This is a genomic window from Amycolatopsis sp. DSM 110486 (assembly GCF_019468465.1).
Classification (GTDB): Bacteria; Actinomycetota; Actinomycetes; order Mycobacteriales; family Pseudonocardiaceae; genus Amycolatopsis.
Window position 1 is genome coordinate 4,059,675 of the sequence record NZ_CP080519.1, and the last position, 223,792, is coordinate 4,283,466.

Here is a 223,792-nt window from a genome sequence, read left to right on the forward strand (position 1 = left end):
AGTGGGCGCCGAGGCGGAACGCGGACGTCTGGACGGTGGTCTACGAAGGCCGAGACCGCGGCACCGGTGAGGTGAAGTGGATCGCGAGCCGGGTCGACCTCATCTTCGGATCGAACTCCGAGCTGCGGGCGCTCTCGGAGGTCTACGCGAGCGAGGACGCCGGCGCGAAGTTCGTGCGGGACTTCGTGTCCGCCTGGGTCAAGGTCATGGAGCTCGACCGGTTCGACCTGCGCTGACCCCGACCGGGGCTCCTCAGCCCCGGTACTTGTGCACCTCGCACACGCAGTACATGAGCCGGCAGGTGAAGCACGCGGGCCGGTCGACGCACGAGATGCAGGGCCCGCAGTGCACCGGCTCGGTGTGCCGTGCGAGATCGCCGGACTCGTAGGAATCCCCGCAGTTGAAGCACGGCAGGCGCTCGATTTCGTTGTCCTGCTGGGGGATCGACGACTGGTTCATCACGTCACCTTTCGCTGTTTGCCCTTGACCGGGGTGCGCGGCTTTCCTGCGCGCGCGAAGGCGCCCGCCCGGTGATCGAGAGGCCTCGATCACCGGACGGGCGGAAGGGGGACTGTCGGGAAGTCACCCCGGGTCTCGCATCAGTGGTGCACTCGTTGTCACAGGGAGAACGTGATCAGCGCGGCACCGTGACCCTGGCCGGACATGCCGGGGACGATGCCTTCGAGCCAGCCACCCCAGCCGACCGGCACCGAGATGTACTGCTTGCCGTCAAGGGACCAGGTCGACGGGCTGCTGTGGTGACCGCTACCGCACTGGAAACTCCAGAGCTTCTCACCGGTCTCGGCGTGCAGCGCCATGAACTCGCCCGCCGGCGTGCCGGCGAACACCAGGTTGCCCGCGGTGCTCAGGGTCGAAGCGGCCATCGGGAATGGGAGCCGGTAGCGCCACTTCTCTTCACCGTGGGAGTCGAACGCGCTGACCGACCCGGCCATGTTGTCGACGTCGACCTCGACGGCGGCACCCCAGTAGGGCATGCCTTCCTTGAACTCGCGACGACGGCGGGTGGCCGTGGCGCCCACGTCGGCGACCGGAACGTAGAACAGGTCGTGCTCCGGGTTGTACGAGGCGTGCGTCCACTCCTTCGCACCGGCGGGGCCGGGGTAGAAGTGGCAGGGCTCGCCTTCCTTGTCCGGGTACTTGCGCGGGGTCACCTTGCCGTCGCGGGTGATGACGCCCCAGTCGATCCGGTCGACGAACGGCGTGACGTGCTGCAGCTCGCCGTTGGTGCGGTCGAGGACGAACATGTACCCGTTCTTGTCGAAGTGGGCCAGCAGCTTCTTGCCGTCCCGCTCGAACAGGGTCATCTCCATTGTGGAGTCGTAGTCCCACAGGTCGTGCGGCGTGAACTGGTAGTGCCACTTGATCTCGCCCGTGTCGACGTCCAGCGCGACCACGCTGTCGGTGTAGAGGTTGTCCCCTTCACGGACCTCGCCGTCGAAGTCGGGAGCCGGGTTACCGGTGCCCGCGTAGTACAGGTTCAGGTCGGGGTCGAACGTTCCGGTGACCCAGTGGTTCGCACCGCCGCGCTGCCAGGCCTCGCCGTCGGCTGGCCAGGTCTCCGAGCCGGGCTCACCCGGCTTCGGCACGGTGTAGGTGCGCCAGCGCCGCTCGCCGGTCTCCAGGTCCCAGCAGTCGATGTGACCGCGGACGCCGTACTCGCCACCGGCGGAACCCGTGATGAGCGTGTCCTTGATGACCAGCGGAGCGATGGAAGCGCTCTCTCCCGCGCGCACGTCGCCGATGGTCTTCTGCCAGACCTTCTGGCCGGTGGTGGCGTCGAGCGCCACCAGCTGGGCGTTCTGGGTCACCATGTAGACCTTGCCGTTGGCCACCGCGCAGCCGCGGTTGACGTTGGCACAGCACAGGGTCACGTCGATCGGGATCGCGTGCTTGTAGCGCCACAGCTGCTCGCCGGTCCTGGCGTCGAGCGCCCAGAGCCAGCCGTCCCAGCCAGTGACGAACATGACGCCGTCGATCATCAGCGGGCTGGCCTCGAAGGCGTAGGTCGACGTCGAGGCGATCATCCCCGTCGCGCTCGCCTGGTGGATCCAGGCGACCTTCAGGTTCTTGACGGTGTCGACGTTGATCTGGTCGAGCAGGCTGTGCCGCTTGCCGTCGTAGTCGCCGTAGTAGGTGAGCCAGTTCTGGGCTTCGTTGCGCGCGTCGAGGATGCGCTCGTAGTTGACGCCGCGCGTCACGTCCGGCGCGCTGTGCGGCAGGTTCGAGAGCTTGTTGTGGTTGAACGCCTTACCGGCGTCGATGTATTCGAGGGTCATGGCGAGTCCTGCCTTTCTACGGCCGGGGCTGGGCGGGTCGGTCGAGCTTGGCTTCCGGCGGAACCTCACCGGACACGACGATGGCGCCCTGCAGCCCGCGACCCTCGTCGTTGCCGGCCGGCGAGCCGTACCAGTAGCAGCCCGGACCGTCCAGCTCGAGCGTCGCGCTGCCCTTCGAGTGGTTCAGCAGACCGATGAACTGCCGGTCGCCGTTGCTGGGCAGCAGGCAGGCGTGGGTGTTCTTGTCGTCGTTGATGATCGTCAGTTCGAGGATGCCGGCGTGCGGCATGATCAGCACCCCCGGCTCCCACGCCATCGCGTCCTCCGGGATCCGGATGGTCCCTTCCATCGTCCCGTCGGGACGCTCGGTCGCCTTGGCGATCGTGCCGGTGCCGAGCACGGCACCGATGGTTGCCTTGTTCTGTCCGCTGAGCTCGGCCAAGAGATCTTCACGATCCTGGGTAGCCGTCATCGGACTTCACCTCCTCGTCAGCAAAAATAAATCTTCTGACAGATTTCGCGGATACACTTCACCTACACGAAAGCGCCGGCTCGTCGGCGGCGAGATCGCGTAATTTCTCAAGTGCCACACCACAATTGGCTCTGCGCGGCGGTTACAGGCGTTGGCCGGTTCCGAATTCCGCTTCGACCCGAGCGCTGATTTCCGAGCCTGTAACGAGTTTGAACTCTACCTCCGCGCAAGGGATTCCGATATGCGTCACCACAGATCGGCCAGACTCCGCCGTTCTCCCGACGAGAGGTACCGTTCGTGCACTGCGCCAACGGTGTTCTGGGGCAAGGAAAACCTTGTCAAGCCCACGAACGGGGTCATCAGATCTCCAGCGCTCGGCGCACCGCGGGGGTGTTCCGCCGGGAAACCGGCACCATCGTTTTCGCCTGGTCGTCCATGACGAGGAACAACTCGCCCTTGTACCGGCGCTCGACTTCCCTGATGCGACTGAGGTTCACCACGTACTGGCGGTGCACGCGCAGGAAACCGGAATCGCCCAACTCGGTCTCGAGCTTGTCGAGGCCCGGCGAGGCGGATCGCAATCGTCCCTGGTCGGTGGACAGCCACACGTCACTGCCGTCCGATTGTGCGAATGAGACCTCGGGGAGCCGCAGCAGGACCATGCGGTTCTCGCGCGTCGCGACCATTCGGTGCGGTTGCGCGCGAAGGGGACTGTCGCCTCCGGCCCGAGGTAGCGGATCGCCTTCGGACACTCCGAACGAGACCAGGGTGCCGACCAGGTGCCCGGACAGGAATACCGGCCGGATGCTGATCGAGGTCGGTTCGCTGGAGAGGCGGGTGAAGATCTGCGTCGAACCGGTCCAGTCACGGTTGCGGGCGGCCTGCTTGGCGGCGTACCGGGTGGCCCGGATGAACTCCGGCAGCTCCGGCTTCCACCGCACCGAAGGATCGGGCGCCGGCGTGGAGCCCGGGATACCGAGGAGCACGCCCGCGGTGTCGTCGGCGAGCACGACCCGGCCCGCGGGATCCACGGCAGCGAGCGCCGCGATCGAGCGTGACCTGGCGTGGTTGAAGGCGGCCATCAGTTCGGCACCGTCGTCCTGGGCGCGCTGGCGCAGGATGCGCTGCGTCATCGTGGCGGCGTTGCCGAGCCAGGCACCCGTCGCCGCGGGGGGCTCGCTGCGCCAGCACGAGATGTTGAGGACCGCGACCGGTTCCCTGGTCACGACGTCGCGGACCGCCACACCCGCGCAGGTCCAGTCGTGGAAAGCCTGGCACCAGTGCTCCGCACCGCGGATCAGCACGGGGGTGTAGGACATCAGCGCGGTACCCATGCCGTTCGTGCCGGTCGCGCCCTCCGCCCAGCAGAACCACGGCGCCAGGTTGGCCTCGGCGGCGACGGTGCGCGTCGCCTGGTCGCCCCACTGGGCCAGGACGCGGCCGGAGGCGTCGGTGATGGTCACGATGCCGCCGATGCTGCTGACCTCACGGGCCAGCGAGGCGGCGCGGAAGCCGAGCTCGGCGATCACGACGTCGTGCTCCAGCGCGTGGTCGACCTCGGCGACGGCTACGGGGGCTTCGGTGAGGTACGGGTCGACCCGGTACTGGTCCCGGCACCGCTGCCAGGAAATCGCTATCTCGGGCCGCACGCCACGCAGGTCGTCCTCGCCTCGCACGAACCGCTCCCACGCTCCGTGCACCGTGGCGTCACCGCAGCTGCGAGAGGTCGGGTCGAGCCGGCGTACCTGTGTCATCTGAGACCGCCTTTGGTCTGGTGCCACCCCGGACGGCACCCCAGCGCCGGGGTGCCGATGACCGCTCGGGTGCATCCCGACGTATCGGGCCGCACCGCGTAGCTTCGCCGCCGTCGCAAGCTAAACTCTCCGCTGATTAGAGGGCAAGCCGACTGTGCTGACTGTGGGCGGAAGACCAACGAACGGTCGCGCGGCGGCGATTATCGGTTGTCATCCGCCCATCAACGGTCACCCGGTATCGGCTTCGATGATCGTCGTTCCGTATTTGGAACAAGATCATTTGTGGTCCACTGCCTGTTGGTGAACGGCGTCTTTTGTTGTGGCTTTCCACAAAAGCCCTCGACGGGGCCGCCGGAAGCAGGGTTTTCCGTTCTGACCAGGGGGAACCACAGGGGCGGCCCCGCTGACTCCGCCAGATGATGTTGTGCCATAAGGTGTTTTCCTGTTGCCGACGCTGCCCGTTTTGGCGGTTGTTCCGCCGGGTTGCGTCGTTGATCCGGCGGCGCCGAGCTGGTCATGTTATGTCTACAGCTATGTGGCTGAACGACGCGAAGCTGTCTTGAAATGCTTGCGGCAGCGAGTTAGTTTGTAACTTCCGTCACTGCCCGGTGGTCCCCTCTGACCCCGGCGTGCCTGGCGACAAGGAGGTCGCGATGACCGGGAGAGTGCCGCCGCTGGCGATCGGGCCGAGCAGGCCGAGCGGACGTGACCAGGTGACGGGTGGCTCCCTGGTGACCACTTCGTCGAGAGAAGTGGCTCGCGCCTGGGAAAGTTTTGCCGGGGGCGAAGACATCGAAACGGGCGTCCGGCCTGAGATCCTCGCGTCCTGGTACCGCTGCCGCGATCGGTACGAGGTGGATCGGAGGTTGGACGTCGCTCCGGGAGCGCTGGGCGACGACTCCCCGCGTATCGACAACGGCGTCATCTTCACCGCGCTCGGCGGCCTCGGTGCGATGGCCGGTCAGGAAGTGGAAGAGGATGGCGCCGTCGTCACCGTCACGGACGGGGACGGGCGAGTCCTGGGGGCCTGGGGTGATCCCTCCGCGCAGCGGCGGGCCGAGCTGCACAACCTCGCTCCGTGGTCGTCGTGGTCGGAGGAGTGCACCGGCACGAACGGGATGGGGACCTCGCTCGAGGTGTCCGGCCCGGTCACGGTGACCGGGCCGGAGCACTGGTGCGAAGCCTTCCACCAATGGGCCTGCGCGGGCATTTCCATCCGTGACGTGGTGACCGGCGCGCCGGTCGCGTCGATCAACATCTCGCGGTGGAACGCTTCGCTGTCCAAGCTCGTGCCGTCGTGGCTGACAACAGCAGTCTCGTGCGTCGAACAGGAGATTTACCGGCGTGCCGTCTACGAGGCGGACAAGGTGATCTCCGAGTTCAACAAGAAGTGTGCCCAGGCCAATGGTCCGTTCATGGCGATGGACCGGGGTGGAAACGTGATCACCGCGAACGAGGCCGCCGTCGCGTTGCTCGGGTTGGCCGGCGAAACCACCATCGTCGCGGGCGCGATCGAGCCGGCGCAACGCTGGATGCCGGATATCTCAGGGCTTCCTGAGGTGGTGCGGTGGGCCAAGGAACGGGCACAGGGCAGTACACAATGGAGCGGCTACGCGTACCTGCCGGTGAGCCCGGGGGAGGAAGCGACTCCGGTGACCATGCGGCCCGTTGTCGACTCGAACCACGTGGTGGGCATGCTGTGCGTGTTCGGCGTGCAAGAGGGCGAGCCGTACGAGAGCACTTCGGAATCGGACGTCGGCCCGCTGCCCCGGCGCGTGATCGGGATGCGCAACGACCGTCTGGTTCTGCTTGCCCCGTCTGAGATCCGCTACGCCGAGGCGGACCGGAACATCGTCTGGCTGGTCACGGAACGGGGGAGGATCCAAGCCGCGACTCGTGGCCTGGAAAACGTCGAGCGCTTACTGACGCCCTACGGGTTCAGCCGGGTGCACCGGCGTTTTCTGGTCAATCTCCGCCGGGTGGCGGAACTGGAGCGGGGGATCAAGGGTGAGCTCTTCCTGATCATGGATTCCCGCTCCCACGAGTTCGTTCCCGTGTCGCGACGCCACGCGCCGGAGCTGCGGCGGTTGCTCGGCGTCTGACCGAAACCGGTCCGCGCCAAGGGAATCACCGCTGGGCGCGGGCGGAGAGGGCCTGTGCCTGGCGGCGCAGGCCCTCCACGGCGTGCGCCGGATCGTCGGCGGCGTAGACGGCCGAGCCGGCGACGAAGCAGTCGACGCCGGCCTCGGCGGCCTGTTCGATCGTGTCGGTGTTGATGCCGCCGTCGATCTCCACGACCAGGTTCAGGTGGCCGGTGTCGACCATCCTGCGCGCCTTGCGGACCTTGTCGAGCACGTCCGCGATGAACTTCTGGCCGCCGAACCCGGGCTCCACGGACATCACCAGCAGGGTGTCGTAGTGCTTGAGCACGTCGACGTACGGTTCCAGGGGTGTGTTCGGCTTGATCGCCAGCCCCGCCTTCGAACCCGCGGCGCGCAAGTCCTTCGCGAGCTTGACCGGATCGTCGGCGGCTTCGACGTGCACGGTCACGTTGTAGGAACCCGCTTCCGCGTAACCGATCGCCCAGTGATCCGGGTTCTCGATCATCAGGTGGCAGTCCAGCGGTAGGTCCGTGGTGGCCAGCAACGACTGCACGACCGGCAGGCCCAGGGTCAGGTTCGGCACGAAGTGCGCGTCCATCACGTCCACGTGCAGCCAGTCCGCTCCGCGGCCTGGTTTTCCTTGCACGGCAGCGACTTCGTCGGCGAGCCGGGCGAAGTCGGCGGAGAGGATGGACGGCGCGATCAAGGGCTGGTTCGACACGCCGTCAAGCGTAAAGCAGCGTGGGTCGATGGGTGGGTATTTGTTGTGCGCATTGGGGGATTGTGTTTTTGCATGTGGTGGAGTGTTGCCGGTTTTCGGGTGGGTGAGGATTGTTGTGGGGGCTATCGGTTGGTTGGTCGGCGGGTTCGCCGTCGGTGGGTTGTGAGGAGATCGTTGTGCGGTTGCAGGTGGCGTTGGATGTGTTGGATCTGCCGGCGGCGTTGACGTTGGCGAATCAGGTGGCTGAGCATGTGGACATTTTGGAGTTGGGGACGCCGTTGGTGAAGTCGGCGGGGATCGCGGCGGTGAGTGCGATCAAGGCGGCTCATCCGGACAAGCTGGTGTTCGTGGATTTGAAGACCGCGGATGCGGGTGAGCTGGAAGCGGCGCTGGCGTTCGAGGCGGGCGCGGACCTGGTGACGGTGATGGGTGCGGCTGATGACGACACTGTGCGCGGTGCGGTGGCGGCGGGTCGTAAGTACGGCAAGCAGGTCGTGGCGGACATGATCACGGTGGTGGAGGGCCGGGTCGCGCGGATCCGGGAGGTCTCGAAGCTGGGTGTGTCCTTTGTGGAGATCCACGCCGGTCTGGACGAGCAGGCCCGCCCCGGTTACACGATCGACACCCTGCTGGAAGACGGCCGCCTCGCGGGTGTGCCGTTCTCGATCGCGGGCGGGATCAAGATCGACACCATCGCCGCGGTCCGCGAAGCCGGCGCCACGGTCGCTGTTGCGGGGGGTGCGATCTACAACGCGGCCGACCCGGGTGCCGCAGCGAAGGAACTCAAAAAGCGCGCCACCGCCTGACCGAACCCACTCGCTGTGTGCCGGGCACCGGCTCGGCACACAGCGAAAAAGACCCGATATCACATTTTCTAATTTGGCCGGAATGTGCCGAGTGAGAATTATCAGGAGTGCGCGTCCATGGCAGCAAACGGATCGATCTCCCGTTCCCGCGCGATCGAATCAGCCGAAGAGCTTGTTCGCTTGACCACCAAGCGACTCCCCGAAGACTGGACCGAGTTGGACCGGCGTGCGGTGGACACCGCCCGCGTGCTGGCGGCGGACGCGGTCGAGCACTGCGGGAGCGGGCACCCCGGCACGGCCATGAGCCTCGCGCCCGTCGCCTACGCGCTGTTCCAGCGGGTCATGCGGCACGACCCCGCCGACGCGCAGTGGCTCGGCCGGGACCGGTTCGTGCTGTCGGCCGGGCATTCGAGCCTCACCCTGTACATCCAGCTGTTCCTCTCCGGCTACGGCCTGGAGCTCGACGACCTGAAGGCCCTGCGCAAGTGGGGTTCGCTGACCCCTGGTCACCCCGAGTACGGGCACACCAAGGGCGTGGAGACCACCACCGGCCCGCTGGGCCAGGGCCTGGCCACCGCGGTCGGGATGGCCATGGCCGCCCGCCGCGAGCGTGGCCTGTTCGACCCGGACGCCGAGCCGGGCAAGAGCCCGTTCGACCACCAGGTCTACGTGATCGCCTCGGACGGCGACATCGAGGAGGGCGTCACCTCGGAGGCTTCGTCGCTGGCCGGCACGCAGCAGCTCGGCAACCTCACGGTGATCTACGACAGCAACGAGATCTCCATCGAGGACGACACCCGCATCGCGCTGTCCGAAGACACCGCCAAGCGCTACGAAGCGTATGGCTGGCACGTCGTCACGGTCTACGGCGGTGAGGACGTGACCGGGATCCTGGCGGCGATCGAGCAGGCCAAGGCCGAGACTGCCCGCCCGACCCTGATCGTGCTGCGCACCGTGATCGGGTACCCGGCCCCGACCAAGATGAACACCGGCAAGGCGCACGGTGCCGCGCTGGGCGCAGACGAGCTCGCCGCGGTCAAGCGCGCCGTGGGCCTGGACCCGAAGCAGAGCTTCCAGGTCGACGACGACGTGCTGCGCCACACCCGTGAGGTGGCCGAGCGCGGGCGGGCCGACCACGAGAAGTGGCAGCTGGAGTTCGACGCCTGGGCGAAGAGCAACCCGCAGCAAAAGGCGCTGCTCGACCGCATCAGCAGGCGCGCGCTGCCGGCCAGGTGGGCCGACGATCTGCCCACCTGGCAGCCCGACGCCAAGGGCGTCGCCACCCGCAAGGCGTCGGCCGCGGTACTGGCCAAGCTCGGCGCGGTGCTGCCGGAACTCTGGGGTGGGTCGGCGGACCTGGCCGAGAGCAACAACACCACGATCAAGGGCGCTGACTCCTTCGGCCCGGTCGAGATCTCCACCAACGCCTGGCAGGCCAACCCCTACGGTCGCACGCTGCACTTCGGTATCCGCGAGCACGCGATGGGTTCGATCCTCAACGGCATCGCGCTGCACGGCGGAACCCGCCCGTACGGCGGTACCTTCCTCATCTTCAGCGACTACATGCGCCCGGCGGTGCGCCTGGCCGCGCTGATGCGGCTGCCCGTCATCTACGTGTGGACGCACGACTCGATCGGCCTCGGCGAGGACGGCCCGACGCACCAGCCCGTCGAGCAGCTGGCGTCCCTGCGCGCCATCCCCGGGATGTCGGTGGTCCGCCCGGCCGACGCGAACGAGACCGCGTACGCCTGGAAGGCCGTGCTGGAGGACACCGCCGGCCCGGCCGGGCTGGCGCTGAGCCGCCAGGACCTGCCGACGCTGGAGGGCACCTCCGCCGAGGGGGTGGCCCGCGGCGGTTACGTCCTCGCCGAGGCTTCCACGGGGCGGCCCGAGGTGCTGCTGGTCGGTACTGGTTCCGAGGTGCAGCTGGCCGTGGCGGCCAGGGAGGTGCTCGAGGCCGAAGGGGTGCCCACCCGCGTCGTGTCGGTGCCGTGCGTGGAGTGGTTCGACCGGCAGGACCGGTCCTACCGGGACAAGGTGCTGCCCCCGTCGGTGCGCGCGCGGGTGGTCGTCGAAGCCGGTATCGCGCAGCCGTGGCACCGGTTCGCCGGCGACGCGGGAGAAATCGTGTCACTGGAGCACTTCGGTGCTTCGGCCGACTTCAAGACCCTGTTCAGCCAGTTCGGCATCACCACCGAGGCCGTGGTCGAAGCGGCCCGGCGGAGCGTGCGCGCCGCGCGGCCGTGAATTCGTTGTCCTACTTGAGTTGTGGAGGAAGATCTCGGTGACGCACTCGATTTCGAAGAAGCTCGACACCGGCCTGTTCGTGGACGCAACGCGAGCTGTCATCGGCGAAGTCGACCGGGTGAGCGCGGGGGTGCAATCCCCGTCCTGGATCCGGGCCGGCGCGTTGTTGCTCAAGGCTCCGGCCGTGTTCACGATCGGCACCGGGCGCAGCGGGCTGGCTCTGCAGATGGCCGCGATGCGGTTCATGCACCTCGGACTCCCCACCCACGTCGTCGGAGAGGTGACCGCGCCGGCGATCGGCGCGCGCGACGTCCTCGTGGCGGCGTCGGGCTCGGGGACCACGGCGCGCGTGGTGCGGGCCGCTCAGACCGCCCGTGACCAGGGCGCGGACGTGATCGCGCTGACCACGGCGGCGGAGTCACCGCTGGCCAAGACCGCGACCGAAGTGCTGATCATCCCGGCCGCGGACAAGCAGGACTTCGACGGTGCCGCCTCCGTGCAGTACGCCGGCAGCTTGTTCGAGCAGTCGGTGCTGCTGACCACCGACGCACTGTTCCACGCGTTGTGGAAGACCAGCGGGAGCCAGGCCCGCGAACTGTGGCGGCTGCACGCGAATCTCGAGTGACCGCAACGCAGGTGCCGCGATCTCACTGTCCTGATGCTACAGACGAGAAGAGGAGTTCGAGATGCAGTATCAGACTGAGGTCGAAGCGCGGACTTGCGTTGACATCCACACTTTGGAGGCGGTGGCGCTGGCCGCCACCTGCCGCGCCGCGGTGGCCAGCTACGCCTGGGTGGGCCGGCACGACCAGAAAGGCGCCGACGCGGCCGCGACCGCAGCGATGCGGGCGGCGCTGGCCGACGCGCCCGGGCGCGGGACCGTCGTCATCGGGGAGGGCGAGAAGGACGACGCCCCCATGTTGTTCAACGGTGAGGTCGTGGGCAACGGTCACGGCCCGGACTTCGACATCGCCGTCGACCCCCTTGAGGGAACGTCGTTCTGCGCGAAGGACCTGCCCGGTGCGCTGGCCACGATCGCGTTCGGCGAACCGGGCACGCTGTGGTCACCCGGGCCCGGGTTCTACATGGACAAGATCGTGGTGCCCGCCGCGGCGAAGGACGTCATCGATCTCGACGATCCCGCCGAGGTGACCTTGGCCAACGTCGCCAAGGCGCTCGGCAAGCAGGTCAGCGAGCTGCGCGTGGTCATCATGGACAAGCCGCGGCACAAGGACCTGATCGCCCGGGTGGTGCGGGCCGGCGCTGCCGTGCAGACCCCGGCGGGCGGCGACGTCGGGGGCAGCCTCGCGGTGCTCCTGCCGACGCTCGATGTCGACCTGCTCATCGGAGTCGGCGGCACGCCCGAGGGAGTGCTGACCGCCGCCGCGGTCCGGGCACTGGGCGGCGGGATGCTGGGCCGCCTGGCCCCGCAACGCGCCGACGAAGCGGACGCCATCCGCGCCGCGGGCATGTCCCTCGACCGCGTTTACGAGTGTGCCGAGCTCGTCACCGGCGACGCGTTTTTCGTCGCCACCGGCGTCAACGGCGGGCCGCTGGTCGGGCGGCCGCGCACCGGTGCCGGGGCGACGATCACCGAATCGCTCCTGATTTCCCGGGGCCAGGTTCGCCACGTAACACACACCACCTTCGACTGACTTCCCGGCTGGTTCGCGCTCAACGCGAACCCCGTTGACCATCGAGATCAAGGAGACACGGTGACGTTGCACCTGGACGACCTCGGCGTTCGCCGCCTCGGCGAGTGCCGTTACGACTCGCCGTTCTCCGAGATGCTCTCCACCAAGCAGACCTCTCCGCACTACGTCGCGGAAGGCGACCGGGTCCTGCTCGAGGACACCGTTTCCATGCTCGCCGAGCACAGCCTCCCGCCCGGCCAGGTGCCGAGTTTCGAAGCCGCCGGTCCTCGGCGGAAGATCTATTTCGACCCTCCGCGCGTGACCGCCGGCATCGTCACCTGCGGGGGGTTGTGTCCCGGGCTCAACAACGTCATCCGCGGTCTCGTGCAAGAACTCGCGGTGCACTACAAAGTCAAGCGGATTCTGGGTTTCCGCAACGGTCTGCAGGGCCTGACGGAACAACACCGCTACGACACCGTCGACCTGACGCCCGATCGCGTCCGCGACATCCACAACGCCGGCGGCACCATCCTGGGCAGCTCGCGCGGCGGCCAGGACGCCGACGAAATGGTCGACAGCCTCGTCCTGCGCGGCGTCGACATCATGTTCGTCATCGGCGGCGACGGGGGGATGCGCGCGGCGACGTTCCTCAGCAAGGCGATCCGGGCGCGTGGTCTGGACATCGCCGTCATCGGGGTGCCGAAGACGATCGACAACGACCTGCCCTTCACCGACCAGTCATTCGGGTTCCAAAGCGCGTTCGCGCGGGCCACCGACTTCATCACCGCGGTCTCCGTCGAAGCCGCGGCCAGCCCGAACGGCGTCGGGATCGTGAAGCTGATGGGCCGGCACTCGGGTTTCATCGCCAGCTATGCCGCGTTGTCCGCCAACGCCGCGGACATCGTCTTGATCCCCGAGATCCCGTTCGCCCTCGAGGGAGCGGACGGCCTGCTGGCCCACGTGGAGCAGCGCGTGAGAGCCAAGGGTTTCGTCGTCATCGTCCTCGCCGAGGGAGCGGGCCAGGACCTCCTCGAAGAACACGGCCTGCCTCAGCTCAACGGCCGCGACGCATCCGGCAACGTCAAACTCGGCAACATCGGGGAACTGCTCAAGGAGCGCATCACAGCACACCTGCTGTCCGTCGGCCTGCCCCCCACGATGCGCTACATCGACCCGAGCTACGCGGTCCGCAGCATCGCCGCCAACGCCTACGACGCCGTCTACTGCCTGCGGCTGGCCCATGCCGCGGTGCACGCCGCCATGGCCGGCCACACCGAAGCCGCCGTCGCCCGCTGGCGGCGCCGCTTCGTCCACGTCCCGCTGTCCCTCATGACCAGCCGCCGCAACCAGGTCGACCCCGACGGTGACCTGTGGATGTCGGTTCTCGAAACCACCTGCCAACCGGCTGAGTTCGGTTCGGCACCGGACCGGGTCCGGGTGCGCTCGGGGTTCTGCTGACGTTCCGGGCAGGTCGAAGTTCGGGAGGCCCTGCCTGGCCTGCCGAACGCGGCGTCGATCCGGCGTGGGCGCGGGCGGCGTTCAGCGCTGAAACCTCACCCCTGTACGGAGCCCGACGCCGACCACGTCGGGGAGTCCACCGCGGAGTATTCCTCGCCTTGGCCGTCGAGGCGGCGCATGCGGCGGGAGGCGCGTTCGGCGAGGACGGTGGGGTCCAGAGGGGGCACGAAGGCGTTGTCCACCACGGTGTATTCGGCGGCGAGGCGGCCGATGGGGGCGATGGCGCCGAAGTCGATGCGGCCGTTGACGTAGAGGTCGTCGCGGACGTAGAAGTTGACGACTTCGCCCCAGACGATGTGGTGGAGGCCGTCGGGGGCGGAGAAGATCTGGTCCACTTTGCACTCGAGGGCGACGGGCGCGTCCTTGATGCGTGGGGGTTTCACGAGAGCCGAGGCGACCTTTTCGACGCCCACCGCGTCGAACTCGTCGACGTCGGGTTCGAACTCGGTGGCGCTGCGGTGCAGGGCGAAGGCTTGGGGCAGCGTGGCCATGTTGGTGACGAACTCGCCCGTGTCGCGGATGTTGACGAAGCTGTCCTTGAGTGTCGCGCCGTCGGATTTCGGTTGGATGGACAGGGAAACCTTGGGCGGTTTGCGGCCGACGCAGGTGAAGAACGACACGGGCGCGAGGTTGCCGACGCCGGACGTCGACTCCGTGCTGATCCACGCGATGGGGCGCGGGATGATGCTGCCGATGAGGAGCTTGTACGCGGACTTCGCGTCCAGGCCTGCGGATTCGATGTTCATTCAGTCCCCCAGCAGTGCGACGGCGCCGTACCAGACGGGGCCCGGGTTGAGGCGCTCTGGGTGCAGGCGCAGGATTTCGTCGTAGAACTCGCGGGCGGTCGGCTTGGTGTCGAGCAGGCGGATGACGTCGAGCAGGTAGGCGCGCGTCTGGTCGATGGTGAGCGGGTCGTCGGGCAGGTCCTTGTTCTTGTGGCCGGCGACGACGGCGCGCGGCTTGAGTTCGGCGATCCGGTCGAGCGCGCGGAGCCATTCCTGCAGGCCGCCGTCGCCGCCTTCGAGGATGTACTGGTGGATTCCGTTGTAGACGGTGTCGCCGGCGACGACGAGGCCGAGGTCCGGCACATGGAGCACGGAGGTGGCGTCGGTGTCGGTGTGGCCGACGTCCACCGCGCGCACGACGTGGCCCTCCAACAGGAAACCGTCTTCGGGGATCGGTTGCGCCAGTACGGGTGACGGCGGGATGCGGCCGGGGAAGTCGAGGTCCCACATCTGAGCGCGGCCGTCGGTGGCCTGCTTGTGCATCACGTCGATGGTGCCGGGCGTCGCGTAGACCTGGGCGCCGGGGAACTGGCCGAGCAGCTCGGCGGTGCCGAACCAGTGGTCACCGTGGCCGTGGGTGGCGAAGATGTGGCGCAGGCGTTTGCCGCTGCGGGCGACCCAGCCGGCGACCTCGCGGATCTGGAAGTCGAGGAACGGCGGGTCCACGAGCACGGCGTCTTCGGCCCCGGTGATGAGCGTCGTGGAGACCGGCGAGGAGATGATCGGCTCGCCCGTCGGAAGGGTTTGGCCGCGCTCGCGTCTGGCGCCGGCGGTGACCAGGAGGTCATAGGACAGGGTGGTCATGGGGTTCGCCCTTTCGACATAACTGTAATGGAATTAGCTCTGTCTTGTCACAGTATGCGGCGGGGCGAGCACGTTGCCGTGGTGGAGTGACGCAGGTCTCGTGCCAACGAGAAGAAATAACCCAATGAGCTACACGTCTGTCCTTGGCGAAGGTCACGGTCCACAAGGGACCGTCAGTGCCGCGTGACCTCTGCCAGCTCGAACTCCATCAGGCCGAGGGAGACGAACGGCAGCTGCGCCAGCTTGGCTTCCGCGTCTTCGCGTGAGGCGGCTTCGACGACGTTCACCACGCCCGGGCCGGGTTGCAGGAAGAAGACTTCCTGGATGAAGCCCTCGGCGCGCAGGCGGTCGAACTCGCGGACCTCTTCGGGCATGTGGGCGGCGGTTTCTTCGGGGCGCAGGATTCGGCCCGTCGCGAGGAAGTACATGGTTTCTCCTGGTCAGTGGCCGGATTTGCGGGCGCGGTGGGTCGCGACGTTGGCGCGGTTGCCGCAGAGCTCGTAGGAGTGCCAGCGGCGCGTGCGGCTGCGGGTGGTGTCGTAGAAGACCTTGGCGCACTCGTGGTTGGCGCAGATCCGAAGGCGTGACCAAGTGCCGGTGGCCACGAGCTCGGCGACGTGCAGCGTGATGCCGCCGACGACCGCGTCGCCGGTGATCTGGTGGGGGACGACCTCGCCGGGGGTCGAGAAGTCCTGGGTGAAGGCGACGCCCGACGTGCGTTCGGTGAACGTCGTCCAGGCCTCGGCCGGGTCTTCGGTGGTCAGGAGCGTCATCAAGTTGCCCCGCAGGCCGCGGACGAGGTCCAGGCGCTGGGGCGGGATGGCGCCGGCGTCCTGGCCGAAGGGGGCCAGCAGGGTGTGGGCGAGGGCTGGGTCGTCGAGTTTGTCGGCGTGGATGGCGTAAGTGCGGGAGTTGAGCAGGTCCACGACCGCGGCCGCGGTCGACGGGACGCTCGCCTCCGAGGCGGCAGTGGTGGTCATGGCGTCAGCGTACGTGAAATGGTCTTTTTTGAAAAGATCTTTACAGCTTCGCCGGAAGGGTGCTAGAACGGTAATCGTCAAAGTTCCGAAGACGATTACGGAACACCTTCACTTCAAGGGGAACTCCCATGAGTCAGCTCATCCTCACCGGCGTCGGCGACGCCAACATCCGCATCGAGCGCAACGCGGACCTGGCACTCGGCGACGGCGACGTGCTGGTGACCCTGGAGGCCGCGCCCGTGAACCCGGCCGACTTCCTGCTCGCCAACGGCTGGTACGGCGTGCAGCCGCAGATCCCGAGTGTGCTCGGTTCGGAGGGTGTCGGCCGCGTCGCGAGCGTCGGCCCGAACGTGGACGCGGCGCTGGCCGGCAAGCGCGTGGTCATCCTGCCGACGTACGAGCAGGGCACCTGGGCCGACCAGGCCGTGGTGCCGGCGCGCAACCTGGTTGTGGTCCCCGACGACGCCGACGCGCGGCAGCTGGCGATGCTCGCCATCAACCCGGCGACGGCGTACCTGCTGCTCAGCCGCTACGTCGACCTCAAGCCGGGCGACTGGATCGGACAGAACCTCGGCAACTCGGCCGTCGGGCAGGCCGCGGTCGCGCTGGCCAAGCGGGCCGGCGTGAAGACGCTCAGCATCGTCCGGCGCGAGGACGCCGCCCAGCAGGTGCGCGACCTCGGCGGTGACCTGGTGCTGGTCGATGGCGAGGACCTCGGCGAGCGCATCGCCGGCGCGTTGGACGGCGCGCAGCTGAAGCTCGTGCTCGACGGTGCGGCCGACGCCACCGCCGGCGCGCTGGCCACGGCGCTCGAGTTCGGCGGCACGGTGGTCGCGTACTCGTCCGCGACGGGCGCGGCGGCCCAGCTGCCGCTCGGCGACCTGATCTACCGCGAGCTGAACCTGCGCGGGTTCTGGCTCATCAACTGGATCCGCACCGCGCCGCGTGAGGAAATTCAGCGCGTTTACGGCGAGCTGGCCGACCTCGTCGCGAAGGGCGTGCTGAGCGCGAAGGTCGAGGCGACGTACCAGCTCGAGGACTACCAGGCCGCGTTCGACCACGCTCGCAAGCCCGGTCGTGCGGGCAAGGTGCTGTTCACGTTCTGAGAGTGGTGCTTCGGATGTCGGGACTTCCTTGACATTCAGGAAGACGACCGGTCATATTTAACCCGGTGCGGGCGCGGCCGACCTCCAGCGGCGGCGCCCGCACCCACCCTTCACGGAGAAGAAATGCCTACCTACCAGGCGTTCCAAGTCACCGGGACGCGCCAGTTCGAGCTGGTCGAGCGCACTCTCGTCGAGCCACTGCCGGGCCAGGTCCGGATCCGCGTCGAAGCGTGCGGCATCTGCCACTCCGACGTCGCGGCCGTCGAGGGGATGCGCGAAGACCCCTCGGCGCCGATCGTGCCGGGCCACGAGGTCGTCGGCGTGATCGACGCGGTCGGGGCCGGGGTCCACGCGTGGCACGTCGATGACCGCGTCGGCGTCGGGTTCCTCGGCGGCCACTGCGGCGAATGCGAGCGGTGCCGCCGCGGCGACTTCATCAACTGCACCGACCAGCCCTACACCGGGACCACAGTGGACGGTGGCTACGCCGAATACGCGTACGTGCGCGCCAGCGGCCTGGTGCGCGTGCCCGAAGGGATGGACGCGATCACCGCCGCGCCACTGCTGTGCGCCGGACTGACCACGCTCACCGCGCTGCGCTTGGCGGATGGGCGCCCGGGTGCTTTGGTTGCGGTGCAAGGGATCGGTGGGCTGGGGCACCTCGCGGTGCAGCAGGCCAAGCACCTCGGCTTCCGCGTCGCCGCCATCGCGCGCGGCACGGACAAGGCCGAGCTCGCGACCGAACTGGGTGCCGACGTCTACCTCGACAGCACAGCCGAAGACCCCGGCACGGCCCTGCAGAAGCTGGGCGGCGCGGAAACGATCGTCGCGACGGCGGTCAGCGGCGCGTCGATGTCTCCGCTGGTCACGGGCCTCGCGCCGCAGGGCCGTCTCATGGTGGTCGGCGCCGCACCCGACCCGATGTCCGTGCAGACCATGGACCTGATCTTCGGCACCCGCACGATTGCCGGCAGCCTCACCGGCAGCGCGATCGACAACGAGGACAACCTCGCCTTCAGCCTCGCGCAGGGCATCCGTCCCTACACGGAGGTCCGCCCGTGGGCCGAGGCGCCGAAGGCGTACGACCACATGATGACGGGCCACGCCCGGTTCCGGGTCGTGCTCGACCACGCTGCTTGACCGCCTGGTCGGGAAACCCCGGGGACGCCTGAGGTTCCCGACCAGTGGTACGGGCCGACGGAGTGACCGCACGGGCATGGCGTCGGCGAGTGCCCGACCGTGCTGCCTCAGCGGCCGGCCGGGGCATTCCGCGGACGCCCGGGATTTTCGGTCGGGGGAGTGACCTGCGTGGGTGTGGTGTCGGGGAGCGCCAGACCGCGTTGCACAGCCCGCCGGCCGGAGAACCATGGGGACGCCTGGGGTTTCCCGGCCAGCGGCGTTCCGAGCCGTTGCGCGAGGCGCATCGGTGGTGGCCGTGACGTTGCCGGGGAGGGCCGTGGGCGAGGTGCCCCGCCTGCGGTGGCGGTGCGCCAGAGGCTTCGCCGCTCGGCAGGCGCGCTCGACCCTCGGCCATCACCGGCCCGCGAGCGCGGTTTCTCCGGCGGACTGCGACGAATCGCCGACTCACACCCCCGTTCGGACGAACTCGTGGCCGGACATGTCTTCCAGGGTCACCGCGGCGACTTCCGACGCGGGCATGCTGGCGGAGCCGTACAGCTCAGCCCCGTCACCCGTGGCCGAGGTCGAGAACTGCCAGCCGCCCGTGAGCTGGCGGGTGCCGTCCTTGCCGAGGACGACCAGGCGGCACTGGGTGCCGTCCGGGAGGCCTTGGACGTGGGCTTCCACGCGGACCCAGCCGCTGGCCGGGGTGACGGCGGCGGAGAGGTGGGTGGGGCCGGCGGAACCGGTGAGCAGCACAGGGTCGGGCCTGGGTGCGACGGCCAGGTCCGGGTCGGGGGCGGCGGCCGGGAGCAGGGGCGGTGCGGTGCCGGTGTGGCCGAGCAGCGCGCCGAGGCCGAGCGCGGCGGCCGCCACGGCCACGGCAGCCGTGGCGGCCAGCGTTCTGCCGCGCCGGCGCGCACCCGACGCTTCGGAGCGCACCTGCCGCAACGTGCGTTGCAGCAGTAGGTCCGCGTCGTCGGGTGGGCCGTCGAGGAGCAGTTCGGGCGGGATCGCCTCGAGGAACTCCTGCATCTCGCGCACTGATTCCACCTCCTTCCGGCAGTGCTCGCAGGTCATCGCGTGGGTGTGGTCGAGGGGGTCGTCGTTCACGCGGCACCCACCGGTTGCCGACCGCCGAACGATTCGCGCAGCAGGCGCAGGGCGCGGTGCGAGCGCGACTTCACGGTGCCTGCCGGAATGCCCAGCTGCGCTGCGGCTTCCGGCACCGTGTGGCCACGCAGGTACACCTGCTCCAGCACCTCGCGGTGTTCGGGCGACAGGCCGTCGAGCGCCTCCCGCACCACGATCGAGTCGACCACCGCCGAGGAGTGGTCACGAGCGACCGGCACGGTCGTCGGCGATTCGGCGACCTCCGTTGGCCGGGCCGCGCGCGCCCGGACCTTGTCGACGACGAGGTTGCGTACGACCGTGAGCAGCCACGCCCGTACGGAACCCTTGCCGTTGACCAGGCTGTCCGGGTTGCGCCACGCACGGACCAGCGCCTCCTGCACAACGTCCTCCGCCGCCGCGCGGTCGCCAAGCAGCCGCGTGGCGTAGGCGAGCATCGCCTTGCCGTGTTCGGCGAACAACGTCCGCACGAGTGCCTCGTCGGCCACCTGCCGGCGGGCTCGCATCCCGGTCATCCGTCACCACCCTCTCGTCCGTTGCTCTGAAAACGGACGCCGGCCTGGGGGTGGTTCACCGATCTCGAAGATTTTCTACCCGTCGTCCGGAGAGCGCACCGGCTTCACGTCGACCACGGGGGTGCCGTCGATCGCTTCGAGGTGCGAAACGAGCACGCGCAACCCGTCGACCTCGACGATCTCCGCGCGGTGCAGCCCGATCGGATTCGGCCGCGCGGGCGAGCGTGTGCTGAACACCCCGGCCATCGCGCGCGTCGGATCGCTGCGCGGGCGCACGGACAGCACCGAGCGGTCGGCCAGGTGCAGCCAGGTGAACACGAGCACCTGCTGACCGGCTCGCAAATCGCGCAAGCCTTCGCCGACAGACGGAGAAAACACCAGCCACGCCGGGGGCGCGCCTTCATCAGGTTGTTTCGGCGCCCCGTCGAGGTCCGTCAACGAGGATTCGACATGGGCGATGGGCTGGAGCTCGAAGTGGGTCATGCCTCGGAAGCTACCGCCGCCATCCGACAACAACCGGCCACGAAGCCGAAATGGACCAAGGTTGTCCACAACGCCCGAACGGCTGTGGACAACCTTGGGGACCCAGCGGTGACAGGGGATGAGCGCGCCACCGCCGGGGGGGCGAAACGGGTTAGACAGCCGCCGGCTCGGCGGGGATTTCCTCGATCTGCTCAGGCGCCGGCCGGGTTTCCTCCACCGGACGACGCCGGGTGCGGTTCAGCAGCAGCCGCGTCACATCGGGCCGCGAGTAGTGCCCGACCGGGTCCGCCGCCGCCTTCGCGATCGGGATCGCCGAAAGATCGATGTCCGCGTACAGGATTCCTTCCTCGTCCTCCGCCAGCGGCTCGGCGAGCGGGCTGCCGTCCGGGCCGAAGATGCGCGCGAACCCGCCGCCGCGCTGGAGCAGCTGTTCCTTCATCGGGGTGTCGCAGAACAGCTCCATCCCGGCGTCACCCACGAGCGCGCACGGAGCGATCACGAAACACTGCCCCTCCACCGCGTACATGCGCGAAGCCGACGTGTTCACCTCCGCCCCGAGCGCGTACGCCGCTCCCTTGTAGACGGAGAAGCTCGGCCACGAAGCCACGTGCACCTGCTCGTCCATGCCGTACATCGCGTACTTCGTGAGCGGCTGCAGGTGCTCCCAGCAGCACAGCGCGCCGACGCGGCCGATGCCGGCGACGTCGTGCACCACCAGGTCGGAGCCGTCGCCCTCGCCGTACACCGTGCGCTCCACGAACGTCGGCTTCAGCTTGCGGCGGGCGCCGACCAGCTCGCCGTCGGCGGAGATCGTCGCCTGCGCCATGTACAGGCTGCCGCCCGACTGCTCGGAAAAGCCCATCACCACGTTGATGCCGTGCTGCTTCGCGCCGTCGAGCAGCCGCTTGAAGCGCGGGCTGTCGAGGCTGATCGAGTTTTCGTGGTAGCGGCCCACGAACTGCATGCCCCACGCCGGCGAGTCGAGCCACAGCCACCACGGGTACCCCGGGACGAACGTCTCCGGGAAGGTGATCAAACCGGCGCCGTTGCGCGAGGCCTCGGCCATGAGTGCGATCGACTTGTCGATGGTCGCGTCGGCGTCCAGCCACACCGGCTCCGCCTGCACGGCCGCTGCCTTGAAAGAGCCCGAGTAGGTGATCACGCGCTGTCCTTCCCTTCGCCTGCCTGTTCGGCCGAAGGTAGGAGCACCCGAACCCAGTGGCTTGCCTCACAGCGCACCGGGGGTTGACGGAGAGCGCACGGCTGGTGTGTCGCGCCCGGATCAGCGCATACTTGCTGCTCAGGTGGTGGTGCGATGAGCATGGTGCTGACAACCGACACGCAGCCGGAGGCCGAACGCGTGGCCTTCTGGCACGAGGTCGTGTGCCGTTCGTTCGTGCCGCTCAACGTCGCCACTCCCGACGCCGAAGCGTTCTCCGGCTCCGTCGCCAATGACCGCCTCGGCCGCGTCCAGCTCTCCACCGTGCACGCCGCCGCGCAGCGCGTCCGCCGGACTCCGCGGCTCGTGGCCGAGGCGGGCGACGAGTTCGTGCTCCTCGGTTTGCAGCGGCTCGGCCCCGGCGTGGTCACGCAGGACGGCCGCCGCGCCGTGATCCGCCCCGGCGACCTGGTGTTCTACGACGCCGCGCGTCCGTACGAGCTGTGGTTCCCCGGCGAGTTCGAGATGAAGGTCTTCATGGTGCCGCGCCGGTTCCTCGGCGTCGGCGACGCGGATCTGCACCGCGTCACGGCCACCACGCTGCGCCCCGACGCCGGCGTGCCCGCGCTCGCCTCGCCGTTCCTGGCGCGGCTCACCGCGGCCGAAGGCGCGGCGGGCGAACGGCTGGCCGCGTCGGCGTTGAACCTGCTCGAATCGCTGGTCCTCGACGGCGCCGAAACGCCCGAGCCGACGCTCCTGCTGCGGATCCGCACCTTCATCGCCGACCACCTCGGCGAGCCCGACCTGTCGCCGGCGACGATCGCGGCCGCGCACCGGATTTCCGTGCGCTACCTGCACAAGCTCTTCTCCGCCGACGGCGTGTCCGTCGTGCGCTGGATCCAGCAGCAGCGGCTGGCGGAATCGCGCCGCGACCTGGGCCGCACCAGCGCGACGGTCGCCGCCATCGCCCACCGCTGGGGCTTCTCGGACGCTGCGCACTTCAGCCGTTCGTTCAAGGCGGCCTACGGGGTTTCACCACGGGAGTGGCGGATCGCTTCCGCTCCCGGCCGGGGCGGCGCAGACTGAGCCGATGGCGCTCGGGCGCTTCGCGGTGCGGGTCGACGGAGTGGTGCAGGGCGTAGGGTTCCGGCCCTTCGTCCACGGGCTCGCGCGGCGGTTCGGGCTCACCGGCTTCGTCGGCAACGACAGCCGCGGGGTGTTTGCCGAGGTTGAAGGCGCTTCCGAGGCACTGAACGCCTTCGTGACGGCGTTGCGGGACGAGGCGCCGCCGTTGGCTGTGGTCGACGACGTGCGGGTGACGTCGGTGCCGGCCACGGGATCAATCGGCTTCGAGATCGTCGCCAGCCCGGCCGGAGGCGAAGCGGCGACGTTGGTGTCCGCGGACAGTGCGACCTGCGCGGAGTGCCTGGCCGAGCTGCGGAATCCGGGGGACCGAAGGTACCGGTACCCGTTCGTCAACTGCACCAACTGCGGGCCGCGGTTCACGATCGTGCGCGGGGTGCCGTACGACCGGCCGCTGACGACGATGGCCGGGTTCGCGTTGTGCGCGGAATGCAAGCAGGAGTACGAAGATCCGGGTGATCGGCGGTTCCACGCGCAGCCCGTGTGCTGCCCGGTTTGCGGGCCACGGCTGGAGTTCTCGGGTGGCGGGGAGCCGATCAGGTCCACTGTGGACGCATTGGCAGCGGGCGCGGTGGTCGCGGTGAAGGGACTCGGCGGTTATCACCTCGCCGTTGACGCGGCGAACGAAACGGCCGTCGCCGCGCTGCGCGGCAGGAAACACCGCGAGGACAAGCCGTTCGCCGTGATGGTCCCCGATCTCGCGGCCGCGCGGGAGATCGCGGAGGTCGACGAGGTCGCCGCGGCAGTGCTGACCGGGCACCGGCGGCCGATCGTGCTGCTCCCACGCGTCGCGAACGGACCGCTCGCGCGCTCGGTGGCGCCCGGCAACCGACGCGTCGGGGTCATGCTGCCGTACACGCCGCTGCACCACCTGCTGCTCGGTGATCTCGGCCGGCCGATCGTGCTGACCAGCGCGAACGTGTCCGACGAACCCATCGTCTACCGCGACGAAGACGCCTTCGCGCGGCTGTCCGGGATCGCCGACGCCTTCCTCACGCACGGCCGGGCCATCCACACCCGAACCGACGACTCCGTGGTGCGGGTGTGGCGCGACCGGGTGCAGCTGCAGCGCCGTTCGCGTGGTTACGTGCCGGAGCCCGTGACGCTGCGCTCAAGGCTCCCCGAGCACATCCTGGGGTGCGGCGCCGAACTGAAGAACACGTTCTGCCTGGCCAAGGACACCCACGCGTTCCTCTCCCACCACATCGGTGACCTTGACAACTACGAGACGTTCAAGGCCTACGAGACCGGCATCGCGCACTTCCGCGAGCTGTTCGACCTCACGCCGACAGTCGTCGCCCACGACCTGCACCCCGAGTACCTGTCGACGAAATACGCCCTGGACCTGGACGACGTCGAGCTCGTCGGCGTGCAGCACCACCACGCCCACATCGCCTCCTGCCTCGCCGACAACGGCGAAGCCGGCCCCGTCCTCGGCGTCGCGTTCGACGGCACCGGCTACGGCACCGACGGCACGCTCTGGGGCGGCGAGTTCCTCAAAGCCGACCTCGCCGGGTTCGACCGTCTGGCGCACCTCGCGCCCATCCGGCTGCCCGGCGGCACCACGGCCATCCGCCAGCCCTGGCGCATGGCCGCCGCCTACCTCGACGCCGCAAACATCCAGGTGACAGCCCTGCGAGCCCGCCACGAAGACCAGTGGGAAGACGTCCTCCACCTCGCCCGCACCGGCCTGGCTTCCCCTCTGACGTCCAGCGCCGGCCGGCTGTTCGACGCCGTCGCCGCCGTGCTCGGCGTCCGCGACGAGATCAACTACGAGGGCCAGGCCGCCGTCGAGCTGGAGCAACTCGCCGATCCGGCAGAACGCACCGCTTACCGCTGCGAGCAGACCCCGGCGGGAGTGTCCGGTGTGGACTTGCTCCGAGCCGTCGTCGAGGACCTCGACCACGGCACCCCACGCCCGGTCGTCGCCGCCCGTTTCCACAACGGCGTCGCCGAAGCCATCACCGAAACCTGCACGCGGCTCAGGGACACGACAGCACTCACGACCGTCGCCCTGTCCGGCGGCGTCTTCCAGAATCTTCTTCTCCTGGAAAGAACCGTGGAATCATTGGAAGACAAGGGTTTCCGGGTCCTCACCCACTCCCGTGTGCCGACCAACGACGGCGGCATCAGCCTCGGCCAGGTCGCTGTCGCAGCCAGCCGTACCACTCGTCCAGGCCGTCACCCCGGGTCGCGCTGATCTCCACCACGCGCGCGTCCGGGTTGACGTGCCGCAGGTCGTGCAGGAACTCCGGCACCGAGAACGACACATACGGCAGCAGGTCGATCTTGTTGAGCAGCACCAGATCCGTCGATGCGAACATGTGCGGGTACTTCAGCGGTTTCCCCGGCCCCTCGGTCACGGACATGATCACCACGCGCGCCGCCTCGCCGAGGTCGAACAACGCGGGGCACACGAGGTTCCCGACGTTCTCCACGAACAGCACCGAACCCCGCGCCGGCGCCAACGTGTCGAGCGCGCGCGAGAGCATCGTCGCGTCGAGGTGACAGCCGGCGCCGGTGTTGATCTGCACGACCGGCGCGCCCGAAGCCTTGATCCGGTCGGCGTCCAGCAGTGTCTCCTGGTCACCTTCGACCACCGCGAGCGGCACTGACGCACCCAAAGCGTGCACGGTCTGTTCCAGCAACGTCGTCTTGCCCGCACCAGGGGAACTCATCAGGTTGACCGCGAAGACCCCCAGCTCGGCAAGCCGTGAGCGGTTGTGCCCGGCCAGGTGGTCGTTCTTGGCCAGCACGTCCTGCTCCAGCAGCACCGTGTGAGAACCCTCCGCGTGCGAATGATCATCGGCGTGGGAATGGACCGCCGCGTCATCCGAACAACCACACGTCGCACACACCTCAAACCACCTCCACGGACTTGATGCGAAGCTGCCGTCCCGCCAGCACCTCGACGTTCGCGCTGCCGCACGCGCACAGCAGGATCGGGTCGTCGATCCCGAACTCCGCCCCGCAGTCCCGGCACGCGGCCCGCCCGGGTGGCTCGTCGATCTCCAACTCCGCGCCCTGCAACGACGTCCCCTCGCACACCACGTCGAAGCAGAACCGCACGCTGTCCGGCACCACGCCGGACAGCCGCCCGATCTCCAGCCGCACACTGCGCACGGCCTGAGACCCCAGCCGCGAGACGATCGCGTCCACGACGCTCTGCGTGATCGACATCTCGTGCACTAGCAGATCCTCGGCAGCGGGTCGCCCACCAGCATGTCCACGATCCGTGTGCCGCCGAACGCGGTGTTCAGCAGCACCAGGCCCGGCGGATCGTCGGCCACGCGGCCGATCACCGCCGCCTCCGCGCCGAGCGGGTGCGAACGCAGCGCGGCCAGCGCGGCGTCGACCTGGGCGCCGTCGACGAACGTCACGATCCGGCCCTCGCACGCCACGTACAGCGGGTCGATGCCCAGCAGCTCCGACGCACCGCGCACCTCGTCGCGCACGGGCACCGCGTTCTCGTCGACGATCACCGCGACCTCGGCGGCCTTGGCGACCTCGTTGAGGATCGTCGCCACGCCGCCGCGGGTCGCGTCGCGCATCGCGCGCACGCCGGGCACCGCCGCGAGCAGCCCCGCCACCAGCCCGTGCACGGGCGCGGTGTCGGACTCGATGTCGGCGTCGATGTCCAGCTCGCCACGGGCCAGCATGATCGTGACGCCGTGGTCCCCGATCGGCCCCGACACCAGCACCGCGTCGCCCGGTCGAACCGAGGAAACCCCCAGCCCCGAACGGATCGAGACGCCGATGCCGGCGGTGTTGATGTACACGCCGTCGCCCTTGCCGCGCTGCACGACCTTCGTGTCCCCGGTGACGATCTGCACGTCGGCCGCGAGCGCCGCCGCCTTCATCGAGTCGACGATCTTCAGCAGGTCCTCGACGGGGAAGCCTTCCTCGAGGATGAACCCGGCCGTGAGGTAGAGCGGCCGCGAGCCGGACACAGCGAGGTCGTTGACCGTGCCGTTCACGGCCAGGTCGCCGATGTCGCCGCCGGGGAAGAACAGCGGCGACACCACGAACGAGTCCGTGGTCAGCGCCAGCTGCGCCCCGCCGATGGCGAGCGCGGCCGCGTCCTCCAGCGGCTCCAGCAGCGGGTTGCGGAACGCGTCGAGGAACACCGCCTCGATCAGCGTGTGCGTCGCCTTGCCGCCCGAGCCGTGGGACAGCGTGATGCGCTCCTCGCGCACCTTCGCGCGCCGCCGCCGGGCGCGTTCGATGCGATCGAGCACCTGCTGCTCGCGTTCCGTGGTGGTCATGCGTGGCTCGCCTCCCGCACGCGCTTGCGGCTGAACCGGCCGAAGTTGTAGTACGCCGCGCACGCGCCTTCGGGCGAGACCATGCAGGTGCCGATCGGCGTCTCCGGTGTGCACGCCGTGCCGAACACCTTGCACTCCCACGGCTTCAGCACGCCCTTGAGCACCTCACCGCACTGGCACGCCTTGGGATCCGCCACTCGTACGCCCGGCACGTCGAAGAGGCGCTCGGCGTCGAACGCCGCGTACTTCTCGCGCACGCGCATCGCCGAGTGCGAGATGAACCCGAGGCCGCGCCACTCGAAGTACGGCCGCAGCTCCATCACCTCGTTGATCACCTTGAGCGCCACGAGGTTGCCGTCCCACGGCACCACGCGTGAGTACTGGTTCTCCACCTCGGCGCGGTCTTCGGACAGCTGCACCATCAACATATAGATCGACTGCAGGATGTCCAGCGGCTCGAACCCGGCCACCACCACGGGCTTGCCGTAGTCGCGCGAGATGAACTCGTACGGCCGGCAGCCGATCACCGTCGAGACGTGGCCCGGGCCGAGGAACCCGTCGAGCCGCAGGTCGGGCGAGTCGAGGATGGCTTTGATGGCCGGCACGATCGTCACGTGGTTGGCGAACACCGAGAAGTTCGGGAGGCCCTCGTCGGCCGCACGCAGCAGCGTCATCGCGGTCGACGGCGTGGTCGTCTCGAACCCGATGGCCATGAAGACCACCTGCAGGTCGGGGTTCTGCCGGGCGATCTTCAGCGAGTCGAGCGGCGAGTACACCATCCTGATGTTGGTGCCCTCGGCGTTGGAGTCGAAGAAGTTCCCGCCCGAGCCCGGCACGCGCATCATGTCGCCGAACGAGGTCATCAGCACCCCGGGCCGGCGCGCGATGCTGATCGCGTCGTCGATGCGGCCCATCGGGATCACGCACACCGGGCAGCCCGGGCCGTGCACGAGCTCGACGCTCTCGGGCAGGTAGTCCTCGAGGCCGTGCTTGTAGATCGTGTGCGTGTGGCCCCCGCACACCTCCATGAACTTGTAGTGCCTGCCGGGCTCGCACAGCGCGGTGATCTTGGCGGACAGCGCCCGCGCCTTGTCCGCGTCGCGGAACTCGTCGACGAACCGCATGAGCGCTCCTAATCGATTCTGGACTCGAGCAGGGCGGCCATCTCGTCCTCGTACGCCTTCCCGATGCTCTCCAGGAACTCCAGCGCCGCGGCGGCCTCCTCCTCATCTATTTTGGACAGTGCGAACCCGACGTGGATGAGGATCCACTCACCGGGCTCGGGTGGGTCGTCGGCGAGCAGGCCGATGTTGATGGCCCGCTTCACCCCGCACACCGAGACTTTCGCGAGGTCCGGACGTTCCTCGCTGATCTCGATGATCTCGCCCGGAATGCCGAGGCACACGGCTATTTCCGGCTCATGTCGACGTAACGCTGCACGTCCGGCTTCACCTGCATGGCGATCCACGCCACCACGCCGACGAGCACGATCAGCAGCAGCAACCGCTTGAGCATGGTCAGACCTCCGTCTTGAGGGTGTCTTCCGGGAGACGCGGGGTGGTGCCCCACGCCAGTTCCTTCACCGCGCGCACGGCCGCGGGCACGGCCGCCGCGACCTCGGCGCTGAGTCCGATCCCGGACTCGACCGACTTCGGCTCGCAGCCCACGATCAGCACCCGCCCCGCGTCGCCGCCGAGCAGCCGCAGCAGGCGGAACACCGCCTCGGGCTGCATGCCGTGGGCGTCGATCACGGGCGCCGCCGCCATCGCGTCGACGTCGGCCTCGATCAGCGACAACGTGCCCGGCTCGACCCCGTGCGGCGTCGCGTCGAGCAGTATCGTGGTGTCGTAGCCACCGAGCAGGTCGTAGGCCAGATGCAGGCCGGAGACGCCGTAGTCGGCGATCTGCACCCACTCCGGCAGCACTTCGTGTTCGAGCTGCTTGAGCACTTCGACGCCGAAGCCGTCGTCGCCGAGGAAGATGTTGCCGATCCCCGCCACCAGCACCTGTGGTCTCATGTCGGCTCCAGCTCGTCAGGGGAGAAGTAGCGGAAGCGGCCGTGGGCGTTCTGCAGGTCGGCGCCCGGGTCGTCGTCGAGCGTCACGGCCACGTGCGTGGTTCCGTCCACATCGGACAGCACCGCGCGCACAGTGGCGACGCGGCCGGTGAGGAACATGTCCTGGGCGTCGGCGCCACGCAGGTTCGGGTGCAGCCGCACGCGCGAGCCCGCGGCCACGCGGACGCCGGCGACCACGACGCCGTCGGTCTCCGGGGAGACGGACGCGTCGGCCCCGGGGTCCCACCAGGGCACGTCGGGGTTCACCGGCAGATCGGTTTCCTCCCCGGTCACCGAACGCAGGTATCGCACCGTCCCGTGCAGCCGGTCGAGCAGCTCCTGCGGCAGGTCGTCCACGCGGTCCAGCAGCGCGGCCGCCCGGGGATCCGTCGCGCGGGCCTGGCGCTTCTCCTCGTCGGTGAGCGCCATCGTGCGCAGCGTCAGGATCTCGTCGATCTCCGTGCCGTCGAAGAGCTCACCTGGGCTTTCGGGCGCGATCGACGGGTCGTCGTAGAGGATGATGGGGGACGCCAGCATCACCCCGCTTCGCGACGACCCGCCGATCAGCACCGGCCACACGCGCTCGTTCACACACGCCTCGACGGCCGGCTTCGCCCATTCGGGCGGGTCGAGCATCGAGAGGAAGTGGCCCGAGTCCACCGCCAGGATCACGTGCGCGGCGAGCAACGCCCTGCGCAGCGCCGATTCGCGGACGCCGTCCGACGGCCACGCACTCGTGTTGCGCAGGTCCAGTCGCAGCCGCGTGCCGCCGAAGGGGCCGTCGAGCGCGTCGAGGCGAGCCGTGAGCGCGCCGGTCAGCGCGCCGGAGCGGCGCACGAGCGTGCAGTGGTTGCCCACGCACTCGCGCGTCTCGGCCGGCGGCACGGAGAACGGCAGCTCCACGGGCTGCGCGAGCAGCTCGGCCACGGGGACCACGAAGTTCAGCTCGTGCTCCACGGCCTCGTCCCACGTCGTGTAGTCCTTGCCGGCCACGGTCACGGAGTCGACGAACCCGTGGCCGTCGTGCACCAGGCGCTCCTGGGCCTGCAGGAACCGCAGCGTCAGGTGCACCGAGGTGTGCTTGCGGGGCTCCAGCAGGCACTCCGTGCGTGAAGTCGCGTACTCGCCGCGCTCCTCCGACGCATACGTTGGCGGCATCAGCACACCCCACTGCCAGCGCACGCGGTTCTTCCGCGCCGACGCGCGGTACGGGTAGAGCAGGTACCCCTCGTACAGCACGGCGTCGCCGACGGCGCGAGCCTGGTCGAACACGCTGGTCACGGGCCATCACCCACGTTCGCCAGCAGGTGCTCCATCGCCGCGTCCCAGGTCGGGATGGCGTGGCGCGACTTGTACCGCAGCAGCGCATCGACGGTCTCGCGGTGCAGCTTCAGCCACGCGACGTTGGGGAAGTACTGGTTCATCAGCTCGTCCCACGCGGCGATCGGCATCCGGCACTCGGCTTCGGTGTGCCACGGCACCGGCTCGACCCAGAACCCCGGGCCACCCTTCGCGAACACCGTGCCGCTGAACAGCAGCACGAGCGGGACCACACCGTCGGCGAGCGCGTGGAAGTACTTGCCGGCGGCCACTTCCAGGTCGTACGTGCAGGGCACCTCGAGCTGGAACTCCGTGGTGCGCGTGAAGCTCGGCACCATCACCGCCACGGTCGCGAACTGGAACGGCCGCAGCGTCTCGCCCCAGCGCGCCGGGTCGCCGAACAGGTTCGTGAGCAGCTCCGACTCCCCGCTGCTGTAGCGGCGCCGCTGCGGTTCGATCCGCAGCTGGACTCGCAGCACCAGCGCGTGGATCGGCTGGGCGGTGAGCTCGGTGATCTTCATGCTGAACGCGAGCGTCGGCGACGCCGCGTACTTCACGGGGCGCACGTCCAGGCAGTCGAAGGTGAGCTCAGCCATCCGCGGCGACCTCTCCGCGGGCGCGAAGGTCGGCGAAGAAGCTGTCGATGGCTTCGTGCGCTTCGTCGCCGCCGTCGAATCCGCGCCAGTGCAGGCGGACCAGGCCGACGAGCTCGTAACACACGTCGATGGGCACGAGGAAGGCCTCGAACCCGACGTCGTGCTTGTTGATCAGCACCGCTTCCACGTCGGGGGCCACGGTGGCGAACTCGGGCTCCTCCCGCAGCAGCTCCGTCCACGTGTCCAACGGCAGCAGCGACTCCGTCGCGCCGGCCGGGCTCGGGTAGAACGCGACCGCGCGGTCCTGCACCGAGTTGTAGAACAGGAACGCCATCCGCACGGGGATCCCGGCTGTCTCCCACAGCGTCGCGCCGGCCGGGAACCGCGCGGCGTGCCGGTAGCGGGTCGGCACCGCGCGGTGGCGCAGGCCGCCGGCACCGGTGTGGGTGAACAGGAGGTAGCAGCCCCGGCACGTGCACATGATGGTGCGGGATTCGAGGTCGATCACGTGCCCGTGGCCGATGCCGATCGGCTCCGTGCACAACTCACACCTTTCACCGCGCGCCGGTCGTTCGGCCGGTGTCAGGAACTTGCGCAGACCGCCCGTCATGCCTGCTCCACGGGGACCGGGCACTCGATCGCTTCGAGCGGCAGCAGCGGACGTCCGCCCGGGCCGGTCTCTTCGGGCACCACCCCGGCCACGACGACGTCGGTGAGCTCCGGCGCAGCCTCGCGCACCACGCGTTCGATCGCCATCTTCGCCGTGACGGTCGAGGACGGGCAGCCGTCGCACGTGCCCTGCAGCTGCAGCCGCAGCACGCCTTCGGCGTCGATGCCGACGATGTCGACGTCTCCGGAGTGCGAACCCAGGTAGGGCCGCACCTCGTCGAGCGCCTCGCTGACGCGGTCCAAAGTGGACTTCGGGTGCAGGTCGTGGAGGACCAGCAGCCCACGTACGTGGTCGTCGCCGGCGAGGCGCTCCAGCAGCACCTCGCCGGCGACGTCCTCTCGCAGGACGGACACGATCGTCGTCAGGCCGGCGCCGTAGAACTCGAGCAGCGTGTGGACGAGGTCCTCGGCCCTGTCCGCCACGGTGCTGCCCGCCTCCGCCGCGAGCTCACCGAGGAGCTGCTCGATGCGTTCGCCGACCTGGCCGATGTCGCGCTCCGTCATGGTTCAGAACACCTCTCCGCCGAATGCGTGGGGGGTGTGGATCCGGTCGAGCGTCTTGCCCTTGCCGGTGTACATGTGCACGCCGCAGGGCAGGCAGGGGTCGAAGCTGCGCACGGCGCGCATGATGTCGATGCCCTTGAAGTTCTCCTGCGTGTTCTCCTCGAAGATCGGCGTGTTCTGCACCGCGTCCTCGTATGGGCCCGGTGTGCCGAAGGAGTCGCGCACGCTGCCGTTCCACGGCGTCGGCGGGTACGGGTGGTAGTTCGCGATCTTGCCGCCCTTGATCACCATGTGGTGCGAAAGGATCCCGCGCACCGCCTCGGTGAACCCGCACGACACGCCTTCCTCGGGCACCTTGAACGGCTCCCACGTCTTCGTGTTGCCGCTGCGGACCTCGCCCAGCGCGCGTTCCGCGAAGTGCAGCGCGAGGCCGGCCGCATACGCCTGGAAGTACGTGCGCGCCCGGTTGCGTTCGAGCGCGTTGCTCCACTTCGGGATCTTCCACTCGAAGCTGACCTCGGGTTTCGTGGCCGTGCGCGGGAGGTTGATCACCACGCTGTGGCCGGTGGACTTCACGTAGTCGGTGTCCACGAGGCCGGCCAGCGCCGTGACCCACAGCCGGGCGATCGGGCCGCCGCCGGTGTCGAGCGCGAGGTGGTCGGTGCCGTCGAACCAGCGCGGCGACATCGTCCACGAGTACTTGTCGTCGAAGTCGCGCTTCTGCGGGCGCGGGATCGTGTGCTGGTTCCACGGGTGGCGCGCGTCCACGGGGTTGCCCAGCGGGTCGTGCGTCACGAACTTGTCCATGCCCTCCCAGTCTTCGTAGAAGGACGAGCCGAGCAGGATCCGGATGCCGAGGTTGATGTCGAGCAGGCTCGTGGTGACCAGCTTGCCGTCGACGACCACGCCGGGCGTGACGAACATCTTGCGGCCCCACGACTCCATGTTCTCGTAGGTGAAGTCGCAGTACTGCGGATCGTTGAGACTGCCCCAGCAGCCGAGCAGGATGCGCCGGCGGCCGACCTCTTCGTAACCGGGGATGGCTTCGTAGAAGAAGTCGAACAGGTCGTCGTGCATCGGCAGGCAGCGCTTCATGAACTCGACGTAGCGCATCAGCCGGGTGAGGTAGTCAGTGAACAGCTGCACCGTCGCGATCGTCCCGACGCCGCCCGGGTACAAAGTGGACGGATGGACGTGGCGGCCTTCCATGAGGCAGAACATCTCGCGCGTGGAACGGCTGACCTGCAGGGCCTCGCGGTAGAACTCGCCCTCCAGCGGGTTGAGCGAGCGCATGATGTCGCCGATGGTCTTGTACCCGTGGTCACGCGCGTGCGGCGCCTCGGTGCGGTTGGCCAGCTCCAGCACGCCGGGGTTGGTCTCAGCCACCATCTTCTCGCAGTAGTCGACCCCGACCAGGTTCTCTTGAAAGATGTTGTGGTCGAACATGTACTCGGCGGCCTCGCCGAGGTTGATGATCCACTCGCCGAGGTGCGGCGGGCGTACGCCGTAGGCCATGTTCTGGTTGTAGACCGAGCACGTGGCGTGGTTGTCGCCGCAGATCCCGCAGATGCGGCTGGTGATGAAGTGCGCGTCGCGCGGGTCCTTGCCTTTCATGAAGATGCTGTAGCCGCGGAAGACCGAAGACGTGCTGTGGCACTCGACGACCTTCTTGGCCGCCCAGTCGATCTTCGTGTAGATCCCGAGGCTGCCGACGATGCGCGTGATCGGGTCCCAGGCCATCTCGACGAGGTCGGTTTTGCCCTTGGTGCTGATGCCCTTGTCGCTTTCCGTTCGCGTCATGTCCCCAGTCCTTTCAGCGCCACGAGGAGCGGTAGCCGGTCTCGAGCTGCTTGCCCTTGTGCCGCCACTTGGGTTCGGCATCGGCCTTGCGTTCGGTGATCTTGCGCAGGCGCCGGATCACCGAGCCGTACGCGCCGCTCGCGAGCGAGGAGATGTGAGCGCCGGGCGGTTCGTCCATGAACGGCATGAACTTGTCCGGGAAGCCGGGCATGGTGCAGCCGATGCAGATGCCGCCGACGTTCGGGCAGCCACCCACACCGTTGATCCAGCCGCGCTTGGGCACGTTGCACTTCACGACCGGGCCCCAGCAGCCGAGCTTCACCAGGCACTTCGGCGAGTCGTACTCCTCGGCGAACTGGCCCTGCTCGTAGTAGCCGGCGCGATCGCACCCCTCGTGGACTGTCGCGCCGAAGAGCCACTGTGGACGGAGGTGGTCGTCGAGCGGGATCATCGGCGCGTGGCCGGCCGCCTGGTAGAGCAGGTAGGTGAGTGTCTCGGAGAAGTTGTCCGGGTGCGTCGGGCAGCCGGGGATGCACACGATCGGCAGGCCGGCTTTCGATTTCCAGTCCCAGCCCAGGTAGTCGGGCACGCCCATCGCGCCGGTGGGGTTGCCCTCCATGGCGTGGATGCCGCCGTACGCGGCGCACGTGCCGGCCGCGACCACAGCGAGGGCCTTGGGCGTCAGGCGGTCGAGCCACTCGCTCGTGGTCATCGGCTGGCCGGTCGCGGGGTTGTTGCCGAAGCCGCACCAGTAGCCCTCAGCCTTGATGGCCTCGTTGGGAATCGATCCTTCCACGACCAGCACGAACGGTTCCAGCTCGCCGCGGTCGGCCTTGTAGAACCACTCGATGAACGTGTCGGCGCCCTTGTCCGGACCGCACTCGAAGTCGATCAGCGGCCAGTGCACCTGGATCTTCGGCAGGCCGGGCAGCGCGCCGAGCACGATCTCCTCGATGCTCGGCTGCGTGGCGGCGGTCAGCGCGACCGAGTCGCCGTCGCAGGACAGTCCGGCGTTGATCCACAGGATGTGGATGGGCTTCTCTTCTTCTTGGGCATGGGTCACGGCTGTTCACCCTCGAGGTCGTCGAGCGCACCGAGGGTGAGTTCCCACAGTGCGTGGTAAAGGGTCGTCTGGGCTTCTTGGATGCGGTGCACGGAAGGCGACGGCACCACGAAGAGGTGGTCGATCGAGTGCAGCTCGGCCATCTTGCCGCCGTCGTACCCGGCGATGCCGACGGTGACGAGGCCGCGGCGCGCGGCCTCGTCGAACGCGGACAGCAGGTTCGCCGAGTTCCCGCTGGTTGACAGCCCCACGGCGATGTCACCGCGGCGGCCGAACGCGGCGACCTGCCGGGAGAACACGACGTCGAACCCGATGTCGTTGGACAGGGCGGTGACCACCGCGATGTCGTTGGTGAGGCCGAACGCGGGCAGTGGCCTCGCATCGCCGTCGGGGCTGTCGGGGCTGAGGAACAGGCTCGCGAGGTCCTGCGCGTCGGTGGAGCTGCCGCCGTTGCCGAAGGCCAGCAACCGGCCACCGCCGGCGAACGCCTGCGCGAGGTCCCGCGCGCACGCGGCGAGGCGCTCGCCGTCGGTCTCGAGAACCTGACGGCGCAGCGCGACGATCTCGCGGGCTTTCTCCACAGTGGACTGTCGGACCTGGGTCAGGACGGCGTCGAGGTCGCTCGTACCCGAGTACAGGAACGGGTACAGCTCCTCGAGTCCACTTGCGCCCACGGAATCCCTTGCCATGGCCGCTCAACTCCCTCGGCTATTCGGGAATCTCCAGACGTGCGATGGCTTCGCCGGCGTGGACGAGGATGCGATCGCCGACACCGGCTTGCACCAGTGCGACGCTCACTTCTTCCCTGCCTTGGCCGGTATCCACGACTGCGAACCCGAGGTCCAGGAGTTCGACGACGGTCACTTCGACTGCGATATCGGAACAGGTGATGCACACCCCGTCGTGACAGGCGGGGGCCGGTGCTCTGTCGGCGTCACGGGCGTTCACGTCGCCACCTCCGGTGCGAGGACACCGGGCTGTTCGAAGAACACGTGCACGAGTTCCCACAGGACGTGGTAGGTCGTGACGTGGATTTCCTTGACCACGCGGGGGTCGTCGGAGCGCGCTCGCAGCACGTGGTCGGCCGTGATGGTGCCCGGGCCGGTCCCGCCCGTGAGCGCGATGGTGAGCATCCCCAGCTCACGGGCGGCTTCGAGGCCGCGCCGGACGTTGGCACAGTCGCCGTCGGACGAGATGCCGAGCGCGATGTCCTGCGGCTCGGCGAGGAACTTGATCTGGTAGGCGAAAATCTCGTTGAGCCCTCGGCGGTTCGCGACGCTGGTGAGGGTCGCGACATCGGCCGTCAGCGAAATTGCCGGCAACGCCCGCTTTCCGACGATCACGGGGTGCACGAACTCCACGGCCACGTGCTGCGCATCGGTGCCCGCGCCCCCGTTGCCGAACACCACGAGCTTCCCGCCGCGGTGGAACCGCTGCGCCATCCCGTGACACGCCTTGGCCACCGCCTCGGCTTGCCCGCCCAGCTCTCCACCCGGCACGACGCGGCGCTCGAAAAGCGCCGCCACCGCACCGGGAGAAGTACTCGGAGAGCCGACCATGGCGGCACTTCCCTACGCTCGGTGGTGGGAGCAGTCCCGTCCCACATTAGAGCTGTGAGTTGGATCACACAATAGATCGCGGTAATGGGCAGTAATTCACCCGAGTGGCGGCTGACGTTGATCTTGGTTCTTTGATTTGTCCACAGCCGCTTGGGGCTGTGGACAACTGCGCCCCTTGGGCGTCGCTTTCCCGGAATTGTCGGTGGGGGCCGATAAAATGGGACGGGGACGGCCCCCTGGGAGGGCCAGGGTTCCGGCAAAGTCTTGTGGCCTGGGTGCAGGGCGGGCACGGCTCTTGGTGATCATGTGATTGTCTAGGTCCCATGATCGTGTGAGAGAGCCGTGCCCGCTGCGTCATCGTGCCTGATCCCTGCTGTGTTTGATCGTCTGACCCCGCTCATCACGGTGGACGCTGCTCCTGGATGGCCGGGTGACCTGCGCAAACACCTGGCCAGGGTGCCGGACCCGCGGCATCGGCGGGGGGTGCGGCATTCAATCGAATCGATTCTGGCGCTGACCGCGGTTGCGGTGGCGGCCGGGGCACGATCGTTCACCGCGATCGGGGAATGGGCCGCCGACGCACCGCAACACGTGCTGGCGCTACTGGGAACACGCTTCGATTCACGCGCGGACCGGTATGTGGCACCGGATGAAGCCACGCTGCGACGAGTGGCCGGCCGCCTCGACGGCGACATCCTCGACGACGTGATCAGTGCCTGGCTGGCCGACCACGATCCCGCCCAGCCCGGCCCCGACACCCTGCCACCGGCGATCGCGGTGGACGGGAAATCCCTGCGCGGCACCTTCGCCCGCACCGGCGGCGCCGGAGTGCACCTGCTCGCCGCCATCACCCACGACAACGCCATCGTGCTCGGGCAACGCCAAGTCCCGGCCGGGGCCAGCGAAATCACCTGGTTCCCCACACTGCTGGACACCATCGGCCTGACCGGGCGGGTCGTCACCGCCGACGCCCTGCACACCACCACCGCCCACGCCCGCTACCTCCACGCCCGCGGCGCCTACTACGTATTCACCGTCAAACAGAACCAGCAGCGCCTCTACACCCTGCTCGACACCCTGCCCTGGCACGACATCCCCACCCACGTCACCGAAGAACGCGGACACGGCCGCAGCGAACGCCGCACCACCCAGCTCGCGCCCCTCGGTGACTTCCTCGACTACCCCGCGATCGATTTCCCCCACGCCACCCACGCGTTCCTCATCGAGCGCTACACCACCCACCACACCAGCGGAAAACACACCGCCCACACCGCCCTGGGCATCACCAACATCACCGCCACCTGGGCCCACCCTGCCCACATCGGAGCCTACGTCCGCAACCACTGGCACATCGAAAACAAACTCCACTGGACCCGCGACGTCACCTACCAAGAAGACGCATCCCGAGCCCGCACCGGCACCGCACCCCGCGTCATGGCCACCCTCCGCAACCTCGCCACCAGCGCACTCCGCCACACAGGCTGGACCAACATCGCCGCAGGACTACGCCACATGACCCGAGACACCACCCGCCCACTCACCCTGCTCGGCATCCACCCCTAAACACCACAACGACTTTGCCGGAACCCTGCCTGGGAGGGCGGGGGCTGTGTGTCTCTGCCCAGGCGACTGCGTGTCTCCGCTCCGCGGCTGAGCGTCTCTTCCCGGCGGCTGTGTGTTTCCGTCCGGCGGCTGTGTGGCTCTGTCCGGCGGCTCAACAAGGCCTCGTGCCCAGCCGGTCCCCGAACCCGTCGTCAAGCGCGGTCATGCTCCCCCTGAGACTCCTCCGCCCGCGACAACCACGTATCCGCCTCCTCCACCGCCCCGCGCGCCTGCAGCATCCGGGCCAAGCTCAACATCCCCTGCACATCCCCGGTCTCTGCCGCCGCGCGGAAGAACCGTTCCGCCTTCGCCAGCTCGTCGCGCGCCTCCGCGAGGTGCCCGAGGTTCGTCAGGGCCGGAATGCTCCCGTGCTCCGCCGCCTTGCGGTACCAGGCCGCGGCTTCGCCCTCGTCGCCGCGGTTGCGGGCCAGGACGCCGAGGTTGGTCATCGCGGCGGCGTCGCCGGCTTCGGCCGCGTCGAGGTACCAGGCTTCGGCCTCGTCGACGTCGCCGCGGCGGTGCAGGAGCAGGCCCAGGCGGACGGTGGCCTCGACGTTGCCGGAGGTCGCGCCCTGGCGGTACCAGGATTCGGCGTCCTGGACCTTGCCGAAGCGTTCGGACTGGCGGCCGAGCAGGCATGTCGCCGAGAGGTCGCCGTCGGCGAGGGCCTCGCGCCACCAGCGCGTGGCCTCGCTGTAGCGGCCGCGTTCGCGCATGACGATGCCGACGTCGATCATCGCGGACGTGTTGCCCGCGCTCGCGGCGCGGCGGCACCAGTCCTCGGCCTCGTCGTAGCGGCCGCGTTCGGCGAGCAGGTGCCCAAGCGCGCCCATCGCCTCGACGTCACCGGTCACGGCGGCCTCGTGGAACCAGTACTCGGCGTCCTCGACGCGGCCGCGCCGTTCGTACGCGCGCCCGAGCCCCAGCATCCCGCGCGGCTCGCCGGCGTGGGCGGCCTCGTGGTACCAGCGTTCGGCCTCGTCGAGCACGCCGCGCTCGGCCAGGAGGTTCGCCAACGCGGTCATCGCGATGCGGTCGCCGCCGGCCGCGGCGCGGCGGAACCACGTCTCGGCCTCCGCTGCCTCGCCCCGTTCTCGCAGCGCCGCTCCGAGGCGTGTCATCGCGACGACGTTGCCGCCTTCCGCGGCCTTGCGCTGCAGGTAGTCGTCGACGCGCGAGTTCCACTTCCGCAGCCGCCCGCTCATCGGCCACGCTCCCTTCCGCCTGTCCTCACCTCGGTAGTCGCTCGGCGCGCCGCGGACGTGACACCGTGGTCCCGGACACGGTTCGCGCGCAGCTGAGAGTGTCGGCGCGGTCACGGGCCTCGCGCCGGGCATACTGCCGCCTCCCGAACCCGTCGAGAGGATCACGCGCGCATGGCCCGGACGTTTCCCACCCAGCGGATTCTGCTGGTCGTCGTGGTTCTCGTGGTGGCTGTCGCCGGGATCTGGTACGCCGGACGGCAAAGCGGCGCCGAGTCCACGGGTGCCGCGCCCGCCGACGTCACGCAGCAGCTGGCGGAGCTGAAAATCGCGCCGCGCGCGTCGATGTCCGGCTACTCCCGTGACAAATTCCCGCACTGGGACAACCAGGGGCACAACTGCAACACGCGCGAGCTCGTGCTCAAGCGCGACGGCAAGGACGTCAAGGCCGGCACCGACTGCAACCCGACGTCCGGCACCTGGTTCAGCGTCTACGACGCCGAGACCTGGACCAAACCCGGCGACGTCGACATCGACCACATGGTGCCCCTCGGCCAGGCCTGGGCCAGCGGCGCGCGCGACTGGCCCCAGGACAAACGCGAACAGTTCGCCAACGACCTCACGCGCCCCCAGCTGTTCGCCGTGACGGACAACCTCAACCAGCAGAAGAGTGACAAGGCACCCGACGAGTGGAAGCCGCCGCTGGTGTCGTTCTGGTGCACCTACGCCACGGACTGGGTGACCGTGAAGCACTTCTACGGCCTCACCATCACGACGGGGGAGAAGGCGGCGCTGCAGGACATGCTGCGCCGCTGCCCGGCGGCGAGCTGATCTCCGCCACGGGACCCCTCCGCGCCGTTGACGAGGTGCGTCGAGCTGGCGCCTGACGACGCCGACGGGCGCAACAGGCTCGCCATGGTCCTCGGCTGACCCGGCCGAGCCGGAGAGGGCGAAGTCCACCTCCCGCACGCTGCGTACCTTGGCTTCCGGACGGATTCGGACCCGTAGCCGACGTCGCGCCGGTCGGAATTGTCAGACCGCTCGGTTACTGTCCCCGGCATGGCGACCTTCCTCCTCATCCACGGCGGTGGTGGCAGCGGCTGGGACTGGCACCTCGTCGTCGACGAGCTGCGGTGGCGCGGCCACGAAGCCGTCGCCCCGGACCTGCCGATCGGGAACCCCGAGGCGAAGCTGGCGGACTTCGCGGCCACGGCCACCGCGGCGGTCGAGGGGAAGCCGGACATCGTCGTGGTCGGGCATTCCTACGGCGGATTCACCGCTCCCTTGGCCGCGGCGAGGCTGGAAAACGCGCGGTTGCTCGTCTTCCTCGCCGGCATGGTTCCTGCGCCCGGGGAGGCGCCGGGGCAGTGGTGGGGCAACGTCGGGTTCGAAGGCCCTGACTCGGGCCTCACCGAGACGGAGACCTACCTCGGCGACGTTCCACCCGAGCTGGCGGCCGAAGCCTTGACCCGCAGCCGCGACCAGCTCAGCGCGGAGTGGGACGACCCGTGGCCCGACGCGCGGCTGCCCGACATCCCCACGCGCGTGCTTCTCTGCCGCGACGACAAGTTCTTCTCGCCCGAGCTGCAGCGGCGCGTCGCGCGTGAGCGGCTCGGCTTCGAGGCCGACGAGATCGACGGGTCCCACGGCGTCGCGTTGAGCCGTCCGGTTGAGCTGGCCGAGCGGCTCGAGCGGTATTTCGCCACGCTCTGACACCAGGCCGCCGCCAAATGGTCCAGACCTATTGACGGGCTGGCCCGGCGATCCCTAACGTCGGTCTCCCGTGCACGGTTCCTCCACCCCGGTCCCCACTGGAGGTTCCGAAAGTGAAACTCAGAGCCCTCAGCGCCGCCGTGCTCGCGCTCGGCGCGCTCGTCACCGTCCCCGTCGCGACGGCCAGCGCCGCGACTTTGCCCGCGTGCCAGCACTTCTACACCGGCCCGATCCCCGACCGACCCGTCTCCGGCGGCCACGGCCCGGGCTCCCTCGTCGGCGCGGTCAACGTGAGCAACCGCCTGCCCGCGCCCACCGGCGTCTCCGGCGGCCTCGGCGGCGACGGCAAGGTCACCTTCACGTTCTCCCGCGTGCCGGGTGCCAAGGCGTACCGCGCGTTCCGCAACGGCCAGGCCCTGCAGTGGATCAGCGACTGGGGCCAGCCGACGCTCCAGGTCACCGACGCGAGCCCCTGCCAGAACGCCAACTACCAGCTCTACGCCATGACCGCCGAGGACAACTCGCCCGGCTCGCTCGGCCAGATCTCCACCGCGTACCGCGTGGGCTCGTCAGGTCAGCTGGCCCCCTACGCCCTCGCCAAGGGCACCACGCTCAACTACCGCGTCACCGCCTACAACGACGTCGCCCAAACCGCCCTCGGCTACCAGGCAGGCCCGGGCTTCTGCGCCGTCGACGCCCGCAACATCCCTTGGGGCACCAGGATTTCCGTCCCTGGCTACGGCCACTGCTACGCGGCCGACATCGGCAGCTGGATCAAGGACGACATCCTCGACGTCTGGCTGCCCGGCAACCAGGCCAACGACTGGGGAGTGCAACGGCTGACGCTCACTGTCGAATAAGGCCGGTCAAGTAGAGCGGTGAAGGGCACCTTCAGGGACAGGTTCCCTCAAGGTGCCCTTCACGGACCTTCAGCCGACTGGCAATACTGAGAAGCGTTGTCGCGCAAGGCTTTTGAAGCGACAATCCCGCCCCACGGCGGATCGTTACCAGGCGCAGCCGAACCCCGTCACCACTTGTCGTGCACCAACGGCCGGATCAGCTCGTCATACGTGGCCCGCACCCCGGCCGCCGCTTCTTCCGGCAGCGGGGCCAGCCCGGCCGCAACCGTGTTCCCCCGCGCCTGCTCCGCGTTGCGCGCACCCGGGATCACCACGGAAACCCCCAGCTGATCCAGAATCCAGCGCAGCGCGAACTGCGCCAGCGTCTGCCCCTCCGGCACCAGCCCGCGCAGGCGCTCCACGGCCTCCAGCCCGACCTCGAACGGCACCCCCGAGAAGGTCTCGCCGACGTCGAACGCCTCACCGTGGCGGTTGAAGTTGCGGTGGTCGTCGGTCCCGAACGTCGTCGCGGCCGTGTAGCGCCCGGACAGCAGACCCGACGCCAGCGGCACCCGCGCGATGATCCCGGCGCCCGTCTCCACCGCCGTCGGCAGCACGCGCTCCAGCGGCTTGAGCCGCAGGCCGTTCAGGATGATCTGAACCGAAGCGACATTCGGCCGCGAAAGCGCCGTCAACGCCTCGTCGCACGTCTCGACGCTGACGCCGTAAGCCTTGATCCGGCCCTCGTCGACCATCCGGTCCAACGCGTCATACACGGCGTCCGACGAGTACACGGCGGTCGGCGGGCAGTGGAGCTGGACGAGATCCAGCGTGTCCATCCCGAGGTTCCGGCGGGACCGGTCGTTCCACTCGCGGAAGTTCTTCTCGACGTAGTTCTCCGGCACCTGCTCGGCGCGGCGGCCCATCTTCGTGGCCACGAACACGCCGTCACCACGCTCCTGGCGGAAGCGGCCGACCAGCGTCTCGCTGCGGCCGTCGCCGTAGACGTCGGCGGTGTCGAAGAACGTGACGCCCTCGTCGGCCGCCGCGTGCAGCACGCCCATGGCCTCGGTTTCGTCGACGGTGCCCCAGTCGGCGCCGAGCTGCCAGCACCCGAGGCCGACGGCGGACACCTCACGCCCCAGCCGGGTGATCTTGCGAGTCTCCATACAAGCGATCCTAAGCGGACCCTGATCAACCGCGGGCACTCACGCGACCGGTCCCACTGCGAACGCTGCCCAGACGTACTTCCCGCCCACGCACGGCTCGTAGCCCCACTCCTGCGACAGCACGTGGACCAGCTGCAGCCCCCGGCTGCGCGCCGCCTCCGGGGAGGGCTCCTTGAGGCGCGGCACCTCCTGGCCGGCGTCGAAGACGCAGACCACCAGCCGTCCCTCCGACAGCCGCAGCTCCAGCCGATCCGGCCGCTCACCGTGCTCGAACGCGTTGGTCACCAGCTCGGACGTCGCCAGCAGAATGTCGTCCCGCCATTCGCAGCCCACCGCCAGCTCATCGAGCTTGGCGCGGACCGCGTGGCGGGCGATCGTGGGCGCGGTGACGTCGTCCGGGAGCGCCAGGCGCACGGTGGCGGGTGTCGTGGTGCCTCGCGTCGGCATCTTCGACGTCGTCATGGCTTCCACACCTCCCGACCTGTCCGTTACTCGCACCGGCTTACTACCCAAGCGGGGGGACCCCGAATCAGGTGCCCTCGGTGATGTCCGTCTCGACCAGTCCCGCGCGCAGTTTCTTCAGCGTCGACGCGAGCAGGCGCGACACCTGCATCTGCGAAACGCCCACGCGGCGGGCGATGTCCGACTGGCTCATCCCCGACCCGAACCGCAGCGCGACGATCTTGCGCTCCCGCTCCGGCAGGCTCTCCAACATGGGCCGCAGCGCCTCGCGCAGCTCCGCCTGGCTGAGGTTCGCGTCGGGCGCGCCGAAGCGCGTGTGCGCGGAGTTCTCCAGCAGGTTGTCCAGCGAAGCGCCGTAGCGGCCCTGGCCGGCGCGCAGGCCTTCGTAGACGTCCTCCATCGGCACGCCGAGGTGCTGCGCGATCTCACTCGGGCGCGGCGCGCGCGAGAGCCGCACGGTGAGCTCCTCGCGCGTGGCGGAGATGGACGCGTTGAGCTCCTTCAGCCGCCGCGGCACCCGCACCGACCAGCTGTTGTCCCGGAAGTGGTGACGCAGTTCACCCGAAATGGTGGGGACGGCGAACGCCAGGAAGTCGGTGCCCTGCGTCGGGTCGTAGCGGTCGACGGCGTGGATCAGGCCGACCGTCGCGATCTGCACCAGGTCGTCCATGGCCTCGTCGCGGTTGCGGAACTTCCGCGCGAGGTTGCGGGCGAGCTCCAGGTGCTCGCGCACCAGTCTGTCCCTGATCTCCTCGCGGCGCGGGGAGCCTTCGGGCAGCTGGGCCAACTCGTCGAACAGCGACGCCACATCGGTCTCGTCGCCTTCGGCGGGGGTGGTCACGGGCGCGCCACCTCACTCTCCCGGACGAGCTGAACCCGGGAGAGGTACCGGCCGTCGGCCGGGGTCACCGTGCGTCGCGCCGACGTGGCCAGCGCCGTGAGCAGCTGCCAGGACAGACCGGTGTCGTCACCGTGGTCCGGGGTGTCGGCGACCACCGACACGGTGACCTCGATGCGCCCCTCGATCCAGGAGAAGACGCAGGTCAGCTTGCCGTCGGCCGCGGACGGCAGGAGCATCGAGCAAGCCTCGTCCACCGCCATCCGCAGGTCTTCCACCGCGTCGAGGTCGAAGTCCTGGCGCATCGCGATGTCCGCGACGATCGTGCGCAGCGTGGGCACCACGTGCGGGATGGCCGCCGTCCGCACCTCGATGAGCTGGGCGTCCTCCCGATCGAGCGGGGCGTTGTCCTCCACGTGCGGTCCTCTCTCCGGCTCACTCGGCCGTGTGCTGTGCTGCCCGGTCTGCTCATGCCCGGGGTGTGAGCAAACCAAACCCGGGTTTGATTCGCGCGACCGGCGGGCATGTAGCGGTCGAAGTGCTGATCCCGGGAAAGGTGGGGACGAGATGGCTGACGTGAGCCGGCTGCCCAACGTGGTCGCCGAGGAGTGGGAGTGGCAGCTGCAAGGTTCCTGCCGTGGCGCGGACAGCAGTCTGTTCTTCCACACCGACAACGAGCGTGGGTCCGCACGCGAGCGTCGTGAGTCGCGCGCGAAGGCGATCTGCCAGACCTGCCCCGTGCTGGCGCAGTGCCGTAAGCACGCTCTGACCGTACAGGAGCCGTACGGCATCTGGGGCGGCCTCGGCGAGATCGAGCGCCGTGAGCTGTTCATGCGTGAACGCCGCGCCGCCAAGCGCGACCCGCTGTCCGCCTGACCCAGCCCCGAACCTGCCCCGCGTGCCCCGCCGGCACGCGGGTCGCTGTGCGCGCGGCCGTTCGTCGGAATGACCATGCCGCCGTCCGGCTCTTGCCCGCCCGTGCCGTTGTCCGGGACAGTGGCGGCCGACGCGGCGGCAGTCACCCACTGGGTTAGGGTTGGACTTTCCAGATGCCTGGAACCGTGAACGGTTGCCGCTTGAGATACAGGCGCGTACCGGCGCAGCAGCAGCAGCGCCTGACGAGGAGAAACTGCATGCCCGCAGCCGACCAGAACGCCACCCCTCCCGGGTTCGGCATCACGCTGGACACCGAGGCCGCCGAGCCGCGGGTGGTGGTCAACGGTGAGCTCGACCTGCTCACCAGCCCGCAGCTGCAGGAAGCCCTTGCCGGGTTGATCGCGGACAAGAGCTCGCAGCGCGTGGTGGCCGACCTGACCGGGGTGACCTTCTTCGACTCCTCGGCGTTGAACGTGGTCCTGCACGCCCAGCGGCAGGCCCGTGAGCAGGACGTCGAGCTCGCGGTGGTCCCCAGCTCGGCTGTGAGCCGCGTCATCGAGCTCACGGGAGTGGCCGAACACCTGAGCGTGTCGGAGGAACCGCCCGCCTGATCCCCGATACGGTCGCGCGGACCTGAATTCCGCTCGCGACCTGGGGGAGATCCACGATGATGGGGCGCACCCACGCCATGACCGGCTGGTGCGCGGGCCTCGCCCTCGCGCCCGCGGTCGGCGCCGGTTCGTTGCACCAGGCGGCGGTCTTCGCCGCCACCACGGCCGGCTTTGCGTTGCTCCCCGACCTCGACCACCCCGGCGCCAGCGCGTCCCGTCTCCTCGGCTGGCTGACGGGCGCGTTGTCGTGGCTCCTGCGCCGCGTTTCGTCTGCCGTGTACGCCCTGACGAAGGGTCCCCGCGACGAGAAGGTGACTGGCAAGCACCGCCACCTGTCGCACACCGTGCTCTTCGCCGCGGGCCTCGGCTTGGCAACGTCGGCGGGCACCGCAGCCGGCGGCCCGTGGGCGGTGTTCGGCGTCGTGGTCTTCGGGCTGTTGCTCGCCGAGGGCGCCTTGGGCGACTGGCTCTTGCCGATCAGCGTCGGCGCCATCCTGTGGTGGTACTTCACCGCGCCGCCCGACCATGCCGCGCAGCTGCAGCAGATCTCGGGCTGGCTCGGGATCGCCGTGGCGGCCGGGTGTTTCGTGCACTGCCTCGGCGACTCGCTGACAGAGTCCGGCTGTCCGTTCCTCTTCCCCCTGCCCATCGCGGGCGAGACCTGGTACGAAATCCGGCCACCGAAGGTTTTCCGGCTGCGGACGGGCAAGAAGGTGGAGACGCGGTTGGTGTTCCCCATTTTCGTCGTTGTGGGAGTGCTTCTGGTGCCCGGCGTGTGGGGCTGGACGACCTCGACGGCCGAACGGCTTTTCAGCCCACCGGCGGCGCAGACTGCGACGCAGTGATCCGCTTCGCCGCCGCGGCGGTGTCGGCGTAGTCGCGGGTGTGGGCGATCTTGCCGTCGCGGATGGTCAGCACCATGACGTACGACGAGACGAACCCTTCGCCACCGAACTCGCCGTGGAGGTCGAACTCCGTGACAAGCACGGCCGGGTCGGTGGTTTCGTGCACGACGACGTTGTCCGCCTTGGTCATCCGGCGCACTGCGCCCGCGGCGCGGAACCGGCGGCGCAGCTCTTCGCGCCCGTGCGTCAGGCGCGGCACTCCGGCCGGCGTGAAGGGCATTTCCAGCACGACGTCCTCGGCGTAGAGGTCGGCGAGGTCGTCCCAGCGGTTCTCCACGGACGCGTCCAGGAATCGCTGGAACACTGTCGCAGCGCCGGTCATGGTGTGCGCCGCCGCGGTGTTGGGGAAGTCGCGGTACGCCAGGATCTCTCCATTGTGGACGGTCACCAGCCCGACCGACGACGGAAACCCATAGCTCTCACCGGTATGCGGATTGCGGCCCTCGACGGTGAGCTCCGCGACGAACCCGTCGGCCAGTTCGCGGATGCCGACCCGCACGGAGTCCAGCCCGAGCGCACGGGCTCGGACGGCGCCGTCGCCGAGCGTCGCCAGGATCGCTTCCCGGCCTTCGACGCGGTGGCCGTGAAAGGGGAGCTCGTACACGGCTTCGGCGGCGAAGACGTCGGCGAGCGGCCCAGGGTCGAGCGTCTGCATGCTGCGGACGAAGAGCTGCGAGATTTCGGACACGGTTCGGCTCATCAGGACTTCTCCGAGGAAGAATAGGGTTGAATCGGAACGGTGCACCCGGTTCCCACGATACGGAGTGAGCGCTCCGGTTGTCAACGAGATCGAGGAGGACGCCCGTGGACAAGCCACTGTTGCGCGCCGACGCGCGCCGCAACCGGGCGCGGGTGCTGGCTGCCGCCGAGGAGGCCTTCGCGGCCGACGGGCTGGCCGTGCCCCTCGACGACATCGCGCGGCTCGCGGGCGTCGGCGCAGGCACTGTTTATCGGCATTTCCCCAGCAAGGAGGCGCTGTTCCAGGCCGTGGTGCTGGAGCGCCTGGAGCAGTTCGCCTTGGAGGCCCGCGAACTCGCCGACGCCGAAGACCCGGGCGCGGCGTTCTACGACTACTTCGCGCGCGTCATCAAGCAGGCCTCCCTCAACCGCGCGATCTGCGAAGCACTGGGCGCCACCACGGGCTCCGCGTACAAGGCGGAGATCGGCACCGAGTTCCGCACGAACCTCGCCGCCCTGCTCGAACGCGCACAGGCGGTGGGAGCGGTTCGCACTGATCTCGATGGGGATGACCTGCGTGCGCTGATCGTCGGGGCTTTGGCGGTGGAGCGGTATTCGCCGGGTAGTCATCATCTGGTTCGTGTTCTGCTTGACGGCCTTCGTGCGGTTGGTTCGGCGGGTTCCTGAGGTTCCGCAGTGGTAAAGTCAGGCCGGATCCGCCGGTGAGGCTCAGTGGCGCAATCGCGACCGGCGGGAGTCCGAGGTCATGACTGAGGAGTCATGGGCATCGAGTGGAACAGCCTCGCGACCATGCCGAGCAGCGCGGGCGATCTCGTTGCCTTTTACAGCTTTTGGCGATTTCGGATCGTGGAGTGACGAGAGTGCGCGCCTTGGTTGCGCCGCGCGGATCAGGAGGCAGGCGCCGGCCGCGGGCCCTTTGGGTCGCAGGGTCTTCCACCGCATTCCTGCTTGGCGGCATTGCGGCAGGTGAACCCGGGCCACGCCCCGGCTGGGGGTTCACCTGGATCCCCGCCCGACCAGGGCGGGCCCGGGCCCTCGCGACTCTGGCCAGGCGAGATCCGCCCGCGGCCTCTCTGGTCAGGCGGAACCGGACCCCGGCCATCGTTTCCTTAGTCACCCAACGCCTGTGGTCGCTGCGCCGCATCCAACCTCGACCCCTGCGCCCTCGACTCTCTGTGACCTTTTCCCCGTAACCCGCCGAGGTTCCCCTCGCGATCGCCCGAGTTATCCACAGTGACCCCGAGTTGTGGACAACTCGGCCCTCTGCGCAGCTTTTCAACGGTCCTGTCAGCACCGGCCGGTAGAATGGAGATGGGACGCCCCCCTTGGGAGGGCGGGGGTTTTGCCTGGTGAGCGCCTCGCAAAAGGCATTTGGCGAGCGTCGAGCGGGGCGCTGCGGCGGCGGTGAAGAGCCGCGGTGCCGGTGCGAGTGCCGTCAGAGCGGCAGGGTCGCGAGGGGCAGCGCCGGTGGCGAGACGAAATCGGCAAAACCCGGTGGTACTGAACAACGTTTGCTCCTGGCCAGGCCAGCCGGGACACCTCTCCGAGCACCTCGAATCTGAGGCTCGATGCCACCTGATCACAAACTTGAGTTAAACCAGCTCAACTTGCACAGTCTGTAACGGCGCATAAGATCAACGCGACTACTCCTCGTACCCGCGCGTCGGCTCGGCGAGGGAGGTGCCGGTTTGTCCAACACGGCTCCGACCTGGGGTTCTGTCGTCGTAACCGGGCTGGCGGGCTTTGCCGTCGGTCTGCTTGTGGCGGCACTCCTCGTGGCCGGGAACTCACCGACCCGTCCGGCCGATTCGTCCGTTCCGTCGTCGCCGCCACCCGCGCAACCGGTCACGGTGACGGTGACGGGCCAGCCGCCACCCCCGGTGACGGTCACGCAGCCGCAGTCGCAGTCGCAGTCGATGTCGGAACCTCCGCCGCCGCCGAGCACGACGACGTCGACGGTCTCCGTAACCCGCGAGCCGCCGGCGCCGGTGACGGGGTCGGGGTCGCCGACGTCGTTGGGGCCGACGTCGGCCATCGCGCCGAACGTCGCGTCGCCGCAGTGGTGGATGCAACCAGCCGGCCGGTACCGCACGTCTGGCTGACGTGCGAAGACACCTAGCCGCCGCCGTTCTCCTGCTCGGCCTCACCGCCTGCAGCCCACCACCGCCGACGTGCCCCGCGGTCGCGGCGCCCGCAGGGTTGGCCATCGACGTGCCGGCAGGGCAGTTCAGCCGAGCCGAAGTGACCGCGTGCTGGGCCACCCAGTGCACCCATCGCCAGGTGGAGCTCCGACAAACAACCACCCCCGGCCCCACCACCTGCACCCCGACCGCCTGCGCAGCATCGGCCGTGCCGACCGGCGGGCGGTACGGGTTCGTCGAGATCCCCGGACTGCCCGCCGCGCCCGTTGACGTCAAGGTCGTGTTCGACGGCGGCGAACCCCGGCGAACGACCGTCCACCCCCAGGCGCCCCGAGCGAGCCAGTGCGGCGAACCGGGAGTCCAAGCCCGCCTGGTCGTGGGGCCCGACGGGACCGTTCGCTAACCCACGTCCCGTCGGCGCCAGCCGAAGAGCCCAGCCATCAGGCACACCACCGCGACCACCAGCAGCCACACGATCGGCGTCGCCGTGAATGCGGCGCCCGGGAGCTTCGGCGGGTGCTGGAACGGCGAAACGTCCAGCACCGCCTGCGGCGCGTTCACCACCGGCCCGAACAGGCTGATCAGCAGCCCCAGCGCGCCCGCGGCCCAGGCAAGCCCGGTGAATCGCGGCAGCAGCCCGAAAAGTAGCGTGCACACCGAAACGATCACCCACGTCGCCGGTACCTGCACCAGCACGGCCGTCAGCATGTCGGCCACGGAACCGCCGACATCGCCGGATCGCAGGCCGTGCGAAATGCCCAGCAGCACCCCGCCGACGAGCACCAGCAGCGCCGTCCCGGCGTAGGCGAACACGAGGTGGCTCGCGGCCAGCCGGAGGCGGCCGACGCGGGTGGCGAGGAGCGGTTCGAAACGCATGCCCGTTTCCTCGGTGCGCATCCGCAGCGTCGCCTGCACGCCGTACAGCGCGCTGAGCATGGCGAACAGGCTCACCATCGTCGCGAGGAACGCGTCGACGATCGCGTCGGAACCGCCGAGGCGCTCGAAGATCTGGCGCGTCTGCTCGGTGTCGCCGACGAGGCCGGAGATGCCGCTCGCGATGGAGCCGAACAGCGCGCCGCCGACGGCGAAGCCGACGACCCAGCCGAGCAGGGGGCCGCGTTGCAGTCGCCACGCCAGCGCGAACGGCGTGCGCAGTGAAGGCGCACCACCCGCGGGCCCCGGACGAGGCGGCACCAAGCCGGTGCCGACGTCGCGTCGCGGCAGGAGGGCGTAGCCGGCGGCGCCGAGCACCAGTGTCGCCGCGACGGGCAGCAGCAGCACCCACCAGCGTTCGCCCGCGAAGGGGCGCACCTGCTGCGACCAGCCGATCGGCGAGAGCCACGAGAGCCAGTGGGCGTCGGACGTCGAGTCGCCCGCGCCGCGCAGCAGGAAGGCGATGCCGATCACGGCGGTGCCGATGCCGTTGGCCGTACGCGAGTACTCGGCGAGCTGCACGGCCACCGCCGCGACGCCCGTGAACACCAGGCCCGCCAGCGCCGTGCCCGCGCCGAAGGCGAGCGCGCCGTCGGCCGGCAACTTCGCGCTGATCATGGTGCCGACCTGGATCACGCCGATCAGCACGCTCGCCGCGCCGGACACGAGGACGGCCGCCGTCAGTGCCGCGTAGCGACCGACCACAGTGGACGCCAGCAGCTCCGCACGGCCCGAGTCCTCCTCGGCGCGAGTGTGGCGCGTGACCGTGAAGACGGCCATCAGCCCGATGAGCAGCGCGAGGAACCCGCCCATGCGCCACGCGATGAAACCGCCCGCCGTCGTGAGGTCGAAGGCCGGGCCGTAGAGGAGGGAGAACGACGGGTTGGCCAGGGCGCCCGCGGTGAGCGCCGCGCGGCTGGCGGCGTCGGGGTAGAACTGGTCGTAGCTCGACACCGTGGCGGCCGGGACGATGCTGAGCAGCACGATCCAGATCGCCACGATCACGCGGTCGCGCCGCAGCGCCAGCCGCGTGAGGTGCCAGGTGCCGACGAGTGCCGTGTTCGTGGCCGGCGCCCTCGTGAGGGTCGCGGTCATTTCCCGGCCCCTTCGGTGTAGTGGCGCAGGAAGAGCTCCTCCAGCGTCGGCGGCTGGCTCACCAGGCTGCGCACGCCGACCTGCGTGAGCTGGCGCAACGCGTCGTCGAGTGACCGCGTCTCGACGTCGAAGCGCACGCGGTTGCCGGTGACCTCGAGGTCGTGGATGTCGGCGAGCTTGGCCAGGCCGTTGGGTGGGCCGGCCAGCTCCGCGGTGATCGAAGTGCGGGTGAGGTGGCGCAGCTCGGCGAGCGTGCCGGACTCGACGGTGCGGCCGTTGCGGATGATGCTCACCTTGTCGCACAACGCTTCCACCTCCGCAAGGATGTGGCTCGACAGCAGCACGGTGCGGCCCTGCGCGCGTTCCTCCTGGATGCACTCCTGGAACACCGACTCCATGAGCGGGTCGAGGCCCGAGGTCGGCTCGTCGAGGATCAGCAGGTCCACAGTGGACGCGAGCGCGGCCACGATGGCGACCTTCTGCCGGTTGCCCTTCGAGTACGTGCGGCCCTTCTTGCGCGGATCGAGGTCGAACCGCTCGATGAGGTCCTTGCGCCGGCGCTGGTCGAGCCCGCCGCGCAGGCGCCCGAGCAGGTCGATCACCTCGCCGCCCGACAGGTTGGGCCAGAGGTTGACGTCGCCGGGCACGTAGGCGAGGCGGTGGTGCAGGCTCGCCGCGTCGCGCCACGGGTCGCCGTCGAGCAGGCTGACCTCGCCGGCGTCGGCGTGCAGCAGCCCGAGCAGAACTCGGACGGTGGTGGACTTCCCGGCGCCGTTCGGGCCGAGAAAACCGTGGACTTCCCCCACGGGAACCTGGAGATCGAGGCCGTCTAGGGCCTTCGCCGCGCCGAACGACTTGTGAAGGCCGGAGATCGAGATGGCGTTTCCCATGTTTCGGAAGCTACACTTGTTTCACGAAGTTGTGAAGTTAAGAAAATGTCTGGATCTAGTGATCATGGCCTGGGGCGTGCGAGAGGATGGACGGATGACGACGCAGCGAGACGAGGACGCCGTCCGCCGGTACGTCGAGAGCCTGGGCCTCGTGCTGTCGCAGATCGGGATGCAGCGCATGGCCGCCCGCGTCTTCGCGGCCCTGATGACGACCGACGAAGGTCAGCTCACGGCCGCCGATCTGGCGTCGCAGCTGTCGGTGAGCCCCGCGGCTGTTTCCGGTGCCGTGCGGTACCTGGAGCAGGTGGGGCTCGTGACGAAGGTCCGCGAGCCGGGGGAGCGCCGTGACCACTACCGGCTCTACGACGACCTTTGGTACGCCACGTTCCTCAAGCGCGACCGGTTCCTGACCATGTGGCGCGACGCGGCCGAGGAAGGCATCGACGCGCTGGGCGCGGACACGCCGGCCGGCAAGCGGCTGGCGGAGATGCAGGATTTCCTGTCGTTCGCGCTGAAAGAGATCACGAACCTCTACGACCGGTGGCACGAGGAGCGGGCGAAGCGGCGGGCCGCGGAAGCCTGACGGTTCACCGGAGCCCGGCGATCACGGTCTTCGCCAGGCGGGCCGCGACGGCGTTGCCGCTGTCGGTGTCTTCGAAGGAGTCCAGGAAGGCCTGCTGGAAGCACGCGCCGAGCAGCAGGCGCGCGGCCGCGTCGAGGTCGGTGTGGGCGGGGATGCGGCCGAGTGCGGCTTCGGCCCGCAGGTACGTCTCCACCAGGACGATCGGCTGGTCGGGGCCGTGTCCGCTGTCGAGTGCGGCGCGGTGGGTGCGCAGCAGGTCGCGCGACGAGAAGATCGAGACCGAAATCGGGAAGCTCGCCCGGTAGAACTCGAGTGCGGTGCCGGCGAGCTCGGTCAGGTTCTGTTCGAGCGACGCGTCCGCGGCGTGGCGCGTGAGGCGCGCGGCCGTGGCGCCCAGCGCCGGCATTTCCTCGCTCAGCACGGCGAGGAACAACGCCGTCTTGTCGCGGAAGTGCTTGTACAGCAAGGCTTCCGAATAACCCGCGGCCTGCGCGATGGCCTTGGTGGTCGCGTGTGCGTAGCCCTGCTCTCGCATGACCTTGGCGGCTGCGGCGACGAGGTCCTGACGGCTTCCCAACGGTGCTCCCTGAGGACGTTCTCAGCGTGGTGAGTGTTCACTCACCCTACCTGGTGAGTGAACACTCACCCCTGGGGTTCGAGGAGGAGCTGCCATGAAGATCACCGTTCTCGGCGCGAGTGGGCGGATCGGCACGCTGGCCGTGCGGGAGGCGCTGGGCCGGGGCTGGTACGTGACGGCGGTGGTCCGGTCGCCCGAGCGGCTGCACGTCGCGAGCCATCCGCGGCTGGACGTCGCGGTGCACGCGCTGGACGACCCTTCGCTGGCCGAGGCGTTGCAGGGGCGCGACGCGATCGTGCTGGCGCTCGGGGCGCGCGACCGCCGTCCGACCACGGTGAACGCCGACGGCGCGCGGGCCGTGATCGCGGCGGCGGGGGCCACGCGGTTCGTCGCCGTGAGCGCGATCGGCCTGACGACCGAGGGCGACGACCCGTTCACGCGGTTCGTGGTCAAGCCCATCCTGGGTGCGTTGCTGCGCAACGGTTTCGACGATCTGCGCGTGATGGAGTCGGCGATCCGGGCCAGCGACCTGCGGTGGACGATCGTGCGTCCGCCTCGGCTCACCGACGGTCCGGCCACGGGCCGCGTGCGCTTCAGCAAGCACGGCGCGTTGCGTGGCGGCTTCGTCATTTCGCGCGCCGACGTTGCGACGTTCCTGCTCGACGCGGCGGAGGATACGGCGTTGATCGGGGAAACCGTCGGGATCGCGCGCGGTTGAGGGGCAGTTGTCCACAACTCGCTCTGGCTGTGGACAACTCGGCCGGATTGGCCGGGACGGTCGGTGATCGTGTTTAAGGTCGGTGGCATGGCTCTCCTCCGGTTCTTCCTTTTCGCCGCGCTGGCCCCGGTCCTCGCGGTGCAAGCGCTGCGCGTCCGCCGCGGCACCCCACGCCTGCCCGGCGCCGGCGGCCCCGCCGAGGGCGGCACCGGCGACGGTCCGGTGGTCCGGCTCGCCGTGCTCGGGGAGTCCACCGTGGACGGCGTCGGAGTGCCCGCGCACGCCGACGGCCTCACCGGGCAGCTCGCGAACGAGCTCGCGCGCCGAGGTCTGCGGGTGCGCTGGCAGGCGGTCGGCCTGACGGGGGCGACCGCCGCCGTGGTCCGGAGCTCGCTGATCGCGCGGCTGGCGCCGGCTGACGTCGTGGTGGTCGCGCTGGGGGTGAACGACACCCTCGAGCTGCACTCGGCCGCGCGGTTCCGGCGCGACCTGCTCGGGGTGGTCGTCGACGTGCGGCGACGGCTGGGGCCGGTGCCGGTGGTCCTGGCCGGGGTGCCGCCGATGGCGAGCTTCCCGTCGTTGCCACGGCCGCTGCGGGACGCGCTGTCCGCGCGCTCGACGGCGTTGGACACGGCGGCGGCCGAGCTCGCACGGCTGCCGGGCGTCACGTACTCGGCGATGACGCCCGACCTCCTGCACGAGGGCACGTTCGCCGAGGACCGCTTCCACCCGGGGCCGGTCGGGTACCGCGACTGGGCCGCGGTGCTGGCGCCCGACGTGGCCGAGGCGGTGGCCGCCGCCCTACCGGGGGTCACGGTGGTTCCGCATCCGAGGGAGCCGCGCCAGCCCATCTGACCAGCGGAGACGAAAAGTTCCCAGAAATCTTCGCTCTCCGTGTATCTGGGTGGACCCTTGTTGCGTCCTATGGGGCAGCCGAGGGAAAAGGGAGACCCAGATGCCTGCCGAATCCGCCGAAGAGAACACGCCGACCACCGTCCCGCCGGTGACGATCGGCAAGCCGCCCCACGGCGGCGGCACCACGCAGCCCGACGGTGCCCACGAGCCCTACGACGAGCCGACCACCGCGAAGTAGCGAGACGGGCGGCGCCCGGGGGCCGAGGGGGCTGCCGGACGCCGTCTGCCGGGCGGGTTCAGGGGAGGAGCCGTCCGGCCGGGTCCGATGGGGAGCGGACCCGTAGAAGAGGGAGGGGAGCGCCGGCCGGTGCGGGTGCACGCCCGCGCCGGTCGGTGCACGAAGTCGCTTTGGCTGGGACGGGCCACAGGGGGAGCCGGCTCAGCACAAACGCCGACCATGACGACCAGCGCCGGTCCACCGGATCGGGTGACCGACCCGGCCGGAGGACCAGAACGGTCCACGACGAGCCGGTCCGCCACCGCGGACCACGAGGACGGGAACCGGTGCACCACGCCGGCTCACCGAAACCGGGCGACCGAGGACCGGCCCACCAGGCCGGCCCGCGGATAACCGGACCACCGAGAACCCGACCGTGACCCACCGATCCACAGCACCGCGACCCACCGATCCACAGACGACCCACCACACCGGCCCACTACCCGAGTAAGTGACCCGATGTATCCCAACCCTTCCTGTCTGCTCCTTCCCCGAGAAGGCCCCCGAGACAGACCCACGACACCGCCGCCGAACGCAACGCGCCTCGCGAGCGAGGCAGATACGGTGACCGACGTGCAAACCACCGAGGTAGACCCGCCATGGGAAGGCCTGACCGGCGTCGACCTGCACGCTGCCTGCATGGAGGCGGCGCGGGGCGGTGACCGGCGGGCGATGGCGAAACTCGTCGACGAGCTGACGCCGCTCGTCTGGCACGTCGCGCGCGCGAACGGGCTGAACCGCCAGGTCGCCGAGGACGTCGTGCAGACCGTGTGGCTCGCTCTGTTCAGCCAGCTGGAGAAGCTGCGCGATCCGCGCGCGCTGGCCGCCTGGCTGATCACCACCGCGAGACGCGAAGCAGCCCACCCGTACGGGCGCCGCGTCCAGCCGGTGCCGTTGAGCGACGAGGTCGCCGAGAACCTCGAAAGCACCCATCCCGCGCCCGAAGACGAAGCCGTGCGTGCCGACAACGACCGACGGGTCTGGCGCGCCTTCCTCCGGCTGCCCACCCGCTGCCAGGAACTGCTTCGCCTCACTGTTCTCGCCGGCCGCGCCGAATACCAGGCGGTGGCCGACGCGATGCGGATGCCACGCGGCAGCATCGGACCCACCAGGGGTCGTTGCCTCGACACGATGCGCGATCTCCTCGCAGGAGAAGGGGGTGGCCGATGAACGACATCGGCGTGCCGGGAAGTGGCAGCGCTCTGCCTGACGACGAGACGCTGCTTGCCGACCTAGGCCGTTTCCTCGACGAGCTGGACCCGCCGCCGGACGACCTGGTACAGCGGGTCCAGTTCGCGCTCGAACTGGAGAACCTCGACGTCGAGATCGCGCGCTGGGAGCGTGCCGGCGAGCTCGCCGGCGTCCGCAGCACGGCCACGGGCACGATCACGTTCACGGTCAGCGACCTGACGGTGATGATCAACCTCACTCGCATCGGCAAGCTGCACCGGATCGACGGCTGGCTCGCGCCCGCCGGCGAGTACGAGGTGGAGATGCGCGTGGCCGACGAGGGCACGTTCTCCACCGTCGCCGACGAGGGCGGCCGGTTCGTGCTCGAGAACGTGCCGTGCGGGACCACGCAGATCCTGGTGCACCTCGGTGAGGGACCGCGCCGCCGGACCGTCGTGACTCCCACGGTCGTGCTCTAGAACCCGGACGGGCGTTACGGCGTGTCACGTGAGTGTGCTCAGATAGAGCGCGTGTCCGCGCCGTCGTCTCTTTCCGATCGAGTGATCGCGGAGGCGTCCGACTTGTACGCGCGGGGCCGAGCGGCCTCGTTCGACCAGCGGCCCGTGGTCGCTGTGCGCTTGTTCCGGCGCGCACTGAACCGCGTCTCGCGTGGTGAAGCTCCGGCTTCGCTGGAGATCCAGGTCCGGGTTCTCATCAGCCTGGGCGCGGCGGACGCCGAGGTGACGTCGACCGAGGCCGGTCTCGCACGCCTGGCGGCGGCGGAGACGGCGCGGCAACGCCTGCCCGCGGGCGAGACGCGTGCCGAGCTCGGGTTGATCGTCAACCTCCAGCGGGCTGTCGTGGTGATGCGCGCGGGCCGGTTCGCGGAAGCGCTCGTGCTCTACGACACCGTGATGCCGCAGCTCGAAGTCGGTGATCAGCTGCTGTTCTTGCGCACGCTCAACAACCGCGCGCTTGTGCACATGGCGCTGAACCAGCCGGCCGCGGCGCAGGCGGACCTGGTGCGCGCGCTCGAGTTGTCACTCGCGCTCGGCCAGCCGCGGCTCGAGGGCAAGATCCGGCAGAACCTCGGTGATCACGCCCAATTGCTCGGGGACGTCCCGCAAGCGTTGTTCCACTACGAAGAGGCAGCCCGGATCTTCGTCGACTTCTTCGAGGAAGAGTCACCCGGTTCGCTGGCGGTGGTGCGGCTCGACCAGGCCCGGGCGCTGCTCACCGCGGGTCTCGGTGAGGAAGCGGCGCGCCACCTCGACGAGGCGCTGCCCCAGCTGCGCGCGAACGGGTCGGGCCAGCACATCGCCGAGGCCGAAGTCGCCCGCGCCGCCGCCGCGCTGCTGGAAGGCGACTTCGCGCTGGCGCGCAAGTTCGCATCCGATGCGCGGCGCCGGTTCCTGCGCCGCGGCAACACGACGTGGGCCGAGATCGCCGGCCTCGCCCGGTTCCGCGCCGACGCCCACAAGATCCTCAGCACCCGCGACGCCCGGTCGACCGCGCGGCTGCCGGCCGACCTCGTGGCGCTGGCCGAACGCCTGTCTGCGCTGGGGGTGCGGGACGAGGCGGCTGTGGCGCGGTTGCTCGCCGTGCGGCTCCTGTTGCGGCGCGAGGAGTTCGACGAGGCCGCGAAAGTGCTGGCCGGCGTGCCGAAGCCGCGCGAGACGGCGCCGATCGACCACCGGATGCTGTTCCGGCTGTGCCGCGCGGAGCTGGCCGTGGCCACGGGTCGGCCGCGGTCCGCGCTCGCGCAGGCGCGCGCCGGCCTTCGCGAGCTGGGCATGATCCGCGACCGCATGGGCGGGCTCGACCTGGTGTGCGGCACGGCCGTGCACGGCGAAGAGCTGGGCCGGCTCGCGATGCGGCTCGTGCTGCGCCGCGCCCGCAACAACGCCGCAGGTGCGCGCCGCATGTTCGCGTGGCTGGAGCGCACGCGCGCGCAGGTCTACCGCTACGAGCCGCTGCCCGTGATCGAGGATCCCGTGCTGTCGAAGCACATCACGGAGATGCGGCACCTGCAGCGCTCGATCCAGCGCGCCCGGGCCGAGGGCGAGCCTGTGAAGGCGCTGGAGCAGCGATATTCCGCGCTGCAGCACGAAGCGAGCCGGCTCGGCTGGTACACGAGCCCGTGGGGCCGGCCGCGGCCGGTCGCCACGCCGGACGAGGTCGTGGAGCAGCTCGGCGACCGCGTGCTCGTGAGCCTGGTGCCCTACAACGGGCAGCTGTACTCGGTGGTCGTCGACCGCGGGTCGTTCCGGCTGCTGAAGCTCGGGCCGTACGAGGACATCGTGGAGACGGCGAAGCAGCTGCACGCCGACCTCGACGCGCTGGCGCCTGACCACCTGCCGCCGATGCTGGCCGAGACGGTGGCGGCTTCCGCCGTCCGGCGCGCGGACAAGCTCGACGCGCTGATCTCCGCGTCGCTGGTCAAGACGCTCGACGATCGCGAGCTCGTGATCGTCCCCATCGGACAGCTGTACGCGATGCCGTGGGGTGCGCTGCCGTCGCTGCGTGGCCACGCGGTGTCCATCGCGCCGTCGGCCACCGCGTGGATCACCGCCAAACGTGCCACCGACGCCGGCGCCGTGCTGCTCGCCGGCGGCCCCGGCGTGCCCGGCGCGGTCGGTGAGGTGAGCAAACTCCGCTCGGTCTACCCGGACGCCCGCCTCGTCGACGGCTCCGATGCCACCAGCTCCGCCGTCCTCGCCGCCCTCGATGGCACCCGCCTGGCCCACCTCGTCGCCCACGGTGCCCACGAGCCGGCCAACGCGTTGTTCTCCCGCCTCGAACTCGTCGACGGCCCGCTCTTCGCCCACGAGACCTCACGCCTCGCGAACCCGCCCGAACGCGTCGTCCTCGCGGCCTGCGAACTGGCCATGAGCCACATCCGCCCGGGCGAAGAAGCCCTCGGCTTCGCCGGCACGCTGCTGGCCAGCGGCTCCCGCACGGTCATCGGCGCCGTCGCCCGCGTCGGCGACCGCGCGGCGGCGGACACGATGGCCGACCTGCACCGGCGGCTGGCCGACGGCGCGCCGCCCGCGCTGGCTCTGGCGGAGGCCATCGCCGTGGACCCGCTGCGGCGGCCCTTCGTGTGCCTGGGCGCGGGCTGAAGAACTAGCCCAGGAAATCCGCCAGCGGCACCGGCGTCAGGCCGTCCTTCTTCGCCTGCGCCAGAAAAGCTTCGTAGTCTTCCTTGAACGTCTTGCGGAAGTGCATCAGCACGATGTCGCCAGGGCGGAGCTTGTCGCCGACCTGGAACTGGACATGGCCGTCGTTCACCGCGGCGGACCACAGCACGGCGACGCGCATGCCGCAGAGCTGGGCGGCGTGCAGGGTGTTCTGGTCGTAGTTGCCGAACGGCGGGCGGAACAACACCGGGCGCACGCCGAGCTCGTGCTGGAAGTCGTCGGCGTCGTCGCAGATCTGCTTTTGCTGGTAGGCCAGCGGTTTGCCCTTGAGGTTCGGGTGGTCGACGGTGTGGTCGCCCAGCGTCGCGCCCGTCGAGTCCAAAATGGACTTGAAGTAGGCCTCGTGGCCCTTCACGTAGCGCTGGTTCAGGAACAGCACCGGGTGCCCGCCCGACTGCTGGATCAGGCCCGGCGCCGAGGGATCCTTGACGGCGCCGTCGTCCATGGTGATGAACACGTACGGCTTGGTGGTGGTGATGCGGCGGACCACGCCGACCTTGCCGTCGGCGATGGAGGGTGCCTTCTGTTGCACCGTGCCGAACGGGTACGGCCCCGACGGAACCGCCGGGTGCACAGCGCCGGGCGCGGGGTTCGGCTGGCTAGGCGGCGGCGCGACAACCGGTGCCGGCGCGGAACAAGCCGCCACCACGAACAACCCGGCCACCGCAGAACCCAGCTTCGTCACGCGTTTCACACGAGGGGAGACGTCGAGACCTCGGCTGGAGTTGAACCGCTGTGGCCCAGCGCACCCGGGTCAGCGCCCGGAGTCGGCCGCTTTGACCAGTTGCGCCGAAAGGATCCGGATCGCACCGCGCAGTGCAGCGGCGGCGAAAGCTCCGGTTCCGGGCACGGACTCGGTGAACGAGCCCGTCCAGCGCAGGTCCGTGCCGCCCGCGGTGTTCGGGGTGAAGAACACCTCCGCGCGGTAGTCGCGCACCGGCCCGGAGCCGTCGAAGGTGTAGACGTGGCGCCGGTCGGGCTCGTACTCCACCGTCTTCTCCCGCAGCAGCACCGGCCACAGTCCCACCTCGCGGACGGCGCCGACGCCGTTGGGATCGTCGTCACCCCGCCGCGCCCAGCGCGCCTGCACGATCAGCGGCCGGCCCCACTTCGACCACAGCGGACCCTCGGTTTCCAGGCGGAACAGGACTTCCGGCGGCGCCGTACTGACGCGGTTGACCTCGAACGAGTACGTGCGGCCCGGCATCGTCGGCCCCTTCCGTCTTGTTGACAGGGTGATAATTAACCCGAGACGCTCAGCGTAGGTCAAGATGGGTGCGTGAGCCGCCCCGACTTCGCCGCGCCGCACTGGCTGGTCCAGCTCCTCCGCTCAAAACCGGTCCCGGTCCCGTGGAACATGGTCGCCCGCGCGGTCCTCGCGCTCGCCACCCCACTGGCCGTCGCGTACGCGGCCGGCGACATCGGCGTGGGTGCCCTGGTTTCCACCGGCGCGCTGCCCGCCGTGTTGTCCGAGGCCGCCGGGCCGTACCGCTACCGCGCCCGCCGGCTGGGCGGCGCGACGCTCGCGGCGGCCGGCGGCTACCTCGTCGGCCTGCTCACGGGCGCGGTGCCGGCGTGGTCGATCCCGGCGATCGTGGTGATCGCCGCGGTGTCGGCGCTGATCAGCGCGGCCGGCAGCAACGCGTCGGTGGCGGCGCTGCAGATGTTCGTCTTCTGCGTGCTCGGCACGGCGCAGCACGCGACGGGCCTGAAGGTCGAAGAGCTGTTCGGCTACTTCTGCCTCGGCGCGGCCTGGAGCCTGTTCGTGGCGCTGGTGACGTGGACGGTCCGCGGCACGAGCCCCGAACGCACCGCCGTCGCGCAGGTCTACATCGAGCTCGCCGCGATGCTGTCGGCCACCGACGAGCCGACGTCGCGCGTCGCCCGCAACCAGCTCACCACGGCCATGAGCACCGCGTACGACCGTCTGCTCACCGCGCGCTCGTGGCTCTCGGGCCGCGACGCCGCGTACCGCGAGTTGCTGAACCTGCTGTCCGCCACCACTCCGGCCGTGGAGGCGTCCGTCGCGATGGTCAACGCGGGGCACCGGCCGCCGCCCGAGGTCATCGACTACCTCACCGGCGCGGCCGCGTCCGTGCTCGCGACCCAGCCGCTGCCCGCGCCGCCGCCGATGCCCGAGGACGACCTCGACCCGGTCGAGTCCGCGCTCTACGCCGGCCTCGCCCGCATCGAGAAGGGCGACAACCGGCAACGACGTGCGCCCGCCTCGCCGTATCAGCGTCTTCGCGAGTGGTTCGGCTCGCTCGCCTCCGGCCCGCTGACGTGGCTCGTCGCCCTGCGGCTCACGGTATGCGTGGCGGTGGCCGAGGTCGTGGCGCTGATGGTGCCGTTCGAGCGCTCGTACTGGATCACGCTCACGGTCGGCGTGGTGCTGAAACCCGACTTCGGCTCGGTCTTCGGCCGCGCGCTGCTGCGCGGCATGGGCACGATCGCAGGCGTCGGCATCGGCGCGATCGTGCTCGCCATCGGCGCGCGCGGCTGGGTGCTGGTGGTGCTGATCGCTCTGTTCGCCGGCGGCGCCGCGATCGGGAAGGTGCGCAACTACGGCATGCTCGGCACCTTCGTGACGCCGCTGATCATCCTGCAGATGGACCTGGCTCAGACGGGCAGCTGGTCGGTCGTCCTCGCGCGGTTGCTGGACACCGTCACCGGCTGCGTGATCGTGCTGCTGATCGGCTACCTGCTCTGGCCCGGCTCCCGCCGCCCGCGGGTCGGCGGCCGGCTGGCGGACAGCTTCGACACCGTCGCGGCTTACGTCCAAGCCGCCCTCGTCCTCAACTCGACCCCCGAGGCCCGGCTGGCCCGTTCACGCTCCCGCCGCGCGGCCTACCGCGCGCTCGCGGACCTGCGCACGGCGTTCCAGCAGGTGATCGTGGAGCCCTCACCCGCGGGCCGACACGCCGTGGCGTGGTGGCCGGTGATCGCGGGGCTCGAGCGCGTGGCGGACGCCGTCACCGAGGTCTCCGTGACGCTCGGCCGCGGCGTGCCGGCCCCGTCACCCGCGGAGATCGTGCTGGTCACCGACGCCTTGGCCGAGCTCGCGGCGGCCGTGCGTGAGCAACGTGAGCCAGGGTCGGTGCCCCTGCCCGACAGCGCGCAGCTCTCCGGCGTCGTCGACCAGCTCGGCTCGACGTTCGACGCGGTGCGCGGTCCGGACCTCGTGGAAACCGCCCCGCTGCGGCTGGTGCGCCGGTTCCTGCCCTACCACCGGCGCACCTGACCAACGCTTACTGCTGCGGCGGCTGCGGAGGCTGCTGGTCCTCGTCGGGCTTGTCGGTGCCGGCGAGCTTGCCGAGGAAGTCCTTGGCCTTCTCGACGCCGCCGTCGATCTTCGAGTCGTGGCCGCTCGTCTTGGACTTGGCGAACCCGGCCGCCTTGTCGAGGCCCTGCTCGATCTTGTCGCTGTTGTCCCGCAGCGCCTCGGTGGCCTTGTTCTTGAGCTCGTCGAAATTGATGCCCATGTTTCGCTCCCCAATCCCGGAGTTGAGACGCCCCCATCGTCACACAACGGATGCCCCCGGCAACTCCGGCGAAATCCCCGGGTTAGTTGACTTCTCCGCCGGCCACGCCGTCGTCCAGCGAGGTGATCCGGCCGCCCCGCTCGCCGAGGCCGATCAGCGCTTCGCGGGCATCCGGGGCGGAGAGGGTGACGCGGACGCCCGAGCGGGCGGCGTCGTGGGCGGTGGAGTAGGCCAGGGCGCCGTCGTGGCCGGCCTTGATCGTGGCGGCCAGTCCTCCGGTGGAGGCGAGCGAGCCGCGGGCGGCGCCGAGGCGGCCGAGGGCCTCGTCGACGATGGGCAGCAGCGCGTCGCGGTTGCCTTCGGTCATGGCGCGGACCAGTTCGGGACTGGAGCCGGCCACGCGGGTGCCGTCGCGATACGAGCCGGCGGCCAGGGACATCGCGAGTGGCCCGCCCTGGGCGCCGATGGTGGCCAGGATCGCGGCGAACAGGTGCGGCAGGTGCGAGATCCGCGCGACGGTCTCGTCGTGCGAGTCGGCAGGCAGCGGCACCGCGAACGCGCCGACGTCGAGCACCAGCCGGGTCACCTCGGCCCACGCTTCGAGATCGGTGTCCTCCTCGACGCCGACGACCCACGCCGCGCCCTCGAACAGCGAAGCGTTGCCCGCGAGCCAGCCCGACTCGGCCGTGCCCGCCATCGGGTGCCCGCCCACGTAGCGCGTGTAAGGCGCGCGCCGGCGTACGGCGTCGAGCATCGGGCCCTTGACGCTCACCACGTCGGTGAGCACGCAGTGCGGCGCGTGCTGCGCGACCAGCCGCAACAGGTTCTCGACGGCCGGCAGCGGCACGGCGAGCACGATCAGCGCCTCGGCCGACTCCGCCCGGTGCAGCGCGGCTTCCACGTCAGTGGTCACGTCGTAGCCGGCGCGGCTGGCGGCGTCGGCGTCCACTTCGGACACCGCGGCGCCCCACGTGGTCCTGCCGCCGGCCACGCTCGCGCGCAGCAGCGACCCGCCGATGAGCCCGAGCCCGATCACGCACACATCTCGCACGGGCCTCATCCTGCCAGTGGCCGCAACCCGGCTACAGCGTGGCCGCCAGGCGCGTGCCCTGGTCGATGGCGCGTTTCGCGTCCAGCTCGGTTGCCACGTCGGCGCCGCCGATGAGGTGCACCGGCGTCGAACCCAGCGCGTCCGCCAGGTCCCGCACGGGCTCCTGACCGGCGCAGACCACCACCGTGTCCACCTCCAGCAGCCGCGGCTTCCCGCCGACGGTCACGTGCAGCCCGGCGTCGTCCACCCGCTCGTAGGTGACGCCGGCGATCCGCTCCACGCCCTTCGCCTTCAGCGCCGCCCGGTGCACCCAGCCCGACGTCTTGCCCAGCGCCGCCCCGATCGGCGTCTTCTTGCGTTGCAGCAGGTAGACGGTCCGCGGCGACGGCGAAGGCCGCGCCACCCCGAGGCCGCCGGCAGCGAGCGCGGGATCCGTGACACCCCACTCCGTCAGCCACTCGTCGCGGGTCAAGGTCGACGAGGTGAGGAACTCGCTCACGTCCACCCCGATCCCGCCGGCTCCGATCACGGCGACCCGCGACCCGACCGAGGCGCCACCTCGCACGACGTCCACGTAGGACACCACCTTGGGATGGTCGATCCCCTCGAGCGCCGGCACCCGCGGCACGACGCCCGTGGCCAGCACGACCTCGTCGAACCCGGCCAGATCCTCGGCCGACGCACGCCGTCCGAGGTGCACCTTCACGCCCGTGACCTCCAGCCGCCGCGCGTAGTAGCGGATGGTCTCGGCGAACTCCTCCTTGCCCGGGATCCGCCGCGCGATGCCGAACTGGCCGCCGATCTCGTCGGCCGCCTCGAACAGCTCGACGCGGTGACCGCGCTCGCCCAGCGCCGTCGCCGCCGCGAGCCCGGCCGGCCCGGCGCCGACCACGGCCACGTGCTTCGCGCGCCGCGTCGGCGACAGCACCAGCGTCGTCTCGTGGCCGGCGCGCGGGTTGACCAGGCACGACACGGGTTTGCGGCTGAACGCGTGGTCGAGGCAGGCCTGGTTGCACGCGATGCAGGTGTTGATCTCGTCTTCGCGGCCTTCCTCCGCCTTGCGGACCCACGACGGGTCGGCGAGGAACGGCCGCGCCAGCGACACGAGGTCCGCGTCGCCGCGCGCCAGCGCCTCTTCGGCGACCTGCGGCATGTTGATGCGGTTCGACGTGACGACCGGGATCGACACGTGCGGCTTGAGCTTCCCGGTCACCCACGTGAACGCGGCGCGCGGCACCGACGTCACGATCGTCGGCACGCGCGCCTCGTGCCAGCCGATGCCGGTGTTGATGATGGTGGCGCCGGCGGCTTCCACTTCCTTCGCCAGCGCCACGACGTCGTCCCAGCTCTGCCCGCCTTCGACGAGGTCGAGCATCGAGAGCCGGTAGATGATGATGAAGTCCGGGCCGACCTTTTCGCGCGTGCGCCGCACGATCTCCACGGCGAACCGGCGGCGCTTCCGGGCCGAGCCGCCCCAGCCGTCGGTGCGCTTGTTGGTGCGCTCGGCCAGGAACTGGTTGATCAGGTAGCCCTCGGAGCCCATGATCTCGACGCCGTCGTACCCCGCCTCGCGGGCGAGCGCTGCGCAGTCGGCGAACGCGCGGATCGTCCGCACGACGCCGTAGCCGGTCAGCGCGCGCGGGCGGAACGGGTTGATCGGCGCCTTGAGGCTCGAAGCCGAGACGCTCAACGGGTTGTACGAGTAGCGGCCCGCGTGCAGGATCTGCAGCGCGATCTTGCCGCCGGCCTCGTGCACGGGCGCGGTGAGCTGCCGGTGCTCTTTCGCTTCCGCCGTCGTCGAAAGCTTCGAGGCGAACGGCAGCAGCCAGCCCGTGCGGTTCGGCGCGAACCCGCCCGTGACGATCAGGCCGACGCCACCGCGGGCCCGCTCGGCGTAGTACTCGGCGAGCTGCGGGAAGTGGGCCGTGCGGTCTTCGAGACCGGTGTGCATCGAGCCCATGAGCACGCGGTTGCGCAGGGTCGTGAAGTCGAGGTCGAGCGGTTGCAGGAGGTGCGGGTAGGGCGTCATCGGGCGTCCTTCTCGTCGGATTGGAGCGCGCTCACGACTTCGTCGAGCCACTCGACCTGGCCTTCTTCGGCTCGGATTCCACCGCGCAGCACGAGGTACTGGTGCAGAGCACGGCCGCTGGTGGGTGCGGGGAAGTCGCGTTTCTCGATCCGGCGGTACGCGTCGAGGCGTTCGGCGTGGGCCGCGCGGTGCCGCGCCAGCTCTTCGGCGACGGCCTTTTCGTCTCCGAAGGACGCCCCGCGCAGCTTCACGGCGAGCTCCTGCGGTCCGGCTGATGCGTTGGGCTCCGCGAGCCACCGCCGCAGCTCAGTCCGGCCGGCCGCGCTGACGGTGTGCACCTTCTTGTCCGGCCGCCCGTCCTGCGCGACGGTCTCGACGGCCACCCAGCCGGCCTCTTCCATCCGCTTGAGCACGCGGTAGATCTGCTGGTGGGTGGCGCTCCAGAACAGGCCGATCGACTTCTCGAAGCGGTGCGCGAGCTCGTAGCCCGAACCCGAGCGTTCGGACAGCGAGACGAGGATCGCGTGCTCCAGTGCCATGGCGCTCAGCGTGCTATGCAACTAGGTGCAGTGCAACCCGTTGCAACGCAGGTCACCCGGCAGGGTGGGGCAAATCGGGTCGACGAATGGCGTGAACCGACCAGGATGGACATCGTGCACCCGGTTCTGGAACTGATCAACGAACGGCTGGCGTCGGGCAGCGTGCCGGGGGAGCGGAGTGACGACCGCCGCCTGGTGCTCGCGATCGAAGGGGGCAGCAGCCGCGGCACGTACTCGAGCGGCATGGTCCTGGCTCTGGACGAGATGGGCGCGACGCCCGCGTTCGACGCCGTCTACGGCTCGTCGGCCGGTGCTCTGAACGCCGCGTGGCTGCTGTGCGGACGCTCGCAGACAGGCGTGCGCACCTGGTGGAACCCCACGGTGATGCGCCGGATCATCAACCCGCTCCAAGCCCTGCGCGGCAAGTCCGTGATCGACCTGGACTACCTCGTGCACCAGGTCTATTCGGTGCTGGAACCCATGGACTTCCCGGCGATCCTGGCCAACCCCGTCACGTTTCACCCCTTGGCGACCGACGCGGACACCGGCGAGTCCACCGACCTGCACCCGTTCATCACGGAGGTCGAGGACATCAAGACTGCGCTCGCGGCCTCGTCGTGCATGCCTGTGCTCGCCGGCCCACCGATCGCGATGGACGGCCGCCGCTTCGTCGACGCGGGTGTGGCGGAGCCGTTGCCCTTTCGGACCGCTTTGGCTCAGGGCGCGACAGACGTGCTGGTCTTGCGCACCCGCCGGTCGGACGAGCTGCCGGCCCCGCCACCGCGGGTGCAGGACGTCGTCGTGCCGCGGTTTTTGCGCCGCCACGCCCCGGGCACGGTCAACGCGTGGCGGGAGCAGTACACCCACGATCTCGACGACGAACGCCTGCTGCGCGAGGATCCGCGGCTGGCGAGCATCCGCCCGCCCGCCGGCTCCCCGGCCGTCGGGGCGCTGGAACGCGACCCCGCGGTGCTGCGGCGGGCGGTGGAGCTGGGGACGGAAGCGGTGTACAGCGCGTTGGAACAGCTGAGGGAAGTTTCCTGAAGCTCAGCTCCGCCGCGACCGCCGTCGCACTCGCTCGATGCGCTCTTCGGCGGCTTCGGGTGTGGTCATCCCCTTCCGGGCCCGCCGCGCGAGGCGGCACACGATGTGGTCGGCGAGCGGCGCGTCGCGGTACTTCCGCCAGCGTTTGGACTTCTTGACTCCGAGCCGCTCGTCCGCCTGCTCGGCGGCATCGAGGTCGACGGGACCGGTCGCCGATTGGGTCACCAGGCGGTCGTGGCGGCGGTTGGCGCTGTTCGGCTCGCGCTTGTTGCGGGGGATGTTCTTGCGCGAGCTCTTGTCGTTCTCGCCGTAGTTGTTGCGCCGGTCCTTCTCGTAGCTCAGGGCCTTCTTCTCCTGCGGGCTCTTGCGCGCCATCGCGTCAGGCCGCCACGACGTGATTGGCCCTCGACTGGACCACCAACCTCTGCGCGCCCAGCGACACCGCCAGGTACAGCAGGATCGAAGCGCTCCCCAGGCCCTTCGCCGGGCTGTTCGCGTCGATCACGAAGTCCAGTCCGATGTGGATGGCGATGGCGACCACCCACAGGACCACGGTGAGCCACGTGCCCTGGCGCCAGAGCTGGCCGTCGGCGCGCCAGAGGCGGACGGTGTACGCGCGGACGAGGCCGAAGAGGGCCGCGACGACCAGGCTGCCGATGAGCAGCAGCACGGCGGGCGTGCCCGGGGTGCCGCCCTTGAAGAACGACGCGAGGGACACCACGCCGAGCACGGCGAGGATCAGCAGGACGGTCGGTTTGCGGTCTTCGCGTACGAGGCGTTTCTGCGTCTGTCGCCAACACAGCCACGCCAGCACGACGAGTCCGATGAGGATGTTGACGGTGTTGCTCACGGTGGTCCCCTCCAGGCAGAACTCAAGGTGAGCACCAGCTTGGCGGGCGGCGAGCCGGGAAGCGTCAAACCCAGGGTTGATCCCGGGCCGGTTTCACCGCACCGAGGCCCGCCCGAGTCCGCAAATCGGTCAGAGTGACGGTTTCCGCGCCACCCCACCGATCACCCGCGACTCCGAGGGCGCCTTCGCGAACACGGCGTCGCGGTTCGGGTGCCACGCCGGCGCGTAGACCAGGCCCGGCTCCAGCAGCGGCCAGCCGCCGAAGAAGCGCGAGAATTCCGCCAGGTTGCGCAGAACACCGGGGTTCGTCGTGGACTCGTAGTATTCCAGCAGATCCGCCAGCGCCTGGCGTTCGTCGTCGTCCACTGGGTTCTCGTTGGTCATCTGCGAGAGCACCAGCAGTGAGCCGGGAGCCACGCGGTCGCGGTAGAAGGACAGGATGCCGTCCGGATCCTGGTCGTCCTTGATGAAGTGCAGCACCGCGTTCACGATCAGCGCGACGGGCTCGCGCACGTCGATCACGTCCGAGTCCATCACGCGCTCCCACAGCTCTTCCGGCTGCAGTAGGTCCGCGGCGATGGCCTGGTGGCGTTCATCGTCGGCGGTGTCGGCGAGCAGGATCTGCGAGTGCGCGAGGGCGACGGGCTCGTTGTCGATGTAGAGCACGTGCACGTCGTTGTCGGGGCGCTCGGCGTCGGCGACCTCGTGGACGTTGCCCGCTGTCGGCAGGCCCGAGCCGATGTCCACGAACTGCCGAATCCCGGCGCGCACGCTATGGCGCACTGCGCGGCCGAGGAACTGCCGGCTGGTCAGGCAGTAGTCACCCATGAGCGGCAGCCGCGCGCGCACCTTCTCGGCGAACTCGCGGTCGATCGCGTAGTTCGTGTTGCCGCCGATGAAGTAGTCGTAGATCCGGGCCGCGGATGGTCGGTCCAGGCTGCCTTCGACTGCGCGCAGGGCTTCGTCTCGTTCGATCATCGCCGTCCTCACCGCTCGGGTCGCGCCCATGCTAACCACGGTGCGCGACAAGCGGATCAAGCCGTGGTGATGGCCTCCCGATAGGCGTTCACGGATTCCGTCAACTGGTCCATCGAGACGCGCAGCTGGACGATCGTCTCGAGGTCGAAGCCCAGGGAGCGGCCGATGTGCGGCGGGATCCGCTCGGCCTGCGCGCGCAGCGCCTCGCCCTTGTCGGTGAGCGTGATCCGCACGGAACGCTCGTCGTCGGCCTGGCGTTCGCGCGTGACGAGGCCGGCCTTTTCCAGGCGCTTCAACAGCGGCGACAACGTGCCCGAGTCGAGGTTCAGCGCGGCGCCGAGTTCCTTCACCTGCTGGGCGTCGTGTTCCCACAGCGCCAGCATCACGAGGTACTGCGGGTACGTGAGGTCGAGCGGCTCGAGCAGCGTCCGGTAGAGCGACGTGACGGCGCGCGACGCCGAGTAGAGCCCGAAGCAGAGCTGGTCGTCGAGCAGGAGCGAGCCCGTCTCGCCGGGATCCTGGCTGGTCATGGGTACCTCCTCCACAAGGTGTAACTCTCGATGATCCCCGAAATGTGCCCGAACGAGCAACTCAAGTGCCTTAGATCTCATTGGACTCAGTTTAGTTGTGCACAATTGAGTTGTGCACTAATTTCATGAAGGTCAGCAACGGACACCGCCTGGAGGAGACCCGAGATGACCACCCCGAACCCGCAGAACCTCGCCCTCGAACCCGCCGCGCAGGCGTTTTCCGAGGCCACGGCCGCGCACCCGTTCCTGTTCGAGCTCCCGCCGGCCGAAGGTCGCAAGGCCGTGGACGGCGTGCAGGACGGCCCCGTCGAGATGCCGCCCGCCGACATCGAGGTCGTCCAGGTGCCGGGTGGCCCGAACGGCGACGTCGAGGTCCGCATCGTCAAGCCCCAGGGTGTGACCGGTCCGCTGCCGATCCTCGTGTACGTCCACGGCGCCGGCTGGGTCTTCGGTGGCTTCCACACCCACGAGCGGCTGGTCCGCGAACTCGCCGCCGGTACCGGCGCGGCCGTGGTCTTCCCGGAGTACAGCCTTTCGCCCGAGGCGCGCTACCCCGTCGCGATCGAGGAGAACTACGCGGTCGCGAAGTGGGCCGTCGAGCACGGCGCCGAGAAGGGGCTCGACACCTCCCGTGTCGCCATCGCCGGTGACTCGGTCGGCGGGAACATGACCGCCGCCCTCACGATCATGGCCAAGCAGCGCGGCGACGTGCGCTTCCTGCAGCAGGTGCTGTTCTACCCGGTCACCGACGCGAACTTCGACACCGAGTCCTACCGCCTGTTCGCCACGGGCTACTTCCTGCAGCGCGACGCCATGAAGTGGTTCTGGGACCAGTACACGACCGACGAGGCCCAGCGCGCCGAGATCACCGCGTCGCCGCTGCGCGCGTCGCTCGAAGACCTGGCGGGTCTGCCGCCGGCGCTCGTGATCACCGGCGAGGCCGACGTGCTTCGCGACGAGGGCGAGGCGTACGCGGCGAAGCTGCGCCGGGCGGGCGTCGCCGTGACGGCCGCGCGCTATGCCGGCGCCATCCACGACTTCGTGATGGTCAACGCGCTGCGCGAGACCGGCGCCGCCGACGCCGCGATCAAGCAGGCGATCAGCGTCCTCCGTGCCGCGTTCGGAGCCTGAAACCGCAGCTGAGACGCCCGGCGGGCCACCCTCTTGATCTTGTGACGGCGCTCACCTGATCACAACGGGGGTGGCCTGCCGAACGTTTCTTGTACAGGGGTTTGTACAGCGGGTTCGATCTTCCGGACACGCGTCCTGGAGGGGGAGTTCCCGTGCACCTGAGCAGCATCCGGCTGGACTCACCGGTCGAAGTGATCGTGATCGGCGTGCTGGCCTTGCTCGCGGTCGTGGCCGTCCCGTGGTTCTGGGACCGGTGGCGCAAGCGCAAGCAGCTCGGGCGCAGCACCACCGTGCTCACGGCCGTGGTGCTGGTCGTGGTGAGCGTTTCGCTGGTGGGCAACCTCATCGGCGGCTTCTTCCCCACGCTCGGCTCGCTGCTCGGCACCGGTGTGTACGCGGCCGAAAGCGTCGACGCCGAGGCCGGCGACAACGGCGCGGACCTCGACAAGATGCGCGACCTCGGCGTGGTGCACGCGCGCGAGGGCAAGGGGACCGTGCTGCACATGAAGGTCACGGGCCGGCGCACCGGGCTGGTGCGCGACGTCGCCGTGTATCTGCCGCCGCAGTACTTCCAGCCGGCCTACCGCTCGCTGAAGTTCCCGGCGATCGAGTGGATCCCGAACTACCCGTCGGGCCCCGAGGTCGCCACGAGCGGCTACCACCTGCCCGAACAGCTCGACGCGGCGATCGCCAAGCACGTGCTGCCGCCCACCGTCGTCGTGATCCCCGACCCGACGGGCGTGCCCAAGGTCGGCCACGACACCGAGTGCGTCGACGAGGTCGGCGGCACCCCCAACGACACCTACCTCTCCGCCGACGTCCGCGAGTGGGCCATCCAGCGCCTCGGCCTCAACCCGGCACGCGGCGCGTGGACCATCGCGGGCTGGTCCTCGGGCGGCTACTGCGCCATGAACCTCGTGACGCGCCACCCGCAGTGGTTCGCCCAAGCCGTCAGCGTCAGCGGCTACGACCGCGCCCAGGTGGACTCCGAAACCGAAGACCTCTTCCACGGCCGCCACGACATCGACGACGCCAACAACGTCCGCCTGAACGTGCGCCTGCATCCGTCCCCTGTGGACATCCTGGCGATCTCCGGCGACAAGGAGAACTACGAAAGCTTCGCCATCGACCAGATCCGCGCCGCCGCCCAAGCCCCCGTCCGCTTCTCCTCGTGGCGAATCCCGGACGCGGGACACAACATGAACACGTTCAAGTCGCAGCTGCCCGACGTCCTGGCGTGGATCGGCGCGCGCATCCCCGGACCTTGCGCAGCCGGCCGGCACGTCGACGTCAGCGGCGGCGTGCGGCCGTGGCCGCTGCCGAAGTCGGGGGCGCGCGGTGCGTTGTCGGCGACGGACGAGTGAGGGTCAGGGTTTCAGCAGTGGCACGAGTTTCTTCACGACGGACGTGATCTGCGCCGACGCGGTGTCGTAGCTGACGGACTGCGGCTGTTCCGTGAGGACGGTGACGATGAAGCGGTCGCCGTCGCCGGCGAGGCCGGAGGTGTGGAGCATGCGGGTCGGGCGGCAGCAGGACCAGCCTTGCTTCACGGCGAAGTTGCCGGGGCCCAGGGCGTCGGGGATGCCGAAGTACTGGCGGAAACCGTCGGCGCCGAACTCGGTGGCGGCGTGCAGGGCGGCGAGGATCACCGTGCGTTCGTCGGCGGGAGCCTTGGTGAACAGGTACTGGTAGACCTTCGTGACGTCGTTGGCCGTGATCTCCGTGTCGCCCCAGCGGCCCGGGCTCGCGGGCGGGTGGGTTTCCGTGAGTCCCATCCGCTGGATAGCGCTTTCGACGATCTGCGTCTCCCCGTTGGCGACCCAGAGCGTGCTGGCGGTCGTGTCGTCGCTGCGGGACAGCATTTCCTTCACGGTGCCGGCGGGCGTGCCGTTCTCCAGGGCGGACACGGCGATCATCAGCTTCACCAGCGACGCCGACGTGTAAGTGCGGTCCGCGTTCGCCGACAGCACGGTGGTCCCCGTCGTGCGGTCGTAGACCACGGCGCTCACGTGCCCGCGCGGGACGAGCGCCGACAGCGCCTGGGTGCTCGGCTTGCCGGCCTTGGCGCCACCGGGCGTCGACGAGTTGCGCGCCGGCGGGATTTTGCTGGACGACGTGGGCGACGGGGTCTTCGAGGGCACGGAAACGGTCGAGCTTTCCGAGCCGGCCGCGGCGATCGGCGTCGGACCGAGCGCGGTGACGACGTGCCGAGCCGGCTCCGCCACCACGAGCACCAGCGCGACGAGTGCCCCCAGGCACAACCCCACGAGGAAGAGGATGTTCACTTTGCGCATGACCGGACTTGTCCGATCACCCGTTCGGTGTTGCCGAATCGGGGGCCTTTTGTGGCATTGATCTCGAAGAAGGCCGAATCCGGTGACGCTCCGGGGGGCTGCGGGCAAGCACCGGCGTTTCACTCCGGGTGAAGACGGGGTACCTCCTTCGCGTGAGTCAGCTCACCACGGGAAGGACTGGAGTCATGGTTCATGCGCATGGAGCCCGGATCCGGGTGGAGGGCCTGCAGCCCGCGCAGGTCCTGGCCGCCCTGGTGGGCGTTGCGTTCCTGGTCTACGGCGTAATCGGCTTCGCGAGGACCGGCGTCGGTGGCTTCACCGGGCACCACGAAGCCGGCTTTTGGCGGTTCTCCGGCAACCCGATGAACAACCTGGTGCACGTGGTGACCGGCGTGCTCGGCGTGCTGCTCGCGTTCGGCTCCGGCCGCGCGCGGACGTTCGGCTGGCTGCTCTTCCTCGGCTACGGCGTGCTGTTCGTGTGGGGCCTGATGATCACCGGCATGATCGCGGCCAACCCGTTCACCGTCGCCGGCAACCCGCTGGACCTCACGACGCCGGACAACTGGCTGCACCTCGGCATCGCCGTGCTGGGCCTGGTGATCGCGATGGCGCCGGCGCGCCGCAAGGTGCGGCTGCCGGACGAGGACGTGGAGCCGATCACGGCGGATCAGGCCCAGACGAGCGTGATCGAGCGGGTCGAGGACGACGACCACGCCGGGTCCACCCGGGAGATCCAGCCCCGGGAGAAGCGCGGTCCCGGCCTGGCGCACTAGAACACACCGAGGGCCCGGCAACTCCCGCAGTTGCCGGGCCCTCGGTGTGTTCGGGAACTGCCGCTCCTTCCGCCGCCCGTGGCCGGTTGTCCTGACGACGCGCTGTCGGGGCGCGGCGCCGGGTCTGGGGTCAGTAGCTGTACGGGTCGCTCGAAGCGCCGGCGGCCGGGGCACTCGTGGTCGGCTTGGCCGGGGCGGATCCGGTGCTCGTGGTGGTGCCGGACTTGCAGCCGTTGGGCTCGATCACGAACCACGTGCCCTTCACGCCCATGCCGTTGGCCTGGCCGGGCGCGGTGTCCTTCGAATACCGGTACAGCGGCCAGCCGCCGAGCGTGGCCTGCGTGGTGCCGTCGGCGCGTTTGACGCTGCCGAGCAGCTTGGCGTCGATGCCGTCGAGTGCGACGTTGCCGCTGGTCAGCACGGGCGGCCACAGCTTGGCGCAGTCACCGTCGCAAGTGGACTTCGAGGGTTTCTTGCTGTCCTTGGTGAACAGGTAGAGCGTGAAGCCGTCCTGGTCGACCACGGCCGCGCCGACGCCGTCGACCTTGCCGGCGCTGAGCTTCACACCGTCCGAAGTGGACTTTCCGGCCTTGCCGCCCTGCGGGGTGGCCGCGAACCAGGTGCCGTTCACGCCCTGGCCGGTGGCGTCGCCGGGCGTGGTGTCCTTGGCGTAGGTGTAGAGCGGCCAGCCGTTGACAGTCACCTGCTCGGTGCCGTCGTCGCGGGTCACGCTGCCGACGAGGCTCTTGTCCACGCCGTCGAGCTGCACGGCGCCCTTCGACAGCAGCGGTGGCCACGCCTTGGCGCAGTCGGCCACGCACGCGGACTTCGGCGGTTTGGCGGTGTCCTTGTCGAAGCGGTAGAGCGTCTGGCCGTCGCCGTCGGTGAGGACCTTGCCCAGCTCACCGACGTCGGTGGCCGCGAGTTTGACGGCCGTCTCGGTCGCGGCCGCGGCGTTGCCGACCTGACCGCCCCCGGTCCCGCCGCCGGGCACCGGCGCGGGTGGAGCGGTCGTGCCCGAGCAGGCGCTCAGCAGCGTGAGCCCTGCGGCCGCCGAGACGACGATGACGCCCGTGCGGAACCTGCGAAGCATGAAACTTCTCCTTGGGTACGTGGTCGCCGCGCCAGGCGCAGCTGCCGGTACCCCCCGCGTTCCGTGAGGAACGCTTCCCACCCTCTTACACGGGCGGTCGGGCGGAGCGGTTCAGCAGAAGTTGCGACTACTTTCCGTCACCTTCGAGGGCGCGGTCGACCAGTCGCCCTGCCGCGCCCGTGTACTGGGCGGGGTCGAGGAGGTCGTCGAGCTTCGCGGGGTCCAGGACATCGGTGACCTGGGATATCTCGGCGAGGACGTCCCGCAGCGGCCGGTTCTCGCCCACCGCCCGCTTCGACGCTTCACCGAGCACGTCCTTCGCCCGCGCCTTGCCGAGCAACGGCGCCAGCGCGGCCGACAGCCGTTCCGACACGATCAGCCCGTGCGTGAGGCCGACGTCCTCCCGCATCCGCTCCGCGTCCACGGCCAGGCCGCGCGCCAGCTCGACGGCCGTGTGCGCCGCCCCGCCCGTGAGGCGCAGGCACTCGCGCAGCAGCTGCCACTCGGCCTGCCACACGCCGGCGGACCGCTCGTCCTCCGCCAGCCCGGACTGCGTCACGCCCGCCGCCAGCACCGGCACCTGCAGCGCCGCCGAGCGGATCAGGGCCGACAGCACGGGGTTGCGCTTGTGCGGCATCGCCGACGAGCCACCGCCCGTGGGCTCCGCGACCTCGCCGATCTCGGTGCGCGTGAGCACCTGGACGTCGACCGCGAACTTGCCCAGCGCCGTGGCCGTTTGGGCCAGCGCGGCCACGAGATCCGCGACGGGCGTGCGGTTCGCGTGCCAGGGCAACGTCGTGGTGGCCAGGCCGGTTTCCTCGGCGAAGGCCTCGACGAGCCGCTCCGCGTAGTCCTCGGTGCCGTCGCCGTACTCGACGTACGCGGCCAGCGTCCCGGCCGCGCCGCCCAGCGACACGGGCAGCTCGAGGCGGCGCACCCGCCCTGCCGCGTCGAGCACGTACTGCCGCCAGCCCGCGGCCTTGAGCCCGAACGTCGTCGGTACGGCGTGGGCCGTCAGTGTCCGGCCCGGCATCACGGTGTCGCGGTGCGCGCGAGCCAGGTCCGCAAGCGCCGCCGCGGTTGTCGCCAAGTCGTCTCGCAGCAGCTCCAGCGCGTTCCTCGCGACGATCATCAACGCCGTGTCGACGATGTCCTGACTCGTCGACCCGCGGTGCACGTAGTCGGCATGCGTGGCCCCGACGGCCGCCGTCAGCTCCTTGACCAGCCCTACAACGGGATTCGCCGTCGCACGCGCCGTCTTCGCCAGCGCCACCACGTCGATCTCCCGCGCCACCTCGGCGGCCTTCGCGGTGATCGCCTCCGCCGCCCCGGTCGGCACGGTCCCCAGCCGCGCCTGCGCCCTCGCCAGGGCCGCCTCGGCCGCCAGCATCGCCCCCACCACCGCGTTGTCCCCGGTCACCGCCTCGACCGGCGTCCCGGCCCGCACGGGCGACAACAACCCGGAATCAGGATCGACGCTCATGCCGCCCAGCATCGCACGCGGGACTCGCCGCCACCGCGCTCCTGTGCGGAGCCTCGCATCGGGTCAGTGGCCCACCGTGCCGTCGAGGGATTCGCGCAGCAGATCAGCGTGGCCGTTGTGCCGCGCGTACTCCGCGATCTGGTGCACCAGTAACCACCGCAACGTGAACGGCTCACCGGTCACCAGCGACGTTCCCCGGTCCTCCAGCGAGGAAGCCGACGCGACGATCTCCCGCGAGCGTGCGCACTCCGTGCGCCACAAGGCCATTGCCTCGGTGACGTCGCCGTCGAGGGAGTCGAAGTCCTGGTTGGGTTCGTCGTCGGAGTAGTGGAGGAGGGGCACGTCGGCGCCGGCGAACTGTTGTTGGAACCACCAGCGTTCGACGCCCGCGAGGTGGCGCAGGATGCCGTGCAGGGAAAGGCCCGACGGGGACACGGCCTTGGTCGACAGGGCGTCCTGCCCGAGGCCCGCGCACTTCACCGCGAACGTCTCGCGGTGCCAGTCGAGGAACGCGACCAGGGTGTCGCGCTCACCGGCCAGCCTGGGGATGGCCTCTCGCGTGCTTTCGGCCACGGGCGAGAAATGCTGAGGAATTTCCATCCGCCCACGGTCTCACCCGGCACCGACAATTCCGGCTCACCGGGCAACCAGCCGCGAAACCGCCGTGGCCAAGGCCGTCCGCTGCGAATCCGGCCACAACGCGGCGTTTCCGGCCTGCGCGATGTTGCCGTACGTCAACGCGAGGATCAGATCGAGCAGCGCCGCAGCCGGCAACGCCGACGACACCGCCCCCGAGGCCTGAGCCGCCGCGATGCCCGCCACCTTGTCGGCCATCGCGCGCGAGAGGGGGGCCAGCGACTGCAGCAGGTCCGGCCGTCCGAGCGCCTGCCACAGGTTCAGCCGCACCATCCGCGGATTGGCGCGGTAAAAGTCGAATACCTGGCACGCGTACCCCGGCAGGTCCTCGGCGTCGAATGTCACCGCGGCCTGCGCCTGCAGCACCTTCTCCGTCAGCACGGCCTCGAACAGCCCGTCCTTGCTGCCGAAGTACGCGTAGATCATGCGCTGGTTCGCGCGCGCCCGTTCGGCGATGCGGCCGACGCGCCCGCCCGCGAGCCCGGCGTCGGAGAACTCCTCGATGGCCGCGTCGAGGATGCGACGGCGAGTGGCGGCGGCGTCGCGGGCCGGAGCCTCAGTCATGGGCGTCCACCGAGCGGCTCAGCTCCTCCCAACGGTCCAGCTCCGCGAGTTTGCGCTGCTCCGCGCGCCGGATGAAGTCCACGGCCTCGCCCGAAAGCGGCAGCCACAACGGCGGGTCGGTCAGCTCGAACACGCTCAGGATCATCGCCGCCGCCCGCGCCGGGTCGACGCCCGGGGCCTGCCCGGTGGCGTGGGCCGTGCGCATCGGCGCCAGCACGGACGCGTACGCGGGGCTCGGCTCGGGCGCGTCCATCGACGAGTACAGCGACGTCGCCATCGACCCCGCCTTGACCACCGTCACGCGCACGCCGAACCCGGCCGTCTCCAGGGCCAGCGCTTCGGAGAACCCCTCCAGAGCGAACTTCGCCGTGACGTAGGGGCCGAGCCCCGCCGCCGGTGCCAGCCGCCCGCTCACTGACGAGATCTGCAAGACGTGCCCCGCGCCCTGCTTCCGGAACACGGGCAGCGCAGCGCGGCTGACGTGGACCGCGCCCCAGAGGTTCGTCTCGACCTGGTCGCGGAAGTCGGCGAGCGGGGTGTCCTCGAGGCTGGAGACGTTGGCGTAGCCGGCGTTGTTGATCACGCCGTCGAGCCGGCCGAACTCGTCCACCGCACCTGCACGGCGTCCGCGGCGGCCTCGGGGTCCCGCACGTCCAGGGCCACGGCCCGCGCCGATTCGGGGTACGCCGAGACCAGGTCCGCGACCGCGTCGGAGCGGCGCGCCGTGGCCACGACCCGGTGGCCGGCCTCGAGCGCCGCGACCGCGAGCGCGCGACCGAGGCCGCGGGAAGTTCCGGTGATGAGCAGGGTGCGTGACATGGCCGTCCTCAAGTAAGTAACCGAATACTTACCACGATAACGGAGGATCCTCCACATTGCTAGGTGCCAACGAGCTCAAGGAGTTCACGCGCCTCGACCAGGGGTTCATGGAACATCTCCACGACACGCGCCGGGCCCGGGCCGAGTCCACCGAGGCGTGGTACGCACAGGCACGGCTGTTCCGCGACTCCGCCGTCGAGATCGTGGAGTTCGGCGACCGCCTGCGGGCTCAGCTGTGAGCGACCTCCCGCTGCCGCAGCACCTTCCGCAGGATCTTGCCCGCGGCGGACTTCGGGATGGCGTCCACGAACCCCACCTGCCGCACCTTCTTGTACGGCGCCACCCGCTCGGCCACGAACGCCTGCACCGCGGCCTCGTCCAGCTCCGCTGACCGGCGCACGACGAACGCCTTGGGCACCTCGCCCGCCTCGTCGTCGGGCACGCCGATCACGGCCGCGTCGGCGATGCCCGGGTGCGTCAGCAGCAGCGCCTCCAGCTCGGCCGGCGGGACCTGGAAACCCTTGTACTTGATCAGTTCCTTGAGCCGGTCGACCACGTGGAACACGCCGCGGCCGTCGACGGTCACGATGTCGTCGGTGTGCAGGTAGCCGTCGCTGTCGATGGTCGCGGCGGTGGCGGCGGCGTTGTTGAGGTAGCCGCGCATCACGTTCGGGCCGCGCACCCACAGCTCGCCGCGCTCGGCGTCTTCGCCGGTCACGGGGTCGACCACGCGGGCCTCGACGCTCGGCATCAGCAGCCCGATCGACCCGCGGTCGACGTCGGGCCGGTCGGCCGGGATGCCGTGCGTGCACGGGCTGGTCTCGGTGAGGCCGTAGCCCTGCAGCACCGTGACGTTCAGCCGCGCGGCCAGCTCCTGGGCGATGCCGGCGTCGAGCGGCGCGGCGGCGCTCATCACCACGTCGACGCAGCCGAGGTCGTAGTCGGTCACGAACGGGACCTTCGCCAGCGCCAGTGCGATCGGCGGCGCGATGAACAGGTGGTCCACGCGGTGCTCGGCCACGGCGGCGAGGAAGCCCTTGAGGTCGAACCTCGGCATGGTCACCACGGTCGCCCGGTTGAGCAGGCTGATGTTCATGATCCCGTTCATGCCGTAGATGTGGAACAGCGGCAGCACGGCGATCGAACGCTTGCCCGGGCGCAGCTCCGTCAGCGGTTGCATCTGGCTGAGGTTCGCAACGACGTTCCGGTGCGTCAGCAGCACGCCCTTCGGCAAGCCGGTGGTGCCCGAGGAGTACGGCAGCACGGCGAGGTCGTCGGCCGTCGGTTCCGGCGGCGCGGCGGCGGTGCCGGCGAGCAGGTCGTCGAGCGACGTCACGCCGTCGGCCGCGTCGAGCACCACGATCTCTTTGACGCGTACGCCTTCCTCTTTCACGGCGGCGCGCGCGTTGCCGAGCCCGGCGGAGGTGGTGAACAGGATCCGCGCGCCCGCGTCACGCAGCTGGTGCGCCAGCTCGGCGGGGGTGTTGAGCGGGTTGGCGGGTGACACCGCGGCGCCCGAGCGCAGCACGCCGTGGAACACGACGGGGTACTCGGCGCAGTTCGGCGCGGCGAGCACGGCGACGTCGCCCCGGCCGATGCCGCGTTCGGCCAGCGCGGCAGCCAGGCGCTCGACGGCCGTGGCGAGCTCGCCGTAGGTCAGTCGCCTGCCCGAGCCGGCGTCGATGACCGCCGGGTGCGCGGCCTCCTCGGGTGTGAGCGAGCCCAGCAGCAGGCCGGGCAGGGATCCGTCGGGGATGACGACGTCGGGGTAGGTGCTGCGAATGGCCATCGCTCCTCCTGGGCAGGCCGCGGGTTCAGCGCACGGGCTTGGGTTCCTTGGGCAGCCCGAGCAGCAGGTCTCCGACGATGCCGCGCTGGATCTGAGACGAGCCGGCGTAGATCGTGCCGGCGCGGGAGTTGAGGTAGACGCTGGTCCACGACGCGGTCGAGTTCGGCGCGCCGGGATCGTCGGTGTGGTACCAGTTCGGCGACGGCCGCCCCGACGGCGTGAGCGCGTCGAGGCCGAGCACGTCGAGCGCGAGCTCCGTGACCAGGCGATGGTACTCGCTCCACAGCAGCTTGAAGGCCGCTGCGCGCGGCCCGGGCTCCTCGCCGTCGATCAGTAACGCGGCCGTGCGGAGGCCGTGGCAGCGCAGCTGTTCCACCTGCACGTGGCACCACGCGACGCGGCGGCGGATGTCCGGATCGGTGTCCAGGCCACGCTCGCGGACCAGGCCGACCAGCCGGTCGAGCTCGGCGCGGAAGCGGATCGGGGCGTGCAGCGCGGTTTCGCCGCGCTCGAAGCCGAGCAAGGTCATCGCGACGGCCCAGCCGCGGTCGACGTCACCCACCACGAGCTCGCGGTCGGTGGTGGCGTCGGTGAAAAAGACCTCGTTGAAGTCGGTGCCGCCGGTGATGTTTCGGATCGGCCGGATTTCCACGCCGGGCTGGTCAAGCGGGACCAGCAGCATGCTGATCCCCTTGTGCGGCGCGGCTTCGCGGTTGGTGCGGGCGAGCACGAACATCCAGTTGGCCAGGTGCGCGCCCGAGGACCAGAGTTTCTGGCCGTTGAGCCGCCACCGGTCGCCGTCGGGCTCGGCGCGCAGGGCGAGCGATGCCAGGTCGGACCCGGCGCCCGGCTCGGAGAAGCCCTGGGCGAACACGTACTCACCGGAGACGATGCGCGGCAGGAACCTCCCGCGCAGCTCGGGTTTGCCCCAGCGGAGCATGGTGTTGCCGAGCATGCCTATGCCGAACGCGTCGTTGTCGGACCCGAACGGGATCCCGGCTGTGGACAGTTCTTCCACCAGCACCACGAGTTCGGCCGGGCTGAGGCCGGCGCCGCCGTACTCGACGGGCCACGCGGGCGCGACCCAGCCGCGCTCGGCCAGCGCCGCGCGGGCCCGGGTGCGGAACTCGGCGTAGGCGTCGCCTTCGAGGCCGCCGATGCCGCGCCAGCCGGGCGGTACGAGAGCGGCGACGAACTCGTGGACCTGCTCGCGAAAACTCCCCACGCGCCCTCCTGCCTGGGTGACAACTCTGTCCTGACCTCAACAGTTGCGTAGAGAGACCCAATAGTCAATGCTTCGGTGCGGGCCTGGATCTTCGAGGAGGCGTGATGGGTTACGCGACGACGGACGAACAGCGCGAGCTCGCCGAGTCGGTGCGGCGGATGCTGGCCGACGCCGCGCGCACGGCGCCGCTGCCGCCCGCGTGGGAAGCCGCGGGCGCGGGCCTCGACGGAGCCCTGTGGAAGACCTTCGCCGACGCCGGGCTGTTCGGGTTGGGTGTGCCCGAGGAACGCGGCGGGTCCGGTGGTGGTTTGCGGGAACTGTGTGTGGTGGCCGAAGAAGTCGGGGCCGCGTTGCCGCGGATCCCGTTCGCCGCGGCGGTTTCCGCGGTGGCCGTTCTGAGTTCTGTGCACAATGTGGACAACCTTGTGGATGGTTCGGCCGTGGCGGTCGCGGCGTGGGAGTCGTTCCCTGTGTTTCCTGGGCATCGTTCGCCGTTGCGGCTGAGCGGGTCCACTGTGGACGGCGTGCTGCGCGTGGTGCCGTTCGGGCTCGACGCGGACGTGCTCGTGGCGGCGGTCGAGGGTCGGTTCGTGCGGATCGACCTGGCGGCGGCCGGGGTGCGGCGCGAGTCGGTGGGCGCGTTCGACGTGATCGAGCCGGCCGCGGTGGTGGAGCTTTCCGGGGTGCCGGTTGTCGAGGTGCCTTCGGCTGAGGTGTCGGCTCGGGTACTGACGGTGCTCGCGGCGGAGCTGGTCGGAACGGGGCAGCGGGCGCTCGACGGAGCGGTGGAGTACGCGAAGCAACGGCAGCAGTTCGGGCGGGCGATCGGGTCGTTCCAGGCGCTCAAGCACCTGCTCGCCGACCGGTTCGTGCAGCTCGACGCGGCACGGCTGCTGGTCGAGTGGGCCGCTTCCACCGTGGACGCCGGTGTTGAGGCCCTGCCCGCGGCGCGCACCGCCGTGGTCGCCGCGAGCGACGCCGCCGATGCGGCGACGCGCGATGCGCTGCAGGCCCATGGCGGTATCGGCTTCACCTGGGAACACCCGGCGCACGTCCACCTCAAGCACGCCCGCGCGCGGCGCCAGCTGCTCGGCTCGGCGGCACGCCAGCTCGACGCGGTGGCGGAGCACGTGTTCGCCTGAAACGTAGGTGCTTCCTTGATCCGGTTCGGGTAGTTTTCCGATCCGGAAAGAGGGGGAAATATTCATGCGGATTGTCGTGATCGGTGCTGCGCTGCTCGTGGCGCTGGCGGCGTGCAGCTCCGGGCCGCAGGCGAGCGCACCCGGGCCGGAGGCGCTGGGACCTGACGGCTTGCGCGGCCTTGCGCCGGGCGTCACCAAGGCGGCCACGGGCACCACGCTCGCGGCCCAGCCGATGTCGGGCTTCGACGGCTGCGAGTCGTACTCGTTCGCGGGCGGGCCGGCGCCCGAGCCGGGTGCGCTCGAGGCCGAGCATCAGGCCGTCGCCAAGGCCGACGACCTGAACCGAAAGGCCCAGGACGCCGACGCGCACGTGCTGGATCCGGGGCTGCGCGGTTCGGCGGCTGACTACGCGAAGTCAGCCGCTCAGTCGGCCGCGGCAGCGAAGCTGAGCGCGCAAGCCGCGGCGGCCACCGTCACCGTCACCGAGCTGCGCGAGGAGCGCGCGGTCGAGCTCGCGGCGAGTGGTGGCGCCGTCTTCTCCGGTGAAAAGCTGCGCTCGGTCGTCGCTCCGCCACAGGTCAAGACGCCCGAGGGGGCCGGCGCGGGCACGCCGCTGGCCGATCTGCACCGGCTCTACGACGCCAAGGGCCTCAAGCCGACGCCGGCCGGGCACTTCGCGGTGGCCGTGCCGGGACACCCGACGTGGACGTACGACTTCACGGCCGAAGGCCCGAAGGTCACGTACGTCGCGTTGCTGGACGCCTCCGTGAAGTGCGGCTGACGGTCAATTCTCCCGGTACGAGGGGACACTCCCGGCCGGCCGCCGTCGACCCGGTGGAGCCGCGCGTGGTCTGATCGACTTCAGGAGTCTTGCTGAAGGAGTGCGCGTGACGAGATTTGAGTTTCCCGGGTCTCAGGGCACGCCGCTGGCGGCGCGGCTGGAGCTACCGGAGGGCGAGCCCAAGGCGTACGCGCTCTTCGCTCACTGCTTCACGTGCAACAAGGACGTGGTCGCGGCGACGCGGGTCGCGCGGGGGCTCACGGCGTTCGGCGTGGCCGTGCTGCGGTTCGACTTCACCGGGCTCGGCGGGTCGGAGGGCGAGTTCGCCAACACGGACTTCAGCTCGAACGTCGCCGACCTGGTCGCGGCCGCGAACCACCTGCGAGAGGAGTACGCCGCCCCGAAGCTGCTGATCGGGCACTCGCTCGGTGGCGCTGCCGTGCTGGCCGCGCGGCACGCCGTGCCGGAGGTGCGGGCCGTGGCGACGATCGCCGCGCCCGCCGATCCGCAGCACGTGGCGAAGCTGCTGGGTGACTGTCGCGAGCAGATCGAGCGCCACGGCGAGGCCGAGGTGGTGCTGGCGGGGCGGCCGTTCCGCATCCGCAAGCAGTTCCTGGACGACATCGCCGCGCAGCCGCAAGCGGAGCGGATCCGGGGGTTGAAGGCGGCGTTGCTGGTGCTGCATTCGCCGGTGGATGCCGAGGTGGGGGTGGAGAACGCCCGCGTCATCTTCGACACCGCGCGGCACCCGAAGTCGTTCGTCGCGCTCGACGGTGCCGACCACCTGCTCACGGGCCGCGCCGACGCCGCGTTCGCCGCGGACATCCTCGCCACCTGGGCCAAGCGCTACCTGGCCTGACCGCGGTGAAGGGCCCCGCGTGGAGCCCTTCACCGTTAGCGGTCAGCCCAGCACGTCACGCCACTTGTCGGCCAGCGAGGTCAGGAACGCCGGGTCGCTGGAGGCCACCTTGGGGAAGGTGGCCAGGCGTTCGAAGGGGCGGCAGGCGTCGATGATGGCGCGGCTGTTGTAGGTGGGAGAACCGTCCACGTACAGCGGGTCCAGCTTGCTGCCCCACGTCTGCTTCATGATCTCGATGTCGCGGGACGGGTCGCTGCGGGTGGACATGGCCCAGATGACCTCGTCGGGGTCGGCGGGGTCGACGTCGTCGTCCACGACGACCACGTAGCGGTTCATGTACGCCGCGGCGGGGCACTGGGCGGCGAGGTACGCGACCTGCCGCGCGTGGCCGGGGTAGCGCTGCTGCAGCGAAACGGCGATGAACAGCCGGCCGCCGCCCGATTCGTGCGCCCACGCCTTCACCACGCCCGGCACGCCCGTGGCGGCGAGCTCGTCGTGGATCATCGCCGACTTCATCACGGTCCGCATGTACGAGTAGTCGTGCGGCGGTTTCCCGGGCGGCGCGCCGAGCAGGATCGGGTTGTCGCGGTAGTACATGCGCGTGATGTCGATGGCCAGGTTCGGCCGGCGCTTGCCGGAGTAGTACCCGGTCCACTCGCCGAACGGGCCTTCGTCCCGCTGGTGGTCCGGCCGCAGCCAGCCCTCGATGGCGATCTCGCTGCCGGCGGGGATGGGGAGGCCGGTGTCGGGGCCCAGCACGACCGGCACCCGCGAACCCAGCACCGCGCCCGCGTACTCCAGCTCCGAAACCCCGCCTGGCACCTCCGTGCCGCCGAGCACGAGCAGCAGCGGGTCGTGGCCGAACGACACCGTGACCGGCGCCCGGCCTTCCTTCTCGAACCAGGCCCGCACGTTCTGGTCACCGTGCTTGCCCGGCACCATCGCGACGGTGACGCCGCGGCCGTCGTCCTGGACCTCCATGCGGTAGCAGCCGCCGTTGTGGACGCCGGTTTCCGGGTTGGAGGTCACCACGAAGCAGCCGGTGCCGATGAATCGCCCACCGTCGTCGGCGTGCCAGCGCGGCACGGGGAAGTCGAGGAGGTTGACCTCGGAGCCGGCCACGGAGTTGGCCAGCAGCGGCGCGTCCGACACCGGCAGCACGGGGAAGTCCCGCGCGGCGGCCGACCACTGGGAAGGCTTGCCGCGGAGGGCGTCCACCACGCCGACGGAGTCGAGGTCCTCGCCGAGGCGCAGCGTGCGGCCCAGCCGGCGCGGCGAACCCGTGCTGCCCGTCAAGACGCGCAGGCCGCTCGCGTAGCCCTTGATGTCGTCGAACAGCAGCGCGGGCGGTGGGTCCATCCGGTAGCTCAGCTCGGCGATGCCGCCCAGTTCGAGGTCCCAGTCGGCGCCCTTCACGTCGCGCAGTTCGCCGTAGCCCGCGATCGCGTCGAGGTGGGTGCGGAGGCTGAGGAGGGGTTCGTCCGTCACTGCGTGCCGCCGAAGAACGAGGCCAGCGAGGGCCACAGGTCCGGTCGCTCCAGGAGGCTGAGGTGGCGGGTCTTCTCCAGGATGCGCAGCTCGGCGTTGGCGATGCCCGCGGCCACTGCCTCGGACATCGCGGGCGGAGTCGCGTAGTCCTCCTCGCCGACGACCACGAGAGTCGGGGCCGTCACGTCGCCGAGGCGGGCACGCGCGTCCAGGCCGCCGAGTGCGCGGCAGGCAGCACCGTGAGCTGCGGAGTCGGTCTTGAGGAAGATCTCGCAGACGCGCTCGACCTCGTCCGGGTGGCCGGTGAGGAACGGCTCGGCGAACCACCGGTCGCGTTGGAAGTCGAGCTGCTTGTCCCGGGGCACCGTCGTCGCCCGCTCGGCTCGCTCCGCCCAGACCGGCACGGCGTCGTCACCGTAATACGCCGTGCCATCGGCCAGGACCAGCCGGTGCACAAGCTCGGGCCGCGTCGCCGCGAGGGCCAGCGCGGTGCTGGCGCCCATGGACAGGCCGACGACGTCGGCGGGGCCGGCGTCCGCGGCGGCGATTACGGCCGCCGCGTCCGCCGCCATGTCGTCGACCGTGAAGTCGGCACCGTCCCAAGTGGACTCGCCGTGGCCGCGCGCGTCCAGGGCCAGCACCTGCGCCTCAGCCGAGAAGAACCGCGCCACCGGGTCCCAGACCGCTCCGGACAGCGCGAGCGGGTGCAGGAGCAGCAGCGGCCGGCCGGACGTTCCCGTCCGGTGGACGTGCAGCGTGCCCTGCGGGGTTTCGACGTTCACGCGGTCGCCCTTTCGTTCTTGGCGGCCCGGCGCGTGGCCGCGGCCTTGATCGCGGCGTGGATCTCGGAGTACGTGCCGCAGCGGCAGATGTTGCCCTCCAGGTGCTCCACGACCTCTTCGTCGGTCGGCTGCGGGTTCTCGCCCAGCAGCTCGTGGGCCATCATCACGAACCCGGGAATGCAGTAGCCGCACTGCATCGCGCGGTTGGCGACGAACTCGTCCACCACCTCGTCGTCGGCCGGCAGGCCGTCGGCGGTGGTGATCTCGGCACCGTCGAAGCGCGCGGCCCGCGAGAGGCACGTCGACACGCTCTTGCCCGACACCAGCGCCGTGCAGGCGCCGCACGCGCCGACGCCGCAGCCCTCGCGCACGCTCGTGGTGCCGAACTCGCGGCGCAACACGTCGAGCAGCAACTCGTCGTCGGCCACGCCCAGCTTGCGGCGCAGGCCGTTGACCTTCAGCTCGATCTCCCTCACGACTGTTCCTCCAGCGCGGTCAGAATGCGTTCCGGCGTCAGCGGCAGCTGCGTGATGCGCACGCCGGTCGCGTCGCGCACGGCGTTGGCGATGGCCGGCGCGAGCGGGATGATGGTGGTCTCGCCGACGCCCTTCGCGCCGAACGGACCCGTCCGATGTGGACTCTCGATGATGATCGGCGTGAGCTTGTCCGGCATGTCCTTGATCGACGGCAGCTGGTAGTCCAGCAGCGTGCCGTTCACGATCTGGCCCTCGTCGAACACCATCTGGTCGAACAGCGCGTGCCCGATCCCCATGATCGCGGCGCCGGAAAGCTGCTGCTCCACCATCGCGGGGTTGATCGCACGGCCCACGTCCCCGGCCACGGCCAGGTGCTCGATGTGCACGCGCCCGGTCGCCGTGTCCACCGTGAGCTGCACCGCGGCCGCACCGGCGAACCAGTGCTCGGTGACCTGCGGCGACAGGCCGTTCTCGTGGTCGTACGGCTGCCACGACGTGCTGAAGTTGGCCTCCGCCGTCAGCGTCGTGCCGCGCGCCCCGAAGTGCCCGTGCAGCAGCTCCGACACGGACACGTTCTCCTGCGTCTGCGCGCTGACGAGACCGTCGGACGTGAGCTTGATGTCCGTCGCCACCACGCCGAACCGTTCCGCCGCCAGCTCCACGAGCTTGTCGCGCATGTTCTCCGCGGCCAGGCGCACGGCGTTGCCGGTGTGATACGTCGAGCGGCTGCCGGCGGTGATCGTGTCGTAGGGCGTCACGTCGGTGTCGGCCTGGACCACGCGCACGTCGCCCTCGCCGAGGCACAGCACCTCGGCCGCGATCTGCGCCATGATCGTGTCGCTGCCCTGGCCCATGTCGATGGTGCTGATCAGCAGCGACGCCGAACCGTCCTGGTTGAGCTGCACCACGGCGTTGGAGATCGTCGGCGTGAGCACGGCCTTCATGCCGACTGCGACGCCGCGGCCGCGCACCAGCGTGCCCTCCTGCTTCACGAACGGCGTGCCCCACTCGATCGCCTCGGTCACGGCGTCGAGGCTGCCGAGGAAGTCGGCGCTGTGCATCGGCGTGCCGACCGGCGCGATGTCGCCTTCGCGCAGCATGTTGCGACGGCGGAACTCCACCGGGTCCTCGCCGAGCTGCCGCGCGAGCTCGTCGGCCAGCGACTCGTGCGCCCACGTGACCTGCGGCACGCCGAACCCGCGGAACGGCCCGGCCGACGGCTTGTTCGTGTACACACACCGGGACCGCACGTGCACGTTGTCCACTTTGTACGGACCCGGCGCGACCAGGCCCGATTTCGCAGTGATGCGCGGGCCGACATCGGCGTAGGCGCCGGTGTCGTAGCGGACGTCCGAAGTGGACGCCACGATCATCCCGTTCTCGTCCGCGGTCATGCTGCCCGCCACCGCGCAGCCGTGGCGCGTGGTCAGCAGGAACGCTTCTTCGCGGGTCGCCGTGATCTTCACGGCCATCTTCTGCGTCCACGCCAGCGCCGCGACCAGCGGTTCCAGCCTGTCGTACATCTTCGCGCCGAAGCTCCCGCCCAGCGGCGCGGTGCGCACGCGGACGCGGTTCAGCGGCAGGTCCAGCAGGTCGGCCAGCGACTGCCGCACGTACGACGGCGTCTGAGTGGTCGCCAGCAGCTCCAGCCGCTCGCCCTCGCACCAGGCGGCCGCGAACGGCAGCTCGATCGGCACGTGGTGCGTCGGCGGGCACCAGAAGTCGTAGGACACCGTGGTGCCGCTGACGCTCGACGGGTCGCCCTTGCGCAGGTTGTACTCGTAGTTCACGTTCGTGTCGCGCTTGCCGCGCAGGTGCTTCAGGTCGCCGAAGACGATCGACGGCCGCAGCTCGTCGTGCACGAACGGCGCGCCCAGCACGGCCTTGTCGACGTCGTGCACCGGCTCGAGCTCGTCGTAGGAGACCTCGATCAGCTCGGCCGCCTCCCGCGCCTGCTTGGCGCCGTGGGCGATCACCGCGGCGATCGGCTCGCCGACGTAGCGCACCTTGCCGTAGGCGAGGCACGGCTGGTCCGAGAACGCCGGGCCGGTCATGAGCCGGTCGCCGAACTCCGCGTACAGGTCGGCGCCGGTCACCACGGCGACCACGCCTTCGGCCGCGAGCGCGCGGCTCGTGTCGATGGCGGTGATCTTCGCGTGCGGGCGGGTGCTGCGGTGCACGGCGACATCGAGGCACGGCCGCACCGGCTGGTCAGCCGCGTATTGCAGCTCACCGCGGACCTTGGCCCGGCCGTCGACGCGCGCCCAGCGCTCACCGACGGCGGCGACCGAAGATCGAGACTCGACGGTGGTCATCGTTGCCCTCCTTCCAGGAGTTGCGGATAGCTTCTTCGACGGCCACGAGGCCGAGGCGCCGCTTGTAGTCGGAACTCCCGCGCACGTCGGGAATCGGGTCGAGCAGGGGTGTCGCGGCTTCCTTCGCGGCGCCGACGACGTCGTCCACGGACGTGTCGGCCGACGCTTCGAACTGCAGGAACACCGGCACGTGGCTCAATGCGCCGAGGCCGAGCCGGACGTCGCGCTTGCCGCGCGAGCGCTCCACGACGAGCGCGGCGGCCGAAGCCGCGGGCCAGTCGTTGGCCGCGAGGCTGGAGAGCTTCGCGAAGTGCGCGCCCGCGGACTCGGGCTGGGTGGGGATCTCGATCGCCGACACGAGCTCGCCGTGCTCCAGCGCGGTCTGCTGGAAGTCGACGAAGAACTCGCGCGCCGGCACTTTGCGCGAACCGCGCCGCGAGGTGAGCTCCACTGTGGCGTCGAGCACCATCAACGCCGTCGGCGGATCGAGCCGGTAGTCGCCGTGGGCGATGTTGCCGCCGACGCTCGCCGTGTTGCGCACGCGCGGGTTGGCCACGCGGCTGTAGACCTCGGCCGCGAGCGGGGCGACGCGGCGGACGATCGAGCTGGTTTCCATGCGCCGCAACGTGACCAGCGGGCCGACTCGCAGCCCCTTCGACGTCTCGGAGATCTCGTCCAGGCCCGTCACGCCGCCGATGTCGACCAGGTCAGTGGCGAACAGCACACCCTGCTTGAGCAGGATCTGCACGGCTGTGCCGCCGCCGTAGACCATCGTGTCCTCACCGTCGTCGAGGAGCGCGCAGGTCTCGTCGAGCGTGGTGGGGTAGTGGTAGGCGGTCATTTCTTCCCGCCGAACAGCTTCGCGAGCAGGCGGCGCCACCAGGATTCCTTCGCGGGCGCGGCGTCACCGGCCGGCGTCTCGGAGACCCGCTTCTTCGGGCCTTCCCGTTTGGCGATCACGCTCGCAAGCCCGGGGTTGTCCGGCCCGGGCGGGCCCGCGGCGCAGATCTCGGCGAACGCGGACACGAACTCCCGCTCCACCTCCTGCGAGCGGCGCCGGACGATCGACTCGCCCATGCGCCCGATCTTGCCCCAGATCGCGACGTCGAGGCTGTATTCCACTTTGGATGAAGACTCACCGTCGGGCTGGACGCCGAGCCGCGCGTCGATCTTGATCGAGCTGCCGAGCTTGTGGTCCTCGCCCTTGAGGAGGGCCTTGACCTCCTCGGGCTCGGTCAGCTCCGTGATCTCGGCGGAGAACCCGGCGCTGAACTTCACGTGCGCGATCTCGTTGACCAGCTTGCCGCGGTAGTGCGTGCTGTCCGAACGGACGAGCTCAGCGGCGCCGGGGATGGCGACCCGCATCGTGTCCGGGTCGAGGAAATGGGCGAAAACGCGTTTGTGGTCCGCGGGGACGACAAAGGAGGATCCAAGCTTCATAATGACCACCATAGAGGACTAAGTGTCTGCTCCACAGGACGTTAACACGGTCCTGGCGAGTCCGGAAAGGGCTCGGCTACCGTGCGCTGAGGCAGAATGGCGAGGGGTGACGGATCATGAGCGACGTTCCGGCGGTGCTGAACGCGGTGCGGCTCCTGGAGCGGATTGCCCGCGATTGGCCGGAACCGGTGTCTTCCGGGGCGCTGATCGAGGAACTCGGGCTCAACCGCAGCACGGCGTACAACATCCTCGGCACGCTGCAGCGGGCCGGCTGGACCACGTCGCGCGGCGACCGCGGTGGCTGGTCGCTGGGGCCGCGGCTGCTGTCGATGGCTCGCGTGTCCGAGGACTGGATGACCGACATCGTGCAGCAGGAGCTCGATTCGCTGAGCCAGCGCACGGGGTTCATCGTCTTCGCGGTGCAGCGCCACGGTGCCACCGACTACTCAGTGCTGGCGAAGGGTGACCGCGGCAAGGGGGTGCGGATCACCGTCGGCATCGGCGACACCTTCCCGTTCTCCGCGCCCGCCATCATGCGCGCGTTCCACGCGTGGGATGACCCGGCGAACGTCGAGCGGCTCGCGGAGCGTTACGGGCTGGAGGGTTTCACGGCCGAAACCATCACCACGCGTGCCGCGCTGCGCGAGGAGCTGGCGGCCACGCGGGAGCGCGGCTACAGCGTCAGCATCAGGGAGTTCGACCTCGGTCAGTCTGGGTTGGCGGCGCCGGTGTTCGACGCTCAGCGGCGCGTGTCGATGGTCGTCTGCACGCTCGCGTTCTCCTCGGAGCTCAACGAGTCCACTGTGGATCAACATGGCGCACTGATCCGCGAATGCGGCCTCAGGATCACCGATCGAACCGGAGGTGCGGTGAAAAGCGACGAATAGTTCCGCAGTTGCGGAAGTATTCCGATCTTGCCTGGCCACGGGTTTCTTGACCGCCGTCGACCGGCTCGCTTAATGTGCCGCATGCGGGACTCAATGTCCTCAATAGAGGACAACCTGTCCCGCCCTCCGAATCTCGATCCGGCCCATGGCGGCCCGGAAAGGAGATGGCCATGAGCGATGTCGCCGTCAAATCCACCTCGTGGACCAAGACTCTGACCCGCACCCAATGGCGGTCACTGATCGCAGCCAACCTCGGCTGGCTGTTCGACGGCTTCGAGACCTACGCCCTGATCCTCACAGCGGCGGTGGTGCTCAAGCGGCTCGACCCTGGCGCGCCCGCGAGCCAGGTCGCCTTCCTGACCGGCGCCACGATCGCCGTGACGCTCCTGGGCTGGGGCTTCGGCGGCATTCTCGGCGGCATCTTCGCCGACTACTTCGGCCGGCGCCGCGCGCTGCTGACGTCGATGGTCCTGTACGCGGCGTTCACGGGCCTCACCGCGGCGTCGTGGTCGTGGACGTCGTTCCTGGTCCTGCGCTTCATCACCGGCTTCGCGCTCGGTTCGGAGTGGGGCACGGGTACGTCGCTGGTCGCGGAGACCTGGCCGGCCCACGCCCGGGCCAAGGCCGCCGGGCTCATGCAGTGCGGCCTCGGGCTGGGCTTCTTCATCGCGTCGGCCTGCTGGCTCTTCATCTCGCCGCTGGGCGCGGACTCGTGGCGCTACATGTTCCTCATCGGGGTGCTGCCGGCCGTGTTCGCGCTGTGGCTGCGCAAGTCCGTGCCGGAGTCCGAGAACTGGAAGAGCGCGCACAAGCGGCGCAAGGAGCTCAAGGAACGCAAGGGCCAGCAGCTCACCGAACACGAGCAGTCGTTCACGCGGCTCACGTTGCGCCAGATCATGATCGACCCCAAGCTGCGCAAGCTGACCATCCTCGGGTCGCTCATGTCACTGGTCACCACGCTCGGCTGGTGGGGCATCTCCACGTGGGTGCCCGCGTACGTCGCTTCAGTCGCGGCCCACAACGGAGCCTCAGGGCAGTCGTGGGCCAGTGCGGCCGGGATGATCTACAACGCGGGCGCCATCGCCGGGTACATTTCGTTCGGCTTCATCGCCGACCGCTTCGGCCGAAAACCCGCGGTACTGCTGTTCTTCGGTGCGTCACTGGTCCTAACCCCCGTGCTGTTCCTGTGGACGCACAGCCTCGGCCTGATCGTGGTCGTGCTCGTGATCAACGGCTTCTTCACCCTCGGCCAGTACACCTGGATGCCGGTGTGGCTGCCGGAGTTCTACCCGACGCACCTGCGCGCGACCGGCGCCGCGTTCGTCTTCAACGCCGCGCGCTTCATCGCCTTCCTCGGCCCGCTCACCGCGGGCGCGATCATCTCCCAGCTCGGCGGCTACGGCGTCGCCGCCACCGTCGTGGGGCTCATCTACATCCTCGGCCTCGTCGTCGCCCCGTTCTGCCCCGAAACCCGCGGCCAGCAGCTTCCCGACTGATCGCCTGACCCCTCCCCCGTGAAAGGCCCCCGAATGTCGACCGTTCGCATCAACGCGCCGACCGGCGGTGGCACCGGCATACGCCCGGCCACCGCACGCATCCTGATCTTCGCCTTCCTGGGCACCCTGTTCGACGGCGCGGAGCTGAACCTCGTCGGCTATCCGCTCGCGTACCTGTCGGAAAGCCTGCACGTGAGCACCATCCAGATCGTGCAGGTGGCGACGCTGCAGGGCTTCGCCTCGATCGCCGGCGGCATCCTCGTCGGCTGGCTCGGCGACCTCTACGGCCGCCGCTGGACCTACACCGGTTCGGTCGTCGTGTTCGGCATCGCCGCGCTGCTCGGCGGGCTCGCGCCCAACTACGCGCTGTTCCTGCTCACGCGGCTGCTCGCCGGCGTCGGCATGGGTGGGCTCTTCGGCCTGTCGTACTCGATGTTCACCGAGGCGTGGAAGACGAGCAGGCGCGGCCTGATGGGCGGCTCGATCCAGTCGATGTACATCGTCGGGCAGATCGTGACCGAAGGCGTCATCTACTTCTGCATCGTCCAGTTCGGCACCGCGTCGGGCTGGCGCGCGGGCTACATCATCATCGGTGCCGTGACGCTGCTGATCGGTGTGCTGTCGGCGATCATGCTGCCGGAGTCGGAGCAGTGGCGGACCTACCAGCGGGAGCTGCGCGAGGGCCGCGTGCCCGAGGACAAGCGGCGCACCAAGGTGCCGATCTTGGACCTGTTCCGCAACGGCTACGCCGGCGGCACCATCCTGTTCATGGGCATCGCGACGGCGCTGTTCCTCACCACGAACTCGATGATCTCGTACCTGTCGACGTTCCTGATCAAGGTGGAGAAGGTGCCGCTCGGCACGGCCAGCCTGATCGTGCTGCTCAACCTCATCGTCACGGCGGTCACCTATCCGATGGCCGGCGCGCTGTCCGACAAGATCAAGCGCAAGTGGGCCATGTCCGTCGCCGGCGCGTTCGGCGTCATCGGCTTCGCCTGGTTCCTCATCCTCGTGGTGGGCCACAACGCGAAGATCGGGGCGAACTTCTGGGGCGCGCCGACGTTCTGGGCGCTGATGTTGTGCGCCGCGGGTGCCAGCGGCTTCGGCGTGCTCGGCGTGTGGATGGCCGAGTTCTTCCCCACGCGCGTGCGCTCCACCGGCTCGAACCTCAGCTACTACGCCGGCCGCGGACTGGGCGCGGGGCTGTTCCCGCTCATCGCGCTGTCGATCGCCGGCACGGTGCCGCTCGCGCTGGCGTTCGGCATCGTCGGCCCGGTCGCGGCGGCGGCGCTCGCTCTGGCCGCGCCCGACTCGACAGGGCGGCGGATCGAAGCCGTCGAGTAGGTCTTCAGCTGTGGTGCCTTGCCCGGTCCGTCGTCACTCGGCGGACCGGGCAAAACGCTGCCCTGCAAGGGATGGACGCTAGACCGGCTTGGTCGCGACCAGCTTGGCCACGGAGAACACACCGGCGGCCCGGGCCGCGTCGAGCGCGATCTTCGAGTCGTGGAAGAGATCGTTGCGGTCACCTTCGTAGGTGAGCCACTTGTCCCGCTCCTCCTCGGGCGTCGAGCCCCAGCACGGGCCGGACGGGAAGAGGTCGACCGCTTCGCGCACGTCGAACCCGGCGGAGACCAGCATGTCCCGGTACTGCTCGACGGTGGCGTGGTACGGGATGCAGAACCCGCGGTTGACCTCGGCCATGACCGCGTCGATCTGCTCGGGGCTGCGGTGTTCGCCCCACGGGCGCTGGATCCAGTCCACGGCGGCCAGGGTGCCGCCCGGGCGCAGCACCCGGAACGCGGCGTTGAAGAACGCCTGTTTGTCCGGAAGGTGGACCACCGACTCCTGGTAGGTGATGGCCGCGAACGCGGCGTCCGGCCACGCCCCGAGAGTCTGGTACTCGGTGTCGCCGACCGAGTGGAAGAAAGCCTTGTCCGCCAAGCCACGCGCCGCGGCCAGCCGCTGGGCTTTCGCCGTCAGCGCGTCGTTGTTCGAGATGCCGACGAACCGCGCGCCCGACATCTCCGCCATGTTGACCACCGCGCCGCCGACCCCGGAGCCGAAGTCGAGCACGAGATCGCCGGCGGTGATCCCGGCCGCGGCGACAAGCTGGCGCTGCATGTCCAGCGCGGCTTCCTCCGAGGACAGTCCCGCGTTGTGAGCGCGCTCGTCTCCGTGATGCCAGGCGTCCTGGGGCATCATCACGGCGTAGGCGTCGATGGCTGCGTTGTAATAGCCCCGCACGGTTTCTTCGACTCCGCCAGTGTTTGTCACTGAAGTCACTTCTGCACCCCTTCGGACCCGCCTGATGGCGCGGATGATGATGGCATCGGCCCCGGAACGCGTCCAGCCGCCAACCGGGCTGCGCGCCGGGCGCCGACTCGCGTGTGCGCGCCCGCGTACCCGCAGTACGTCGCCGTGTCGATGCGGTGTTCAGGTGAACCCGTTGATCCCGCAAGCACACTCAGACACAGCTTTTCGAGTCCGGATCGCCCCGTCAGCCGTAGCGGCGCGGTATTCATCCGTCTAATCTATCGACGGTTCTCTTGTCTGTCCGCCAACTGGAGGCGGCGGCATTGGGCCGAACGCGCGAAGCACGAATGAATGGTGAATACTGCGTCATGGTCGGAGCGAGTGTGTCGATGGCTGATTTGTCGATGTACACCCACCTCAGCGGACAACTCGAGCGGCTTTGCGAAGTAGTCGGTTTCGACGGCGCGGACGGCCGTCACCTGGGCTTATTGCGTGGCCTGCTGGGCCCGCAGGGAGAAAAAAGCCTGGCGACCCCGCCTGAATTCCCCTCGAATGTGGCGGATGACACAACTCCCATCGAATTCTCGCTCGCCTTCGACACCACGGGTGAATGCGTGGTGCGGGTCCTCGGCGAGACGGTCGGGTCGAGGAGCCCCCGCGAGTTCCTCGACGAAGTGGCCGGCGAATACGGCCTGGTCACCGACCGGCTCGACGCCGTGGCCGACCTGTTCCTGCCGCACGAGGAGCGGCAGGGGCCGTTCACGCTGTGGTACTCGCTGATCTTCCGGCCGGGCCGCGCGCCGAAGATCAAGGTCTACCTGAACCCGCAGATCAGCGGCCCGTCGATGGCCGATTCACTGGTCAGTGAAGGGCTGCGCCGGCTGAACATCGACGAGGCGTTCGATCCCATGATCGCGCACGCGCTGCGCCGCGGCGAGCGGGACAACTTCTCCTTCTTCGCGCTCGACCTCGACGACGATCCTCTCGCGCGGGTGAAGGTGTACGTGTCGCACGCGGCCGCGGATTCGGCCGACGCCGAGTTCGCGGCGGAGCTGGTGGCCGGTACCGACCCGCTGCTGATCCGCGAGTTCCTCGCCGTGCTGGGCGGCGGGAAAGGTCCGTTCGAAGACCGACCGTTGGTCTCCAGCTATTCCTTCGTGGAGGGATCGGGAGCCCGGCCGGCCAACTACAGCGTCTATCTTCCCATTCGCAGTTATGTGCCCGACGATGAAGTGGCCCGCGCCCGCGCGCACGCCGTTCTCGCGCAGTACGGCTTCGACGGGACAAAACTGGACAAAGCCCTGGCAGCGGTTTCGCAGCGCCCACTGCGGGACGGGGTCGGGCTGATCGCACACGTCTCTCTGAGAATGGGGGAATTCGGCTCGGGAATCACCGTATACCTGTCGTCTGAGGCTTATCAGGTTCTGCCGGCGCGAAAGAGACCGGTCCTCGGACCGGTCTCGTGACTGCGGTAGTTTTTCACCGACACCAGACAGTGGAGGAAATACCTGATGCGGACCTTCCCGCCCTACCGTGCCCAGGTTGTCTCGGAAATCCCGGTGACCACCCGTGCCGAGCGTGAGCGCGCGCTCGCCGCGGCCGGCTACAACGCGTTCAACCTGCCGGCCAACATGGTCTCGATCGACCTGCTCACGGACTCGGGAACCGGCGCGGTCTCCGCGAGACAGGAGGCGGCGGCAGCGGCGGCGGATCGCTCCTACGCGGGCTCCGAGTCGTTCTTCCGCTTCCGTGAGGCGCTGAGCGAGCTCACGCACTACCCCCACCTCCTGCCGGTGCACCAGGGCCGTGCGGCCGAGCGCGTGCTGTTCACGAACGTGCTGGGGCCGGGCAAGATCTCGGTGAGCAACACCCACTTCGACACCACGCGCGCCAACGTCGAGCTGCTCGGCGCCGAGGCCCGCGACCTGCCGTGCGCGGAGTTCGGCGACCTCGACAGCCTGGAACCGTTCAAGGGCAACATCAACCTCGACGTCCTGGAACAGCTGCTGACCGGCCCCGACGCCGGGCGCGTCGGCCAGGTGCTCGTCACGATCACCAACAACGGTGGCGGCGGCCAGCCCGTGTCGATGGCGAACCTGACCGCCGCGAGCCGCCTGGCCCGCGCGCACGGCGTGCCGATCTTCCTCGACGCCGCGCGGTTCGCGGAGAACGCCTGGCTCGTGGTGCAGCGTGAGGAGGGCTACGCGGGCAAGACGCCGCGCGAGGTGGCCGAGGAGGCGTTCGCCCTCGTCGACGGCTGTGTGGCCAGCCTCAAGAAGGACGGCATCTCGCCGATGGGCGCGTTCATCGGTCTGCGCGATCCCGAGCTCGCGCAGCGCTGCGAGGCGCTCCTCATCGCCACCGAAGGGTTCCGCACGTACGGCGGCCTCGGCGCCCACGATCTCGACCGCCTCGCCCAGGGCCTGCGGGAGGTGCTCGACCCGAATTACCTGGAGGCCCGGGCGGCCGAGGCCGCGCGGCTGGCGCAGCTCGCGAACGAGTCGGGCGTGGACATCGTGCAGCCGCCGGGCATCCACGCGCTGTACCTCAACGCCGGCCGCCTGCTGTCGCACCTGCCGGCGAGCCGGTTCCCGGGCCACTCGCTGGCGTGCGAGCTCTACCTCGCGGGCGGGATCCGTTGTGCGGAACTGGGTTCGCTCTACATCGGCGAGCTTGACGAGAACAACGAGCTGGTGACGCCGGCGCCGTTCGAGCTCGTCCGCTTGGCGCTGCCGCGCCGGACCTACTCCCGGGGTCACTACGACTACGTCGCCGAGATCCTGGGCGACATCGCGAAGAACCCGGAAAGCGTGCCGGGCTACCGGATCGTCGAGGCGCCGAAGATCCTGCGGCACTTCAACCTGACGATGGCACCGGTCGTCTGATCTGTCCACAATGGAGGGTCGCTTCCCCTGGGGAGTGACCCTCCATTGTGTTGGCTTCACGCGGGCTGCGGAACCACCGTCATCGCGTGCTTCACGAGGCGGATCAACGCGATCTTGCTCGAGTCCCGCTGCCGTGCGTCGCACATGACGATCGGCACGCGATCGGGCACGACCAGCGCTTCGCGGATCTCGTCCGCGGTGTAGCGCGGCGCGTTGTCGAAGCAGTTCACCGCCACGATGAACGGGATCCGCCGGCGCTCGAAGAAGTCGACGGCCGCGAAGCTCGTCTCCAGGCGGCGCGTGTCCGCGAGCACGATGGTCCCGATCGCGCCGCGCGCGAGGTCGTCCCACATGAACCAGAAGCGTTCCTGGCCGGGCGTGCCGAACAGGTACAGCACGTGGCGCGGTGAGATCGTGATCCGGCCGAAGTCGAGTGCGACCGTGGTGGTCTTCTTGCGCTCCACGCCGGACAGGTCGTCGATGCCGTGGCTCGCCTCGGTCAGCACCTCCTCGGTGGACAGCGGCGGGATTTCGCTGACCGAGCCGACCATGGTGGTCTTCCCGGCGCCGAACCCGCCGGCGATGATGATCTTGACCGGCGTCGGGACAGAGTCGACGCCCTTGCCGTCAGAGCTTGATGAGGCCATCGAGAACCGCCTGGAGAGTTTCGTGGTCCGGCGCCTGGGCCGGCTGGTGGGACGGGGACCTCGTGATGACGAGGCCGCGTTCGATCAGGTCGCCGCACAGCACCCGGACGACACCGAGGGGCAGCTTCACGTACACGGCGATCTCCGCGACCGACAGCGGCCGCCGGCACAGCCGGATGATCGCCAGGTGCTCCGGGCCGAGACCGGCCGGCTCCTGTTCCGATTGCAGGGTCATCACCTGCGTGGACACGTCGAGCTGCGCGCCTTCGGACGGCGTGCGGCCACTGGTGATCGTGTAGGGCCGGACCAGCGGCCCGGCGGCCTCGTCGTACCAGTTGTCGTCGGTCATTCCGCCTCCGCGGGAAGAAGTACGTCGGCGGCGGTCACGTGGCCTCCCTGAGCATGGTCGCGGCTTCCCGCGGCGCCGAGGCGAGGTAGTCGCCGACGCGCTTGACCAGCCGGTTCATCTCGTAGGCGATCATCTCCACGTCCACATCGGCGCCGGCCAGCACCGCGAGGCACGCGCCCTGGCCGGCCGCCGACACGAAGAGGTACCCGCCCTCCATCTCGATCATGTTCTGCAGCACGGGACCCCGGTTGAACTGCCGGCTCACCCCCTTGGCGAGGCTCTGCAGGCTGGACGCGATCGCCGACAACTGGTCGGAGTCGTCCTTGCTCATGCCGTTCGACTTGCCGAGCAGCAACCCATCGGCGGACAGCACGATGGCGTTCTGCGCGCCGACGACGCGGTGGACGACATCGTCGAGGAGCCAGTTGAGGTCGGGTTTGGAGTTCCCGTACTCGTTCATGCGGAGAGACCTTGACTTTCCTGTGTGGACTTTCCTGTGTGCTGTCGCGGACTAGGCATCGTCGGTGCCGCCACGGGCGCGGCGGGTGCCCTTGTGGAACGCCATCAGCGTGCGGGCCGTGGCTTCGCCGGTGCCCGCGACGTCGACGTCCTGGTCACCCAGGTCGTCCTGCTGCAGCTGTTCGACGAGGTTCTGCTGCGGCTGCCGCCGGGGCAGCCGGGGCCGGTCGTCGCCCACCAGCAGGCTCTGATCGGGCTCGCGGGCCGGTTCCGCAGCCGCGGCCACCGGTACGTGGACCGGAGCCGGCGGTTGTGACTGCAGGGGCTCCGGTTGCTCGCCCGGGGTGTACGCGCGAGCCGGATACGGCCTCGGCTTGGCGTCTCGCCTCATCGGGATCTGGCCGGTGAACGAGTTGGTGGATTCCATGACACGCGGTGAGCTCTCCAGTGCCGGTCGTGCGGCACCGCCCACCGGCTCCAGCACCCCGGCTAGCTCGTGCGGGGCCTCGGACCGGAACTCGGCGTTGCCGACGGCGTCGACCGACTCGTTGCCGGCCAGGTGTTGGGACGGGATCAGCACGGTGGCGCGCGTGCCGCCGTACCGGGACGGGTCGAACGTGACGGTGATGTCGAGCCGCGAAGCGAGGCGCGCGACCACGAACAGGCCGAGGCTGGAGTCGGCCCGCAGCGCCATGGCGTCGAACTCGGGGGCGTCGGCCATCATCGCGTTGGCCCAGTCGCGTACCGCTTCCTTCATGCCGAGGCCCTGGTCGGACACGTCGACGACGACGCCGCGCGCGACCATGCGGCTGGTCACCTCGACCGGCGAGCCGGGCGGGGAGAACGACGTGGCGTTGTCCACGAGCTCGGCGATCAGGTGGATGGCGTCGGCCACGGCCGAACCGACGATCGACACGTCGGGCACCTGCTCCACCTGCACCCGCGAGTACTGCTCGGTCTCGGAGACGGCCGCGCGCAGCACTTCCATGAGCGACACCGGCTTGCGCCAGCGCCGGCCCGGCTGCTTGCCGCCGAGGATGATCAGGTTCTCCGTGGTGCGGCGCGCACGGGCGGCGAGGTGGTCGAGCTGGAACAGCGACGCCAGCTGCGTCGAGTTCTCTTCGCGGCTTTCCATCTCGTCGAGGATCTGCAGCTGCCGGTGCACGAGCACCTGGTTGCGGTGCGCGATGCCGAGGAACACGTTGTGCACACCGCTTCGCGCCTTCGCCTCGCTCGCGGCCGCGTTGACGGCGGTCAGCTGGGCGGCGTTGAAGGCCTCGGCCACCTGGCCGATCTCGTCGAGGCCGTGGTCGAGCTGGGGCAGCTCGGCACCGACGTCCACGGCCTCGCCGTTCTTGAGCCGGTTGACGATGCCGGGGAGGCGGTTGCGGGCGAGGTCGAGCGAGTCGCTGCGCAGGCGCTCGAGCCGCGTCATCAGGGTGCGGTCGACGAGCGAGCGGGACACCCGAACGGCGATGATGATCGCGACCAGCGAGGCGATCAGGGCCGCGATACTGCCGATGATCGCGTTGCGCAGCTGCGAGTCGCCGGACTCGATGGCGGCGTTGGACACTTCGTCGCCCTGGGCGATCGTCAGCTGGGTGAGGCTGTTCGAGACCTGGCCGGTGAGGGTCTGCCAGTCGGCCGCCGAGACCGGCACCGTGCCCCGGTCCTCCGGCGTCCACGGGCCGTGCTTCACCAGCGCGCCCTCCGCGTCGGTGAGCTGTTTCCAGCCCGGGCTCGTCACGAGGGCCTGGTAGTCGTTGCGCACCGCGGGCTCGAGGAACGGCGCGATCTGGCTGACCTGAGTGCGGTAGAAGCCCGTCAGCTGCGTGAACTGCACGAAGTCGTCGGGTGCGAAGGTGCCGCTCGCGAGCGCGCTGGTCACCAGCGACGTCTCGCGCGACATCAGGTCGGTCGCGCGGAACAGCGAGGTCGCGGAGATCGCGCCCTGCACGGCCGTCGCGTCGGGCACGATGCGGGCCTGGGTGTCGAACAGCGTCGACGCCGTGTCGAGCACGCCGTTGAAGTAGGTGTTCACCTGCGCGCGGCCGATGGTGCGGAAGTTGATCTGCGAACGCAGCACCGGCAGCTGGTCGAGCTGGGTCTTCAGCGCGGTGACCTTGTCGGCGATCTCGGCGGGCGCGCTCGAGATGGTGGACGCGAAGGCGTCCTGCATGCCCTTGAGCTTCTCGTCGTTGCTCTTCTGCAGCTGCTGCAGCTCGCCGTTCCCCGCGTTGGGGGTGTCGAGGAACTGCAGCGCGACCTGGCGCTCCTGCTGCAGTGACGACAGCGCCTGGATCGCGGGGATCGACACCTCACGCACCGAGACGGCGACGAGGCGCACGTACAGGCCGTTGATGAAAAAGTACGACGAGACCGCGGCCACCAGCACCAGCAGCGTGATGCTCGGGATCAGAACGGTTCTGGTCAGCCTTTTCCGGATCGACTTGTCGTACGCCTTGCCGGACTCATCTTTGTTCTCCACGACGATTCACGAACTCCTGAGTCACAGTCGGCGAAAAGCCGGAAGCCGGCAGGGGAAGCGGACCCGACGGTAGGACCGGGGCGGCCGTCGTCACGAGTCCTCGACTCACCCTTCGTTTCACCACGGAACAGATCAGGGTCCGTTTTTTACCATGAACCGGGCCATCGTGGTGCCACTGATCGGGCGCTCGACCTGCCGATGAGTGGCCCAACGTGACCTGTCACGTCGCGTGATGGGCCGATTACCGGCATTTCTCGTGGTGATGACCTCGGCAGGCAACCTCTTGGACGTGTGCTGAGCTGAACGGGTGAATACGAAATCCGGGGGAAGGTGGCGAATCCCACTGGCCGGGTAGTCGCCGAATTGATTTGTCGACAGGCGAGGGGGCGGTGTTCGAGCCTTCGGCGGGCCGGGCCGGTCAGTGTCCTGTCCGGATTGGTTCGGCCGGAAGCCACGCCTGCATCAGGGCTGCGTATCGCCTTGAGTGGACCAGCAGCTCGGCGTGGCTGCCGAGCAGGGTCTCGCGCCCGTCGAGCACGAGCACGTGGCGCGCCCGCACGGCGGACGACAGGCGGTGCGCGATCACGACCAGCGTGCCGCCGCGCTCGGTGAAGGCGCGCTCGGCGCGGGACTCGGCAGCGGGGTCCAAAGTGGACGTCGCTTCGTCGAGGACGACGATGCGCGCCGCGCTCGCGTGGACGCGGGCGAGGGCGATGAGCTGGGCCTCTCCGCCGGAGAGGCCTTCGGCTTCGTGGCAGAGCTCGGCATCGAGGCCGCCGAGGCGGGCGAGCAGCTCTTCGGCGCCGACGGCTTGGGCGGCGGCGCGGAGGTGCTCGTCCGACGCGGTGGGAGCGAACAGGCCGAGGTTGTCACGCAGTGTGCCCGCGAAGACGTAGGCCTGCTGGGGGATGAGCGCGATGAGCTCGTGCCGGTTGGCGGCTTCGGCCACGGGCACGCCGCCGAGCAGCACCTGGCCGGCCTGGGGCGTGAGCAGCCCCGTGAGCAGGCCCGCGAGTGTCGACTTGCCGATCCCGCTCGGGCCGACGACAGCGAGGTGGTCGCCCGCGCGCAGGTGGAGGTCCAGTCCACGCACCACGGGTTCGGGTGCGGCGCCCCAGCGGAAGGTGAGGCCGCAGACTCTCAGGTCGGTGCTGTGAGCTTCTTCGGTTTTCCGTTTCGCCGGCGGCACCTCGGCGGTCTCGGCCAGCCGCTTGAGCGCCACGATCAGCCTGAGCACGACGGTGCCCGCGGTGGCGGCCAGCCCTCGCAGCGCCGGCTGCATCGTCGTCGCCAGGTAGACCAATGCGCCCAGTGCCGCTCCGGCCGTCAGCTCGCCCGTCTCGACCAACCCGGGCGCGACCGCCAAGCTCGCGATCAACGGAACGAACGCCCCGAGCGAGATCACCAACGACCTCGCCGCCCCGGAATGTGCGACTCTCACGGCGGCTTCGGCCTGCTTCTCGACGGCGTCGTACACCGCCAACGCCGCCCCCGGCTCGGCCCCACACGCCACGACGTCCCGCATCCCGCCGAGCACGGTGCCGGTGGTCTCGGCGGTCCGCTCGTCGGCCAGCACGAGCGCCCGCTGCCTGCGTGCGAGCGACGGCAGCAGCGCCGCGAACACCGCGATCGCGATCGCCACGGGCACCGCCACCGGGAGGACGAGCTGCCCCGCGACGGTCACCAGTCCCGCGATGGCCGCCGCCGTCGTCACGACCATCGCGCGCGCCTGCACGAGCAGTCCCGCCGTGGCGTCCCGCACCACCTCCACGTGCTGCGTGATCCTCGCGACGCCACTCGCGTCGGCCGCGTTCCGCGGCGGGTTGGGGTCGTGCAGCACCCCGCGGACCACGGCCGTCACCAGCGCGTCCCGCAGCGGCTCCACCACCTGCCCGAGCTGCCGCCACACCAACCGCGACCCGAACGCCCCGGCCAGCGCCGCCACCCCGAACAACGCGAGGTAGCCGATCCCGGCCTTCGGCGCCCCCACCGCGAACCCCCGGTCGACGGCCAGCTCGACCAACCGCCCGGAGAAGAACGCCGGCGCACCTTCCAGCGCGGAGCACGCCAGGAGGACCAGCCCGCCGCGCCATTGCCGCAGGAGGGTCGCGCGGTAGAGGTGACTGACGCTCATCCCGCCTCCTCCGTGAACACGGCGCGGTACTGCGGGTCCTGCCACAGGACGGCGTGCGGGGCGACGGCTCTGACGTGGCCGTCTTCGAGCCAGACGACAGCGTCGGCGCGGGAGGCGAGGGCGGCGCGGTGCGTGACGACCACCAGGGTTCTCGCGGGGAGGTCGGCGAGGACGGACTGTTCGGTGACGGTGTCGAGGCTGGCGGTGGCGTCGTCGAGGAGGAGCACGCGCGGGTTGTGCACGATGGCCCGCGCGAGGCCCACGCGCGCGGCCTCCCCGCCCGACAGCGGGGTTTCGGCGAGCGGCGTGTGGTAGCCGCGGGGGAGGCGGGTGATGACGTCGTGGATGCGGGCCGTGCGGCAGGCCGCGCGGACGGCCGTGTCGCCGGCCCAGCTGCCGTAGCCCACGGCGTCGGCGACGGTGGCGCCGAGCAGGTGCGGCCGGGCGAAGCCGTAGCCGACCACGGCGCGGAGCTCCTCGGGGCGCAGGGTGGTGAGGTCGCGGCCGTCGAGGTGGGCTTGGCCTGCATCGGGGGAGGTGAGGCCGCCGAGAAGACTGACCACAGTGGACTTCCCGGAGCCGGATTTCCCTACGATGGCGGTGAATGTGCCGCCGGGGATGGTGAGCGTGGTGGGGTGCAGGGCGCCTTGGACGGTGGCGTTGTGGAGGGTGAGCGTCCCGTTGCCGGGCAGGAGGCCGAGCTTGCCGCGTTCGGGGGTAGGGACGTCGAGCACCTCGGCGACGCGCTGGGCGCAACCGCGGGCCCGCGAAACGGTGGTGAGCAACGGGATTTGCGTCACGAGCCCCATGCCGAGCGCGACGTAGCCGAGGGCGGCGAGCACGTCGCCGACCGTCAGCCGGTGTTCGAGCACCCCGAACCCCGCCGCGGTGAGCGCCGCCAGCTCCACGGCCGGCAACAGCAACGCGGCGCGCCACACCATCTTCGCCTGCGTCCGCCACATCCCGCGCCCGGCAAGACTCAGGCGCGGCAACGGTTTCAGCACGCGCTCGGCTTCCCGGTCCGCGGTGCCGGACGCGGCGATCGTGGCCAGGCCGGTGGTGGCGTCGAGCAGCCGCGCCGCGAGCTCGCCGGAGACGCGCTGATAGGTGAGGACGTCGTCGGCGGTGTTCTTGAGGTGCGACCTGGCGAGGAGGAGCGCCACGGGGATGCTGCCGAGGAACACGAGCGCGAGCCGCCAGTCGAGGACCGCGAGCAGCACGATGGCCCCGACGGAGATCACCGCCGCGGACACCAGCTGCACCACGACCGGCACGATGCTGCCCGCCCCCACGGCGTCCCCGGCCATCCGGCTCACCGCATCCCCTTCGGCGAACGGGGTTTTCGTCTTCTGCGCAAGCAGCCGGTCGATCATCCTGCGCCGCAGCCACGCGCCGGCGCCACTGGTGACCCTGACGACGACCACCCCGCCGACCACGTCGGCCACGATCTCGGCCCCACCGACGACGACCAGCCAGACGACCTGCTTCGCCGCGCCACTGCCGCTGATCACGGCATCGGTGGCTGCCGCCAACGCCCCGGGCAACAACAAACTCGCCCCCACTGCGACGAGCCCGACCACGGCGAGGACCCCCACCCGCCAGGGGTCTCTCCTCGCGACTTCCCCCAAGAGCCGATCCCCGGGTGCTGCCGGTTTCGCCGCCTTCCTTGCCTTTCGCCCGCGCCTTGCCATGGGCTCCGGCAAGTCGGAAGGCGGTTCGGCAACTTGCCGCACAGCTCCGCCGGATGCCGGTCGCGTTCGTGTCGCTCGGCCGCGGCTTGCCGTCGGTTGCGGTAGGTCGTCGTGCGGAGTGGCAACTTGCCGTTCCGAGGGGGCGCTTGCCGGTGATGGGGCGGGCGTCGGGCGGTGATGTGCCGTGGGTTGTGGCAAGGCGGAGGGGGTTGTGGCAACTTGCCACTCGGGACCCGCGCTTGCCGAATCGGGGTGGGATGCGCCGACGGGGCTGGTGGTGGGCACCGCGTCGACGGGACCGTCGGAAGGTGCTCCGTACCCGGGCATCTCACTCCTCGTCAAACGAGCCCAACCAGCCCAACCTGCCGCCCATCGCGCGGCAGATCCCAGCGAACCCGGTGACCAACCCGCGGCACCGGGGCAGAATGGTGAGGCGGGAGCGGCGCACTTGGCCTGCGCCGCTCCCGCACCCGGTCCGTGACGCCCCGACGCAAGGCACCCGAGAGCACCACAGCACCCGAGAGCGCCGGGCACCCGAGAGCACCGAGGCACCCCAGAACGCCGAAGCGCCCGAGAGCACCCAATCGCCGAAAGACCGTCAGAAGGTCGACAAGGATCGAAGGGTCAGTAGGTCAGCTAACTCAGTGGCAGGTCAGCAGGCTGAGCGTGCTGTGCGCGCACGACGCCAGCAGGCTCAGGTTGCTCGGCGCCCCGTGGCCGTGACCGTGGCCGCCGCCGTGGCCTTCGAGGGCTTCGGGGGCTTCCAGGGCCTGCAGGTCGAGAACCAGTTCCATGGTGATCCCTTCTCGTGTTCTTCCGCCGGCCATCAGCGGCCGGAGGTGTGGGGGGACGGCGTGGCGCCCAGGAAAGGCAGCACCTCCGAGCCGTCCAGCAGGGCCGACAGCGCGAGCAGCACGCCCGCGCTCCCGGTGGTGACGTCGGTCGACAGCCGCAGCAGCTGGTTGCCAGGGAAGGCCAAGCCGCCGCGGAACGGGATGGCGTGCCAGGCCAGGCGCGCCAGGTGCAGGTCGATGGCCGAGCGAACCCGCTCCGAGGGCGAAGCGGCGAACGACAGCGCCGCCAGCAGACCCGCGCGGCCGTGCAGCAGGCCGGGCTGGATCACGAACTCGCCGCGGCACGCCTCGCGCAGCGCGGGCAGACTCGAACACGCCAAAGCGGAAGGCGAAACCCGCGCCAGCTGCTCCAGCACCATCAAGATCCCCGCGCTGCCGATCCCCGCATACGGCAGCGTCCGACGCTCACCGTCGCGGACTTGCAGGGAGCCGTCGTCCGCCGTGGCGCATTCTTCGAGGTCGCGGCGCAGCGCTTGGTCCGCGAACGACAGCCACGCGGGCTCACCGGTCCGCTCGTACAGCCGGATGAACAGCAACGCCGGCCCCGACCACCCGCTCAACAGGCCCGCCCGCGCGAACTTCCCCGGCGGCGCGGCCGTCTCCAACGTCTCGGCCAGTCGCACCGCGGTCGCCAACGCCTGCCGCCCGTACTCGTTGTCGCCGCGCGAAGTCGCGAAGTGGAGCTGCGTCAAGGCAATCCCGGCGAGCCCGCCCTCGAAGGCGTGGTCGGTGGTCTGGTCCACCAGAGCCCGGGACGCGGCCAGCACTGCCGAAGCCGCGTCGCGGTGGCCGAAGTGCTCGAGCACGTACGCGATCCCGTGGCTGCCGTCGAAGAACCCAGGCCGCGCGGGCGGTTCGCGGCGCACGGCGTCGAGCAGCCACTGCTCGTGCTCAGGGAACCGCCCGGCTCCGGCCACGTCCAGCGCCCACAGCACACCTGCCGCGCCGAAGCCGAAACACGCGCCGCCCACCCGGAACTGCTCGATGTCGCCCGGGAACAACCGGTCCAGTCGCGACGGGGTGGCCGAAGCCAGCACACCCTCCACGACCTGCTTGCGCACCAGCGTCCAGTCGGGCCGCTCCTCGTCGAGCTCGGTTAGACCGCCGACCCGGTCGTCGCCCAGCACCCGCACCAGCTCGTCCGCGTACCCGTCGGCCAGCCCGAACCGCCGCTGCGCGAACTCCGCGGCACCCCGCAGCTTCGCCGGCGCCAGCTCCAGCAGCGTCGCCAACGGCAGGAACAGCCACAGCCGCAGCATCGCCAGCGCGTACCGGTCGATGTCGAACCCGTGCCGGTCGGCCGGCGCGCGGAATCCGGGCGCTCCCAACGCCGGCCGCGAGCCCGAAGCGACGTCGAACGCCATCTCGAAGTCGATCAGCGACACCGTGTCGTCGTCGGCCACCAGCACGTTCAGCGCGTGCAGGTCACCGAACACCACCCCGCGTTCGTGCAGGTCGGCGACGATCCGCTCCACCTGCGCGAGCACCCCCAGCGCCCGGTCGCGGTACGCCAGCAGGTCGGCCTCGGTGCTGTCGCGGCGTGTGAGCGGGTAGTGCAGTGCGAGCCAGCTGCCCAGCGATGTCCCAGGCATCCGCTGCATCGCCAGGTAGTGGTGCTCCCACACGGTGAAGCGCTCGTACGCGTCCGGAACGCCCGGAACGTCCGCCAGCCGCTGGAGAACCTCGTGTTCGCGCTCCAATCGTTCGACGGCGTCGACCAGCTCGCGGTCCAGCCCGGCGTGGGGCCGGGCCTCCTTCAGCACGACCTCCGCCCCGTCCGCCCTGCGCTCGGCGACGTACACGCCGCCGCCGTTGGAGAAGTGCAGGGAGCTCGTCACGCGGTAGGGGAACTGCCCCGGATCGCCGCCTTTGCGCGCGGCGAGGCTCGCGTCCAGGCACACCGGAATCTTCACCCAATCGGGTACCGAGAAAACGGGCTCGCGCCGGTCGGGCACGGGTGTACCGTCGGGTTTGCGGATCGCGAGCACCCGTGTGCCGTCGTGTTCCACCCATTGTTCGGCGAATCCGCCATAACGTACGTATAACGGCCCGGATTCGTACCGAAGGTCGCTGAGTACATAAGCGCCGTGTTCGCCAGTCAGCCGCTCGGAAAGATCTTGAAGAACCCGTGTCAGTTCGCGCTCGTCGAGCGGATAAAGCGTGATCAACTTGCCGCTTCCGTCGCGAGGTGCATATTTCGAATTCCGCGCCAGCAGGATGGTCCGGGACTGCAGGTGCTTGAACGCCACGCGACGGTCCACGCAGTACTCGTGCACTGCCGCCAGCACGCGGTCCGCATTGTCCATTCCGGCCGAAACGTGGACCTTCCAGCCCTGTTCGGGCAGGTCAACGCCCTGCGGGTGCAGCACGCGCCAGATGCCGCGCGTGCCCACCGTCCACATCGGTCCCGGCGCCGGCAGCCCGGCGGCGAAGTCGTCGGCGGGCGCTCCGGTTTCGCGTTGTTCGTCGAAGAACAGCGGATCCGCGAAGCAGAACGCTTCATACCGCATGTCCATGAAACCGCACCCTCCGCGTACTTCCGCACTCCCTGACGAGGAATATTCCCGCACGCCGGAGGTGTAAAGGCCAATCCGCCAACCCGGGGGTTCGGCTGGGCTGATCAGGGTAGACAGAAGTGCCGCCGAAGTCCGAAACCGGGGACCCTGTGTGATTTCACGGATTACTCGACCACTCGGTCGTGGTGTAACACCCGGCTCGTCGCATTGTTCATGCAGGTCCGGCGAAGTGCGGCATACTCTGCCGATCGTTACCGATCCGACCACAGTCACGGCCGAATGGCTTCGTGGCGGCGGTTACGTGCCGCGTGGGGGTCGGCCTACTTTTGGCCGGATCAGTAACTGTACCGTGAAATTGGCAGAATGCCATCAACGGATTCCGGTGCCCGATTTCGACGGCAGCGTGGAGCTGGGGGACGGCTCAGTCCACAGGAGACCGACGGTCGTGGCGCCGGCCACGTCGGCGGCCCTCGGCGAACAGCCCCGGAAACGCCAGCGGGTACGTTGTGGCCAGCGCGGCAGAAGGAGGAACGGGTGATTCTCGGTTTCGCGGTGGCGGTGGCGGTGTGCGCACTGCTGGTCGCGCTGTGGAGCTTCCTGCAGGCCGCGCGAAAACGCCTGCCGGACACCCCGCTGCTCGTCGCGCTCGGTGTGGTCGAGGTGCTGCTGATCGCCCAGCTCGTGGTCGGCATCGTGCTGCTCGCGAGCGGTGAGAAGCCCGGCAGCCTCGCCACGTTCCTGGCCTACCTGATCGGCTGCCTGGTCGTGCTGCCGGTCGGCGCGGTGTGGGCGCTGGCCGAGCGGAGCCGGTCGAGCACGGTCGTGCTCGGCATCGCCTGCCTGGCCATCCCGGTGATGGTGCTGCGACTGAACGAGGTGTGGAGTGGAGCAAGCGCGTAAGACGGCCACGGGCCCGGGCCGGGTGCTGGTCGCGGTGTACGCGATCTTCGCGCTGGCCGCGACCTCGCGCGCCGGCGTCCAGATCGGCACGAAGTTCCACGAAGCGCCGCTGGCCTACGTGCTCTCGGCCTTCGCCGCCGTCGTCTACCTCCTCGCGACCTTCGCCCTCGCCAAAGGCGGCGAACGCTGGTGGCGCGTCGCGCTCGTGGCCTGCAGCGTCGAGTTCCTCGGGGTGCTGACGATCGGCACCCTCAGCATCTTCGACCGCCAGGCCTTCCCCGACGCCACGGTGTGGTCGGTCTACGGCCAGGGTTACGTCTTCATCCCGCTCGTGCTGCCGCTGGTCGGCCTGTACTGGCTGTGGCGGACGGCCCCCCAGCGAGTCTCGGCCTGAGCTGCGGAAACGCGGTTTCCCCGGCTACTTTCGCCGGTTCCGGCACCCGGACAAATCCCCTGATGATCAGGGCCGCTTCGGGTCCCAGACCGCCTCGACCAGGCGACCGGGAAGGGTCCGCACCGCTTCGTGGTTGTCACCCAAGAGAACCCGTAGCGGAACGAGGAGACCATGGCCCAACCCACGCAGAAGATCCCCGGCCCCGACCACCCGATCACGGTCGAGGTCAACCTGGCGCGCGTGCTCGTGAAGCTGGGCGACACGGTCATCGCCGACACGACCCGGGCGCAGGTGCTGCGCGAGTCCACCTACCCGGCGGTGCAGTACATCCCGCGTGAGGACGTCGACTTCGCAGCCCTCGCGCGGACCGAGCACCACACGTACTGCCCGTACAAGGGCAACGCGTCCTACTACTCTCTGACCCCGGCCGGCTCCGCGGGCGACAACGCCGTCTGGACGTACGAGGAGCCCTACGACGCGGTGTCCCCGATCAGGGACCACCTCGCGTTCTACGCGGACCGCGTCTCGATCGAGGAACTGCCCGCCTGACCCACGAAAAAAAGCCGGGCGCGCCCCGAGAAAACGGAGCGCGCCCGGCAACAGAACTCAGCGGGTGACGGTCAGCTGAGCCGACCCCGTCACGCCACCGCTGGTCACCGAGATCGTCACGGTGCCCGCGCGGCGAGCCGTGACCTTCCCCGTCACAGCGTCCACCGAAGCGACGCGAGTGTCGCTCGACGACCACACGTGCGAAGCCGGATCGGCGATCGGCATGGTGGCCGTGGGGAGGTTGTCCCCGCCGACCTCGGCGCCCGTGGCGGAAGCACTGACCGAAGCACCGACCCGCAGCGAAGCAGCGGGCACCGTCACCGCGATCGACGACAGCACCGGCTCCACCGAGAACTGCACGTCACCACGAGCGGTGTGCAGCAGCACGAAGTGGTAGATGCCGCCCTCGTCCGAAGGCGCGTACGCCGGCATGCCGAGGTCCGCGATCGTCAGCTGCGGGATACCGCCGGCGGCCGGCGACGTCGGGTTGCCCAGCGGGTCGATGACCTGATCGGCGAACCCGCGCGCGTGGCCGTAGACCATCACCACGTGCTTGTCCGGGTGCGTCTGCTGGTAGCGCTGCACCAGCCGCACGTACATGCGCGCTTCCCACCGGTCGCTGAACTGGCTGTTGGCCACCGGGTGCGGGTCGTACGCCGGCATGTGCGTGGTCACCAGCACGGTCTGCGACGAGGCGTCCGTGAGCTGCTTGACCAGCCACGGGTACTGCGCCTCGGCGGGCGACTGGAACGCGTCCGACGACTGCAGGCTGCCGTGCGCGTTGTCGGTGACGATCACCTGCGCGTCGCCGGCCTTGTACTGGTAGTGCGTGGCGCCGAAGACCTGGGCGAAGTTGCCGTTCTCCGGCAGCACGCCCTGGCTGATCTCGTGGTTGCCCACCACGTCGTGGTACGGCACGCCCAGCGCGGCGATCTTCTGCTGCGCGTACTGCAGGTCGGCGACCGCGCCGTCGTCCGACATGTCACCCAGTGCCTGCACCGAAGACGGCCGTGCCTGTGAAGGCAACGTCGGCAGCCGGCCCTTGATGGTGTCCATGACGTTCGAAGAAGCCGAACCCGGGTCGCTCGCCACCATGTGCGCGTCGTCGCCCAGCAGCATCGTCGAGCCCGAACGCGAGAAGTCCGCGGCGTTCTCCGAGAACTTCAGCCACGACGGGTTCTGCGGAATCGCCTGGTACGGCGGCGTGACCAGCGGACGCGGTGAGTACAGCGCCTGCAGACCGCTCACGTTCAGCGTGCCCGACGTCGTCTGGCTCGGGTTGATCGTGAGGAAGTCGACGAAGCTGATCCGCAGCGGGAAGTTCAGCCCCGGCGGCAGCGTCGCGATGGCCAGGCGCCAGTCCTGCCACGTCACCGTGGTCGGGTACAGCGTGGTGGTGGCACCGTCGATGCCGATGTACGACTCGGCCAGCTGGATGCCGGTGCCGTCGCCCTTCACCCACACGCCGATGCCGGTCGGGTTCTGACCGCTGGTGTTGGCGCCGGCCGTGATCGTGGACTTCGGCGACAGCACGAGCTGCTTCACGCCGGAGCCCGCGGGCATCGTGTACGTCAGCTGCGTCGAGGCCGAAGCCGTCGATCCCGGCGGGACGACGCCCGGCGCGGCGACCATCGTGGCCGGCTGGCCCGTGGTGTTGCGCAGGCTCCACGCGGCCGGGTCGCTGAAGTCGTTGAGCTCCTGCGACACGCTGCCGATGGCCACGGTCGCGGTCGCTGTGGCGCCGCCGACCTTCGCCGTCACCTTCTCCAGGCCCGAGTTCACCGCGTCCGCCGTGAAGACACCGGACTTGTCGACGCTGCCGAGCGACGCGTCGCTCACCGACCACGAAGCCGCGGCGGCGGGGATGGCGACCGCGGTGCCCGTGGACGTCGAGCCGGACAAGGTGAACGTCTGCGTGCCACCGTTGTTCAGTTCCGGGTCGGTGGGGGAGATCTGCAACGACCCGAGCCGGTCGACGACCCGCAGCGGCTGCACGGAGACCGCGATGCCCGCGCGGGCGATCAGCACGCCGGTGCCCGCGTGGCCCGCGGTGAACTGGCCGTCCTTCCACGAACCGAGCGTCGAGGGCACGACCTGCACGGACGCCTTCTCGCGCGCGGGGTTGCCGAGCGAGTCGAGGCCGAACGCGGGGACCGGCACGGTCGCGCCGGGCACCGTGTCCACGCCCTTGCCGCCGTTCACGACCATCGTGCGCGCGAAGCCGGGGGCCTGCTCGGTCGAGTAGAGGAACAGGCCGTTGGCGACGGGCCGCTCGTGGCCGTCCGACGGGTTGTTCATCACCGAAACGGCGGGGTCACCCGGCTTGCGGGCGGCCATCTCGGTGGAGCCGCCGCCGTCGAAGAGCACGGCGTTGTACGCGCCGTGGGCCACCATGTAGCCCGCGACCTGCGCCGGCGTAACGCCCAGTGCCGCGCTCGCACCGAGGCGCCCGTCGAGCGTGGCGATGATCGTGTGCTTGCCGTCCTTGCTCACGCCGACCACGGTCTCGGGGTTGACGCCGCCCGGCGGGTTGCCGGTCGGGTCGTTGTAGACCGCGCCGTCGCGCACCAGCATGGTCGAGCCGGACAGCAGCTGCTTGAGGCCGCCGGTGTCGGCCGTGACCGACACCGAGTCTCCACTGTGGACAGTGGTCGACAGCCACGTGCCGCCCGCGCCGCCGCCGAGGAGGCCGAGCTGGCCCTTCGCCAGGGCCGGCGCCGCGGTGACGCCCGTCTGCACGGAGTCGACGACGAACGTGCCCGTCTTCGTCTCGTGCCCGAGCGCGAGCGTGCTCGCCGGGAGAGCCGTCGCGCCGCCGAGGTCGGGGGTGATCTCGGTGATGCCGCCGGACGCGACGTCGTTGACAACGTTGACAGAGGTCAGGGGAGTGCTCGTGGCACCGTCGGTGACCGAGCCGGAGAACGTCTGCGGGCCGAGCACCATCGTGCCGTCGGCGCGCACGCCGAGCTGCGCGTTGAAGTTCGGGCGCGGGCTCTTGAGTAGCTTGCCGTTCGTGATCACACCGCCGAGCGGGCGGCCGCTGGCGTTGATCTCGAAGAAGTCGCCGTTGACGCCGGCCACCGCGTGGGTGCGGGCGGCCATCGAGCTCACCGTCTCGTCGGCCGGGTTGGTGATCACGTCGCCGGCTTCGACCACGCCGAGGCGTACGTTCGGGTCACCGAGGTTCACGTCGAGCACCTGGGTGTGCTGGCGGCCGCCGACGGTGTCGTAGGTCTCGGAGTACTGGGTCACGCCGCGCGTGACGGTCACCGGCGTCGTCTTCGTCTGGTCGACGACGAGGCTCCAGTTCGTGGGAGTGGCCGGCAGCCACGGCTTCGGTGTCGCCGCCTCCGCCGTTCCGGCGGCCCCGGAGGTGACCACGCTTCCCGCGAGCAGCGCGGCGACCACCGCGCTGCTTCTTCGACTGCGTTTCAAGACAGCTCCTCGCTCGGGTGCACCGGGATGTGCGCACGTCACCCCAGCACTGCCCGGTGAAAACAAGATGTCGCGCCGTCGGCGACGAGGGATGCGGCAGGGAACGGGCGGCTCCGATTCGGGCGAAACGCCGCGTGGGTTGCACCACACGAGCGGGGGTAGCCGTGAGAAGCCCCGCTACGCGCTGGTGTTGCCTAGGTCATAACGTTGATACGGGAATGCTCTAGCGCGGATACGAGTTCAGCTGTAACGTTGGTACCAATCGAGCGAAACGACGATACGGAGACTGAGATGACCAGCAACGAGACCACGCAGCGTGTCGCGATCGTGACCGGCGGGTCGGGCGGAATCGGCCGGGTCGTGGCCGAGCGCCTGGCCAAGGACGGCATGCAGGTGCTGGTGCACTACTCGGGCAACCCGCAGCGCGCCGACGAGGTCGTGGCCGCGATCACCGCCGCCGGCGGCACCGCGAGCTCGGCGCAGGCCGACGTGGCGGACGAGGCCCAGGTCGAGGCCCTGTTCGACACCGCGGAGCAGCGTTACGGCGGGGTCGACGTGGTCGTGCACACCGCCGGGATCATGCTCCTGGCCCCGCTGACCGAGCTCAAGCTCGACGACCTGGACCGCATGCACCGCGTCAACATCCGCGGCACCTTCGTGGTCGACCAGCAGGCCGCCCGCCGGCTGCGCTCCGGCGGCGCCCTGATCAACTTCTCGACGTCGGTGACCAAGCTGGCGCTGAACAACTACACCGCCTACGCCGCTTCCAAGGGCGCGGTCGACGCGATCACCCTGATCCTGGCCCGCGAGCTGCGCGGACGTGACATCACCGTCAACGCCGTGGCCCCCGGCCCCACCGCCACCGCGCTGTTCCTCGAAGGCAAGCCGCAGGAAGTCATCGACCGCCTCGCCAAGGTCCCGCCGCTCGAGCGCCTCGCCGTGCCCGAAGACGTCGCCGAAGCCGTCGCCTTCCTCGCCGGCCCGGCCCGCTGGGTCAACGGCCAGGTCATCTACGCCAACGGCGGAGCCATCTGAGCTCGCCGCTCACCCCCACCCGCCTGCTGGTTCGAAGGAGAACTCCCATGTCCCAGACCATCGTCATCACCGGTGCTTCCAGCGGCTTCGGCGCCCTCACCGCCCGCGCGCTGGCCGAGGGGGGCCACACCGTCTACGCCGGCATGCGCGAGACGGCCGGCCGCAACGCCCCGCAGGTCCAGGCCGTCGCCGACTACTCGAAGGAGCACGATGTCGACCTGCGTGCCATCGAGCTGGACGTGAACTCGCAGGACTCCATCGACGCGGCTGTCGCACGGATCGAGGCCGACAGAGGCACCATCGACGTGCTGATCCACAACGCCGGTCACATGGTCACCGGCCCGGCCGAGGCCTTCACGCCGGAACAGCTCGCGGAACTCTACGACGTGAACGTGCTCAGCACCCAGCGCGTGAACCGCGCCGTGCTGCCCGGCATGCGCCGCCGTGGCGAGGGCCTGGTCGTGTGGGTCTCCAGCTCCAGCGTCAAGGGCGGCACCCCGCCGTACCTCGCGCCGTACTTCGCCGCGAAGGCCGGCATGGACGCCCTCGCCGTCAGCTACTCGACCGAGCTGACCCGGTGGGGCATCGAGACGTCGATCGTGGTCCCCGGCGCCTTCACCTCGGGCACCAACCACTTCGCCCACTCGGGCCGCCCGGCCGACGACGCCGTGGTCGCCGACTACGAGACCAAGTACGCCGGCCTGATGGAGCAGGTCTCGGGCAAGCTCGCCGCCCTGGAGCCGGCCGACGCCGACGTCTCTTCGGTCGCCGCCGAGATCGCCCGCATCGTCGCCATGCCCCGCGGCGAACGTCCGTACCGCGTGATCATCGACCCGTCCGACGACGGTTCGGCCGAGGTCTCGGCGGTCGCCGACCGCATCCACCGCGAGTTCTACGAGCGCATCGACCTGGCGGATCTGCTCACGATCCGGAAGTGACCGTCCGGAAGGGACCGTGCACAAGGGAGGGAAGCCCCGGCTTCCCTCCCTTCGCCGTACCTACTTCAGCCGGATGACGATCCCCGTCAGTCCGCTCAGGACGCTCGCCACGCCCGCCCGCACGGCCGCCGCCGCCCGTTCCGGGGTGAAGGACCCCGGGTCGTCGCCCGTGGCGGTCATGAGGCCGGCGCCGCGGAAGGTGGCGCCCGGCCAGTTGGCGGCGGTGACGTTGGCGGTCGGTTCCGCGATCTCCGCGCCGAGCACGAGGAACTGCCGGTCGAGGTGGCCGGCGGTGACCACGGTGATCGCGTCGACGAGTTCGCTGCCGGCAGTGATGATGAGGTCCGGGGCGAGGTTCATGGCCTCGACGATGCTGTCGGTGTGGCGGACGGGATCGTCGGCCGTGACGACCTTGAGGCTCACCTGCTCTTGCTCGGCCCAGTCCTTGACCGCGCCGACCAGGGTTTTCGTCTGCGGGTCGTCGCCGGCGGTCAGGAGCACCACGCGGTAGCCCGGCGCCGGGTGCACGGCGTCCCACGAACCCGGCCGCGGGGTGATCGTCGCTTCCGGAGTCGGTGGCGTACTGGTGAATCCCTGACCGAGCACGCCGACGGCGGTGGGCGCGGGGTGTGGTCCCGACCAATCGTCGGTGGCGCCGCACCCGCTCAGGAGCACTGCCGTCAGTGCGCCGACGACCACGAATCGTGAACGCAAGCCGGATCGTCCTTTCGGGCCAGTGGTGCGCGGATCGGTCTCCTTCCTACCCGATCGCCGCCCGTTTCCGGTGCGCCGCTTTCTTCCGTCGGAATCCGGTCGCTGCATGTTCGCCCGCCCTCTGCCGTTTGTTCGCCTGAGCCCAGCAAAGTGCGGGCGAGCAACCGGAAAGAGGAAGTCCATGCCCCGCCCCCTCAGACGCTTCGCCCGCCTGGCAACAGTTTTCGCGTTCGCCGCGCTGACGGTTATTCTCGGTACCACGACCGCGTCCGCGCACGGGTTTTCGTCGGTCGTCTACGCCGACGTCACCTCGCCCGATTCCGGACAGGTGCGAGCGGAGCTGGGGCTCGAATACGACCTGCTGGTCGTCTCCGCCGCCGACTACGAGCACGACGACCCGCTGTTCAAGCAGGGCACTGCGGCGTTCGACGCGAAAGATTCCGCCGCACAGGCGAAGGCGCTCGAAGACCATTCGGCCGCCGTGCTCAAGTATGTGACGGAACGCTTCCACGTGAGCACGGAAAGTCCCTGCACGCCAACGAAAGACGGCGGTTTCCGCATGGAGCAGCGGGAAGGTGTGCCCTACGCGCTGCTCGACCTCGACTACCGCTGCGGCAGCGCCGATGCCCACGAGGTGCGCAGCGCACTGTTCCCTGATGCCGAGGGTTACGTCCGCGACACCAAGACCGTCGTCACCTACGACCTCGACCTGACCTCGGGCAGCGCCGCCCTCGACGCGCACCAGCCGTCGTTCTCCACGCAGCAGTCGTTCGGCGAGCGGTTCTGGGAGTTCTTCCGGCTCGGCGCGGAACACCTGCTCACCGGTCTCGACCACATCCTTTTCCTGCTCGCGCTCATCGCCGGCTCCCGGCGCCTGCGCGAGATCGTGCTGGCGGCGACCACGTTCACGCTGGCCCACTCCGTCACGTTCGTGCTGGCCGCGCTGGGGCTGGTGACGGTGCCGGCCGCGATCATCGAGCCCCTCATCGCCCTCTCGATCGCCGTGGTCGCGGCCTGGCCGCTGTGGCGGCTGTGGCGGCGCAAGGTCAACGGCATCGAGGACGACCTCACCGGCGACGGCCACTTCAGCCTCGACCGCACCGGGTGGACTCGGCTCGCTGTGGTGTTCTGCTTCGGCCTCTGCCACGGCCTCGGGTTCGCTTCAGCCCTGGGTATCGACACCGCGTGGTCTTGGACACTTCTGTGGTCGCTGCTCGTGTTCAACGTCGGTATCGAGACGGTGCAGCTGGCGATCATCGCGATCGTTTTCCCGCTTCTCGTGCTGATCCGCCGCCGCGCGACCTTCGCTCCACAGTGGACGACCGGGGTCATCGCGGCGGCCGTTTCAGTGATGGGGCTCACCTGGTTCGTGGAGCGCATCGCGGCGGGCTGACCACGTAATTCCTGGGTGGGTCACTCGTCCTTCCGGCGAAGTTCACCTAACGCACATCATGGGCGGAAACGCTACCAATCGGTCTTCCCGACCCATTGACCCGAAAGGGAAAGCACATCCGATGAAACCTTCCAGATCCGGGCGGAACCTCGCCTTCGGCATCGCGACGGTGGGCGTGAGCCTCATGCTCGCGTTCGGCAACGGTTCGGCGACTGCCGCCACGTGGACGCCGACCCCGCCGGCCAAGGCGAACACCATCGTCCTCGGTGTCGGCGCCAAGGAATCGCAGCGCGTGTTGTCCTGGTACACCGACACCAACGCCGACCAGACGGTCGAACTGGTGCCGACCAACTGGCTCAACCACGGCAAGTTCCCCACCAACGCCAAGAAGTTCTCGGCGGTCATTGGCAGCAACGCGGTCAACGGTGGGTTCAACGCGCACGTCACGCTCGACGGCTTGCAGCAGAACACGGCGTACTCCTACCGCATCGGCAACGGTGACGGCTGGTCGCCGACGTACTCCTTCAAGACGCAGTCGTTCAAGGGCGACTTCGACTTCCTGTTCTACGGTGACCCGCAGATCGGTTCGTCGGGTGATGTCGCGAAGGACGGGGCCGGCTGGGCCGACACCCTGAACGTGTCGCTGGCCGCCAACCCGAAGGCCGAGCTCCTCGTGTCGGGTGGCGACCAGGTCGAGTCCGCCAACATCGAGGCGGACTGGGACGCGTTCCTCGGCTCGGACAAGCTGCGCCAGTACCCGTGGGCCGCCACCATCGGCAACCACGACGTCGGCGGCAAGGCCTACGAGCAGCACTTCTGGACGCCGAACACCGACCGTTCGACGCCGTTTTACAACGGTTCGCAGAACACGAACTCCGGTGGCGACTACTGGTACACCTACAAGGGTGTGCTGTTCATCGACCTGAACAGCAACGCCTACGCCAACAATGCGGACGAGGCGCACATCGCCTACGTCACCGACGTGATCAAGAAGCACGGCGGCGAGGCCAAGTACACGGTGCTCGTGTACCACCACTCGATCTACTCGCCGGCGGACCACGCCAACGACGGTGACAACCAGCTGCGCCGCCAGGACTTCCCGACGGCGTTCTCCAACCTGGGTGTCGACCTGGTCCTGCAGGGTCACGACCACAGCTACTCGCGCAGCTACGTGATCAAGAACGGCAAGAAGGCCAACCCGGCCGAGCAGCCGAGCGCCACGCAGGTCCAGCAGGGTCCGGGCGGCGTCGTCTACGTGACGGCGAACTCCGCGTCGGGGTCGAAGTACTACGACCTCACCGACCCGGACACCACGAAGGACCCGAACTACGGGGCCGACCCGCTCAACCCGGACAACCACTGGGCCAACTCGGTCGAGAACCAGGAGCACGTGCGCACCTATGTCAAGGTCGAGGTGCGGGACGACAAGCTGATGGTCGAGAACGTCCGCAGTGGCACCTGTGCCGCTCCGAACGCCGCCGTCGAGCGCGGCAACGTCAAGTGGTGCGGTCCGGACGAGGGCGCTTCGCCCGCGGGCAAGGTCGGTTCCCTGGTCGACCAGGTCGTCATCCACCCGTACAAGCCGGGCAACAACAGCGGCCACGGTGACGACGGTCATGGCAATGACGGTCACGGTCACGACGATCACGACGGTCCGCACTGGCTGAGCCAGACCCTCGGCACGCTCGGCTCCACGCTCACCGCGCTGAGCTGACTCGCCTGATCCACCAGGCAGGGGCGGGTGCTCGCCGGCACCGCCCCTGCCGCCCACTCCGTTCTGCCCACCTGCCCGAGGACTGCACATGCGTTCCACGCTCACCCGCGCGCTCGCCGCCGTGCTGCTCGCCGCCGGGTTCGCCGCCACCACGGCGCTGCCGGCCGCCGCGCAGGACACCGCTTCTCAGGACACGGCTTCTCAGGACACCGCGCCCTGGGCCGTCAGCACCGCGGACAACGAGTTCGGTGCCGACCGCGTCAACTACAGCTACACCGCCCAGGCGGGGGAGCAGGTGCACGACGGCCTCAAGGTCGTCAACAACGGCACCGCGCCGCTGGAGCTGGCCGTGTACACAGCGGACGCGTTCACCCGGCCCGACGGGCAGGTCGACCTCCTCGCGCACGACAAGAAGTCGGTCGGCGTCGGCGCGTGGGCGCGCGCGGCGAGCGACCACCTGAAGCTGGGGCCCGGCGAATCGGCCGACGTGCCCTTCACGGTCGCCGTTCCCGCCGGCACCAAGGCCGGTGACTTCCTGGGCGGGATCGTCACGTCGGTGCAGCAGGGCACTGTCGAGCGCCGCCTCGGCATCCGCATCCGCCTGCGCGTGGGCGGTGACCTGGCGCCCGCGCTGTCCGTCGAGGACGCGCACGTCGACTACTCGGGCACGGCGAACCCGTTCGGCACGGGTGACGCCACGCTGTCCTACACCCTGCACAACACCGGCAACGCCATCGCCGCCGCGCGGCAGAGCGCGTCGGTCTCCAGCTTGTTCGGCGCCTGGACCACCCCGGCCGCCGCGATTCCGGACTCGCCGCAGCTACTGCGGGGGGAGACGTGGCAGGTTTCGGTGCCCGTCCACGGTGTGGTTCCGGGGGTGCGCGTGGCCGCCGACGTCTCGATCACGCCGCTGCTCCCGGACGCGTCCGGCTCCGTCGCGCCGCTCGCCGTGGTGACGGGCTCGGCCGGTGGCTGGGCGGTTCCGTGGACGTTGCTGGTCGTGCTGGTTTTGCTGGTGCTCGTTGTTGTTTTCGTGGTTCGGCGGCTGCGCAAGCGCCGAGTGGGCGACGACGGGAGCCCGGCTGAGCTCCCCTCTGAAACACCCGAAACCGTGACGCCCGACAGTGCTGAATCCAAGAAGGCCGAGTCCGAAACCGCCGAGTCCGAAACCGCTGTGTCCTAAAGGTTCGGGTGCCGCTGCGCCCACGGCGCGACGGCCTCGAACGCCTTCGCCGCCGAGAACACCGCCTCGTCGTGGTACGGCTTGCCGACGATCTGCAGCCCCGTCGGCACCCCCGACGAGCTGACGCCCGACGGCACGGTGAGCACTGGGAGCTGGCTCAGCAGGTTGAACGGGTAGGTCAGCGCCCACGCGAGGTACGCGTCGACCGGTTTTCCGTTGACGGTGAAGGACTTGTCGTCGTTCTGGTGGTTCGCGGCCGGCGCGGGCACGGCTTGGGTCGGGCACACCATCAGGTCGTAGTCCGCGAACACGGCTGACAGCTTCGTCCACATTTCCGTGCGCACGAGCTCCGTCTTCTTCACCCGCACGTGGTCGAGCTGCCGGCCCTGCAGGATGAGGTGGCGCACGAACGGGTCCATTTTGTACTGCCACTGCGGGACGTGGTCCCCGGCGATCGCCGCGAACAGCCCCTGCCAGTGCGTGACCCAGGCGTCGTAGGTGCTTTCGTTCCAGCCGAGATCCACCTGCTCCACCACGGCACCGGCCTCGGCCAGCTTCGCGACGGCTTCCTCCGTTTTCCGCGCTACCTCGGTGTCGACCTCGACGTAACCCAGGTCCGGCGAGTACGCGATCCGCAGGCCCGCCACAGAGCCGGGACCAGCGGGAATCGTCACGCGCTCGCGCAGCGTCGTGATGTCGTCCGGGTGCTGGCCGGAGACCACGTTCTGCGCGAGCGCGACGTCGCCGACCGTCCGGCCGAGCACGCCGACGTGCACGATGGCCTCGAACATCGTGTCCAGCAGCGCCGAGGGGTTGCGTCCGAACGGCGCCTTGTACCCGACGATCCCGCACGACGACGCGGGCATGCGCAGCGAACCACCACCGTCGTCGCCTCCGGCCAGCAGGGCCATGCCGGTCGCGACGGCGACGGACGACCCGCCCGACGAGCCGCCGCTGCTGAAGTCGAGGTTCCACGGGTTGCGGGTGATGCCGTAAAGCGGGCTGTGGCAGTGGCCGGCGTGGGCGAACTCCGGCGTGGTGGTGCGGATGTGCATGATGGCGCCGGCGTCGAACATGCGCTGCATGGCCGGCAGCGTGTGGTCGGCCTCAACGCCTTCGAAGATCTTGGAGCCCCACGACGTCGTCACGCCCTTCACGGGGTGCAGTTCCTTCACGGCGAAGGGAATTCCCTCGAGCGGGCGCGCGGTTCCGTCGCGGTAGCGCTGGTCGGCGTCGGCCGCCTGCTGCCGGGCTTGGTCGTAGAACCGGTTGGTGATCGCGTTGACGTGCGGGTTGACCTCTTCGCAGCGGTCGATCACGGCGGCCATGAGCTCGCTGGGCGCGAGGGTGCGATCCTTGAACCGGCGCAGGGCTTCTTCGGCGGGCAGGTAACAGAGGGACTCGTCAACAGCGGCGGGGCTGCTCATCGCGGTGCCCTTCCTGTTCGGCTGGTGGGCTTGTTCGAAGGTAGGACAACCGGCGCCATGACACAAGGTGTCATATCGTCAACGGTGTGTCATTATGAGACAATGACCGGGTGAGAGGCTGCGAAACGTGAGGACCCTGCGGATGCTGCGCCAGGAACGCGGCTGGACGCTCGACGAGCTCGCCCGCCGGACGGGCCTCACCAAGTCGTATCTGTCCAAAGTGGAGCGAGGGAACAGCACGCCCTCCATCGCCGTGGCGATCGGCCTCGCGGAGGCACTGGGCGTCGACGTCACCCAGCTCTTCGGCGACGCGCAGGACAGCGCCAACCTCGAAGTCCGCCGAGTCGGCACCGCTGCGGATCCGACTGTCCCCGACTCCGGTTCGAGCTTCGTGCACCTCGCCGGCGGCGTGGTCGGCAAGCAGATGCTGCCGTTCCTCATCTACCCGCCGACCACCGAGGTCGAGTGCCTCTACCGCGCCCATTCCGGCGACGAGCTGATCCTGGTCCGCTCCGGCGAGATCGAGATGCGCTTCCCGGACCGCACGGAACGCCTGTCCGCCGGCGACTCGGTGTACTTCCGCGGCGGGATTCCCCACTACGTCAAGTCGATCAGCCCCGAGCCCGCGGAGGTGCTCGTGGTGATCGGGGCGCCGGAGGAGCGAGCGTGACCAAGCGCGCGTTGGCGGTTCGGCACGTGGCTTTCGAGGACCTCGGTCTCCTGTCGCCGCTGCTGCTCGCCCGCGGCTACACCGTCGTCTACCTCGAAGCCGGCGTCGACCCGATCACGCCGGAGTTGCTGTCCGCCCCGGATGTCGTGGTCGTCCTCGGCGGCCCCATCGGCGTCGGCGACACCGCGTTGTACCCGTTCCTGCCGGACGAACTCACCTCGATCGCCACGCGGCTCTCGACCGGCCGCCCCACCCTGGGCATCTGCCTCGGCGCCCAGCTCATCGCCGCGGCCCTCGGCGCCGACGTCACGCCGACCGGCAAGAAGGAAATCGGCTACTCCCCGCTGGGCTTGACGCCCGCCGGCCGCGACTCGGTGCTGTCCCCTTTGGACGGTGTCCCCGTCCTCCACTGGCACGGCGACCAGTTCGCCATCCCGGCCGGCTCGACGACCCTGGCCGAAACCCCGGGCTTTCCCCACCAGGCCTTCAGCCCCGCCCCGGGCACCCTCGCCCTCCAGTTCCACCTCGAAGCCGACCGCACGCGCCTCGAACCCTGGCTCATCGGCCACACCTTCGAACTCACCACCGCCGGCGTCGATCCCCACACCCTCCGCGCCGACGCCGCCACCCACGGCCCAACCCTGGCCCGCGCGGCGCAAACGGTCTTCACGATGTGGCTCGACGAAGCCGAACAGGTGCTCTCCGCGTCCGCTTGAGGTCCGCCCCGATGACCGCCGCCCGTCAGTCGGTGAAGGAGTCGAGGCGAAGCTCCCGGTTGAGCACCGCGCGTGCCACCCCGATCAGCGGCAGGTGCCGGCTGAACGCGTGTGCTCGCAGGCGCAGCAGCGCGTCGGCGAGACTGATCTGGAGCTGCGTCGCGAGCATCCCCGTGGCGATGTGGACGTCGTCGTAGTGCCCCGGAACGTCTTCGCGGGCCCAGTTCGCGACGGGACTGATCGCGCCCGAGCTGTCCGCCAGCAACGCCGTGGTCGACAGGTCGGCCAGCGTCAGCGCGTTCGCCAGCTCTTCGGGCGACAGGGGTCCGGGCCGGTGCCGGTACAGCCCGAGCGTGCCCAGCCGCGCGGCGCCGGTCTGCAGTGGGAACGCGAACGCGGCGGCCGCAGCCGTCTCCGCCGCGCCGTCGGCGAAGCCCGGCCAGCGCCCCTCGCCCGACGTCAGGTCGTCGACGAGCACCGGCTCGCCGGTGGTGAACGCCTCGACCGCGGGCCCGTCGCCGACCGTGTACTGCAGTTCTTCCAGCGATTCGGCCCAGTCGCCGCTGGCCGCGACGAGGTCCTGCGCCCGCCCGGCCGTGCGCACGGAGATCACGGCCGCGTCCGTGTTGACCTCGCCCACGGCCACTTCGCACACCGCACGCACCCATTGCGGCCGCTCACCGGCGTGTTCGATCAACGCGGCGACGAGCTGCCACAGCCGTTCCCGGCGTTGCTCGTCCACGGCTCCAACCTCCGCCCTCGCCACCCGGGTCAGCCCGGCCTGTCCCCATTTTGGCGCACCCCGCCGACCCTCGCCGAGCTCACGGCGTTGCCGAGGTGGCGCTCGGCCGGTTTCAGGAGGACCGTTGGAGGTATGACCGCCCAGGACGGCACAGCGCCGTGCGACACCGCCGCACGAGGGATGCTCGCGCGCGGGCAGTCGCGGTCGGCTCTGCGCGAAGCGGTCGACGCCGACGCGCGCGGTCGCTCCGATCCGGACTGGGACTGACCCGGCCGAAATTGTCAGCGGTCTCTCCCGGAGGCGCTCGGCGCAACCCAATCCGTCACCCAGCTCGCCCGCACGCGTACGACAGGAGACTGGCGGAGTGGATGAGGAGACGAAAATGTCGGAAGAGCTCGACGAGCTCGCCGAGGCCATGCGCGGCCTCACCCGGGCGCTCGAGGACGACCGGCTCGAACCCGTTCTCTTCGAGGTGATCTGCGCCGAAGCCGTGCGCGCGGTTCCCGACGCCGACCTGGCGAGCGTGACCGTGATCCGCTCGGGAAAGGGCGAAACGGCCGCGACCACCGATCCCCGCGCCGAACAGGTCGACGCCGCGCAGTACGCCGCCGGCGAAGGCCCCTGCCTGCAGGCCGCCGAAACCGGCGAGATCGTGCGCCTCTCGCTGCCCGCCGCGGACCGTCGCTGGCCCGAGTTCACCGACGTCGCCGCCGAGCTCGGCATCGGCAGCTACCTCGCGGCCCCCCTGCGCGTCGACGACGAGCTCTCCGGCGCGCTCAACCTCTTCGGCTTCGGCGACCACGGCTTCCGCGAGCTGGACGGCCAGCTGCTCAAGGTCTACGTCACGATGGTCGCCTTCGGCCTGCGCACGCACCACCGCTACCGCGACGCGCGCGCCCGCGCCGAGCAGCTCGAACACGCCATGCAGACGCGCGCCGTGATCGAGCAGGCCAAGGGCATGCTCATGGCCATCCACCGCATCGGCGCGGACGATGCGATGCAGCGCCTCGTCGTCGAATCTCAGACGACCAACACCAAACTCCGCGACATCGCGATGCGCTTCGTGACGACGGTGTCCGACCGCTGACTCACGCCGCCGCGGCGGCCGGCGAAACCGGTGCCACGCGGTCGACCGGACTGTCCAAAGTAGCCAGAAGCCGCAACCGCTCCTCGGAGTCACTTGGGGTTGCTGCCTGGGGTCCTGCCTGGCTCGGCGTGGTGGGTGACGAGGGTCCGGTTCCCGTACCCGGGGGACAGCAGCCTCTTGTGCTCGGCATCAGGCATTGTTCGCACGGCACTCCGACCGCTCGACCACGGACGACGACACCGACCCGTGCGCCGGCTTTGGCCGCGTCACCGCTGGTCGAGGCGATCGGCCGGCCGCTACTTCGAGGACGTCAACCAGGCACCGGTGGTCCCTTCGCGCCCCACCGAGTTCGGTGTCCCCGGCGTCGCCGCGTACGCACTGGACCCGGCCAATTCCGAACACCTGTGGGATCTCGCGACGTCCATCGTGCGGTGACCTGCGACGGGTAGCGTGCCGCTCGTGGAACCCATCGCGATCCCCCTGGGCGGCCCGCGCGAGGAGCGCGCCGACGCGGCCCGCAACCGCGCGCACCTGATCGAGGTCGCGCGGGCGATGGTCGACGAACTCGGCGCCGACAAGGTCACGATGGACGGTCTCGCCGAACGCGCCGGCCTGGGCAAGGGCACCGTCTTCCGCCGCTTCGGCACGCGCGCGGGCATCTTCTTCGCGCTGCTCGACGTGGAGGAGGCAGCGTTCCAGGAGCGGATCCTCAACGGCCCGCCCCCGCTGGGCCCCGGTGCGCCGGCCGTCGAACGCCTCGTCGCCTTCGGGCACGCGCGCATGGAGTTCCTCATCGAACGCACGGCGGTGGCCCGTGCGGCGCTCGATCCGAGCCAGCCGATCCCGGTCGGCTCGAGCCCGTCGCTGTTCCACGTGCAGATGCTGCTGCGCGAGGCCTGCCCCGACGTCCCGGGGATTCGCGCGCTGGCCCTGCAGCTGACGGCCGCGCTGGAAGGCCCGCTCCTGCTGTACTTGCGCGCTCCGGACGGCGCCGCCCCCGCCACGATGCCGCGGGACCTCGCGGCCGGCTGGAAAACCCTGATCGAACGTGTCTGCGGCTGATCTTCGCCGTGGGTGTTGCCGCCGTCACGTCTGCCGACCAAAGCGGGGTATAGTCCGTTTATGGGTCTCAGGTCGAGGCCCCGACACGAAAGGTGCGGACATGCCGCTGACCGGCGAATACGAGCCGAGCCCCTTCGACTTCAGCCGTGACCAGGCGGAGCTGATCGAGAAGTCCGGTGGTCAGGACGGCACGGACAATCAGGGCAAGCCCGTCATCGTGCTGACCTCGGTGGGCGCCAAGACCGGGAAGCTCCGCAAGACCCCGCTGATGCGCGTCGAGCACGACGGCGAGTACGCCGTGGTCGCCTCGCTCGGCGGCGCGCCGAAGAACCCGGTCTGGTACTACAACGTCGTCGCGAACTCCCACGTCGAGCTCCAGGACGGCGCCGTCAAGAAGGACTACGAGGCCCGCGAAGTCCACGACGCCGAGTACGCCACCTGGTTCGACCGCGCCGTCGAGGTGTGGCCCGACTACGCCGACTACCAGACCAAGACCACCCGCAAGATGCCGATCTTCGTTCTCAGCCCGATCGAGGCCTGAGCTCCCTCGACGCCGCGGCGAGGCCCCTGTCCCGGGCCCGCCGCGGCGTTTTGCGTTGGTGGCCGGAACTGCCCGTCGCACGGCACGTTCTGGACCATCGCCCGGGCAGCGGCGGCGGTTGGAACTCACGGGCCGGCGATCAGCGCCGGCCCGTGGAGTGTCTTGGGAGTGCCTTCGATGTCCTCAGCGTTGCCCAGCATCGCGTCCCCCGCTGTCGACCGGAAGCGGTGGTGGGGGCTGATCGTCCTCGCCGTGGCGCAACTGATGTTGTTGCTGGACACCACCGTCGTCAACGTCGCGCTCGCCCCGATCCAGCACGACCTCGCCTTCTCCCACGTCGGGCTTTCCTGGGTGGTCAACGGCTACACGCTCCCGTTCGGCGGCCTCCTGCTGCTGGGCGGGCGGATCGCCGACACGCTCGGGCGGCGCCGCGTGTTCCTGGCCGGGCTCGCGTTGTTCGCGGTGGCGTCGGCGATCGGCGGCGTGGCGGTGACGCCCGCGATGCTGGTCATCAGCCGCGTGCTGCAGGGCGTGGGCGGCGCGCTGGTGGCGCCCGCCGCGTTGTCGCTGGTCACGGTGCTGTTCACCGAACCCGCCGAACGCGCCCGCGCCTTGTCGACGTGGGGCGTGCTGCGCGGCTTGGGCGCCGCGCTCGGTGCGGTGCTGGGCGGGGTGCTGGTCACGTACTTGTCGTGGCGCTGGGTGTTTTTCGTGAACCTGCCGATCGCGGTGGTCGCGTTCGTGTGCGCGCCCGCGTTGGTGCCGGAAAGCCGGAGCCCGCGCCGCGGCCGCCCCGACATCGCGGGCGCCGTGCTCGCGACCGTGGGTCTCACACTGGTCGTCTACGGCCTCCTCGCCTCCGCCGGCCGGTGGGCCGCGGTGGTGGGTGTCGTGCTGGTCCTCGCGTTCGGCTGGTGGCAGTCCAAGGCGAGCAACCCGTTGGTGCCACTGGGTTTCCTGCTGTCGCGCCGCCGCGCGATCGGCAACCTCGTGCTGCTGACGTTCAGCGCGGCCATGGGCGTGCTGTTCTTCACGATGGCGCTGTACCTGCAACAGGTCGCCGGCCTGAACGCCCTGTACTCCGGGTTGTCGTTCCTGCCGATCGGCCCGCTGTTCATGCTCACCGGCTGGCTCACGGCCCGCCTCATCCCGCGCATCGGGCAACGCGCCGTCATGGTGCTCGGCTTGCTGCTGCTCACCGCCGCGTTCGTGATGTTCGCGGGCGTGGACGTCGGCGGTTCCTACGTGCGTGACGTCCTCATCGGGATGCTGCTCTTCCCGCTCGGCGCCGGCTTCGCGGTGATCTCGGGGATGATCGCCAGCGTCGACGGCACCACGGGCGCCGACGCAGGCACGGCCAGCGGCATCAACAACACTTCACAGCAGATCGGCATGGCCCTGGGCCTGGCCACGCTGGTCGCCGTCGGTGACGCGCACACCCGTTCGCTGCTTTCGTCCGGGGCCGACAGCGCTCACGCCGCCGCCGGTGGCTACGCGCTGAGCTTCGCCGTCACCGCCGGCCTGATGGCCTTCACCGCGCTGGTCGCGGCCGTCTTCCTGCCGAAGCCGCGGCTAGCATCGAAACCGACCCTGAACGGAGGTGGCGGGTGAGCCCGTCGAACGGTGCGCGCCGGGTCGTGGTGCTGGCCTACGACGGCGTCCGGCTGCTCGACCTCACCGGGCCGCTGGAAGTCCTCACCACCGCCAACGACTTCGGCGCGCGCTACGACATCACCGTCGTCTCACCCGACGGCCGCCCCGCGGCGACTTCCAACGGCACCGCCCTCGCGGTCGACGGCCGCATCGCCGACGTCACCGGCGCCTGCGACGTCCTCCTCGTCGCCGGCGGCGCGGACTGGGCGTCGACCGTCCTCGAACCGCCCATGGTCGACGCGGTGCGAGACCTCGCTGCCCGGGCGGGCTGCGTCGCGTCCATCTGCGCCGGCGCCTTTCTCCTCGGCGCCGCGGGCCTGCTCGACGGCCGGCGCGCCACCACGCACTGGCGCTTCACCGGCGAGCTCGCCACGCGCTTCCCGACGACGACGGTCGAGCCCGACGCGCTCTTCGTCTGGGACGGCAAGGTTGTGACATCGGCGGGCGTCAGCGCCGGCATCGACCTGACGCTCGCCTTGGTGGAGCGCCAGTTCGGCGCCGACGTCGCGCGCGCCGCGGCGAAGGACATGGTCGTGTTCATGCAGCGCCCGGGCGGGCAGTCGCAGTTCAGCGTCCGCACGAGCACCACCCACCCGCGGCACGAGCCGCTGCGCAAACTCCTCGACACCATCACCGCCAACCCCGCGGCGTCCCACTCGCTGGCCGGCATGGCCCGCACGGCCGGCCTCAGCGTCCGCCACCTCAACCGCCTCTTCCGCGACGAGCTGAACACCACCCCGGCCCGCTACGTCGAACAGGTCCGCGTCGAAGCCGCCAAATCCCGCCTCGAATCTTGCGACGACGCCATCGCCACCATCGCGCGCCAGGTCGGCTTCGGCTCGCCGGCGTCCTTGCGCCGCGCCTTCGCCCGCGAGTTCGGCGTGACCCCCACGGCCTTCCGCGAGCGGTTCAACAGCACCGGTGTCTGAGCTGATCGTTGGGGGCGGTCTTGCCTGATCGTGCCGAGGTCATCACTCACCGGCCCACGGGCTCGTCCTCACCCGCGGGCAGGTCGACCATCCTCCGCAGCGGCGACGCGAGCAGCGGCACCGCGGCGAGCAGCATCCCGCCGCCCGCCACCCACAGCATCGGGCGCAACCCGATGCCGGTCGCGAGCACGCCGGCGAGCAGGCTGCCGATGGGCGCGGCGCCCCAGTAGAGGAAGTTCATCGTGGCGTTCATGCGGCCGAGCAGGTGATCCGGGCACAGCGTCTGCTGGAAGCTCACTTGCACGACGATCACGATGATCACGCACGTGCTCGTGAACAGGCCCGCCACCACGTACCACGCCAGCTGCCACCCGGGCCCGGTCAGCGGGGCCAGGAGGTACGCCAGCCCCTCGACCATCGCGACCGTCACCAGCAACCTCGCCGCGCCCACCTTCCTGCTCAACCGCCTGGCCAGCACCGACCCCAGCAACGCCCCCACCAGACCAAGGCTCCCCAACAGCCCTACTGCCCCGGCGGACAACCCGATCACACGCACCAGGAACAGCGTCGAAATTGCCAGGTACGCGCTGGAGAACAACGCCGACACCATGTTGTTCAGCGCGATCGCCCGCAACACCGGGTGGCGCAGCACCAGTCGCAGCCCCTCCCGCACCTGCGCCCGCAACGTCGCCTCCCGGTGCTCAGGCGCGACGACCTCCCGCACCCGCACGGTCCTCAACCACGCCGCCGACCACAGATAACTGACCGCGTCGACCAGCACGGCGACCGGCGCCGCCAGCCACTGCACCAGCAGCCCACCCAACCCGGGCCCCACCAACGCCGCCGCGGACGTGCTGAACTTCAGCTTCGCGTTTCCCTCGATCAGATCCGCTTTCGCCACCAGCCTCGGCAGAAACGACTGGTGCGCCACATCGAAGAAAACCGTCAACACCCCCGCCACGAAAACCGCCGCGTACACCTGCCAGATCGTCAGCACTCCGAACACCGCGGCCACCGGAATCGACCCCAGCGCCACCGCCCGCCCGAGATCAGCGCCCACCAGCACCGGCCGGTTCCGCACCCGGTCACACCACGCCCCCGCCTGCAGCCCGATGAGCAAGTAGGCCAACGTCTGCAGCGTCCGCAACACCGAAACCTCGAACGTCGAGGCGTGGAGCCAGATCACGACCAGCAGCGAGATCGCCGTGCCACTCACCCTGCTGCCGACTTGGCTGATCGCGTCGGCCAGCCAAAAATGCCGGAAATCGCGATGCCGGAACAGTCCACCCATTTTCTGTTTCGCCCCGCTCGACACCGAATTATTTTACCGGGATCGGGCTACCACGCGCTAGGTTTCCCATGTGGCTATGTCAGTCAGCTCGACCATTCACTCTTCGGAAACCTCAGAAACAAAAATCCGTTGTCGGCAACGTGCTCCACGGAATCGCGGTCGAGGGCAAGGCCGTACCTTTCGGCAAAGAACGGAAGATCCAGCCTCCACACCCAAGTACCATCGGTCAACAGCGACGATCCATCCGAAACGCCGGGTGACACGAGGAGCTATGGGGACCAGTTCTGACGTTGACGAATCGCTCACCCTCGAGCAGATCGAAGGCCGTCGCTGGGGCAACCCGCCGGCCGACGCGACGCGACTGATCAAGACGGTCTACGGGCTACGCACCAAGCCGGTGGGTGCCATGGACGCCGAAGACCTCCGTGTGCTGCTGCTCCAGCAGGAGAGCATCGATGTTCTGGTCCCCGTTGCGCTGACCCACCTGGAGCAGGACCCGCTGGCCGAAGGCGACTTCTATCCCGGCGACCTGCTCACAGCTGTGCTGAAAGTCCCGCAGGCGTACTGGCAGCAGCACCCCGACCAACGTCGCCGCGCGTCAGCGGCGATCGGGACGGTCGAGGCTCTTGGCGACCTCGGCGATCAGGACGCGCCACACGACACCGTCTGGCAGCAGATCAACGCGTTCCGCTCCAGGTAACGCTGCCGGCTCGCGGCGGCACTGAGTCGGTCACGCCCGGACTCCGCAGGCTTCCCCGGTGATCGTCAGTCCCGTATTTCAGGGGCTCTGACCTGCGGAAAGTGGTGGGCCGCCAGGGGCTCGAACCCTGGACCCGAAGATTAAAAGTCTCCTGCTCTGCCAACTGAGCTAGCGGCCCGCGCACTCAGTTTAGCGGGCGCCCGCCGTGTCACCAGCAGGGTGGGCCTTGATCCTCGTCACCTAGTCGGTGGGGGCGGACCCGGTCGGGGATTCCACAATGGACAAGGGCTCACCGGGCCCGGTCGTAGACCATCGCCATCTCGCCGAGGTCGCCGGTTTCGTGCAGGGACAGCTTCCACTTCGTGGCGGGCAGGCCGTCGTCGAAGAGGCGCTCGCCGCCGCCCGCGATTTCGGGGGTGATCATGAGGTAGAGGCGGTCCAGGAGGTCGGCTTTGAGCAGTGCCTTGATCACGGTGGTGCTGTTGTTGACCAGGATGTCGCCCTCGCCTCTGGCCTTCAGTTCGGTGATGACGTCGGCCGCGGGGGCGTTGGCGATGCGCGCGTGGGGCCACGGCGCCTCGGTGAGCGTGGTCGACAGCACGACCTTTTCCGTGTCCACCAGCCACTTCGCGTAGCCGCGGTCGCGGGGGTCGGCGTCCTCGTTGTCGATGACGGTCGGCCAGAAGCCCAGGAAGCCTTCGGCGTTGAGTCGGCCGAGGACGGCTGTGGTGGCGCCGTCGTGCAGGCGGGAGAGGTGGTTGCGGGCGACCTCTGTCATGGCGTAGGGGACGATCGCGGCGAGGTCGCCGGCGCCGCCGGGGCCGTTGTAGCGGCCGTCGAGGGTGATGCTGATGTTGGCGGAAACCGTGCGGGTCATTTCTGTGCTCCCTTGGTGGTGTCGATCTTGATGGCGTCCATGAGGTTGTCGAGGACCTGGCCCCAGCCGGTCGCGATGCCGGCGATGTGCGGCGCCGCCTCGACGGTCGTGTCGGTGATGCGCAGCCCGAGCCGCAGGTGGGTGCCTTCGGCGACTTCGTCGAGCTCCAGGTCGTACTCGGTCGTGAACGACGCTTCGCCCAGCACGGCCAGGTCGAACACGAGCCGCTCGTTCTCGGTGGCTGCCTGCACGTGGCCCTCGGACCGGTAGCTGGCCTCGGCGTCGCGGAACTCGACCACCGCCTCGCCGTGCGGGTGCGGGTCGAGCACGACCTCCACCACTGAGAACGCCGGCGGCGCCCACCAGTCGGCCAGTTTCTCCGGCTCCACCCAGTACCGCCACACCACGTCCGGCGGCGCGGGCACCAGGCGCTCGAACGAGAACTCCCGCCCGTCCGCCCACCGCTCCCGATCCGCGGCCGCCGTCTCGGTCTCGACGGCCTTCCGGTACCGCTCGAGCACGTCCCGCTCGCCGGCGTGCGCCGCAGCCTTGTCGAGGATGATCTCCAGCCGATCCGCGAACGCCCTCAACGGCACGGCGTCGATCGCGTACACCCGCCTCTGCCCGAGCGGCGTCACGGACACCACCCCGACCTTCGCGAGCGCCTGCAGGTGCTTCGTCGTCTGCGGCTGACGCAGCCCCGTGAGCTCCGCAAGCTCCCCCACGGACCTCGGCCGCCCCGCCAGCAGCTCGACGATGCGCCACCGCGCCCCGTCACCCAACGCTGCTGCTATCTCGTTCATGAGGGAAGTATTCCTCAGGCAGAATATTCTTGTCAAGGAATATACAAGAACAGGCCTCTGGCCTGCGAGTTCACCAAGAAAATTCGATCAGCCGGCAGAAGCCCCGAGACGGAACAGGCCCAGAATCAGCCTTCCGACCCCTTCACCTTCGCAGCCTCCCGACGCACGTCAGCCTGCGTAGCCCGCTCCCGCTCCAGCCACTCCGGCTCCGCGGCCTTGATCTCCTCGATCTCCGCCGTCGTCAGCGGTTCGGTCAAGCCCGCCCGCGACAGGCCGCCGATGGAGATCCCCAGCTTCGCCGCCACCACCGGGCGCGGGTGGGGGCCGTTGCGCCGCAGGTCGCGGAGCCATTCGGGCGGGTCGGTCTGCAGGGTGTTGAGCTCGTCGCGCGACACGGCGCCCTCCTGGAACGACGAGGGGGTCGCCTCCAGGTACACGCCGAGCTTCTTCGCGGCGGTGGCGGGCTTCATCGTCTGAGGGGTCTTGCGCGAGGTCATGGCGCCCAGGGTAACCACCGTCGGTAATCTGGCCTGCGTGACCGGCCCGGACGCACCGCCCTCGTTCACGCTCGGCTACGTCCCGGGCGTGACGCCCGGCAAGTGGGTCCGCACCTGGCAGGAGCGCCTGCCCAAAGTTCCGCTGATCCTGGAACCCGTCGAGCCCCAAAAAGCCACCGCGAAGATCCACGACCGCGAAGTCGACGCCGCACTCCTGCGTCTGCCCATCGACCGCACCGGGCTGCACGCGATCCCGCTCTACATCGAGACCACCGTGGTCGTCGTGCCGAAGGACCACGTCGTCGCGGCCGCCGACGAGGTCACGCCCCAAGACCTCGCCGACGAGCTCTTCCTCCACCCCCACGACGACACGCTCGGCTGGCCCCACCCACCCGGCAAGCTCGCCGCGCACCGGCCGGACACCACCGCCGACGCGATCGAGCTCGTCGCCGCCGGCGTCGGGCTGCTCGTGGTGCCGCAGTCGCTCGCCCGGCTGCACCACCGCCGCGACCTCACCTACCGGCCCCTCGCCGACGTTCCGGAATCCCAAGTCGCGCTGTCCTGGCTCGAAGACGAGACCACCGACCTGATGGAACAGTTCATCGGCATCGTCCGCGGCCGCACGGTCAACAGCACCCGCGGCAAGGCGCCGGAACCGAAGCCGAAAGCCAAGCCCCTACCGAAAACCAAGAGCCCCAAGAAACCCCAGCATCCGCCCAAACGCGGCAAACCCCGCCGCCGCGGCTGACCCCACCTCGGCCATTCGGCCGAACCTCACCCCCGAACCCCAGCCGAACGGCCAGCCCACCCCGGCCGTTCAGATGATCAACAAAAACGCCGTTCCCAGCAGGCTCGGACTCCGGATCAAGCACACCGGAGCACGAGGTGACTGGGGACATGCTGCAAGAACAACCCACCAAGCGAAAACTGCTCTTCGTCGCCGCAGCGACGGTGATCGTCGGGGGAGTGCTCGCCATCGTCGGCAGCTTCGGGCCCGTCGACCTGCAGGTCTACCGCTTCGGCGCCGACGCGGTCCTCCACGGCGGTGACCTTTACGGCCAGCTGCCCGCCACCACCTCCGGTTTCCCGCTGCCCTTCATCTACCCACCGTTCGCGGCCGTCGTCTTCACGGTCATGACGCTCCCACCGCTCGCCGTCTCGGCCGTGCTGATGGACCTCGTCTCCGTCGCCGCCCTCTGGGTCACGCTCTACGCGACCGTCCGCCGCCTGAAGCCGACCTGGCAGGCCGCGCTCCCCGCCACCGCGCTCACGGTCGCCGCGCTGGCCTTCGAACCCGTGCGCTCCACACTCTCCTTCGGACAGATCAACCTCGTCCTCATGGCCCTCGTCGCCGTGGACATCCTCATGCCCAACCCGCGCTGGCCCCGTGGCATCGGCGTCGGCATCGCGGCCGCCATCAAGGTCACCCCGGCGGGCTTTCTCCTGTTCTTCTTGCTCACCAAGGACTTCCGCTCCGCCCGCAACGCCCTGATCGCCGGCGCCGCGGCCACCGGCCTCGGTTTCCTCGTCGCCCCGGCCGCCTCCGCGACGTACTTCTTCGGCGGCGGCCTCACCGGCGCGGCCGGCCTCAGCGGCTCGCCCTACGCCACCAACCAGACCATCGAAGGCGCGCTCCACCGCCTCAACCTGCCGCCGCTGGCGTACGACGTGCTGTGGCTGGGCATCTCCGCCTTCGTCATCGCGGCCGCCGTGGTCGTGATGCGCCGAGTGGACCCGCCGCTCGCCTTCGTGGTCAACGCGACGGCCGTCCTCGTCCTCTCCCCGATTTCCTGGTCGCACCACTGGGTTTGGGTCGCCCCGGCGCTGGTCATCCTGGCCGCCCGCGTCCGCACCACCCGCCAAGGCGCGGCCCTCGCCGCCGGCACGCTCGTGTTCATCGCCGCACCCCACGCCTTCCTGCCCAACAGCGACATGCGCGAACTCGCGTGGGCACCCTGGCAGCACGTCGTCGGCGACTCGTACCTCCTGTTCGCCCTCGGCCTCCTCACCTGGCTGCTGGTCGTCACGCAGCCGGCCTCGGTGAGCCTCGAAGAACCGGCACTCGCCGCTGAGGCCTGTCCACGCCCCACCGGACGTATTTCCCCACTCATCGAACAGAATTCATAATCGCGATCGCCAAAACACAACAATTCATCTCCCCGTCGGGTGACCGCGCCAAACAATCGGTCACCCCGCCGCGAGCCCCCTAGGGCTGAGTTGGTGAACGCACTGCTCTGTTCGGGGGAATTGCCGCGCACAACGCCCGCCCCGGGCGAAAGGTCCCGCGGCGCGCCTTGATCACACGCAGCGTCACATCGGGAAACGCGAAGAGTGGCGACGCGCCGGAAATCCCTCGTCAAACCCCTGGCGCGGAGCCCTATTAGCACCCCGCCAGGGCACTGGTGCTCGCAGCCCGGATGTGATGGCGCTAATATCCGGGTCCCGCCATCCAGACATGGGGGAGCGGCGCCACCGGCGGGAAGCGAAAACCGCGCTTTCGCCGAAGGCCGTGAACCAGCGAAGAGCCCGAACAACGAGCCAGAACAACGAGCGAGACCACCAACCCGGCGCACGGCCTGCCACCAACCGGACGCGAGGACTTGAAGCCATGTCGGAACAACTGCCCGCCCGCCACGCGCAGCAGCGCGGGCGCGTCGTCCCGGCCGCGGTCGCGGTCCCGGTGACGGCGGTCGTCGCCGGTGCGCTGTGGGCGTGGGTGACGTTGGAGGTGCCCGAGCAGAACCGGGTGCTCGTCGCGGTCGTCGCGGCCGTCACCTGGGTCGCCCTCGTCGTCGCCGTCTACCTCGCCACGCGCGGGTCGTCGGCGCTCACCGGCGCCGAGGAGCGTGCCCGCCACGCCGAGCGCCGGGCGCAGATCGAGGCTCGGCAGATGACGGCCGTCAACCTCGAGCTCTCCATGATGGTTGACCAGACCCTTCCGGCCCTGGTCAACCGCCTGCGCGACGGCACGAGCGCCGCCGACGTCTACAACTCCACCCACCTGCCGGAAGACCCGTTCCAGAACCGGATCATGCGCCTGTTCATCGACGAGGTCGCCCAGGGCGAGCGCCGCCGCGCCGCCGCCACGGCCGCGTGCGCGAACGCCGCCGGCCGCGTGCAGGCGCTGTCCACCAGCATCCTCGCCGACCTGCGCGAGATGGAGAACCACTGCCCCGAGGACATGCTCGGCGAGGTCCTCAAGGTCGACCACAGCACCGCCCAGGCCGGCCGTCTCGCCGACTCCATCGCCGTGCTCACGGGCGCGCGCTCGGGCCGCCGCTGGGCGAAGCCGATCCGCATGGAGAGCATCCTGCGCGGCGCCATGGGCCGCATCGGCGCGTACACGCGGGTGCGCATCCACTCCACCAGCAGCAGCGCCATCGCCGGGTACGCCGCCGAAGACGTGATGCACGCGCTGGCCGAGCTGATGGACAACGCCACCAAGTTCTCCGCGCCCTCCGAAGAGGTCCACGTCTACGTCGAGGACCTCCACAACGGCGCCGTGATCACCATCGAAGACGGCGGCCTCGGCATGAAGCCGCAGGCGCTCACGCGAGCCGAGATCGCCGTGGCGCAGAACGAAAAGCTCGACCTCACCACGATCTCCGGGACGCGCCTCGGCCTCGCCGTCGTCGGCCAGCTCGCCCGCAAGCACCAGCTGCACGTGTTCTTCCGCCCGTCCTCGCGCGGTGGCACCGGCGTGGTCCTGCGCATCCCCAACCACCTGATCACGCAGCCGCGCACCGACCCGTTCACCGACCCCCTCTCCGACGCCCAGCCGCGCAGCGAAGCGCTGGTCAGCGCCGTGCGCGCCGAGGGCCGCGAGTCCACGCGCGGCACGCTGGAACCGGTGCTCAGCGAGTCGGGCGGCCTCCCGAAGCGCCCGCGCGGGCAGACGCTCGCCGCGTCGCGCCAGCTGGCGCCGAGCCCCGGCCCGCGGCCGACCAACCGCAGCCACGGCGACAGCGGCGCCCGGTTCGGGGCCTTCCAGCAGAGCCGCACCCGCAGGGTCGCCACCAGTCCGGCCGAGTCGCAGGCGGACACCGATGACAACGACTGAGTCCCTGCCGCACCGGAACCCCCAGATTGGAGTGAGGGGGCGCGCGTTTTCCGCCCCCGGATCCTCGATGACCCAGAACTCGAACCTCGAATGGCTCCTGGAGAACCTCGTCGGCAACACGCCGGGAGCCGTCCACGCGCTGGTGCTGTCGAAGGACGGCCTCAAGCTCTGCCACACCGCCGGCCTCTCCATCGACAAGGCCGACCAGCTGGCCGCGATCGCCGCCGGCGTGCAGGCGCTCTCGCACGGCGCGTCGGCCGAGTTCGGTGACGGCAGCGGCGGCATCCGCAACTCGATGACCGAGTTCCACGGCGGCATCCTGTTCATCGTCGAAGCCGGCATCGGCGCGCACCTCGCGGTGATCGCGGCCGAAGACGCCGACGTCGGCCTGATCGGCCACAACATGGACGAGCTGGTCGAGCAGATCGGCTCGTTCCTGACCGCCGCTCCGCGCTACGCGCAGGCCGGTCCGACGGCATGATCCGCCGCGCTGTCGAGGAAGAGGACCCCGACCGCCTCTACACGCTCACCGGCGGGCGCAGCCGCACCGAGGACCTCGAGCTCGACCTCGTCACGATCATCGTCGCCGAGTCGGCGCCGTCGGCCGGGATGCAGTCCGAGCACGTGCGGATCCTGCGGATCGCCCTGCACCCGACGTCGGTCGTCGAGCTCTCCTCGGAGCTCTCGCTGCCGGTGAGCGTCGTGAAGATCCTGGTCACGGATCTGCTCGACAGCGGCAAGGTCTCGGCCCGCCACCCCTCTTCGGCGCTGCAGCGCGCGTCCATCCCCGACTCCGAATTCCTCAAGAAGGTGCTCGTTGGACTCCGCAATCTCTGAACGCACCCCTCGCGCCCCGCTGGCCGCCACCGCCGCCGACGGGCTGAAGATCGTGATCGTCGGGGGCTTTGGCGTCGGCAAGACCACGATGGTCCGGTCGGTCAGCGAGATCCGGCCGCTGAGCACCGAGGAGACGATGACGCAGGCCGGCGTCGGCATCGACCAGGGCCTGCAAGGGAAAACCACGACCACGGTGGCGTTCGACTTCGGCAGAATCAGCCTCGACGAGCGCATGGTGCTGTACTTGTTCGGCGCGCCCGGCCAGGAGCGCTTCTGGTTCCTGTGGGACCGGCTGTTCTCCGGCACGCTCGGCGCGGTGGTCCTCGTCGACACCCGGCGCCTGGCCGACTCGTGGTACGCGATCGACCGGCTCGAGCACCACGGCACGCCGTTCATCGTGGCGCGCAACAACTTCGAGCCGCCGGCGCACGATCTCAGCCAGGTCCGCGACGCGCTCGACCTCTCACCCGACGTGCCCCTGATCGACTGCGACGCGCGCCGCCGCGACTCGTCCAAGCAGGTGCTGATCTCGCTCGTCGACCACCTCTACTCGTTGTCCACCGCCCGGGAGAACCAGCCGTGACCGAACACCGGCCTGAAGTGTCCACAGAGGACTTCGTCAAGCTCTACGGCGCGCGGTTCCAGGAGGATCCGGCCACCCTCTACGGCCGGATTCGCCAGGAGTACGGCGGTGTCGCCCCGGTGCTGCTCGACGGCGACGTCCCCGCGTGGCTGGTCTGCGGCTACCGCGAGTTGCACCAGGTCACCAGCGATTCCCAGCTGTTCGCCCGCGACACGCGCCGCTGGAACCAGTGGGAGAACGTGCCGGCCGACTGGCCGCTGCTGCCCTACGTGGCGCACAACCCGTCGGTGATGTTCACCGAGGCGCTGGAACACCGCCGCCGCGCCGGCGCGATCGGCGACGCACTGTCCGCGGTGGACCAGTTCGACCTGCGCGCGCACTGCGAGCAGATCGCCGACCGGCTGATCGACACGTTCGCCGGCACCGGCGAGGCCGACCTCATCACGCAGTTCGCGATGCAGATTCCCTTGCTGGCCATCGCGAAGATGTACGGCATGCCCGAGGCCGAGACCCCGGCACTGGTGCGCGACGTCGCGATCTCCCTCGACGTCGGCCCCGACGCGATCCCGGCGTACGGCCGCGTGCAGGAGGCCATGGGCCGGCTGCTGGCGCTCAAGCACCGGCAGCCCGGCCACGACGTTCCTTCGCACATGGCCCACAGCCCCGCGGGGCTCACCGACGCCGAAATCGTGCAGGACCTGCTGGTGGTCACGGCCGCCGCACAGCAGCCGACCGCCAACTGGATCGGCAACACCATCCGGCTGATGCTCACCGACGACCGCTTCGCGATGACGCTCTCGGGCGGGCGCGGCAGTGTCGGCGAGGCCCTCAACGAGGTCCTCTGGCACGACACGCCCACCCAGAACTTCATCGGCCGCTTCGCCACGCGCGACACGCAGCTCGGCGGCCGCCGCATCCGCACCGGCGACCTGCTCGTGCTCGGCCTCGCCGCCGCGAACGCCGACCCGCACGTGCGTCCCGACCTCGCCGGCGGCGCCGCCGGGAACCACGCGCACATGTCGTTCGGCCACGGCGAGCACGGCTGCCCGCACCCCGCGCCCGAGGTCGCGGAGGTCATCGCCCGCACGACCGTCGAGGTGCTGCTCGACCGGCTGCCCGACCTGTCGCTTTCGGTGCCGGACGAGTCCCTGAAGTGGCAGCGGTCGATGTGGATGCGCGGGCTGGAGTCACTGCCCGTCACGTTCACGCCGACTTACGTCGCAAGTCACGCCGTCAGCTGGGGCTGAACCGCACCGGCAACGCCGACGGTCCGCGCGTGAACACCCCCGCTTCGTGGGTGTCCGCGTTGTCGGCGAGCCGCACGTTCGGCATCGCGTCGAGCAGCTGAGCCACGCCGACCTCGATCTCCGTCTTCGCCAGCAGCGCGCCGACGCAGAAGTGCCGGCCCAGCGCGAACGACAGATGGTTCGCGGCCGCCGAGAAGGCGGTTTCCGTCGGCAGGTCCGTGCGGAAGATGTCGAACTCGTTCGGGTTCTCGAACCGTCGCGGGTCGCGGTTGGCCGCACCGATCAGGCAGGTCACGGTGCTGCCGGCCGGCACACGCTTGCCCGCGATCTCGATGTCCTCGGCGGGCTGGCGCATGATCATGTGCACCGGCGGCGTGTAGCGCAGCGTCTCCGCGAACGCCTTGGGGATCAGCCCGTGGTCGGCTTGCACGGCTTCGAGCTGCGCCGGGTTTTCCAGCAGGTTCTTGAACACGCTGGCGATCGCCTTGTCGGTGGTCTCCCCACCGGCGGCGAGCAGCAGGCTGCAGAACGCCTTGATGTCCTCGTCGCTCATCCGCGTGCCGTCGACCTCGGCCGAGCACAGCGTGGAAAGCAAGTCGTCGCCGAGGTTTTCGCGGCGGGCCCGGATGATCGGGATCAGGTACTCCGCCAGCTCCTCGCGCGTGCGCACGCCGGCCGCGGCCACGTCCGGGTCCTGGCTGAGGTTGCCGAGGAAGCCGATGATCGCGGTGTACCAGCGCTGGAACCGCTCGTGGTCGCTCTGGTCCAGACCAAGCATGTCCACGATCACGTTGATCGGGAAGTGGCGCGCGTAGTCCTGCACCAGGTCGGCTTCGCCGCGGCCACGGAAGCCGTCGATGAGCTGCTGCGAGTTCCGCTCGATCACGGGCCGGAACTTCTGCTCCAGCTCGTTGCCGCGGAACGCCGGCACCACCAGCGCCCGCCGGATCGAGTGCTCGCGCCCGCTCATCTGCAGGATCGTGCGCCCGTGCGCGGGTTCCAGCTGCCAGCTGTAGTTGTCCGTGGTGAACACGGGCTCCCGAAACGCTCGGGCGACGTCGTCGTAGCGGGAAACGATGTAGCTCTGCATGCCTTCATGCCAGACGATGGGCTCGTCTTCCAGCATGATGTCGTACGCGGAATACGGGTCGGCTGCGAATTCGGCGGAAAGGATGTCCGGCGCGTGACGTGCCGTGGTCATGGAGCTCCCTCGCTCGGGCGGTGGAGTAACCACGTTATCGACGGACGTTGCGTGCGCGGGGAAAATTCAGACCATTGGAGTAGACCACTGCTCCAGGTGGATTACCGGCCGAACGTCGTTCGGTGTCCGTGCGTAGTGATCGGGGGCCTCGCGTCACTCTCTAGAGTTTTTCCGGTCAGCGGGATTACCGCCTCGGGAAGTGCCGATCCGGGCCGTCCTCAGCCCCTCGGCGCGATCGAATCCCACGTGCCGAGCAGCTGATCGGCGTCCATCACCGCACCGAAGTACTTGTCGATGTTCACCAGCGCCGCGTCGTGCTCGGCCTGCGTGAAAGCCGCGCAGCAGTCGCCCATGAACGCGATGTGGTAGTCGAGCATGTAACCGTGCCGCGCGGTCGATTCCACGCACACGTTCGTACTGACGCCGGCCATCACCAGCGTCTCGGCCTTCAGTGTGCGCAGCACCGAATCCAGCCGGGTGTTCACGAACCCGCTGTACCGGTGCTTCAGCACGACGGGTTCCCCTGGCAGCGGCGCCACCTCGAACGACTCCGCGCCCCACGTCCCCGCCCGGCAGACCACGCCGGAGCGGCCACCGGACCGCGCGGTCAACGCCGCCGAGTCGGTCGCCTTCTCGTGCGCCGTCTGCACGAACACGACCGGTACGTCGTGCGCTCGCGCGCCGGTCAGCAGCGCCTGCAGCCGGGGAATCATCTCCTTGGCCGCGCTCACGTCCTCGCCGCGCCGGGCGCACGCGCCGTCGGGATGGCAGTAGTCGTTCTGCACGTCCACCACCACGACGGCCGCCTTGGCGGGGTTCAGCTTTTCCTCGTCGAATCGCACAGTCGCCACCTCGGTCGAGCCGCTTCGGGAGACGGGAACCTACCGGCTGGACCACGCGGCCACCAGGAGGGATTCCACTGGCTGAAATCAATCGGCCGTGACCAGCTCGGCCAGTGCTTCCCGCAGCTTCCCCGTCACCTCGACCGGCCGCCGCGACTCCCGGTCCACGAACACGTGCACGAACTGCCCCTCCGCCACCAGCGCCTCGGCGGCGGTGTACATCCCGATCTCGTACCGCACGCTCGACCGCCCGAGGTGCGCCACCCGCAGCCCCACCCGCACCGACCCCGGGAACGACACCGAAGCGTGGTACTGGCACCGCGATTCCACGCACAGCCCGATCACCTCGCCGGCTTCGATGTCCAGCCCGCCGCGATCGATCAGCCACGTGTTGATCACGGTGTCCATCAACGAGTAGTGCACCACGTTGTTCACGTGGCCGTAGACGTCGTTGTCCTTCCACCGCAACGGAATCGTCTGCCAGAACGGGTAACTCACCACAGGTGCACCGAAGCCCGCAGGATCCCGGCCAAGTCGTCCTCGGAAGCCTCCCGCGGCGCCGTCGCCAGCAACCGCTGCTGCTTCACCGTGCCGGAGACCAACGAGTCCACATCGGACTCCGCATACCCCACCGCGCCGATTCCCGCGGGAATCCCGATCTCCCGCATCAGGTTCACCAGCACCGCCGGCAGGTGGTCCTCGAAGTCCCCGGCCCACTCGAAGTCCGGCGCCAGCAGCCGCGCCACCCGCAGGTGGCGCTCCGGCGCGGCGGAGAACGTGAACCGGAACGCCTCGGGTGCCGTCAGCGACACCGCCATCCCGTGCGGCACCATCGCCTCGTCGCCCGGGTAGCCGTCCGGGTGGAACTCCCGCACCTGCCCCGCGATCGGGTACGCGTTCGCGTGCGGGATGTGCACCCCGGCGTTGCCGAACCCCAGCCCCGCGAACGTCGCGGCCAGCGCCATCGCCTCGCGCGCCTCCAGGTCCGAGCCGTCGCGCACCGCCCTGGGCAGCGCCCACGACAGCAATGACAACGACTTCTCCGCGAACATGTCCGCCAACGGGTTGGACCCGCAGTACGGCACCCGCTGCTCGGGCTTCTTCCGGTCGAACGACGTGTACGGCTTCGCCGTGTAGCTCTCCGCCGCGTGACAGAGAATGTCCATCCCGGACGCGGCCGTCACCCCGGCCGGCTGCGTCACCGTCAGCCGCGGGTCCACCACCGCCAGCGTCGGCCGCAGCCGCAGGTGGCTGATCCCACTCTTCACCCGCAGTGACAACACATCGAGCACACACACCGTCGTGCTCTCCGACCCGGTCCCCGTCGTGGTCGGCACGGCCACGAGCGGCTTCAACGGGTTCGACGGCGCCCGCCCGCCGCCCACCGGCGCGTTGACGTAGTCCATCAACGAGCCCTCGTTGGACGTCAGCAGGTTCGCCGCCTTCGCGGTGTCGATGCTCGACCCGCCACCCACGGCCACGAACGCGTCGTACGGCCCGGTCCCGCGCGCGAAGTCCACGGCCTTCTGCATGCTCACGTCCGTCGGCTCAACGTGGACGCCGTCGAAGACCTCCGTCGCGATCCCGTACGACTCGATCCCCGAAGCGATCCGCGCCGGCCACCCTGTCTCGGCGACGGTCGGATCCGTGACCACGAGTACCCGGCGAACGCCGTACTGCGTGAGGTCGTAACCGATTTCGTCGCTGGCTCCCGTGCCGTACTTCAACGCGGGCGCGCCGTACGTGAAAACGGTTTCATGCTCGGTGGACGTCAAGGCCCCGGTCCTCGCTTCCTGTCAGCCGGCGGTCAAAGTGGACATTTGTCCCATTTTCGCGGTCATTCCTCGAAGATCACTTGACTGCGGTGAACCGTGCCGCCCTAAGCTCTCCTCATTAGATACCAATTAGGAGCGACCGTCGCCCAGACGGCCGTGCGCATCCTGACCGAGGCCCAGGTCCGCCGGGTGTACGCGGTCGTCGGCGAAGCGTTCCTGGAGCTGCTCGACGCGTTGCAGCGCGAGCGCGAAGTGACCCTCGTCTCCGCGCGGCACGATTCGGGCGCCGCGTTCATGGCCGAAGCCGAGGGCAAGCTCACCGAGCGCCCCGCCGTGCTGCTCGCGAGTCGCGGCCCGGGCGCCGCGAACCTCGCCATCGGCGTGCAAACGGCCTACCAGGACGAGACCCCGATGGTCGTCCTCCTCGAGACGCCGGCGCTCGACCGCGCGATCACCGGCGAGCTGCCGACCTCCGACCTGACGGCCATGTTCGAGTCCATCGCGAAGTGGTGCGTACGCGCCGAAGACCCCGACGCGGTGCCGGGCCTGCTCGCCGAAGCGCTCACGCGCTGTCGCGAAGGCCGTCCGGGACCGGTTGTGCTCGGCGTGCCCAGTGACGCGTGGGGAGTGCCGTACGACTCGGCCAAACCGGTGGCCAAGGTGCGCCCGCCGATCACCGGAACGCTGGGCCGTTCGGCCGAAGCCGTCGCCGGGCTCGTCGACGAGGCCCGCTACCCGGTGGTCATCGTCGGCGGCCGCGCGCGTTCGGCGCGAGACGAGCTGATCGCCGTCGCCGACGAGCTCGCCCTGCCCGTCTACAACGCCTTCCGCCGCCAGGACGCCTTCCCCGAGACGCACGCGCGCTACGCCGGCCACCTCGGCCTCGGCATCCCCGCGCGCCAGCTCGACGCCCTCGAACGCGCCGACCTCGTGCTCGCCCTCGGCACCCAGCTCGACGAGGTGACCACCCAGGGTTACCGCTACCCGACGTCGCAGCAGACGCTCGTGCTGGTCGGCACCGGTATCGACGAGCAGCGCCGCCGCGGCCTCACCTTCCGCGTCGACTCCGAGGTCGAGCCGTTCCTGCGCGAGCTGCGCTCGATCGCGACGCCGCGCACGCGCCGCGCCTCGGCCGCCAACGCCGCCGTGCACACCTTCATGACCCCGCCCGACACGAGCGGCAACACGCGCGTGCACCCCGTCGACGTGATCCGCGCCCTGCGCAAGCTCGCGCCCGAGGACACGATCGTGACCAGTGACGCAGGCAACTTCGCGCAGTTCATGCACCGCTACTGGTGCTTCACCGCGCCGCGCAGCCAGCTCGGCCCGAGCAACGCGGCCATGGGCTACGCCGTGCCCGCCGCCATCGCGGCCAAGCTCGCCGAACCGCGCCGCGCCGTCGTCGCGATGGTCGGCGACGCCGGCACCCTCATGACGGGCCAGGAGATCGAGACCGCCGTCCGCTACCGAGCGCCTGTGATGGTTGTCGTGTTTCAGAACGGCGTCCACGGGGCATTGGCCATGCACCAGGCCCGCGCGCACGGCCGGCTCTCGGGCGTCACCATCCCGCTCACGGACTTCGCGTCGTGGGCCCGCGGGCTCGGCGCCGCCGGGTACACGGTGGACGATCGCGAAGAGCTCGAGGCGATCGTCGCGAGTGCGTTGGTGCGCCAGCGTCCGTGTGTGATCGATGTGAGGACGGACCCGGACGTCGTAACGCCCGACGTCCGCCTGAGCACCTTGCTGAGCGCGGTTCGCCCGCAATCACCCGGGCAGTGATTTTTCTCCGGCGCGCAACGGGAAACGCCGGGAAAGTTCAGTGGCCGCAGGGGGGTGGCTCCGGTAGCCTGACGGTGTTCCCAGGGGTTCGCGGGAGAACCGGGATCCGGCAGTCACATGCAGCGTCACATCGGGACGCGCCGCGCACGCTTCCACAGTGCGAGGGTTACCGATTCAGTGGTCTGGCCCGGACGGGAACGGCCGGTTTCTGTCGGTGCCGGGTGACATCATCACGGCATCGCCCGCTGGGAGGCGGGTGGGAACGAGGGGAGCTTCAACATGGCCGACGAAAAGACCACGGTTTCGCGTGGTTCGTCTGCCCGCACCGCGGCGGCGCGTGCCGCCGGGGCGCGCACGGCGACGGAGCAGGTCCGCGAGACCTCGGGTGTCGTGCCGGTGCTGTTCAGCGCCGTCGCGGAGGCCCACGACGTGGCCGTCGTGGTCGGCGACCAGGACGCCGGCTGGCGTTCGCCGTTCGGCGGCGGTCTGCGTCCGGCGAGTGGCGAATAGCTCACCCCGGCCTGGCTCACGCCTGTTCACCAGGGTGAGTCCGGGTGGTTCGGGTTGTCCACGTGCCACAAGCTGTGCTTTACTTTCGATGGTCTTGATTTTTGTGAGTTACGCTCGCAGATATCAGCGGGCGTAGTGTCTCCTCACTCGAGGAAGCAAACCGCCCGGGTTTGACTCGGGGTGCTGATGTGGCTTCCCGTTTTTGGTGTTATGTATGGAGATATTTAATGACTCAGGGCACTGTGAAGTGGTTCAACTCCGAGAAGGGGTTCGGCTTCATCACCCCCGACAACGGTGGCGGCGACGTCTTCGTTCACTACAGCGAGATCCAGGGTAACGGCTTCAAGAGCCTCGAAGAGAACGCTCGCGTGGAGTTCGAGATCGGCCAGGGCCAGAAGGGCCCGCAGGCCACGTCGGTCACCGTCATCTGACCTAGACCTTCGTGAAGGGGCCGCCACCCGCGCTACGGGTGGCGGCCTTTTTCATTGCCAGCGCTGTCGTGTCAGTGCTGTCGTAATCAGCGCTGTCGTTGTCGGCGCCGTCGCTTTTCATCGCTGCCGTCTGCTCTGCCACAGACCGTCTCACGATCTGGTTTCCTTTGCCGGACAACGACTTCCGTGCCTCCAGGTCACCCCGCTATCACCCGATCGTGTCTGACGTGGACCTCGTAGGCTGCGCGCCATGATCGAGAACGGCTACACCGTCTCCGGGATGTCCTGCGGCCACTGTGCACAGTCGGTCACCGAGGAAATCACCGACCTTCCGGGCGTCGAAAGCGTCGAGGTCGACGTCGAAACCGGCCGCGTCGTCGTGCGCAGCGCCGAAGAGCTCACCGAAGACGTCGTCCGCGGTGCGGTCGAAGAAGCGGGTTACACCTACGAAGGCACCGCGGCACTCGTCTAGCGGATCAGAACCGGCGGATCAGAGCACCGCCTCAGAGCACCGCCTCAGAGCACTGCCTCGGAGCACTGCGTCGCGCCGCCGCGGCCGCCGCCCACGCGGGGAAGTCACCGGATCGGCGCAAGCCGTGTCGCACGGTGTGCCCCTTCGTGCCCTGCCTCGGGTGGGTGATTCCCCCGGCCGAAGTACTGGGCCGTCCGGGTGAGCAATCGAGCTGCAACCCTCCGCAACCCTTCCCCTATCCGGCTTCACACGGTCTGCTGAACCGGCACAAGCAGGACAAGGAGAACTGTGGTGGGCCCAGGTGTGGCGGGCATCGTCGCCAACCCGGCGTCGGGGCGGGACATCCGGCGGCTGGTGGCGCAGGCGTCCGTGTTCCCGACGGCCGAGAAGGCCAACATGGTCCAGCGCGTGCTGGCCGCGTTCGCCATCACGGGCGTCGAGAGAACGCTCGTTTCCACCGACCTCGGTGGCATTTCCGCGGCCGTGCACCGCCGGCTGAGCCGCGAGCCGCTGCCGGGTGTCGAGTTCTGCGACAAAGAACCGCTCACGGGCACGGCGCAGGACACGATCAACGCCGTCCGCCGGATGGTCGACGCGGGTGCCGGCGTGATCGTGTGCCTCGGCGGCGACGGCACGGCCCGGGTCGCCGCGAAGGCGTGCGGCGAGGTGCCGCTGCTCGCGCTGTCCACCGGCACCAACAACGCCTTCCCGCAGATGCGCGAAGCCACCGTCGCGGGTCTCGCCGCCGGCTTCATCGCGAGCGGTCAGATCGACCCCGACCTGGTCACCCACCGCGTCAGCAAGCTCGAAGTCGTCACCAAGGCGCGGCGCGAGATCGCCCTGGTGGACGTCGCCGTGACCCTGAGCAAGCACGTCGGCGCGAAGGCGCTGTGGGATCCGGCGTCGCTCACCGAGCTCTACTGCACCTTCGCCGAGCCCGACGGCATCGGCCTCTCCAGCATCGCGGGCCAGCTCTGCCCGAGCCCGCGCTCCAGCGCCGACGGCGTCGCCCTCAAGCTCGGGCCCGTCGGCGTCACCCCGCACGTGGTCCACGCGCCCATCGCCCCCGGCCTGGTGAAAGCCGTCGGCGTGCGCGGCTGGGGCGTGCTCCAGCAGGGCATGCGCGTGGACCTCGCCGCAGGCGGTGGCGTGATCGCCGTCGACGGTGAACGCGAGCTCGAACTCAAGCCAGGGGAGAGCGCGTACGTCGAGCTCCGGTCCGACGGGCCGTGGTGCGTCGACGTCCGCGCGGTGATGGCCGAAGCGGCCCAACGAGGGTTGTTGCGCACCACATCCACCGAAGGCGGTGCGCCTACGAAGGGAAAGGAGCGTCGACGATGACGGAGACCTTGCTGGAGGCCTATCGCACCATGCGCACGATCCGCGCGTTCGAGGAACGCGTGCACGAGGAGTTCGCCACCGGCGACATCCCCGGCTTCGTCCACCTCTACGCCGGCGAGGAGGCTTCGGCCACCGGCGTCTGCAGCCACCTCGACCGCCGCGACACCATCGCCAGCACCCACCGCGGCCATGGCCACTGCATCGCCAAGGGTGTGGACGTGAAGGCCATGATGGCCGAGATCTACGGCCGCACCACGGGATCTTGTCACGGCAAGGGCGGCTCGATGCACATCGCCGACCTGTCGAAGGGCATGCTCGGCGCCAACGGCATCGTCGGCGGCGGCCCGCCGCTCATCTGCGGCACCGCGCTCGCGGCGAAGCAGCGGGGGACCGGTGGCGTCGGCGTCGCCTTCTTCGGCGACGGCGCGAGCAACCAGGGCACCACGCTCGAAGCCCTCAACCTCGCGTCCGTCTGGAACCTGCCCGCGGTCTTCGTCGCCGAGAACAACGGTTACGCCGAAGCGACGTCGAGCACCTGGTCCGTGGCCTCGGACAACATCGCCGACCGCGCCGCCGGCTTCGGCATGCCCGGCGTGATCGTCGACGGCTACGACTTCTTCGCCGTGACCGAAGCCGCCGGTGAGGCCATCGACCGCGCCCGCGCCGGCGGCGGTCCCACGCTCCTGGAAATGAAGTTCACGCGCTACTTCGGCCACTTCGAGGGCGACCAGCAGGCCTACCGCGCCGACGAGGTCGCCCACGCCCGCGAGCACCTCGACTGCCTCAAGCGCTTCCGCACCCGAGTGGTCGAAAGCGGCGAGCTGTCCGAGGAAAGCCTCGACAAGGTCGACACCGAAGTCGCGAAACTTGTCGAAGAAGCCGTGGCGGAAGCCAAAGCCGCACCCAAACCCACCCGAGCCGACCTGGAGACCGACGTCTACGTCTCGTACTGAAGGGAGCGCGAGTCATGGCACGCACGATCAGCTACCGCGAAGCGATCAACGAGGCCCTCGCGCAGGAGATGCAGCGCGACGAGTCGGTGATCGTGATGGGCGAGGACAACGCCGGCGGCGCGGGCAGCCCCGGTGAGGAAGACGCGTGGGGCGGCGTTCTCGGTGTCACCAAAGGGCTTTTCCACCGTTTCCCCGGCCGGGTGCTCGATACGCCGATCTCCGAATCGGCCTTCATCGGCGCGGCCATCGGCGCCGCCACGGCCGGCCAGCGGCCCGTGGCCGAGCTGATGTTCATCGACTTCATGGGCGTCTGCTTCGACCAGATCTTCAACCAGGCGGCCAAGTTCCGCTACATGTTCGGCGGCAAGGCGCGCACGCCCGTGGTGATCCGCACGATGTACGGCGCCGGGCTGCGGGCCGCCGCCCAGCATTCCCAGTGCCTGTACCCGATCTTCACGCACATCCCGGGACTCAAGGTCGTGGTGCCCTCCAGCCCGTACGAGGCCAAGGGCCTGCTCATCCAGTCCATTCGCGACGACGACCCCGTGATCTTCTGCGAGCACAAGGCCCTCTACGACACCTCCGGCGAAGTCCCCGAAGACAGCTACACCATTCCCTTCGGCGAAGCCAACGTCGTCCGCGACGGCGAGGACGTCACCATCGTCGCCATCGGCCGCATGGTCGGCGTCGCCGAGGAAGCCGCGCGCGAGCTGGCCTCGACCGGGGTCGAGGCCGAGGTGATCGACCCGCGCACGACCAGTCCACTCGACACCGAGACGATCCTCGAAAGCGTCGAGAACACCGGCCGGCTCGTGATCGTCGACGAGGCTTCCCCGCGCTGCAACCTCGCCACCGACATCTCCGCGCTCGTCGCCCGCGAAGGGTTCGCGTCCCTGCGCGCACCCATCGAGATGGTCACGCCGCCACATACGCCCGTGCCCTTCTCCGACGCGCTCGAAGACCTCTACATCCCCGGCCCCCAGCAGGTGGTCAACGCGGCGAAAGCCGTGGTGGGCTGGACTCGGTGATGGCCGAGATCCAGCGTGTGACCATGCCCAAGTGGGGCCTGTCGATGAAGACGGGCCGCATCACCGACTGGCTCGCCACCGAAGGCGACGACATCACCGAGGGTGACGACCTCGTCGACATCGACACAGACAAGATCACCGGCACGCTGGAGTCCCCGGGCTCCGGCGTGTTGCGCCGGGTGATCGCGCCGGCGGGGGAGGACGTGCCCGTCGGCGCAACGATCGCCCTGGTCGCGCCCGCCTCCGTCGCCGACGCCGAGGTCGACGAAGCCGCCGATGCCGCGTTGCGGGAGCTGGCCGAAGGCGTGGTCGAGGAGGCGGCGGGACCGGTCACCGGCACCGTCGAGGTCGACGGCCGCACCCTCAGTTACGCCACGCTCGGTGACAGCGGTGATGCGGATGGCGAGGTGGTGGTCCTCGTCCACGGCTACGGCGGCGACAAGAACTCCTGGCTCTTCGTCCAGGAGCCGCTCGCCGACGGCCGTACCGTCCACGCGCTCGACCTCCCCGGTCACGGCGAGTCCACCAAGGACGTCGGCGACGGCTCCCTCACCACCCTCGCCAACGCCGTCCTCGGCTTCCTCGAAACACTCAACGTCACGAAGGCGCACCTCGTCGGCCACTCGCTCGGCGGCGCCGTCGTCGTGGCTGCCGCCGCGGCACAACCCGCGAAGGTCTCTTCGCTCGCGCTGGTGGCCCCGGCTGGCTTCGGTGACCGCATCAACGCCGGTTACCTGCGCGGCTTCGCCACCGCCACGTCGAGGCGAGAACTGAAACCCCACCTCAGCGCACTCTTCGCCGACCCGGACCTGGTCACGCGCCGTCTCGCCGACGACCTCCTCAAGTACAAACGCCTCGACGGCGTCGACCGAGTCCTGGAGAAACTCCTCGGCACCCTGCTCGAAGACGACGACACCCCGGCCCTGCACATCGCCCCGCTCCTGGCCCGGTACGAAGGCCCGATCACTGTGGTCTGGGGCAGCGAAGACGCCGTCCTCCCACCCGAAAACGCGGCCGGCCTCCCGGACGTCCACTCCGTCGAGGGCGCCGGCCACCTGGTCCACTTGGAGAAACCGTCGGCCGTTGTCGAGGTGGTTGTCGAGATCGTCTCAGAGGCGACGGAGAGATCGGCACGGCCTTGACCGACGTCCTTACGGCCTTGACCGACGCCGTCACGGCCTTGCTCGACCTTTGATCGACTCTGTCGGTGAAGTCACCGCCCCTTCCGATCACGGCCCGACCACCTGCACACTGGCGCCGGAGGCCGGGTGAGGAGCACCCCAATGCGGCGTTGGGTGCGTTGAGCGCACCGAACGCCACATTGGGGGAGTCGGACTAGGAGCGGGTGGTTGTTGGGCCAGCAGCACCTCGAGGCAGCGTTGCCGGTCGGGGTTGACCCCCGACGGCACGCGCGCGCTCTCGCCCGTCTCCACGAAGCCACCATCGCCGGCGAAGCGCTGCCCAGCGCGCCGCGTTCGGTGATCAGCGAGTCCTGGTCCCGCGTACAGCGGCTCGGCATCGACCCGGACCGCGGCGCGTCCTCGCCGATCCTAGACGCCGTCGAGCTCGAAGAACGCCGCCGCGAAAGCGGCCTCGCCCCGCTGCTGCCGATACTGCGCGGCGGCCTGCTCAGCCTGGCCGAGCAGGCCGCGCACATCATGGTGATCGTCGACGCCGCCGGCCACGTCCTCTGGCGCGACGGCTCGGTTCCCGTCCGCCGCCGCGCCGATCGCCTCGGCTTCGTGGAGGGCGTCGACTGGCAGGAAGAAGCCGTCGGCACCAACGCCATCGGCACGGCGCTCGTGGCTCGCCGGCCGGTGCAGGTCTACTCCGCCGAGCACTACGTCCGCGCCCAGCACGACTGGACCTGTGCCGCCGCCCCGCTGCACGATCCCCGCGACGGCCGGCTCCTCGGCGTCGTCGACCTCTCCGGCTCCGCCTCGACGGTCCACGCCACCACCCTCGCCCTCGTCGACGCCGTCGGCCGCCTTGCCGAATCCCAGCTGCGCACCACGCACCTGACCGACCTCGAACGCCTGCGTGGCATCGCGGTTCCTTTGCTGGCCAAGGTTTCCGGCCGCGCGCTGGTGACCGATCAGCACGGCTGGATCGCCACCACCACTCCCTCCGCGATCTCTGCCGCCACCGGCCTCGCGGCCGCCGGCCGGCTGCCGTTGCCCGTGTCCGTGGGACCCGGCCCGCTGTGGCTGCCCGCCCACGGTCACTGCGTGGTCGAACCACTGCCCGGCGGCTGGCTCATTCGCATGACCGACTCCGAAGCCGCTCCGCCGACCCGGGTTTCCCTCGACCTGCGCATCCCCGGCGAACCGGTGCTCACGGTTTACGGCTCCGCGAGCGAATGGACCCACCGCGTCTCCCCGCGTCACGCACAGCTCCTGTACGCCCTCGCCGCCCACCGAAACGGCTGCAGCGCTTCACAACTCTCGTCAGAGTTGTTCGGCGACGCGACGCGCACGGTCACCGTCCGCGCCGAGGTTTCGCGGCTGCGGCGGATCGTCGGCGGGATCATCGTCGGGCGGCCGTACCGGTTCGCCGACAACCTCGAAGTCGTCGTGCACGGATCGGCCGTCGCGGGCTAGTTTTGGTGCGCGAAGCGCTGGCACGCGCGGGTTGCCCCGCGTACGCGCAACCACCATTGGTGTGAGTGATCTTTCTTGCCCGCGTGGCAAGCGGCGATGGTGTGCACCATGACCAAGCGAACATCGGTGCGGCAGCGCCGGGTCTCCGCGGAGCTGCGGGCCTTGCGGATCAAGGCGAACCTCACGTGCAGAGAGGTTTCCGAGGGCCTCGGCTTCTCGGAGAGCAAGATCAGCCGCATGGAGACCGGCGACCGCGGCCTCTACGTGGACGACGTCTCCGCCATCCTCGGCTTCTTGCACGCACCAACGGAAAAGCGCCAAGAGCTGCTGAAGCTGTTGCGCGACGGCGAGGAGCGCAACTGGCACGAGATCCACGGCAAGCTGCCACCCACCTGGAAGGAACTGATCCGCTTCGAGGACGACGCGCTGCGGATCAAGAACTACGAGCCGCTGGTGATCCCCGGCCTGGCGCAGACGCCGGACTATGCGCGGGCGGTCATTCACGCGACAAACCCGAGCTTGACCGAGTCCGATGTCGAGGGACTCGTCGCGGCGCGATTGGCTCGGCAGCTGGTTCTCAGTCGGCGAGATGCACCCGAAGTCCATCTGCTGGTTGAGGAAACGGCAGTCCGCCGCATAATCGGCGACTCAGAAGTGATGCGGCTGCAACTGGAGTCCTTGCTCGCTATCAACAATCGCAGCTGTGTCACGATGCAGGTTGTGCCCTTCAGCGCAGGCGGGCACCCCGGCCTCGAAGGGCCGCTCGTGATCCTCGAGTTTCGCGATGAGCCGACTCTCACCCATGCGGAAACCCGCAGCGCCACCAGCTTTATCGAGGATGAGGAGCCAGTTGCCCGTGCTAGGCTCGGCTGGCGTGGGATTCTTGCCGCGGCTTTGTCACCCGAGGATTCCGCCGGGCTGATTTCCACGGTGATCGACAAGATGACCGCATCCTAGGAGCACGCACGATGATCGCCCCGAACCCAGTCCAGGCAACTTGGCGCAAGAGCTCCTACAGCACTTCGCAGTCCAACTGTGTTGAGGTTGGCGGGTGGCAGAAGAGTTCCTTCAGCACTGACCAGGCCAACTGTGTCGAGGTCACTGCCACCCCGTCGATCGAGATCGGCGTGCGGGACACGAAGGACCGTGGTGCGGGTCACCTCACCGTTTCGGCTGAAGCGTGGACCGCGTTCTTGGCCGCTGCCGGGCGCTGATCGAGATCACGTGCTGGTGACACCTTCCGGGTGAGGTTCGCCCGGCTCTCCGCGACCGGCTACCTTCTGCGGGTGGCGTACGGGGAGGATCGGGGATGACCAGCACGGTGACGCGGCCGGAGACGTCTGCGGGCACTGGCGGTACGGGTGCTTCCGCGCCCCCGCCTGAGGAACCGGAAGGCCGCAGCGGCATCGCGGGCTTGCTGGAGCTGCCGGGCCAGGCGGTGCGCGCGATCGTGAGATCGGCGGCGACGACGCCGGGCCGTCTTTCGGTGATCGCCGTGGGATTGGTGTTGCTGTCGCTGGTGGCGGGGCTTGTGGGCACGCTGTCGGCGCAGGACAAAGACGACACCATCTCCGGCCTGATCAGCTACCGCGAACCGCTCGCGGCGGCGGCGCAGCAGGTGTTCCGCTCGCTGTCCGACGCGGACGCGACGGCGGCGACCACGTTCCTGTCGGTGGGCACCGAGCCGCCGGAGCTTCGCAAGAAGTACGAGCAGGACATCGCGGAGGCGGGTTCGGCGTTGGCGAAGGCCGCGTCGGACACCGCCGATGTGGGTGACGCCGCTCACCAGGTGGACATCCTGAACCAGAAGATCCCCGTGTACACCGGGATCGTCGAGACGGCGCGCGCGAACAACCGTCAGGGCTTCCCCTCGGGTGCTTCGTACCTTCGCGAGGCTTCCCAGCTGATGCGGACGACGATCCTGCCCGCGGCTGAAGCGCTGTACCGCGCGGACACCGACAAGCTTTCCGCCGAGCAGGACGACAGCACCGGTTTCCCGTGGGCGGCCGTCGCGCTGTTGCTCGCGCTGGTGGCGGCGTTGGTCGTCACGCAGGTGTACCTCACGCGCAAGACCAACCGCGTGGTCAACATCGGCCTGCTGGTGGCGACGGCGTGCATCGTGCTGTCGATGCTGTGGGGCGCCGTGGCGCTCGTCGTGCAGGGCAGTCTGGTCGGCGCGGGCAAGACCGACGGCAGCTCGCAGGTCGACGTGCTCGCCCGCGCGCGCATCGCCGCCCTGCAGGCCCGCGCCGACGAGACGTTGACCCTGGTCGCCCGCGGCGACGGCGGCACGTACGAACAGCAGTTCATCAAGCTCGCCGAGCAGCTGGTCGGCGCCGACGGCGCGGGCGGCCTGCTGGGCCAGGCCCGCGACCTCGCCGCCGGCACCCCCGGCCAGCAGAAGATCGAGGCCGCCGAAGAAGCCGCCCGTGAGTGGTCACTGGCCCACCTGGAAGTCCGCAAACTCGACGACTCCGGCCAGTACCAGCAGGCCGTCGACTTCGCGACCTCCGTCAGCCAGGGCAGCGCCGCGGCCGCCTTCGCGCGCCTCGACGCCAACCTCCAGGACGCCATCGAAGTCTGCCGCCAGGAATTCCTGGACGACACCCAGGCCGGCGACAACGCGTTGACGGCGTTGGCCCCCGGCGTGGGCTTCCTCGCGGTGCTCGCCGCCGGCGGCGTGACGGTCGGCGTCCGCGAACGCCTCCGGGAGTACCGGTGACCCCGGCTCCCTCCCCGACGTCCTCCGCACGGCCGGCGGCTGCCGTGTCGTGCGCTCGGCGGGGTTCGGCGTCGGTTGACGGCGCCCACAGCATGAGACGGAGATCGGCGACAGCGGGCATCGTGACCTGCGGACGGCGGAGATTGAGGGAGTACCGGTGATTCGGTCGCGTCACTTGTTCCGGGCGGCCGCACTGGCGGTGGTCGCGGTATTGGCCACCGCGTGCGGCTCGGCACTTCAGCCGATCGACCCGGCTCCGGTGAGTGACGCGGCCTGGCCGATGCCCGCGGACGTCGGCGGGCCCGACGCCTCCGCCGGTGGCTCGTCCGACTCCAGCTGCGACCCCACCGCCAGCCTTTCTCCCGCCGGCGCCTCCGTCAGCTCGCCTTCGGTCGCGAAGATCAAGGCCCGCGGCAAGCTCATCGCGGGCGTCGACCAGACCACGTACCTGTTCGGCTTCCGGAATCCCAAGTCGGGCAACCTCGAGGGCTTCGACATCGACATGGTCAACCAGATCGCCGCCGCGATCTTCGGCTCGGCCGAGGGCCACGTGCAGTTCCGGGCGATCGCGTCGTCGCAACGTGAGCAGGTGCTGAAGGACCACCAGGTCGACATCGTCGTCCGCACCTACTCGATCACGTGCGCGCGCCTGAAGGACGTGGCCTTCTCGTCGGTCTACTACGTCGCCGGCCAGAAGATCCTGGTCCCCAAGGCCTCCAACGCCGAATCCTTGTCTGATTTGAAGGGCAAACGCGTCTGCGCCACCAAACAGTCGACTTCGTTGGCCAAAATCGCCACCGACCCGGCCCACCCCACGGCCATCTCGGTCGACAACTGGTCCGACTGCCTCATCATGCTCCAGCAGCACCAGGTCGACGCCGTCTCCACCGACGACACCATCCTCGCGGGCATGGCCGCCCAAGACCCCACCGTCAAGGTCGCCGGCGCGCCCATGACCACGGAGAACTACGGCATCGGCATCCCCAAGGACCAACCGGACCTCGTCCGCTACGTCAACTCGGTCCTCGAAACCACCCGCACCAACGGCACGTGGCAATCCAGCTACCAGAAATGGGTCGGCGCCCGCCTGGGCCCGGCCACGCCCCCTTCGCCGAACTACAAGTAGTCCGATCGAGTGGCGCACCCTTCCGCCACGGCCGTCTCGCGCGAACGGCCCCTTGGCGCCGCGCACGCCCGCGCGACTGGACCGCTCGCGCCGTTTCGGCCGTGCGAGGGGACCGCTCGCGCCGCTCTCACCTCGCGAGGGGACCGTTCAGACCGCCGCCGGTGCGTGAGGGGACCGCTCGCGCCGTTTCGGCCGTGCGACTGGACCGCTCGCGCCGCTCTCACCTCGCGAGGGGACCGTTCAGACCACCGCCGCTGCGCGACTGGACCTCTCGCACCGGTTTCGGCCGCGCGACTGGACCGCTCGCGCCGCACCAACCAAGCGAGGGGACCGCTTGCACCGGTTCGGCCGTCCGACTGGACCGCTCGCGCCGCACCAACCAAGCGAGGGGACCGCTTGCGCCGCTCCAATCTCGCGAGGGGACCGTTCAGACCGCCGCGGCCGCGCGACTGGACCTCTCGCATCGGTGCCCGTGCGTGAGGGGACCGCTCGCGCCGTATCAACCTCGCGAGGGGACCGTACGGACCGCCGCCGCTGCGTGACTGGACCTTTCGCGCCGCGGCGGCCGCGCGACTGGGCCGTTCGCGGCGGCGCGCGCGAGTGGACCGGTCGTCCCGAATCCGTGCGCGAATGGTCCAGTCGCGCCGGTTCCCAGCTCCGCAGGCGGTTCCGTCGGCCAAGCGTCGGTGCGCGGCAGGTCCCTTCGGGCGGACCTGAGGCGTCCGGACCCCCGCGCCGTGGTGCCCGACTAGGATCAATGAGGGACTTTTTCCGCGGGGATCTCGGGAGGTAGTTGTGTCGGAGGAGCCGCGCCGTCCTCGGCATGCCGCGCCGGACGAGAAAGCGGGCGCCGAGCCGCCCTCGTGGACTCCGCCGCCGCCGGTCCGCTGGGACACGCCGGAGCCGTCGGTGTCCGGGCGCCTCGACCCGGCCGCTCGGCCGGATCCCGAGTCGCCGACCGTGATCAACACCCCGGTCTACCGTCAGCAGACTCCGGCGCAAGGTGTGCAGCAGCCGCAGTACCCGGGGCAGCCGTACCAAGGTGGTCCGGGCCAGCAGCCGCAGGGCGGCCCGGTTCAGTCGCAAGGCCAGCAGCCGCCGGGCGCTCCGGGCCAGCAGCAAGGCCAACCCGGCTCGGGCCAGATGCAGGGTCCAGGCCAGCAGGGCCAGCCCGGCTACCCCCAGCCTCCGTACGGCCAGCAGCCTCCGTCGCAAAGCCAGCCCTACCCGCCGCACCCGCAATCCCCGCAGTCCCCATCCCGCGCGTACCCGCAGACTCCGGGCTACCCGCCCCAGTCCCACACGGGCCAGCAACGCCACCCCGCCCGCCCCGGCACCCAGGGCCAGCCCTACCCCGGCTCCCAGTACGCCCCCGGCCGCCCGGCTCCGGAGCAGTCCAACCGCGTCGCCGAGCCCGGCTCGAACCCCGGCACCTCGTCCCAGCCCGGCCGCCCGGCGGACCCAGGCGCGACCGGCACCCCGAACCAGGGCACTTCCTCGCAGCCCAACCGCGCCGCCGACCCGAGCGCGACCGGCGCCCAAAACCCGGGCACCTTCACGCAGTCCGGCCGCCCCGCCGACCCCGCCCAAAACCCGGGCACCTCCGCACAGCCCAGCCGCACCCCCGACTCCACCGCGATCCCCTGGAAGCAAGTCCAGCCAGGAGCCCGCGCCCCCGAGTCCGACACCCCGAACCAGGCCGGCTCCGCCCAGCAGCCTTCCGAGACCCAGCCCGGAAACCGCAGCAGCGAAGCCACGGACCCGAACCAGGCCACCTTCACCGGCCGCCAGCCCTCCGAGCAGGCCAACCGCGTCGCCGAACCGACCGCAACCGACGACCCGGCGCAGCACCAAGACCCGGCACAGCAACAAGACTCGGCCCGCACCGAAAACCCCGAAGCCAAGCCAGAAGACCCCACCCGCCCCCCGGGCGACCTGGCTCCGGTCATCCTCCCGCAGTCCCAGCAGCCGGTCGCCCCCGTCGACCCCGCCGCGCCGATGCCCACCAGCGTCCTCGCGAACCCGAGCCCCGGTACGCAGAGCATCATGCCGCCGTCGCCGCGCCTCCAACCGCAGGAATCCCTGCCGGACCCGGGCACGGACAGCGTCGTCGCCGCGAGCCGCAGCGAAGGCCACGGCACGGGCACCCGCAGCGAAGGGACCGGCACCGGCAGCGGCTCCCAGGGCAGCGGCACCGGCTCGTTCCCCGGCACCTCCCGGCGCACCGGCTCCCGCACCTCCAGCCGACGTTCCCGCCGCGGCCGCCTCGGCGCCGGCCTCATCGACGTCCCGCCCGTGCCGTACCGCGATCCCGCGACGGCCGTGCTCGCGAACCCCGTCGTCTCCGAGGAAAAGCGTTTCTGCGGCAACTGCGGCTCGAAAGTCGGCCGCGCCAAGGACGGTAAGCCCGCCAACCCCGAAGGCAAGTGCGACAACTGCGGCACGTCCTTCTCGTTCCTGCCGAAGCTGCAGCCCAACGAGCTCGTCGGCGGTCAGTACGAAGTGCTCGGCGCTCTCGCGTACGGCGGCCTCGGCTGGATCTACCTCGCGCAGGACCACAACGTCTCCGACCGGTGGGTCGTCCTCAAGGGCTTGATTGACACGGGCGACGCGACCGCCATGGCCGCCGCCGCCAACGAGATGCGGTTCCTCGCCGAGGTCGAGCACCCGAACATCGTCAAGATCCACAACTTCGTGCAGCACCCGGACGCGCAGACCGGCACGTCCGTCGGCTACATCGTGATGGAGTACGTCGGCGGCCAGTCGCTGCGCCAGCTCGCCCTGCAGCACCACCGGGAGAGCAAGCGGCCCGAGCCGTTGCCGATCGGGCAGGTCATCGCGTACGGCCTCGAGATCCTCCCCGCCCTCGGCTACCTCCACAGCCAGGGCCTGCTCTACTGCGACCTCAAGCCCGACAACGTCATCCAGACCCACGAGCAGCTCAAGCTGATCGACCTGGGTGCCGTCCGGCGGCTCGACGACTACGAGAGCCCGCTGTTCTTCACCACCGGCTACAGCGCGCCCGAGCTGGCGACGCAGGGTGCGTCGATTTCGAGCGATCTCTACACCGTCGGCCGCACGCTCGCCGTGCTGAGCTTCGAGTTCCAGGGCTACACCACGAAGTTCAAGTCGACGCTGCCCGGCCCCGACGCCGTGCCGCTGTTCGCGCTTTTCGGTTCGTACTACCGCTTCCTCAAGCGCGCGACGCATGTCGACCCGGACCGCCGCTTCCTCGCCGCCGAGGACATGGCCGACCAGCTCACGGGCGTGCTGCGCGAGATCATGGCGCTCGGCACGGGCAAACCGCGGCCCGCCGCGTCGACGGTCTTCGGGCCTGAGAGCCGCACGTTCGGCGTGCACCTCGTCGTCCCCGAAGCCGGCACGACCGTGCCGTTGCCCGAGCCCGCCGAGGTCGTCGCCGGCCTGCCGATCCCGCAGGTTGATACCGATGACCCCGCGGCCGGCGTCCTGGCGACCACCACCGCGCTCGACCCGCGCGAAGCCATCGAAGCCCTCGCCGGCGCGCCGCGCGAGTCCATCGAGGTGCGCCTGCGCATCGTCCGCGCACGCATTGAGCTCGGCGAGTTCGTGGAAGCCCAGCGTCAGCTCCAGGCGGCCCAGTATCTGGCCATCCGCAACGGTTTCCCGCACGACTGGCGCATCGACTGGTACCGCGGCCTGATCGAGCTGGCCGGCGCCCGCCCGCGCGTCGCGCACGTCGCCTTCGAAGCCGTCTACGACGACCTCCCTGGCGAAATCGCCCCCAAGCTGGCGCTCGCCGTCAGCGCGGAGGGCGTCGGCGACTACTTCGGCGCCGCGCGCTACTACGAGCTCGTCTGGCGCACCGACCGCACCTACGTGAGCGCCGCCTTCGGCCTCGCCCGCGTGTACTTGGCCCAGGGCGCCCGAGCCAGCGCCGTCGAGGTCTTGGAGATGGTCCCCGCCACCTCCACGCACTACCTCGACGCCCAGGTCGCCGCCATCAAGATCAAAACCCAATCCAGCGCCGCCTCGGAGCAGTCCCGCATCTCCGAACAGGACCTCCTCGACGCCTCCCTGCGCCTCGAACGCCTCAACCTCGACGCCGAACGCCGAACCCGCCTGTCCGCCGAAGTCCTCGAAGCCGCGTACGACTGGCTTCGCACGCCCTCCGCGCCTTCCCCGGCCGAGACCTCGAAGGTCCTCGGGTACGCGCTGGAGGAGCGGGATGTGCGGTTCGGTTTGGAGCGGTGTTACCGCACGTTGGCTCGGTTGGCGGGGACTACGGAGGACCGGGTAGCGCTGGTGGACCGAGCCAACTCGATCCGTCCGCGGACGTTCACGTAGGCCGCTCCCCGGGGCTTGAATGGCGCCTGGTAATCACTCGTCCGGGTTGTGGACAACTACCCCTCAACCCGCTCTCACCAGGCTTTTTGTCGGTGGGGGCCGATAGAATGGACTCGGGGACGCCCCCCTCGGGAGGGCGGGGGCCTGTCCAGGCCGGGCCCAGGGGGCAAAGGAGCAGAGCCGACCCAACCGTCCGGCTCCACTCCAGCCCCCAGCCATCCCCAGCACCAACCCGAAGTCACAGGCTGCGCGCGTTGATGTCCCCGTACTCCGTCGTCGCCTCGATGGTCAGGTCCGCCAGACCACCGGCGTTCTGCAGCGAGTTCCGGACCCGTCCGTACGACGTCCCCGCGTCCAGCGAAGCCGAGACGCCCGGAGCGGCACCCACCGACACATCGCCGGCCGACGTCCGGAGCACAACCGACCCGCGCACGGCCTCCGCGATGTCGATGTTTCCCTTACCCGTCGTGATCGAAGCCGGGCCGTTCAGCCGGCCGACCGAGACATCACCGGCCTGAGTGGACAGTCGCACGCCGGCCGCCTCGTCGAGCTTGATCGCGCCGTGCGAGCCCTCGAACGAAACTTCGCCCAGCCGGCCCACGCCGCGGAAGTCGGCGCTCGCGGCCGAGGCGGAGACGCGCGAGTCGGCGGGCAGCTGCACGGTCACCTCGACCGAGCCCGACGCGCCCAGCATCTGGTTCTTCGCCGTGGCTTCGATCCGGAGCACGCCGTCCGCGAAGGAGACCGTGGTCTGCTCCGCGACCTTCACGTCGCGGGCCTTCGAAGCGTCCGCCGGCCGGACCTCGACGGCGGTGTCGGCGCGGTCCGCGGCGATGAACTGAACGCGCCCCGCGGGAATGGTGACGAAGGCGGAGATCGGGGCGGTGGTGGTGAACTTCTGCATCTGGATCAGCTCCTGTGCTCGTTGTTTCCGACATGAGAAACGCTACGTTGCGTTCAAGAATCAGGCAACAAATCCGTTGCACGGGAACAAGAAAAGACCAGCTCAAAGCCGCGCAATCATTGCAATGGAGCAAAATCTAACGCAACACAGCCGTTGCAATGAACCATAATAAAAGCTACGCTGAAGACCCAGCAAGCAACACGAGGGAGAAGAGATGCCCGGCGGCCGACTCACCCAGCAAGAGCGCCAGCAGATCGCCCTGGGCCTCGCCGACAGCCTCGCCTACGCGGAAATCGCCCGCCGCCTCGACCGCCCCACGTCGACCATCACCCGCGAGGTCATGCGCAACGGCGGCCCCACCTCGTATCGCGCCGACCTGGCTCACCACGCCACCGAGCACCGCACCCGGCGCCGGAAGAAGACAGCAGCGCCCCTGAGTCAAGAAGCCCCGCAACCCCACGGCCGCGACGCCGAAGCCGTCCGCGAGTACGAGGAGACCTTCACCGTCCTCCTCATGCAATCCGGCCTCCCCCGGATGGCCGCCCGCGTCCTGACCCGCCTCTACATCAGCGACGAAGGCAGCGTCACCGCCGCCGAGCTCGTCCGCCACCTGCAGGTCAGCCCGGCGTCCGTCTCCAAGGCCGTCTCACTCCTCGACGGCCTGGGCCTTCTCAGCAGAGAGCGCGACGAGCGCCGCCGCGAGCGCTACGTCGCCGACAACGACGTCTGGTACCAGTCCGTCCTCGCCAGCGCGCGCGCCAACGCCCAGCTCGCCGAGACCGCGCGCCAGGGCGTCGCGATCCTCGGCCGCGACACCCCCGCGGCCGCGCGCCTGGAGAACATCGCCCGGTTTGTCGATTTCGTCGGCGAGAGCATCGCCCGCGCCGCGGAGCAGGCCCGCGAAATCCTGTACGCGAAACCCGAGGTCAGGGATTGATCTCCCACTCCTGACCGTCCTGCGCGCGACGCTGCTTCTCGCGCGCGTCGGCCAGCTTCTGCAACGCCGCCGGGTCACCGTGCGTCGTGAAATGCTCGAACCCGACCGCCACGAACAGGGCGCGCGCGGTCACGGCGACCGGCCCGTCGGGCGCGTCGAGGTGACCGTCAGCGGAAACGTAGATCTTGCGCCCCGCCGTGCCGTCCAGGCGGGTCTCGATGTGCAGCGTCGAGCCGACGGGCACGGGCCGGCGGAAGTCTGTCTCGAGCTTGCCGGTCACGGCCGGGCGCCGCAGCAGGTTGCCGACCGCGCTGCCCAGGGCCTCGTCGAACGCGCATGCCAGCAGCCCGCCGTGCGCGAGGCCGGGCGCTCCCTGGTGGGCGGGCGTGACGGTGAACTTCGAGAGCACTGTGTGCCCTTCGCCGACGATCGAACGCAGGCGCAGGCCCGCGTCCACCTCGTCGCCGCAGCCGAAACACTCGTCGAAATGCACGCCGAGCTCGGTGCCGGCCGCGGGGGCCTTCGGGTGCACAGCGGGTGGCTCCACGGACACCGGCGGCCACGGTCCAGAAACACGACTCATGCGCTGACGTTAACCCGCGAGTAGCCGTTCGCGGTACGCGGCCTGACCTGCGGCGCGCGTTTTCCTAAGCGCACAGTAGTCGGAAAATTCCGTACGGTAGAACTTTCGCGTCTCACGCTGCCGATTAATCCCAGCCGGACAACACTCGGGAAATGAGCTGCATCGGAGCTACTGGGTCGCGTGCGAGGAGGTCGTCGCGGGGATGAGCGAGGCAACGGCGAAAACACCGGACGTGGATCCGAGAACCGTCAAACGGGCAGTCCTCGCGTCGGCGATGGGTAACGCCACCGAGTGGTACGACTACGGCGTCTTCACCTCGGGCGCCATCGCCACGAGCATCGGCACGGTCTTCTTCCCCGGCGAGGGCAACGCAGTGCTGAAGTCGCTCGCGCTGGTCGCGGTTGGGTTCATCGTGCGGCCGTTCGGCGGGGCGTTCTTCGGCCCGCTGGGCGACAAACTGGGGCGGCAGAAGGTTCTCGCGATCACCATTCTGCTGATGTCGGGCTGTACGTTCCTGGTCGGCGTGCTGCCGACCTACGCGGGCCCATACAGCATGGGCATCGCGGCACCGATCGCGATCTTGTTGCTGCGCTTGATCCAGGGCTTCTCCACGGGCGGTGAGTACGGCGGCGCGGCAACGTTCATCGCCGAGTACGCACCGACGAAACGCCGTGGATTCTTCGGATCGTTCCTGGAACTGGGGACCCTGAGCGGCTACGTGCTGGGCAACGTCGTCGTGCTCGCGGTCACGCTTTCCCTGCCGGCCGACCAGGTCGAGGCGTGGGCGTGGCGGATCCCGTTCTTCGTCGCGCTGCCGCTGGGCCTCATCGGTCTGTACCTGCGCTCGAAGCTCGAGGACACGCCGGAGTTCAAGCGGCTCGAGGCTTCCGGCAACAAGCCGAAGAAGGCGCCGCTGAAGGAGACCTTCACCCGCAACTGGCGGATGATCCTCAACCTCATCGGCATCGTGCTGCTGCTGAACATCGCGGACTACATGCTGCTCACGACCATGCCGACGTACTTCACGGATACGTTGAAGATCAACGACAACACGTCCACGTTGATCATCATCGGCGTGGAGATCGTGCAGGCCGCGATCATCCTGCCGCTGGGCGCTTTGTCCGACCGCATCGGGCGAAAACCGTTGCTGATCACCGCCGCGATCGGGTTCCTGGTGCTGAGCTGGCCGAGCATCAAGCTGATGCAGTCGGGCAGCATCCTGTGGCTGATCGTCGGGTTCGGCATCGTCGCGTTCCTGCTGGTGCTGATGCTGGCCGTGATTGGCTCGACGTTCCCGGCGATGTTCCCGACCCGCGTGCGCTACGGCTCGTTCGCGATCGGCTACAACATCTCGACGTCGCTGTTCGGTGGTACGTGTGGTGTCGTCGTGACGGCCCTGATCCAGAGCACGGGCAACAAGGACTGGCCGGCGTACTACCTGATGATCGCCGCCGTGATCGCGCTGGTGCCGATCTTCAAGATCCCGGAGACTTCGCAGGTGCCGATCGAGCAGATCGACACCGCGGACACGGGTGGCAAGCTGGCGGGTGCGGCTCGCTGAGTTCGGGTTTGTTTGTTTCGCGGCCCGTCCCCCCTTGTGCTGGGGGACGGGCCGCTTTTATTTCTACTGCGTCTACTGTGGACAGCTCGTGGGCTGCTCCGCTCAGCGAACCTCGGCAACCTCGACCGGGCGAGGAGCAGCGAAACGCTTGCGCGCCCAAGTCGCCAACCCACCGGCGACCACAACAGCTACTACGGTTTCGATCATGAGTGCGGCGAACACCATTTTTGCTTCCTCCTCGAGTTCTCGGGCCGGCTCGCTCTTGGTTCGACCGGCTGAGCACGGATGTCGGCGGCCTTCGTCGACCACCACAGGAAACATCGCCACAAGGCGCCCGGATATTTCGCCGAAAACCCACTTGGCCGGGGTGACGTCGGCCACCCTGGTTGTGGGGCGGTAACTGTGGTCTGAACAGGGGATTGGTGCCTCACTGAGTGAGAGGTCTGGGCCGCTGGTGGCTCGGCTTTGCCGCCCGAACGCCTCGTCTGCTGGTACGACCGGTCCCCCTCGCACCGCACGGCTCGACGCGACCGGTCCCCTCGCGGCGCTGACGTGGTTCGACCAGTCCAGTCGCGGCGCGAACGCGGTTCGAAAGGTCCAGTCGCGTGGTGGTTGTGGCTCGACCGGTCCGTTCGTGCCGGGTGGGTGGCGGTCCGTTGGGGCTGGGAGCCGTGCACGACTGGTCCACTCGTGCAGCGGCGGTGGCTCGATGGGTCCGGTCGTGCGACGGGCGCGGCACGAGTGGTCCACTCGCGCGGATCGGCCGGGCCCAGCGGTCCACTCGTGCGGGGGTGGCGGTGTCTCAGCGCGTTGTGGCGACCGGTGGTGCGCTGACATGCGTGGGGACCGTGGTGGCCGACGGGGGCAGACGGACCGGCGTGCGGGGGAAAGACGGAAGGGACTCCGGCGGCTGGCCCGGGGCTTGGACCGCCGAGCGGGTCGGCGTCGGGTTGCCGGGCGGAGCGGTCGTGTCGGCGGTGGGTGGGGTGGTCGGCAGGGAGCTCGACGGCGAAGGCGTCGGCGCGAGGGTCGACAAGCCGGGGCCGGCGGGCTGGACGGGCGTCGGCGGGCCGTGGTGGCCGGCGGCGAAGCTCACGGCCAGGCCGGCCACCACGAGGACCGCCGCGGTGGCCACGGAGCTGCCGGCCACGGCCAGGCGCTTGCGGCGGCGTCGGATGCGGGCGCCGTCGTTGATGACGTCGGTTGCCGAGAGGGTGAGGGGTGGGCCGTCCGGGAGGGTGGAGAACAGGGCGCGGACGTCGGTGTCGGAGGTCGGGTCGGAGCTGGTGTCGGCATTCGAGTCGAGGGCGAAGTTGCGGTTCGAGCCCGAGCCCGAGCCCGAGCCGAAGTCGCGATCCGAGCTTGAGTCGAAGTCGCGGCCAGAGCGGGAGCCGCCCGAGCCGCCATTGGCAGAGCCGCCCGAGCCCGTCAAGTCACCGCCGAAGCCGCCAGATCCGCCCGAGCGCGAGCCGAAGTCGCCCGGGCCGAAGCCGTCAGAGCCTCCCGGCCCACGCCCAAAGCCGTCGGCACCACCAAAATCACGGTTCACCGGAACAGTCACCTCCCTCCAGGAACAGCCACAGCCACGAAGTGCGGCCCCAGCCGGTTGCGCAAAGTGGCCAAGCCTCGGGCGGCCTGGCTCTTCACCGTGCCGGTGCTGCAGCCGAGGGCGGCGGCTGTCTCGTCGACGGACAGGTCCTCGAAGTACCGCAGCACCAGCACGGCGCGTTGACGGGGCGCCAGCACCGCGAGGGCCTGGCGCACCAGCATGTCGTGTTCGGTTTCGGCGTCCGTGGTGGGGACGTCGGGTGGAGCGTCGGTCAGGCGCTCCCGCTTCCAGCGGCTGCGGCGGTTCTCGGCGAGGAACGTGCGCAGCACGATCTTGCGCGCGTACGCGTCCAGGCTGTCGTGCCGCGACAGGCGCGGCCACGCGAGGTACAGCTTCAACAGCGAGGCCTGCGTGAGGTCCTCGGCGCGGTGCCAGTCGCCGCACAACAAGTACGCCGTGGCCCGCAGGCTGTGCGCGCGCTCGCCGAAGTACCGGGCGAACTCGCCGTCCCACGGCGAGCTCGGCCCGGACACCGGACGGGAGCGGGAGATCACCTGCGCGATCAGCCCCAGATGTCCGGCAGGTTCAGGTCGCCGGTCGGCCCCGCGGGGATCGCCGTCGGCACGCGCACGCCGCTCGGCGCCCGCACACCCGGAGCCTGCGCCGGCATCCGCGTCGGCACCGCGGTCGGGGGCGCGACCTCGGTCGGACGCTGCGTCGGCAACGCCGGCCGCGTCGTAGCCGACGGCGGCTCCTGGGCCGGCAACGTCGGCTGCGTCGCGGCCGTCGGCGGCGCCGGCTGCGCGAACGCCACCGCCCCGCCCGTCAGGGCACCCCCGGCCAGCAGCAACGCACCGACACTCAACGCGAAACGAATACGCAAAACAGCTCCTCAGGCTCACGGGCACCCCGGTCGGCGGCGCCTCTTCTGCCGCTAGTCATGCCGCCGGCGCCGCACCGGGTTGCATCGAGTTCGCCAAGTTTTTCCCGCACCCCCCGCCGGCGTTCGCACCCCGTCCCACGACGCACCCCGCCAACGCCCGGCACCCTCGCCGACGCTCCACCAAGCCGGACGTCCACGCTGCCTGCCGAGGCCCGCTGCCCCCGCCGGGCACGGTGGTCTAACCACGCGCGGCCTGGCTGCGGGTCTTGGAGGGGTCGCGGCGTCGCGGATTGGCGCCGCGCCTCCGCCGTGAGGCTCGACCCGGAGCGCAACTCATGCGAGTTGGCCGCCGCTGCCCGCTGTCCCGCCGGGCACCGTGGTCGAACCACGCGCGGCCTGGCTGCGGGTCTCGGAGAGGTCGCGGCGTCGCGGATTGGCGCCGCGCCTCCGCCGTGAGGCTCGACCCGGAGCGCAACCCATGCGAGTTGGCCGCCGGCACCCGCTGTCCCGCCAGGCACCGTGGTCGAACCAAATGCGGCCCGCCCCGCGACCGGCAGCAGGACCGAGCCCCACGCTGGGTCGCAAGGCCTTGCCGGAGGTCCAATCCCGACTTGCTGTGACTCGCGGCCGCGTGCCCAGCGCCGAGTCGCGAACCGGGCCCACCCCGACCAGACCGCAAACGCTTGCGCCCCACCAAACAACCCCCACCAAACAACCCCCACCAACGACAAACGGCCGGAGGCACCAACCCCCGGCCGTTCACCGCGCACCTTGAACTCACACCGCGGACAACTTGCTCCACTCAGCCCAGTCATAAGTCCAGTCGCTGTAGTCGCCGTCCTTCGACGTGAGCGTCTGGGTGCTGCCCGTGATCTCCACCGGGTCGCCAGGCAACACGCTGTCGTAGTAGATCTTCGCGTTCGCCGGGGACAGGTTGAGGCAGCCGTGGGAGATGTTCTTCTTGCCCTGCGCCCAGACGGAGCCCGCGAGGCCGTGGATGAACTCGCCGTTGTTGGAGATGCGGACGGCCCACGGGACGTTCACGTCGGTGTAGCCGTAGCGCGGGTTGCTCATCGAGTACGTCGCGTGCTTCGACATCACCACGTGCACGCCGCTGTGGGTGACGCGGCCCGGGTCGGAGTCGAGGCCGTAGCTGACCGGGAAGTCCATCACCTGCTTGCCGTCGCGGATGACCTGCATGCGGTGCTGCGTGGTGTTGCCCTTGACGATCTGCGAGCGCCCGATCTTGAAGCTCGCGGAGATGTCCTGGCGCCCGTACGTGCCGTTGCCCATGGAGACGCCGTAGATGTTCGCGTTGACCTTCACCTCGGTGCCCGGCGCGAAGTACTCCTTCGGACGCCAGTGCGCGGAGGTGTCGCCGTTGAGCCAGGCCCACGAGCCCTCGGTCTTCGGCGTGGTCTCCACCGACAGCGCCTTCTCCACGGACGCCTTGTCCTTCACAGCGCTCGAGAATGTCAGCGCGATCGGCATCGCGATGCCGTACGTCTGGCCGTCGCCGACGTTCAGGCTGCCCGCCATCTGCCGGCGCGGCTTCACGGTGGTGAAGGCGCCGCTGATCTGCACCGGCTTGCCGTCGCTGCCGGTCGCCTGGCCGGACCACGTGTAGGTCTTGCTGTAGCCGAGGTCCTCGGTGGTGGCCCAGCTCTTCTTGTCCGCCGACGGCTGGCCCTGCACCTGCTTGCCGTCCGGGTTCGTCAGCGTGACGGAGTCGAGCGTGCCGTCCGCGACGGTCACCTTCACCGGATCGCCCGGCGCCACGTCCTTGGCGTTGGCCGCGGGCGCGAGCGTGAGAGTGGCCGGCTTGGCGACCGGCGCGGCCTTCGTCGGGCCCCCGCCCGTGTTGCCGCTGGCGCTCACGGTGGTCGGATCGCTGCTGCACGCACCGAGCGTGAGCGCGGCGACGACCCCCAGAACCGCGATGCCCGCTCTACGGCGCGCGAAGTGTCGGATAGTCACACCGATCCCCAATCTCCCCGGGACAACCCCAACCACCCAGACGTCCCGAAGGGCCCGAACGTTGATCGATTGGATAGTGACCAACGTCACACCAACCTCGCGAAGCTCACGTACGGGGCCCAGGCGACTTCAGGACGTGCACGGTGATGTCCGGCGCGGCCGTGCGCGATCAGCCTAACCGGATGGACCGACCGCGCTGCGTAGGCGGCGATACGACGTTCCGGTGACGTGCGAGTCTGTGAACCGATCTGCGAGATCACGGGCTTCAGATTTGGCCAGATCTCGGTAGGCTGCTGAGCAGGCCGTCGTTTTGCGTGTTCGTGGCTTCACACTCGCGGAACTTCTGACGCGAGCCGTGGGGCCCGACAGCTCTTCGCTCGACTCGTTGGAACCGCCCGGGACGGCCTGGGGTGCCGCTTCGGTGGCATTCGAAGCGGATCTGTTACGAGGAGTACAGCGGTGGCGCAAGGCACTGTGAAGTGGTTCAACGCGGAGAAGGGCTTCGGCTTCATCGCTCAGGACGGCGGTGAGGGTGACGTGTTCGTGCACTACTCGGAGATCGACGGGCGCGGATTCCGCACCCTCGAGGAGAACCAGCGAGTGGAGTTCGAGGTCGGCCAGGGCCAGAAGGGCCCGCAGGCCCAGAAGGTCCGCCCGATCTGAGACAAGCCCAACGCGTTTGTTCAGGCCTGAGTAAGGAACTCCCGGTGAGTCACTCGCCGGGAGTTCCTTTTTTTCGTGACAAGTTGTTGTGTGACACCGTTTTGTTGACACAGCGTGGTTTCACTGACACAGCGTGACGTCCGGTCATGGAAAAGCCCCCGGCGCTGGTGCGCCGAGGGCTTTCTCGCCTGCGTTCGTCGCGCTTCGATCAGCGGGGGAGAAGCGGTTCGTCGAAGGAACCCTGGGGGAAGCTGAACTCGTCGGTCATCGCGTCGGAGTGCCGGCGCTCCTGCGCCGACGCGGCCTGGCCCTCCCAGGAGAGGCGTTCCAGGATCCACTCCATCGCCAGCGCCTGAGGGGAAATGTCGCGCTCGTTGGCGATGTCCTTGAGCTGCTGGCTCGCGATGAGGTTCATGCGCAGCTGGTAGACCTGCGCCTCACCGAAGCGCTTGCCGGTCCCGGTGCTTTCGGGGTCGGAGTCCGGAGCGAGAGCCGCGAGGTAGCTGGTGAGCTCCTGGTCCTCGACGACTTCTTCGCCCGCCGACTTGGCGGCGTTGCGGTGCCGTCCGGACGAGACGGCCTTGAGGTTCGTACGGCTGCCGAGGCGGCCGAGTGAGGGAAGAGGCACCCGAACACGATAACGGTTGGGTCTCGGCAAACAAACGACTGTGAGACACGACACAAGCAATTCGGTCGCTCATTGAGCCTATTCGATCACCTGATCAGCCCAACGGTAAACGCTGTTCAATAACCGTCTGTGGATGTGCTGTTCACGCCTTGCGCAAGGCGAGTTTCAGCAGGTCGCCACGCAAAAGTGCGGAAATGGAGAGACCCCCGCGCCAGGGGGAGGAACGCGGGGGTCGGAGGGGATCTCCACAGGCGCTGACCGGGGGTGTGTCAGCACCATCGATTGTTGCACGAGTTTCGGGCTTGGGCGAGTGGAACCCGTGAGAAATCCACACTCCGGTTCACATTCACGATCTTGTGAATGTGTTCGGCGATTGCACAGGGTTGTGCGGAGAGTGTTCCCAGGTTCACTCTCCGGGGGGCTGCCTGTGGCGCTTCGCTCTGGCTAGCCTCGCGGCCAGTTGTTCAGAACCGGGCGGAGGGGCCATGAGCGGGTCTGTGGAAGTTCGACAGTTCCTCCTTCGGTACGAAGGTGCCGATGGCGGAAGCACGTCGCTGACCGGCGGCGGCGTGCCGACACAACGCGGGGCCACCGACGGCCAACGCGTCTCCGACGATCAAGTGCGGCGAGCCCGCCTTGCCGTCGCCAACGGCGCACTGGGGGTCGACGACTGCTCCCAGCTGTTGGAGATGCTCGGCCTCGATCTCGACGAGGGTGGACAGGCGCCGGTTCAGCGCTGAGGTCTGTCGTCGGTTGGGATCGGGATTGCTCGGAGTGGCTCGACGGCTCGGCGTGGGCTGTCGTGTGACTTGTTGACGGTTCTCGAGGCGCCGGCTCTTCGGCGCCCGAGGATCGGGGTTGATCGCTTCGCCTGCTTCGCGGCCGGCGCGAGCTTGATCGACGCCCGGTGGGGCCGACCTTCGGCTTGGCCGCCTCGCTGGTGCTGTTGTTGCAGGTCATGGGCTTGCCGGAGGGTTAGTCACCCCCCGGTGTAAAGCGGTGGGGGCGTGCCCTATGCTTGTAATCGCTCCCGGGGGAACCTGAGAGCGCAGTCGGTCGGTTCGCCGAAACCGGCTGGGCTCCCATCGTTCAGTGGCCTAGGACTCCGCCCTTTCAAGGCGGCAACGCGGGTTCGAATCCCGTTGGGAGTACGCAGTACAAGCTAGACGCAGTACCAGTAAGGCCCTGTGGCGCAGTTGGTTAGCGCGTCGCCCTGTCACGGCGAAGGTCGCGGGTTCGAGTCCCGTCAGGGTCGCAAGATCGTTCGGCTACTAGCCGGCGTTCCCGGCCAGGTAGCTCAGTTGGTACGAGCGTCCGCCTGAAAAGCGGAAGGTCGCCGGTTCGACCCCGGCCCTGGCCACGCTCGAAGAAGCCGTCTTGACTCACGTCAAGGCGGCTTTCTTGTTTTCCGGGACCGAACTCGGCGCGCGTGGCACCAACGCCAGGTCGACGATCGCCGGCATGGTCGCGGGGATGTCGCGGTGGAAGCGGCTTGTGCTGCCCCGACGCGACGCGACATCCCCGATGATCGTGCTACTGGCTGCGTTTCGGTCCGGCCTCCGGCGTTGTCGTGATCACAGCCGGTCGGCGAGGGTTTTCGCCAAGGTCACGTAGCCGTCGCGGTAACTGTCGTTGACGGGCGCGGCCAAGGAGAACATGGCGATGCGAGTCACACTGTGGCTCGGCACGGCGACCGTGATCGCGGTGCCGTTGTCCTTGCTGAGGCAGTAGACCGCGGCTTCGGTGAGCGACTGCGGTTTGTCGGCGCAGAGCTCGGTGGCCGTTTCCAGCGCCTTCTCCTGCGGGAGCTTTGTCGGCAGGGGGAGAACCGCGAGATCCGCCAGGTGGGAACCGGGGTCGTCGGCGCGGTTGTACTCGCAGGCGTAGGCGGTGAACCCGTACCCGGTTGGTTTCGGGGATAGTTCCCTGCTGTCGTAGATGTTCGGGTCCTCGATCGCCTTCGCGATCTCCTGTGGGCCCAGATACGGACATGCCGCAGTCACTTTGGCCGGTGACACCGCCGGCACGAACGGCGCCGGAGGAGGAGTACTCGAACTGGCGCTCGTGATGGGCGCAGGACTGCTGCTGGAGGCGGCCGCCACCACCGCTCCGCTCCCACCGTTCGAACACCCCGCGGCAGCCGCCGCCACGAAGGCGACGGCGATGAATCTTCGAGACAAACGCATGCACCGAATCCTGCCGGGCTTTCCCGGAATTCCCGCTCTCGGTGATCCACTCGTGATCACACGGAGTGATCTGTTCGCGGGATTTATCCACTGTGTGTGAATAACTTTGCGCCATGCCCCTCACGCCCCGTTCCAGGCCTGACGGGCTCTGAGCAGCCTTGCCTAGGACTGAAACCGGAATGTCGCCGGTTCGACCCCGGCCCTGGCTACAGCCCAGAACCGCCTCGACTTCGGTCGGGACGGTTTCTCGTTTCCGGGGCCGATCAGGACTCTGGGCGAATTCGACCTCTGATCTGCGGAAACGTTCGCGAGCTCGGGCTTTGCGAGTGATGTGGCCCCTGAAGATGCTCCGCTCGCCGCATTCGTGACGCGTCCAAGACTGGGCCATCTGATCGAACATTTGTTCGATCCCTTGTTGCGCGCGTGCGTGATCCGCGAGGCTGGCTGAATGGGGGGATGCCGTGCCGTCGAGGACGGCCGGTGGTGGTGCGGTCCTCCCGTGTTGTCCTAATGGGAGGGAACCCTTGCGAATGCTGAGATCCGGGTTGGTCGCGCTTGCCACGGCCGCCGTCGTCGCTTCAGTCACGCTCGTGGCGGTGGCCACGCCCGCAGCCGCGGAAGCGGCCTGCACCTACGTCGCCGAGCCTCTCGTGCTGCCTTCGGGTGTTACGAGTGCGCTCGTGTCGGCGACCGACGGGACCACCACTTTTGCCGGTCGGAGTATTACCAGTGGCCGACAACAGTTGATCCTCTGGCATGACGGCGTTCCGGAAGGGCTGCCCTCCCCGAGCGGATCGCTGGCTCTGACGGGGATCAACGCGGCGGGTGACGTGGTCGGTGAGCGCTCCGGCGAGGCCGGGACTGGTTCGCCGCTGTGGTACCACGCCGGAGCGTTTCAGCCGGCTTCGGTGTTCGGAGGCGAATCCCCGAGTCTCAACGGGATCAACGGCGCCGGTGACATCGTCGGCCTGATCTCGCGCGCCGGTGCTGCGAAGGTCGCAGTGTGGCGGGCCGGGCACCAGGCGGACCCGCCGGTCGTCCTGTCGACTCCGGACGGCTTCTTCCCGGCGTTCCCGCAGATCGGTGATGACGGGAGCGTCGCCATTTCCGGCGTGATCGACTCGGCTGCCTACGGGTACGTCTGGGCGCCGGATGGAACTCGTCGAACCCTCACCGTGCCACCCGGCGGAGCCGTTTCGGGGGTGTCGGGCATCCGTGGCCAGCGGATCGTCGGATCCGTTCTGGGATACGGGGCGGTCGAATGGGACCTGTCCGGGGCGTTGCTCTCGACACCGGGGACGCCGACGACCGAGGGGCTCGCGGTGACTTCGACCGGTACGGTCCTGATGAGTTACCGGCAGCCGGGCGAGCAGACCACGTCACCGGTTGTCGTCACTCCTGGCGGGAACTGGCACAACCTGCCCGCCCCGGCCGGCTCTACCCGCGCGGTCGCCGCATCGATCACCGAAGCCGGGGTCGTCGGCGGCGACTACGTTGACTCGGCGACTGGAAAGACGCTGCCCGTACGGTGGACGTGCGTTCCCTGAGACCGATCTGTGAGGCCAAAACCGCCTCGACTTCGGCCGAGGCGGTTTTCTCGTTTCTCCGCGCCGAATACGGCTGGCAGGATGCCGCACGTGACGCAAGACCTCTGGGACGCGCACGCCGCGGAGTTCGACGAGCAGCCGGATCACGGGTTGCGCGATCCGGCCGTGCGGGTGGCGTGGCGGGATCTCCTGCTGCCGCTCATGCCGAAGGAGCCGGCATCTGTGGTCGATCTGGGGTGTGGGACGGGAAGTCTCGCCGTGCTGCTGGCCGAGGCGGGGTACGAGGTGTCCGGAGTGGATCTGTCCCGCAGGATGCTTGAGCTCGCCGAGGCGAAGGCGGCGGCCAAGGAGGTCCACGTCGAGTTCAGGCACGGCGACGCGGCTGACCCACCGTGCGTGGCAGGCGCGTACGACGTGGTCCTCGTCCGGCACGTGCTGTGGGCGATGCCCGATCCCGCCGCCGCGTTGGCGCGCTGGACCGGGCTGCTGCGCCCCGGCGGGCGTCTGGTGCTCGTCGAGGGGCGGTGGTCCACCGGGGCCGGGCTGACGGCGGCGCAGTGCCGGGCACTGGTGCTGGCCCACCGGCGAGAGGCACACGTCAAGAAGCTGGACGACCCGGCGCTGTGGGGCGCGGAGATCGACGACGAGCGGTACGTGGTGATCAGCCGAGCCTGAAGGCGAGCCGTGGCTACGATCGCGTCGCGGAGCTGTCGAGGTGGCGGTTCTACGCCTGCCAGGACGGCTACACCGTCGATCGTTCCGAGACCCGAACGCTCCACCTCGACGTCCGGCGGTACAACGGCGAAGACGCCTTCTCCGACGCCGGCCACCGGTTCGGCAGGCCCTGGGACGACAAGGTCGCCGGGCCCTGGGACCACGCGAACATCCAAGACAGCCAAGCCGACGCAGTGTTCGACAACCTGCGCATCCACCTCGACATCTCCGACGTATCGAACGTGTCGCTCGGCCCGAGAACCGTCGCGGTGACCGCCGGCCTGCTCGGCGCCGTGGTGAACCGGCTGAAGGCCCACTACGGCTGACGCGAGAAAAAACTTCGCGCAGCCATGTCCGGACCACCACCCCGGCTCCGACCACCCGGTGAAACCAACACCGGACCGAAGGAGCCCACCATGAAGTACCTGCTCACCATCAACATGACCCCCGCCGTCTGGGAGAACCTTCCCGAAAGCGCCAAGCAGGACGTGTACGACGGCCACGACGCCTTCATGAAGAACAACGCCGCCGAGTTCGTCGAGACCAAGGCGCTGGCCGCGCCCGACGAGAGCGTCACCGTGCGGGTGCGCGATGGCAAGGCGCGGCAAGAGGCCGGCCTCATCCACGGCAGCGAGACCTTCTTCTGCGGCTTCTACCTCGTCGACGTCCCCACGAAGGAGCGGGCGATCGAGCTCGCCGCGCAGGTTCCGGAGGCGAAGCACACCGCGGTCGAGGTGCGGCCGGTGGTGCACGAGGCTTGATCTGCACCGCGGTGGAGGTAGCGCCCTGGTCGCCATGACCGGGGAGTGGAACACCGCCGCAGTGGACGTCGACGCGTGCCTCGAGCGGGTCGGACGCCCGCGCCGGCCACCGTCAGCCGAGGCGCTGAGGGAGTTGGCGCGGGCGCACGTCGAGACGAGCCCGTTCGAGAACGTGGAGAAAAACACGACGCACTGCGAAAGCGCTACTGAGCGAACAGCTCCGCGGCAGGCACCGGCCGACCCAGGTGGTAGCCCTGGGCCTGGTCGCAGCCGAGCTGACGCAGCAGCGCCAGCTCCTCGGCCGTCTCCACGCCCTCCGCCACCACGGTCAAGCCGACGGCGTGCGCCATCGCGATGATGCTCGCGACGATCGCCGCGGCGTCGCGGGAGTCGGCGATGCCGGTGATGAACGAGCGGTCGATCTTCAGCGTGTCGAGGGTCAGGCGGCGCAGCTGTGCCAACGAGGAATAGCCCGTGCCGAAGTCGTCGATCGCGAGCAGTACGCCGAGGGAACGCAGTGCTGCCAGCACTTCCGCGGCGGCGACCTCGTCGCGCATCAGCGCGCTTTCCGTCACCTCCAGGCACAGCGCGGACGGCGGCAGACCCGTCGTTGCCAGGGCGTCGCGCACGGCCGGCACCAGCTGCGGGTCTTCCAGCTGGCGCACGGAAAGGTTCACCTTCAGTGACAGGTCCAGACCGCGAGACGAGCGCAGGGCAGCCACCTCGCGCGTGGTGTCGCGCAGCACGAACTTGCCGATCTCGTTGATCAGCTCGCTTTCCTCGGCCAGCGGGATGAACTCCGCGGGCGAGATCGCGCCGTGGCCGGGATGGGTCCAGCGCAGCAACGCTTCCACGCCCACCATCTCGCCGGTGCGCAGGTCGACCACGGGCTGGTACGCGGGCCAAAGCTGTCCACTGTGGACCGCGTCGCGCAGGTCCTGCTCCATGCGCAGCCGTCGTTGCATGCGTTCGCGCAGCGCGACGTCGAAGAACTCGTACCGCCCGCGGCCGAGGGCTTTCGCTTGGTACATCGCGACATCCGCGTCGCGCAGCAGGTCTTCGGCGCTGCGCTGGTCGCCCGCCGCGACGAGGACGATGCCGATGCTCGCGTTCACGTGGAGCTCGCGACCGTGCACGGAAATGGGCTCCGCCAGCACCGAACGAAGGTGCGCCGCGAGCGAGCGCACCTCGGCGTCGGCCGTGGCCCCGGCCGTGACGACCACGAACTCGTCACCCCCGAAGCGCCCCACCACGTCGACCGCGGCGGTGGCGCGGCGCAGGCGCTCGCCGACGATTCGCAGCACCTGGTCGCCGACGGAGTGGCCGAGGGAATCGTTGATGATCTTGAACTTGTCGAGGTCGAGGAACAGCACCGTGGTCGGGCTGACGCGGTCGCGGCGATCGAGCCGGTCGAGCACGAGTGTGCGGTTGGCCAAGCGCGTCAACGGGTCGTGGGTCGCGTCGTGCGCCAGGCGGGCGCTGATCGCGCGCCGCTCGGTGATGTCGGTGAACGACGTGACCACGGAGACGCCGGCGGGGTCGTCCGGGTTGAGCAGCCGCGACGTCAGCGCCACCCACACGTCACGGCCGTCGGCGCGGCGCAAGCGCAGGACTAGGCCATTCTGCGTGATCCCGGTGCGACGCGTGGAGATCGACGGCAGCTCGTCCTCGGGCAGCCGGTGCCCGGACTCGTCGAAGAGCACGAGAGACGAGCACGGCACGCCGATCAGCTCGTCGGCCGGCACGCCGAGAATGCGGCTCGCCGCGGGGTTCACCGACTCGATCAGGCCTTTCGGGTCCACGACCAGCACGCCTTCGTCGAGCGCGGCGACCACTGTGCGGTAGTGCTGCTCCGCTCGGCGGCGGGCCGTCTCGTCAGCGCACACGAGCACGTGGCCGTCATTCATCTCAGCTGCGGAAACGCGGATCGAGAGCGGAGCCCCTTCGCGATGGTGGTGCGTCTGCTGCACCACGCCTCCCGCGAGCTGGATCGCCGCGGGATCGGGATCGGCGCCGAGCACCTCGCGCGCCGGGCGGCCGACGGCCTCCCCGGCGATCCACCCGTACACGGTCTCGGCCGCGGGGTTCCAGCTCGTGACGATGCCGTCCGCGGTCACCGCCACGATCGCGTCGCTCACCTGCGACACCACAGCGGCCTGCGTGGCGGCGGCCCGGCGCGTGGCGACGTCGCGGATCACGACCTGGATCGCCGACGCGGCCTCGTCGCCGGTGCGCAGCGACACCGTCTCGACGGCGAACGTGCTGCCGTCCACTCGTTTCACGACCGTTTCGACCGGTTCGCCCCCGGGCTTCTCGTCGCGATCGCGTTCGGTCACCACGAAGTCGGTGACCGGCCGGCCCACGACCTCAGTAGTCGACTGCGCGCCGAAGAGATCGAGCGCTGCGGGGTTGGCGTAGGTGATCACGCCGCATTCGTGCACGCAGGTGGCGTCGGCGCTCAGCTCCACGAGCCGCCGGTAGCGTTCGGCCAGCTCCGCGAGCTGCGCCTTGGCTAGGGCGTCGGCCTCCATAGTGCGTCCGGTCCCCCTGTGTCGGCGTGTGGCCCGTCGATTACACCACCAAGGGATCTGTCATGTATATGCGCCGGGGAACCTTCGTATATCACGTGCCGTCGGGGCCGGCTCCGCGAATTCCCTAGGTGTCGCGCCCGGCAGGCGCCGATTCACGCCGGGCGCGAAGCCGCGGGCCCCAGTAGAAGAGGCCGAAGTGCGCCGCGCACGCGTGGCCGAGCACGGTGACCACGGAATCGAGGCTGCCGGGCGAATCGAACACCCAGACCGCCGCGATGAACAGCTCCATGACCACCAGCGCGACGATCCGCGGCCGGCCGCGCAGCAGGAAAACGAGCGCGCCCGCGGTGGTGAAGAAGCCGTAGCTCACGCCGATGTCGAGCCAGCGGCTCGCGGTCGTCGGCAGCACGCCGCCGCTGATCAGCAGCATCACGGGCACTTCGGTGGCGAGCGTGGCCAGCACGTGGCCGCTGAAGAACACGATCGCCGTGCGGCCCGGCCCGAAGCGGCGTTCGAGCGGGGCGAGCGCGATGGTGAAGATGATCGCGTAGGCGAGCCAGCCGCCGTCTTCGAGCCACAGCGCGCTGCTGAGGAGGGAGACGAGGGGGCGGCGCCAAAGGTTGTGGGCGTCGGTGCTGGAGAGCTGCAGCAGCTTCGCCGTGACGACCGGGTCGGCGAAGCGCAGCACGAGCGTGGTGCCGAGCAGGATGATGAGGTAACCGAACGTGAACGGTGTGGACCGCGGGGTCGGCAGCGCCCGCGCAAAGCTGCGGACCACGGCTCGCCAGGTCAGCGTTACCCGGGCAGGCGCGGCCTCGCCCACGAGCCGGTGGGTCCACCAGTCTCGGAGGGTGACCGGCTGTCGGGCTCGCAGCAGCATTACTCCAGGCTCTCCGGGCATCCTGGGAGTTTCGCTAAGGGCAGCTGTGAAAGCGCTGTGATTCTCACCCGCTAGAGTGACGCACACTGCGTAGAACTTTCTGTCATTATTCACCCGTTCGGTGGCCCGGTGCGGTATGAATGGCCCACTCCTGGTGAAAGGCCCGCTGGTGGACGAAGAGGTTTCGGTCGCCGAACTACTCGTGCGCGAAGGTTGGGGCGAACGTCTGCCACCGCCTTCGCGCTCGCGCTGGCGCATGGTCGCGGTGATGGCGGCCGTGGTCGTGGGGTGTGGCGCCGCGGCGATCCTGGTGTCGTTCGGCACCACGACGAACGACGAGGCCACGCGTCTCACCGAGATGAAGGTCATCGAGATGCCCGACCGCACCGACGGTGCAGGTGGCGTCTCGGAGTCGAGCCCGCCACCGGCCTCGATCGCGGCGTCCGGAGACGGTCAGGACTCGGACTCCGGTTCGTCGAGCGACGACGAGACCACCGAGGCCAGCGCCCCGAAGATCACGTCCATCATCGACCCGCTCAACCCGCGCGGCGGCGGCGAGCCCGGCACGACGTCGAGCAGCGACTCCGGCACCGCGACCAGCGGCTCCGACTCGCCGACCTCGCCCACCGGCTCGCAGCCCGGCTCGGGTGGTGCCTCGTCGGACAACCAGCCGCCGCCGCCTCCGTCGACCACGACGACGACCAAGCGGCCGTGTGTACTGGGCATCCTCTGCATCTGAGTCCGGCTGCTCCGACGCGTCGATTTCGCAACCACTCTGTGCGTCCCCGTGGCGCGGGAAGTGTTGCGGTGCGCGGAATCCGGCCCGGCGACCGCTCGTGGGTCAGCTGTCGTCGTCCGGCATCAGTGGGCGCATGAAGCTGCGGCGGTACCGCACGACGCAGCCCGATTCGTCGCGGATGCGGTCGGCCGCGACGAAGTCCGGGTCGACGCCGAAGAGCGCGCGGTACTGCTCGTACGCCGCGAGGCTTTCGAAGCTGAACAACGCCCTGGCCTCGTCACTCGCGCCCTCCGCGGGCAGGAAGTAGCCGTGGTGCACGCCGCCCTCGCGGGTGACCAGGCGCATCCACGCCTGCGCGAAGCGTTCGAACTCGGTGATCTTCGCGGGATCGATGACGTAGTCGACCACGCAGGTGATCACCGGCCCCACACTCGTTCTGCGGTCGAGACGATCAGTTCGAGCTTGCGCAGCTGGTCGTCCGTGGTGAGCTCGTTGCCCTCCTCCGTGGAGGAAAAGCCGCACTGCGGCGAAAGGCAGAGCTGGTCGATGTCGACGAACCGCGCGGCTTCCTCGATGCGGCGCACCAGATCGTCCGCGTCTTCCAGCTCGGGGCGTTTCGTGGTCACCAACCCGAGCACCACGCGCTTTCCCGGCGGCACGAACCGCAGCGGCTCGAAGCCGCCGGAGCGTTCGTCGTCGAACTCCAGGAAGAAGCCGTCGACGCCGAGCTCGCCGAACAGGGCCTCGGCAACGAACTCGTAGCTGCCCGAAGCCGCCCACGACGAGCGGAAGTTGCCGCGGCACAGGTGGGTCGTCACGCTCATGCCCTCGGTCCGGCCGCGCAGCGCCGCGTTGATCTGCTGGATGTTGCGCAGATGCAGGGTGTCCGGGTCGCCGCCCATGCGCGCGACGAGCTCGCGCTGCGCAGGGTCGTTCAGGTACGCGAGGCTGGTGTCGTCGAGCTGCAGGTACGTGCAGCCGAGCTCGCCCATCGCCGTCAGCTGCGCCGCGTACGCCGTGGCCAGGTCGGCGAAGAACTCCTCCAGGTCCGGGTAGACGGTCTCGCTCACCGCCGCCCGGCCGCCGCGGTAGTAGATCATGCTCGGCGACGGGATCGTGAGCTTCGGCGTGATGCCGGAGTCCACGTGGGACTTCAGGAACTCGAAGTGCTCGGCGAAGATCGGCTGGTCCAGCCGCACACGGCCGTCGACCTGCAGGCCGGGCGGGCTGAACTCGAGGTCACCAGCGAGGTTGTGGAACTTCACGTGCAGGCGCTCGTCGCTCTGCGAGATGCCGCCGAGCGAGTAGATGAAGTCCATGTGCCACGACGCGCGGCGGAACTCGCCGTCGGTGGCCGAGGACAAGCCGGCGACCTTCTGCATCTTGATCACGTCGCGGATCGCGTCGTCTTCGACGGCCTTCAGCTGTTCGGAGGTGATCTCACCCGAGGTGTGCCGGCGGCGGGCGTCGCGCAGAACCGGCGGCCGCAGCAGGCTCCCGACGTGATCTGCGCGGAAGGGGGGACGCGGAGTCATCCTCGCATCGTCACACACAAACCGGCGGTATGTGTCGTGAGAAGATGCGCGATCGGATCCGCGTGAAAGGGCTGCCCCCATGACCAAACACCCGGTCGACCAAGGACTGCCCGCCGGGCGGCTGCTCCTGCTGGGCCTGCAGCACATGGCGATCATGTACACGGGGTCGGTCGCCGTGCCGCTCATCGTCGGCAGCGCCCTGAAGCTCGACGCGGCGACGATCGCGTTGCTGGTCAACGCAGACCTCTTCGTGGCCGGTATCGCCACGCTGGTCCAGTCCATCGGCATCGGCAAGCTCATCGGCGTGCGGCTGCCGGTGGTCGCGGGCGCGACGTTCACCGTGGTCAACCCGATGATCCTGATCGCCTCGCAGTACGGCCTCACCGCGGTGTACGGCTCGATGATCGCCTCGGGTGTTTTCGGGCTCCTGCTGGCGCGGCCGTTCGCGAAGATGATCCGGTTCTTCCCGCCGCTGGTCTCGGGCACGTTGCTGCTGGTCATCGGCGTCTCGCTGCTCGGCCCGGGCGCGGCGATGATCGCCGGCCACGACACGGAGGCACCCGACTACGCCACCCCGTCGCACGTCGCCATCGCCCTCGGCGTGGTGGCGCTGATCGTGCTCCTCACGCGGGTGCTGCGCGGGTTCGTCGCGCAGATCGCGCCGCTGGTGGCGCTCGCCGTCGGCCTGATCGTGGCGATTCCCCTTGGCCTGACGCAGTTCGGCGGTGTAGGGCAGGCGAGCTGGTTCGGGCTCGCGTCCCCGCTGCACTTCGGCGCGCCGACGTTCCCGATCGCCGCCGTGCTGTCGATGTGCGTGGTCATGCTGGTGACGTTCACCGAGTCCACCGCCGACATGATCGCCGTCGGCGAGATCACGGGCCGCCCGGCCACCGGCGCGGACGTCGCCCGCGGCCTCGCCACCGACGGCCTGTCGGCGATCCTCGGCGGCTTCATGAACTCCTTCCCCGACACCGCGTTCGCCCAGAACGTCGGCCTCGTCCAGATGACGCGCGTGCGCAGCCGCTGGGTCGTCGCCGTGACGGGCGGCCTGCTCGTGGTGATGGGCCTGATCCCGAAGGTCGGCGCCGCCATCGCCGCGATCCCCGAGCCGGTCGTCGGCGGCGTCGCGGTGATCATGTTCGCGATGGTCGCCGCGGTGGGCGTGCAGAACCTCAAGAAGGTCGAGTTCTCCGGCAACCACAACACGTTCATCGTCGCGGTGGCCCTCGGCGTCGGCCTCCTGCCCGCCTTCGCCACCGACCGCTTCGGCACGTCCATCTTCTTCCAGCACTTCCCCGCGTGGCTCCAGACCATCTGCGGCAGCCCGATCACGCTGGCGTCGATCCTGGCGTTCCTGCTGAACCTGCTGTTCAACCACCTGGGGGCGAGGAAGGATCCGGATCTGCTGTCGGCGCCGTAGGGGTGCTTGACTGATACCCATGCGGCACAACGCGCAGCGGCCACCGTCGGTCGTGGAGCGGGTGTTGGACGTGCTGGGCGCGTTCACGTCCGAGCGACCGGTGTTGACGCTGTCCGAGCTGAGCCGGCGGGCCGGGCTGCCGTTGTCGACGACGCACCGGCTGGCGGGCGAACTCGTGCGGCGCGGGGCGTTGCAGCGCGACGAGCAGGGGCACTTCCGCGTCGGGCTGTGGCTGTGGGAGGTGGCGTCGCTCGCACCGCACGGGGCGCAGCTGCGGGAGAGCGCGATGCCGTTCCTCGAGGATCTCTACGAGGCCACGCACCAGAACGTGCAGCTCGCCGTGCTCGACGGGGCCGAGGTCGTGTACCTTGAACGCCTTTCCGGGCGCCGCGCGGTGAACGTGATCTCGCGCGTGGGTGGGCGGCTGCCGTTGCACGCGACGGGCGTGGGGCTGGTGCTGCTCGCGCACGCGCCGGCCGAGGTGCAGGAGCAGGTGCTCGGGCTGCCGCTCAAGCGCTACACCGGCAAGACCATCCACTCGCCCGAGCAGCTGCGCCGCGTGCTCGCGGAAGTCCGCCGCAACGGCTACGCGGTGAGTGACGGCCAGATCGAGCTGCCCGCCCTCTCCGTCGCGGCGGCGGTGCACGGCGCGTCGGACACGGTGGTCGCGTCGATTTCCGTGGTCGTGCCGGCCGAGGGGACGGACCCGCTGACGCTGGTGCCGGCCGTGCGGGCGGCGGCGCGCGGTATTTCACGGACGCTCGGCGCCACGCTGCGGCTTTCCGAAGACGCGCATCGCGAGACGCACTGAACCTGAAACCACGCTTTCTTCCACTCAGTGGAAGGCATGCTGTGCTGAAGGGCGCCGACGCAGCACCCTGAGGGCCATCCCGACGACGTGAGGAGGCCCGGTGATCACGCTCGACGACGATCCGTTCGCCGACGAAGTCCTCGCCGACCCCGTGCCGCTGCACCGACGGCTGCGCGACGCCGGTCCCGTCGTGCGCCTCGGCCGCTACGACGTGTGGGCGATGGCCCGCGCCGAAGAGGTCACGCAGGCGTTGAACGATCCCGCGACGTTCTGCTCGTCGGCCGGCGTCGGGCTCAGCGACTTCCGCAAGGAGACGCCGTGGCGCCCGCCGAGCCTGCTGCTCGAGGCCGACGCGCCGGAGCACGACCGGGCCCGCCACACCGTGACGAGCGTGCTCACGCCGAAGGTCGTGAAGACCTACCGGGACACCTTCGCGCGTGAAGCGGAGAAGCTCGTGGCCGCGCTGGTGGCGCGCGGCGAGTTCGACGCCGTTGCCGACTTCGCGGAGGCCTTCCCGCTCAAGGTGTTCCCCGACGCCGTCGGCCTGCCCGCCGAAGGCCGTGAGCACCTCCTGCCGTACGGCGCCATGGTGTTCAACGGCTTCGGCCCCCGCAACCACCTCTTCACCGAGGCGATGGAGCGCGGCGCGGTGGCCCGCGAGTGGATCGCCGAGCACTGCCGGGCCGAGAACCTCGCGCCGGGCGGGCTCGGCGCGCGGATCCACGAAGCCGCTTCAGAGTTCACCGAGGAAGAGCGCGCGCTGCTCGTGCGCTCCTTCCTGAGCGCCGGCGTCGACACGACCGTCCACGCGCTGGGCAACGCCGTGTTGTGCTTCGCGTTGTATCCCGACCAGTGGGCCGCCCTGCGCGAGAAGCCAGAAAGCTCGCGCGCGGCGTTCGAAGAGGTCGTGCGGTTCACGTCGCCGGTGCAGACGTTCTTCCGCACCACCACGCGCGACGTCGAGATCGGCGGCGTGCGCATCCCGGCGGGGGAGAAGGTGCTGCTCTTCCTGGCCGCCGCCAACCGCGACCCGCGGCGCTGGCCCGACGCGGACACGTTCGACATCACGCGGCGCGCGGCCGGGCACGTCGGGTTCGGCTCGGGTGTCCACGCGTGCGTCGGCCAGATGTTCGCGCGGCTCGAAGGCGAGGTGCTGCTCGCGGAGCTGGCCCGGCGCGTCACGACGATCGAGCTCGCCGGCGAGCCGCGGCCCCAGCTGTCCAACACGCTGCGCGGCCTCGCCTCGCTGCCGGTGCGGGTCCGGTGACCGGGATGCCGAAGGTCACCTACGTGCAGTCCGACGGGACCTCCCGAACCGTCGAGGCCACGGTCGGTCGCTCCCTGATGCAGGTGGCGATCGACCACGGCGTCGACGGGATCGTGGCCGAGTGCGGCGGTAACGCCATGTGTGCGACCTGTCACGTCTACGTCGACCCGGCGCGCCTCGACGATCTTGGGCCCTTGTGCTCAGATGAAGAGGAGATGTTGGACTGCACGGCCAGCCCGAGGGCGGCCACCAGCAGGCTGTCCTGCCAGCTTCCGGTGACCGAGGACCTCGACGGTCTGGTCCTGCGCTTGCCGGAGGAGCAGTTATGACCACAGGATCCTCGCCCGAGACCGTCCTCGTCGCCGGCGGCGGGCAGAGCGGCTTCCAGGCCGCGGCTTCGTTGCGGGACAAGGGCTTCACCGGACGGGTGGTCCTGGTCGGCGACGAGCCGGGCGTGCCGTACCAGCGGCCGCCGCTGTCGAAGGCCTACCTCAAGGGCACGGCGGGCGACGAGCAGCTGCGGCTGCGGCCGGAGGACTTCTTCGCGGAGAAGGGCATCGAGCTCGTGCCGGGCCGGGTGGCTTCGGTGGATCGGGCTGCTTCGCGGGTGGTTCTCGAGTCGGGCGAGGAGCTTTCCTACGACCACCTCGTGCTGGCCACCGGCGCGCGGAACCGGGTGCTGCCAGTGCCCGGCGCGGATCTCGACGGCGTGCTGATGCTGCGGACGCGGGATGACGCGGATCGGCTGCGGGCTTCGCTGGAAGCGGCTTCGAACGTCGTGGTCATCGGCGGCGGCTTCATCGGCCTCGAATTCGCTTCGCACGCCGGACGGCCCGTGACGGTCGTCGAGGCGCAGGACCGGCTGCTGGCGCGTGTGGCGTCGCCGGAGGTGTCGTCGTTTTTCAAGGAGCTGCACGAAAAGGCCGGGCACACGGTACTGCTCGGAACAGGCGTTACGGCGTTGCACGGCGACGGGCACGTCTCGTCGGTCGAGCTGGCCGACGGCTCGCGGCTGCCGGCCGACCTGGTGGTGGTCGCCGTGGGTGTGGTGCCCGAGACGACGCTCGCTTCGCAGGCCGGGCTGACGGTGACCAACGGTGTGGTCGTCGACGAGCACCTGCGCACCGAAGACCCGAAGATCTTCGCGATCGGCGACTGCGCCAACTTCCCGTGCGTCCACGCGGGCGCGGCGACGCGGCTGGAGTCGGTGCAGAACGCCGTTGACCAGGCCCGATGCGTCGCCGCGGCGATCACCGGCGACGCCGCGCCGTACGAGAGCCTGCCGTGGTTCTGGACCGACCAGACGGGCGCGAAGCTGCAGATCGTCGGCATCCTCGCGAACGCGGACAAGACCGTGGTGACCGGCGACCGCGCCGAGGGACGGTTTTCCGTGCTGTCCTTCCGCGACGGCGTGCTGATCGCCGTCGAGTCCGTGAACCGCCCGCCTGACCACATCGCCGCGCGCCGGCTGTTCACGGCGGAGCTGCGCCCGTCGTACGCCGACCTCGAAGCCAGCTCGTTCGATTTGAAAGCCCATGTGAAGTCGCGTTCCGCGGCTTGACGTTATTCGTTCGGAGGTACCCCCGTTGCGCACCCAGGTCGCTGTGATCGGCGCCGGCCCGGCCGGTCTGCTGCTTTCGTACCTGCTCCACTCCGAAGGCGTGGACGCCGTCGTACTGGAGGCGCGCGACCGCGAGTACGTGCGGCAACGCGTGCGCGCGGGGGTCTGCGAACAACCGACGGTCGAGCTGTTGACGGAGATCGGCCTCGGCGACCGGCTGGCCCGGGAAGGCCTGCCGCACGAGGGTTTTTCGCTGCGGTTCGACGGCCAGGACCACCGCATCGCGCTGACCGAGCTCACCGGGCGGTCGATCACGGTGTACGGGCAGCAGGAGATCGTCAAGGACCTCGTGGACGCGCATGAGCGTCAGGGTTTGCCGTTGGAGTTCGAGGTTTCGGACGTCGCTGTGTCTGATGTGGACACTTCTCGGCCGGTGGTCCGGTATGTGGATTCCGCTGGTGTTTCGCAGGTTCTCGAATGCGATGCCATCATCGGCTGCGACGGTTTCCACGGTGTGTCTCGTCCGTCCATTCCGGACGGTGTGTTGCAGTACTTCGAGCGGGAATACCCGTTCGCGTGGCTGGGTGTCCTGGCGCAGACGCCGCCTTCGCACGAGGAGCTGATTTATACGCATCACCCGCGTGGCTTCGCCTTGCACAGCATGCGCTCGCCGGAAATCACGCGCCTCTACCTGCAGGTCGACCCTGGTGAGGACCTCGCGGCCTGGTCCGACGACCGCATCTGGTCCGAGCTGTCCGTGCGCCTGGCGGTCGACGGCGAATTCACCCTGCGCGAAGGCCCGATCCTCGACAAGGGCATCACGCCCATGCGCAGCTTCGTCGCCGAACCCATGCGCCACGGCCGGCTCTTCCTCGCCGGCGACGCCGCCCACATCGTGCCGCCGACCGGCGCGAAGGGCATGAACCTGGCCGTCGCGGACGTCCGCGTGCTCTCACGTGCTTTGGTCACCCTGCTCAAAGGCGACCCTTCCCTGGCCGACGCCTACTCCGACACCTGCCTCCGCCGCGTCTGGCGCGCCGAACACTTCTCCTGGTTCATGACGACAATGCTCCACGTCGACCCGGGCGCCGACGCTTTCGCCCGCCGGCTGCAGCTCTCGCAACTCCGCTACACGGCTTCGTCGCGTGCCGCGGCGACGAGCGTGGCGGAGAACTACGTGGGGTTGCCGTTCGGCGCCTGATGCCTCACCGATTGCGAACCACCCGCCATGCGCGCTTGACTCTGACACCGTGTGAGACCCGAACGTAGGTGGTGTCATGTTCAGCATCGGAGAGTTCGCCAAGGTCGGCCGCGTGTCCGTGCGGATGTTGCGGCACTACGACGCGCTCGGGCTGCTGAGGCCGGCGCGGGTGGATCCGCACAGTGGGTACCGCTACTACGCGGCGGACCAGCTCGCGCGGCTCAACCGCATCCTGGCGTTGAGTGATCTCGGCATCGGGCTGAAGCAGGTCGCCGAGGTGCTCGACGAGCGGCCCAGCGCGGAGCAGCTGCGCGGGATGCTCAGGTTGCGCCGCGGGGAGCTGGCGGAGCGGGTCGCGGCGGAGACGGCGCGGCTGGCGCGCGTCGAGGCGAGGCTCCGGTTGATCGAAGTGGAGGACACCATGTCCGAAGTGGACGTTGTGGTCAAGCCGGTCGAGGGTGCTCGCGTTGTTGCGGTCGGGGGGATTGCCGAGTCGTTCGAGTACGACGACATCGGGCCCGTCGTCGGCGGGCTGTGCGCGAGTCTCGCGGAACGGATGGAGCGCGCGGGCCTGAAGTTCGCCGGGCCGGCCATCGCTTGGTACGAGCCGGCCGACGATCGGGTGCACGTGCAGGCGTGCGCGCCCTACGTCGGGTCGTCGGAGGGTGCCGGGCTGGACGAGGTGGAGCTGCCGAGCCTCGCCCACGCCGCGACGCTCGTCCACCGCGGCACGATGGCCACCATCGCCGAGTCGTACCAGGCTCTCGCGCGCTGGATCGACGACAACGGCTACCGCGCCGAACCGGGCCACGCGCGCGAGGTCTACCTGCACACCGACGGCGACGAGACGGGCTGGGTCACCGAACTGCAGATCCCGGTGACGCCGTTCGCCGCGACCTGACCTGGTCAACTGTGGGTTGACGACACCAGATCGTCAACCTACAGTTGACGTTATGACCTCTCCAGTGAAGCTCGACGACCTCATCAGCGCCATCAAGGCGAACAACGACAAGGACGCCCTCGCGCAGCTGTCCGACGCGGTGTACATGGGGGAGCACCTCGGTGAGCTGGCCGACCACCTCATCGGGCACTTCGTGGACCAGGCGCGCCGCTCCGGCGCGTCGTGGACGGAGATCGGCGTGAGTATGGGGGTTTCCAAACAGGCCGCGCAGAAGCGGTTCGTGCCGAAGGACGACGCGGCGGGCAACATCCAGCGGGTGTACGGGCGCTACACCCTTCTTGCGCGAAATGTGGTCGTGGCGGCGCAGAGAGCCGCCAACGAGGCGCGCAGCCCGGGAATCGACACCGTGCACCTCGTGCTCGGGCTGATCACGGAGCCCTCCGCGCTGGCTGCGGGGATCATCGTTTTTCAGGGCGTGACCCTGGAAGCCGTGAAGGAAGCCGCGGAGGCGAAACTGCCCGAACCGGTCGATCCGGTGCCGGACCCGATGCCGTTCACGGCCGGCGCGAAGAAGACACTCGAGCTGACCCTGCGCGAAGGCTTGCGGATGGGCCACAACTACATCGGCACGGAGCACATCCTGCTGGCGCTCCTGGAACAGGGCGAAGGCGCCGGCTACGAGGTACTCACCGGGCTGGGCATCACGAAGGAACCGGCCGAAGCGAAGATCCAGGAGGCCCTCGCGGAGATCGTTTCCGCGCGGGAGCAGTGAGGTTCCTGCTTCTGGCGGTCGTCGTCGCCGGTTTCCTGGTGACGATGACCGCCTGACCCCTAGGCTGGCGCGATGGCCGACCCGTTCATGGAGGAGTTCCGCCGAGCGTTCGAAGACGCCCAAGGCGACGGCCCTCCCGCCATCCAGAGCTTCGAAATCGTGGACACCCCGCCGCCGGACAACGACGAAGCCCTCGCCGCCGAAGCCAGCCGTCTGCTCGAGCCGATCGTGCAACAGCTGGCGCTTCTCGGCCCGCAAGGCTGGGAATGGTTTTCCGCCGAGTTCTCCTTCACCGTGTCCGCCGAGATCGCGCTCCTGCGCTTCTTCGCGGGCAACCAGCAGCGCGACGCCTACGTCCCCGAGCCCATCACCGCGATGCTGCGCAACCAACGCCACGTCGCCGCGCAGATGTCCGCCGGCCCGTGGTGGCGCCTGATCCTGAGCGTGCTCAACAGCGGACAGCTCAGCGTCACCTACGACTACGGCGACGAACCCTTCCCGCCGCACCAGCTCCTGCCGCCGCAGCACTACCGCGACGACCTCAAGACCTACCGCCGTCCGCAGGTCCCGCCCTGGCTCACCCAGTACACGCAATGAAAAAGGGACCCCCACCAAGAAACGGCGGGGGTCCCTTCAGCAAAAGATCAAGCACCGACCTCGTCACGAGAATCCGTGGCCCACAGTGTGTGGAACGAACCCTCGCGGTCCACCCGCCGGTACGTGTGCGCACCGAAGAAGTCACGCTGAGCCTGCACCAGCGCCGCCGGGAGCCGGTCGGCGCGCAGGCCGTCGTAGTACGCCAGCGCGGTGGAGAAGCCCGGCGTCGGGATGCCGAGCCGCACCGCCGTGGAGATGACCGAACGCCAGGAGTCCTGCGCGTCTTCGACGGCCTTGCGGAACGCGCCCGCGGTCAGCAGCGTCGGGAGAGCCGGGTCCTCGGCGTAGGCCGCGGTGATGTCGTTCAGGAACTTCGCGCGGATGATGCAGCCCCCGCGCCAGATCGACGCGACGGCGCCCAGGTCGATGTCCCAGCCGTACTCCGTGGCGCCGGCCTGGATCTGGTTGAAGCCCTGCGCGTACGCGACGACCTTCGACGCGTACAGCGCCTGCTCGACGTCGTCGGCGAAGGTCTCCAGCGCGGCGCCCTTCAGCGGCGTACGCACCGGCCCCGCCAGCCCGCGAGCGGCTGCGCGAAGCGGCTTCGAGCCCGAAAGCGAACGCGCGAACACGGCCTCGGCGATGCCACTGATCGGCACACCCAGGTCAAGCCCGATCTGCACGGTCCAGCGGCCGGTGCCCTTCTGCTCCGCCGCGTCCTCGACGATGTCGACGAACGACTTGCCCGAACCGTCGACGTGCTTGAGCACCTCGGCGGTGATCTCGATGAGGTACGACTCGAGCCGGCCGGTGTTCCACGTCGAGAACACGTCGGCGGTCTCCGCGGGCGAGTAGCCGGCGGCGCCGCGCAGCAGGTCGAACGACTCCGCGATCAGCTGCATGTCGGCGTACTCGATGCCGTTGTGGACCATCTTCACGAAGTGGCCCGCGCCGTCCGCGCCGATGTGCGTGCAGCACGGCTCGCCGTCGACCTTGGCCGAGATGTCCTCGAACAGCGGGCCGAGCGACTCGTACGACTCCTTCGACCCACCCGGCATGATGCTCGGGCCGTTGAGCGCGCCCTCCTCGCCGCCGGACACGCCCGTGCCGACGAAGTGCAGCCCGCGCTCGCGCAGCGCGGCCTCGCGCCGGCGGGTGTCCGCGAAGTGCGCGTTGCCGGCGTCGACGATCACGTCGCCCGGCTCCAGCAGCGGTGCGAACTCCTCGATCACGGCGTCGGTGGGCCCACCGGCCTGCACCATGATCACGATCTGCCGCGGCCGCTCCAGCGCGTCGACGAACTCCTGCGCGGAGTACGCCGGGATGAAGTCGCCCTCGTCGCCGAACTGCTCGACGAGCGTGCGCGTGCGCGCCTCGGAGCGGTTGTGCAGGGCGACCGTGTGCCCGTGCCGGGCCAGGTTCCGCGCCAGGTTGCGGCCCATGACCGCCAAGCCGGTGACCCCGATGCTCGCCTTCTTGCTCATCCGAACCCTTTCCGAAGTCTCTTCTCCGGTGCGAGCCTAGCGTCGTTCGGGCCGCGGCGAACCTGCGAGAACATTCACCGGGAGTTCGGGAATGGCCCGTCCTCGGCCGTTGTCGCCGGGGGCACGGTTTGTGCCCACTCGGCCCAGTCGGCCATCGCCTGGTAGATCCGGATCGCCGCCTCCACGGCCACGCGCATCGCCTTCGTCTGCGGGCTCGTGCCGAAGTCACCGCGGTCCTTGGCCGCCGCGTAGGCGCGCATGGTTTCGGCGGTCTCGCTGAAGAACTCGTGCTCGCGACGCAGGTGCTCGGTCAGGTCGTCCTGCTCCATCAGCCAGAAGAAGAACGACCGCAGCACCGACTCGGTGCGCAACGTGTGGTCGACCTCGCCTGCGGCCAACCACGCACGCACGGCGGTGAGCCCGGTCTCGGTTATCCGGTACGCCTTGCGCCCGCGCGGGCCGTGGCTGTCGACCTCGATCAAGCCGGCCTCGGCCAGCCGGGACAGCTCGGCGTAGATCTTCGGGTGCTGCGCCGGCCACACCGGGCCGAGCGCCTCTTCGAACCGCCGGGCCAGGTCGTAGCCGCTGGCCGGCCCCTCGGCGAGCAGCCCGAGCAGCCCATACCGCAACGACAAGGCGACACCTCCGGTCCGAAGCCTACCTTGACATGTCCCTGGGGACATGTGGAAGATTCGTCGTGTCCTGGGGTACATGTCCTTGAGTACATGTGGAGACGTTCATGCTGGAACAGAAGGCATTGGTGACCGGCGCGACCGCCGGGCTCGGCCGCGCGGTGGCGCTGGCCCTCGCGGAGCAGGGCGCGCACGTCGTCGTGCACGGGCGCGACGCCAAGCGCGCCAACGCGGTCGTCGAGCGGATCGCCGAGGCGGGCGGCAAGGCCGAGGCGTGCCTCGCCGACCTGGGTTCGCTCGCGCAGGTGCGTGACCTCGCCGAGCAGGTGGGCGAAGTCGGGTTGCTCGTCAACAACGCCGGGGTCGGCGCGGGCCGGCCGCCGTACCGCAAACGGGAGCTCAGCGCCGACGGCCACGAGCTGCGGCTGGCCGTGAACTACCTCGCGCCGGTGCTGCTCACCCGGCGGCTGCTGCCCGGGCTCGGCTCCGGCGCCCGGATCGTCAACGTCGGCTCGGTCGGCCAGGCGCCGGTGGACTTCGCGGACCTGCGCCTGGACCGCGGCTACCGCGGCTCGGAGGCGTACTTCCGCAGCAAGTTCGCACTCGCCGCGTTCACCTTCGACCTCGCCGCCGAGCTCGACGGCAGCGACGTCACCGTCAACTGCGTGCACCCGGCGTCGCTGATGAACACGCACATGGTCCGCGAGTCGCTGATCCCGCCGATGTCGACCGTCGGCACCGGCACGAAGGCCGTGCTCAACGTGGCGACCGGCGCGGCCGGCGAGCGCACTGGCCGGTACTTCGACGGACTGAACCCGGCCCGCGCGCACGAAGGGACTTACGACCTTGCAACGCGCGCACGGCTGCGCGAGGCCACGGCGGAGCTGCTCGCGTCTTTCCTGTGAACGTCAGGAGAAACAGCGGATGGGCGCGCCGTTGTAGGCGACCATGTCGGTGATCGCCGCGACCAGGTCGATCGGCGCGCCCCACTCCGCACCGTCCAGCTCGGCGTACGCGCGGTGCAGGTTGCCGGCCAGCCGTTCCTGTTCGGACAAGTCCGAAAAGGTCCCGAGGTCGGTCTCCTTCGCCAGCTGCAGCGGGGAAAGCCCCGCCGCCTTGCCGCGTTCGGCCGTTTCCTGGACGAACTTCAGGTACGCGTCGACGACGTCCACCGTCTCCAGTCCGCACGGGCCGCCGTGGCCGGGCAGGATCAGCGCCGGCTCCAGCTCGCGGATCACGTCGAGCGCCGCACGCCAGCCGGCGACCGAGCCCATCAACGCGAACGGGCTGCCGCCGTGGAAAACCAGGTCACCCGCGAACAGCACGCGCTGCTCGGGCAGCCACGCGAGCACGTCGTTGGTGGTGTGGGCGGCGTGGCCGGGGTGCACGAGCTCGATCACGGTGTCGCCCGCGTGGACGGTCAGCCGGTCGTCGAACACGACGTCGGGCGCGCGCAGCTCCAGGTGGCCCCAGTCGTTGCCGACGAGCGCGCCTTCGTAGGTCTCGATGCCGGCGGCGAGCATCGCGTCCCGCGTCTTGCGCTGGCCGATGATCGTCGCGCCGCCGACGAGGTAGTTGCCGTTGGTGTGGTCGGAGTGGTGGTGGGTGTTCACGAGCGTCGTGACAGGTCCCGTCGTGGCCTCCGCGGCGGCCAGCAGAGCGCGCGTGCGCCGCTCGGTGGCACACGTGTCGATGAGCACGGTGTGGTCACCGGCCGCGACGAACCCGCAGTTGTTGATGAACCAGGAACCGTCGGGCTGCACGTAGCCGAAGACGCCGTCTGCGAGGCGCTCGACCTTCGCGGCGCCGGGGGAGCGATCGATCACGTCCGCCACTATGCCTCAGAACCGAGCGTCGCAGCACCGGGCGCCGATGTAGTCCGGATGGAGCAGCGGCAGTGTCCGAAAGGCGCTGGATGGCCTGGTCCAGGCGAGTGATACCCGGGGTGACTGGCTTTTCGGATCATTTCCTGGAACGCTGCGCGGTGTCATCATCGAACCCCGTTGGGTAAAGGTACTAACCTGGGTGGTTCGAACGTTCGCGCGTCGGCAGTGGTCGAGAGACTGCTACGGCGGTTAGTGGTCCGGGAGAGCAAGGCTGATGGCGAGCACCGTCACCTCGCGCCGGAAGCAGCTCGGAAACGAGCTCCGGCATGCTCGAAACGCCGCGCGGATGACACAGCAGCAGGTCGCCGAAGTTCTCGGCTGCACCCAGGGCAAGGTCAACAAGATCGAGTCCGGAGCAGTGGGGGTCAAGCTCGGAGATGTGCGATCGATGCTGAACGCGTTCGGGATCAACGGCGAAGAAGCCGACACCCTGATGAATCTGGCCCGCGCCGCCGCCGGGCAGCGCGGTCACTGGTCGGGCTACCGCTCGGTGGTGCCCCACTGGTTCCGCACCTTCACCGACCTCGAGCCGGCGGCCGCGGAGATCCTCACCTGGCACGGTGAGCGCATCCCGGGCCCGCTGCAGTCCGAGCACTACATGCTCAAGCAGTTCACGGAGGCGGGTGCGACCGACGTCACGTCGCTGGTGCGCAACCGGCTCGACCGCAAGGCCGTGTTCGACCAGCAGCAGCCGCCGTACTACCGGTTCATCGTGAGCGAGGGCGCGCTGCGCCGCGCCCCGGGCGGGATCGCGCCGGCGGTGATGCTGGACCAGGTCGAGCACATGCTGGCGCTCGACCGCTACCCCCGCGTGTACGTGCACGTGCTGCCCTTCGGCGCGAAGCTCGCCGCGGTGCCCAACGACTTCACGATCATGCGCTTCCCAGACCGCACGCGGGACTTCGTCTACATCGAACACTCCGCGGGCGGGCTCTACCTCGACGACGTCAAGGACTTCAACATCTTCGTCGACTCGTGGGACCGGCTGCGCGGTGCGGCGCTGGAGCGCGCCGAGACGCGGCAGTTCCTCAAGGAGCTCGCCGAGGGCTACCGGGCGCAGATGTCGCAGTGATTTCCAGCAGTGGCACGGTTTCTGCCGCGCCGGGCTGGCCGTTGATCTCCTCCTGCACGCGCTGAGCCGCCTCGCGCCACTGCGGTTCGGTGAGCAGCCGCACCGCCGTTTCGTGGATTTCGTCCGGTGTCGCGGTTTCCGGGTCCAGCGCGACGCCGGTGCCGAGCCGGGTCGTCTGGCGGGCGTTGCCGGGCTGGTCGGCGCCCATGGCGAACACGAGCGACGGCAGCCCGTGGGCCAGCGCGCCCAGCAGGCTGCCGGACCCGCCGTGGGACACCACGAGGTCGACCGACGGCAGCAGCTCGGCTTGGGGCACGAAGCGTTCGACGCGCACGTGCGCGGGTTGCGGCCCGAAGACGGCCGGGTCGAGCTGGGTGCCGACGGTGGTGGTCACGTTCGCGTTCAGTCGGGCGAGCCCCGCCAGCGCGCGCTCGAAGAGGTCGCCGGACGCGGTGTTGAAGTCCGTGCCGAGCGTGAAGTACACGCCGGGCGGCTCGTGCGGTGGCCGCGGCGGGATCGGGTCGCCCTGGCGGAAGGAGAACGCGCCGGGCGGTAACGGCGAGGCCGGGTCGCGGACCGACGGCGGGACCGGCGACAGCACGAGCTGCCCCTCCAGCATCGTCAGCGCAGGGTCCGCAGGCAGGCCGTGCGCGGCGCGGATCTCGTGCAGTGGTTCGGCCACGAGGTCCTTGCGCAGCAACGTTCCCGCGGCGAGCACGAGGACGTTCACGCACGGCACGCCCAGCCGTTCGGCGGCGATCGCGGCACCGAAATCGACCTCGTCGCGGATCACGGCGTCGGGCCGCCAGTCGCGAATGATGTGCAGCAACGCGGCGGCGCGCTCACGGCCGGCGCGGCGGGCGAAGAGCTCCTGGATCTCCCAGTCGTCGCGCGCCGGGTCGACGGGCGGCAGCGGCTCTCGGGCCGGCGCCACCTCAGGCCTGGGCGCGCTCGTGGCCAGCGCCGTGAACCCCGCGCGTTCGATCGCCGGCACGTGGCTGCCCGCCCCGGCCACGGCGACGGTGTGCCCGCGCGCTGCGGCGGCCCGCGCGACGGGTGCCATCGGATCGAAGTGGCCCCGGCCGCCGACGAAGGTGAAAAGGAAGCGCATTCCCGGCAAAGTAGTGGTTGACGACGGGGCCGGTCTCGTCGTTTTCCTGGGATTCCGTCACCGCAAGCTCCGATCGGGTGTCACTCGATCAGGGGTCGGCTGCGGGACGGGCCGGGAGATCGGCAGACTGGTCCGCACCAGCACACCGCGGGTCGGAAAGGGACAGCTGATGACACAGGTACCGGATTCCGAAGCCCCTGAGGGCATCGACCTCGATCGGCCCAACGCGGCCCGCATCTACGACTGGTTCCTCGGCGGCACGGCCAACTGGGCCATCGACCGCGAGTTCGGCGAACGCGCGGTCCAGACCTTCCCCATGATCAAGACCATCGCGAAGTCGGGGCGCGAGCTGCTCGGCCGCACCGTGCGTTACATGGCGCGCAACGGCATCGACCAGTACCTCGACCTCGGCTCCGGCGTGCCGACGGCGGGCAACGTGCACCAGATCGCCACGTCGGTGAACCCCGACGCGCGGTGCGTGTACGTGGACAACGAGCCCGTGGCCGTCGCCCACTCCCAGATCCTGCTGGAGCGCGAGGGCGTCGCCGACCGGCACGCGGTGCTGCAGGGCGACCTGCGCTACCCGGGTGACATCTGGCCGCGTGCGCTCGACACCGGCGTGCTGGACCCGAAACGCCCGATCGGGTTGATCATGTCCGGCGTCCTGTACTTCATCGGCCGTGAGGAGGGGGCGCACGAGATGGTGCGCAAGTACCTCTCGCTCGTGCCTTCCGGCTCGTTCTTCATGGCCTCGCACATCACGCTCGACGGCGTGCCGGAGTCCGACGGCGACAGCCGCGCGTCGATCCACGAGCAGTACAAGCAGTCGAGCACCCCGATCCACTTCCGCTCGCGCGCGGAGTTCGCGGAGTTCTTCGACGGTCTGGAGCTCGTGGACCCCGGGGTGGTCTGGGTTTCGGAATGGCGGCCGGAGGAAGGCGAGTCGCGCAACAGCGACCGCATGGCCGCCGACCCGTCGTTCAGCGGCGGCATCTGCGCCGTGGGACGGAAGCCGTAACGACGAATGCGCGCCCCGGGAGGGTGATGACCCGGGGCGCGCTGGTTCGGTGGTCTGTGTCGCGCCTACGCGCGGGACGGGCCCAGTCCGTGGATGAGCGGTGCGAGGTCGACGCGCGCCTCCAGCGGCCTCGTGGCGCGGACCAGGTCCGGCTGGCGCGGGGCGGGCACGTCGAGGTCGGTGTCCCAAGTGACCGGGCTGCGCAGTGGCGCTTGGATCAGGCTGAAGCCGAAGCGGCTGCGCAGCTCGTGGTTGATCCCACGCCGGCCGTGAGTGTGTTCATCCTCACGGCGGAAGAGCGTGGTGAGCCGGACGGCCATGAGATCACACCCCCAGTTCCGATAGCGGTGACCGGGGCAGATCCGCTCCGGCCAGACCGAGACAGCTTTCGCATGGCATGCCCACGCCCGGCGCCAGCCACTCGACGTGCGTGCGGGAAAGTGATTCCCCGCACCGCGCGAGCACCACAGTGGAAGAACCCGCGGTGTCCACCTCGAACACGTGCACGACACGGCGGGATTCGCCGGCCCTGCCGGGAGCGAGCCTGCCCGTCATGAGCACGTTCGCCGTCATGCTGTCCTGGATGATCACGCGGTCCCTCCCCCCGAGGTCGGCGACGGTTCGTGGGCTCCGTTGGCGGGCTGGGCCGAATGCAGCAAGCCATTCACCCACCACCGACGCCCCGATCGATGCGATTAATCCTACTCCTGGAATAATCTTCATGTCGAGATCGGGTCGAGTTGATCACCCGCTTGGCCCTGCGGTTTGCTCCGTAGTGACAGAAAGAAGCCGGGGACGTGCGTGGCGACCGCACACCCTGCAGGAGGCTCGGAGGTACGACCCATGACGGATTATCCGTCGCTCCAGGATTACGACCCGGACAAGGCCGAGGGGCTGTTCGAGGACGCTGCCTGGGAGAAGTCGTTCGCCAGTGAGCCCAATGGCGGCAGCTGTGTCGAGGTCAACCTGGGCCGTTCCGACCTCGTCGGCGTCCGCGACACGAAGCTCGCGTCCAGTCCGGTCTTCGTGTTCGACCGGGGCGAGTGGGAGGCCTTCCTGGTCGCGGTGAAGGCCGGGCAGTTCGACCTGCCGCCCGGTGCTTGACGCTGGGTTCGCGATTTACGCAAGAGTCCGCGTGCGGGCCTTGACGTGAGTGGTTCACCAACTGTCACTCGAACGAGTGAGTTGCGCTGACCCAGGGTGGTCAGCGGGAGAGGGCTGGTGATCAACCGGCCGGGAGCACCTCATCGGTACCCCCGGCCGGAACCGGATCAAGCGGCGGCCGGAACCCCGCCGCCACGCAGCTGGCCTCGCGTGCGGCGCCAGGCGATGACCACGAGCACCACCAGGCCGATCAGCGGCAGGCTGCTGATCGCCCAGCTCAGCCCCATCGGCGGTCCCGGCTGCGCCAGCACCGGCAGGCTCTTCAGCTCACCCGTGCTCTGACCCTGGGGGCCGTTGATCGTGAAGCGGAACGCCCATGTGCCTTCCGTCGGCAGGGCGCGGATGTCCAGACCCCAGACGTCGCGCTTGCGCGGGTGGCGCGCCAGCGGCTGCGGCCGTTGGAACGCGGCGACCGACGGGTTGTGCATGGCGAGCGTGCCCGTTTTGGTGCCGATGCCGCCGTCGGGGATGAAGGTGAAGTCCAGCGACTGCATGGCCCGCAGGGGCCACGTCGAGAAGCCGACGGTGAGGCCGTAGGGCCCGGCCTGCACGCGTTCGGTGTGGACGATGTTCACCGGCTCGTACGCGTTGGCCGGCAGCGCGGTGGCGAGCAGCAGGCCGATGACCGCGCCCAGCGCCAGCAGTGTCTTACGCATGGGTCTGCACCTCCGAAGCCGGGGCGAGCAGGCGGAGCATGCCGCCGAAGCGCCAGCCCGCGAAGCCGCCCGCCGAACCCAGCACGCCGGCGGCGAGGCCGGTCGCGAGAACCGCCGTGAGGTCACCGACGTGACCGGAGTAGACCAAGCCGCGCTGCACCAGCAGGGTCGCGCCGACCAGCAGCCCGGCCAGCCCGCCCGCGAGCACGGACACGCGGCCGAGCTGCCAGCCCCGTCGTCGCGCGAGGAGCAGGTAGGCCTCGACCAATGCGGCCACCGGCAGGAGCGCCATCGGCATCAGCGCGGGCATGTCGGGCACGCCGCTCACGTAGTCGCGCACCGGCAGCCCGACGAGGTCGGCGTACGAGCGCGCGGCCCACGGCGAGAACCACCAGAAGACGGCCTGGATCACGGCCAGGATCGCCGCTGTCGCCACGGCGCCGCCCGGCCGGCGCAGGAACCCGGCGCCGGCGAAGACGAGCAGTACGGACAACAGCGTCGACCCCACCGACGTCGCCTCCACCGGGTCGAGGTCCACCTGCTGCAACCCCAGCGCCGTCACCGCGCTGAACGCGATCAGCACGGCCAGCGAGCCGAACACCCCGATCCGCCCCCAGCGGTGCTCCCGCGCGGCCGCGAAGACCATCGTGGTGCCGATGATCGACAGCGTCACCGAGAGCAGCAGCCCGATGTGCGGCGGCGAGTCGATCACGGCGTCGAAGCCGTACAGCCCGTGCCACCACTGGTCCCACAGCCCGTAGATCAGGAACAACGCGGCGCCGACGCCGGACACGAGGTAGCCCGCCGGCGCCGCGAACGTCCGGCCGAACACGCCGATCGCGCGCCCGCCGATGCGGGGGTCCACCGGCCGCCCGGCGCGTTGCGCGGCCGTGGTCAGCAGCACCACGGCCAGGCTCGCGAGCCCGACGATCGCGCTGCCCGAGTACAGGAACAGGTGCGGCAGCGTGAAGAACGTGTCCGGGCCGACGTCGTCGTGCCATTGCACGTCCCAGGTGAGCCCGACCATCGAGATCACCGACCCCGCGAGCACTGTGCACGCGGGTGCCAGCCCCGGCCTTCTCGTCGCGGTGACCACCCGGGCCCCCGACGCGGTGAGATCCATCCCCAGCCCCCTCCTTACTGGTTGACCAACACGGGAAACACGACTTGACCGGTGCCCGCCGGCCCACGCAGGGAGACCGTGATCTCCCACTGGCCCGCCATCGGCAGGCCGACGTCGGCGGCGCGGAAGTGTCCCGGCCCGTCGGCAGTCGCCGGCACGGGCGTGACGGCGTGGCCCATCTGCGGCATCACCGGCTCCACCGTCACGCCGTCGACGGCGGGACCGGTCACCGCGAACGCGAACGTGTTGCCGCCGACGCGTGGCGCGTCCGCGGACAGCTGCACGGTGTACGGGCCGGTCGTCGAGTTCAGCACGGTGGGACCGCTCGACCCGCCGCCGAACAGCAGCCAGCCCGCGATGACCGCGGCCACCACCACGACGACGCCGATCAGCACCACCGGACGTTTCGTTTTCATTGGCCCCCTCCAGGAACAGCCGGCACGTCGAGCACCACCGGCACGGTCAGCACGGACCAGTTGCGTTCGGCCTGCAGCCACAGCCGGTAGCGGCCGGGCGCGGGGAAGGTGAACGTGAAAGGCACGTCGGGCCCGTACGCGGCGACGGTCTCGTCCGGCACGCCCGTGAGGCCCGGTACGTACGGCGGCATCGCGTGCGCGTGGGCCCACGTCGGTGCGGTGGCGGCCGCGGCGCCGAGGTTGTTTGCCGAGGGCAGCGGCCCGACGACGATCAGGTGGCCCAGCATGCCCAGCCACGGCTGGAGATCGCCGGTGGGGAAGTGCGCGGTGACGGTGACGGGCGTGCGGGCTTGCACGGCCGTGGTCGTCACGTCGATCCGCACTCCGTCGACGACGCGTTTTCCCGGCCCTGCGGGGACTTCGGCGGGGTTGCCGGTGCCGCCGCTGAAGTCCACAGTGGACCTCGCCAGCTGAACGCCGCCGCCGCGTCGCTCGAGTTCCGCGGCGACCGCGTAGGTCCCGGACTCCGGCGGGGTGAAGTCGACGCGGTATTCGCCGGGTGCCACCCGCACCGGGTGCAGGTGCCACAGGCGGCCCGAAGGTGAGACGACGATGAGGTGCACCAGCGCGTCGTCGTGGATCACGAGGTCGTCGGCGGGCCGGCCGGTGGAGCCGTCGGTGAAGTGCAGGGCGATCGACTTTCCTTGCGCGCCAACGGTCAGGTTCACCGGCGGCCGCGAGTAGTCCGTGCCGGGCAGGCGTGACAGCGCGTACGGATCGGTGACGTTGTCGACGGTCGCGTCGAGCTGTGCGCCCGGCGCGGGCGGCGGGGGAGTGCCGGTGGACAGCAGCGCGCCGGTGACCGCGACGGCCAGTGCCGCGACCATCCCGCCCGTCGGCAGCAGGGCGTAGGCGGTTCTGCGTGACCGCACCGCCACGACCAAGGCGATGAGCAGAAGCGCTCCTGCCGCAACGAAACCGCCGTACGCCGCCTTCTCCCACGGCGGCACCACGCGCGCCGGGACGACGAACGGAATGGTCGCGGTCGTCGTCCCGTCGGTCAGCCGCAGTTCCCATGGCCCGGCGTGGTCGACGCCGACCGTGCCCGAGTAGAGCCCGGGTGTCGCGCCGAGCACGACGTCGCCGCGGGAGAACACGATGCCGTCGGCGGCCGCCGCCAGGCGCAGCGTCCCGGGCGCGGTGCCCGCGTGCGTGGCGATGTCGACGTGCAGGTCGCCCGGTGTCACGTCGATCCGCCGGATGATCACGGTCAGCTCGCGGGCGCCGAGCGTTTGCGCCACCTGGATGTCCGCGCCGACCGGCGCCCCGTCGGCGTGCGCGGTGCCGCCGCCGAGCGCGATCCCCAGCGCGCACAGCACCATCAGTAGCGCCGTTCTCTTTGTGGTCCCCATCACGGGAAAAGGTAGCGAGGTCACGGCAGCCGAATCGTCACGGAAGCGGGGGAAGATCCATCCCCGGTTCGGGGGATGTAGACCCTGAGGTGCCGGTCCCCTTGCACGGTGTCCTTGCAAAGCGGAACAATGCTCCGTATGGTTAACGGAGCAACGTTCCGCTTGTTTCTCGGAGGACCATCCCATGCAGTACCGCACCTTGGGTCGTACCGGCGTGCAGGTCAGCGCGCTCTCGCTCGGCGCCATGAACTTCGGCGCGATCGGCCGCACCACGCAGGACGACGCCACGACCATCGTCGACGCCGCGCTCGAAGGCGGCATCAACGTCGTCGACACGGCCGACATGTACGGCACCGGCGAGTCGGAGGTGATGGTCGGCAAGGCCATCGCCGGCCGCCGCGACGACCTCGTGCTGGCCACGAAGGCCGCCATGCCGATGGGCGACGAGCGCAACCACCGCGGCAGCTCGCGCCGCTGGCTCGTCACGGAGCTCGACAACAGCCTGCGCCGGCTCGGCGTCGACCACGTCGACCTCTACCAGATCCACCGCTGGGACCCCGCGACCAGCGACGAGGAGACGCTTTCCGCGCTCACTGACCTGCAGCGCGCCGGGAAGATCCGCTACTTCGGCTCGTCGACCTTCCCCGCGTACAAGATCGTGCAGGCGCAGTGGGCGGCGCGTGAGCACCACCTGAGCCGCTACGTGACCGAGCAGCCCAGCTACTCGATCCTGCAACGCGGCATCGAGGCCGACGTGCTGCCGATGACCGCGGAGTACAGCCTCGGCGTGCTGGCGTGGAGCCCGCTCGCGTCCGGCTGGCTGTCGGGCGCCGTCCGCGAGGGGCGCGAGATCACGACGAGCCGCTCTCAGGTTCTGCCTCAGCGTTTCGACCTGACGCTGCCCGCCAACCAGGCTCGCCTCGACGCCGTGGAGCGCCTGGCGAAGGTCGCCGCCGCCGCCGGGCTCACGCTGATCCAGCTCGCGCTCGGGTTCGTGACCGCGCACCCGGCCGTGACCAGCGCGATTATCGGCCCGCGCACGCTGGAGCACCTGCGTTCGCACCTCGCGGCCGCCGACACCGTGCTGTCCGCCGACGTGCTGGACGCGATCGACGAGATCGTCGCGCCCGGTGTGGACCTGGCTGCGCACGAGAAGTTCGACACCCCACCCGCTCTGCTCGACCCGGCCCTGCGTCGCCGCTGAAAGGAACCTCTCCATGTCACCTCGGTTCGGCATCATGACCGCCCCGATGCAGGTGGGCTACGACGACCTCGTGCGCGTCTGGCGCGAAGCCGACGCACTGCCGGAGATCGAGCACGCCTGGCTCTTCGACCACCTCCTGCCCATCGCCGGCGACCCCGACGGCCCGATTTTCGAAGGCTGGACCCTGCTTTCGGCCCTCGCCGCGCAAACTTCGCGCCTGCGCCTGGGCCTCATGGTCACCAGCAACCGCTTTCGCCCGCCCGCCGTGCTCGCCAAGATCGCCACGACCGTCGACGTGGTTTCCGCCGGCCGCTTGGACTTCGGCATCGGCGTCGGCTCACGCCCGAGCCATCCGCTGGCGAGGCGCGAATACGAAGCCCACGGCTTGCCGTTCCACGAGACCGCGCACGCGGTCCAGGCCCTCGCCGAAGCCTGCACGGTCATCCGTCGCTTGTGGACGGACGACGCGCCCTTCGACTTCGCCGGCGACACCGTCCGGCTGAAGGGTGCGTTCGGCAACCCCAAGCCCGTGCAGCGCCCCCACCCCCCGATCGTCATCGGCGGCCGCGCGGCCGCCACCCTGCGCGTGGCCGCCGCCCACGCCGACATCTGGAACATCCCGGGCGGCGACCTCGAAGACGCCGTGAGCCGCAGCGCCCTTCTCGACCGCTACTGCACCGAGCTCAGCCGTGACCCGGCGGAGATCACCCGCTCGATCCACCTGCAGGCGTCCTACGAGGACCCCGGCCACACGCGCAAAGCCATCGCCGAGGCCGTCGACGCCGGCTTCGAACACGTGGTTCTCGGGCTGCCGTCGCCGTTCCCCGAGGGCGTCGCGCACTGGGTCGTCGACGAGCTGATCAAGGTCTAGCCCAAGAACTCCCGCAGGTGCGACACCACCACCTCCGGTTGTTCCTCCGGCAGGAAGTGGCCGCAGTTGTCGAGGCCGACGCCGGTGACGTTGTCGGCGTAGTCGCGCCAGATGTCGAGGGTCGGGAGTTTGCCGAGAAGGCCGGCCTGGCCCCACATCGCGAGCAGGGGCTGGCTGAGGCGCTTGCCCGCGGCGTAGTCGGCGTCGTCGAGGGTGGCGTCGTCCGGGAAGGAGGCGCGGTAGTCGTCGAAGCCGGCGCGCAGGGCGCCCGGGGCGGAGAACGCGCGCACGTACTCGTCGACGTCCTCGGCGGGCAGGCCCTGGCGCTGGAACGTCCAGCGTTCGAAGAAGTAGCCGAGGTACGCGGCGATGTTGCTGCCCGCCAGCAGCTCCGGCAGGTCGGGCTGCAGGTGGAACAGCCAGTGCCAGTAGCCCTTCGCGACGTCGGAGTCGAGCCGCTTCCACATCTCGCGCGTCGGCGCGATGTCGAGTACGGCCAGGCGCTCGACCTGCTCGGGCCGGTCCAGCGCCCAGCGGTGCCCGACGCGGCCGCCGCGGTCGTGGCCGACGACGGCCAGCCGGTCGAAGCCGAGCTGCTCGGCGAGCTGCGCGAGGTCGGCGGCCATCGTGTGCTTGTCGTAGCCGCCACGCGGCTTGTCGGTGCGGCCGTAGCCGCGCAGGTCGGGCGCGATCACGGTGTGGGTTTCGGCGAGCGGGCCCGCGACGCGGTGCCAGCAGTGCGACGTCTGCGGCCAGCCGTGCAGCAGGAACACGGGCGGGCCGTCGCCGCCGCGCAGGTAGTGCATCCGGAGGTCGCCGACCTGGGCCATCGAAGATTCTAACCGGATCATGAGGTTAGACGCTACCGGATGTAGCTAACCGGTGGCAAGGGTTAGAATCCACCCATGGAGTGGGTCTTCGACGGCGGCCGGCCGAGTCTCGACCTCGTCAACACGCTGCGCAACCGCTACCAGGCCGAGGGGTTCGAGCAGCTGACGTCGCCCGAAGCGCTCGCCGAGTGGCTGTCGCTCGCCGGCCTCACCGAGGGCCGGGTGCCCGTCACGGAGGAAGACCTCGAAACGGCGAAATGGCTCAGGGAGGCAGTGAACCGGCTGGTCACCACCCCGCCGGCGCAGCAGGACGTCGAGCTCGTCAACAAAGCCGTCGAGGAGCCGCTGCCCAACGCGCGCCTGCAGTTGTCGGGCGGTGAACTGCACAAAGCGGCACCCATTCCCCGTAACCCGGTCGCCGCCGCCTTCGCGCTGATCGCCGCCGACGTGATCGAACTGGTGACCAGTCCGGTGGACGTCCGCGTCTGCGCGGCCGAAGACTGCGGCCTCCGCTTCGCGGACGCATCACCCCGCCGCACCCGCCAATGGTGCTCGATGTCCCGCTGCGGCAACCGCGCCAAGGCCCGAGCGCACTACGCCCGCACCCGAGCCTGAGTCAGGAGATCAGCCGGTAGGCCCACGGATGGGCGCGCAGCCACACGTTCAGCTTGCCGATCCACCGCATGTGCGCCGTCCGCAACGGCACTGGCACCAACCAGCCGACAATCCGCACCACACGGCAGAATCGCGCGAACCGCAGCTGGTCACGAGAAGTCCACTGTAGACCGAGCTGCTCCCGCAAAGCCGACGGCAACGTCGCCCGGATCAAGAAAAGCTGCCCCGCGGCCTGCGCGCTCCGCAGTCGAGGCCACCACCGATCCGGCAGCCACCGCACGGGTTTCGGCACGGTGTGGATGGTCTCGAACAACGTCGTCATCGTCTCGTTCGGCCGGAACGACGCGACCATCTCGTCGTAGTACCGCTCGAACGCGGCCCAGTCCGCCGGCAGATCCCGCTCCCGCACGCCGAGCACCCGGCCGATATCGCACATCTGCGCGTAGTACTCGTCAAGCTCGGCAAGACTCAACGGACGGCCGAAAAACCGTTGCACATCAACCGGAACCTTCACCAGCGTCGCATGCACCCACGCATACGCGCCGGGGTCGAGACCGCTGTACCGCCGCCCGTCGGCCACTCCGGTGAACGTCCGATGCAGCTCCCGCAACCGCGAAGCCTCGAACCGCGCGCCCGAAGCACCGCCGTACACGTAAATCGACAGCGAAGCCCCCGTGCGCATCAATCGCGTCCAGGGATCCGAAACATAGTCCGAGTGGTCCCGCACCCCAGCCGCGACCACGGGGTGCGCCACCTGCAGCACCAGCACCTGCCCCGCCAGCAGGAGGTCGCGGAAGTCGCCGAAGTACCGCCACGCAGCGGTGCCCGGCACGACCGGCGGCCCCACGTCAGGCCCCGCGCAGCAGCATCATCAGCGGCTCGGCGGCCGCCACGTCGGTGCCCGTCGACAGCCGGCGCAGCTGCAACCCGGCGATGAGCGCGACGACGGGACCCGCCACCCGCGCGGGATCAGCCACGCCGAGCGCACGCAGGATCGTCGTGGCCAGATCGTCGTACGCGGCGAAGCAGCGCGCGGACGCTTCGCGCAGCCCGGGATCGCGCGCGGCCTGGAGGTAGAGCTCGTGGGGCGCGAGGTCGTCGGTGCCGAACGGCAGCTGCTCGATCACGTGCTCCACCACGGCCGCGGCCTGCTCGAGGCTGAGGCCGTCGGCTCGGTGGGCGTCGGCGATCGCGGCGAGCTTCGCCGTCTCCTCCTCGGCGAACAGCAGCATCGCCTCGCGCAGGAGCGCCGTCTGGCTGGGGAAGTGGTAGGTCAGTGTGCCGAGCGAGACGCCCGCGGCGGCCACGATGCGCCGGTTGGTGAGCCCGCCGACGCCTTGTTCGCCGACGACCTCGAGCGTCGCCCGCAGGATCGCGTCGCGGGTGTTCACCACACCCTTGCGGGCCGGCGCAGGTGCCACCGTTGGACCTCTTCCAGTTGCGCGGCAACGGAGATCAGCCGCTCCTCGGCGTGCGACGGGCCCAGCAGCTGGGCGCCGAGGGGGAGCCCGTCCGCCGTCTGTCCGGCCGGGACGTTGATTCCCGGCCAGCCCAGCACGTTCCACGGCCAAGCGTAGGGGCACGCGGCGATCATCGTCTGGTCGGTGCGCCAGCCGGTGAGGCCGTCGAACGCGCCGGTCTTCGGCGGCGGCGTCGCGGTGGTCGGGGTGAGCAGCACGTCGACGCGTCCGAACACCGAGCCGATGCGGCGCTGCAGCGCGGGTTCGAGCGCGCGGGCGAGTTTCAACGCGCCGGCGAGCACGGTGCCCTGCTGCGCGTTGCCGCGGGTGCGCGGGTCGAGCTTGGCCTTCTCGGGGACGCGAGCGGCCCAGTCGCGCACGCCGGTGAGCGAGCGAGGCAGGAAGGTGAGCCCGATGAGCCCGTAGTCCGGATCGATCTCGACGATTTCGTGGCCCATGTTCGCGAGCGCCTCCGCGGTGTTGCGCACGGCCGCTTCGACCATCGGGTCGAGGGTGGTTTTCGTTGCGGTGAAGGGAATCCTCGTCGACAGCCCGATGCGCAGCCGGCCGGGTTCGCGGCGGGCCGCACTGCGGAAGGTGCTGTCGGAGCCCGTGGTGACGTCGAGCAGGGTCGCCGCGTCGGCCACGGTCCGGGCGAGCGGCCCGAGCACGGTGAGGCCGTGGAACAGCTCCCCGCCCAGCGGCACGCGTCCGCGCTGCGTCTTGATGCCGACGAGCCCCGTCCACGCTGCCGGGATGCGCACCGACCCGGCGCCGTCCGAGCCCAGCGCGGCCGCGACCACGCGGCCGGCCACCGCGGCCGCCGAGCCGCCGGAGGACCCGCCGGGCGTGTGGTCGGGGTGCCACGGGTTGCGCGTGACCCCGAACGCCGGCCCTTCCGTGAACGGCCATTGCCCCAGCTCAGGCGTGTTCGTCTTGCCGATGATCACCGCGCCGGCCCGCTTGAGCAGCCCTACGGCCGGCGCGTCCTGCGTCGCGGCGGGGAAGTCGCCCGCGCAGCCGAACGCCGTCGGCAGGCCCGCGAGGTCCACGTCGTCCTTGATCGCGACGGGCACGCCCAGCAACGGCGTTCGGTCACCTCGCGCCCGGCGTCGATCGGCTTCTTCGGCCTCAACGAGGGCTTCCTCGTCCCGGATCCGGCGGAAGGCGTTCAGTACAGGTTGGCTCGCGTGCGCCTCTGCCAGGGCCGCGGCCGTGAGCGCCACGGACGTCGTTTCGCCTGCTTCAAGCGCCGCCACCTGCTCGGAGACGGTCGTGAACGCGACTGCGCTGATCTCAGAAGCCCTGACGGTCATCGGGCCACCCCCGGGGTTCTCGTTCGTTCGAACGAACGTTACCACCGGACTGTGATTCCGGCTCCCTGGTTCGACAGCCGCCCTGCCCGAGGCTGACGATTGTGTCCGAATCCCGGCACCAGCCCGCCCCAGCACCACGGAGGATCGATGACGTTCGACTTCGACCGGTTTCCCGTTTTCGACGCGTTCCCGCGGGCGGGGCTCGGCAGCGGACCGACGCCGCTGCTGGCAGCGCCGCGGCTGGGCGAGGCGCTCGGGCTGCCGCGGCTGCTGCTCAAGCGCGACGACGTGCACCCGCTCGGCGTCGGGGGCAACAAGCTGCGCAAACTCGACTTCCACCTCGGCGCGGCGCTCGCGGCCGGCGCCGACACGGTGATCACCTTCGGCGCCCTGCAGACCAACCACGGACGCCAGACCGCGGCCGCGTGTGCGCGGCTCGGGCTGCGCTGCGAGCTCGTGCTCACGGCGAAGGTGCCGCGCGAGGGCGAGGCCTACGAGCACTCCGGCAACATCCCGCTCGACCTGCTCTTCGGCGCTCGCGTGCACATCTGCGCCACGGCCGAAGAAGCTGACCGCACGTACGAAGAGCTGCTCGCGTCGGCCGACTACGAGGGCCGCAAGGTCTTCACCGTCCCCGTCGGCGGGTCCGACGCGCTCGGCACGCTCGGCTACGTCGCCGCGTCCCACGAGCTCGCGCAGCAGCTCTCGGCGCTCGGCATCGACAGCGCGCGCATCGTCGCGCCCCACGCGAGTGGCGGCACGTCCGCCGGCCTCTCGCTCGGCACGGCGCTGCTCGGCAACCTCGGCGCCGATTTCGCGTGCGTGAGCCACCCGCTCGACGAGGCCACCGACAACCTCACGCACCTCGTCACGTCGGCCGCGCAGCTGCTCGGCGTCGACACCCCGTCGCTCGACCACGTGCGCATGAGCGACTCCACCCTGGGCGAGGGCTACGGCATTCCGGCGCCGTCGACGTGGGGCGCGCTGCGGCTGTTCGGCCGCACCGAAGGCGTGGTGCTGGACCCGGTCTACTCCGGCAAGGCCGCCGCCGCGCTCGTCGAATGGGCCGCCGACGGCCGGTTCGACCCGGAGGAGACCGTGGTGTTCGTGCACACCGGCGGCCTGCCCGGGCTTTACGGCTACGCGCCGGAATTCGTCGCCGCGATGCAGGAGTGAGTCAGTCCCGCGCGGTGGCCGGTTGCAGCTCGGCCGCCGCGCGGGTGGCGTCGACCCGCACCGCCACGCGGATCAAGCCCAGCAGCAGCACGACGTCGGCGACGAGCATCAACCGTTGCGTGGCCCCGGCCGGCAGCAGCTCGGTGACGGTGTGGACCGGCAGCCCGGCCTCGTCGAGGCGCGCGAACAGGAAACTCACGCCGAACACCACCAAAACGGCCACTCCGAACCGCAGCCACCGCGCCACGAGCGCGCGTTCGGCCGTGCCGCGCAACGGTTCCAGCAACGTCAGCGCCGCGGCCGGCAGGCTCGCGAATGCCACCACACACGAGTACAGGTGGATCTCGCCGCTCGCCAGGTCCGGGTGCGGCGGGTAGCTCGCCGGAAACACCGCGGCCGTTGCCAAACCCAAGGCCCACAACGAAATCAGCACCCGCGTGGTCCGCGGCAGCGGCACGCCACCGGCGGCCAGGCAACCGAGCACGGCCAGCGAACCGACGGCGAGCGCCAGCACGCTCGCGCTCAGCAGGCCGGGGTCGGTGGTGGTGTAGCTGGACAACGTGTCGTGGATCGGGTCGCGCGAGCTGATCACGTGCATCAGGGTGATCGTGAACAGCCCCCACCCGATCGCCACCAGCGCGCCCGTCCGCCAGATCCGCAACCCCCGTGAAATCCCCATGGCCACCAGCGTCGCGGGGTTGGCGCGATCCGTGATCCGGGATCACCCTGAATTCGACCCCTATTCGACCGCGCTGGTGAACTCCGCGAGCACCAGCGCCTGGTCGTCGTGGCGCTTCGCGCGCGGCCAGCGTGAACCGTCGGGATCCTGCGTTTCCGCAGTTCGCACGACATCCAGCACCGCGTTCGGGCCGCTCGCGCGAGCCAGCCGCAGGACGTCGGGCCAGCCGAAGAGGCCGTAGTCGTCGACCCCGGTGGACACGCCGTCGGTGGCGAGCAGCACGGCGTCGACCTCAGGGCGGGGCCACGAGCGCCGCACGGCCCTCGACGCCGCCGCGGGATCGGCTTCGGCGACCCAGAAGCCGCCCTCGGCGTTGCGGCGGCGGCGGACGTCGGCGCCGGTCTGGAGCAGGCCGCCGTCGCGCAGGGAGACCAGCCGGTCGTCGGCCACGACGTCCACCCCGAACTGTCCGAACGCGACAACCGGACTGTCCGCGAGCACAAGGGATTCGACCTCGGCCGCGTCCCAGCGCAGGATCGACACGGTGCTCGACGGCGAGTGCCCGGGCTCCAGCCCGTGCTCCGCCGCGACGCCGGCGATGGACGACGCCAGCGCGACGGCGAGGTCCTCCTTGGGACTTTCTCTCAGCTCGTCCGCCAGCCGGCGCACCAGCAGGTCCGCGTACCAGCCGCCGGGCGGCAGGTCCGGGCTCGGTGACGTGGCGCCGTCCAGCAGCAGCACGGCGTTGTCCAGCACCACGACGTGGTCTTCGCTCGCGCGAGGCAGGCCGTCCGCGCCTACTCCCGCGCGCTCCGCGATCGCGATCTCGGGCATCACTCGATGCTAACCCGAGTGCGCTGTCAACTTGAGTTGACAGAAGCGAGGATGTCAACCTAGATTGACACTATGACGGAAGCAACAGACCTGGCCGCGAGGGCGGGCGACCGTGATCCCCGAGTGGGGCTTCGCGCGGTCGCGGCGCTTCGTCGGCTCCTTGAACAACTCGAAGCCGTGCAGGTGCGCAGCGCCCGCGTGCACGGCTGGTCCTGGCAGGAGATCGCCGCCGAGCTGGGGGTCAGCCGGCAGGCCGTCCACAAGAAGTACGGGAGGCACTGATGTTCGAACGGTTCACGCTCGACGCGCGGCTGGCCGTGGTCGAGGCCCAGATCGTGGCGCGCGAAGCCGGCGCGCGGCAGATCGAGCTCACCGACGTGCTGGCCGGGCTCGCGCGCACCGAGAACGGCGCCGGCCTGCGGCTGCTGGAGGAGCTCGGCGTTTCGCGGGAGGACGTGCTCGCCGAGCTCGACCGTATCCGCCGGCGCGGCGGGATCAGCGACGCCGACGTGGCCGCGCTCACCGAGTTCGGCATCGACGTGGAGCAGATCGTCGAGCGCGTCGAGGAGACCCACGGCCCGGGCGCGCTCGCCGGTGGTGGCAGACGCGCCAAACGCGGCCACATCCCGTTCGCCGCCGACGCGAAGCGCACGATGGAGCTCAGCCTGCGCGAAGCCGTGAAGCTGGGGGACAAGCACCTGGGCCAGGAGCACCTGCTGCTCGCGTTGGTGCAGCAGAAGGGCCCGGTGCCCGATCTGCTGGCCGCGCACGGCGTCGACTACGTGTCGGTGCGGCGCGTGGTCGCGCAACGGGAGGCGGGCTAGTGCTGCTGCTCTTCGCGGCGCCCGGTCCGCCATGTGACCAGCGGCAACAGGGCCTGCGTGAGCGGTCCGATCGTGAGCGCGTAGAGCACGGTCCCCACGCCGAAGGTGCCGCCGAGCAGCCAGCCGACGGCGAGCACGGTCACCTCGATCCCGGTGCGCACCAGCCGCACCGACCAGCCGGTGCGCGCGGTGAGGCCGGTCATCAGCCCGTCGCGCGGCCCGGGGCCGAGCCGGGTCCCGACGTAGACGGCGGTGGCCACGGCGTTGAGCACCACGCCGCCGACCAGCAGCAGGATTTGGAGGGCGAGCGCGTGCTGGTCGGGCAACACCGCGCGTACGGCGTCGACGGTCACGGAGATCACCACGACGTTGGCCACGGTGCCGATGCCGGGCCGCTGGCGTAGCGGGATCCACAGCAGCAGCACGAACACCGACGCGATGGCCGTGACCGTGCCGAAGCTCAGGCCGGTGAGCTTGGTGATGCCTTCGTGGAGTACGTCCCACGGGTCGAGGCCGAGGTGGGCGCGGGTGAGCATGGCCATGCTGGCGCCGTAGAGCGCGAGCCCGGCCAGGAGCTGGGCACCACGGCGGACGGGTGCCCGGCGGACGCTGAGGGGACTGAGGTCGACAACTGCCACTTCTCCACTATCGGCCACAAGTGGACTGGTAATCCATGGCCAATGTCGGATAATTGGTCTTATGACCTCGCATCTTCCGCTGGGTAGCCGCGTATCTGGCACTCGATTGGCTGTGTTGCTCGGGGAGTGGCGTCGTCGCGGCTCTCGCCAGGGCGCGGCGGATCTGGCCGCGGCCGTCGAGCTGCAGGTGCTCGACGGCCAGCTCCCCATCGGCACCCGGCTGCCCGCGGAACGTGAGCTCGCCGACGCCCTCGGCGTCAGCCGCACGCTCATCGGCGCGGCGCTGGACCGGCTGCGTTCCACGGGTGTCGTCGCCAGCCGTCGTGGAGCCGGTTCGTGGATCTCCGGTGCCGGCCACCGTTCGGCCGCGCCGGCCCAGCACGAACGCGATGGCCTGATCGACCTCGCGCGCGCCGCGCCACCCGCGTTGCCCGGCCTGATCAACGCCGTCGACGCCGCGCGGCGCGACCTCGTGGAGCACCTGAGCGGCAACGGCTACCTCACCGGCGGCCTGCCGCTGCTGCGCGAGCGGATCGCCGAGCGCTACACCGCGCGTGGGCTGCCGACGTCTCCCGACCAGGTGATGCTGACGGCCGGCGCGTACTCGGCTTTCGTGCTGTGCCTGCGCATGCTGGCCGGCCCCGGCGACCGCGTGCTGGTGGAGCAGCCGACGTACCCCAACGCGATCGACGCCGTGCGCGCCGCCCACGCGTTGCCCGTGCCGGTGGCGCTCGACCCCGTGCGCGGCTGGGACCTCACCGGCATCGAGGCGGCGCTGCGCCAGGCGTCGCCGCGGTTCGGCTACCTCGTGGTCGACTTCCAGAACCCCACGGGCCTGCGCCTCGACGCCGCCGGCCGCGAACGCCTCGGCGGCCTCCTCGCGCGCTCGCGCACGCCCGTGGTGGTCGACGAATCGTTGGTGGAGCTGGATTACGAGGGTGATCCGCTCGACGCGCCGCCGCCGCTGGCCGCGTTCGCGGGGGACTTGGCCTTGACGGTCGGTTCGGCCGCGAAGTCGCAGTGGGGCGGGCTGCGGCTGGGCTGGATCCGCGCGTCGGCCGAACTGCTCGACCGGTTGCTGTCGTCGCGCTTCGCCGTGGACCTGGGGGCGCCGGTGTTCGAACAGCTGGTGCTGGCTTCGCTGTTGGAGCCGGAGGGGTACGCGGCGTTGGCCCAGCGTCGCGTGGATTTCCGGCTGCAGCGCGATTCCCTGATCGACGCCGTGCACGCCTACTGTCCTGAGTGGACGTTCGAGGTTCCGGCCGGCGGCCTGTCGCTGTGGTGCCGCCTGCCGGAACCGATGAGCACGCGCCTCGCCGTCTCGGCGGCGAACCACGGCGTGCAGCTGGCGCCCGCCTCGCGCTTCGGCGTGCACGGCGGCCTCGAACGCTGGCTGCGCCTGCCGTTCGGCCTGCCGCCCGACCAGCTGCTCGAGGCCGTGCGGCGGCTGAGCCTGGCCGTCGAGTCGGTGCGCGGCTACGCGGACGTGCCCGCGGCGAACGTGCCGGTGACCTGAGGTTCGGATCCGGGCGTCTCGACCGGGCCCGCGCAGCCGGATTTTGTTGCTGCGGCGCCGTTTCCCCCGGAACAGGGCCGTAAACGATAAACAGCCGGTGCACCGGATGTTCCAACCACTCCAGGGATGGTGGTGGTCGCATCCGGCGCACCGGCTGTTCGTCACCCGCTCCGTTCAGAGCGGGCGCCGCGGCGGCTTCCCGGCACAGCCCCTCGACGTGCCGGGAAGCGCCGACGGCTCAGGCGGGCTTCGGTTGGCGCAGGTTCCCGCTCGGCGCGGTGAGCGGGAACCTCCGGAGCACGCCCGTTGTGGGTCCCGGCGCCGCGGGGGCAGCGCGGCGCCGGGACCAGGACCCGATCCGGCCGGGCGCGGTCGGCCGGTCGGGAAGGCTGGGCGTACGCATGGATCGCCCCTTGTCGAATGATTGGTGCGAAAGGGTGAGCCAGGCGCAGCGAACGGGCGCGCGCTCCAAGAAGTTGATCTTGGTTTGGACGTGGCTCTCCCCGGTGGACCGGGTGCCGGTCAGTCCGGGGAGGTGGTGGGCAGGGCTGCGTCCCTGCCCGCGCCGTCGACCTCGTGGTCGCGGCTGACGCCGATCAGCTTGAGCTGCGTGGTGGTCACGCTGTCCCCGACGACGGCGAACGGCTGCCGCGCGCCGCCCGAGCCGTCGTGGCCCGGGTTGACGGTGGTGGTCGGCGCGACGGGCGCGCTGGGCGCCGCGGGCAGGCCACCGCCGCCCCCACTACCGCCGCCACCTGTGACGCCGACGTGGGAGTTCTCGTTGTTCGCGTGCTGCGCGCCGGTGCTGCGCTGCTGCACGGGAATCAGGTGCACGACACTCGGGTAGTGCACCAGTGCGGCCGCCTTGGGCACGGTCATCGGCGCCGGCTGAGGCACGACCACCGGAACCACGGCACTCACCACTTCACCGGGCTGGACCGTCAGCTCGGGCACGGTCGCCGTGACCCCGCCACTCACCGTCCCGCCCGAGAACACCGGCCCGAGCACATCCCCGATCGGGATCAACGGCGGCGCGTCATCCGCACCCGGCACCGTCGTGACCGTCGGCAACACGGTGTCCCCGACGTCGCCCACGGTTCCGGCCACGCCGGTGATCGAGTGCACCGTGTTGTCGACCAGCCCGAGCACGCCGCCGAGCAACCCGCCCTGCGACGGCGTGGCACGCAGCAGCGCCTCGGTGTCGGTGCTGGTGGTGTCGGTGGTGCTGGGAGCCGTGGCGGGGTCGGTCGCCGTGGTGTCGGTGGTGGTCTGGTCGGTCGCGCTGTGGTGGGTCCCGTCGCAGTCGCCGGTCTCGTGTTGCTTCGCTCCGCCTGACTCGCCGGGTACGACCTGAGCGGAGCCGGCGTTGGCGCCGCCCTGGCTCGCGCCGGTCGTGGCAGCGGAGTCGGTGCTGCCGCCGGAACTGGCGGGCGTCTCGGCCTGGTCCGACTCGCTCGTGCCGGACGTGCTCGGCGCGCCGGAAGTGGTCGTGTCCGAGGCGCTCGTGTCAGGAGTGCTCTCGTCGGAAGCGCTCGTGCCGGAAGTGTTCGGCGTGGCGGCGGCCGAGTCGGTGCTGTCGCTGGAAGTTCCGGTCGCCGAACCCTTGCTGCCACCGGAAGTTCCCGTGGCACGCGAGTCCGCAGTGGACCCAGTCGAAACGCCGTGCCAAGGATGTCCGCGCGGTTCTCGACGGTGCTCCCGAGCCTCGCCGTGCCAGGTATGCCCCGGCGCGGTCGCCACGGTGTTCCCCGGCGCGCCCAGGCCGTGCGGCTGTTCCGCTGCCTCCGCGCCGGCCCCGGCGACCAACGCGCCGAGCAGCCACCCGGCCAACGTCAACCCGCCTGCCAGCGCGATCCGCGCGGCCGGCCTCGCCAACGGGGCCGCCCACGGCCGCGGCCTGCGCACCGAAGCGAGGTCGCTCGAACCCGACCCCATCGCGGGAGCGCTGGCGGGCGGAAGTACAGAAGCCACCACGGCAGGAGCCGGTCCGGGATCAGCGCTGTTCAGGAGTGGTGTGTCGGTGCGTGCGGCAGCTGTGTCGCTCACGCCACCACCACCGTCCGCGCCTGAAGCTCATGCGGCTACCGCACGAGACTGATCCAACTGGGGTTCTTCTCCGGCCAGGTCGCAGTTCCCCTGGGGCTGCACTCTTTCTAGCACCGGTCGCGAGTGTTTCATCTTCCCTGCGTTCGATCCACCCCGTAAGGCGGAACGGACTTACCGGCTCCGGTGTCCGATCAGCCGAAGTTGATCACTCAGCGTGCGCCCGATGGGACCCTCTGCGGCCATCCGGGCGGACCCCCGCATGGCCGTTGACCTGATGTTTCACCCCAAAACCATACTCTCGGTATCGCATCACTAACGCACCGTCGATGAATCTGGAGCGTAACCGCCTTGCAACTCGTTATTCGGTAACCGCAGTGGTCAGACGAGTTGGCGCAGCCGCCCGACGGCCTCGTCGATGACTTCGTTCCGCTTGCAGAACGCGAAACGCAGCAGGTGTTTCCACTCGTCCGGGTGATCTGTGAACACCTTCACGGGCACGGCCGCGACGCCGACGCGTTCGGGCAGCGCCCACGCCAGCTCGGCGGCGTCGGTGAAACCGAGCGGGCGGACGTCGGCCGTCAAGAAGTACGTGCCGCTGCTGGGGCGAACGGCGAAACCCGCGTCCGCGAGTCCCGCCGACAGCCGGTCGCGCTTGTCCTGCAGGCTCGTCCGCAGCTCTTCGACCCACGGCAGCTCGTGGTCCAGCGCGTACGCCACCGCCGGCTGCAGCGGCCCGCCCGAGACGAACGTGATGAACTGCTTCGCCGCCTTCACCGCGGCCACGAGCTCGGGCGTCGAGCAGACCCAGCCGATCTTCCAGCCGGTGCAGTTGAACGTCTTGCCGGCGCTGGAGATCGACACCGTCCGCTCGCGCATGCCGGGCAGGGTGGCGAGCGGGATGTGGGACGCGTCGTCGAACACGAGGTGCTCGTAGACCTCGTCGGTCACCGCGATGAGGTCGTGCTCCACGCACAGCGCCGCCACGGCCTCCAGCTGCGCGCGAGAGAACACGGTGCCGGTCGGGTTGTGCGGCGAGTTCAGCAGCACCGCGCGGGTGCGCGGCGTGATGGCGTCGCGCAGGGCGTCGAGGTCGAGCTCGAGGCGTCCGTCGGCCGTCTCGACCAGGCCGATCACGCGCCGCTGGGCGCCGGCCATCGCGACGGCCGCGGCGTAGGAGTCGTAGTACGGCTCGACCACGATCACCTCGTCGCCGGCCTCGGTCAACGCGATGAGCGCGGCCGTGATGGCCTCGGTCGCACCCGTCGTGACCAGGACTTCCGTGTCCGGGTCGTACTCGGTGCCGTAGCGCAGCCGATGTCGCGCGATGGCGGCGCGCAGCTCGGGGCGGCCCGGGCCCGGCGGGTACTGGTTGTCGCCGCCGAACAGGGAGTTCTTCGCCGCTTCGAGCATGCCGGCGGGCCCGTCGGTGTCGGGAAAACCCTGGCCGAGGTTCACGGCGCCGTGCTTCACGGCGAGCGCCGTCATCTCGGCGAAGATCGTCGCGGTGAAGGGGCGGAGGCGGGGGACGAGAGCTGGTTCACGCACGAAAACGCATCCTCACGGACAATGGCGTCGTGGAGCAACTCACCCCAGCCAAGGTCACGCCCGCAGACCCGCCCGGTGGCGCCGCCGGTGACGCGGAAAAACGGCGCGGCTTGCGGAGGATGAAGCAGGTCGCGCTGTCCTTCCTCCTCGGCGCCACGGTCGTCTTCCTGCTCACGAGCTGGGCGGAGTCGGCCGGCTGGCCCGCGTGGGTCGGCTATGTGAAGGCGGCCGCCGAGGCCGGCATGGTCGGTGCGCTCGCCGACTGGTTCGCCGTCACCGCGCTGTTCCGCCACCCGCTGGGCCTGCGGATCCCGCACACGGCGATCATCCCGAACAAGAAAGACCAGCTCGGCGACAGCCTGGGCGACTTCGTCGGCTCGAACTTCCTCTCCGAGGACGTGATCCGCGACAAGCTCAAGCGCGTCGAGATCTCGCGCCGCCTCGGCGGGTGGCTTTCGCAGCCGGACAACGCCGAGCGTGTGACGTCGGAGCTGGCCACGGTCGTGCGCGGCGCCGTCACGGTCCTGCGCGACGAGGACGTGCAGGCGATCATGGAACAGGCTGTGGTCAAGCGCATCGTCGACCGGCCGTGGGGTCCGCCGCTGGGCAAGATCCTCGCGGGTGTGTTCGAGGACGGCGCGCACCACAAGCTCGTGGACCTGATGTGCGACCGGGCCTACGAGTGGGTGCGCGACAACCACCAGGCGATGCTGCGGGTCGTCTCCGACCGCGCGCCGAGTTGGTCGCCGAAGTTCGTCGACGAGATGCTGGCGGACAAGGTCTACGGCGAGGTGCTGTCGTTCGCGTGGGCCGTGAAGACGGACGTGAACCACCCGATGCGCCTGGCGCTGGACAAGTTCCTCGGCGAGTTCGCGCAGGACCTGCAGAACGACCCGAAGACCATGGAGCGCGCCGAGCAGATCAAGGGCCAGATCGTGCACCACGACGAGGTGCAGAAGCTGATCGGCAACGCGTGGGCCACGGCGAAGGAGATGCTGCTCAACGCGGCCGAGGACCCGTCGAGCGAGCTGCGCCGGCGCGTGCGCGCGGGCCTGCAGTCGCTCGGCGAGCGGCTGATCACGGACGACTCGCTGGCGTCGAAGGTCGACAGCTGGGTCGAGGGCGCTGCGGCGTATCTGGTGAAGAACTACTCCAAGGAGATCACCACGATCATCACCGATACCGTCGAGCGCTGGGACGCCGAGGAGACGTCGCGGAAGATCGAGCTGCAGGTGGGTCGCGACCTCCAGTTCATCCGCATCAACGGCACGGTGGTGGGCGCGTTGGCCGGTCTGGTGATCTACACGGTGGCGCAGCTGCTGTTCTGATTTGGGCTTTTCGTAGTTTTCGCCGGTTCTGGGTGCCGGAGCGTGGCCGCTCATGCGCAGCTGGTGCGTATACCACACCCAGGGGACCTTCAAACCAGTTGTCCACAGGAAGCTGAGTTATCCCCCGGGTTATCCACAACTTTTCACGGATCTGGCCTAACGCCCATCCACAAGTTGTGGGGATCCGGTGCGCCTGCACGTGCATATCTGGTGGCTGTGCATTAGTTGTCCACAGGCTCTCAGTTGTGCACACCCGTCGCGCGGGCGCGCCAGGTCCGGGCCTTCTCGCGGTTGCCGCAGACGCGCATGGAGCACCACGTGCGCGAGCGGTTGCGGGACTCGTCGTAGAAGGCTTCGAGGCAGTCGTCGGCCGGGCAGATCTTGAGTCGGACCCAGTCTCCGCGGATGGAGAGCCGCGTGGCCGCGACCAGCACCGCGGACACTGCGGTTGTCCCGAGGAGCTGCGGGCCTTGGTTGTTCAGCGAGAAGGTCAGCGGGACTTCGAGCTGTTCCACGGGGAGTCGCGGATCTCCGACGGCGGCGCGCAGCCCGTCGCGGATGGCGCGGGCTTCGTCCGCGTTGCTCGGGGAGACGCCGCGTTCGGCTGACCAGCGTTGCCACAGCCCGGGGTCGTCCAGCAGGTCCTCGCCGCGCTCGATGTCGACGGTGTTGAGGAAGTCCACCACCAGGGTCGCGTCGGTGTGCACGCAACCAGTGTACGAGCGAGGGTGGTTGCTTCGTCGGCTGGTAACTCCCATACTCCGTATACTGGTTACTGGAGGGAGTCACGATCATGGGTGCTGTTCCGACGTTCGGCTCGACCGTCTTCGACTGCCCGGACCCCGCCGCGCTCGCCGGCTTCTACCGCGCGGTGCTCGACTGGCCCGAGCCCGCGGTGCACGCGGACGGCTCCTGGGCCCGGCTCGTCAACCCGACCGGCGGTGCGCGCTTGGAGTTCCAGCAGGTGGCGGACTACCGCGCGCCCGAGTGGCCCTCGGCTTCGTTGCCCCAGCAGGCCCACCTCGACCTGGACGTCGACGACCTGGAGGCCGCGCACACCCGCGTGCTCTCCCTGGGCGCCAAGCTGCTCGACGACTCGCCCTCGACCTTCCGCGTCTACGCCGATCCGGTGGGTCATCCGTTCTGCCTGTGCGCCTGCTGACGCGCCGGGCGGAATCTGCGTAGTCTCGGATGCGTGATTTGTCCGAAGTGTCAGAACCGGATGCGGACCGTCGACAAGAACGGCATCCACATCGAACAGTGCGAGGCGTGCCGGGGGATCTTCTTGGACCACGGTGAGCTGGAGCAGATCGCCGGAGCCGAGAGCTCGTACTACGGCGGGGCGCAGCCACCGCCGCGCTACGGGCGGGCGGACTCGCCGCGCCCGTACCGGGGTGGGCACGGGGACTCGCCGAAGCCCTATCGCGGTGGTGGGTATTCGGATTCGCCTAGGCCTTATGGGGGCGGTGGGGGTTACTCGGACTCGCCGCGGCCCTACGGCGGGCATCGCGGCTACGCGGACTCACCTCGGCCCCATGGAGGGCACCGCAAACGCGGCTTCCTCGAGAACCTGTTCGACTGAGTTGCGTTCCGTCGATCCGGTTCCCGGCGCGGGCTCGGTGTCCGCTCTTGATCCAGCGCCCGCCCTCGACCTGCGGATTTGTCCCGCGTGCGGCGATCGTGCCGACCGCCCGCGGGTCGAGGGCGCGGTGCTGGGGTGTGTCCTCTGTGGACATCGGTGGCCGTTCCGGCGGCTGCCGCTGTTCGCGCTCACCGGCCCGAGCGGCGCGGGCAAGTCCACTGTCGGCCCGGCGCTGGCCGCGCGGCTGGCCGGGGATGCGGTGGTGCTGGAACAGGACGTCCTGTGGACGGGCGCCCTCCGCGACGACATCCCGGGCTTCCGCGCGGCCTGGCTCCGCATGGCGGCGATGCTGCACCAGAACGGCCGGCCGGTCGTCCTGTGCGGCACCGTCGCCCCGCAGGAAATCGAGCCCCTGCCGGAACGCGCCTTCTTCTCCGACGTGCACTACCTCGCCCTCGTCGCCGATGACGAGGCTCTCCGCAAACGCTTGCGAGCCCGCCCCGCGTGGCGTGAATGGGACGAGCCGCGCATCGACGAGATGCTCGAGTTCAACCAGTGGATCCGCACTCAGGTCCCGCACCTCGATACCACCGCCACCCCGCTCGATGACGTGGTCACCCAGGCGGAGAAGTGGGTTAGGTCGAACCTGACTGGCTGACCGGCAAGTGGGGATGGGCTGGGTCGAACCCAGCAACCGTCCACAGCCCCCGCCGGTTGGGTCGGACCTACTGACTTGTCCACAAGTACAGCGAGCATCCGTCGGGTCCGGCCTAACTCAACTCCCACTGAAGCCCATCCGGCTCATCCAGCCAGAACTCCTGCCGTGAGCCATCCACAGTCAGGCCGAAGCGGTCGCGCTCCGGGCGGCCCAGGGAGTTCCACAGGACGAGGGCGCGCTCGGCGAGGTCCCACAAGCCGCGGGGGCCGCCTTGGGCGGTTTCGAGCGTG

The 223,792-nt window shown here is 69.7% G+C and carries 229 protein-coding genes, 4 tRNA genes and 1 pseudogene (2 of these 234 only partly in view); 116 read left to right on the forward strand and 118 right to left on the reverse strand.

Annotated features, from left to right (window positions below):
• On the forward strand, positions 1-236 hold the end of the coding sequence (gene katG / locus K1T34_RS19680; protein ID WP_220245698.1) for a catalase/peroxidase HPI. Its footprint begins 2,002 nt before the window's first position; only the last 236 of its 2,238 coding nucleotides appear in the window; its start codon lies off the left edge, out of view; it ends in the stop codon at positions 234-236.
• A 16-nt stretch (positions 237-252) separates the two neighbouring features.
• Here the strand turns inward: katG and K1T34_RS19685 are convergent, their stop codons facing one another.
• From K1T34_RS19685 to K1T34_RS19700, 4 genes are all read right to left on the reverse strand, one after another.
• Positions 253-459: a recombination activating protein 1 gene (locus K1T34_RS19685; RefSeq protein WP_220245699.1), complete on the reverse strand. Its 207-nt coding sequence runs from the start codon at positions 457-459 to the stop codon at positions 253-255.
• Between the two features lie 158 nt (positions 460-617).
• Complete coding sequence (locus tag K1T34_RS19690; RefSeq protein ID WP_220245700.1) at positions 618-2,297, reverse strand: PQQ-dependent dehydrogenase, methanol/ethanol family; 1,680 nt, start codon at positions 2,295-2,297, stop codon at positions 618-620.
• A gap of 16 nt (positions 2,298-2,313) precedes the next feature.
• A complete protein-coding gene (locus K1T34_RS19695; RefSeq protein WP_220245701.1) occupies positions 2,314-2,769 on the reverse strand; it encodes an MSMEG_3727 family PQQ-associated protein in 456 nt (151 codons plus the stop codon).
• Between the two features lie 359 nt (positions 2,770-3,128).
• Positions 3,129-4,523 carry a DNA-binding protein gene (locus K1T34_RS19700; protein ID WP_220245702.1) on the reverse strand — a complete coding sequence of 465 codons (1,395 nt, stop codon included), beginning with the start codon at positions 4,521-4,523 and terminating at the stop codon, positions 3,129-3,131.
• A gap of 731 nt (positions 4,524-5,254) precedes the next feature.
• Here K1T34_RS19700 and K1T34_RS19705 point away from each other — a divergent pair.
• Positions 5,255-6,625 (forward strand): DNA-binding protein, encoded by a 1,371-nt coding sequence (locus tag K1T34_RS19705; RefSeq protein WP_255638593.1) that lies wholly within the window; start codon positions 5,255-5,257, stop codon positions 6,623-6,625.
• A gap of 25 nt (positions 6,626-6,650) precedes the next feature.
• On the opposite strand, the gene rpe is transcribed toward K1T34_RS19705, so the two are convergent.
• Positions 6,651-7,346, reverse strand: a complete 696-nt coding sequence (rpe, locus tag K1T34_RS19710) for a ribulose-phosphate 3-epimerase (protein WP_255638594.1) — start codon at positions 7,344-7,346, stop codon at positions 6,651-6,653.
• Positions 7,347-7,522: 176 nt separating this feature from the next.
• On the opposite strand from rpe, the gene hxlA reads away from it, so the two are divergent.
• The 5 genes from hxlA (at position 7,523) to K1T34_RS19735 (ending at position 13,491) form a co-directional block, all read left to right on the forward strand.
• The gene (gene hxlA / locus K1T34_RS19715; RefSeq protein WP_220245704.1) at positions 7,523-8,152 is read left to right on the forward strand and encodes a 3-hexulose-6-phosphate synthase; all 630 of its coding nucleotides are present in this window, start codon (positions 7,523-7,525) and stop codon (positions 8,150-8,152) included.
• A 117-nt stretch (positions 8,153-8,269) separates the two neighbouring features.
• A complete protein-coding gene (tkt, locus tag K1T34_RS19720; RefSeq protein WP_220245705.1) occupies positions 8,270-10,399 on the forward strand; it encodes a transketolase in 2,130 nt (709 codons plus the stop codon).
• Between the two features lie 37 nt (positions 10,400-10,436).
• A complete protein-coding gene (gene hxlB, locus K1T34_RS19725; RefSeq protein WP_220245706.1) occupies positions 10,437-11,024 on the forward strand; it encodes a 6-phospho-3-hexuloisomerase in 588 nt (195 codons plus the stop codon).
• Between the two features lie 61 nt (positions 11,025-11,085).
• The gene (locus tag K1T34_RS19730; protein ID WP_220245707.1) at positions 11,086-12,054 is read left to right on the forward strand and encodes a fructose-bisphosphatase class II family protein; all 969 of its coding nucleotides are present in this window, start codon (positions 11,086-11,088) and stop codon (positions 12,052-12,054) included.
• 60 nt (positions 12,055-12,114) lie between these two features.
• A complete protein-coding gene (locus K1T34_RS19735) occupies positions 12,115-13,491 on the forward strand; it encodes an ATP-dependent 6-phosphofructokinase (RefSeq protein ID WP_220245708.1) in 1,377 nt (458 codons plus the stop codon).
• 95 nt (positions 13,492-13,586) lie between these two features.
• Here K1T34_RS19735 and K1T34_RS19740 read toward each other — a convergent pair whose 3' ends face one another.
• From K1T34_RS19740 to K1T34_RS19755, 4 genes are all read right to left on the reverse strand, one after another.
• Positions 13,587-14,297 (reverse strand): flavin reductase family protein, encoded by a 711-nt coding sequence (locus K1T34_RS19740; RefSeq protein ID WP_220245709.1) that lies wholly within the window; start codon positions 14,295-14,297, stop codon positions 13,587-13,589.
• Complete coding sequence (locus K1T34_RS19745) at positions 14,298-15,140, reverse strand: MBL fold metallo-hydrolase (protein WP_220245710.1); 843 nt, start codon at positions 15,138-15,140, stop codon at positions 14,298-14,300.
• Positions 15,141-15,313: 173 nt separating this feature from the next.
• A complete protein-coding gene (locus K1T34_RS19750) occupies positions 15,314-15,568 on the reverse strand; it encodes a hypothetical protein (RefSeq protein ID WP_220245711.1) in 255 nt (84 codons plus the stop codon).
• A 12-nt stretch (positions 15,569-15,580) separates the two neighbouring features.
• Positions 15,581-16,120, reverse strand: a complete 540-nt coding sequence (locus K1T34_RS19755) for a CGNR zinc finger domain-containing protein (RefSeq protein WP_220245712.1) — start codon at positions 16,118-16,120, stop codon at positions 15,581-15,583.
• 128 nt (positions 16,121-16,248) lie between these two features.
• Here K1T34_RS19755 and K1T34_RS19760 point away from each other — a divergent pair, with 128 nt between their 5' ends.
• Complete coding sequence (locus tag K1T34_RS19760) at positions 16,249-17,226, forward strand: zinc-dependent alcohol dehydrogenase family protein (RefSeq protein ID WP_220245713.1); 978 nt, start codon at positions 16,249-16,251, stop codon at positions 17,224-17,226.
• Positions 17,227-17,349: 123 nt separating this feature from the next.
• Entirely contained in the window at positions 17,350-18,366 is a 1,017-nt protein-coding gene (locus K1T34_RS19765; RefSeq protein ID WP_220245714.1) for an alcohol dehydrogenase, read from the forward strand.
• A 444-nt stretch (positions 18,367-18,810) separates the two neighbouring features.
• Here the strand turns inward: K1T34_RS19765 and K1T34_RS19770 are convergent, their stop codons facing one another.
• The 4 genes from K1T34_RS19770 to K1T34_RS19785 all read right to left on the reverse strand — a co-directional run bounded on the left by K1T34_RS19770 (position 18,811) and on the right by K1T34_RS19785 (position 21,636).
• Positions 18,811-19,458: a hypothetical protein gene (locus tag K1T34_RS19770; RefSeq protein WP_255638596.1), complete on the reverse strand. Its 648-nt coding sequence runs from the start codon at positions 19,456-19,458 to the stop codon at positions 18,811-18,813.
• Complete coding sequence (locus K1T34_RS19775; RefSeq protein ID WP_220245715.1) at positions 19,455-19,991, reverse strand: sigma-70 family RNA polymerase sigma factor; 537 nt, start codon at positions 19,989-19,991, stop codon at positions 19,455-19,457. The genes K1T34_RS19770 and K1T34_RS19775 overlap by 4 nt, the downstream gene beginning before the upstream one ends.
• 75 nt (positions 19,992-20,066) lie before the next feature.
• Positions 20,067-20,474 carry a tRNA (N6-threonylcarbamoyladenosine(37)-N6)-methyltransferase TrmO gene (tsaA, locus tag K1T34_RS19780; RefSeq protein WP_220245716.1) on the reverse strand — a complete coding sequence of 136 codons (408 nt, stop codon included), beginning with the start codon at positions 20,472-20,474 and terminating at the stop codon, positions 20,067-20,069.
• A gap of 151 nt (positions 20,475-20,625) precedes the next feature.
• The gene (locus K1T34_RS19785) at positions 20,626-21,636 is read right to left on the reverse strand and encodes a carbon-nitrogen hydrolase family protein (RefSeq protein ID WP_255638597.1); all 1,011 of its coding nucleotides are present in this window, start codon (positions 21,634-21,636) and stop codon (positions 20,626-20,628) included.
• A gap of 153 nt (positions 21,637-21,789) precedes the next feature.
• Between K1T34_RS19785 and K1T34_RS19790 the strand changes: the two genes are divergently transcribed.
• Together K1T34_RS19790 and hypF are read left to right on the forward strand one after the other, a co-directional pair.
• Positions 21,790-22,719, forward strand: coding sequence for a helix-turn-helix domain-containing protein (locus K1T34_RS19790; RefSeq protein WP_220245717.1), 930 nt, complete (start codon positions 21,790-21,792; stop codon positions 22,717-22,719).
• Positions 22,720-22,723: 4 nt separating this feature from the next.
• Positions 22,724-24,976 (forward strand): carbamoyltransferase HypF, encoded by a 2,253-nt coding sequence (gene hypF, locus K1T34_RS19795; protein ID WP_220245718.1) that lies wholly within the window; start codon positions 22,724-22,726, stop codon positions 24,974-24,976.
• Here hypF and hypB read toward each other — a convergent pair.
• The 15 genes from hypB to K1T34_RS19870 all read right to left on the reverse strand — a co-directional run bounded on the left by hypB (position 24,906) and on the right by K1T34_RS19870 (position 36,608).
• On the reverse strand, positions 24,906-25,634 hold the full coding sequence (gene hypB / locus K1T34_RS19800; RefSeq protein ID WP_220245719.1) for a hydrogenase nickel incorporation protein HypB: 729 nt from the start codon (positions 25,632-25,634) through the stop codon (positions 24,906-24,908). The genes hypF and hypB overlap by 71 nt on opposite strands.
• A 1-nt stretch (position 25,635) precedes the next feature.
• A complete protein-coding gene (hypA, locus tag K1T34_RS19805) occupies positions 25,636-25,965 on the reverse strand; it encodes a hydrogenase maturation nickel metallochaperone HypA (protein WP_220245720.1) in 330 nt (109 codons plus the stop codon).
• Positions 25,965-27,041, reverse strand: a complete 1,077-nt coding sequence (hypE, locus tag K1T34_RS19810) for a hydrogenase expression/formation protein HypE (RefSeq protein WP_220245721.1) — start codon at positions 27,039-27,041, stop codon at positions 25,965-25,967. Before hypE ends, hypA begins: the two co-directional genes overlap by 1 nt.
• The gene (hypD, locus tag K1T34_RS19815) at positions 27,038-28,165 is read right to left on the reverse strand and encodes a hydrogenase formation protein HypD (protein ID WP_220245722.1); all 1,128 of its coding nucleotides are present in this window, start codon (positions 28,163-28,165) and stop codon (positions 27,038-27,040) included. Before hypD ends, hypE begins: the two co-directional genes overlap by 4 nt.
• An 8-nt stretch (positions 28,166-28,173) precedes the next feature.
• Positions 28,174-28,446: a HypC/HybG/HupF family hydrogenase formation chaperone gene (locus tag K1T34_RS19820; RefSeq protein WP_220245723.1), complete on the reverse strand. Its 273-nt coding sequence runs from the start codon at positions 28,444-28,446 to the stop codon at positions 28,174-28,176.
• 112 nt (positions 28,447-28,558) lie between these two features.
• Positions 28,559-29,059 (reverse strand): hydrogenase maturation protease, encoded by a 501-nt coding sequence (locus K1T34_RS19825; protein WP_220245724.1) that lies wholly within the window; start codon positions 29,057-29,059, stop codon positions 28,559-28,561.
• Complete coding sequence (locus tag K1T34_RS19830) at positions 29,056-30,378, reverse strand: hypothetical protein (protein ID WP_220245725.1); 1,323 nt, start codon at positions 30,376-30,378, stop codon at positions 29,056-29,058. The genes K1T34_RS19825 and K1T34_RS19830 overlap by 4 nt, the downstream gene beginning before the upstream one ends.
• Positions 30,375-31,013: a DUF6084 family protein gene (locus tag K1T34_RS19835; RefSeq protein WP_220245726.1), complete on the reverse strand. Its 639-nt coding sequence runs from the start codon at positions 31,011-31,013 to the stop codon at positions 30,375-30,377. Before K1T34_RS19835 ends, K1T34_RS19830 begins: the two co-directional genes overlap by 4 nt.
• A complete protein-coding gene (locus tag K1T34_RS19840) occupies positions 31,006-31,557 on the reverse strand; it encodes a DUF5947 family protein (RefSeq protein WP_255638599.1) in 552 nt (183 codons plus the stop codon). Before K1T34_RS19840 ends, K1T34_RS19835 begins: the two co-directional genes overlap by 8 nt.
• Positions 31,558-31,619: 62 nt before the next feature.
• Entirely contained in the window at positions 31,620-32,186 is a 567-nt protein-coding gene (locus K1T34_RS19845) for a NifU family protein (protein ID WP_220245728.1), read from the reverse strand.
• 3 nt (positions 32,187-32,189) lie between these two features.
• Positions 32,190-33,986 carry a nickel-dependent hydrogenase large subunit gene (locus tag K1T34_RS19850; protein ID WP_220245729.1) on the reverse strand — a complete coding sequence of 599 codons (1,797 nt, stop codon included), beginning with the start codon at positions 33,984-33,986 and terminating at the stop codon, positions 32,190-32,192.
• Positions 33,987-33,999: 13 nt separating this feature from the next.
• A complete protein-coding gene (locus K1T34_RS19855) occupies positions 34,000-35,049 on the reverse strand; it encodes a hydrogenase expression protein HypE (RefSeq protein ID WP_220245730.1) in 1,050 nt (349 codons plus the stop codon).
• The gene (locus K1T34_RS19860; protein ID WP_220245731.1) at positions 35,046-35,738 is read right to left on the reverse strand and encodes an SIS domain-containing protein; all 693 of its coding nucleotides are present in this window, start codon (positions 35,736-35,738) and stop codon (positions 35,046-35,048) included. Before K1T34_RS19860 ends, K1T34_RS19855 begins: the two co-directional genes overlap by 4 nt.
• Positions 35,739-35,757: 19 nt before the next feature.
• Positions 35,758-35,997, reverse strand: coding sequence for a HypC/HybG/HupF family hydrogenase formation chaperone (locus K1T34_RS19865; RefSeq protein WP_370643750.1), 240 nt, complete (start codon positions 35,995-35,997; stop codon positions 35,758-35,760).
• Complete coding sequence (locus K1T34_RS19870; RefSeq protein WP_220245732.1) at positions 35,994-36,608, reverse strand: SIS domain-containing protein; 615 nt, start codon at positions 36,606-36,608, stop codon at positions 35,994-35,996. The genes K1T34_RS19865 and K1T34_RS19870 overlap by 4 nt, the downstream gene beginning before the upstream one ends.
• A gap of 447 nt (positions 36,609-37,055) precedes the next feature.
• On the opposite strand from K1T34_RS19870, the gene K1T34_RS19875 reads away from it, so the two are divergent.
• Complete coding sequence (locus tag K1T34_RS19875; protein WP_370643828.1) at positions 37,056-38,171, forward strand: ISAs1 family transposase; 1,116 nt, start codon at positions 37,056-37,058, stop codon at positions 38,169-38,171.
• Between the two features lie 191 nt (positions 38,172-38,362).
• Here the strand turns inward: K1T34_RS19875 and K1T34_RS19880 are convergent, their stop codons facing one another.
• Positions 38,363-39,415 carry a tetratricopeptide repeat protein gene (locus K1T34_RS19880; RefSeq protein WP_220245733.1) on the reverse strand — a complete coding sequence of 351 codons (1,053 nt, stop codon included), beginning with the start codon at positions 39,413-39,415 and terminating at the stop codon, positions 38,363-38,365.
• A gap of 171 nt (positions 39,416-39,586) precedes the next feature.
• Between K1T34_RS19880 and K1T34_RS19885 the strand changes: the two genes are divergently transcribed.
• The 3 genes from K1T34_RS19885 (at position 39,587) to K1T34_RS19895 (ending at position 41,985) form a co-directional block, all read left to right on the forward strand.
• The gene (locus tag K1T34_RS19885) at positions 39,587-40,243 is read left to right on the forward strand and encodes an HNH endonuclease family protein (RefSeq protein ID WP_220245734.1); all 657 of its coding nucleotides are present in this window, start codon (positions 39,587-39,589) and stop codon (positions 40,241-40,243) included.
• A 228-nt stretch (positions 40,244-40,471) separates the two neighbouring features.
• Positions 40,472-41,125 (forward strand): alpha/beta fold hydrolase, encoded by a 654-nt coding sequence (locus K1T34_RS19890; protein WP_220245735.1) that lies wholly within the window; start codon positions 40,472-40,474, stop codon positions 41,123-41,125.
• Between the two features lie 113 nt (positions 41,126-41,238).
• Complete coding sequence (locus K1T34_RS19895) at positions 41,239-41,985, forward strand: 3D domain-containing protein (RefSeq protein WP_220245736.1); 747 nt, start codon at positions 41,239-41,241, stop codon at positions 41,983-41,985.
• 167 nt (positions 41,986-42,152) lie between these two features.
• Here K1T34_RS19895 and K1T34_RS19900 read toward each other — a convergent pair whose 3' ends face one another.
• From K1T34_RS19900 to K1T34_RS19915, 4 genes are all read right to left on the reverse strand, one after another.
• Complete coding sequence (locus tag K1T34_RS19900; RefSeq protein ID WP_220245737.1) at positions 42,153-43,133, reverse strand: aldo/keto reductase; 981 nt, start codon at positions 43,131-43,133, stop codon at positions 42,153-42,155.
• A gap of 39 nt (positions 43,134-43,172) precedes the next feature.
• Positions 43,173-43,595: an ATP-binding protein gene (locus K1T34_RS19905; protein WP_220245738.1), complete on the reverse strand. Its 423-nt coding sequence runs from the start codon at positions 43,593-43,595 to the stop codon at positions 43,173-43,175.
• A gap of 67 nt (positions 43,596-43,662) precedes the next feature.
• A complete protein-coding gene (locus K1T34_RS19910) occupies positions 43,663-44,436 on the reverse strand; it encodes a SigB/SigF/SigG family RNA polymerase sigma factor (protein ID WP_220245739.1) in 774 nt (257 codons plus the stop codon).
• Positions 44,433-44,849, reverse strand: a complete 417-nt coding sequence (locus K1T34_RS19915) for an anti-sigma factor (protein ID WP_220245740.1) — start codon at positions 44,847-44,849, stop codon at positions 44,433-44,435. The genes K1T34_RS19910 and K1T34_RS19915 overlap by 4 nt, the downstream gene beginning before the upstream one ends.
• A 151-nt stretch (positions 44,850-45,000) precedes the next feature.
• Here K1T34_RS19915 and K1T34_RS19920 point away from each other — a divergent pair, with 151 nt between their 5' ends.
• The 3 genes from K1T34_RS19920 (at position 45,001) to K1T34_RS19930 (ending at position 46,765) form a co-directional block, all read left to right on the forward strand.
• A complete protein-coding gene (locus K1T34_RS19920; protein WP_220245741.1) occupies positions 45,001-45,309 on the forward strand; it encodes a WhiB family transcriptional regulator in 309 nt (102 codons plus the stop codon).
• A 257-nt stretch (positions 45,310-45,566) separates the two neighbouring features.
• Positions 45,567-45,920, forward strand: coding sequence for an STAS domain-containing protein (locus K1T34_RS19925; protein WP_220245742.1), 354 nt, complete (start codon positions 45,567-45,569; stop codon positions 45,918-45,920).
• 59 nt (positions 45,921-45,979) lie between these two features.
• Positions 45,980-46,765, forward strand: coding sequence for a metal-dependent hydrolase (locus tag K1T34_RS19930; RefSeq protein WP_220247302.1), 786 nt, complete (start codon positions 45,980-45,982; stop codon positions 46,763-46,765).
• On the opposite strand, the gene K1T34_RS19935 is transcribed toward K1T34_RS19930, so the two are convergent.
• The gene (locus K1T34_RS19935) at positions 46,731-47,525 is read right to left on the reverse strand and encodes a nuclear transport factor 2 family protein (protein WP_220245743.1); all 795 of its coding nucleotides are present in this window, start codon (positions 47,523-47,525) and stop codon (positions 46,731-46,733) included. The genes K1T34_RS19930 and K1T34_RS19935 overlap by 35 nt on opposite strands.
• A 104-nt stretch (positions 47,526-47,629) precedes the next feature.
• Here K1T34_RS19935 and K1T34_RS19940 point away from each other — a divergent pair, with 104 nt between their 5' ends.
• On the forward strand, positions 47,630-48,190 hold the full coding sequence (locus tag K1T34_RS19940) for a TetR/AcrR family transcriptional regulator (RefSeq protein ID WP_220245744.1): 561 nt from the start codon (positions 47,630-47,632) through the stop codon (positions 48,188-48,190).
• Between the two features lie 1,874 nt (positions 48,191-50,064).
• On the opposite strand, the gene K1T34_RS19945 is transcribed toward K1T34_RS19940, so the two are convergent.
• Together K1T34_RS19945 and K1T34_RS19950 are read right to left on the reverse strand one after the other, a co-directional pair.
• A complete protein-coding gene (locus K1T34_RS19945) occupies positions 50,065-51,693 on the reverse strand; it encodes an ABC transporter permease (protein WP_220245745.1) in 1,629 nt (542 codons plus the stop codon).
• A complete protein-coding gene (locus K1T34_RS19950; RefSeq protein ID WP_220245746.1) occupies positions 51,690-52,583 on the reverse strand; it encodes an ABC transporter ATP-binding protein in 894 nt (297 codons plus the stop codon). The genes K1T34_RS19945 and K1T34_RS19950 overlap by 4 nt, the downstream gene beginning before the upstream one ends.
• Positions 52,584-52,677: 94 nt before the next feature.
• On the opposite strand from K1T34_RS19950, the gene K1T34_RS19955 reads away from it, so the two are divergent.
• A complete protein-coding gene (locus tag K1T34_RS19955) occupies positions 52,678-53,166 on the forward strand; it encodes a GbsR/MarR family transcriptional regulator (protein WP_220245747.1) in 489 nt (162 codons plus the stop codon).
• 4 nt (positions 53,167-53,170) lie between these two features.
• On the opposite strand, the gene K1T34_RS19960 is transcribed toward K1T34_RS19955, so the two are convergent.
• On the reverse strand, positions 53,171-53,743 hold the full coding sequence (locus K1T34_RS19960; protein WP_220245748.1) for a TetR/AcrR family transcriptional regulator: 573 nt from the start codon (positions 53,741-53,743) through the stop codon (positions 53,171-53,173).
• Positions 53,744-53,837: 94 nt separating this feature from the next.
• Between K1T34_RS19960 and K1T34_RS19965 the strand changes: the two genes are divergently transcribed.
• The 6 genes from K1T34_RS19965 to K1T34_RS19990 all read left to right on the forward strand — a co-directional run bounded on the left by K1T34_RS19965 (position 53,838) and on the right by K1T34_RS19990 (position 59,885).
• Entirely contained in the window at positions 53,838-54,461 is a 624-nt protein-coding gene (locus tag K1T34_RS19965; RefSeq protein ID WP_220245749.1) for an NAD(P)-dependent oxidoreductase, read from the forward strand.
• 87 nt (positions 54,462-54,548) lie between these two features.
• A complete protein-coding gene (locus tag K1T34_RS19970; RefSeq protein ID WP_220245750.1) occupies positions 54,549-55,316 on the forward strand; it encodes an SGNH/GDSL hydrolase family protein in 768 nt (255 codons plus the stop codon).
• A gap of 100 nt (positions 55,317-55,416) precedes the next feature.
• The gene (locus K1T34_RS19975) at positions 55,417-55,554 is read left to right on the forward strand and encodes a hypothetical protein (RefSeq protein WP_220245751.1); all 138 of its coding nucleotides are present in this window, start codon (positions 55,417-55,419) and stop codon (positions 55,552-55,554) included.
• A gap of 603 nt (positions 55,555-56,157) precedes the next feature.
• On the forward strand, positions 56,158-56,763 hold the full coding sequence (locus K1T34_RS19980; RefSeq protein ID WP_220245752.1) for an RNA polymerase sigma factor: 606 nt from the start codon (positions 56,158-56,160) through the stop codon (positions 56,761-56,763).
• Complete coding sequence (locus K1T34_RS19985; protein WP_220245753.1) at positions 56,760-57,242, forward strand: carboxypeptidase regulatory-like domain-containing protein; 483 nt, start codon at positions 56,760-56,762, stop codon at positions 57,240-57,242. Before K1T34_RS19980 ends, K1T34_RS19985 begins: the two co-directional genes overlap by 4 nt.
• Before the next feature lie 144 nt (positions 57,243-57,386).
• Positions 57,387-59,885 carry a CHAT domain-containing protein gene (locus K1T34_RS19990; RefSeq protein ID WP_255638600.1) on the forward strand — a complete coding sequence of 833 codons (2,499 nt, stop codon included), beginning with the start codon at positions 57,387-57,389 and terminating at the stop codon, positions 59,883-59,885.
• 4 nt (positions 59,886-59,889) lie between these two features.
• Here the strand turns inward: K1T34_RS19990 and K1T34_RS19995 are convergent, their stop codons facing one another.
• Both K1T34_RS19995 and K1T34_RS20000 read right to left on the reverse strand, forming a co-directional pair.
• Positions 59,890-60,618: a polysaccharide deacetylase family protein gene (locus tag K1T34_RS19995; protein ID WP_255638777.1), complete on the reverse strand. Its 729-nt coding sequence runs from the start codon at positions 60,616-60,618 to the stop codon at positions 59,890-59,892.
• Positions 60,619-60,717: 99 nt separating this feature from the next.
• On the reverse strand, positions 60,718-61,170 hold the full coding sequence (locus K1T34_RS20000; protein WP_220245755.1) for an SRPBCC family protein: 453 nt from the start codon (positions 61,168-61,170) through the stop codon (positions 60,718-60,720).
• Between the two features lie 72 nt (positions 61,171-61,242).
• Here K1T34_RS20000 and K1T34_RS20005 point away from each other — a divergent pair, with 72 nt between their 5' ends.
• The gene (locus K1T34_RS20005; RefSeq protein ID WP_220245756.1) at positions 61,243-63,204 is read left to right on the forward strand and encodes an FUSC family protein; all 1,962 of its coding nucleotides are present in this window, start codon (positions 61,243-61,245) and stop codon (positions 63,202-63,204) included.
• A 7-nt stretch (positions 63,205-63,211) separates the two neighbouring features.
• On the opposite strand, the gene K1T34_RS20010 is transcribed toward K1T34_RS20005, so the two are convergent.
• The 4 genes from K1T34_RS20010 to K1T34_RS20025 all read right to left on the reverse strand — a co-directional run bounded on the left by K1T34_RS20010 (position 63,212) and on the right by K1T34_RS20025 (position 67,064).
• Positions 63,212-63,445 (reverse strand): antitoxin, encoded by a 234-nt coding sequence (locus tag K1T34_RS20010; protein ID WP_220245757.1) that lies wholly within the window; start codon positions 63,443-63,445, stop codon positions 63,212-63,214.
• 82 nt (positions 63,446-63,527) lie between these two features.
• Positions 63,528-64,505, reverse strand: coding sequence for a prephenate dehydrogenase (locus K1T34_RS20015; RefSeq protein ID WP_255638601.1), 978 nt, complete (start codon positions 64,503-64,505; stop codon positions 63,528-63,530).
• Positions 64,506-64,527: 22 nt separating this feature from the next.
• Complete coding sequence (locus K1T34_RS20020; protein ID WP_220245758.1) at positions 64,528-66,525, reverse strand: NADPH-dependent 2,4-dienoyl-CoA reductase; 1,998 nt, start codon at positions 66,523-66,525, stop codon at positions 64,528-64,530.
• Positions 66,522-67,064, reverse strand: coding sequence for a PadR family transcriptional regulator (locus tag K1T34_RS20025; protein ID WP_220245759.1), 543 nt, complete (start codon positions 67,062-67,064; stop codon positions 66,522-66,524). Before K1T34_RS20025 ends, K1T34_RS20020 begins: the two co-directional genes overlap by 4 nt.
• A 105-nt stretch (positions 67,065-67,169) precedes the next feature.
• On the opposite strand from K1T34_RS20025, the gene K1T34_RS20030 reads away from it, so the two are divergent.
• Positions 67,170-68,108 carry a patatin family protein gene (locus K1T34_RS20030; protein ID WP_255638602.1) on the forward strand — a complete coding sequence of 313 codons (939 nt, stop codon included), beginning with the start codon at positions 67,170-67,172 and terminating at the stop codon, positions 68,106-68,108.
• A gap of 3 nt (positions 68,109-68,111) precedes the next feature.
• Here the strand turns inward: K1T34_RS20030 and K1T34_RS20035 are convergent, their stop codons facing one another.
• The 4 genes from K1T34_RS20035 to K1T34_RS20050 form a co-directional block, all read right to left on the reverse strand.
• On the reverse strand, positions 68,112-68,483 hold the full coding sequence (locus K1T34_RS20035; protein ID WP_220245761.1) for a hypothetical protein: 372 nt from the start codon (positions 68,481-68,483) through the stop codon (positions 68,112-68,114).
• Positions 68,484-68,487: 4 nt separating this feature from the next.
• A complete protein-coding gene (locus K1T34_RS20040; RefSeq protein WP_220245762.1) occupies positions 68,488-68,958 on the reverse strand; it encodes a hypothetical protein in 471 nt (156 codons plus the stop codon).
• A gap of 129 nt (positions 68,959-69,087) precedes the next feature.
• Positions 69,088-69,936, reverse strand: coding sequence for an SAM-dependent methyltransferase (locus K1T34_RS20045; RefSeq protein WP_220245763.1), 849 nt, complete (start codon positions 69,934-69,936; stop codon positions 69,088-69,090).
• A 56-nt stretch (positions 69,937-69,992) separates the two neighbouring features.
• Positions 69,993-70,466, reverse strand: coding sequence for a MarR family winged helix-turn-helix transcriptional regulator (locus K1T34_RS20050; RefSeq protein ID WP_220245764.1), 474 nt, complete (start codon positions 70,464-70,466; stop codon positions 69,993-69,995).
• Between the two features lie 165 nt (positions 70,467-70,631).
• On the opposite strand from K1T34_RS20050, the gene K1T34_RS20055 reads away from it, so the two are divergent.
• Both K1T34_RS20055 and K1T34_RS20060 read left to right on the forward strand, forming a co-directional pair.
• Positions 70,632-71,597 (forward strand): alpha/beta hydrolase, encoded by a 966-nt coding sequence (locus K1T34_RS20055; RefSeq protein WP_220245765.1) that lies wholly within the window; start codon positions 70,632-70,634, stop codon positions 71,595-71,597.
• A 152-nt stretch (positions 71,598-71,749) separates the two neighbouring features.
• Complete coding sequence (locus tag K1T34_RS20060) at positions 71,750-72,961, forward strand: esterase family protein (protein WP_220245766.1); 1,212 nt, start codon at positions 71,750-71,752, stop codon at positions 72,959-72,961.
• A 3-nt stretch (positions 72,962-72,964) separates the two neighbouring features.
• Here K1T34_RS20060 and K1T34_RS20065 read toward each other — a convergent pair whose 3' ends face one another.
• Positions 72,965-73,891 carry a hypothetical protein gene (locus K1T34_RS20065; protein WP_220245767.1) on the reverse strand — a complete coding sequence of 309 codons (927 nt, stop codon included), beginning with the start codon at positions 73,889-73,891 and terminating at the stop codon, positions 72,965-72,967.
• Positions 73,892-74,076: 185 nt separating this feature from the next.
• On the opposite strand from K1T34_RS20065, the gene K1T34_RS20070 reads away from it, so the two are divergent.
• On the forward strand, positions 74,077-74,664 hold the full coding sequence (locus tag K1T34_RS20070; protein WP_220245768.1) for a DUF4383 domain-containing protein: 588 nt from the start codon (positions 74,077-74,079) through the stop codon (positions 74,662-74,664).
• Positions 74,665-74,794: 130 nt separating this feature from the next.
• On the opposite strand, the gene K1T34_RS20075 is transcribed toward K1T34_RS20070, so the two are convergent.
• The 5 genes and pseudogenes from K1T34_RS20075 to K1T34_RS20095 all read right to left on the reverse strand — a co-directional run.
• Positions 74,795-75,757, reverse strand: coding sequence for an SCO0930 family lipoprotein (locus tag K1T34_RS20075; protein ID WP_220245769.1), 963 nt, complete (start codon positions 75,755-75,757; stop codon positions 74,795-74,797).
• A gap of 127 nt (positions 75,758-75,884) precedes the next feature.
• Complete coding sequence (pcaB, locus tag K1T34_RS20080) at positions 75,885-77,240, reverse strand: 3-carboxy-cis,cis-muconate cycloisomerase (RefSeq protein ID WP_220245770.1); 1,356 nt, start codon at positions 77,238-77,240, stop codon at positions 75,885-75,887.
• Between the two features lie 63 nt (positions 77,241-77,303).
• Positions 77,304-77,840, reverse strand: coding sequence for a DinB family protein (locus tag K1T34_RS20085; protein WP_220245771.1), 537 nt, complete (start codon positions 77,838-77,840; stop codon positions 77,304-77,306).
• 36 nt (positions 77,841-77,876) lie between these two features.
• Positions 77,877-78,440 (reverse strand): TetR/AcrR family transcriptional regulator, encoded by a 564-nt coding sequence (locus tag K1T34_RS20090; RefSeq protein ID WP_220245772.1) that lies wholly within the window; start codon positions 78,438-78,440, stop codon positions 77,877-77,879.
• Positions 78,433-79,232, reverse strand: a pseudogene (locus tag K1T34_RS20095) (SDR family NAD(P)-dependent oxidoreductase); the annotation flags it as partial. The pseudogene K1T34_RS20095 and the gene K1T34_RS20090, both read right to left, overlap by 8 nt.
• A gap of 83 nt (positions 79,233-79,315) precedes the next feature.
• On the opposite strand from K1T34_RS20095, the gene K1T34_RS20105 reads away from it, so the two are divergent.
• Complete coding sequence (locus K1T34_RS20105; RefSeq protein WP_220245775.1) at positions 79,316-79,498, forward strand: hypothetical protein; 183 nt, start codon at positions 79,316-79,318, stop codon at positions 79,496-79,498.
• Here K1T34_RS20105 and K1T34_RS20110 read toward each other — a convergent pair.
• Both K1T34_RS20110 and K1T34_RS20115 read right to left on the reverse strand, forming a co-directional pair.
• On the reverse strand, positions 79,489-81,048 hold the full coding sequence (locus tag K1T34_RS20110) for an AMP-binding protein (RefSeq protein WP_220245776.1): 1,560 nt from the start codon (positions 81,046-81,048) through the stop codon (positions 79,489-79,491). The genes K1T34_RS20105 and K1T34_RS20110 overlap by 10 nt on opposite strands.
• Before the next feature lie 25 nt (positions 81,049-81,073).
• Positions 81,074-82,273: an acyl-CoA dehydrogenase family protein gene (locus tag K1T34_RS20115; protein WP_220245777.1), complete on the reverse strand. Its 1,200-nt coding sequence runs from the start codon at positions 82,271-82,273 to the stop codon at positions 81,074-81,076.
• 104 nt (positions 82,274-82,377) lie between these two features.
• On the opposite strand from K1T34_RS20115, the gene K1T34_RS20120 reads away from it, so the two are divergent.
• From K1T34_RS20120 to K1T34_RS20130, 3 genes are all read left to right on the forward strand, one after another.
• Positions 82,378-83,415 carry an acyl-CoA dehydrogenase family protein gene (locus K1T34_RS20120; RefSeq protein WP_220245778.1) on the forward strand — a complete coding sequence of 346 codons (1,038 nt, stop codon included), beginning with the start codon at positions 82,378-82,380 and terminating at the stop codon, positions 83,413-83,415.
• 64 nt (positions 83,416-83,479) lie between these two features.
• Positions 83,480-84,196, forward strand: coding sequence for a hypothetical protein (locus K1T34_RS20125; protein ID WP_220245779.1), 717 nt, complete (start codon positions 83,480-83,482; stop codon positions 84,194-84,196).
• A 106-nt stretch (positions 84,197-84,302) separates the two neighbouring features.
• Positions 84,303-85,055, forward strand: coding sequence for a S9 family peptidase (locus K1T34_RS20130; RefSeq protein ID WP_220245780.1), 753 nt, complete (start codon positions 84,303-84,305; stop codon positions 85,053-85,055).
• 42 nt (positions 85,056-85,097) lie between these two features.
• Here the strand turns inward: K1T34_RS20130 and K1T34_RS20135 are convergent, their stop codons facing one another.
• Genes K1T34_RS20135 through K1T34_RS20160 form a run of 6 tightly spaced genes read right to left on the reverse strand, consistent with a single transcriptional unit; the run spans position 85,098 to position 91,556 of the window.
• The gene (locus tag K1T34_RS20135) at positions 85,098-86,543 is read right to left on the reverse strand and encodes a UbiD family decarboxylase (protein WP_220245781.1); all 1,446 of its coding nucleotides are present in this window, start codon (positions 86,541-86,543) and stop codon (positions 85,098-85,100) included.
• Entirely contained in the window at positions 86,540-87,325 is a 786-nt protein-coding gene (locus tag K1T34_RS20140) for an alpha/beta fold hydrolase (RefSeq protein ID WP_220245782.1), read from the reverse strand. Before K1T34_RS20140 ends, K1T34_RS20135 begins: the two co-directional genes overlap by 4 nt.
• Positions 87,322-87,801, reverse strand: coding sequence for a (2Fe-2S)-binding protein (locus tag K1T34_RS20145; protein ID WP_220245783.1), 480 nt, complete (start codon positions 87,799-87,801; stop codon positions 87,322-87,324). Before K1T34_RS20145 ends, K1T34_RS20140 begins: the two co-directional genes overlap by 4 nt.
• Positions 87,798-90,116 carry a xanthine dehydrogenase family protein molybdopterin-binding subunit gene (locus K1T34_RS20150; RefSeq protein WP_220245784.1) on the reverse strand — a complete coding sequence of 773 codons (2,319 nt, stop codon included), beginning with the start codon at positions 90,114-90,116 and terminating at the stop codon, positions 87,798-87,800. The genes K1T34_RS20145 and K1T34_RS20150 overlap by 4 nt, the downstream gene beginning before the upstream one ends.
• Positions 90,073-90,957 carry a xanthine dehydrogenase family protein subunit M gene (locus tag K1T34_RS20155; protein ID WP_220245785.1) on the reverse strand — a complete coding sequence of 295 codons (885 nt, stop codon included), beginning with the start codon at positions 90,955-90,957 and terminating at the stop codon, positions 90,073-90,075. The genes K1T34_RS20150 and K1T34_RS20155 overlap by 44 nt, the downstream gene beginning before the upstream one ends.
• A complete protein-coding gene (locus K1T34_RS20160; RefSeq protein ID WP_220245786.1) occupies positions 90,954-91,556 on the reverse strand; it encodes a CoxG family protein in 603 nt (200 codons plus the stop codon). The genes K1T34_RS20155 and K1T34_RS20160 overlap by 4 nt, the downstream gene beginning before the upstream one ends.
• A 116-nt stretch (positions 91,557-91,672) precedes the next feature.
• On the opposite strand from K1T34_RS20160, the gene K1T34_RS20165 reads away from it, so the two are divergent.
• The 3 genes from K1T34_RS20165 (at position 91,673) to K1T34_RS20175 (ending at position 95,283) form a co-directional block, all read left to right on the forward strand.
• Entirely contained in the window at positions 91,673-92,443 is a 771-nt protein-coding gene (locus K1T34_RS20165; RefSeq protein ID WP_220245787.1) for an IclR family transcriptional regulator, read from the forward strand.
• 170 nt (positions 92,444-92,613) lie between these two features.
• Positions 92,614-93,939 carry an MFS transporter gene (locus K1T34_RS20170; RefSeq protein ID WP_255638603.1) on the forward strand — a complete coding sequence of 442 codons (1,326 nt, stop codon included), beginning with the start codon at positions 92,614-92,616 and terminating at the stop codon, positions 93,937-93,939.
• A 33-nt stretch (positions 93,940-93,972) separates the two neighbouring features.
• Entirely contained in the window at positions 93,973-95,283 is a 1,311-nt protein-coding gene (locus K1T34_RS20175; RefSeq protein ID WP_220245789.1) for an MFS transporter, read from the forward strand.
• Between the two features lie 78 nt (positions 95,284-95,361).
• On the opposite strand, the gene K1T34_RS20180 is transcribed toward K1T34_RS20175, so the two are convergent.
• Positions 95,362-96,222 (reverse strand): cyclopropane-fatty-acyl-phospholipid synthase family protein, encoded by an 861-nt coding sequence (locus K1T34_RS20180; protein WP_220245790.1) that lies wholly within the window; start codon positions 96,220-96,222, stop codon positions 95,362-95,364.
• Positions 96,223-96,596: 374 nt separating this feature from the next.
• Here K1T34_RS20180 and K1T34_RS20185 point away from each other — a divergent pair, with 374 nt between their 5' ends.
• Entirely contained in the window at positions 96,597-97,658 is a 1,062-nt protein-coding gene (locus tag K1T34_RS20185; RefSeq protein ID WP_255638604.1) for a tryptophan dimethylallyltransferase family protein, read from the forward strand.
• A 45-nt stretch (positions 97,659-97,703) separates the two neighbouring features.
• The gene (locus tag K1T34_RS20190) at positions 97,704-99,077 is read left to right on the forward strand and encodes a tryptophanase (RefSeq protein ID WP_220245792.1); all 1,374 of its coding nucleotides are present in this window, start codon (positions 97,704-97,706) and stop codon (positions 99,075-99,077) included.
• Between the two features lie 56 nt (positions 99,078-99,133).
• On the opposite strand, the gene K1T34_RS20195 is transcribed toward K1T34_RS20190, so the two are convergent.
• The 8 genes from K1T34_RS20195 to lanKC form a co-directional block, all read right to left on the reverse strand.
• Positions 99,134-99,724, reverse strand: a complete 591-nt coding sequence (locus K1T34_RS20195) for an ATP/GTP-binding protein (protein WP_220245793.1) — start codon at positions 99,722-99,724, stop codon at positions 99,134-99,136.
• Entirely contained in the window at positions 99,705-100,073 is a 369-nt protein-coding gene (locus K1T34_RS20200) for a DUF742 domain-containing protein (RefSeq protein ID WP_220245794.1), read from the reverse strand. The genes K1T34_RS20195 and K1T34_RS20200 overlap by 20 nt, the downstream gene beginning before the upstream one ends.
• A gap of 34 nt (positions 100,074-100,107) precedes the next feature.
• Positions 100,108-100,533, reverse strand: coding sequence for a roadblock/LC7 domain-containing protein (locus K1T34_RS20205; protein WP_220245795.1), 426 nt, complete (start codon positions 100,531-100,533; stop codon positions 100,108-100,110).
• A 51-nt stretch (positions 100,534-100,584) separates the two neighbouring features.
• The gene (locus K1T34_RS20210) at positions 100,585-103,020 is read right to left on the reverse strand and encodes a nitrate- and nitrite sensing domain-containing protein (protein ID WP_220245796.1); all 2,436 of its coding nucleotides are present in this window, start codon (positions 103,018-103,020) and stop codon (positions 100,585-100,587) included.
• Between the two features lie 418 nt (positions 103,021-103,438).
• On the reverse strand, positions 103,439-105,154 hold the full coding sequence (locus K1T34_RS20215) for an ABC transporter ATP-binding protein (protein ID WP_220245797.1): 1,716 nt from the start codon (positions 105,152-105,154) through the stop codon (positions 103,439-103,441).
• The gene (locus tag K1T34_RS20220; RefSeq protein WP_220245798.1) at positions 105,151-106,845 is read right to left on the reverse strand and encodes an ABC transporter ATP-binding protein; all 1,695 of its coding nucleotides are present in this window, start codon (positions 106,843-106,845) and stop codon (positions 105,151-105,153) included. The genes K1T34_RS20215 and K1T34_RS20220 overlap by 4 nt, the downstream gene beginning before the upstream one ends.
• A 641-nt stretch (positions 106,846-107,486) precedes the next feature.
• The gene (locus K1T34_RS20225; protein ID WP_220245799.1) at positions 107,487-107,639 is read right to left on the reverse strand and encodes a SapB/AmfS family lanthipeptide; all 153 of its coding nucleotides are present in this window, start codon (positions 107,637-107,639) and stop codon (positions 107,487-107,489) included.
• 32 nt (positions 107,640-107,671) lie between these two features.
• Positions 107,672-110,215 carry a class III lanthionine synthetase LanKC gene (gene lanKC, locus K1T34_RS20230; protein ID WP_220245800.1) on the reverse strand — a complete coding sequence of 848 codons (2,544 nt, stop codon included), beginning with the start codon at positions 110,213-110,215 and terminating at the stop codon, positions 107,672-107,674.
• Positions 110,216-110,749: 534 nt separating this feature from the next.
• Here lanKC and K1T34_RS20235 point away from each other — a divergent pair.
• From K1T34_RS20235 to K1T34_RS20245, 3 genes are all read left to right on the forward strand, one after another.
• Positions 110,750-111,115, forward strand: a complete 366-nt coding sequence (locus K1T34_RS20235) for a hypothetical protein (RefSeq protein ID WP_220245801.1) — start codon at positions 110,750-110,752, stop codon at positions 111,113-111,115.
• Positions 111,116-111,137: 22 nt separating this feature from the next.
• Complete coding sequence (locus K1T34_RS20240; protein WP_304504328.1) at positions 111,138-111,509, forward strand: hypothetical protein; 372 nt, start codon at positions 111,138-111,140, stop codon at positions 111,507-111,509.
• 171 nt (positions 111,510-111,680) lie between these two features.
• The gene (locus K1T34_RS20245) at positions 111,681-112,058 is read left to right on the forward strand and encodes a DUF427 domain-containing protein (RefSeq protein ID WP_220245803.1); all 378 of its coding nucleotides are present in this window, start codon (positions 111,681-111,683) and stop codon (positions 112,056-112,058) included.
• A gap of 57 nt (positions 112,059-112,115) precedes the next feature.
• Here the strand turns inward: K1T34_RS20245 and K1T34_RS20250 are convergent, their stop codons facing one another.
• On the reverse strand, positions 112,116-115,493 hold the full coding sequence (locus K1T34_RS20250) for a phosphodiester glycosidase family protein (protein ID WP_220245804.1): 3,378 nt from the start codon (positions 115,491-115,493) through the stop codon (positions 112,116-112,118).
• 291 nt (positions 115,494-115,784) lie between these two features.
• Here K1T34_RS20250 and K1T34_RS20255 point away from each other — a divergent pair, with 291 nt between their 5' ends.
• Positions 115,785-116,528 (forward strand): SDR family oxidoreductase, encoded by a 744-nt coding sequence (locus tag K1T34_RS20255; RefSeq protein ID WP_220245805.1) that lies wholly within the window; start codon positions 115,785-115,787, stop codon positions 116,526-116,528.
• 47 nt (positions 116,529-116,575) lie between these two features.
• Complete coding sequence (locus K1T34_RS20260) at positions 116,576-117,466, forward strand: SDR family oxidoreductase (protein ID WP_220245806.1); 891 nt, start codon at positions 116,576-116,578, stop codon at positions 117,464-117,466.
• Between the two features lie 60 nt (positions 117,467-117,526).
• Here K1T34_RS20260 and K1T34_RS20265 read toward each other — a convergent pair whose 3' ends face one another.
• Positions 117,527-118,180 (reverse strand): hypothetical protein, encoded by a 654-nt coding sequence (locus K1T34_RS20265; protein ID WP_255638605.1) that lies wholly within the window; start codon positions 118,178-118,180, stop codon positions 117,527-117,529.
• 181 nt (positions 118,181-118,361) lie between these two features.
• On the opposite strand from K1T34_RS20265, the gene K1T34_RS20270 reads away from it, so the two are divergent.
• The 3 genes from K1T34_RS20270 (at position 118,362) to K1T34_RS20280 (ending at position 122,470) form a co-directional block, all read left to right on the forward strand.
• On the forward strand, positions 118,362-119,573 hold the full coding sequence (locus tag K1T34_RS20270; protein WP_220245807.1) for a HupE/UreJ family protein: 1,212 nt from the start codon (positions 118,362-118,364) through the stop codon (positions 119,571-119,573).
• A gap of 121 nt (positions 119,574-119,694) precedes the next feature.
• Entirely contained in the window at positions 119,695-121,287 is a 1,593-nt protein-coding gene (locus K1T34_RS20275) for a metallophosphoesterase family protein (protein WP_255638606.1), read from the forward strand.
• Positions 121,288-121,375: 88 nt separating this feature from the next.
• Complete coding sequence (locus K1T34_RS20280; protein WP_220245808.1) at positions 121,376-122,470, forward strand: WxL protein peptidoglycan domain-containing protein; 1,095 nt, start codon at positions 121,376-121,378, stop codon at positions 122,468-122,470.
• Here K1T34_RS20280 and K1T34_RS20285 read toward each other — a convergent pair.
• Entirely contained in the window at positions 122,467-123,897 is a 1,431-nt protein-coding gene (locus K1T34_RS20285) for an amidase (RefSeq protein ID WP_220245809.1), read from the reverse strand. The two genes, K1T34_RS20280 and K1T34_RS20285, sit on opposite strands and share 4 nt — an antisense overlap.
• Positions 123,898-124,024: 127 nt before the next feature.
• On the opposite strand from K1T34_RS20285, the gene K1T34_RS20290 reads away from it, so the two are divergent.
• Positions 124,025-124,567: a helix-turn-helix domain-containing protein gene (locus K1T34_RS20290; protein WP_220245810.1), complete on the forward strand. Its 543-nt coding sequence runs from the start codon at positions 124,025-124,027 to the stop codon at positions 124,565-124,567.
• Positions 124,564-125,283 carry a glutamine amidotransferase gene (locus K1T34_RS20295; RefSeq protein WP_220245811.1) on the forward strand — a complete coding sequence of 240 codons (720 nt, stop codon included), beginning with the start codon at positions 124,564-124,566 and terminating at the stop codon, positions 125,281-125,283. The genes K1T34_RS20290 and K1T34_RS20295 overlap by 4 nt, the downstream gene beginning before the upstream one ends.
• A 25-nt stretch (positions 125,284-125,308) precedes the next feature.
• On the opposite strand, the gene K1T34_RS53410 is transcribed toward K1T34_RS20295, so the two are convergent.
• Positions 125,309-126,025: a GAF and ANTAR domain-containing protein gene (locus tag K1T34_RS53410; RefSeq protein WP_255638607.1), complete on the reverse strand. Its 717-nt coding sequence runs from the start codon at positions 126,023-126,025 to the stop codon at positions 125,309-125,311.
• Positions 126,026-126,157: 132 nt separating this feature from the next.
• Here K1T34_RS53410 and K1T34_RS53415 point away from each other — a divergent pair, with 132 nt between their 5' ends.
• From K1T34_RS53415 to K1T34_RS20330, 7 genes are all read left to right on the forward strand, one after another.
• Positions 126,158-126,292 carry a hypothetical protein gene (locus tag K1T34_RS53415; RefSeq protein ID WP_255638608.1) on the forward strand — a complete coding sequence of 45 codons (135 nt, stop codon included), beginning with the start codon at positions 126,158-126,160 and terminating at the stop codon, positions 126,290-126,292.
• Between the two features lie 115 nt (positions 126,293-126,407).
• Positions 126,408-127,112, forward strand: coding sequence for a GAF and ANTAR domain-containing protein (locus K1T34_RS20305; RefSeq protein WP_220245813.1), 705 nt, complete (start codon positions 126,408-126,410; stop codon positions 127,110-127,112).
• Positions 127,113-127,358: 246 nt separating this feature from the next.
• Entirely contained in the window at positions 127,359-127,547 is a 189-nt protein-coding gene (locus K1T34_RS20310) for a hypothetical protein (RefSeq protein ID WP_220245814.1), read from the forward strand.
• Positions 127,548-127,571: 24 nt separating this feature from the next.
• The gene (locus K1T34_RS20315) at positions 127,572-128,174 is read left to right on the forward strand and encodes a TetR/AcrR family transcriptional regulator (RefSeq protein WP_255638609.1); all 603 of its coding nucleotides are present in this window, start codon (positions 127,572-127,574) and stop codon (positions 128,172-128,174) included.
• 100 nt (positions 128,175-128,274) lie between these two features.
• A complete protein-coding gene (locus K1T34_RS20320) occupies positions 128,275-128,715 on the forward strand; it encodes a nitroreductase family deazaflavin-dependent oxidoreductase (protein ID WP_220245815.1) in 441 nt (146 codons plus the stop codon).
• Between the two features lie 177 nt (positions 128,716-128,892).
• On the forward strand, positions 128,893-130,326 hold the full coding sequence (locus K1T34_RS20325; protein WP_220245816.1) for an MFS transporter: 1,434 nt from the start codon (positions 128,893-128,895) through the stop codon (positions 130,324-130,326).
• On the forward strand, positions 130,323-131,297 hold the full coding sequence (locus K1T34_RS20330) for a GlxA family transcriptional regulator (protein WP_255638610.1): 975 nt from the start codon (positions 130,323-130,325) through the stop codon (positions 131,295-131,297). Before K1T34_RS20325 ends, K1T34_RS20330 begins: the two co-directional genes overlap by 4 nt.
• A gap of 46 nt (positions 131,298-131,343) precedes the next feature.
• Here K1T34_RS20330 and K1T34_RS20335 read toward each other — a convergent pair whose 3' ends face one another.
• On the reverse strand, positions 131,344-132,612 hold the full coding sequence (locus K1T34_RS20335; RefSeq protein ID WP_255638611.1) for an MFS transporter: 1,269 nt from the start codon (positions 132,610-132,612) through the stop codon (positions 131,344-131,346).
• 247 nt (positions 132,613-132,859) lie between these two features.
• On the opposite strand from K1T34_RS20335, the gene K1T34_RS20340 reads away from it, so the two are divergent.
• Entirely contained in the window at positions 132,860-133,288 is a 429-nt protein-coding gene (locus tag K1T34_RS20340; protein WP_220245817.1) for a contact-dependent growth inhibition system immunity protein, read from the forward strand.
• Between the two features lie 102 nt (positions 133,289-133,390).
• Here K1T34_RS20340 and K1T34_RS20345 read toward each other — a convergent pair.
• The 4 genes from K1T34_RS20345 to K1T34_RS20360 all read right to left on the reverse strand — a co-directional run bounded on the left by K1T34_RS20345 (position 133,391) and on the right by K1T34_RS20360 (position 135,465).
• Positions 133,391-133,466, reverse strand: a tRNA-Lys gene (locus K1T34_RS20345).
• A gap of 111 nt (positions 133,467-133,577) precedes the next feature.
• Positions 133,578-134,165 (reverse strand): dihydrofolate reductase family protein, encoded by a 588-nt coding sequence (locus K1T34_RS20350; protein ID WP_220245818.1) that lies wholly within the window; start codon positions 134,163-134,165, stop codon positions 133,578-133,580.
• Positions 134,162-134,968, reverse strand: coding sequence for a metalloregulator ArsR/SmtB family transcription factor (locus K1T34_RS20355; RefSeq protein ID WP_220245819.1), 807 nt, complete (start codon positions 134,966-134,968; stop codon positions 134,162-134,164). The genes K1T34_RS20350 and K1T34_RS20355 overlap by 4 nt, the downstream gene beginning before the upstream one ends.
• 125 nt (positions 134,969-135,093) lie before the next feature.
• Positions 135,094-135,465 (reverse strand): DUF5997 family protein, encoded by a 372-nt coding sequence (locus K1T34_RS20360; protein WP_220245820.1) that lies wholly within the window; start codon positions 135,463-135,465, stop codon positions 135,094-135,096.
• Positions 135,466-135,502: 37 nt separating this feature from the next.
• On the opposite strand from K1T34_RS20360, the gene K1T34_RS20365 reads away from it, so the two are divergent.
• From K1T34_RS20365 to K1T34_RS20395, 7 genes are all read left to right on the forward strand, one after another.
• A complete protein-coding gene (locus tag K1T34_RS20365) occupies positions 135,503-136,213 on the forward strand; it encodes a LysR substrate-binding domain-containing protein (RefSeq protein WP_220245821.1) in 711 nt (236 codons plus the stop codon).
• 149 nt (positions 136,214-136,362) lie between these two features.
• A complete protein-coding gene (locus tag K1T34_RS20370) occupies positions 136,363-137,592 on the forward strand; it encodes a glycosyltransferase 87 family protein (RefSeq protein WP_220245822.1) in 1,230 nt (409 codons plus the stop codon).
• 481 nt (positions 137,593-138,073) lie between these two features.
• A complete protein-coding gene (locus K1T34_RS20375; protein WP_220245823.1) occupies positions 138,074-139,525 on the forward strand; it encodes an ATP-binding protein in 1,452 nt (483 codons plus the stop codon).
• A 67-nt stretch (positions 139,526-139,592) separates the two neighbouring features.
• Positions 139,593-140,006, forward strand: coding sequence for a roadblock/LC7 domain-containing protein (locus tag K1T34_RS20380; RefSeq protein ID WP_220245824.1), 414 nt, complete (start codon positions 139,593-139,595; stop codon positions 140,004-140,006).
• Positions 140,003-140,362: a DUF742 domain-containing protein gene (locus K1T34_RS20385; protein WP_220245825.1), complete on the forward strand. Its 360-nt coding sequence runs from the start codon at positions 140,003-140,005 to the stop codon at positions 140,360-140,362. The genes K1T34_RS20380 and K1T34_RS20385 overlap by 4 nt, the downstream gene beginning before the upstream one ends.
• Positions 140,363-140,414: 52 nt before the next feature.
• A complete protein-coding gene (locus K1T34_RS20390) occupies positions 140,415-140,945 on the forward strand; it encodes an ATP/GTP-binding protein (RefSeq protein WP_220247310.1) in 531 nt (176 codons plus the stop codon).
• Positions 140,942-142,192: a cytochrome P450 gene (locus K1T34_RS20395; RefSeq protein WP_220245826.1), complete on the forward strand. Its 1,251-nt coding sequence runs from the start codon at positions 140,942-140,944 to the stop codon at positions 142,190-142,192. Before K1T34_RS20390 ends, K1T34_RS20395 begins: the two co-directional genes overlap by 4 nt.
• On the opposite strand, the gene K1T34_RS20400 is transcribed toward K1T34_RS20395, so the two are convergent.
• From K1T34_RS20400 to K1T34_RS20415, 4 genes are all read right to left on the reverse strand, one after another.
• A complete protein-coding gene (locus tag K1T34_RS20400; RefSeq protein ID WP_220245827.1) occupies positions 142,179-143,393 on the reverse strand; it encodes a cytochrome P450 in 1,215 nt (404 codons plus the stop codon). The two genes, K1T34_RS20395 and K1T34_RS20400, sit on opposite strands and share 14 nt — an antisense overlap.
• 218 nt (positions 143,394-143,611) lie before the next feature.
• Complete coding sequence (locus K1T34_RS20405; RefSeq protein WP_220245828.1) at positions 143,612-144,235, reverse strand: cysteine hydrolase family protein; 624 nt, start codon at positions 144,233-144,235, stop codon at positions 143,612-143,614.
• Positions 144,236-144,322: 87 nt separating this feature from the next.
• On the reverse strand, positions 144,323-144,736 hold the full coding sequence (locus K1T34_RS20410) for a thioesterase family protein (RefSeq protein WP_220245829.1): 414 nt from the start codon (positions 144,734-144,736) through the stop codon (positions 144,323-144,325).
• On the reverse strand, positions 144,730-146,010 hold the full coding sequence (locus K1T34_RS20415; RefSeq protein ID WP_220245830.1) for a hydroxyacid-oxoacid transhydrogenase: 1,281 nt from the start codon (positions 146,008-146,010) through the stop codon (positions 144,730-144,732). The genes K1T34_RS20410 and K1T34_RS20415 overlap by 7 nt, the downstream gene beginning before the upstream one ends.
• A gap of 117 nt (positions 146,011-146,127) precedes the next feature.
• On the opposite strand from K1T34_RS20415, the gene K1T34_RS20420 reads away from it, so the two are divergent.
• From K1T34_RS20420 to K1T34_RS20430, 3 genes are all read left to right on the forward strand, one after another.
• Complete coding sequence (locus K1T34_RS20420) at positions 146,128-147,789, forward strand: thiamine pyrophosphate-binding protein (protein ID WP_220247311.1); 1,662 nt, start codon at positions 146,128-146,130, stop codon at positions 147,787-147,789.
• Positions 147,790-148,068: 279 nt separating this feature from the next.
• The gene (locus tag K1T34_RS20425) at positions 148,069-148,299 is read left to right on the forward strand and encodes a hypothetical protein (RefSeq protein ID WP_220247900.1); all 231 of its coding nucleotides are present in this window, start codon (positions 148,069-148,071) and stop codon (positions 148,297-148,299) included.
• Positions 148,300-148,526: 227 nt separating this feature from the next.
• Positions 148,527-148,730 (forward strand): cold-shock protein, encoded by a 204-nt coding sequence (locus tag K1T34_RS20430; RefSeq protein WP_013222289.1) that lies wholly within the window; start codon positions 148,527-148,529, stop codon positions 148,728-148,730.
• A gap of 1 nt (position 148,731) precedes the next feature.
• On the opposite strand, the gene K1T34_RS20435 is transcribed toward K1T34_RS20430, so the two are convergent.
• On the reverse strand, positions 148,732-148,872 hold the full coding sequence (locus K1T34_RS20435; RefSeq protein WP_220245831.1) for a hypothetical protein: 141 nt from the start codon (positions 148,870-148,872) through the stop codon (positions 148,732-148,734).
• A gap of 108 nt (positions 148,873-148,980) precedes the next feature.
• Between K1T34_RS20435 and K1T34_RS20440 the strand changes: the two genes are divergently transcribed.
• The 11 genes from K1T34_RS20440 to K1T34_RS20490 all read left to right on the forward strand — a co-directional run bounded on the left by K1T34_RS20440 (position 148,981) and on the right by K1T34_RS20490 (position 163,298).
• Positions 148,981-149,202: a heavy-metal-associated domain-containing protein gene (locus K1T34_RS20440; RefSeq protein WP_220245832.1), complete on the forward strand. Its 222-nt coding sequence runs from the start codon at positions 148,981-148,983 to the stop codon at positions 149,200-149,202.
• A gap of 291 nt (positions 149,203-149,493) precedes the next feature.
• Positions 149,494-150,543, forward strand: a complete 1,050-nt coding sequence (locus K1T34_RS20445) for an ATP-NAD kinase family protein (RefSeq protein WP_220245833.1) — start codon at positions 149,494-149,496, stop codon at positions 150,541-150,543.
• Entirely contained in the window at positions 150,540-151,496 is a 957-nt protein-coding gene (locus K1T34_RS20450; RefSeq protein WP_220245834.1) for a thiamine pyrophosphate-dependent dehydrogenase E1 component subunit alpha, read from the forward strand. Before K1T34_RS20445 ends, K1T34_RS20450 begins: the two co-directional genes overlap by 4 nt.
• A gap of 14 nt (positions 151,497-151,510) precedes the next feature.
• The gene (locus K1T34_RS20455; RefSeq protein WP_220245835.1) at positions 151,511-152,524 is read left to right on the forward strand and encodes an alpha-ketoacid dehydrogenase subunit beta; all 1,014 of its coding nucleotides are present in this window, start codon (positions 151,511-151,513) and stop codon (positions 152,522-152,524) included.
• The gene (locus tag K1T34_RS20460) at positions 152,524-153,666 is read left to right on the forward strand and encodes an acetoin dehydrogenase dihydrolipoyllysine-residue acetyltransferase subunit (RefSeq protein WP_220245836.1); all 1,143 of its coding nucleotides are present in this window, start codon (positions 152,524-152,526) and stop codon (positions 153,664-153,666) included. Before K1T34_RS20455 ends, K1T34_RS20460 begins: the two co-directional genes overlap by 1 nt.
• Before the next feature lie 210 nt (positions 153,667-153,876).
• Positions 153,877-155,124 (forward strand): helix-turn-helix domain-containing protein, encoded by a 1,248-nt coding sequence (locus K1T34_RS20465; RefSeq protein WP_220247312.1) that lies wholly within the window; start codon positions 153,877-153,879, stop codon positions 155,122-155,124.
• Positions 155,125-155,232: 108 nt separating this feature from the next.
• Positions 155,233-156,081: a helix-turn-helix transcriptional regulator gene (locus K1T34_RS20470; protein ID WP_220245837.1), complete on the forward strand. Its 849-nt coding sequence runs from the start codon at positions 155,233-155,235 to the stop codon at positions 156,079-156,081.
• 11 nt (positions 156,082-156,092) lie between these two features.
• Positions 156,093-156,338: a DUF397 domain-containing protein gene (locus tag K1T34_RS20475; RefSeq protein ID WP_220245838.1), complete on the forward strand. Its 246-nt coding sequence runs from the start codon at positions 156,093-156,095 to the stop codon at positions 156,336-156,338.
• A 95-nt stretch (positions 156,339-156,433) separates the two neighbouring features.
• Positions 156,434-157,846: a hypothetical protein gene (locus K1T34_RS20480; protein WP_220245839.1), complete on the forward strand. Its 1,413-nt coding sequence runs from the start codon at positions 156,434-156,436 to the stop codon at positions 157,844-157,846.
• A 157-nt stretch (positions 157,847-158,003) separates the two neighbouring features.
• Positions 158,004-158,972, forward strand: a complete 969-nt coding sequence (locus K1T34_RS20485; RefSeq protein WP_255638613.1) for a glutamate ABC transporter substrate-binding protein — start codon at positions 158,004-158,006, stop codon at positions 158,970-158,972.
• 1,998 nt (positions 158,973-160,970) lie between these two features.
• On the forward strand, positions 160,971-163,298 hold the full coding sequence (locus K1T34_RS20490; protein WP_370643829.1) for a tetratricopeptide repeat protein: 2,328 nt from the start codon (positions 160,971-160,973) through the stop codon (positions 163,296-163,298).
• 238 nt (positions 163,299-163,536) lie between these two features.
• Here K1T34_RS20490 and K1T34_RS20495 read toward each other — a convergent pair whose 3' ends face one another.
• Positions 163,537-164,202 carry a DUF4097 family beta strand repeat-containing protein gene (locus K1T34_RS20495; RefSeq protein WP_220245840.1) on the reverse strand — a complete coding sequence of 222 codons (666 nt, stop codon included), beginning with the start codon at positions 164,200-164,202 and terminating at the stop codon, positions 163,537-163,539.
• Positions 164,203-164,416: 214 nt separating this feature from the next.
• Between K1T34_RS20495 and K1T34_RS20500 the strand changes: the two genes are divergently transcribed.
• On the forward strand, positions 164,417-165,139 hold the full coding sequence (locus tag K1T34_RS20500; RefSeq protein ID WP_220245841.1) for a helix-turn-helix domain-containing protein: 723 nt from the start codon (positions 164,417-164,419) through the stop codon (positions 165,137-165,139).
• Here the strand turns inward: K1T34_RS20500 and K1T34_RS20505 are convergent.
• A complete protein-coding gene (locus tag K1T34_RS20505) occupies positions 165,129-165,722 on the reverse strand; it encodes a PaaI family thioesterase (protein ID WP_220245842.1) in 594 nt (197 codons plus the stop codon). The two genes, K1T34_RS20500 and K1T34_RS20505, sit on opposite strands and share 11 nt — an antisense overlap.
• Before the next feature lie 202 nt (positions 165,723-165,924).
• Here K1T34_RS20505 and K1T34_RS20510 point away from each other — a divergent pair, with 202 nt between their 5' ends.
• Positions 165,925-167,283, forward strand: a complete 1,359-nt coding sequence (locus K1T34_RS20510; RefSeq protein WP_255638615.1) for an MFS transporter — start codon at positions 165,925-165,927, stop codon at positions 167,281-167,283.
• A 102-nt stretch (positions 167,284-167,385) separates the two neighbouring features.
• Here K1T34_RS20510 and K1T34_RS20515 read toward each other — a convergent pair whose 3' ends face one another.
• From K1T34_RS20515 to K1T34_RS20535, 5 genes are all read right to left on the reverse strand, one after another.
• Complete coding sequence (locus K1T34_RS20515; RefSeq protein ID WP_220245843.1) at positions 167,386-167,664, reverse strand: hypothetical protein; 279 nt, start codon at positions 167,662-167,664, stop codon at positions 167,386-167,388.
• Positions 167,665-168,085: 421 nt separating this feature from the next.
• A complete protein-coding gene (locus K1T34_RS20520; RefSeq protein ID WP_220245844.1) occupies positions 168,086-168,832 on the reverse strand; it encodes a hypothetical protein in 747 nt (248 codons plus the stop codon).
• A gap of 8 nt (positions 168,833-168,840) precedes the next feature.
• Positions 168,841-169,386: a SigE family RNA polymerase sigma factor gene (locus K1T34_RS20525; RefSeq protein WP_220245845.1), complete on the reverse strand. Its 546-nt coding sequence runs from the start codon at positions 169,384-169,386 to the stop codon at positions 168,841-168,843.
• A gap of 8 nt (positions 169,387-169,394) precedes the next feature.
• Positions 169,395-169,715 carry a hypothetical protein gene (locus K1T34_RS20530; RefSeq protein ID WP_220245846.1) on the reverse strand — a complete coding sequence of 107 codons (321 nt, stop codon included), beginning with the start codon at positions 169,713-169,715 and terminating at the stop codon, positions 169,395-169,397.
• Between the two features lie 777 nt (positions 169,716-170,492).
• Positions 170,493-171,728 (reverse strand): Ig-like domain-containing protein, encoded by a 1,236-nt coding sequence (locus K1T34_RS20535; protein ID WP_370643830.1) that lies wholly within the window; start codon positions 171,726-171,728, stop codon positions 170,493-170,495.
• A gap of 423 nt (positions 171,729-172,151) precedes the next feature.
• Here K1T34_RS20535 and K1T34_RS20540 point away from each other — a divergent pair, with 423 nt between their 5' ends.
• Positions 172,152-172,355 carry a cold-shock protein gene (locus tag K1T34_RS20540; protein WP_020669570.1) on the forward strand — a complete coding sequence of 68 codons (204 nt, stop codon included), beginning with the start codon at positions 172,152-172,154 and terminating at the stop codon, positions 172,353-172,355.
• Between the two features lie 208 nt (positions 172,356-172,563).
• On the opposite strand, the gene K1T34_RS20545 is transcribed toward K1T34_RS20540, so the two are convergent.
• A complete protein-coding gene (locus K1T34_RS20545; protein WP_220245848.1) occupies positions 172,564-172,983 on the reverse strand; it encodes a hypothetical protein in 420 nt (139 codons plus the stop codon).
• Positions 172,984-173,468: 485 nt separating this feature from the next.
• Between K1T34_RS20545 and K1T34_RS20550 the strand changes: the two genes are divergently transcribed.
• The 4 genes from K1T34_RS20550 (at position 173,469) to K1T34_RS20565 (ending at position 174,343) form a co-directional block, all read left to right on the forward strand.
• On the forward strand, positions 173,469-173,723 hold the full coding sequence (locus K1T34_RS20550) for a hypothetical protein (protein WP_220245849.1): 255 nt from the start codon (positions 173,469-173,471) through the stop codon (positions 173,721-173,723).
• A gap of 338 nt (positions 173,724-174,061) precedes the next feature.
• Positions 174,062-174,134: transfer RNA gene (locus K1T34_RS20555), tRNA-Glu, on the forward strand.
• 30 nt (positions 174,135-174,164) lie between these two features.
• Positions 174,165-174,238: transfer RNA gene (locus tag K1T34_RS20560), tRNA-Asp, on the forward strand.
• Between the two features lie 31 nt (positions 174,239-174,269).
• Positions 174,270-174,343 (forward strand) — tRNA-Phe (locus tag K1T34_RS20565).
• A 214-nt stretch (positions 174,344-174,557) separates the two neighbouring features.
• Here K1T34_RS20565 and K1T34_RS20570 read toward each other — a convergent pair.
• Positions 174,558-174,986, reverse strand: coding sequence for a hypothetical protein (locus K1T34_RS20570; protein ID WP_220245850.1), 429 nt, complete (start codon positions 174,984-174,986; stop codon positions 174,558-174,560).
• Between the two features lies 1 nt (position 174,987).
• Between K1T34_RS20570 and K1T34_RS20575 the strand changes: the two genes are divergently transcribed.
• The 5 genes from K1T34_RS20575 to K1T34_RS20595 all read left to right on the forward strand — a co-directional run bounded on the left by K1T34_RS20575 (position 174,988) and on the right by K1T34_RS20595 (position 178,191).
• A complete protein-coding gene (locus K1T34_RS20575) occupies positions 174,988-175,269 on the forward strand; it encodes a hypothetical protein (protein ID WP_220245851.1) in 282 nt (93 codons plus the stop codon).
• Positions 175,270-175,849: 580 nt separating this feature from the next.
• A complete protein-coding gene (locus K1T34_RS20580) occupies positions 175,850-176,716 on the forward strand; it encodes a hypothetical protein (protein ID WP_220245852.1) in 867 nt (288 codons plus the stop codon).
• Positions 176,717-176,797: 81 nt separating this feature from the next.
• Complete coding sequence (locus tag K1T34_RS20585) at positions 176,798-177,391, forward strand: class I SAM-dependent methyltransferase (protein WP_220245853.1); 594 nt, start codon at positions 176,798-176,800, stop codon at positions 177,389-177,391.
• Positions 177,340-177,756 carry a hypothetical protein gene (locus K1T34_RS20590; RefSeq protein ID WP_220245854.1) on the forward strand — a complete coding sequence of 139 codons (417 nt, stop codon included), beginning with the start codon at positions 177,340-177,342 and terminating at the stop codon, positions 177,754-177,756. The genes K1T34_RS20585 and K1T34_RS20590 overlap by 52 nt, the downstream gene beginning before the upstream one ends.
• A gap of 90 nt (positions 177,757-177,846) precedes the next feature.
• Positions 177,847-178,191: a YciI family protein gene (locus K1T34_RS20595; protein ID WP_220245855.1), complete on the forward strand. Its 345-nt coding sequence runs from the start codon at positions 177,847-177,849 to the stop codon at positions 178,189-178,191.
• Between the two features lie 203 nt (positions 178,192-178,394).
• Here K1T34_RS20595 and K1T34_RS20600 read toward each other — a convergent pair whose 3' ends face one another.
• Both K1T34_RS20600 and K1T34_RS20605 read right to left on the reverse strand, forming a co-directional pair.
• Positions 178,395-180,722, reverse strand: a complete 2,328-nt coding sequence (locus tag K1T34_RS20600) for an EAL domain-containing protein (RefSeq protein ID WP_220245856.1) — start codon at positions 180,720-180,722, stop codon at positions 178,395-178,397.
• Positions 180,723-180,846: 124 nt separating this feature from the next.
• On the reverse strand, positions 180,847-181,602 hold the full coding sequence (locus tag K1T34_RS20605; protein WP_255638616.1) for a rhomboid-like protein: 756 nt from the start codon (positions 181,600-181,602) through the stop codon (positions 180,847-180,849).
• Positions 181,603-181,738: 136 nt separating this feature from the next.
• Between K1T34_RS20605 and K1T34_RS20610 the strand changes: the two genes are divergently transcribed.
• On the forward strand, positions 181,739-182,341 hold the full coding sequence (locus tag K1T34_RS20610; RefSeq protein ID WP_220245857.1) for a hypothetical protein: 603 nt from the start codon (positions 181,739-181,741) through the stop codon (positions 182,339-182,341).
• A gap of 102 nt (positions 182,342-182,443) precedes the next feature.
• Here K1T34_RS20610 and K1T34_RS20615 read toward each other — a convergent pair whose 3' ends face one another.
• Both K1T34_RS20615 and K1T34_RS20620 read right to left on the reverse strand, forming a co-directional pair.
• Complete coding sequence (locus K1T34_RS20615; protein ID WP_220245858.1) at positions 182,444-182,761, reverse strand: NIPSNAP family protein; 318 nt, start codon at positions 182,759-182,761, stop codon at positions 182,444-182,446.
• The gene (locus K1T34_RS20620) at positions 182,758-183,876 is read right to left on the reverse strand and encodes a 5-methyltetrahydropteroyltriglutamate--homocysteine S-methyltransferase (protein WP_220245859.1); all 1,119 of its coding nucleotides are present in this window, start codon (positions 183,874-183,876) and stop codon (positions 182,758-182,760) included. The genes K1T34_RS20615 and K1T34_RS20620 overlap by 4 nt, the downstream gene beginning before the upstream one ends.
• A 79-nt stretch (positions 183,877-183,955) precedes the next feature.
• On the opposite strand from K1T34_RS20620, the gene K1T34_RS20625 reads away from it, so the two are divergent.
• The 9 genes from K1T34_RS20625 to K1T34_RS20665 all read left to right on the forward strand — a co-directional run bounded on the left by K1T34_RS20625 (position 183,956) and on the right by K1T34_RS20665 (position 192,406).
• A complete protein-coding gene (locus K1T34_RS20625; protein WP_220245860.1) occupies positions 183,956-185,296 on the forward strand; it encodes a nucleobase:cation symporter-2 family protein in 1,341 nt (446 codons plus the stop codon).
• A 19-nt stretch (positions 185,297-185,315) separates the two neighbouring features.
• A complete protein-coding gene (locus tag K1T34_RS20630) occupies positions 185,316-186,107 on the forward strand; it encodes an IclR family transcriptional regulator (RefSeq protein WP_220245861.1) in 792 nt (263 codons plus the stop codon).
• A gap of 100 nt (positions 186,108-186,207) precedes the next feature.
• Entirely contained in the window at positions 186,208-187,374 is a 1,167-nt protein-coding gene (locus tag K1T34_RS20635; protein WP_220245862.1) for a cytochrome P450, read from the forward strand.
• Positions 187,375-187,379: 5 nt separating this feature from the next.
• A complete protein-coding gene (locus K1T34_RS20640) occupies positions 187,380-187,703 on the forward strand; it encodes a 2Fe-2S iron-sulfur cluster-binding protein (RefSeq protein ID WP_220245863.1) in 324 nt (107 codons plus the stop codon).
• Complete coding sequence (locus tag K1T34_RS20645; RefSeq protein ID WP_220245864.1) at positions 187,700-188,935, forward strand: NAD(P)/FAD-dependent oxidoreductase; 1,236 nt, start codon at positions 187,700-187,702, stop codon at positions 188,933-188,935. Before K1T34_RS20640 ends, K1T34_RS20645 begins: the two co-directional genes overlap by 4 nt.
• A gap of 25 nt (positions 188,936-188,960) precedes the next feature.
• Positions 188,961-190,136, forward strand: coding sequence for a 4-hydroxybenzoate 3-monooxygenase (locus K1T34_RS20650; RefSeq protein ID WP_220245865.1), 1,176 nt, complete (start codon positions 188,961-188,963; stop codon positions 190,134-190,136).
• A gap of 76 nt (positions 190,137-190,212) precedes the next feature.
• Complete coding sequence (locus K1T34_RS20655; protein ID WP_220245866.1) at positions 190,213-191,037, forward strand: MerR family transcriptional regulator; 825 nt, start codon at positions 190,213-190,215, stop codon at positions 191,035-191,037.
• Between the two features lie 52 nt (positions 191,038-191,089).
• A complete protein-coding gene (locus tag K1T34_RS20660; RefSeq protein ID WP_220245867.1) occupies positions 191,090-191,809 on the forward strand; it encodes a Clp protease N-terminal domain-containing protein in 720 nt (239 codons plus the stop codon).
• A gap of 72 nt (positions 191,810-191,881) precedes the next feature.
• Complete coding sequence (locus tag K1T34_RS20665; RefSeq protein ID WP_220245868.1) at positions 191,882-192,406, forward strand: hypothetical protein; 525 nt, start codon at positions 191,882-191,884, stop codon at positions 192,404-192,406.
• Positions 192,407-192,453: 47 nt separating this feature from the next.
• Here K1T34_RS20665 and gndA read toward each other — a convergent pair whose 3' ends face one another.
• Together gndA and K1T34_RS20675 are read right to left on the reverse strand one after the other, a co-directional pair.
• On the reverse strand, positions 192,454-193,890 hold the full coding sequence (gene gndA / locus K1T34_RS20670) for an NADP-dependent phosphogluconate dehydrogenase (protein ID WP_220245869.1): 1,437 nt from the start codon (positions 193,888-193,890) through the stop codon (positions 192,454-192,456).
• Between the two features lie 74 nt (positions 193,891-193,964).
• A complete protein-coding gene (locus K1T34_RS20675) occupies positions 193,965-194,525 on the reverse strand; it encodes a PadR family transcriptional regulator (protein WP_220245870.1) in 561 nt (186 codons plus the stop codon).
• Between the two features lie 104 nt (positions 194,526-194,629).
• On the opposite strand from K1T34_RS20675, the gene K1T34_RS20680 reads away from it, so the two are divergent.
• A complete protein-coding gene (locus K1T34_RS20680) occupies positions 194,630-195,427 on the forward strand; it encodes an SDR family NAD(P)-dependent oxidoreductase (protein ID WP_220245871.1) in 798 nt (265 codons plus the stop codon).
• Positions 195,428-195,430: 3 nt separating this feature from the next.
• On the opposite strand, the gene K1T34_RS20685 is transcribed toward K1T34_RS20680, so the two are convergent.
• The gene (locus tag K1T34_RS20685; protein WP_220245872.1) at positions 195,431-196,348 is read right to left on the reverse strand and encodes an MBL fold metallo-hydrolase; all 918 of its coding nucleotides are present in this window, start codon (positions 196,346-196,348) and stop codon (positions 195,431-195,433) included.
• A 274-nt stretch (positions 196,349-196,622) separates the two neighbouring features.
• Here K1T34_RS20685 and K1T34_RS20690 point away from each other — a divergent pair, with 274 nt between their 5' ends.
• Positions 196,623-197,480: a helix-turn-helix transcriptional regulator gene (locus K1T34_RS20690; RefSeq protein WP_220245873.1), complete on the forward strand. Its 858-nt coding sequence runs from the start codon at positions 196,623-196,625 to the stop codon at positions 197,478-197,480.
• On the opposite strand, the gene K1T34_RS20695 is transcribed toward K1T34_RS20690, so the two are convergent.
• Entirely contained in the window at positions 197,437-198,591 is a 1,155-nt protein-coding gene (locus K1T34_RS20695) for a glycosyltransferase (protein WP_220245874.1), read from the reverse strand. The two genes, K1T34_RS20690 and K1T34_RS20695, sit on opposite strands and share 44 nt — an antisense overlap.
• Positions 198,592-198,760: 169 nt before the next feature.
• On the opposite strand from K1T34_RS20695, the gene K1T34_RS20700 reads away from it, so the two are divergent.
• The gene (locus K1T34_RS20700) at positions 198,761-199,609 is read left to right on the forward strand and encodes an SAM-dependent methyltransferase (protein WP_220245875.1); all 849 of its coding nucleotides are present in this window, start codon (positions 198,761-198,763) and stop codon (positions 199,607-199,609) included.
• Positions 199,610-199,674: 65 nt separating this feature from the next.
• Here K1T34_RS20700 and K1T34_RS20705 read toward each other — a convergent pair whose 3' ends face one another.
• Together K1T34_RS20705 and K1T34_RS20710 are read right to left on the reverse strand one after the other, a co-directional pair.
• The gene (locus K1T34_RS20705) at positions 199,675-199,929 is read right to left on the reverse strand and encodes a hypothetical protein (protein ID WP_220245876.1); all 255 of its coding nucleotides are present in this window, start codon (positions 199,927-199,929) and stop codon (positions 199,675-199,677) included.
• A 4-nt stretch (positions 199,930-199,933) separates the two neighbouring features.
• Positions 199,934-200,200, reverse strand: a complete 267-nt coding sequence (locus K1T34_RS20710) for a hypothetical protein (RefSeq protein ID WP_220245877.1) — start codon at positions 200,198-200,200, stop codon at positions 199,934-199,936.
• Between the two features lie 252 nt (positions 200,201-200,452).
• On the opposite strand from K1T34_RS20710, the gene K1T34_RS20715 reads away from it, so the two are divergent.
• On the forward strand, positions 200,453-200,713 hold the full coding sequence (locus K1T34_RS20715; protein ID WP_220245878.1) for a DUF397 domain-containing protein: 261 nt from the start codon (positions 200,453-200,455) through the stop codon (positions 200,711-200,713).
• 167 nt (positions 200,714-200,880) lie between these two features.
• Here K1T34_RS20715 and K1T34_RS20720 read toward each other — a convergent pair whose 3' ends face one another.
• From K1T34_RS20720 to K1T34_RS20735, 4 genes are read right to left on the reverse strand one after another with little or no spacing between them, the layout of a single operon-like run.
• Entirely contained in the window at positions 200,881-201,429 is a 549-nt protein-coding gene (locus tag K1T34_RS20720; RefSeq protein WP_220245879.1) for a hypothetical protein, read from the reverse strand.
• Positions 201,422-202,552: a hypothetical protein gene (locus tag K1T34_RS20725; RefSeq protein ID WP_220245880.1), complete on the reverse strand. Its 1,131-nt coding sequence runs from the start codon at positions 202,550-202,552 to the stop codon at positions 201,422-201,424. The genes K1T34_RS20720 and K1T34_RS20725 overlap by 8 nt, the downstream gene beginning before the upstream one ends.
• Before the next feature lie 14 nt (positions 202,553-202,566).
• Positions 202,567-202,968 (reverse strand): FixH family protein, encoded by a 402-nt coding sequence (locus K1T34_RS20730; RefSeq protein ID WP_220245881.1) that lies wholly within the window; start codon positions 202,966-202,968, stop codon positions 202,567-202,569.
• The gene (locus K1T34_RS20735; protein WP_220245882.1) at positions 202,965-204,380 is read right to left on the reverse strand and encodes a hypothetical protein; all 1,416 of its coding nucleotides are present in this window, start codon (positions 204,378-204,380) and stop codon (positions 202,965-202,967) included. The genes K1T34_RS20730 and K1T34_RS20735 overlap by 4 nt, the downstream gene beginning before the upstream one ends.
• A 184-nt stretch (positions 204,381-204,564) precedes the next feature.
• Between K1T34_RS20735 and K1T34_RS20740 the strand changes: the two genes are divergently transcribed.
• Together K1T34_RS20740 and K1T34_RS20745 are read left to right on the forward strand one after the other, a co-directional pair.
• Positions 204,565-205,584, forward strand: coding sequence for an aldo/keto reductase (locus K1T34_RS20740; RefSeq protein ID WP_220245883.1), 1,020 nt, complete (start codon positions 204,565-204,567; stop codon positions 205,582-205,584).
• A gap of 13 nt (positions 205,585-205,597) precedes the next feature.
• Entirely contained in the window at positions 205,598-206,455 is an 858-nt protein-coding gene (locus K1T34_RS20745; protein WP_220245884.1) for an LLM class flavin-dependent oxidoreductase, read from the forward strand.
• On the opposite strand, the gene K1T34_RS20750 is transcribed toward K1T34_RS20745, so the two are convergent.
• Positions 206,452-207,306 carry an alpha/beta fold hydrolase gene (locus K1T34_RS20750; protein WP_220245885.1) on the reverse strand — a complete coding sequence of 285 codons (855 nt, stop codon included), beginning with the start codon at positions 207,304-207,306 and terminating at the stop codon, positions 206,452-206,454. The genes K1T34_RS20745 and K1T34_RS20750 overlap by 4 nt on opposite strands.
• A gap of 54 nt (positions 207,307-207,360) precedes the next feature.
• On the opposite strand from K1T34_RS20750, the gene K1T34_RS20755 reads away from it, so the two are divergent.
• Positions 207,361-207,900 carry an ABATE domain-containing protein gene (locus tag K1T34_RS20755; RefSeq protein WP_220245886.1) on the forward strand — a complete coding sequence of 180 codons (540 nt, stop codon included), beginning with the start codon at positions 207,361-207,363 and terminating at the stop codon, positions 207,898-207,900.
• A 1-nt stretch (position 207,901) separates the two neighbouring features.
• Here K1T34_RS20755 and K1T34_RS20760 read toward each other — a convergent pair whose 3' ends face one another.
• The 3 genes from K1T34_RS20760 to K1T34_RS20770 are packed head-to-tail and all read right to left on the reverse strand — an operon-like array spanning position 207,902 to position 210,676.
• Positions 207,902-208,747, reverse strand: coding sequence for an oxygenase MpaB family protein (locus tag K1T34_RS20760; protein WP_220245887.1), 846 nt, complete (start codon positions 208,745-208,747; stop codon positions 207,902-207,904).
• 1 nt (position 208,748) lies between these two features.
• Positions 208,749-209,291 carry a TetR/AcrR family transcriptional regulator gene (locus tag K1T34_RS20765; protein ID WP_370643831.1) on the reverse strand — a complete coding sequence of 181 codons (543 nt, stop codon included), beginning with the start codon at positions 209,289-209,291 and terminating at the stop codon, positions 208,749-208,751.
• The gene (locus K1T34_RS20770) at positions 209,288-210,676 is read right to left on the reverse strand and encodes an amidase (protein WP_220245889.1); all 1,389 of its coding nucleotides are present in this window, start codon (positions 210,674-210,676) and stop codon (positions 209,288-209,290) included. Before K1T34_RS20770 ends, K1T34_RS20765 begins: the two co-directional genes overlap by 4 nt.
• A 147-nt stretch (positions 210,677-210,823) precedes the next feature.
• Between K1T34_RS20770 and K1T34_RS20775 the strand changes: the two genes are divergently transcribed.
• The gene (locus tag K1T34_RS20775) at positions 210,824-211,852 is read left to right on the forward strand and encodes a D-cysteine desulfhydrase family protein (protein ID WP_220245890.1); all 1,029 of its coding nucleotides are present in this window, start codon (positions 210,824-210,826) and stop codon (positions 211,850-211,852) included.
• 1 nt (position 211,853) lies between these two features.
• On the opposite strand, the gene K1T34_RS20780 is transcribed toward K1T34_RS20775, so the two are convergent.
• Both K1T34_RS20780 and K1T34_RS20785 read right to left on the reverse strand, forming a co-directional pair.
• Positions 211,854-212,531 carry a DUF998 domain-containing protein gene (locus K1T34_RS20780; protein ID WP_220245891.1) on the reverse strand — a complete coding sequence of 226 codons (678 nt, stop codon included), beginning with the start codon at positions 212,529-212,531 and terminating at the stop codon, positions 211,854-211,856.
• A gap of 60 nt (positions 212,532-212,591) precedes the next feature.
• On the reverse strand, positions 212,592-213,365 hold the full coding sequence (locus K1T34_RS20785; protein ID WP_220245892.1) for a protein phosphatase 2C domain-containing protein: 774 nt from the start codon (positions 213,363-213,365) through the stop codon (positions 212,592-212,594).
• Between the two features lie 72 nt (positions 213,366-213,437).
• Here K1T34_RS20785 and K1T34_RS20790 point away from each other — a divergent pair, with 72 nt between their 5' ends.
• Positions 213,438-213,647, forward strand: coding sequence for a sigma factor-like helix-turn-helix DNA-binding protein (locus tag K1T34_RS20790; protein ID WP_004559389.1), 210 nt, complete (start codon positions 213,438-213,440; stop codon positions 213,645-213,647).
• Positions 213,647-214,189: a Clp protease N-terminal domain-containing protein gene (locus K1T34_RS20795; protein WP_220245893.1), complete on the forward strand. Its 543-nt coding sequence runs from the start codon at positions 213,647-213,649 to the stop codon at positions 214,187-214,189. Before K1T34_RS20790 ends, K1T34_RS20795 begins: the two co-directional genes overlap by 1 nt.
• On the opposite strand, the gene K1T34_RS20800 is transcribed toward K1T34_RS20795, so the two are convergent.
• Positions 214,186-214,827 carry a YitT family protein gene (locus K1T34_RS20800; protein WP_220245894.1) on the reverse strand — a complete coding sequence of 214 codons (642 nt, stop codon included), beginning with the start codon at positions 214,825-214,827 and terminating at the stop codon, positions 214,186-214,188. The two genes, K1T34_RS20795 and K1T34_RS20800, sit on opposite strands and share 4 nt — an antisense overlap.
• Positions 214,828-214,933: 106 nt before the next feature.
• Between K1T34_RS20800 and K1T34_RS20805 the strand changes: the two genes are divergently transcribed.
• Entirely contained in the window at positions 214,934-216,343 is a 1,410-nt protein-coding gene (locus tag K1T34_RS20805; RefSeq protein WP_370643753.1) for a PLP-dependent aminotransferase family protein, read from the forward strand.
• A 522-nt stretch (positions 216,344-216,865) separates the two neighbouring features.
• On the opposite strand, the gene K1T34_RS20810 is transcribed toward K1T34_RS20805, so the two are convergent.
• Entirely contained in the window at positions 216,866-218,278 is a 1,413-nt protein-coding gene (locus K1T34_RS20810; RefSeq protein WP_220245896.1) for a hypothetical protein, read from the reverse strand.
• A gap of 489 nt (positions 218,279-218,767) precedes the next feature.
• Complete coding sequence (locus tag K1T34_RS20815) at positions 218,768-219,934, reverse strand: pyridoxal phosphate-dependent aminotransferase (RefSeq protein ID WP_220245897.1); 1,167 nt, start codon at positions 219,932-219,934, stop codon at positions 218,768-218,770.
• A 29-nt stretch (positions 219,935-219,963) separates the two neighbouring features.
• On the opposite strand from K1T34_RS20815, the gene K1T34_RS20820 reads away from it, so the two are divergent.
• Complete coding sequence (locus K1T34_RS20820) at positions 219,964-221,262, forward strand: DUF445 domain-containing protein (protein ID WP_220245898.1); 1,299 nt, start codon at positions 219,964-219,966, stop codon at positions 221,260-221,262.
• A gap of 239 nt (positions 221,263-221,501) precedes the next feature.
• Here the strand turns inward: K1T34_RS20820 and K1T34_RS20825 are convergent, their stop codons facing one another.
• Positions 221,502-221,969, reverse strand: a complete 468-nt coding sequence (locus tag K1T34_RS20825) for a CGNR zinc finger domain-containing protein (RefSeq protein ID WP_220245899.1) — start codon at positions 221,967-221,969, stop codon at positions 221,502-221,504.
• Positions 221,970-222,055: 86 nt separating this feature from the next.
• Here K1T34_RS20825 and K1T34_RS20830 point away from each other — a divergent pair, with 86 nt between their 5' ends.
• The 3 genes from K1T34_RS20830 to K1T34_RS20840 are packed head-to-tail and all read left to right on the forward strand — an operon-like array spanning position 222,056 to position 223,502.
• Complete coding sequence (locus tag K1T34_RS20830) at positions 222,056-222,424, forward strand: VOC family protein (RefSeq protein WP_220245900.1); 369 nt, start codon at positions 222,056-222,058, stop codon at positions 222,422-222,424.
• Positions 222,425-222,457: 33 nt separating this feature from the next.
• Complete coding sequence (locus tag K1T34_RS20835; RefSeq protein WP_220245901.1) at positions 222,458-222,844, forward strand: zf-TFIIB domain-containing protein; 387 nt, start codon at positions 222,458-222,460, stop codon at positions 222,842-222,844.
• Entirely contained in the window at positions 222,798-223,502 is a 705-nt protein-coding gene (locus tag K1T34_RS20840; RefSeq protein WP_255638617.1) for an AAA family ATPase, read from the forward strand. Before K1T34_RS20835 ends, K1T34_RS20840 begins: the two co-directional genes overlap by 47 nt.
• 112 nt (positions 223,503-223,614) lie before the next feature.
• Here K1T34_RS20840 and K1T34_RS20845 read toward each other — a convergent pair whose 3' ends face one another.
• Positions 223,615-223,792, reverse strand: partial view of a methyltransferase domain-containing protein gene (locus K1T34_RS20845; RefSeq protein ID WP_220245902.1) — the 3' portion only. The gene runs 998 nt beyond the window's last position; 178 of the gene's 1,176 nt are visible here — the last part of the coding sequence; its start codon lies off the right edge, out of view; the stop codon is at positions 223,615-223,617.

Coding starts and splice junctions, on each gene's coding strand:
- K1T34_RS20260 (WP_220245806.1), top strand. CDS start 116,576: ATGTCCCAGACCATCGTCATCACCGGTGCTTCCAGCGGCTTCGGCGCC.
- K1T34_RS20000 (WP_220245755.1), bottom strand. CDS start 61,170: ATGCCGGGCCGCACGTACTCGTTCGAGGTCAACCGCGTCAGTACGGCG.
- K1T34_RS20705 (WP_220245876.1), bottom strand. CDS start 199,929: ATGGCCGTCCGGCTCACCACGCTCTTCCGCCGTGAGGATGAACACACT.
- K1T34_RS19975 (WP_220245751.1), top strand. CDS start 55,417: ATGCCTGCCGAATCCGCCGAAGAGAACACGCCGACCACCGTCCCGCCG.
- K1T34_RS20655 (WP_220245866.1), top strand. CDS start 190,213: ATGTTCAGCATCGGAGAGTTCGCCAAGGTCGGCCGCGTGTCCGTGCGG.
- K1T34_RS20470 (WP_220245837.1), top strand. CDS start 155,233: ATGACCAAGCGAACATCGGTGCGGCAGCGCCGGGTCTCCGCGGAGCTG.
- K1T34_RS20055 (WP_220245765.1), top strand. CDS start 70,632: ATGACCACCCCGAACCCGCAGAACCTCGCCCTCGAACCCGCCGCGCAG.
- K1T34_RS20215 (WP_220245797.1), bottom strand. CDS start 105,154: ATGAGCGTCAGTCACCTCTACCGCGCGACCCTCCTGCGGCAATGGCGC.
- K1T34_RS19850 (WP_220245729.1), bottom strand. CDS start 33,986: ATGACGCGAACGGAAAGCGACAAGGGCATCAGCACCAAGGGCAAAACC.
- K1T34_RS19760 (WP_220245713.1), top strand. CDS start 16,249: ATGAGTCAGCTCATCCTCACCGGCGTCGGCGACGCCAACATCCGCATC.
- K1T34_RS20090 (WP_220245772.1), bottom strand. CDS start 78,440: ATGACTGAGGCTCCGGCCCGCGACGCCGCCGCCACTCGCCGTCGCATC.
- K1T34_RS20735 (WP_220245882.1), bottom strand. CDS start 204,380: ATGGGGACCACAAAGAGAACGGCGCTACTGATGGTGCTGTGCGCGCTG.
- K1T34_RS20220 (WP_220245798.1), bottom strand. CDS start 106,845: ATGGCAAGGCGCGGGCGAAAGGCAAGGAAGGCGGCGAAACCGGCAGCA.
- K1T34_RS20360 (WP_220245820.1), bottom strand. CDS start 135,465: ATGACCTCGCGCAAGACCCCTCAGACGATGAAGCCCGCCACCGCCGCG.
- lanKC (WP_220245800.1), bottom strand. CDS start 110,215: ATGGACATGCGGTATGAAGCGTTCTGCTTCGCGGATCCGCTGTTCTTC.
- K1T34_RS19885 (WP_220245734.1), top strand. CDS start 39,587: ATGGCCCGGACGTTTCCCACCCAGCGGATTCTGCTGGTCGTCGTGGTT.
- K1T34_RS20430 (WP_013222289.1), top strand. CDS start 148,527: ATGACTCAGGGCACTGTGAAGTGGTTCAACTCCGAGAAGGGGTTCGGC.
- K1T34_RS20730 (WP_220245881.1), bottom strand. CDS start 202,968: ATGAAAACGAAACGTCCGGTGGTGCTGATCGGCGTCGTCGTGGTGGTG.
- K1T34_RS20125 (WP_220245779.1), top strand. CDS start 83,480: ATGCGGATTGTCGTGATCGGTGCTGCGCTGCTCGTGGCGCTGGCGGCG.
- K1T34_RS20035 (WP_220245761.1), bottom strand. CDS start 68,483: ATGGCGCGCAAGAGCCCGCAGGAGAAGAAGGCCCTGAGCTACGAGAAG.
- K1T34_RS20585 (WP_220245853.1), top strand. CDS start 176,798: ATGCCGCACGTGACGCAAGACCTCTGGGACGCGCACGCCGCGGAGTTC.
- K1T34_RS20500 (WP_220245841.1), top strand. CDS start 164,417: ATGCCCGGCGGCCGACTCACCCAGCAAGAGCGCCAGCAGATCGCCCTG.
- K1T34_RS20205 (WP_220245795.1), bottom strand. CDS start 100,533: ATGAACGAGTACGGGAACTCCAAACCCGACCTCAACTGGCTCCTCGAC.
- K1T34_RS20065 (WP_220245767.1), bottom strand. CDS start 73,891: ATGCGCAAAGTGAACATCCTCTTCCTCGTGGGGTTGTGCCTGGGGGCA.
- K1T34_RS20690 (WP_220245873.1), top strand. CDS start 196,623: ATGGCGAGCACCGTCACCTCGCGCCGGAAGCAGCTCGGAAACGAGCTC.
- K1T34_RS20270 (WP_220245807.1), top strand. CDS start 118,362: ATGCCCCGCCCCCTCAGACGCTTCGCCCGCCTGGCAACAGTTTTCGCG.
- K1T34_RS20340 (WP_220245817.1), top strand. CDS start 132,860: ATGGGGACCAGTTCTGACGTTGACGAATCGCTCACCCTCGAGCAGATC.
- K1T34_RS19965 (WP_220245749.1), top strand. CDS start 53,838: ATGAAGATCACCGTTCTCGGCGCGAGTGGGCGGATCGGCACGCTGGCC.
- K1T34_RS19740 (WP_220245709.1), bottom strand. CDS start 14,297: ATGAACATCGAATCCGCAGGCCTGGACGCGAAGTCCGCGTACAAGCTC.
- pcaB (WP_220245770.1), bottom strand. CDS start 77,240: ATGAGCGTCGATCCTGATTCCGGGTTGTTGTCGCCCGTGCGGGCCGGG.
- K1T34_RS19790 (WP_220245717.1), top strand. CDS start 21,790: ATGAGCATGGTGCTGACAACCGACACGCAGCCGGAGGCCGAACGCGTG.
- K1T34_RS20380 (WP_220245824.1), top strand. CDS start 139,593: ATGACCCAGAACTCGAACCTCGAATGGCTCCTGGAGAACCTCGTCGGC.
- K1T34_RS20775 (WP_220245890.1), top strand. CDS start 210,824: ATGACGTTCGACTTCGACCGGTTTCCCGTTTTCGACGCGTTCCCGCGG.
- K1T34_RS20755 (WP_220245886.1), top strand. CDS start 207,361: ATGGAGTGGGTCTTCGACGGCGGCCGGCCGAGTCTCGACCTCGTCAAC.
- K1T34_RS20490 (WP_370643829.1), top strand. CDS start 160,971: ATGCCCACCAGCGTCCTCGCGAACCCGAGCCCCGGTACGCAGAGCATC.
- K1T34_RS20595 (WP_220245855.1), top strand. CDS start 177,847: ATGAAGTACCTGCTCACCATCAACATGACCCCCGCCGTCTGGGAGAAC.
- K1T34_RS20665 (WP_220245868.1), top strand. CDS start 191,882: ATGGCCGACCCGTTCATGGAGGAGTTCCGCCGAGCGTTCGAAGACGCC.
- K1T34_RS20770 (WP_220245889.1), bottom strand. CDS start 210,676: ATGACCGTCAGGGCTTCTGAGATCAGCGCAGTCGCGTTCACGACCGTC.
- K1T34_RS20745 (WP_220245884.1), top strand. CDS start 205,598: ATGTCACCTCGGTTCGGCATCATGACCGCCCCGATGCAGGTGGGCTAC.
- K1T34_RS20640 (WP_220245863.1), top strand. CDS start 187,380: ATGCCGAAGGTCACCTACGTGCAGTCCGACGGGACCTCCCGAACCGTC.
- K1T34_RS20010 (WP_220245757.1), bottom strand. CDS start 63,445: ATGGGCATCAATTTCGACGAGCTCAAGAACAAGGCCACCGAGGCGCTG.
- K1T34_RS20495 (WP_220245840.1), bottom strand. CDS start 164,202: ATGCAGAAGTTCACCACCACCGCCCCGATCTCCGCCTTCGTCACCATT.
- K1T34_RS19690 (WP_220245700.1), bottom strand. CDS start 2,297: ATGACCCTCGAATACATCGACGCCGGTAAGGCGTTCAACCACAACAAG.
- K1T34_RS20660 (WP_220245867.1), top strand. CDS start 191,090: ATGACCTCTCCAGTGAAGCTCGACGACCTCATCAGCGCCATCAAGGCG.
- K1T34_RS19900 (WP_220245737.1), bottom strand. CDS start 43,133: ATGGAGACTCGCAAGATCACCCGGCTGGGGCGTGAGGTGTCCGCCGTC.
- tsaA (WP_220245716.1), bottom strand. CDS start 20,474: ATGACCCACTTCGAGCTCCAGCCCATCGCCCATGTCGAATCCTCGTTG.
- K1T34_RS20255 (WP_220245805.1), top strand. CDS start 115,785: ATGACCAGCAACGAGACCACGCAGCGTGTCGCGATCGTGACCGGCGGG.
- K1T34_RS20070 (WP_220245768.1), top strand. CDS start 74,077: ATGGTTCATGCGCATGGAGCCCGGATCCGGGTGGAGGGCCTGCAGCCC.
- hypF (WP_220245718.1), top strand. CDS start 22,724: ATGGCGCTCGGGCGCTTCGCGGTGCGGGTCGACGGAGTGGTGCAGGGC.
- K1T34_RS20050 (WP_220245764.1), bottom strand. CDS start 70,466: ATGACCAGCCAGGATCCCGGCGAGACGGGCTCGCTCCTGCTCGACGAC.
- K1T34_RS20175 (WP_220245789.1), top strand. CDS start 93,973: ATGTCGACCGTTCGCATCAACGCGCCGACCGGCGGTGGCACCGGCATA.
- K1T34_RS20245 (WP_220245803.1), top strand. CDS start 111,681: ATGGCCCAACCCACGCAGAAGATCCCCGGCCCCGACCACCCGATCACG.
- K1T34_RS19695 (WP_220245701.1), bottom strand. CDS start 2,769: ATGACGGCTACCCAGGATCGTGAAGATCTCTTGGCCGAGCTCAGCGGA.
- K1T34_RS20480 (WP_220245839.1), top strand. CDS start 156,434: ATGACCAGCACGGTGACGCGGCCGGAGACGTCTGCGGGCACTGGCGGT.
- K1T34_RS20440 (WP_220245832.1), top strand. CDS start 148,981: ATGATCGAGAACGGCTACACCGTCTCCGGGATGTCCTGCGGCCACTGT.
- K1T34_RS19955 (WP_220245747.1), top strand. CDS start 52,678: ATGACGACGCAGCGAGACGAGGACGCCGTCCGCCGGTACGTCGAGAGC.
- K1T34_RS20505 (WP_220245842.1), bottom strand. CDS start 165,722: ATGAGTCGTGTTTCTGGACCGTGGCCGCCGGTGTCCGTGGAGCCACCC.
- K1T34_RS20830 (WP_220245900.1), top strand. CDS start 222,056: ATGGGTGCTGTTCCGACGTTCGGCTCGACCGTCTTCGACTGCCCGGAC.
- K1T34_RS19930 (WP_220247302.1), top strand. CDS start 45,980: ATGGGGCGCACCCACGCCATGACCGGCTGGTGCGCGGGCCTCGCCCTC.
- K1T34_RS19755 (WP_220245712.1), bottom strand. CDS start 16,120: ATGACCACCACTGCCGCCTCGGAGGCGAGCGTCCCGTCGACCGCGGCC.
- K1T34_RS20185 (WP_255638604.1), top strand. CDS start 96,597: ATGTACACCCACCTCAGCGGACAACTCGAGCGGCTTTGCGAAGTAGTC.
- K1T34_RS20370 (WP_220245822.1), top strand. CDS start 136,363: ATGCTGCAAGAACAACCCACCAAGCGAAAACTGCTCTTCGTCGCCGCA.
- K1T34_RS20475 (WP_220245838.1), top strand. CDS start 156,093: ATGATCGCCCCGAACCCAGTCCAGGCAACTTGGCGCAAGAGCTCCTAC.
- K1T34_RS20355 (WP_220245819.1), bottom strand. CDS start 134,968: ATGAACGAGATAGCAGCAGCGTTGGGTGACGGGGCGCGGTGGCGCATC.
- K1T34_RS20620 (WP_220245859.1), bottom strand. CDS start 183,876: ATGACTCCGCGTCCCCCCTTCCGCGCAGATCACGTCGGGAGCCTGCTG.
- K1T34_RS20455 (WP_220245835.1), top strand. CDS start 151,511: ATGGCACGCACGATCAGCTACCGCGAAGCGATCAACGAGGCCCTCGCG.
- K1T34_RS20030 (WP_255638602.1), top strand. CDS start 67,170: ATGGACATCGTGCACCCGGTTCTGGAACTGATCAACGAACGGCTGGCG.
- K1T34_RS20190 (WP_220245792.1), top strand. CDS start 97,704: ATGCGGACCTTCCCGCCCTACCGTGCCCAGGTTGTCTCGGAAATCCCG.
- K1T34_RS19920 (WP_220245741.1), top strand. CDS start 45,001: ATGGCTGACGTGAGCCGGCTGCCCAACGTGGTCGCCGAGGAGTGGGAG.
- K1T34_RS20605 (WP_255638616.1), bottom strand. CDS start 181,602: ATGCTGCTGCGAGCCCGACAGCCGGTCACCCTCCGAGACTGGTGGACC.
- K1T34_RS20165 (WP_220245787.1), top strand. CDS start 91,673: ATGAGCGACGTTCCGGCGGTGCTGAACGCGGTGCGGCTCCTGGAGCGG.
- K1T34_RS20460 (WP_220245836.1), top strand. CDS start 152,524: ATGGCCGAGATCCAGCGTGTGACCATGCCCAAGTGGGGCCTGTCGATG.
- K1T34_RS20280 (WP_220245808.1), top strand. CDS start 121,376: ATGCGTTCCACGCTCACCCGCGCGCTCGCCGCCGTGCTGCTCGCCGCC.
- K1T34_RS20045 (WP_220245763.1), bottom strand. CDS start 69,936: ATGATCGAACGAGACGAAGCCCTGCGCGCAGTCGAAGGCAGCCTGGAC.
- K1T34_RS20305 (WP_220245813.1), top strand. CDS start 126,408: ATGTCGGAAGAGCTCGACGAGCTCGCCGAGGCCATGCGCGGCCTCACC.
- K1T34_RS19860 (WP_220245731.1), bottom strand. CDS start 35,738: ATGGCAAGGGATTCCGTGGGCGCAAGTGGACTCGAGGAGCTGTACCCG.
- K1T34_RS19985 (WP_220245753.1), top strand. CDS start 56,760: ATGAACGACATCGGCGTGCCGGGAAGTGGCAGCGCTCTGCCTGACGAC.
- gndA (WP_220245869.1), bottom strand. CDS start 193,890: ATGAGCAAGAAGGCGAGCATCGGGGTCACCGGCTTGGCGGTCATGGGC.
- K1T34_RS20510 (WP_255638615.1), top strand. CDS start 165,925: ATGAGCGAGGCAACGGCGAAAACACCGGACGTGGATCCGAGAACCGTC.
- K1T34_RS20285 (WP_220245809.1), bottom strand. CDS start 123,897: ATGAGCAGCCCCGCCGCTGTTGACGAGTCCCTCTGTTACCTGCCCGCC.
- K1T34_RS19935 (WP_220245743.1), bottom strand. CDS start 47,525: ATGAGCCGAACCGTGTCCGAAATCTCGCAGCTCTTCGTCCGCAGCATG.
- K1T34_RS20225 (WP_220245799.1), bottom strand. CDS start 107,639: ATGGAACTGGTTCTCGACCTGCAGGCCCTGGAAGCCCCCGAAGCCCTC.
- K1T34_RS20645 (WP_220245864.1), top strand. CDS start 187,700: ATGACCACAGGATCCTCGCCCGAGACCGTCCTCGTCGCCGGCGGCGGG.
- K1T34_RS20780 (WP_220245891.1), bottom strand. CDS start 212,531: ATGGGGATTTCACGGGGGTTGCGGATCTGGCGGACGGGCGCGCTGGTG.
- K1T34_RS20025 (WP_220245759.1), bottom strand. CDS start 67,064: ATGGCACTGGAGCACGCGATCCTCGTCTCGCTGTCCGAACGCTCGGGT.
- K1T34_RS20385 (WP_220245825.1), top strand. CDS start 140,003: ATGATCCGCCGCGCTGTCGAGGAAGAGGACCCCGACCGCCTCTACACG.
- K1T34_RS20075 (WP_220245769.1), bottom strand. CDS start 75,757: ATGCTTCGCAGGTTCCGCACGGGCGTCATCGTCGTCTCGGCGGCCGCA.
- K1T34_RS20630 (WP_220245861.1), top strand. CDS start 185,316: ATGCGGCACAACGCGCAGCGGCCACCGTCGGTCGTGGAGCGGGTGTTG.
- hypD (WP_220245722.1), bottom strand. CDS start 28,165: ATGCGGTTCGTCGACGAGTTCCGCGACGCGGACAAGGCGCGGGCGCTG.
- K1T34_RS20400 (WP_220245827.1), bottom strand. CDS start 143,393: ATGACCACGGCACGTCACGCGCCGGACATCCTTTCCGCCGAATTCGCA.
- K1T34_RS20695 (WP_220245874.1), bottom strand. CDS start 198,591: ATGCGCTTCCTTTTCACCTTCGTCGGCGGCCGGGGCCACTTCGATCCG.
- K1T34_RS20350 (WP_220245818.1), bottom strand. CDS start 134,165: ATGACCCGCACGGTTTCCGCCAACATCAGCATCACCCTCGACGGCCGC.
- K1T34_RS19845 (WP_220245728.1), bottom strand. CDS start 32,186: ATGACGGAGCGCGACATCGGCCAGGTCGGCGAACGCATCGAGCAGCTC.
- K1T34_RS20720 (WP_220245879.1), bottom strand. CDS start 201,429: ATGCGTAAGACACTGCTGGCGCTGGGCGCGGTCATCGGCCTGCTGCTC.
- K1T34_RS20170 (WP_255638603.1), top strand. CDS start 92,614: ATGAGCGATGTCGCCGTCAAATCCACCTCGTGGACCAAGACTCTGACC.
- K1T34_RS20740 (WP_220245883.1), top strand. CDS start 204,565: ATGCAGTACCGCACCTTGGGTCGTACCGGCGTGCAGGTCAGCGCGCTC.
- K1T34_RS20625 (WP_220245860.1), top strand. CDS start 183,956: ATGACCAAACACCCGGTCGACCAAGGACTGCCCGCCGGGCGGCTGCTC.
- K1T34_RS20155 (WP_220245785.1), bottom strand. CDS start 90,957: ATGACCGCCTACCACTACCCCACCACGCTCGACGAGACCTGCGCGCTC.
- K1T34_RS20550 (WP_220245849.1), top strand. CDS start 173,469: ATGAGCGGGTCTGTGGAAGTTCGACAGTTCCTCCTTCGGTACGAAGGT.
- K1T34_RS20320 (WP_220245815.1), top strand. CDS start 128,275: ATGCCGCTGACCGGCGAATACGAGCCGAGCCCCTTCGACTTCAGCCGT.
- K1T34_RS20195 (WP_220245793.1), bottom strand. CDS start 99,724: ATGGCCTCATCAAGCTCTGACGGCAAGGGCGTCGACTCTGTCCCGACG.
- K1T34_RS53415 (WP_255638608.1), top strand. CDS start 126,158: ATGACCGCCCAGGACGGCACAGCGCCGTGCGACACCGCCGCACGAGGG.
- K1T34_RS20015 (WP_255638601.1), bottom strand. CDS start 64,505: ATGAGGCCCGTGCGAGATGTGTGCGTGATCGGGCTCGGGCTCATCGGC.
- K1T34_RS20715 (WP_220245878.1), top strand. CDS start 200,453: ATGACGGATTATCCGTCGCTCCAGGATTACGACCCGGACAAGGCCGAG.
- K1T34_RS20840 (WP_255638617.1), top strand. CDS start 222,798: ATGGAGGGCACCGCAAACGCGGCTTCCTCGAGAACCTGTTCGACTGAG.
- K1T34_RS20725 (WP_220245880.1), bottom strand. CDS start 202,552: ATGGATCTCACCGCGTCGGGGGCCCGGGTGGTCACCGCGACGAGAAGG.
- tkt (WP_220245705.1), top strand. CDS start 8,270: ATGGCAGCAAACGGATCGATCTCCCGTTCCCGCGCGATCGAATCAGCC.
- K1T34_RS20750 (WP_220245885.1), bottom strand. CDS start 207,306: ATGATCCGGTTAGAATCTTCGATGGCCCAGGTCGGCGACCTCCGGATG.
- K1T34_RS20020 (WP_220245758.1), bottom strand. CDS start 66,525: ATGACGCCCTACCCGCACCTCCTGCAACCGCTCGACCTCGACTTCACG.
- K1T34_RS20275 (WP_255638606.1), top strand. CDS start 119,695: ATGAAACCTTCCAGATCCGGGCGGAACCTCGCCTTCGGCATCGCGACG.
- K1T34_RS20375 (WP_220245823.1), top strand. CDS start 138,074: ATGTCGGAACAACTGCCCGCCCGCCACGCGCAGCAGCGCGGGCGCGTC.
- K1T34_RS19685 (WP_220245699.1), bottom strand. CDS start 459: ATGAACCAGTCGTCGATCCCCCAGCAGGACAACGAAATCGAGCGCCTG.
- K1T34_RS19905 (WP_220245738.1), bottom strand. CDS start 43,595: ATGACGACGTCGAAGATGCCGACGCGAGGCACCACGACACCCGCCACC.
- K1T34_RS19730 (WP_220245707.1), top strand. CDS start 11,086: ATGCAGTATCAGACTGAGGTCGAAGCGCGGACTTGCGTTGACATCCAC.
- K1T34_RS20610 (WP_220245857.1), top strand. CDS start 181,739: ATGAATGGCCCACTCCTGGTGAAAGGCCCGCTGGTGGACGAAGAGGTT.
- K1T34_RS19775 (WP_220245715.1), bottom strand. CDS start 19,991: ATGACCGGGATGCGAGCCCGCCGGCAGGTGGCCGACGAGGCACTCGTG.
- K1T34_RS19700 (WP_220245702.1), bottom strand. CDS start 4,523: ATGACACAGGTACGCCGGCTCGACCCGACCTCTCGCAGCTGCGGTGAC.
- K1T34_RS19890 (WP_220245735.1), top strand. CDS start 40,472: ATGGCGACCTTCCTCCTCATCCACGGCGGTGGTGGCAGCGGCTGGGAC.
- K1T34_RS20785 (WP_220245892.1), bottom strand. CDS start 213,365: ATGCCCGAGATCGCGATCGCGGAGCGCGCGGGAGTAGGCGCGGACGGC.
- K1T34_RS19745 (WP_220245710.1), bottom strand. CDS start 15,140: ATGACCACCCTGTCCTATGACCTCCTGGTCACCGCCGGCGCCAGACGC.
- K1T34_RS20450 (WP_220245834.1), top strand. CDS start 150,540: ATGACGGAGACCTTGCTGGAGGCCTATCGCACCATGCGCACGATCCGC.
- K1T34_RS20150 (WP_220245784.1), bottom strand. CDS start 90,116: ATGACCACCGTCGAGTCTCGATCTTCGGTCGCCGCCGTCGGTGAGCGC.
- K1T34_RS20700 (WP_220245875.1), top strand. CDS start 198,761: ATGACACAGGTACCGGATTCCGAAGCCCCTGAGGGCATCGACCTCGAT.
- K1T34_RS19950 (WP_220245746.1), bottom strand. CDS start 52,583: ATGGGAAACGCCATCTCGATCTCCGGCCTTCACAAGTCGTTCGGCGCG.
- K1T34_RS19970 (WP_220245750.1), top strand. CDS start 54,549: ATGGCTCTCCTCCGGTTCTTCCTTTTCGCCGCGCTGGCCCCGGTCCTC.
- K1T34_RS20110 (WP_220245776.1), bottom strand. CDS start 81,048: ATGGCCATTCGCAGCACCTACCCCGACGTCGTCATCCCCGACGGATCC.
- K1T34_RS20200 (WP_220245794.1), bottom strand. CDS start 100,073: ATGACCGACGACAACTGGTACGACGAGGCCGCCGGGCCGCTGGTCCGG.
- K1T34_RS19765 (WP_220245714.1), top strand. CDS start 17,350: ATGCCTACCTACCAGGCGTTCCAAGTCACCGGGACGCGCCAGTTCGAG.
- K1T34_RS19870 (WP_220245732.1), bottom strand. CDS start 36,608: ATGGTCGGCTCTCCGAGTACTTCTCCCGGTGCGGTGGCGGCGCTTTTC.
- K1T34_RS20160 (WP_220245786.1), bottom strand. CDS start 91,556: ATGAAGCTTGGATCCTCCTTTGTCGTCCCCGCGGACCACAAACGCGTT.
- K1T34_RS20790 (WP_004559389.1), top strand. CDS start 213,438: ATGACGGAAGCAACAGACCTGGCCGCGAGGGCGGGCGACCGTGATCCC.
- hypE (WP_220245721.1), bottom strand. CDS start 27,041: ATGACCACCACGGAACGCGAGCAGCAGGTGCTCGATCGCATCGAACGC.
- K1T34_RS20425 (WP_220247900.1), top strand. CDS start 148,069: ATGGCCGACGAAAAGACCACGGTTTCGCGTGGTTCGTCTGCCCGCACC.
- K1T34_RS19825 (WP_220245724.1), bottom strand. CDS start 29,059: ATGAGACCACAGGTGCTGGTGGCGGGGATCGGCAACATCTTCCTCGGC.
- K1T34_RS19925 (WP_220245742.1), top strand. CDS start 45,567: ATGCCCGCAGCCGACCAGAACGCCACCCCTCCCGGGTTCGGCATCACG.
- K1T34_RS20120 (WP_220245778.1), top strand. CDS start 82,378: ATGGGTTACGCGACGACGGACGAACAGCGCGAGCTCGCCGAGTCGGTG.
- K1T34_RS20085 (WP_220245771.1), bottom strand. CDS start 77,840: ATGGAAATTCCTCAGCATTTCTCGCCCGTGGCCGAAAGCACGCGAGAG.
- K1T34_RS19835 (WP_220245726.1), bottom strand. CDS start 31,013: ATGGCTGAGCTCACCTTCGACTGCCTGGACGTGCGCCCCGTGAAGTAC.
- K1T34_RS20325 (WP_220245816.1), top strand. CDS start 128,893: ATGTCCTCAGCGTTGCCCAGCATCGCGTCCCCCGCTGTCGACCGGAAG.
- K1T34_RS19880 (WP_220245733.1), bottom strand. CDS start 39,415: ATGAGCGGGCGGCTGCGGAAGTGGAACTCGCGCGTCGACGACTACCTG.
- K1T34_RS19945 (WP_220245745.1), bottom strand. CDS start 51,693: ATGACCGCGACCCTCACGAGGGCGCCGGCCACGAACACGGCACTCGTC.
- K1T34_RS19750 (WP_220245711.1), bottom strand. CDS start 15,568: ATGTACTTCCTCGCGACGGGCCGAATCCTGCGCCCCGAAGAAACCGCC.
- K1T34_RS20600 (WP_220245856.1), bottom strand. CDS start 180,722: ATGGAGGCCGACGCCCTAGCCAAGGCGCAGCTCGCGGAGCTGGCCGAA.
- K1T34_RS20795 (WP_220245893.1), top strand. CDS start 213,647: ATGTTCGAACGGTTCACGCTCGACGCGCGGCTGGCCGTGGTCGAGGCC.
- K1T34_RS20810 (WP_220245896.1), bottom strand. CDS start 218,278: ATGGGGTCGGGTTCGAGCGACCTCGCTTCGGTGCGCAGGCCGCGGCCG.
- K1T34_RS20680 (WP_220245871.1), top strand. CDS start 194,630: ATGCTGGAACAGAAGGCATTGGTGACCGGCGCGACCGCCGGGCTCGGC.